Genomic DNA, 230,686 nt, shown 5'->3' on the forward strand with positions numbered 1-230,686 from the left:
GTCGAAGCGCCGCCGCGGTGAAGCTCGTGGACCCCCATCCGGATACGGGCGCTTGACCGGGGTCGACGACGTGGCCGTACCGCTGCTGGCGGTCGCGGCCGGTACGCCGTGCTGAGCAGCGGGACAGGGATCACCTCCGTTCCGCGACCGATGCACGGATTGAGGTGGTTTCCGAGGGGTATTCGGGCCTCTACGGGTCTCGTCCCGGACTTGCATGAGCCGGAATGGCTCGGCCGGGCTGCGACCGGATACGGAGGCTACCCGTGACTCAACTAGCAACCCGAGAGGCTGCGCAGGCCAGGCAGGAAGACGTGCGACGGCGAGGACGCCGGCTCGGCTGGATGAGTCTCGGTCTGGGTGTGGCACAGCTCGCGGCACCGGACACGGTGCGCCGGATCAGCGGGGTGGACGACTCCTCGACATCCCGGACCGTGGTGCCGCTTGTCGGGGCGCGGGAGTTGGTCCACGCGGCCGGCCTCCTGGCGAGCCGGCGCAAGGGCATCTGGGCGTGGACCCGGGTCGCGGGCGACGCGATGGACCTGGCGTCTCTCGGGGTGGCCATCGCCCACCGCAGCGGGCACCGCCGGCGTCGCCTCGTCGGTGTCACTGGCGCCATCGTCGGGATCACTGTGGTGGACCTGCTGACCGCAGTGCAGGCCACCCGTGCCAGGAAGACCGGTTCGGCGCCAGCGGTACGAGGCTCACGCGAAGGAGGATCCATGGAGCTGACAGCCACGACAACCATCCGCAAACCTGCGCCCACGGTCTACGCGTTCTGGCGTGACCTGGACAACCTCCCCACGTTCATGGCACACCTCGAGAAGATCCGCCCCACCGGCGACCGTACGAGCCACTGGTCCGCCAGCGCTCCCTTCGGCAAGAACGTCGAGTGGGACGCGGAGATCACCGACGAGACGCCCGGCGAGAAGATCGCGTGGCGGTCCACCGGCAACGCCGACGTGCCGAACGCCGGCACGGTCCGGTTCGTCCCTGCCCCGGATGGTTCCAGCACCGAGGTGCACGTCGTCATGTCGTACGACGTCCCGGGCGGCGCGGTCGGCAAGGCGGTCGCCAGGTACTTCGGTGAGGAACCGCACCAGCAGCTCGACGACGACCTGCGCCGGCTCAAGCAGGTGCTGGAGACCGGGCAGGTGGTCCGGTCCGAGGGTGCCCCGTGGGGCAAGCGGGCCCGCAAGGAGTTCCCGCAGCGTCCGGCGCAACCGCTGTCGGACTCCGAGCTCGCGAAGGGGGCAGGCGAGTGAGGGCGAACACCTGGGCAGGCCGCAACAAGGTCAAGGTCCGTGACGTGCCAGACCCGAAGATCCTGAACGACCGGGACGCCATCGTACGGATCACCTCCACCGCCATCTGCGGCTCGGACCTGCACCTGCTCGATGGGTACGTGCCCACGATGCAGGACGGCGACGTCATGGGCCACGAGTTCATGGGCGAGGTGATCGAGGTCGGCCGGGGCGTCGACCCAGGCCGGCTGCGCGTCGGCGATCGGGTCGTGGTGCCGTTCCCGATTGCCTGCGGCGCGTGCGGTGCCTGCGCCGCCGAGCTGTGGTCGTGCTGCGAGAACTCCAATCCGAACGCCGGCATCGCCGAGAAGATGTTCGGCCACCCGGTCGCCGGGATCTTCGGCTACTCGCATCTGACCGGCGGCTTTGCGGGCGGCCAGGCGCAGTACGCGCGGGTGCCGTTCGCCGACGTCGGCCCCCTGAAGATCGAGTCCGACCTCACCGACGAACAGGTGCTGTTCCTCTCCGACATCCTGCCCACCGGCTACATGGGCGCCGACATGTGCGACATCCAGCCCACCGACGTCGTCGCCGTGTGGGGCGCCGGCCCGGTCGGGCAGTTCGCGATGGACAGCGCCCGGGCGCTCGGCGCCGCGAAGGTCATCGCCATCGACAAAGAGCCGTACCGGCTGCAGATGGCCGAGCGGGCAGGCCACACGCCGGTGAACTTCGAGGAGGTGGACGTGCGGTCCCGGCTGCTGGAGCTGACCGGCGGACGTGGGCCGGACAAGTGCATCGACGCGGTCGGCATGGAATCCACCCACGGTGCCACGCACGTGAACGCGTACGACCGGGTTAAGCAGGCGGTCCGGTCGGAGACCGAACGCCCGCACGCGCTGCGCCAGGCGATCCTGTCCTGCCGCAGCGGCGGCATCGTGTCGGTCATCGGCGTGTACGGCGGCTTCCTCGACAAGTTCCCGGCTGGGGCGTGGATGAATCGGGCGCTGACCCTGCGTACCGGTCAATGCCACGTGCAGCGCTACATGAAACCGCTGCTGCAGCGCATCGAACGGGGGGAGATCGACCCCACCCGGGTCATCACCCACACCCTGCCACTCGACCAGGCAGAACGCGGCTTCGAGATTTTCAAGAACAAGCAGGACAACTGCGAAAAGGTCGTCCTCAAACCCTGACCACCACCCGCATCCGGCCACCGCGACGCGCCCGGTGGCCGGATGCGACGTCCGGATGTCCGGCCGTTTGCCCCGAAGGACCGCGGGTAGCCGCAGTTGGTGAGTGGGCCAGACGCAGACCTTGGCACCCGGTCAGACACCAGCCGCGCGGTGGCGTTCAGCGACGCCATATTCGCCATCATCATCACGTTGCTGGTCCTGGACCTTCGGGTACCGGACGTTCCCCCTGGCCGCCTGCTGCCTGGCCTGCTCGACCAGTGGCCCTCGTACGTCGCGTACCTGGCGTCCTACTCCTATGTGGCCGTTGTCTGGCTCAACCACAAGGCGGCGTTCAACCGCATTCAACAGGCCGATCGCGGCCTGCACTTCGTGAACCTGTTCGTGCTGTTCAGCACGGCGCTGCTGCCATTCCCGACCATCGTCGTGTCAGATGCGCTGCAGGAACACAACAACGCCGACCAGCGCGTGGCTGTCGCCTTCTACGCGCTGATCGGCGCGTTGCTGTGCGCGACGTGGCTGGCGTTCTACCACTACCTGGCCCGGAACCCCGACCTGCTGAAGGATCAGGTCAAGGACGACTTCTTTCGCGTCGAGCGTGTCCGTGCCCTCACCGGGGTCGTCCTGTACGTCCTCGCGGGACTGGTCGGCTACCTGGTTGCTCCCCTGATCGGCCTGGCCGTCTTTCTCCTTCTGCCCGTCTTCTACGCCATCACCAGCGCCGGCCTGTACCAGTCGCGCCTGACCCGGGGTATGACCCGCCGTCCTCGGCCACCGACCTGAGGGCGGACGGACGAGCCGCCGTTTCACCCCGACAGCGGCGGGTACTCGCCGAGGACCTACGCGGCTTGGTGTCCGGGCCCACAAGACCGCAACGCCGCCGGTCGTCACAGCCCGAGGAGTGCGGCAGCCCGGGGATGAGTACGACGAGCGAAGGTGAGGAGGCCGGCCACCTGGGCAGGCAGGTGCGTCATGCCCTCCGCCGCCTCAGGGGCTCTCGCCGAAACGTTCCCGCGTGAGCCGGTTGGCTGTCTCCGGATCGAGACCGCTGGCGCGGAGCAGGTCACTCGCCACGACCCGCGTCTGGGTGACCAGGGTCTGACTGAACCGGCCGGTGGCACCATCGACGGCCCGGCGGGCGCTGTGCATGGCCGCCAGGGCCGTCGCTCGCGCCAGCCGCGGTTCACGTCCCGACACGCGTTCGGCCCGCAGGCGCTCGTTGGCGTCGGCGAGTTGCCTGAGTGTCGTGGTCAGCTCGGACGGAACCGCCTCGTCGTACTGCAAGACGGTCGCCGAGGTACGCGCCAGATCCTGTGCGTCGCCGATCACCCGCTGGGCATGCTCGGCGAAGTGGGCAAACTGTTCCACGTCGTCTCGCCGGTGCCATCTCACCGGTGCCAGACTCACCACCTCCCTCGCCCCGTCGAGCGCCTGTGACAAGCGCGCGAGATCCGGTCCCGAGGCCCGCAGGCGCTGCAGGGACGCGATGGCCTGCTCGGCGTCACGTTCGTTCAACGCGGTCGCGATGGTCCGTAGTTCCGCGCTGGTCAGCTGGACGATCGGCGTCGCCGCCCGGTCGAGAACGCGCATCGGGTTGACCGGGAACAGCAGTGTGACCACCAGCAGCCCCACCGCCCCACCGATGAGGGCATCCAGGATTCTGGGCCACTCGAGATTGGGATCCACCGGCGACAGGGTCGTGACCACGACGGCGGAAGCACCGGCCTGCGCCACGGTCGCACCGCTGCCACCGGAGAGCACCAGCGCGATCGCGATCGCGATACCCACCGCTAAACCGATCTGCACCGGTCCCGGACCGACGGTATAGAGCAGACCGTCCCCAATGAGGATTCCGAGTACCACGCCGACCAGCGACTGGACGGTTCGTCGGACCCGCTGGCCGATTGCCGCGACGATCGTTCCGACCGCCGCGGACGGAGCGAACACCGGCGCAGGAATACCCAACAGGTCGTGTCCGATGAACCAGGACAACGCTGCGGCCAACGCCGCCTGGACCGTGATCACCAGGATGACGTGCGTCAGGTGCAGCCGCACCCGCCACCCCCGACGCCCACGCTGGCGAGCCTGCTCTGCCGCCTGCCGCACCTCGCTCGCCACCGCGTCGACACCGGAGTGCGGATCGGGCGAACGCTCCTGGGCACCACTCATGCGGGTAACTACCCGAAGCAGCGACAAACAAGTCAGCGACAAGTGCCAGCTGGCTTGCTCGTGTCCCGTACCGCAGCTCCAGTCGACCGAACGGGCCACGGGCCCAGTGCGGAGTTGGACACCACCCGCAAAGCATCCTAGGAGGATGCGTCGGGCCCCTCCAACCACATGCCGTTCGCCACGGGTTTCGGTGCGGGATCACCAACGAGACTGTGGCCTCTGCTCGTACTCGACGCTGACCGCGATGACGACCCGTTCTGCGTCGACGCCGAGTACGACCAGATCAGCACCGCCGAGCAGCACGACAGCGACGCGTTCCTCGCCGAGTGCTGGCGGGCGGGTGACCGCCGAACACTTCGCCTTCTGCCCGGACAACATCTGGCAGAGCAACACCGACACCTTCCGCACGTACGCCGAATCAGTCATGGGCGTGAACTGCTGGAGTTTCTGGTGGGACTGATGGCGAAGGCTGCTGCCCGCACGTGCCGGCCTTCATCGCGCGGCCGGCATGGCACCGGACCACCGTCCTGTCGTCGTCACTTCGGGCGGACGGCGGGCTTCCTGCACTTGTGAGCGCGCACCACCATCGATACATAATGGGCTGTGTACTGAGCGCCGCTTCAACGACCAATGTGATCCGCCGACCCGATGGAGGCCCGTCCATGGCGTTGACCCCGGCGACTGGGGGCGGTTGCGGCGAGTCGACGCCACGTTCGCCGATTCAGTCGCCGAGGCCGGTCAATTCCGACGTCGAGTGGGACAGCTTCGACCCGCAGGCGTATGTCCGGCACAACTACGCGGATCTGCGGCCTGACGATCGGGAGATCCTGTGCCGCATCCGAGACTTCTTCGGCGAGGCGAAGCTCTCCGACGCGCGGTGCGTCGACGTGGGGTCGGGGGCGAACCTGTACCCGGCGCTGTCGCTCCTCCCGTTCGCGAAGGCCGTCGACCTGTGTGAATGGTCGACGGCGAACGTGAACTGGCTGCGTACGCAGGTCGACAGCTACGACGAGCTCTGGGACCCGTACTGGCAGGTGTGCACGGAGCACCCGGCGTACGCGGCCCTGACGGATCCGCGTCGACGACTGGCACAGGTGGGCCGGGTGGTGCGGGCCAGCGTCTTCACCCTGCCGAGGCACGCCTGGAGCGCCGGGACGATGTTCTTCGTGGCCTGCTCCATCTCGGCGGACCAGGCCGAGGCCGAGCACGCGATCGGTCGGTTTCTGGACGCGCTGCGGCCCAGGTCGCCCTTCGCCGTGACGGTCATGCTCGGATCGGTCGGATACGACGTCGGTCGGCGGAGGTTCCCGGCCGTGGCCCTGCAGCGCGCCGACGTGGTGGCCACCATCGCGGCCGGCGCGGACGACCTGGACGTCCACGAGGTACGGCCCAAGCCGCCGCTGCGGGACGGATACGTGGGCATGCTGCTGGCCACCGGCCGGACCCGCGGATAGCGCCCATGCGTACCGGCGGAATGCGCCGACCTCGTGCTGTCGGCGCAGCGGGGCGGCGGGGCATTCCCCCCGCGTCCGATTGGCCGGATTGCCGACACGCGGCCATCGAAGCCTTTCAAGTGCCACTCGACTGGCCCGCTACCATGACGTTGTACGGCACCGTGGATCATCGTGGGCACGGCTATAGCAGCGGTTTCAAGTCGACGACTACAACAGACGGCGGTGGATCATGCGGATGCAGCCTCGCCAGGAGATCCTCGACATCTGGCGGGCCACGGTTCGCAGTTGCTGGGCGAACGGTGAATGGCACTGGGGCGGCCGAAGTGGTACCAACTCGATCAGCGACGCGGAGCAACTACTGACCCTGTTGCTCCCCGCGGCCAAGGTCCCCGTGCTGTCACTTGACGACCCGGACCGCGCCGACGAAGAGGTGATCGAGGCGCTCAGCCCGCTCGGCGGCGCGATCGAGATTCCCCGCCGGCTGGTCAGCGTGATGATCGACTATTTCCGGCGGTACACCGACGACGCCGGCACTCCGATCTTCGGCGGCGGCAGTTACCTCACCCCGCTGGAGGGTGGTCCGGAGCTCACCGAGGAGCAGCGTTCCCAGGACATCGTCGACTCGTTCGCGGTGTCGGTCACCCTCACGTTGGCGACGATCGGTTTCGTCAAGGTCTACCGGGGGTCCACCCAGCGGCGTGACCTGTTGGCGCAACTGGACGAACTGGAGGCCATGGCGAGCGCGCGCCTCACGGCGGCGATGGTCGGCCTGCTCCGCAGCTTCAGCACCTTCGTCTTCACCTCCACCGACGAGTACGGCATTCGCCTGTGCGACATGGTCAATCAGGACGAGCTACCTCGCCGCGAGCTGGTGGCCGCGCTGCGCGAGCAGTTGCGGGACACCATGGCGAGCCTGCGTAGCGTGGTCATCGGTTCGGGTCGGGTGACGGAGGACCTGGACAACAGCGAGATGCTGTTCGAGTGCGGCTGGTCGTGGGGGCTCATCTCCGGGACCGAGGAGGTCCCGACCACCGAGCCGATCGGCCGACAGCGTGCGGGCTCCGCGGAGAACGCCCCCTACCTCTACTTCACCGTGATCGCGATGGACGCCATCGAGGACCTGAACTCCGAACGCACCCGGCTGCTCGGATTGCTCAACGAGGAGCAGCAGCGGCTGTCCCGGGCGCTGCAACTTCGCTGGGAGCTCACCCGGACGTACTGGGCGACGGTGGCGACCTTCGGCAACCGACGACGGTGGCCCATCGAGGACATTCCCTGGCGGACGACCGATGGTGACCGGACCGACTACTACACGCTCCAGACGACGTCGCTCGCCGTGAAGGGTCTGCTCGCCGTCGGGCGCGGCGGTGACGAGGAGCTCGGGCGGATCGCCTCGGTACTGGTGGAGCTGGCGCAGCGCGCGCGGATCACCCGGCGGGCGTCACCCGGCGAGCCGGCGCTGTTCGTGCACGCGCCCGGCAAGCAGGTGACCCTGAACGACGACACGTCGAAGCCGATCATGACGTGGAACGTCAACGAGTTCTCCGTGGTGCTGCTACAGCGGGCGGCCGCCGTCGCCGGTCTGCTGAGCAACGCCCGTCAGCGCAGTGAACTACTCGAGCTGGCCGACGAGGTGTGGGATCACCTGCTGCTGCGGCGCATCCCGGACGGCCGGCACCAGGGGCTGTGGGACCATGCCAGTGGCGCCTTCCCCGGCCTGGCGCCGAAGCCGAACGCACCCTCCTGGTATCTGACCGTGCGGGTGGCGCAGGCGCTGGTCACCTCCGGTCAGCTGCTGTGGGAGCGACCGTTCCCGCGAGCCGGCCGGCTGGCCGACTACGCACAGGATCTCATTGACGAGGCCGAATACCTGTTCGACCGGGAGTTGATGCGCGGCACCTTCGACGGCGAGGCGATGCAGCGCAGCATGCGCAGCATCCGAGCCAGCCTCGGCCGGGCACAGTTGCTGGTCGACGAGCGGCCCGGCACGGCGGCGGCGCTGGTGAACACGCTTCTGCTGCTCCTCAACGACGTCGCCACCGGGCAGCAGAAGGCCAGCGAGGGGATCTGAATGCTGGTCTTCGTCACGTCGCACAAGGGCGGCACCGGCCGGTCGGTGACCGCGGCGAACATCGCCTATCGCAGCGCGTTGTCCGGTCACCCCACCTGCTACCTGGATTACGACTTCGGCTCGCCGACCGCCGGCATCACGTTCCAGATACCCCAGGCCGTCAACGGTGTGGAGGGCGCCGGGCCCAACGGTGGCGGCCTGCACCGATATCTGCGCGGGGAGATCCCGTCTCCGGAGCAGTTGGACGTGTGGGGCACCTCCGAACGTGCCAGCCTGCGTCAGCGGCCCATCGGGTCCGGTCCGCTGGTGCTCCTGCCGGGGCAACGCAACGGCAGCGAGTTCGGTTTCACCAACGACATCGCCAAGCGCTGCGCCGAGCTCTTCCTCCGACTGGAGGAGGAGTTCGACCTGACCCTGGTGGACCTCAGCGCCGGCCGGTCGTACGCCAGTCAGATCGCGCTGGCCGCGACCGCGACCTCGACCCTGCGCAAGGTCGCCGTACGCTGGCTGGTCTTCCACCGGTGGACTCCCCAGCACGTCACCGCGGCGGCGGACCTGGCCTTCGAGGCGGGTGGGATCGTGGCCATGGGCAAGGAGTACGGCCACGAGCCGGAGAGGCTACGGGAGTCGCTGCGCTTCATCCGGACGGCGGTGATCGACTCACGTGGCCCCGAGGTCGGCCATCTCGGCCTCGCCCAGCAGGCCTTCCTGCGCAAGTGCGACGCGGAGCTGTCGGAGCTGGCCCGACGACGGGGTGTCGGACGTACGACACTTCTCGGCGTGGTGCCGCTGGATCCTCTGCTGCAGTGGCGGGAGCAGCTGATCTCCGACCACGACGTGCAATCCAAAATTGCCAACGTCAAGACGGTGGACGCCTTCGTTGACCTGACTGAGAAGCTTTTCGACGAGACGGCATGGGACACCGCGTGATCGGCATGGATGTCAGGTTCCAGGAGGCAGCTGCGGTGCGTCGTACAGAGAGCGTGGCGTACTCGCATCTGTCCGTGGAGCTGGGGCATTTCTACGCGGAGGACTTCGGCGACGGGTGTGAGGAGCTGAGGCGCAAGTTCGAGCGGATCGCGGACTGGTCGGCCGCGATCCCGGCGCTGGCCCGACGCGGGCTGCCCGCATCCCGGGAGCCGCGGATCAGCACCTGCTTCATGTTGGACGACTACTTCCACCGCTTCGGCACCCCCCGCGAGGTGATTCCGCAGGTGCAGAGCGCCGCGGCGGAGCATGGCCTGACCTTGGACTACGTGGCCCGGGAGTCCAGTTTCGCCCGGCACGACGGCGCCGAGCTGGCCCGGTTGGTGGTCGACACACTGGTGGTGGAACCCCCTCGGGGCACCACCGGGAGTCGCCCCCCGTTGAGCGAGTCGGGCTGGCTGTCCAACGGTAAGCGGTCCCCCGGGCACGTCGACGCGCCGGCGATGACCCTGCCGCGTCCGTGGTCTCCGCCGTTGCAGTCCGGCGATCCCCGGCACTCCATCTTCGTCGACATCGAGCTCTGGTCCGACGAGCCGGACGCCCGGGTGTGGGCCTGCGCCCTGCTCGCCTCGGTCTGGCAGATGACCCGGCTCGGCGTGCTACGGCATCGGGGCGAGACGATGACCCAGCCGCGCCAGCTCGTCGGCGAGCTACCGACGGACTGGGACCAGCTGCCGGCGATCGTCCAGCTCAACCCGGCGGCCGCGCCGTTCTGCGCGTATCGCACGCTGACCCTGATGGGCACCGAGTACCTGCCGGTGGAGCTGGCCGTACGGACCATCCTCGGCCAGGTGGCGGTGCCGCCGACGGTCGCGCAGCAGGTCGCCAAACGGGCCGGCGGCGAGGGCCTGCAGCTACCCAGTGAGCTGGTCGACCGGCTGAGCTACGTGTTCATCAGCGACTGAGTGTGCTCAGCGCCCGCACGGCTCGTCGACGGCCATCCGGCCGGCCAGGTCGCGAAGCAGAGCCATGTTGCTCACGCTGATCTGGTCCCGGATCCAGTTGACCGACGAGTTCCACTGACGGCTGAAGCCGGGTACCTGCTCCAACTGGTCCCAGATCGGCCGCAGTCGCGGGTGCACCCGCGCGCCCGGCAGCCACAGGTGCAGCAGGTGCTCCAGCACCGGACGCAGCCGCTCGACGTGCTCCTGCCCGGAGGCCGATCGGGTGACCGCGGACTCCACCAGCGAGGACAGGATGGTCAGCAGCCAGTCGTGCAACGCGAGGTCTTCGCAGAGCCCCGCCACGGCCGCCGGCACGTCCTGCGGGGCGAGCACGAGTTCGACCGTACGCAGGGTGGGTGAGTCCACGGTGACCACCGCCGAGACGTCCCGGTTGGGACGCTCGTCCGTCTGCGCGGTCCAGCGCAACCGTGTGCGGGCGGTGCGCAGGGGCGGGCGCCGGTCCAGCAGGTCGGACATCTGCACACCGTCGAGCACCCGGCCGGTGATCGCCTCCAGGTTCAGCACGTCGGCGTTGTTGCCGTGCAGGAAGCCCGCGCTCAGGTCGGCGACGTCCAGCTTGCCGACCGTCTCGAGGACGCCGGGGTTGGCCAGGTAGTGCGACCACGGCCGACGGCGTTGCCCGGCGACGACGTGGATGACCGAGGAGGCCTGCACGATCCGGCCGCCGGTGATGATGGCCCGGGTGAGAACCGCGCCCACCCCACGTAACTGGCGCTTTCTGGCGCTCGGGAGCCAGCAGTCGACACCGGTGCGAACATCGGGTGACACCGCGTACAGCGATGGACGCCGGGAGGTCAGCACGGCCTCGCCCTCGATCAGGCTGAGCACGTCGGCGCTCTGCTCCTGGGCCAACGCCGTACTGTGCTGCAGAAGACTGGTGTGCACCTCACCGACCGTGAGCATGGCTTCCTCCGCGACGCTGCCACCGACCCGCGTTCGTCCCGCGTACGCGGCTCATGCTGATTGACGTACACCCCTCGCGACCGGCACTGACCCGGATCCGCATCGGACAACCGCAACTCCACGAGTACGCGATTCGACCGCCGGATTCGTTTCCGTTGGTGGCCATCATAGGCCCGGGGTCGGCGGGAATCCCATGCACGGCGGGCGTTCGGAGTGTTCGCGGGTCGGACGGACGTGACAACGACTGATATTTTCGATGATGCGGTCGCCAGCCACCCCCTGGAGTTTGCCGTTCATGAAGGTCTACATTTCGGCCACCCAAAAGGACTTGCTGGAATACCGCGCTGCCGTGCACGCCGTGGCTCGCCGTCTGGAGATCGACGACGTGGCCATGGAGGCGTACGGCGCCGACATCCGGCCGCCGCTGGAACGCTGCCTCGCCGACGTGCGCCGGTGCGACCTCTACGTGGGGCTGTTCGCCTGGCGGTACGGGTTCCGACCGCCGGGCCAGGAGTCCTCCATCACCGAGTTGGAGTACCGGGAGGCGCTCGCGGCGGGAAAGCCGTGCCTGGTCTTCCTGCTCGCGGAGGACACACCCTGGCCGGTCGACATGATCGACCGCGATGCCGACTGGCAGCAGATCGTCGCGTTGCGCCGTGAGCTCAAGGAGCGCCACCTCTGCGCCTTCTTCTCCGGCGTGGACGACCTCACCGCCAAGGTGACCGCCGCACTGGCCGACGTACGCAGTGGCAGATCCCCGGCGCGCGAGCCGGCCGACCCGGACACTCATCTGCCGACGGTGGTGCGCAATCAGTACTACAAGCAGTTGTCGCTGCGATACCACGCCGTCTCGGTGGACGCCGTCTCACCGCGTCCCACCATCGGCTACCTCACCGTCGGGCTACCCAACGTGTTCGTGGAGCCCCGCGTCCACGAGGACGCGCGACCCGAGATGCCGCTGGCGTGGTGGCGTTGGGCCGGGTCCACGCCGGGCGGCGACGTCGGCGGGCTGCCCGGGGTGGTGAACCCGGAGGAGGTGGAGCGGCTCTGGGAGGAGTACGCGGCAAAGGACGAGCTGTCGTTGTTCGACGTGGTGTCCGACCCGGGGCGGCGCACGATCGTGCTGCTGGGCGACCCCGGCTCCGGCAAGTCCGCGGCCGCGCGGTACCTGGCGCTGACGCTGGCCGGGGTCTGCGTCGAGCCTCGACTGAGTGCGCTGGACCGGTACCTACCCGTCCTGGTCGAGCTGCGCTCCTACGCCACCCATCACGGGGACGGCCGGTGCGACGGTTTGCTCGACTACGTCGGCCACCGCCACCAGCAGGGGCTGGCCGGTATCGACCAGGACGTGCTGGAGGCGTACCTGCGCCAGGGCGGCCAGGCGCTGTTCCTCTTCGACGGCCTGGACGAGGTCTTCGACCCGGCGCAGCGGGAAGAGGTGGCTGCGCAGATCGCCACGTTCGCCAACGAATACCCCGGGGTGCTGACCGTGGTCACGTCGCGGGCGGCCGGCTACCAGCGGCACACGTTCGCCAACGCGGGCTTCGACCACTTCACTCTGGAGGATCTCGACGACGAGCAGATCGCGAGGTTTCTGGACAACTGGTACCGCTACGTGATGCCCACGTCGGCTGCGGAGGCGGAGCGGCAGCGGCGGCAGATCCTCGACGTGGTGAGCAGTTCCCGGGCGATGCGCGAGATCGCCGGTAACCCCCTGCTGCTGATGCTCATGGCGATCGTCGGGCGGGGTCACCCGCTGCCGCGCAACCGACGCCGGCTCTACGCGCACGTGACCGACGTACTGATCTCGGAATGGGATGTGACCAAGCAACTGCGCGAGAGCCACGGCGACGTGCCGTCGCTCGACCTACAGGCGAAGCGTCGGCTGCTGCGTCGCCTGGCGTACTGGATGCAGTTCCGCGAGTCCGGCCCCGCCGGCAACTACATTGAGTCCGACGAATTGGCGCGCATCTTCCGCGACAACCTCGTCGAGTTATACGGTTTCGAGAATGAGCGGGCGCTCGCCATGGCCTACTCGATGATCGAAAAATTGCGGCAGCGAAGCTTCATCCTGGAGCGTTACGGCCTACGACTGTTCGGGTTCGTGCACCGCGCGTTCCTGGAGTTCTTCTGTGCCGAAGAGATCGTGGACAGATACGAGCGCGATCCGTCCGCCGCGGGCCTCGATCATCTGCGTTCGTTGTTTCGCGGGCGCTGGGCCGAGCCGTCGTGGCGGGAGGTGCTTCGCCTGGTCGCCGGCGCCCTGCCCGCCCGGGTCGCCAACGAGCTGGTCACCCTGCTCGCCACCGAGGCCACTCAACTGTGGCCGCCGCTGAACCTGACCGGGCCGCCGTGGAACCTGGTGCTGGCGGCGCAGTGCGTGGCCGAGGCGCCGCAGCCCGCCGAACTGGCCGGTGCGGGCGACGCCCTGCTGCGCCAGGTCGTGCGTCTCATCGAGCATGGCATCTCCGCCGACGACCCGAACCTGGTGGATCTCACCGAGCAGGATCTGCTGTCCTCCATCCGGACTCTCGGCCCGGGTTGGCCCGGCCGGGAGGTCTTCCTGCACTGGTACCGCCGCCGCGGGGTCCGGACCAGTTGGCGATCCGGCTCTCCCTTCGCCACCAGGATCGCGGCGGTGCTGTCCACCGCCGAGGAGCAGATGGAGGACCTGCTCGTCCGGGAGCTGGGGCAGGGCCGCGAGCGGCAGGCGCGCCTCACGTTGGTCGCCGGGCTGGCCGAGGCCGCCGGCCGCATCGAGGCCACCGGCGGTAACAGTGGCCGATGCCGGGACATCCTGCTCGCCCAGGCGCAGGCCGAGGTCTCCACCGCGGTACGGCAGGCCGCCGTACGCGCACTGGTCGCCCACCTCGGCGCCGGCCTCGAATTCGTGGAGGTGCTGGGCGACCTCGCCAACTCTCCCGATCTCGCGGTGCGGGCGCTGGCCGTGCAGTCGCTCGGCACCCGGTCCGAACTCTCCGACGACGTGCGTCAGGTGTTGGCCAGGGCCACCGGGGACACCGCCGTCGCGGTGCGGCGAGCCGCCGCGGGAGTGCTCAGCACGCGCTGCGCCGACCTGCCGGACGCACCCGAGACGATGCAGCGCCTGCTGGCGACCGACACCGATCCCGGTGTGGTGCAGTGCGTGCTGAAGCGTCTGCTGGCTCTGCCGGAGTACGCCGAGACCGCACGAGCCACGGCGTTGCGGCGGATCACCGGCGACTCCCCGGACGAGGTCCGACGCTGCATGCTGACCGGGCTGCTGCCGGAGCGACCCGGTCCGGAGGACACCGAGCTGTTGCTCAAGCTGGCCTGCTCGGACACGTCCGCCCGGGTGCGCGCGGTCGCCGTACAGCGGTTGGCGCTCGTACCCGATCCGGAGGGGCGCTGCCGGGCGCGGCTGATCGACCAGATCGAGCAGGACGAGGAGTCCTCCGTACGGGCCGCCGCGGTCACCGCCCTGATCGACCGGGACCGCGCCGACGACACCGGGTGGACGGTGGTGGCCCGCTCTGCTCACGTCGACGAGGACGCGACGGTACGCCTCGCCGCGGTGCGCGCGCTGGCCGAGGCCTACCCCGACCACCGCACCGGGGAGCTGCTGCTGGAGAGCGCTCGACGCGATCCGACCGCGAGCGTCCGGCTCGCCGCGGTCGAACTGCTCACCGGGCGACCGCTGTTCGGCCACGCGACCCGGGATCTGCTCATCAGCCGCGCCTCCCAGGAGCGGGACCCGATCGTCCGGCTACGGGTCACCCGTAGCCTGGCCCGCCTCGCCGACCCGCCGGACCTTGAGGTGCGGGAGTGCCTTGCCGAGCAGGTCAGTCGGGACCCCGACCCGAACGTGCTGTGCGCCGCCGCCCAGGCGCTCGCCCGCCACGGCGACGCCCCGGGTCTCATCGAGACACTGTGCCGGCGGGCCCGCCGAGACAGCTACGTCGGCATCCGGTTGGCCGCCGTACAAACCCTCTGTGCGTACGGAAGCCCGGAACTGGTGACCGACGTGCTGCTGGAATGCGTCGAGTCCGACACCGACCCGACCGTGTTCGACGCGGCCGTACGCTGTCTGACCCAGCGGGGTTCGGCATCCATGGCGGTGACGCTGCGGCTCATGCGCCGCCTGTCGGACCAGGACCCGGCGATCCGCGCCCGCATCGCCGCCGCCCTCGGCGAGCACTTCGGCACCGACCCGGAGGTGCAGGTGCTGCTGGTCGGGCTGGTCCGCGACGATCCGGCGCTGGAGGTTCGCCGCCGGGCCGTGGAGCAGCTGGGTGCCAGTCTCGCCGGTCGCACGGGGGTACGGGACCTGTTGCTGCGGCTGGCCGACGACGATGACTGGGAGATCCGCCGGACCGCGCTGCTCGCGTTGACCCGGCACTACGACGGGGACACCCGGACCCGGGAGGTGCTCGTACGGCTCGCGCATCAGGAGGACGACGGCGCCGTGCGGCGGCTGGCCGGGCAACTGCTGGCCACGCTGCCCGACACCCGACCCGACGACTTTCCGTAGCCGAACCGGGGCCGTCGGTGCACACCCGCGTGCGCGTCGAGCGACAGCCCGATCGACCTCGTCAAATACCATGGACTCATGACGGATCCGGTCGCCGGCTCGTCCCGCCCGACCGGCTGGAGTCTGCGAGTCCTCTTCGGCTTGATCGGGCTGGCTGCCCTCGTCCTCGGCTATGTCGGCTTCGAGCGCCTGCTCCAAGCCCGTCCGGACGTCGCCCACGATCCGTACGACGTGCTCTACTACGACCTGCAACTCTTCGTCTTCGGCGCCGAACCCTTCCAGAACGCCGGCCCCTACCCGTGGCAGCTGCAGGTCGCCCGGTTCGCCGCCCCGCTGTTCACGCTCCTCGCCGTGGCCGAGGCCAGCCGGCTGCTGTTGGCCGCCGAGAGTCGCCGCCTGCGCGCCCGGCGGGCACGTGGTCACGTCCTGGTCTGCGGCGACTCCCAGTTCGCCCACATGCTCGCCGACCGGCTCTTCGCCGACGGTGAACGTGTGGTGGTGGTGCGCTCCGAGCCGTTCGGGCCGCTGGAGTACCGGCGGCGCCGGTACCTCGGCGTGGTCGGCGACCCGACCAGCCCCGAGGTGCTGCGCGGCGCCGGACTACCCCGAGCCCACACCATCTACGCCTGCAGCGAGGACGACGACCGCAACCACGCGATCGCCAACACCGCCAACCGGCTCATCCAGGAACGACGACAACCACCGCGGGTCTACATTCTGGTTCACGACGCGGAGATGTGTCTGTCCCTGCAGGCCCGACGGCTCGGCGCCGCCGGTTCCAGCCGGCTGCGGCTGGACTACTTCCACGTCGACGACGTCGCCGCACGCGCGCTGCACCGGCACCACCCGCTGCCCGGCGCGGGAGTCCGACCAACGAGGATCCTGATCGCGGGCACCGGCACCTTCCGCCGGGCGCTCCTGGTGGAGACCGCCCGGCACTGGCGTGCGTTCCGCGCCGACACCCCCGGGGGCCACGCCGCGCCACCCCTGCGGGTGGACGTCGTGGCACCGGATGCCGGTTCCGAGATCGCGCTGGCGTCCTCGCGTTACCCGTTCCTGGCCACCGTCTGCCAGATGACCGCGTACGACCTGGATCTCGACGGCGTCGTCGGTCTCGGCCGCGACCGCTACGACCGCATCTACGTGTGCGCGCCGGACGAGATCAACGGCCTGCAGTTCGTGCTGGACACGCCCGCCCTGTGGCAGGGTGCCGAGAGTGCCGTGTTCGTGCCCGTCTACCGGCAGGCGGCGCTCGCCGCGGCTTTTCACGGCGACTCCCGGCACGACCTGCTCGACGAGGTGCACGGCAAGCTCCGCCTCTATCCGGTGCTCGCCCACGCCTGCGACGCCCGGCTGATCGCCGAAGATCTCACCGAGCGGCTGGCCCGGCTGATCCACGAACGGTACGTCCAGGCCCAGCAGCGCGCCGGGGTACGACTCGGCGACGCCTCGGCGATGGTGGACTGGTCACGACTACCCGAGTCGTTGCGGCGGGCCAACCGGGCCTACGTCCAGGACATCGCCGCCAAGCTGTTGGATCTCGGTTGCGTCGTGGCGCCCCGGCACGGCGGCACCGTTGACGCCTCGGCCGCCGGGCAGGCCATCGACGACGGGATCGAGGAACTCGCCCGCCTGGAGCACGAGCGGTGGTGCCGGGAACGGCGCGGGGACGGTTGGACGTACGGCGACCCGCGCGACGACGCCCAGCGACGGCACCCCGCCCTGCGGCCGTGGGACGAGCTGCCGTCCCACGTACGGGAGCAGAATCGCGAGGGGGTCCGGGCACTGCCTGACGTGCTGTCCGACAGCGGGTTCGAGCTGATCCGGTTGGCACCCCCGGTGCCCACTCAGCGGACAGGCCCGACGGATGCCGCCTGACCTCGACCCGGTCCGCGTCGGCGTGACCGGGCACATCAACCTGACCCGCGACACCGAACTGCTCGTCGCCGCCGCGCTCCGCGTCGAGCTGGGCCGGATCAGCGACCGGCCGGTACACGGCGTGACCTGCTTGGCGGCCGGCGCGGACCAGGTCTTCGCGCGCACGATCCTCGACCTGGGCGGCACCTACGAGGTGATCCTTCCGGCCCTCGACTACCGGCGCGCGGTCATCAGGCCGGAGAATCGGCTGGTCTTCGACGAGCTGCTCGACCGGGCGGTAGCGGTCGTCCACACCGGACACGACCGCTCGGACACCGCAGCGTACGTGGTCGCCAACCGGGAACTGGTCCGACGGGTGCAGCGACTCGTGGCGGTGTGGGACGGCAGACCTGGCCTGCACCCCGCGTCGACGGACCGGACCATCGAGTGGGCGCGGCGCCACGGCGTCCCGACCACGGTTCTCTGGCCCGTCGGCGCCCGTCGAACGCCCGTCGAGGGTTGACGAGCCGGTCCTGCTGTCGATCGACGACGCACCGGCTAGAGCCGCCGTTGGCCCGATAACTGGTCCCACCCGATCGACTGCGGCTGGTAGCGTGCGCCGATCATGAAGATCACGGGGGAAACATCGATGAACCGAACTCGACTCGTCCTGACTGGCCTGGCCGTCGGGGCGGCGTTCGCGATGTCCGGCTGCGATCCGCAGCCCGAATCCGAGAGCACCGCGACCGCGCCATCTCCGGCGGCCTCGAGCGCCGCCCCGACCGGCGGTCCGGCCACCACCGCAGCCAGCAGTGCGGCCAACGACGCGGCCACGGTGCAGGCCTGCGCCGACATCAACAAGGACATCAAGGACAACGCCACCAAGATCGCCAAGGCCGAGAAGATCGGCCCGCCGGCCGGGCACTTCGCGGTCAGCGCCCAGTGGGTCGCCGGCTCGGTCGCGATCCTGGCGCACACGATAGGCGCCAACGACGTGGTCACCACCGCCTCCGAGAAGATCCAGAACGAGATGATGGCCCTGAGCGACGCGTACAACAAGTCCGCCGACGCCAAGCCCAGCAAGAAGGCTCTGGAAGCAGCCCTCAAGGAGTTGGACTCCGCCTGCTCCGCCGCCTGACCGGTTCGACTACCGATCGGCGGTGACCCCCACTCGGACGGTCACCGCCGATTCGCATGTGATGCGACCTCCGGCACCCGCATCAGCGGCCGCTGAACAACCCACGGAGGCCCACGCGACGAACGGCGGGCCTAACCAACTGCCGGCGCAGTGCTATGGCCTGTTTCCGAAGGGCGTTCGAGATGCCCCTCAACGGTGCGGTGGGACCGTGGGTCGGAACGGCGGCTGGGGGGTAAGTCCCAGCAGATGGCGTAGCGGGAGGAGCAGCGACGGTGGCCCGAGAGGGGATGACGCTCACCGATGCCGGCGCGGACCAGCGCGATACCGGCGGCGAGCGGAGCAATCTGGTCCGATATTCGCTGCTCGCCTCACTCGCCCGGCTGGCCGACGAGGGTGCCCGCGTGGGGCTCGTCCTGCTCGCCGTCGAGACCACGCGGAGCGCCGGGTTCGGCGGCCTGCTGGTCGCTGCGCTCATGGTCCCGCACGTGGTCGCGGCGCCGCTGGTCGGCGCGGTGGCCGACGCCACCTCCCGGCGCAAGGTGTTCTACAGCGGTGCGCTTCTGGTGTACGCCACAGCGCTCGCACTGACCGCGGTGGCCACCGGCTCGTCTCCCCGATGGGTGGCCGTCGCCGCCGCACTGGCTGCCGGTTGCGTCGGCCCGTTGCTCAGCGGCGGGCTCACCAGCCTGCTCAACGAGCTCGTCCCCGGGCGCCTGCGCAGCGCGTACGGCATCGATTCGACCCTGTACGGCCTGGCGGGCATCGTCGGACCGTCGGCGGCGGCGGTGTTGGCCGGCGCGTTCGGCGGCCGGATCGCGGTATTCTGCCTCGCCGGCTCGGCCGCCGCCGCCTCGTTGCTGCTGTGGTCGCTGCCGTTGGCGCGACGCGAGCGCTCGGAGAGGTATCACCTGCGCGGGGCCGACTTCCTCGCCGCCGCCAAGGTCATCATCAGGCGGCCGGCCCTCGGCTCGGTCACGCTGGGCAGCTGCCTCGGGCAGCTGGGCGCCGGCGCGCTACCGGTGACCGCCGCGCTGATGGCGCAGCGCGTCCACAGCACCTCGCTGACCGGTGTCATCCTGTCCCTCATCGCGCTGGGCGCGCTGGCCGGATCACTGCTGTATGTGTACTTCCCACTGCGCTCGTGGCTGCCCGAGAACGTCATCCTCGTCTGTCTCCTCGCGACTGCCGTCCCGTTCGCCGCAGCCGCCGCGTTCCACACCACCCCTGCCGTCTACCTGCCTGCCTTCGCGATCAGCGGCCTGATCAACGGCCTGATGTTCTGTTCCCTGCTGGTGGTGCGTGGCCGGGAGGCGCCACCCGAGCTGCACACCCAGGTGTTCACCGTCGGCGCTGGCCTGAAGAGCGCGTCCGGCGCCATCGGATCCGCGTTGGCCGGCGGGGCGGCCGGTGCCGGCGTGGCTGTCCTGCTGGGCGGGGTGAGCCTTTGCCACGCGCTCGGCGGGCTCCTGGGCGCCGCGGTACTCCGCGCGCCGCGTCGACGCCCGACGGACCCGGAGAACCAGTGACGGAACGCCGGCATCGGTGGGAGCAGCCGGTGGTCGCCCACTGGTCTTTCGAGGCGCTCGTCAACGACGGTGCTGGACGAGCCCGACCGACGCATCCGCGACGTCGCCTGCTCGACAGGGACGCGGCGCATCTGGCGAAGGAGTGATCACATCAGTCAACCGACGACCGAGGCCGACCCCTCGACAGACCGGCGGACGGCGGTGGCGGCACTCGTTGCGCTCGCCGTGGGGGCGTTCTGCTACGTCGCGATGGAGACGATGCCCGTCGGCCTCCTCCCCTTGATCTCGGAGGAGTTCGGGGTGTCGCTCGCCGACGCCGGGATGCTGGTGACCGGCTACGGGTTGACCGTCGCGATCGTCTCCGTGCCGCTGGCGTACGTCACTCGCCGCGTACCGCGACGGCTGCTGATATCCGTGCTACTGGGTGTCTTCGTGGTGGCGACCCTGCTGTCGGCGGTGGCGGTGGACTATGTGATGTTGCTGGCGGCGCGGGTCGTCGTGGCGCTCAGTCAATCGGTGTTCTGGGCGGTGGTCGGGCCGGCGGCGGCCAGCCTCTTTCCGCAGCGGGTACGCGGCCGGGCCATGTCGACGGTCTTCGGCGGCTCGGCTCTCGCACCGATGCTCGGCGTGCCGGCAGGGACCTGGCTGGGCCAGCAGGCGGGCTGGCGCTGGACCTTCGTGGCACTGGCCGGCTTCGGCCTGCTCGCGCTCGGGCTGGTCGCCGTCCTGATGCCAACGACACCGGTCGGAGCCGCACACGCCGCGACCGGCACCGCGCCGAGCGTCCCGCGCTACTGGATCCTGGTCGCGACCACCGCCCTGTCCATTACCGGACTGTTCACCGCGTTCACCTACACCGCCCAGTTCCTCACCGAAGTGAGTGGCTTTCCCGCAGCGGCGATCGGCCCCCTGCTGCTGCTGCGCGGCCTGGTCAACTTTGGTGGCATCGCGGTCGCCGGTGCCGTGGTCGACCGCAGTCAACGGGGGACCATGGTGGGCTCGCTCCTCGCTCTCGTGGTCTCGCTGGTCGGCCTGTACCTGTTCTCCGGCTGGCAACCGGCTGTAGCCGTGATGCTCGCCCTGTCCGGCTTCGCGCTCGGCGCGCTGACCCCGGCCCTAGAGAACCGGGTGCTGGAGGTGGCTCCCGGCAGTTCAGACCTGGCGTCGGCCGGGAACTCCGCTGCCTTCAACGTCGGTATCGCCGGCGGGGCGCTCCTCGGCGGAGCCCTGCTGTCCGGACCCGGCATCGCCGACACCGCACTGGTGGGTGGGCTGGTCGCCGCCGCTGCTCTGCTGCTCGCACTGGTCGAGCCGCTGATCGCCCGCGACGTTCATCGGCAGCAGGCCACCGAGGGGCCGCGTCGGTACGCCACCAGCCCGCACGCACCGCGGTGAGGAGGAAGCCGGCCAGGCTATCCGGACCCGGCGGAGGCAACCACGTCCTGGCCGTGGGGAGATGGACGGTACGGGTGGAGCGCGGCGATCCGTCGGGCTTCATCAGTCGCTGTGCGGCTGGCCCTGAGCCGGGCGATGCCTCCTGCGGACACGGGCGGCCGTGATTAACCTCGCAGCATTTGCCTCTAACGTCAACGTGAGGTTCTAGCGTGTTGGTATGGAAATCAACGGCTCAACAGCTCTCGTGACCGGCGCCAACCGCGGCCTCGGCAAGGCGTTCGCCGAGGCACTCCTCGCCCGCGGCGCCACCGTCTATGCGACCGCCCGGCGCGTGGAAAGCATCGACATTCCCGGTGCCATCGCCCTCCAGATGGACATCACGGATCCGGCGTCCATCGAGGCCGCGGCGGCCCAGGTGGGCGACCTCGACATCCTCATCAACAACGCCGGCACCTCCACGGACGCCCCGCTGCTCGGGCCCTCGACGGAGAACATCCGCAAAGACTTCGACACCAACTTCTGGGGAACCCTCAACGTCACCCGCGCGTTCGCGCCGAGGCTGGCCGGTGGCGCCATTCTCAACGTCATCTCCGCGTTGAGCTGGTACACCTTCTCCCCCGGCAGCAACGGCTACGCCGCCTCGAAGGCCGCGGAGTGGTCCCTGACGAACGGCATCCGACTCGAGTTGGCCGACCAGAAGACTCTGGTCACCGCCCTGGCGCTGGCGATCGCCGACACGGACATGATGGCCGGCATCGACATCCCCAAGCTCGCCCCCCACGAGGTGGTCACCCAGGCCCTCGACGGGCTGGAGGCGGGCAAGATCGAAGTCATCGCCGACAAGCCCACCGCCAACGTCAAGGCCTCGCTCTCCCGCGACCCCGCCCTCTTCTACGCCGACCTCGCCGGCAACCTCTTTGCGTGACTATCGCAGCGTCACGCAGGCCGGAGTAGACGACCTGGTCAGGGGCGTACGCCCGATACGGGGGCCGGCCTCCGGTGGAGCCGGCCCCCGTATCCGTGACGCCGCAACGGCCCACATCTTCGGCCGGATCGCCCCGCACGTGCCGTAAGCGATCGGTAATCCGGCCCCGCCTGGTCACGATGAGGTCCGGCGGCTTGACTTGAACCGTGACTCGCCGTCTTCTCCGCGCTCCTGTCGCCTGGATCGTCGTTGCCGTGCTCGGCATCGGTGCCGCAGGAGCCCTCTACTGGTTCCAACCGTGGCGGTTGTTCACCGACACGGTCGTGGCGGAGCCCCTCTCCACCGTCCCGCAGCCGTCTCAGTCCGCGCAGCCGTCTCGGTCCTCATCCGACGCCGCGGACGTCCCGGCCGCACCGATCGTTCTCGCAGAGGGAACCTTCATCACCCACGAGCACGACACCAGCGGCACGGTCCGGATGGTCCGCAACCCGGACGGCAGTCACCAGCTGGAGATCGACGGGCTGGACACCAGCGACGGCCCTGACCTACGGGTGTGGTTGTCCGATCAGCGGGTTCGCGCAGGCACCGCCGGCTGGCGGGTGTTCGACGACGGTCGGTACGCGGAACTGGGCAAACTCAAGGGCAACCAGGGCGATCAGGTGTACCGGCTGGCCGCCGGAGTCGACCCGGCGGAGTTCCGCAGCGTCAGCATCTGGTGCAAGCGCTTCGCCGTCTCGTTCGGCGCCGCGGAACTTGCCGCCGTCCCGTCATAGCTGGACGCGTCTGCGTCCTGAGCCCGGAACGATGCCCCCGCTCCGCGATCGACATCCGCGTCGAGATCGGTCGGGCCGTACGGGAGGCGTTATACGGCGACGTCGACGCGGCCACCGCCGATTCCGCCATCGACCTGCTCGCCCCGGCCGCGCCGGTCGGCATCGCGGCCGATGCCCCGGTCGTGACCCGCGAGCGCTACGGCTCGGTACCCAAGACGTACGTGGTCTGCACCAAGGAGAACGCCGTTCCGCCGGCGCCGCAACGACGGCTGATCGCCGAGATCGACGCCGTCTCGACGTCCCCGACCCAGGTGATCGAGCTGGACTCCGCACACTCGCCGATGCTCTCGCACCCGGACGACCTCGCCGCCGCCATCGGATCGGCCGGGCTCGGCTGATCACGGCCCACCCATTGCCCGCTCAGGCCGCGGTGAGCTTCCGGATCGACGGCGAAGCGCCGCGGCCTGAGGTGGGAAGCGCAATCAGGACCGACCGCCGCCCGGCCATACGTCGTAATTGACGGTGGTCCAGGAGATCCCCGGACCGAGGCGGGAACGGCTCGGTGCGCAGAGGCCCGCCCCGCAGGGCTCGGAGAACACCGTACGGATGGCCCAGATCGGTCCGGACGGTCCCATCGGCGGATTCTTCGCCGCTCGGGAAGTCCCCTGGTGACCCGTGCCGGCCCCGAACTGCTCGGCGCGAGCGCCCCGACCGTGAATGGATCACGGACGAACTCCGAGAGGAATGGCGCCGTCAGCGCCCCGGGCGCAGTTGCCAGGAGTTGTGCGAAGTGGACAGGAATCTCCGCACCGCCCAGAAGTGGAACGCCAGCCCGATGCTCCAGGCGACGATCGACCAGACCGGCCAGAAGAATTGGTCCGGGGTGACGAACCACCAGACCACGATTTGGGCGAGGTTGGCGACCACGTACCAGACGAAGTGGATCGCCAAGGCCCATTTGGCAGCGGTTTCGCTCTTCGAGAATGTCATGGCCGCAGACTAGGCCGAACGACTTGACGAACACGGAAATCGCCCGGCAGTCGAGCTGCATTCCCGTTCAGTGTCCGTCAAGCAACGCCTTTTAGGTTCAACCGGAATCTCTTCCGGAAACGACTACTGAAAGGCTCATATCAATGACGACAACCCGCCGAACACTGCTGGCCGGTGCCGCCGCGGCCGCCGCCGGGGCTGCGCTCGGGGCACCCGCCGCACAGGCCCACCCGCGACCCGCCAATCAGCCGAAGCCCACGGTGGTACTCGTGCACGGCGCCTTTGCCGATGCCTCCGGCTGGAACGACGTCGCCACTCGCCTCATCCGCGACGGATACCCGGTCATCGCTCCGGCGAACCCGCTGCGCAGCGTGGCCTCCGACTCCGCGTACCTGGCGAGCGTCCTCGCCACTCTGAGCGGCCCGATCGTGCTCGCCGCCCACTCGTACGGGGGGATCGTCGCCACGAACGCGGCGACCGGCAACCCGAATGTGAAGGCGTTGGCCTACGTGGCCGCGTTCGCGCCCGATCAGGGCGAGACGCTGCTGGGTCTACAGACGAAGTACCCGGGAAGCAAGCTCAATGAGGCGGCGCTGGACTTTCGGCCCTACGAGGCCGGCCTCGTCGACGGGTACATCAAACGGCAGTTCTTCCGGGAGGTGTTCGCCGCTGACGTGCCGAAGGCGACCGCCGAGCTGATGTGGACCGGGCAGCGGCCTGCCGACGCGCGCACTCTCGGGGAGCCGTCGGGCGTACCGGCCTGGAAGAACATTCCTTCCTGGTACCTCGTTGCCCGCAACGACCAGGTGCTGCCTGCCGAGGCGCAGCGGTTCATGGCAGAGCGGGCCGGCGCGCAGGTCCGGGAGGTCAACGCGTCGCACGTCGCCATGATCTCGCAGCCCTTCGCCGCGGCCGAACTCATCAAGCGCGCCGCGCGCTGACGAGGCGCAAGAGAGGGCTGGAGGCCGGCCCTCGACCGGCCAGGGCCGGGCTGGGGGTAGTCCACCAGCTCGGGGCCCTGGTCAGGCGCGACGGGAAGGTCACCTCGGTATTTCCCCGGATCTGCGTCGACCACCGGCCTACGGGCGTGCCCGAACCCCGCTCACACGAGTGAATCTGCGGAGGAACGCGATGCACCAGCAGGCATTTGAGGGTCAGTGTGCCGCCGCGGAGAACCGGCGCGCCTCGACCACACCACCCGTGAGACATCCGAAGCTGACGTTGCTGGCGCTGGCGCTGGGCACCTTCGCGATCGGTACCGGCGAGTTCGGTAGCAACGGCATCATCCAGCTCTTCGCGTCCGACCTGGACGTGTCTATTCCGGTGGCGACGTATGCGATCACCGCGTACGCCCTCGGAGTGGTGATCGGTTCTCCGACGATCATCCTGCTCGCCGCACGAACGAACAGGCGCCGACTACTGATCGGCCTGATCGGACTGTTCCTGGTCGGCAACGGGCTCTCCGCGCTGGCTCCTGACATCACGTCACTCGTCATCTTCCGATTCATCGCCGGGAGCGTGCAGGGTGCGTTCTTCGGCGCGGGAGCTGTGGTCGCCGCCTACGTCTACGGACCGGGAAGGGGCGGCAGGGCATTCGCCACCGTGATGGGAGGCCTGACCATCGCCACCATCGCCGGGTCCCCCCTGGGCACTCTCATTGGTCAGAACGCGGGCTGGCGTGTCATGTACTGGACCGTTGTCGCCGTGGGTCTGCTCGCTGGCGCCGCCCTCGTTGCCTGGCTGCCGCGCACCGACGAACTGCGCGGCAGTTCGGTCGCCAGCGAGTTGCGGGCGTTGCGTCGACCGAACGTATGGCTGATGGTCGTCGTCGCGGCGCTCGGCATCTCCAGCATCTTTGCCGTTTACACGTTCATCGGCCCATTCGTCACCGACGCCGTAGGGCGGGACGCCTCAGTCATTCCGCTCGCACTGGCCGTCTTCGGCCTCGGCATGGCGGTCGGCAACCATCTCGGCGGCCGCGTCGCCGACCGCTCGGCAGATCGCGGTCTGACCTGGGGCTACGGCGGCGCTCTGGCACTCCTCGTGCTGATCGGCGTCGCCGGCAGCAGCCTCGAGGTTCTGCTGCCGTGCCTGTTCGGCGTCGGCGCGACCATGATGTACGCGATCCCCAGCATCCAAGTACGGCTGACCAGCTTCGGCCCCGACGCCCCGACGCTGATGGGTGCCCTCAACCTGGCCGCTCTCAACCTGGCCAACTCTCTCGGCGCGATCGGCGGCGCGATCACCCTTGACGCCGGTTGGGGCACCCTGTCCACCGTCTGGGCCGGCTTCGTCCTCACCACCACCGGCCTGGTCCTGTACGTCACGACCGTCGCCCGACGCAGGCCAGCTCCATGGATGACGGCGCGCTTCATCGCGGGCTGATCGTCAACGACGAACAGCCCTCGCCCCCGCCCACTAGAACTCAGAACGAGGAGATTCACGATGAACACGAGTGTGAATCGGCAAACTGTCGACCTGTCGCCCTACCCGGACCTGGTGGTCGTCTATCTGGGCATGCGCGTCAACCGGCTCTTTGGCCTGCGGACGCTGATGGGTTACGGCCCGCAGATCGGCCGATCCGCCAGCGACAACCCCGAGGGTCTCCTTCGGCATGAGCCCCTGCTGTGGTCGCTGTTCCCGATGCACGTCGGCATTCGGCAATACTGGCGGGACCTGCCCTCCCTGTTGTCCTGGGCCCGTTCGGAACCACACCGGATCTGGTGGCGCAACTTCCTGCGCGACAGCGGCGGTACGGGCTTCTGGCACGAGACCTACCTACTCCGTGGCGGGATGGAGGCGGTCTACGACGACATCCCGAAGGAGCAGGGCTTTGCCGCCTTCGCTCCCGTACACCCCGCACGCGGTCCCCTCTTCAGTTCGGCCGCACGCGTCGGACGCCCCGAGGACAACGCCGCACCGGTCATCAGCGAAGACGAGCTCTACACAGCGGGATCCGGTCAGTAGGCAACACCGTTCCGCAATCGATCGTCACCTCGGCGATCGACCCGTCGCGGTGAGCCGTTCGCCAGGTGGCTGCGGCTCACCGCGGCCGGCGGGCGGTCGGCGTCGGAGCGCGCTTCTCCGCTGCTCGGATCGCTACCCGCTCAGCCTCGCTCGGGCGTCCTCGGCGTCGGGGTGGTCGAGCGCCTCGAGGATGGCCAGCGCCTCCTGCCACGCGAGTCGCGCCTCGGTCTCCCGCCCGCCGACCTCGTGACAGTCGCCGATGTGCAGGAGGATCGTCGCCTCCGGGTACCGATGGCCGAGTTCACGCAGCATGGCCAATGAGCGTTGGTGGCAGTAGCTGGCCTCGTCCTCGTGGCCGAGCTTGTGGTGGGCCTGACCCAGACTGTCCCCGGTGTACGCCTGACCGGAGCGGTTATCGACCGCCTCGAACAGCGCCAGTGCCTCAGTGCAGCTGGCCAGCGCCTGTTCGTAGTCGTCGGCGAGGTAGTGGATCCAGCCGATGTCGTTGCGCGCCGCCGCCTCACGGTCGCGGTCGTTCCCAGCCTGGAACAGTGTCAACGCGCGGTCGGCCTCGGTCATCGCCTCGGGATAGCGGCCAAGCTGGACGAGCACCTCCGAGAGACTGAGGTGGATCCCGCCCTGACGGACGGGGTCGGCATCCGGGCCCAAGTCGATGGCCCGCAGGTAGAGCCGGATGCCGCGGCGACGACCGCCGCGCCTTCTCGGCGGCAGCGGCGAGGGTCGCCGTACCTGGTGGTGATACTGGTGACGGGCAACAATGAGCCGATCGGTTCAGGCGCGGCGGACAGGAGCAACCGATGGAGCAGTTCGCGGTCGTGGTCGGCGCCGGCTCGTTCAGATCGGATGACGTTGGTGCGATCGGGTTCCCTCATCGCTGGACACCCGAGGGCGTCACCGTCGAGGCGGACTTCACCGGGGCGCACCTGTTGCACCTCGCTGCGGCCGGCTGCGTTCTGAACGACGTGTATCGGGAGGCAAACGTACTCGGCATCCGGATCGACGGGGTACGTGTATCGGCGGAGGGAGGCTTCGACCCGCAGACGTGGATATCGAGCGGCATCACCTACCAGGTCGAGGTGAGCTCACCCGCGTCCGGCGACGAACTTGCCACGCTGTTGGATCGTGTCGACGACGTCGCCGAGATACCGCGGGCGATTCGCGCCGGGGCCACGGTACGAAGAGGCTGACTCACCCGCCGGCCGAACGAGCAGGTACAGCGGGCGTGGCGGCGACTCATGCCGACGCAAGCAGGACCTCGATCATTGTCTGCGGTTCGATGATGTCTGGCCGGTCGCTGACCTGACATGCATCCGATTGCGTAGCGACCGCGTCGTGTCCGTGTGTTGCAGCCCGAGCCCGGGGCCACGCCGCGCCGGGTCGGCCAGGTAGTCGTCACCGATCTGCCGGTATCCCAGCAGCGCCTGCCAGAACGGCAGCACGTCCGAGCTCACCGCGGCGTCGAGGGTGATGTTGAGGAGCTGCACTGCGGCGGGGTCGGCGGGGATGCCCAGCGCACGGGCAGCGGCCGATATCCGTCGCGCCAGTGAGACGTCCCGCCGGGACAGCGACACGGTGACGCCCAGGTGGGGCAGGTCCACGTTGGATTGCTCCTGCTCGTCGGGGCCCGCGAGCCGACCGATCTCATTGACGAACGCGATCCCCGCAGACAGCGAGCCGGTCCGGAAGTGGGCCGAGACCAGGTGGTAGAGACAACGCCAGTCTTCGACACCGTCAGCCGCGTGGAAATGCCCATCGGTGATCCGCACCGTCGTGTCCGCGAACCTAACATCGACGGCGGCCTGGTCGCCCACCGCGGCTTGGCCACCTCCAGGGACGCTCCGTCGTCGGTGCGGAGCGCGCGCCCGTACCGGCGTTGCGGGGCACGCGCAGAGCCGGGAGCCCGAGCAGCCGACGGCCGCCCGGGCTCCGGACCGTGCGGCCGCCGTCAGGGATACATCTGCGCGACCGTAAAGTTCATCGATTGCGCGAAAAGGCTGACACCGGTCGGGCTGTTGGGGTGGAAGGACTGCGTCGATGTCGGGCCGTCCGGGGTGTCACCCGGCGACTTGTCCGTCACGACCCCGTGGATGCCGGCCGGCGAGCCGCAGACCGCCTTGCCCGCGAACTCGTCGATCGGGTCGGAGTAGTACGCGATCGTCGCGCCGTGCGCGGTGTTGAAGTCGTGGACGACGTCCAACTGCTCGTCACGCAGCAGCACGCTCATCTCGGTGAGCCACACCCGCTCCTCGTCGCTGAGGACGAGCTTGAGGGCGCAGAGCGGGTCGCCGCCGATCTCGACGAGCTTCGGGTACCCCATCAGCATGATCTTGGCGTTCGGCGCCTTCCGGTGAATCTCTTCCAGCACCTTCGTGTTCGACCGCGGAACCGCGTCGGCGATGCGGCGCCGGGTCGACACGTCCACGGTGTCCGTCTCGCCCGACAGTTTCGCCTTGAAGCAGTCCAGTGGGCCGGCCATGACGAGGCACTCCTTGACCACCGGGCCGAACCTCGCGTCGTTGCCGCCGATCGAGATCGTGACCAGCGTGGTGTTCTCGTCCAGGTAGCCCTTGTCGAGCTGGGACGCCTCCAGGTACTGGCCCATGCCCCGTTGACCGTCGGCGTTGCGGGGCTCGTTGCTGACGGTACGCAGGGGCAGGATGTTCTCCGTCTCCGCGCCCGAGCAGGCGATCAGGTGATAGTCCATGTTGACGTCGTGCTGTTGGCTCGTGATGTCCGCCCGCAGTCCGATCGGCGTGGACGAACCGGGTAGCACCGCCTTGCGCGACCACGCGTTCTTCGAGCGGTGGCAGCCGTTGCGGTAGGCGTTGTTGCTGTTGTTGTCCGACTCGCGGTAGTAGTCCGATCCGTTCACCGGCGAGGCGCCCTCGCCCGACGAGAACGAGTCGCCGAGCGCCACCACCTGGTGCTGCGGCTTGCCCGGCAGCGGGATGAACGCCGCCGCGTCGAAGGCCACGTTCTCCTGCGGCCGGCCCAGCGCCAGGTCGCCCTGCCCGCTGGCCGGCACATCGTCACGCAGCTGCGCCAGCTCCTCGGGGGTCAGGTCCGACACCGTGTTGGTCAGCTCCACCGTCGGGACGTTGTTGAACTCGAACACGCCGAGCGCCACCCACCGGTTCGCGTACCCGCGCTGCTGGACCATGCGGGTCTTGACCACGCCGTTCTTTGTCGTGATCTTGTACGCCGCCTGCTGCGTGGTACCGAGGTGATCGGGAATGTGGACCATGACCCGCATCCAGCCGTTCACCGTCCGGTCCAGCGTCCATGTTCCGCTGACGTAGAGGTTGCTGCCCGGCTCGCGGGTGTGTGTGAACCAGTAGTGCGCGCCGTACCCCCCGCCGACCTGGTGCAGGTCGATCTTGCCCGGGTACTGGAGCGTGCCGTTCTGTGTCTCGCCGGCGAACCCGTGCGTGAACGTGCCGCTGTTCGTCCGTCTGGTGCAGAGCCAACCGGCCTCGTCACGGCGTGGGCTGACGACTTCGTTGATCACATCGTCGACCACGAGCGCGTTCGCCGGGAGTTCGGTGCCGCACTTCGGTAGGTAGCTCACCCCGGCGGCCGGATACTCCCAGCCGGGGTCGTACCTGATGGCGGCGTTCCCACAGTCCAGACAGCCCGGTTTCCAGTCCGCCGATCGGTTGTACCAGCACTTGAGGTCCCGTTCGCCGATGACGTTCACGTGGTGGCACGGGCCGGCCGGCTCGTCGATCACGTCCGGCGCCGTCGGCGGGAGGTTGTTGCCGTAGTAGCAGTCGTTGGACTGGTCGCAGAACGTCTGAAGGTGCGGCTTCACCCGCGCCCGCCCGTCGTTCGTGCTCCACCACGCGTACCGGTAGCCGTCGGTGTAGGTGTCCGGCTTCTCGATCGCGTTGAGCGGGTGTCCGGCCCAACCCATGATCTTTTCCGGGTACGGCCATTGGCTCGGGTGCCGCGCGTCGTCGTAGGCCTCCTCCAGGAACGCCTTGCGGTTCGCCGGGTACCGCGGGTTGGCCGGGTTGTTCGCCCAGCCGACGCCCCACGGCTCGTCCGTGCTGCCCTGCGGCGCGTAGAACCCGGTGTTGTAGGCCCACACCGCGAAGAACCAGTTCTCGATGTACTGCGGGTCGCCGCCGTTGACCTTCATGTTGTACGCGTGGACCTGGTTCCACTTGTCCTGCAGGATTCGCAACGACTGGGAGATGTTCGCGGCGAAGTCCACGGCGATGGCCAGCTGCTGGTTGTACGGCAGCGGGACCTCGTTCGGCTTCTGGAAGCCGGGCTTGCGCATACCGTCGGTGACCTGCCCGACGCCGTAGCCGCAGTCGGACTTGTCCCAGCGGATCGCCCAGTCGTCGCTCGTGTCGGCGTCGTAGATGTCGAGCCCGTAGTAGTTGCCGACGAGCGGGTTACCGAACTCGCCAGGCAGGACGTGCGGCGAGGCCTGCCACAGGTTCGACTCCTGCGCGAGAATGCCGAGCATGATCTGAGCGGGCACGTGGCCGCCGCCGTCGAGGGGCCGCATCGGGAACCATTGAGCGACGTTGTAACCCGGCAGACCGGACTGGTTGAAGTTGTTGCCCCGGTTGAGGATCAGCGAGTCCTGCACCGCCATGTCAACAACCCATTCGATCTCCCGGGCGCGCGGCTGGTACACCTGTACCCGCACGTCGTTGCGGGGGATCGCGCACCAGGCGGCCGTGTCCACCGGGTCGTGCAGCGGTGTCGCCAGCGTCGTGGCACCCGGTGTCGACGGGGCCCGCCCCGGCGTCCTCGGGTTCGCCCGAGCGCCAGCGTCGCCCGACGTCGGCGTGGTTGGCGCGACCGCGAAGTTCACGCTGCGACCGGTCGCCGGCACCTTGGCCTTCATGACGAGCGACCGTCCGCGGCGGTCGTCCGTGGCCTGCGCCGCCCGCGGGTCGGTCGTCCACTTGATGTCGTCCAGCAGCAGGTCACCCTGGCTGGACATCTCCGCCTGTACGGTCGCGTCGAGCTTCGCGACACCCGTGGGCAGTTTGTGCGTCCTGCCGGGGGTACCGGTGATGCCGACCCGACCGCCCGCGCCCTTGACGACGTTCATGTCGGTCGTGCCGCCCTCGGCCAGCGTGGCCGTCGCGCCGGACCGCACAACGGTCCGCTTCACCCGGCCGGCCTTGCTGTCGGCATCCATGTACACGACGCCGTCGCCGTTGGCCGCCAGCCGGAACGGTACGCCGGTGGTCCTCGCGACTGCCGACCGGCGGCCCTTGCCGTCGACCTTGACCAGCGCGCCGTTATCGGCGGCGATGATCCTGCCCGCGACCGGTAGCGCCGAGGTGAGCTGGCCCGCCACCTGGATCGGCGGTGCCACGGAGCCGGTCGCGGCGTCGAGCTGCGTCAGCCGGGTCTTGCCCGAGCCGGTGTCGCCGCCGGTGAACGTGCTCAGCACGACGTTCTCACCGGTACCGCAGCCGGGGCTGAAGTACGCGAGAGACGCGTGCGCGGCCACCTTCCGGACGGACTGGTTCTTGAGGTCCACGACCGCCACGAAGGCGCCGCGGTCGAACAGGTCGGGCTTGTTGGTGTAGGCGCGCGGCGCGTACGTGACGACCAGCCGCCGGCCCGACTCGGTGAGGCAGCCGTTGCCGATCCACTGGTCGGTCTCCAGCCCCGGCTCGCTCAGCGTCGCCGCGGTCGTCCAGCTGTAACCGGAGGCCGCCGACGCCACGAGCACGTGCAGACCGGTCATGTCGCCGGAGAGGGTCCAGGCCCGATCCTGCGACGTCCGCCAGCCCTGCTTGAGGGTCGAGTCCCGCTGGCCGGGCGGTACCGCGGTGACCGCCACATCCTTCGGGGGCGGGTCCGGCGCCGCGGCAGCCGGCGCGGGAAGCGCCACGAGACCGCTGGCGACGAGCGCGGCGGCGGCGAGCGCGGCGGTGACGGCGCGACGGGCGGCGCCGGGGCTGAGCCCGCGCGGCAGCGCGGGGCGGGGCGGTGATGTTGACACTGCGGATCCTCCAGGATGCTCGGGATCGATGCAGTGTCGGAACCGCGCACACCGTCGGCGCATCACGAGGTCATCGTGGGCGTACCGCTCCGGCGTCCCGGCGCGGCGTACCCCCTGCTGTACCGCGAGTCCCCTCGTTCCTCTCCGGAGGCTCCGCGGTGCCCGCCGCAGACGGCGATGGCGGCGCGACGCGGCGCGGATGACCTGACGATGCGGCCGCGATGCGGCGACGCCGAAGGATCACCTCCACGACATGCAGCACGATTGAGGAGAACAGCATGAAGGTAGCGAAGGTCCGGACGCATCGCCTGGCGCGGACGCTGATCGCCCTGGTGGCGTTCATGGGATTCGGCATGGTCGCCGCGGCGGTACCGGTGTCGCCGGCGCTGGCCGCGTGTTCGGGCACCGGCTGTCACAACGTCGATCCCAACGGTCAATGCAGCGGCACCCGGTACGGCTGGACCGGCGGCGGCTACGACAGCGGGCTCGGCATCGTCGTGGTGAAGTCGCCCGGCTGCAGAGCGGCCTGGGCACGCCTGCAGAACGACCAGTACGTCCGCTACGCGGGTGCCACGTTCACCGTACGGATCGAGCGCCGGGTGTGGTCGTCCTACGGCTACTGGTACACGGGCAGCCTCAGCAAGCAGTTCCTCTCCACCAACGGCGGGGTGTGGACCAACATGCTCGAGGATCTCGACTCCTCCGACGAGCACCAGGCCTGCTTCAGCCTCAACGGCGGCGCCTGGACGTGCACCCCCTGGATCAGCTGAACGGCAGGCGGACGTCAGGGTCCCCCGGCGGCGCGGGGGCCCTGAGATCCGTCATCCGCGTCGGCTTGCGCCACCTGGGGAAGCTGGCCGCCGGGGGCGTCCCAGATAGACATATGGCCCTGCGTCGACGTCGGTGTGCCTTGTTAGCCTGCGGCTGTGGAGCTGCGACTGCTTGGCCCCGTCGAGGCTGTCATCGACGGACGGGTCGTGCCCGTCCGACGTCGTCAGGAGCGACGGCTGCTCGCCATCCTCGCGATACGACCGGGCCAGTTCCATTCCGCGGAGCGACTCATCGACCTGCTCTGGGAAGATCGGCCTCCGGCCCAGGCACGAGCGGGCCTGCAGGCCATGATCTCGCACCTGCGGTCCACGCTGGAGCTGGGCCGGTCGACGGAGCCCGCGTTGCTCGCCCGACCCAACAGCTACGCACTGGAAATCCCGGCAGAGCGGGTCGACGTGCACCGGTTCACCGCCCTGGTGACGCAAAGCAGGGGCGTCACCGATGCCGATCAGCGCATCGCGATGCTCAGTAGCGCGCTCGGTCTGTGGCGGGGCGCCGCCCTGGCCGACGTCTTCGACGACGCCCAGCGGGGCCGGCTCTTCCCGGATCTCGACGAGGCACGACTGACCGCGCAGGAAGAGCTGCTCGGCGCCCGCCTCGACGCCGGCCAGCACCGGGAGATACTGGCGCCGCTGCACGAGCTGATCAGCGAGGCGCCGACCCGCGAGCGCCCGGTCGAGCTGCTGATGCTGGCCCTGAGCGGGATCGGTCGTCGCGGCGAGGCCATCGCGGCCTACGACACTCTCACAGATCGGCTCGCCACCGACCTCGGTGTCGCGCCCGGAGAGCAGATCCAGGCGACGTACCGGAAGCTGTCCCGCGCCACCGCGGCCTCGGACGCCACGCCCACGTCCTCCGCCGGGCCGGCGCAGCTACCGCTGCCGCCGGGACACTTCGTCGGCCGCGACGCCGAATCGCGTCAGCTCGACCGCCTGCTCGCCGACGCGGCAGCGCCGCAGGTCCTGATCCTCTGCGCGGTCGTCGGCACGGCGGGTGTCGGAAAGACGGCGACCGCCATCCGGTGGGCGCACAGCGTCCGTGACCGCTTCCCGGACGGGCAGCTCTTCCTCAACCTGCGGGGTTACTCCGCCGGCCGGCCGATGCGCTCGGCGGAGGCGCTCGGCGCGCTGCTGCGGGGTCTGGGGGTGCCGGCGGGACGCATCCCGGCCGACCCCGAGGAGGCGTCGGCGCTCTACCGCACCGTCGTCGCCGATCGCCGGCTGCTGATCGTTCTGGACAATGCCCTCGACGCCGAGCAGGTGCGGCCGTTGCTGCCCGGGTCTGCGGAGAGCCTGGTGGTGGTCACCAGCCGGGACCGCCTGACCGGGCTCGTGGCCCAGCAGGACGCCCGCCGCCTGACCATCGGACTGCTCCCGGAACCGGACGCGATCGAGCTGCTCACCGTCCTGCTCGGTGCCGACCCGCGAGCCGCCGATCGTGACGCGATCCGGGACCTCGCCCAGGTCTGCGGTCGGCTCCCACTGGCCCTGCGGATCGCGGCGGCACTGCTGCACGACGAGCCGGACCTCGCGGTGTCGGCGTACGTGCGGCAGTTACGGCAGCGCAGCGTCGCCGCCCTGGCGATCGACGACGACCCGAGTGTCGCCGTGCAGACGGCGTTCGACCTCTCCTACACCCGGCTCCCCGGCGAGGCCCAGCGGATGTTCCGCCTCCTCGGCACCGTTCCAGGGCTCAGTCTGTCGGTCGACGCGGTCGCACACCTGGCGCAGACATCGGTGGACGCGGCCCGCCGGACGCTGGCCCGACTCTTCTCGGCACACCTGGTGGACTTCGACGACGATCGCGTCACGCTGCACGACCTGCTGGGTCGCTACGCGGGCCAACACAGTGCGCGGCAGGCCGGCCGGCCCGAGGCGCCTGCCGTCCTCGCGCGCCTGTTCGCGTGGTACCTGGTCCGCGCCCAGGCTGCCGGCGACCTGTTGGCGCCGGGGCGGGTCCGCCTGGAGCTGCCGACGGGCCTAGCGGCGGGTGACGCCGGCATCGGTGACCGTGCCACGGCGCTGGCCTGGCTCGAGGCCGAGGAGTCAAACATGGTGGCGCTGATCAGGGCCGCCGCCGACAGCACGTCAAGGGCCGCTGCCGCCCTGCTCGCCGACCAGCTACGAACGTACTTCTGGGTCACCCGCAACTCACTGAACTGGCTGCTCGTGGCGCAGGCGGCGCTGCACGCGTCAAACGGGGACGCGCACCCGTCTCTGCGGGCGTCGGCACACATGAGTCTGGGCAACGTGTACCACCTCACGGGCAACCAACTGGTCGCAATCGCGCACCTACGACGGGCGGGTCACCTGTTCCGCAGCGCCCGGCACGCGCAGGGTCAGGCCGCCGCAGCCGGCTCGCTCGGCGCGGTCTTCGGTGATCTCGGGCAACTGGCGACGGCGGCGGCCTGCTTCGAGCACGCGTTGCGGCTCAACGAGCGGATCCGCCACCGTTACGGCATCGCGGTGATGGCGAGCAACCTCGGGACGATCTACGCCATGGCCGGTCGACTGCGGCTGGCGGTCGAGCGACTCACCGCCGCCATCGTCATCCACCGGGAGGACGGCGGACGACCCAACGAGGCGGTCATCCTCACCAACCTCGGCCTGGTGCGCACCGTCCGGGGTGAGTACCCGGCCGCCCTGGGCGATCTCCACGCGGCGGTGCGGACGGCCCACGAGGTCGACATGGCCTCGATCGAGGCGAACGCACTGGCCGGGATCGGCCAGATCCACACACTACGCGGCGACGTGCCGGAGGCGAGGTCGGCGCTCGCAGCCGCGCAGCGTCTCGCCGACCGTACCGACGACTGGCACTGCAAGGCGTCGATCGACATCGCCGAGGGGGGCCTGCTCCGGCTGACCGGCAACCTCACCGGCGCGGCGGCCCGATATACCCGGGCCGCCGAGTGGGCCAGGTCGGCGCGCACGTTGGCGACGGAGGCCGAGGCCCTGGTCGGCCTCGCGACGTCCGTCGCCGAGCGGACGCCGCTGTTGGCCAGCTCCTCGTTGGAGCGGGCGGTCACGCTGGCCCGACAGTCCGGCGCCGCGGTGATCGAGATCGACGCGCTGGCTGCCTTGGGCGAGGTCGCCCGGCAGAACGGCGACGCCGTGCAGGCGGCCCGCCTCGCCGGCGAGGCGGCACATCGCGCGGAGGCGATCGGGGCACCCCTGGTACGCGCCCGCGCGCTGATCACCCTGGGTCACCTGGAGGACTCCTCGCGGGCCTGGCCGGAGGCGCTGGGCATCCTGGAAGCGCTCGGCAGTTCCGAGGCGGACGTCGTCCGGGCCCTGCTGGAGCGGCACGACGGCCGCCCGGTCGGCGTCCCGGCCGGATAGCCGACGTTGCTCCGGGTCGGGAGCGGCGTCCGGGCGATGCGACGGTGATGGCAAGCTGAAGTCGGGGGTGCTCCGGTTGGTCGGCAGCGCCGTACGACGCTGCCAAGGAAACGCCAACCCGTGCTGGGCAACCTGGTGACCAGGCCGTGCGAGGGGTGCGGTCGGCATGGAGGTCATTGCATGGATTTCCGGATCCTCGGTCCGCTGGAAGCGTCCGTCGAAGGAACGCCCCTGCCGCTCGGCGGCCGCCGGCAGCAGCGGATCCTGGCCGTGCTGCTGCTGCGGGTCGGCCGGGTGGTCCCGGCCGACAGGCTGGTCGACTGCCTGTGGCCGCTGCGGCCGCCGGCCACCGCGGCCAGTCAGATCCGCAACTGCGCCGCGGCCCTGCGCCGCCTGCTCATCGCCGGCGGCCTGCCCGAGCGCTCGCTCGTCCGGCGGCCGGGCGGTTACCTGCTGGATGTGGAGCCCGGCGAGCTGGACCGGACACGGTTCGACGACGAGGCCCACCGGGCTCGGCGGTCGCTGGCTGCGGGTCGCGCGGCGGAGGCCGTCGGGTATTTCCTGCGGGCGGAGAACCTGTGGCGCGGGCCGGCCATCGCCGGTCTCGCAGATGGCGTGCTGGAGCCCGAGGCCATGAGCCTGGAGGAGTCGCGGCTGCAGGTGATCGAGGATCGGCTGGAGGTCGAGCTGAGTCTGGGCCGGCACGCGCGAGCCGTACCGGAACTCACCGCGCTGGCCCGAACTCATCCCGGGCGTGACCGCCTGCAGGCGGCCTTCATGGTCGCGCTGTACGGCAGCGGGCGGGGTGCCGACGCGCTGGCCTCCTTCGACCGGCTGCGCTCGTCGCTGCGCCGTGAGCTCGGCCTGGAGCCGAGCCGGCGGCTGCGGGACCTGCGCCAGGCCATCCTCACCGAGGACGATGCCCGGCTGCCGCCGACGGGCGGGTGGGGGCCGGCGCGTGACGGCGAGCCGTACCGGCAGGCAGCTCTGCTTCGGCCGTGAGGGAGGTGACGCAATCGCGTCCACGCTGCCTTGTCAAGAAACCGTCAAGGTTTGTGCAACGCCGGGCGTGCAATCTCTGTATGGCAGGCATCGGTCACGAGAGGACGCAGCCGGTGCGACTGTCTGTTGTGGATGGTGCTAGCTTGATCGATCGTGTCCATCTGTCCCGCCACCGCCGTCGTCGTATGACAGTCGATGTGCAGTACACGACTCAAGAGGAACGATGACATCAGTACTCATCGTTGAACCGGTATCTTCCGGCAACGAACTCGTCGTCCGAGCCGCAGCCATGGGTTGGCACACCGTGGTTGCCAGCTTCGATGCCGACGACCGAACTCTGACGGCGGCGACCAAGGATCTGGCATCCGCCGTCGTGCGGGTAGATACGAATGACGCACACGCCATCGTTGAAGCGGTGAGTCGCTCGCCAGTGGGGGCGGGGCTCGATGGTGTCGTTGCCGGTTCGGAGTTTCACGTCGAGATCGCGGCCCTGGTTGCGGAGAAACTCGGCCTGCCGGGCCTGAACACCACCGATGTCGCGCTCGTTCGGAACAAGGCCGAGATGCGTGAGGCGCTGCAACGCGCAGGCGTCCCGTCGCCCCGGCATCGGAAGGTGGCCTCCCGCGCCGAGGCGGAGCTCGCGTGCGCGGCGCTGACGTTCCCGGTGGTGGTCAAACCGGTGGAGTCGTCAAGCAGCATCCACGTCTTGAAGGCGAGCGACACGGCCGAGGCTGTACGGGCGTACGCCGCCATCGAAGCCGATGGCATGATCGACCTCGGCAGGCCGCTCGGTGACGAGGTCGTCATCGAGGAGTACGTCTCCGGCGACGAATACAGCGCCGACGGATATGTTTGGCGCGGCGCCGTGCACATCGCCGCAGTGACCAGGAAGCTCCTCGGCCCCGAGCCGACCTTTGTCGAGTTCGGTCACATCACGCCCGCCCCGCTGGGACCGACCGATCTGGGTGCGATCGAGCGGTACGTCGGCCAGGTGGTCCGGGCGGTCGGGCTGGACAACAGCGTCTTCCATTGCGAGGTACGCCTGTCCACGAACGGACCGGTACTCATGGAGATCGCCGCACGGCTGCCGGGAGACCAGATCGTGCACCTGGTAGCCGACGTCACAGGTGTGTCGATGGCGGACGCCGCCTTGTTGATGGCGGTCGGCGCGAACCCGGAGACCTGCCTCGACGAACACGCGGCATCCGGGAGGGCTGCGGGCATTCGCTTTGTGGACCCCGGCAGCATCACCGCCTACACGCGTATCGAGGGATGGGACGACGTGCCGCGCTACGCCGATGTCGTGGAGCGAAAGGTGCTGGTCCCCGCCGGCGAGCAGATTCCCTCGACCTATGAGGCCCTTCGGCGTGTGGCCTATATCCGCTATCGCGCTTCCGATCCAGACACCGCTTTGACGATCAACGAGCGACTGGGTCGGGAACTGCGACCAGTCGCCGCGTATTTGTCGTGAGTATCGCGCGATATTATGCGATGCGGTTTGCCAGCTGGCTGTGCGACTACCTGGTCCTGTTCGCCGTACCGGTGCTCGCCTACAGCTTGACCGCCGATGTGCGCTGGTCGGGCGCAGCGGTCTTCTTCCAATGGGGACCGAGACTCCTGGGACTGTCGGCAGCGATCCTGCGGCTCGACAATATACGGCAGCGGACCCTGATGGTCGTGGCGGATCTGACCAGGACCGCGACGGCGCTCGCGGCTGGGCTGATAATGGCGGTGTATCCCGGTGCGGTGCTGCCGGTGCTGATGATATTCGCGATGGTCGTGGGCCTCTGCTTCGAATTGACTTTCGTCGGTGGCGAGAAGGTCGGACTGTCCTTGGTCCGCCCCGAGGGGCAGGAGCGATTCCAATCGCAGCTGACCGCCTTTGAGCAGGCGGCGATAGTCCTGGGGCCGGCGGCGGCGGGCGTGGTGCTGTCGTTCCCACCGCCGGTGCTGATGTTCGTGGCGGCGGGTTTGTTCGGAGTCTCGCTGCGGATGTCGATATCGGTCCCCTCGGACGGTACGGCGCACATCTCGACAGCGAAGCGGACCCTGCGCGCGACCGTACGCGGTGCGCTCGAGGACCCCGTCCTGCGCCGGATCGTCCTGGTCACCATGGGCCTGAATTACGTGCTCGCGCTGATCAACGGGGCTGCGCCCCAGATCGCGTTCGGAACGTTCGGGACAAGCAGCAGTGAGCTGGGCCTGATGTACGCGGCGAGCAGCGTGCCGGCCATCGTCGGTCTGTTGACCTTCCACCGGCTGACCTCGCGTGTGCCGCTGTCGACGATCGGGATCGCGGTCGCGGTGGGGATGTGCCTGGCCGCGTTGGGCGTAGCGCTGGGGGCCCGGCTCTGGGTTTTCGCTGGATGCCTCGGTGCGTTCCTGTTGCTCGACGCGTTCTTCAGCGTGTACATCCGGGTCGTTAGAGCGCGTCGGGTGCCACTGGAGAACTACGCGGCGACCGTGGGGCTCTTTGGCATGCTGCTGATTGTGCCGATGCCGCTCGCCGGGCTCACACTAGCCGCTGTCGGAAATTTCGTTGCCCCAGCGGTGCTCATCTCGGCGTCCGCTGCGGCCGTGCTTATCGCCGCCGTCACCGCATTACCGAGAGGGCGGGCCCTCCTGGTTGCCCCCGTCGCCCTCGGGGTAGGGACGGCCCACACCAGTCACGATTCCTGAGCCAACGACTCTGCCCCCGTTGGGCTGCCGCGAGCTCGGCCGGCCGGCCCGTGCCCGCCCGGCCGGCCGGGCGATCAGCGCCCCCAGCCGATCCCGGATTGCGCCTGCTCGAGACCGGTCAGCCTATCCCGCACCGTCTCGGCGTCGGGGTGATTCAACTCGTCGAGGATGACCACGGCCTGCTGCCAGCATCCCTTGGCACCCGCGAAGTCGCCCAGTGTCATCAGAGTGTTGCCGAGGTGGTGCTGGCTGTCAGCCTCGGCGTAACGGTTCCCGGCCTCCCGGTTCAACCTGATCGCCTCGCGGTAGCACTCGATCGCCTCGGCCGAATAGTGCAGCTGGTGGTTGATGTAGCCCAGGCTATCCCAGGTCGCCGCCTGCCCAGACGGATCGCCGACCTCCCGCAGCACCATCAGAGCCCGGCCGCAGTGGTCCTTGGCGGCCTCGTACTGCTCCAACATGGCCAGCGACCAGCCGACATTGTTGAGCGAGACCGCGTGCGCCAGCCGGTCATTCGCGATCTCGGCCAGCATGAGGGCGGCCTGATCGTGGTCGAGCGCCTCGCGGTGGCGGCCCTGCCGCTCGAAGACGCGCGCCAGGGCCAGATGCGCCTGCGCCTGATCACTCGTCGAACCGACCTCGCAGGCGAGGTCGAGCGCACTCCGGCTGTGTGTGTAAGCGTCGTCGTACTGGCCCAGCCAGGCATGGGCCACCCCGATGCCGCGGTGCGCCTGACCCATGGCGCGCCGGTCGCCGAGCCGCCGGGCCGCGTCCAGGGCGAGCCGCTGCGTGTTGATCTGATCCCGCCAATGGCCCTGGCGGTTGAAGTACTCCATCAGCGATCGAGCGAGGCTGCACAGGCTCGCGTCATGACCCTCGTCCGCGGCCCGGCGAACGATGTCGAGCAGCATCGCGTGCTCGGCGGTAAACCACTCCACCGCCTCCCGGGCCGTCGTGAGACGGGAAGATCCGGCGTCCGGGCCCTCCACCGCATCCTGGGACAGATGCCGCTCGAGCAGTACGGCGGCGCGGCGCGACGAGGTCACGTAGTGGGTGAGCAGCCGGCGAACAGCGGCCGACCGCTCCTCCGCGGTCTCCACCGCGCGGACCAGGTCCATCGCATAGCCCCGGAGCAACTCGTGCAAGGACAGCCGGGCCGGCTTGTGCTCGCTGACCATCTGGGCGTCCTGCAGCTCATTGAGCAACATCCTCGCCGTGGGCAGGTCCAGCGCCGCGAGGTGGGCCACGGCCAGTTCGTCGATGTCCGGACCGGGCGAGAGTCCCAGCAGGCGGAACAGTCTCGCCGCGGCCGGGCTCAGCGTCCGGTAGGTCCACACGAACACGACGTGGACGCCCCTCCCGGCCTCAGCCGGCGTTTCGGTCGATCCAACCGCCACGTCGAGCTCGTCGGCGAGCGTACGAAGATCCAGGTCAGGGTGGGTCGCGACGCGTGCGGCGACGAGGGCCAGGGCGAGCGGCAACCCGGCACAGCGGGCGATGAGCCGGTCGACGGCGGCACTGTCCGCCGCGACCCGCGCGGCGCCCAGCCGGTTGGAGAGCACCCGCCTGGCCTCGTCGTACGGCAACGGGCCCACGGCGATCGGATGAGCGCCCTCGCTCGCCACGAGGCTGGGCAGCGCACGACGACTGGTGACCAGGACCAGGCAGTCGGCGGTGCCGGGCAACAGGGGCCGGACCTGGTCGACGTCACGCGCATTGTCCAGAACCACGAGCATTCGGCGACCAGCGACGTAGCTGCGGTACAACGCCGCCTGTGCCTCCAGGCTGACCGGGATGCTCTGCGGCGGCACCTGGAACGTGTCCAGGAACATGCGAATGACCTCTTCCGGCCGCACCACCACGCCGCTCGGCTCGAAGCCTCGCAGGTTGGCGTAGAGCTGCCCCTCCGGGAACTGCTGCGCCACCCGGTGTGCCCAGTGCACCGCCAGTGAGGTCTTGCCTGACCCAGCGGCACTCCAGAGGACGCACAGCGCGGGCTGCTTCTCCGCCTGGGAGCTTTCGAGAATGTCCGTCAACTGGGCCAGCTCCGATTCGCGGCCGGCGAACCCCCGGACGTCGATCGGCAGCTGCGCTGGAACGACCAGGTGCCGACGCGGTGCGGGCCCAGCGACGGCATGGGTCGGGCGCTGCGGCGGGATCCGGACCTGCGGTGCGAGAACGGCGTCACGGCTGATCGCCGGGCCGGTAGGTCCGATCCGGTCGCCCTGCAGGATCGCCTGCTGCACCTGCTGCAGCTCGGGACCCGGCTCGATGCCGAGCGCATCGACCATCTGCCGGCGCACCGTCGCGTAGCGGTCGAGGGCCTCGCTCGTGCGTCCAGCAGCGTACTGGGCCTGAATCAGCGTCGCCGCCAGGCTTTCCACCAGCGGAAAGTCGTAGGCCAGCGCGTTCAGCTCCGCGATGACCGCCTGTGGGTCCCCGATCGCCAGCTCCGTCCGGGCCCAGGCGACCACGGCGTCCAGCCGCTCCAGCGTCCACGCGTTCCGAGTGCGTTCCGCCCAGGCGCTGGTCAGGCCGGCAAGTGGCTCGCCGCGCCACAGGGCGACGGCTTGCCGGAGCAGTACCCGCGCTTCGGCCTCGGAGCACAGCCGCCTGTCGGCCCGCTTCACCAACCTGCGGAAACGGTGTAGGTCGATGTCGTCGGGCTCCATGTCGAGGCGGTAGCCCCCGGAGCCCAGCAGCAGCCGGGCCGGATCCCCGGATCCCGTGTCGATTGTCTCCAACGATCGCCGGATGCGGGTGATGTGACTGTGCAAGGTGCGCCGCGCCCGCTCGGGTGGCTCCTGGCCCCACACCCGCTCGACGAGCACATCGGCCGGCACCGTCCGTCCGACCTCCACGGCCAGCGCGGCCAGGACCGTGCACTGCTGCGGTCTTCCCATCGACGACGATCGACCCTGCGATCGACCCTCCACCGGCCCGAGAATGATCAAGCCCACAATGCCCCCGTAGATCACCTAAGCCCGAAATACCCTGCGGCCCAGGTAGCACCTCATCGTGTCGACGTCGCTGTCAACTCGCCGTCAAGAAATCAGCCTACATCACTGACCATGCTTGACCAAGACAGATGACCGGGGGGTCATGTTCGTGCCTATATCACGGTGGTGCAATCAAGTTACGGGGAATTTCAATGGCTCGACAGGATGAGTTTGCCCAGAAATCTAGGCCTCTGACATCAGCATTCGAGGATTGGATTGATGGTACCGCTTTCTCCTGCCTCGGAGCACGCGCGTCGTTACGTCAGAAGCAATTGTATTGCGTCGAACTGAAGTCGATGCTCGACGTCGACAGCACTCGGGAACTGCACCGGGAGATTGTCGGCTTCGTCGACCGGACCCGGCTGCACGAAACCAGGTTCAGCTCCTTCGCGGCGATCTTCGAGAATCCGCGGCGGCTGAGCGAGGCGGAGTTCGAGCAAACCCTCTGGACGCAGCTCGCCATGCTTCGCCAAGTGGATCGGGAGAAATACGCGTGGGCGCCGGGTGTCTCCAGTGACCCCCACGCCCTGGACTTCGCCTACAGCGTCGCCGGACATCCGTTCTTCGTGGTGGGTCTGCACTCCCAGGCGTCGAGGATCTCCCGTCGGTTCACGCACCCGGTACTCGTCTTCAACTCCCACAAGCAGTTCGACCAGTTGAAGCAGGATGGGCTCTACGCCTCGCTGCAGGACAAGATCCGGGCCCGCGAGCTGCGGCTTCAGGGGTCCATCAACCCGAACCTCGCGGACTTCGGGGAGCAGCCGGAGGCCCTCCAGTACTCAGGACAACCGCAGCCGGCGGAGTGGCGGTGCCCGATCTCGAGCGCCTCGGCGACGTTCGACGGGATGGCTCGGTGAAGACCGCCGTCAGTAAGGCTCGCCTCCTGTCGCTGCGACGAGCCCGCTGGGCGGACGCGGAGGCCCTGCACGACCTGTCCGCTCCGTTCGTCGCGCTCGGTCGGCTGCGCCATCGCGACGTCGGTGAGTTCGCCCGGCGGCACGCCGACTTCCTGGTCGTCGAGGACGACAGCCGGATTGTGGCCTGCGTCGGCGTCCAGCGTTTCGGGAGCGACTGGGTCCTGGACAACCTGTGCGTCCAGAGCAGCTTCCAGGGCCGCCGGACCGGGAGCCTCCTGCTCGACAGGATCCTCCAGGAGGCGGCCCGGTCATCGGCACGTGCACTGTACGCGGCGTCCAGCCCGGCCAACGCGTGGTTCCTCGGACACGGGTTCATTGAGGTCGGGCCCTCTGCCGGGCCTCGGCGCTGGGTGAGCCAACTGGATCCCACGCGCAATTCCGTCGTCTACCGCCGCCAGATCTGACGGTCGTCGACCTACGGGAAAGGGTACAGAACAGTGACAAACCTGCCTTCTGCGATAGTGACCGGCGCCTCGTCGGGATTCGGCCGGGCCACCGTCGAGCGACTGGTGAAGACCGGACGGCCGGTCGTGGCGCTGGCCCGTCGCACCGAACGACTCACCGAGCTCGCCGACCGCCTCGGCCACGACCTGGTGCATCCGCTGACCGTCGACGTACGGGACGGAGACGCCGTCGCCCAGGCTCTCGGCGACCTACCCGCACCGTTCTCCGATGTGGGCATCCTCGTCAACAACGCCGGTCTCTCGAAGGGCTTCGGCCCGATCCAGGACGCCGATCTGCGCCACTGGCGCGAGATGGTCGACACGAATGTGCTGGGACTCCTGCACTGCGTCCGCGCGGCCCTGCCCCTCATGCTGGCCGCCGGCCGCGGCCACGTGGTGAACATCGGCTCCATCGCCGCGGTGTACCCCTACCTCGGCGGGAACGTCTACGGCGGCACCAAGGCATTCGTCCACCAGCTCAGTCTCAACATGCGAACCGACCTGGAGGGTCGCGGCATCCGCGTCAGCTGCATCGCCCCCGGCATGGCCCGTACGGAGTTCGCGGTGACCCGGTTCGACGGGGATCAGGAGCGAGCAGACGCCCTGTACGACGGCACCGACCCGCTCACCCCGCAGGACATCGCCGAGGCGGTGGAGTGGTGCATCTCCCAGCCTCAGCGAGTCAACGTGAGCCTCATCGAGCTCATGCCCACGGACCAGCCATTCGGCCTCAGTTTCCGCCCGAGCCGAACCAAGGAGCAGTGATGACGCAACCCGTCTGGAGTGTCAACGACTGGGATCCGCTGGAGGAGGTCATTCTCGGCTCCGCGGCCGGCCTCACCCCGCCTCCGGTGGACGTTTCGCTGAAGCACTTCTTCGAGCCCCCGGCGGACGCCGGGGACGAGCGGATCGACGCCAGCACGCTGCAACGCGTGGTGGACGAGACCGAGGAGGACTTCGCCCAGCTCACCGAGACGCTGACGAGTGCCGGCGTACGGGTGCGCCGTCCGGACGCGAGCACCGTGGGCCGGAGCTACGCCACTCCGGAGTGGGATTCCGTCGCCATGCACGCGCTGATGCCGCGGGACTGCCTGCTGGTGATCGGCGACCGCATCATCGAGGCGCCGATGCCGATGCGTGCCCGCTACTTCGAGACCGCCCCGTTCCGGGGCCTGCTCCGGGAGTACTCCGATGCGGGCGCCTCCTGGTTCTCGGCACCGAAGCCCCTGCTGCCCGACGAGACCTACGTGTACGAACCTGGTGCCTCGGTCGTGGCGGAGCACGAGCCGTTGTTCGACGCCGCCAACATGCTCCGGTGCGGGACCGACATCTTCTTCAACGTGAGCAACACCGGCAACCGGCGGGGTGCGGCCTGGCTACGTCGGCAGCTGGGCTCGGACTTCCGGGTGCACGAGATCTCCATCTGCAGTGATCACGTCGGAACGACGTTGCACATCCTGCGGCCGGGGCTGCTGCTGGCCAACTCGGAACGCCTCACCGCGGATCGGATTCCCGCCCCCCTGCAGTCCTGGAAGACCATCTGGGTGGACACACCAGAGGACGACGGCTATGCCTTCGACTGGCCGCGCGCCTCAGTCTGGGTCGGCATGAACATTCTGGCCCTCGGCCCCGACACGGTCGTGGTGCCGGCCAACCAGACCCGGGTGATCAAGCAGCTGGAGAACGCCGGGATCACCGCGGTCCCCACCAGCTTCCGGCACGGTCGCACCTTCGGCGGCGGACTGCACTGCTGTTCGCTGGACGTACGCCGGCGCGGCGGACTCGAGACGTACCTGTGACTCCGTCGCGTTGGCGACGCTTTTCCTGAGCTCAGCAGAAAGGGCCAGCCGGTTGACGCTCACCATCCTTGCCTCGTTCGCTCTCAGTGCGTTCCTGCTGAACCTGAGCCCCGGGCCGTCGATCCTCTACGTGATGTCGCGCAGCGTCGTCAACGGACGGATCGCCGGAGTGTTCGCGGCCTTCGGGCTGGCTAGCGGGAGTGCGATGTGGGCGCTCCTGACGGCGATCGGCGCCTCCGCCCTGATCGCCTCGTCCGAGCTGGCCTTCACGATGCTGCGGATCGCCGGTGCGGCGTACCTGCTCTATCTGGGCATCTCGGGGCTCCGTGACCAGCCGTTCACGGTAAGAACCGAGAGACCGGCCAGGGTGTCCGGCTTGCGCAGCTACCTGCAGGGGTTCCTGGTGGAGGGCACGAATCCGAAGACGGTCACCTTCTTTCTCGCCCTGGTCCCGCAAATCATCGTCAGTCTCGACGATCCGGGCCTGCTGGTCCTGATCGGGTTCTGCTTGATCGTTCCGCTGACCGCCCTGCCCATCGATGTCACCGTCGGGGTCACCGGAGGCACCCTGGCCTCCAAGATCGCCAGACGTCCCCGGGTCGGGCGTGCGCTCAACTACCTGTCGAGCGCCGTCCTCATCGCTCTGGCCAGCCTGGTGCTGTTCGACCGATGACCGGCCCAGCCAACCGTCCGGGCCTCGCGCGAAGGAGTCTCTCGTGTCCGCTGTCGAGGCGACAGTCGAAGCACTCTACCGATATCCGTTCAAGTCCATGCAGGGCGAGACGGTCGATGACGTACGGCTGGACAGCCGCGGAGTTTCCGGCGACCGCGAGTGGGCCGCCACCTTCCCGGACGGGCGGGTGGGCAGCTGCAAGACCTGGAAGCACGTCCGTCGCCTCGACGGCCTGCTCGCCTACGCGGCGCGCACACGCCACGGTCGCGTCGAGGTTCACACGCCGAACGGCGCCGTGCTGGCTGCCGGCGACCCCGACCTCGACGCGGCGCTCACGGCGTTGGCCGGTGAGCCGGTGCGGGCCGCTCGGGAATCGGGCACACCTCACTTCGACATCGGCGCGGTCCACCTGATCTCACGCTCCTCCCTCACCGCGCTGGCGGCCGAGGTGCCGGAAGGAACCGTGGTCCCGGTGGCCCGTTTCCGGCCCAATATCGTCATCGACGGGGAGTGGGGGCCAAGATTCGAGGACGACTGGATCGGCCGCGAGGTGTCCATCGGGGAGACCACGAGACTCGAGATCACCGAGCAGACCGAGCGGTGCGTGACGGTCACGCTGCCGCAGCCGGGCGTGCCCCGCGACAAGGACGTCCTGCGGGTGCTGGCCGAACAGAGACAGACAAACTTCGGGGTGTACGCGACGGTCATCTGTGCGGGCCCGGTCCGGTTCGGCGACCGTGTCCGCGTGAGTTGAAGCGGTCTTCGCCCAAGACGCGGGCCTCCCGAACTGACACGGCCACCGGGATTCTGACGCCGGTGACAGCCGACGGACGCCGCGTCTGGCCCGCCGTCTCGTCGCGATCCACAGCGACGGGCACGGCACGCCATCGACGTCGACGCTCACATCAGTCTGCCGTGCGCCGCGAGAGAACCGGACGTGCCTACTCGACGATCACCGACGTCAGACGGACAAGGCCGGTAACGCACCTGCGCGGCCCGGCAGCTTTGATCGTGCTGCGCGCGACCCCAGCGGCGTGGATGTGCCCGGCTACCTGCCACCTGATCGAGGGGATTGCCGATGACCGTTAACGCCGTGTGGAGCAGTAACGACTGGGACCCGCTGGAGGAGGTCGTGCTGGGCACCGCCGTCGGCTTCACTCCCCCGCCCGTGGACCCCTCCCTGCGCCACTTCTTCGAACAACCGGTCGAGGCGGAACGCGAGAAGATCCCCAGCGCGTTGCTGGATCGAGTCATCGACGAAGCGGAGGAGGACTTTCACGATCTCACCGCGGTACTCGAGTCGCACGGTGTCGCCGTTCGACGCCCCGAACCCCTGGTGCCGGGACAGCATTATGCGTCGCCGGACTGGGCGTCCGTCGCGATGCATGCGCTCATGCCGCGAGACTGCCTGTCGGTCATCGGTGACATGCTGATCGAGGTCCCGATGCCGATGAGGTCCCGGTACTTTGAGGTCTTCCCGTACCGCGACCTGCTGCGCGGGTATTTCGATTCCGGAGCCCGATGGCTGTCGGCGCCCAAGCCGAGGCTGCCGGACTCCACGTACATCTACGAGTCGAATGCTTCGGTAGTTGCCGACGAGGAACCCTTGTTCGATGCCGCAAACCTCCTGAGATGCGGGTACGATATTTTCTTCAACGTCAGCAGCACCGGTAACCGGCGAGGTGCGAGTTGGCTTCAGCGAATCCTGGGGCCGGATTTCACGGTCCACGAGATGTCCATCTGCGCTGATCACGTCGACACGACACTGCACATACTTCGGCCGGGCCTACTGTTGGCCAATGCAGTTAAAATGACGCCCGAAATGATTCCGAGCCCGCTGCGGAGCTGGAAGACGCTGTGGGTCACCGATATCGAGGATGACGGTTTCGCCTTCGACTGGCCACGAGCTTCTCGCTGGGTCGGGATGAACCTCCTCGCGCTGGGCCCGGATCGCGTGCTTGTCCCGTCCAACCAGGTCTCTCTCATGCTTCAGCTGGAGCAGGCAGGCGTGGAGCCGGTGCCCGTGCGGTTCCGGCACGGCCGTTCCCTCGGGGGCGGACTGCATTGCTGCTCTCTCGACATCCGACGCCGGGGAGAGTTGACCAGGTACTTCTGATCGAGTCGGTGGCGGTCCTCGATGCTGGCGGCATCGAGGGTTTCGGGGTGCCCATTTTCCGTTGCAATTTTCGGTGAGCAAAGTCTTGCACGGACGGGCTTGACGCTCAGGAGAACCACTGGATAGTATTCACACCGATCAATATAAATACCCAGGCCACAGAGAAATAGCTCGGCGACGGCTCGGCCACGACTGCCCAACAGAACGGAAGACTCGAATGTCAAGACTCATCGACGGGTATGCCATCATCGATCTGCCTCCGGTCTCGCAGGAGGTGTTGAACAGCTACGACAATGTCCCGCTCGACGTCTACATGGGAAACAAGACGCGCTACAAGCGCTTCTCGCAGTACAAGATTGACTACATCTCCGACGCCTGGTCGTTCGAGCTGCTTCCGCACCGCCCCTACGGCCAGTCCCGCGAATACAACACGGTCGCGGGCGGCATCATGCGCGAGTACGAGCCATTGCAGGCCGACTTCCTCCCCTACCTGCACGCGGTCGCCGCCAACCTGCCACTGGACCGCTCCGAGAGCTGGCAGGTGAACGTTCACCAGAACCGCAGCCGCGCCACGGAAGCGAAACCAGGGCTGGTCACCCCGGAGGGCGTCCATAAGGACGGGCATGAGTACGTCGCGATTCTGGTCTTCAACAGGCACAACGTGACCGGGGGTGAGATGCGGCTGTGGAAGGGCCTCGACTCCTCCGAGCCGTTCTGGCGTGGCACCGTCCAGCCTGGTCATGCTGCGCTGCTCGATGACCGCGCCGTCGCACACGACGTCACAGACTTGCACCCGGATGCCTCCGGCGAGGAGGGGCACCGCGACATCGTCATCGCCGCGTTCTCGCGCTGGTCGGAGCGTTGGTACGGCGAGGAGCACGACCAGGCGGTGCTCAACAGCAAACCCTCGGCGCAATGAAGGCATCGGGTAGACGTGTCACTGTGGTCGACCGTGAGGTCGCGGGCGGATGCCCGTTGGACTGCCCGGATGCCTGCAGCTGGATAGTGGGCGTCCGCGACGGTGCGGCCGTCACGTTGCGCGGTCGCCCCGAGCACCCCTTCACCCACGGCACTCTCTGCGTGAAGGTCAACCAGTACCTCGACCACGCGGCGTCGCCCGACCGCCTCCGTCATGCGCTGCGTCGCACCGGCCCGAAGGGCACCGGCAGGTTCACGAGGATCAGCCTCGACGCGGCGTTCGACGAGATCGCCGAACAGTTCGACCGGGTTCGTCGCCAGTACGGCGGCGAGTCGATCTGGCCGTATCAGGGAACGGGCAACCTGGGGTTCCTCCAGGGGCTCCAGGGCCAGGCCGGCGCACGGCTGTGGAACGTGCTCGGCGCCTCCGAGCACGACATGACGATCTGCTCGGTGGCGGGGCTGGTCGGCGCGGACCTTGCCACCGGGACCCACCGGGGCATCGATCCGGAGTCGCTGGCCCACTCGCGGTTGATCTTGCTGTGGGGCGTCAACACTCTCACCACAAGCCATCACCAGTGGCGGTTCATCAACAAGGCACGCGAGCAGGGCGCGCACGTCGTCGCGATCGACCCAGTGGCCACAAGGACCGCTCAGCAGGCCGACGAGCACCTGGCGCCGCGGCCCGGTACCGACGCAGCCCTCGCGCTGGGCTTGCTCAACGTGGTGGTCGCCGCCGGCGGGGCGGACCATGCCTACCTGGCCGACCACACAGTGGGGTGGCCCGAGTTCCGCGCCCGCATCGAGCAGTTCCCTCCGGAACGGGTCGCGGAGTTGACCGGCGTCTCCCGCGCGCAGATCGAGCATCTGGGGGAACGGATCGCCGCCACGAGGCCCACCGGCATCCGCGCCGGCAGCGGGATGCAGCGCCACGCGGGCGGCGGCGCGGCCGTTCGCCTGCTCGCCTGCCTGCCGGGCGTCACCGGTGACTGGGGCAGGCTGGGCGGTGGCCTCACCTACTCGACCGACGGGTACTTCGGCGGCAACCGGCAGGCACTCCTGTGCAGCGACCTGCGTGCGGCGCCGGTGCGACGGCTCTCCATGACCCGCCTCGGCCAGAACCTCCTCGACCTGACCCCGCCGGTCAAGGCGCTGTTCGTGTACGGGGCCAACCCGGTGGTCAGCAACCCGGATCAGCAACGCGTTCGCCAGGCGCTCGCCCGCGAAGACCTGTTCACGGTCGTCGTCGACCACTTCCAGACCGACACCGCCGACTACGCCGACATCGTGCTGCCCGCGACCATGCAGACCGAGCACCTCGATGTTCTCGACGGCTACGGCCACATGTACATCGCGTGGAACGAGCCGGCGACGGCCCCTCCGGGTGATTGCCTCTCCACCACGGAGATCTTCCGCCGAATCGCCCGGCACATGGGGTTGTCCGAGCCGAGACTCTACGATTCGGACGAAGAGATGGCGGCTCAGTTGCTGGCCACGGACCATCCATCGCTGGCCGGTATCGATGTTGAGTCCCTGCGCCGAGACGGGTGGGCGAGACTGAGTTATCCGGCCGAATTCGTGCCGTTCGCCGACGGCTTCCCGACACCGTCCGGCAAGCTGGAATTCCGGTCCGAGCGAGCCCTGGAAGCCGGGTTCGAGGCAGTGGCGGGATACACCCCGCCACGCGAGTCGACCGACCCGGAACTGGCCGCGCGGTACCCGCTCTCGCTGATCGCCGGCGCCTCGCACTTCTTCCTCAACTCGGTCTTCGCCAACAAGCCGGAACTACGGCGCCGGGCTGGTCCGCCCCGGGTCGAGCTGCACCCGGACGACATGGCCGCCCGTGGGCTCCACGACGGCACACCGGTCGCCGTCTTCAACGACCGCGGTTCATTCGTCTCCACCGCGTACGCCTCCGAGCACGTCCGCAGCGGAGTCGTCGGGACCACGAAGGGCCATTGGATGAAGCTCACCGGCGGCCCGACCGTCAACGCGACGGTGAACGAGCGGGACGCCGACATGGGCGGCGGTGCAGTGTTCCACGACAACCGCGTCGAGGTCGAAAAATGGCAACCCTCCGCGGCGCGGGACTGACATCAGATGACACATCATTTCCATGGGGGTACAACCGTGCAACAAACAGCTTCCGTTCAAGGTGCAGCGTCTGTCGTCGACGACATCTCCAATTGGCTGTCTATATCGGCGGATCAACTTGACCGCGCGGTGCACGGTGCGCTGCGAGAACAGGTTCTCGATCGGGTGAGAGAGCTGAACGACCGCGCTACCGCAGGTGACCCGGACGCATTTCTGCAGCAGCAACAGATCCTCGCCCGAATCTACGATCTCGGGTTGCGGATCGCTCCGGGTAGACCGAGCGCCGAGGGATCGGTCGTGATTCACGAGATCGCCCGCCTGGTGGAGTCCGCCACCGGCGCGGCGGAGGACGCCCGCATCCAAGCCGGCCTACTGGACGGCATGCCGAGCGAACCGGCCGCCTACGTCTCCTGGTTGAAGGCGCTGGCCAAGCAGCACCGGGTGTACAAGCATCCCTACTACACCGATTTCATCAGCAACCACGCAGACTCCGAGGACCTGCGTCTGTACATGATCCAGGAGTCGGTCATCGACGCGAGGTTCGACGACCTGCTCGCCCTCATGCAGGTCGGTACCGACGGTCCCGCCAAAATGGAGATCGCGGCGAACTACTGGGACGAGATGGGCAACGGCCGGCCGGAGGAGGTGCACACCACGCTCTTTCGAAGGATCTTCGAGGTCTTCGACGTGCGGGAGGATGAGGTCGCCGACCGGCTCACGGGCACGGCGCTGCTGTCCGGGAACCTCGCAGTGATGTTGTCGCGCTATCGGTACCGGTACGCCGAGGCGGTCGGCTACCTGGGGATGACCGAGTGGCTGGTGCCGGACCGGTTCGTGTGCGTCGTGCGCGCATGGGAGCGGCTGGGGCTGCCAGAGGTCGGGATCACCTACCACAGACTGCACATCACGGTCGACTCCCAGCACGCAGCCGGGTGGTTCCATAACGTGGTGAAGCCGGCGGCGACCTCCGAGGCTATGCGCATTGGCATCGCCCGCGGGACACTGTGGCGACTCAACTCGTCCGCGCGCTACCTTGACGAGCGGCTCGCCGAGACCGCCCCGCGGTGGGCTGACGGCAGCCGCAGGTGACCTCGCCCCGAGGGGCCGGCCTTCCGCGCTTCGCGAAATACCAAGCGTTGGGCAACGACTACCTGGTCGTGGATCCGGAGGACGGGCTGCCCGCCGCACCGGCGACGGCGGTCGCGATGTGCGACCGGCACTTCGGGGTCGGCGCGGACGGAATTGTCTTCCGGGGACCGCCCGCGGGCGCGGGCCAGCCCATGCCGGTCCGGTTGTTCAACCCGGACGGGAGCCCGTGCGAGCGGAGCGCGAACGGGTTGCGCATTCTCGCCCTGCACCTGTCCCGAGACGGCGGCGCGGAGTTCGTGCTGGACACGGGGTTCGGCCACACCAGCGTCCGGGTACTGGACCGGCTCGCAGGGCTGGTGTCGATCGACCTGGGTCGTCCGGACTTCGACGCGGACATCGTCGGCCTGGTCGGGGGTTCCGGCCCGGTCGTCGACCACCCGCTGCCCGTCGCGGGGCGGACCCTTCGGGTGACCTGCGTCCACAACGGAAACCCGCACGCGGTCGTCGTCCTGCCGGCAGCCGATGAGACGGCCGCGCGGGAGCTGGGGCCGCTGATCGGCCGGCACTCTGCGTTCCGCACCCGGGTCAATGTGGAGTTCGCGGTGGTGCGCGATCGGCGGTCGCTGGAGGTCGTGGTGTGGGAACGCGGTGCCGGGCCGGTGCTCGCGTCCGGGAGCGGGGCCTGCGCCGCGGCAACTGCGGTGCGGCGTCTCGGTTTGGTGGGCGACGAGGTCGACGTCCGGATGCGCGGTGGTGCCGTCACCGTGTCCGTCGACGCCGGCGGCGCGGTCCGACTGACCGGACCGGTCGAGGAGGTCGCCACCGGGCGGGTCTCCGCCGGCCTCGCCACTCGAGCGGGTCGACCGACCCGGCCGGCCCCGACCTCAAGCTTCTCCTGACGGAGGAGGAGCTGCGGCGGCGTGGCGGGCGCGCAGAAGGCACCGATCGGATGTGCCCGACAGGAGGCGAAAGAGGTGCCGCAGGACCCAGGACGCACTGGAACGGCCCACCAAATGCACATCTTTCACCCCGATAACTATGGAGGACCAGCTTGATGAACAACGCTGTCCACACACAGCCCCGCGACACCTTCACCGTGGTGACCAAGAACGGCGTCGCGCAGGTTACGTTCGAGGGCTCGCATCACTCGAACGCGATGAGCAACGGCCGGATGCGCGCACTCACCGGGATCCTCCGCGAGGTCGAGGCCGACGACGCGGTGGCCGCCGTGGTGCTGCACGGCGGCGAGGGCAATTCCTTCGCCGTGGGCGGCGATTTTCACGAGGTCAGCCACTTCTCGGGCGGTGACGAGGTGGACGAGTGGATCGACAACATCACCGAGCTGTACGTCGCCAGCCTCGAAGTCACCAAACCCACCGTGGCTGCCGTCGAGGGTTACGCCATCGGGATCGGCCTGCAACTCCTGCTCACCTGTGACTACCGCGTCGGTGCGGAATCGTCGATCCTGCGGATGCCCGAGTTCAAGGTGGGTATCGCATGCAATTTCGGCGCGTTCATGCTGGAACGCTCGGCCGGGCGTTCGGTGATGCAGCACATGCTCCTGTCGTGTGACGAATGGTCCGCCGAGTCCTCCCTGCGGGACGGCCTACTGCACGAAGCGGTGCCCGCAGCGGACGTGCTGCCGACCGCGCTGGCCCGCGCGGCGGCTTTCGCCGACTACAACCCGGCGGCCGTGCGCAACACGAAGCCGCAGATGAACCACGACTACATCCAAGGCTTGCACGTCCTGCGGGACAACGCGAAGAGATCACACCGGGCAGGATTCGCCTCGGGGCGGCCGCAGCGGGAGATGCGCCGGATCGTGGGCCAGGCATGAGCGGCGGTTGGGTGGTCGTCGCCAACCGGCGCCTGACCGGACTTGAGCCGATGGGCGCGTGCGTCGAGGTCGGTGATCTGTTCGTCTACCACCGTGGCCTCGTGGCAGGGCTGCCCACGACCGCGCCGTTCGATGTCGACGTCCGTACGCTGACGGCGACGCCCGCGCTCGGGGAGCTGCCCACGCAACCGGCGCAGCGCACCGTGCTGCAGGTGGGCGAGGACGCCGTGACCGCGTTCACCTCGGTGTTCAACGAGGACGCCATCTACGTCGCCGAGGACCCCGCGACCGATGGCTTCGCCTTCTTCACCGACCTGCTGCTCGCCGCGGCTATTCTGCCCGCGTGGGGCCTCGCCGCCCGGGTGCGCTCGGGTCCGGTGAGCACCGATGCGGAAGCCACGCTCGTCGACGGGATACGACGGTTGGACCACTCGGTCCGGCAACGCCGCGCCCGGACCGCTTCGGGCTGGCTGACCAGCACCGCCCCGCCGGCCGAGGACTTCCTCGAGCAGTTCCGCAGGCCGTTTCGGGACGATCCGCTGGCTGCCGGGCAGGCGCAACTGGCCGAGCTGGATGCGGTGATCGCCGGCATCGCCGCCGTCCGCCCCGAGGCCACGTACGCGTCACTGCTCTCCGGCGGGATCGACTCGGGCACCGTGACCTACCTGGCCGCGGCGCGGAACCTCGACGTGCGGCCGTACAGTGTCGGAACGCCCTGGGGAGACGAGTTTTCCGACGCCGCGGAGCTGTGCGAGGTCGCTGGCCTCAAGTTGCATTCGCTGCTGCTCGACGAGGACAGCATCATCCGTGCCGTCCCCGCCGCCGTCCGCTGGCTCGGCGTGACCACGCCGGAGGTGGTCGAGGTCGCGCTCACGGCCACGGCGTTCTACCAGTCCGGCGTGGTCGAACCGGGTCGCGTGCTGCTCACCGGGTACGGCAGCGACCTCATCAATGCCGGGCTCTTCACCCCGTTCGAGCACCCGGACGAGCTGATCGACCAGGGCATCGCGGCGGTCGCGCGCACCCGCACCAGCGGTGAGCTGGCCAACCGGATGGCGCTGGCGTACGGCGTCGAGACGTTCCACCCGTTCTGGACACTCCCGGTGATGCGCACCGCGCTGGAGACCACGCCCGCGTGCAAGGTCCACGACGGCCGGGAGAAGTTCCATCTGCGGACCGCGATGGCCGCCCATGTCACCCCCGCTATCGCGTGGCGCCGCAAGATCGCCGTACACCACGGCGGGAACCTGCAGGAGGGGGTGCGGCGGCGGCTCGCTGCGGACTCCGGGCAGAGCGACCCTTCCCGCGTCTACCAAGCATGCTTCGCCGACCTCCTGGCACTGGCCGGTCAAGGACACCTCGACGACTGGAACGCCGACGAGGTCTACGCACGCGCGCTCGCCACAATCCGATGAACGAGGAGATGACGATGACCGAGAACACACTGACCGAATCAGGTTTCGGCACGGTGTTGACGTCGCCGCCCGGGGAGACCGTCGAGGAGATGGCCCGGCGGTCCCGGGAGGCGGCGCTGACCAGCGGGGTCGCGCTGACGCGCGGCCTGGACTTCACCGAGGATGCCTTCCAGCGGCTCGTCCACCACCTCGGCCAAACTGTGGATCACAAGTTCGGCGAGGGCCAGGCCGATCTGTTGATGCTCAACGCCTCACGGGACGCAGGGAAGGTGGTCACCGGCCGCGGCCCCCTCCCGCTGCACACCGACGGACTGTTGGTCGGCGAACAGGTCGACCTGATCGTCCTGTACGCCAAGGACTTCGCCGACGAGCCCGGTTCCGGTGAGACCACGGTGTGCGATCAGCTCACCGCGTGGCGTGAGATCCCGCCGCACCTCGGCAAGGTTCTTGCCGACGGCCGGCTCGAATACCTCGTCGAGGAACGCGGCTACTTCCCGCAGGTACCCGCCGACTGGTACGAGATCCCGACCACCCGCGACTACGGCCGCGTGCGCTCGCTGAACCTGGCACTCGGATTCCCGCCGGATGTGCCGCAGGGTTGGCAGGTGCGCGTCGCCGACGTGAGTGCCGACGACTCTGCCGCATTCTTCGCGGAGCTGTCGGCGCACCTGCATTCGCCGCGCTACCTCTATCAGCATCGTTGGCAGACCGGTGACCTGCTGGTGATCGACAACCAGCGGACGCTGCACGGCCGCACCGCGATCGGGTCCGACGGGGTGCGTCTGCTCTATCGCGGCCAGGTCACCCTGCCGACGGCCGCGTGAGGAGAGACGATGCTACTGACCGAGTTCCGTTCCGTGGTGGCCCGCAGAGCCGACGCCCTCGCGGTGGTGGTGCCCGACGGCGAGCGCCTGACCTACGGCGAGCTGTCGCTGCGGGTCGACCGTGCCCTCGGCTGGCTGCGGGCCCGGGGCATCGGCGAGGGCCAGGTGGTGGCGACCTGGCTGGACAACGGAACTGATTACGTGGCACTGGTGCTCGCCCTGGCGGGCAGCGGTGCTATCCACGTGCCGATCAGCAGGTCGGCGGCGCCGGAGCACATCGCCTGGCTGGTCGAGCAGACGAAGCCGGCACTCGTCGTCGGCGCGGAGCCGCTGCCGGACGTCGTCGTCGAGCAGGTGACGACCGCAGAGCTGGCGACCGGCTCAGAGCTGGTCGGCGCGCGGCCGTTCAAGGCGTACGAGGGCGCGTTCCGGCTGCTGGAGACGTCCGGCTCCACGGGAAAGCCCCGGCTCGTGACCTGGCGTCAGGATGACCTGCTCCACGACCGGCGACAGTGGATCGCCTACACCGCGACGACCGCCGCGGACGTGCTGTTCAACCGCCACACCCTGGACGTCGCACACGGCTGCGACGTTCATCTGTTCCCGGCGCTGCTCTCGGGAGCCCTCCTGGTGCTGGCCGATCCGTCTGCCGCGCCCGACCAGTTGCTGCGGTGGCTGGAGGAGACCGGCGCCACCGTGTGCAGCGCGCTGCCGAGGCACTACGAGTTGCTGACGCAGGCCGCACGCGGCCGGTCCGTCGACCTTTCCGCGTTGCGGATGCCGCTCTGCGGCGGTGCGTACCTGAGCGGCCAGGTCGTCGCCGACGCGGCCGCGGTGCTCGGTATTCACATTCGACGCATCTACGGCTCGACCGAGTTCGGCATCATGCTGGGGAACATGGACGATGTCGTGCAGGACACCCGCGGCATGACCCCGGTCACCGGTGTGGAGATCAGGCTCGCTCCCCTCGACGAGGCTTGGCCTTCGATCGGTGAGGTGCTGGCCCGCTCGACGTACACGAGCGTCGGTTACTTCGGTGACCCGGGGGCGACCTCCGCCACGTTCCGTGACGGCTGGTACCACACGGGGGATGTCGCCGAGTTCGACGGCGAGTACCGAATCCTCGGCCGTGTCGCCGACCTGCTCGGCGGCTCGGCCGGTCCGGTGTTCAGCCCGGGCGTCGAGGCCGCGCTGACGGCCGCGTGCCCGATCACCGAGGCGGCCGTACTGGCACCGCTGCCCGGGGAGACCGAGCGTGGGGCGCTCGTGGTGGCGACCCCCGTGGCCGGGGTCGAGGACGAGCGCGTACGCGCAGCGATCCGTGCCGTGCTCGAGGACCTGGGTGTGCGTGCGGAGATCGTGCTCGCCGCCACCATCCCCCATACCGCCGTCGGAAAGGTGGACAAGCCCGCCCTGCGCAAGGGGCGGACGTCGAACGTGCGCCACCGCTGACCGATGCGTTCCGGCAGGTGTGGGCTCGCGAACTCACTGCTCGCCCGGCAGGGCGGGGACGTCGCCGAGATGTTGGCGGCCAGGATCCGTGGCCTGATCAGGTCGTGTAGTCGGCGTTGATGCGGATGTAGCCGTCGGTGAGATCGCAGCCGTAGACGGTGAACGAGCCGGCGGCGATCCCGAGGTCGATGTCAATCACGACTTCCTTGCCGCGCATGTACTCCGCGGCCCGGTCCAACAGGTCGTCGGCGGAGCTTTCGGGGAACATCAGCAGATCGCCGAAACGGATCGCCACCCGGTCGGGGTCGATGTCAGTCTCGTCCTCCAGCTTGCCGATCGCCATAGCGACCCGGCCCCAGTTCGGATCGGCGCCGTGCACGGCGGTCTTGACCAGCGGCGAGTTCACGACGCTCTTGCCGACCAGCTTCGCCTGCGCGTCGTCGCGGGCACCACTCACCCGGACCTCGATGAGCTTGCTCGCGCCCTCGCCGTCGGAGGCAATGTCTCTGACCAGGTGCAGGGCCGCCCGGTGCAGCGTCTGCTCGAACTCTCCGAGGTCGGTCGGGCCGGCAACCCCGTTCGCGAAGACCGCGGCGGTGTCACTGGTCGAGGTGTCGGTGTCGATGCTGAGCGCATTGAATGTGCGGTCGACCACCCGGCGGAAGATCGCGTCGAGGTCCTCCCTGCCGACCTGCGCATCGGTGAAGAAGAACGTCAGCAGCGTCGCCATGTTCGGCTCGATCATGCCGACGCCTTTGGCGATGCCGACGATCACGGCGTCACCACAGCGCAGCCGGACCACCTTGTGGCGCGTGTCCGTCGTCATGATCGCGCGCGCGCTGGCGTCGAAGTCGGCGGCGGGGAGCGGCCACGACAACTCGTCGAGCCCTCGCCGGATCTGCGTCATCGGATAGGGCCGCCCGATCACTCCGGTCGAGCCGATCAAGAGCTCGCCGGCGGGGATCCCGGCGGCCTCGGCGACCCTGAGCTGAATCTCGGCGGCGTTCTCGGCGCCGACCTTCCCGGTCGCGACGTTGGCATTGCGGGAGAGCACCACCATGCCCCGGAAGCTCCCGGCCGCCGCGGACTGCCGACTGAGCTCGACGCTGGGCCCGGCGAACCGCGAGCGCGTGAACACCGCCGCCGATGTCGCGGGGACCTCGGACACGATGACCGTAAAATCGTCACCGACGTCTTTGAGGCCCAGGTTCCTCGTGACGCCACGGAAACCCTTTGGCACAAGAGGAGCCTGTGGCCCGAGAAAATCTTGCGATTCAGCTGTCGACGACATCCGCTCACCAGTCTCATCCGTTGCCGGCATTGTCCCACAGTCGCGTCCGGCCGCCCATCGCGGCGAACCTCGCCGGTACGCCGCCGTCGCCCTGGCCAACGCTCACCGCTACGACAGCACCGCCACCCTCGCCCGGCAGAGCTCCCCGGTCTCGACCAGCCGAGCAGCCGACCACGCATATCGAGCGGCATCACCTACCGGGTCGAGTTGAACTCACCCGTGTCGGGCGACGAATTTAGCATGCTGGTGGGTCGTGTCGACGATGTCGGGGAGATGCCGCGGGCGATTCGAGCCGGGCCACGGTACGAAGAAGCTGACTCGCCTTTCCCCACGTCGCGCTCGGGCGACGTGGGGAAAGGGTCCGATCACCCAGGTGGGATCAGGTGGTGGGGCGGCACAGCGAGTTCTGGTTGGCACTACAGTCGGTCAGCTGCAAGGTGTCCACGTGCATGGTCAGGGTCGACGGTTGCGAACCACCGGCCGGTGCCACCACGGAGATCTGCACGCTGGCCGCGTTCGCCGGCGCGACCGCCTCGTGGGACCACTCCCACCAGTTCGACGTCAGGCCGAACGAGTTGCCGGGCGACGTGGACAGTAGCGTGCCCGCCGAGTTGTACCACCGCATCCGCAGCGCGGCCGTCCCGGAGTCGGCGCGTAGCCGGACGAAGAACTTGTAGTTGTGCCCGGCTGTCACCGACGGCCTACGGCTCACGATGACCGACTTCTCGGCTGACTGCGGCGAGCTGACGAACTGCAACGAGCGACGGTTGTCGAAGTAGCGGGCGGAGATGCCGGCATACGAGCCCTGCGGTGTCACCGAGATGGCTGCCCCCGATCCGGAGGTGGTGAACCCGGTGGGGTTCGAGGTGCCCGGCGCCTGCGCCTCGATGGTCCGTTCCTGCGCGGTCAGCAGGTCATTGTTGGCACCGACGTCGCAGCACACCGGCGAGGTGAGCAGCGGGTGAACCGCTGCGTTGTTCGTCGTCGTCGACGGATAGTTGTCCACATAGAACCGCGCGCTGGTCTCGCTCGGGTCGTAGTTCTGGCGGTAGCCCAGGTCGAAGGCCCACCAGTCGCCAGCGCACATCATGATGTCGGGGCAGTACTGCTCGGCCTGCCAGTTTCCGTTGGAGTCCTGCCACACGTGCTCGCTCATGTAGGCGTGACCGGCACCGAGCAGGTGCGCCATCTCGTGCCCGACGACCCCACTGTCCCATGCCTCAACGATGGAGACGCAGCCGCTACCGCCACTGCTCGGACACCAGTGCGCCGACGCGGACGGCGCGGGGAACTCCGTCAGGACCACATACCAGCGGTTGCTGTCGTCGTACCCCTTGGCCGAAAGCTCGTTCGCGATCGACCAGAAGTCGGTGTTCGTGGTGTCGATCTTCACCGGCGTCACCAGCGCCTGCGCGTACTGGTTGTACGTGCTGGTGGTGGTCGACCGGCAGCTCACCTTCACGTGCTGGTCGTAGTTGCTGGCCTGGTCGAGCAGCCAGTCAACGCGATCCACGACGCGGGCGGCGTGCTCGACGTTCGTCGCGTACTGGTTCCCGGTGGAGTTGTTCCACGCATAGATCACCTGCACCGCCGCCGGGCTGCTGGCCGGCGGATTCGTCGGGTCGGTGGCGGTCGTGTCGCATCCCGCTCTGGGCAGGCTGGCGTTGTTCGGCTGCGCGTAGGGCAGGGTCGGCTCGCTGCCGAGGTTGGCGGCATAGACCGGTTGCCCGGACGACACCATCACCAACACCGTCACGAGCAGGGAGGCCAACCCCAGACGGTGACCGCGGCCAGACCAGCGTCCTTTGCCGAGCATGTAAATCCTCCCTTGCCTAGGTCTTTGTCATGGCGTGTCGTCGGGCGTCGGCCTGCCAGTCGCAGCAGACCGATCGGCCATATTGGTCGCCAGGTCTTGTATCGACACACTTCGTCGTGACCAAAAGCGGCACCCGGTGGCGCGAAATGTCATTTCGCGTCCCACACCACGCATCGATAAAGGCTGAAGCTAGCCCTCTTTCGATATCGACCTCAAGGCGACGAGGCCGGTGTTTCCGTTCCGAACAGTCCCGAACATGTCTCGGAGATCCGGCAGATCGCCTATTGCGGGTGGCCCCTTGCGCATCGAGGCCGGCATGTTCGAGTTCCACTGGGAGGACCAGCGGACACCGCTTCGCGTTGCTGGGGCGTACCCGTGGGGTCAGATCAGGCCATGGTGCAGCGCCGTGGTGACGGCGGCCGTGCGGTCGGCGACGTCCAGCTTGCCGAAGACGCGTAGTAGGTAGGTCTTCACGGTGGCCTCGCTGAGGTAGAGCTCCCGCCCGATGTCGGCGTTCGTGAGCCCTCGCGCGACCAGGCGCAGAACCTCGGCCTCGCGGGCCGAGAGGGCCGGCGGCGCGGGGTGCCGCACCTGTCGCACGAGCGTGGCGGCGACGCTCGGCGCGAGCACCGTCTCGCCCCGGGCCGCGGCCCGGACCGCCTCCGCCAGCTCCGCCGGTGTGGCGTCCTTGAGGAGATAGCCGCTGGCGCCGGCCTCGATCGCCCGCAGGATGTCCCGATCCGCTTCGTACGTCGTGAGCACCACCACGCGGACGCCCGGAACGCGGGTGCGGATCCGCCCGGTCGCCTCGACTCCGTCCCCGCCCGGCATGCGCAGGTCCATGAGCACGATGTCCGGGTGCTGCTCAGCGGTGAGCCGCACGCCCTCCGGCCCCGACGACGCCTCGCCGACCACCGTCAGGTCCTCCTCGGCGTCGAGCATGCCGCGCAAGCCCATCCGTACGACCGGGTGATCGTCGACGAGCACGATGCGGATCACGCGGGCACCTCCAGCTCGACGATCGTGCCGCCCGCCGGTCCGCCGTGGACGGTGAGAATGCCGTGCACCTGCTCGGCGCGCGAGCGCATGCCGGCGAGCCCGAACCCATCGAGGCCGTCGGACGCGAACCCGCGTCCGTCATCCCGCACGACCAGGCGTACGCCCCGGTCGTCGTACGCCAGCACCACCTGCACCTCGGTGGCGTGCGCGTGCCGGCGTACGTTGGTCAGCGCCTCCTGAGCGGCCCGCAGCAGGACCACCTCGACCGGTGTGGGCAGCTCCCGGGGCGCCCCGATCACCCGGACGGTGGCGGTCACGCCGGTTTCCTGGCTGAAGTAGGCGGCTCGACGGCGTACGGCGTCGGGCAGCGACCCCGACGCGAGCGCGGCGGGCGAGAGCGCCGCCACCAGGGCCCTCGCCTCGGCCAGGTTCTCCTTCGCGGTACGGACCGCCAACGCCAGACGCGCGTCGCGCAGCTCCGGGTCGTAGGCCTGCAGCAGCGTGACGATGCTCGTGAAGCCCTGCGCGAGCGTGTCGTGGATCTCGCTGGCGAGGCGGGCCCGTTCGGCGGAGATCCCCGCGTCGTGCGAGAGGCGGGCCACTTCGGCACGGCTCGCCTCGAGCTCGTCGATGAGGGTGCCGCGCTCCACGTTCTGCCGGATCACGCGCATGATCCAGAAGCTGACCCAGATGCTCGCCGTCCCCGTGATGACCGCGATCAGCAGATCGGTGGGCACCGCGTGCGGCTCCTCGACGAGGTTGACCGCCGGGGTGACCAGGTTCGCGAGGATCGCCAGCACGATCCCCGCGCGCACGTCCGTGAGCTGGAAGATGAGCGGGATGACCGCGAACAACAGCCAGGTCGCGAAGGGTGCGGCCGCCACCGCGACGACGTAGAACGTGAGGTACGTCAGCAGGACTGCCAGGGCCGCGCCGTCATCCGCGTTGCGCCGGATCTGCCGCCGACCGACCGTCACGTGCAGCATCGCCATGGCGGCGATGGCGCCCACTGCCAGCCAGCGGCGCCACAGCAGGTGACCGTCGATCACCACGGTCGCGGCGGCCACCGCCGCCGCGACCAGTCCGAAGTAGGCGTCCCACCAGAACAGGTAACCGGCGTGCGCCTCACCCTGCCTCAGCGATCTTTCTGGTTCCACCGGAAGGTCACCAGGCATAGCACCAATCCGATCACAGTCCAGGCGCCGAGCACCAACGCCGTGCGGCCGAGCTCCCACCGGCCGTTGGCCTCCAGTGCCCTCATGCTGTCGGGCAGAAAGACGTAGCGGAAGCCTTGACTCATCCATTTCACGGGAAAGAACGAGGCCACCACGATCAGCCAGTGCGGCAACTGCGTGATGGGGTGGATGAAGACGCCGGAGATGAATTGCAGCGCGACCACCGGCACGTTGAGGATCGTCCCCGCCGTGCGCGCGTGCGTGACCATCGCGCTGACCGCCACGCCGAGCAGCCCGCACGACGCGGTCGACAGCAGGAAGAGCCAGCCGAACGTGAGCCAGTGCGACGTGTCGGGCAGCGGTATGCCGAAGACGAGCGCACCTACGCCGACCAACACGACCACCTCGGCGATGCTGAGCACGAGCACCAGCACCAGCTTGCCGATCAGATACGCGGCCGCCGGAAGCGGCGTGCCGCGCAGGCGCTTGAGCGTGCCGTCCTCGCGGTCCATCGCCAGCCCCGAGCCCATCGTCACGAACGCGGTCGACAACGCGCCGTACGCGATCATGCTGGCGGAATAGACCTGACTCGCGCTGACGCCGCTCCGGTCGTCGCCGCCGTCGAAGATGGTCCCGAACAGCAACAGAATCATGGCCGGAAACCCGAAGGTGAACACCACGGCGGTGCGGTCACGCAGAAACATGAGCAGCTCGACGCGCCCTCGGTTCAGCCCGCTTGCCAGGGTGGATGGAAGGGCGGCCGACAGCAGGACGGCGGTCATTCCCCCGCTCCGATCAGGGTCAGGTAGACGTCTTCGAGGGTCGGACGGGTGACCGTGAGGCTGCGCAGGTCGGCGTCCTCGGCGACCAGCCGGCGGACCAGATCGGTCGGATCGGTCACCTTCTCCACGCGCCGCCCGTCGTTCTCCCGCCAGCTCACCGTGGCGGTGCCGACCGTGCCGCGACCGCCGAGCGTGGCGGGAGTGCCCTCGGCGACGATGCGACCGCCCGCGAGCACCGCGAGCCGGTCGGCCAGGGCCTCGGCCTCCTCAAGATTGTGGGTGGTGAGCAGGATCGTGGTGCCCTCTGTGACGAGCGAGCGCATCAACTCCCAGACCTGCCGGCGCGCCTGCGGGTCGAAGCCGGTCGTCGGCTCGTCGAGGAAGAGCAGATCCGGGCGTCCCACGATGCCGAGCGCCACATCGACGCGGCGACGCTGCCCGCCGGAGAGCGTACGGATCCTGCTGTCGCGCTTCTGGGTCAGACCGACCAACTCGATCACCTCGTCGGCCGGCCGCGGGTCGGAATACAGCCCGGCGATGTGCCGTACCAGTTCGCGGACGGTGAGGTCGGCCGCGTCGTCGGCGTTCTGCAGGACGATCCCGATCCCCGCCCGCCACGCCCGTCCCGCGGTGCCCGGGTCCTCGCCGAGAACACGGACATCGCCGGCGTCGCGGCGGCGGTGTCCCTCAAGTATCTCGACGGTGGTGGTCTTGCCCGCTCCGTTGGGGCCGAGCAGCGCGAAGGCCTCGCCCCGGGCGACCGTGAGATCGATGCCGCACACCACCTCGTGTCCCTGATAGGCCTTGCGGAGGCCGATGACCTCAATGGCTGTCATACCGTCGACAGTGCCGGTCACGGCCCTTCCCGCGGAACGACCGCTCGACCGTCAGCGACTGTCCATCGAACGGTGGACCTCATCGAGCTGGGCGAGCAACTCGGCTTCGACAGCACCTGACGGGGGACGACCAGCCGGCGTCGAGCTGCTAATTCACCCGGTCAGTTTGCGCGTCACTCCCTGGAACCCGCGGCGCGGACCGGTGGGGTCCGCAGCAACCGCCGAACCGGCAGGATCGTGGTTACCAGGGCCAGCGCGGTCGCGCCGCCCAGCACCGCGGCCCAGCCCAGCGGTGGGACGTACGGGATCAGCGTGCCGGTGAGCGCGTGGACGACCGCGATCAGCGTCATCCCGGCGATCGCCACACCGAGCGTCAGCGCCGTCGCGAGCAGGCCCACCTGTTCGGCTTCGACCATCCGCCGGACCTGCCGCCGGGTCACCCCGGCCAGGCGGAGCACCGCGAGTTCCCGGCTGCGGGCCAGCGCGGCCATGACCATGGTGTTGCCGGCGGCCAGGGCCGAATAGCCGACCAGCACGGTGATGAGCAGCTTGTTGAGCCAGGCTGAGATGGCCAGGTCGCGGTTCAACCGCCCGGTCACGGTGCCGGCGTCGGTCACCGTACCGAAGGCGGCCAGCCGTTGGTCGACGTCGCCGGTGGTACGCACGAGCATCTCGTCGTAGACACCGCGTTCCTGTGGCAGCAGCACGTCGCCGAAGCCGAGCCCACGGTCGTAGGTCGCCACCAGGCGCGGATGGACCGGTGTGCCGTCCGCCAGCCAGATCTCGGCCGTCTGGCCGACCTTCCAGCCCGAGGACGAGGCCTGCAGGGCCGAGGCGGCGATGGTTCCGTCGGTCAGCTCGGCCAGGCTGCCCTCCCGCACCTTCACGTCGATCGTCGACGTAAGCCCGCTCGGGTCGACCGCCCGGGCGACGACCGGCTCAGCACCGTCGAGGACCCGGACCACCACCGACGTGTTCCGGACGCCGGTCGCCGCCTCGACCCCGGGGATCTGGCGTACGTTCGCCACCTCCGTCGACGAGATGCCGTGCGGCGCGGTCAGCACCCGGTCGGCCAGCATGCCGTCGCGGCTCTGCGTGACGGTCTGCCGCTGGAGATTGTCCTGGAGGAACCAGACCGAACCGCCGAAGCCGATCGCCAGCACGAGCGCGCTCAGCACGACCGACATCCCGCGCGCGTTGACCCGCAGGTTGGCCGCCGCCAGTTCCCCGGGCGCGCGCCACACCGTCCGCAACACCGGCGACATCAGCCGGGCGGCCAATCCGTTGATCCAGGGCGCGAGCAGCGCGACGGCGATCACGAGCAGGTAGAGCATGCCGACCGCGGTGGCCAGCGCGGCCGTGCCGGACAGCCCGGCGGCGAAGAAGAGCGAGACCACGCCGCCGCCCAACGTGACCAGGCCGGAGACGAGCCGGATCCGGCCGCCGCGAGTTGGTTCGATCGCGGCCTCACCGAGCGCCTCGGCCGGGCGGATGCGGGCGATGCGCCGCGCCGCGATCCACGCCCCGGAGGCTGCCACCAGGACGGTCACCGCGACGGCGGCCGCAGCGGCGACCCCGGCGTTGACGATCGGAAAGTCAGCGGGCAGGAAGCCCTGGATGACCAGCTGGTGGTGCACCCAGTTGGTGGACCAGAGACCGGCGGGCACACCGAGCACGGCGGACGCCAGAGCCACGAGGACCCCCTCGGCCACGACCAGCAGGCGCGCCTGGCGCGGGGTGGCGGCTACTGCCCGCAGCAGTGCCAGGTCGCGGCGACGATGCCGGACCGACAGGCCGATCGTGCCCGCCGCCACCCCGACGATCAGCAGGACCACGTAGCCGCCGAACGCCGAGCCGGCCGTGAGCAGGAACGAGCGGGCCGCGATCGAGTCGGACTGCTCGGCCCAGCCGCGGTCCATCCCGGTGTACGACTCGACACCGGCCTGCCGGGCGAGCCGGTCGATCGCCCCGTACGCGTCCGCGCGGGCCTGGACTTCGACAGCCGACGCGACGCCACCCTCGGCCCCCACCAAGCGGACGTCGGTGACGCCGGGGAGCGCGCGGATCTCATCGGCCAGCCCGACCGGGACGGTGCCCTCGGGCAGCGGCACCCGGGTGGTGGTCGTGTCGCCGAACTCCCTGGTGGTCACGGTCAGCTCCCGATGGGCGACCACCACGTCGGCCGCCGCGAACTGCTCCGGTGGGGGCCGGAACAGCAGCGCGGACTGCACGAAGACCGCCAGGGTCATCAGGATCATCACCCCACCGGCCAGGGCCACCAGGGTGGCGATGGCGGAGGCGGGGCGCTGCCGGAGCAGACGCAACGCGAGACCGGTCATCGAATGGCTCCCGTCATGCGCGTCGTGGCCAGCACCTCGGCGATCTTCTCAGCGCCCAGGGGCGGCAGGTCGCGGACGATGCGACCGTCGGCCAGCACGAGCACGCGGTCGGCGTAGGCGGCGGCGACCGGGTCGTGGGTCACCATCACCACGGTCTGGTGGAAGTCGTCGACCGCCGAGCGCAGCAGGGCCAGAACGTCGGCGGCCGACTCGGTGTCGAGGGCCCCGGTCGGCTCGTCGGCGAAGATCACGTCGGGCCGGACCGACAGTGCCCGGGCGATCGCGACCCGCTGCTGCTGGCCACCGGAGAGCTGGGACGGCCGACGCGACCGACGATCCGCCAGCCCGACGCGTTCGATGACCTCCGCCAACCATCGCGGATCGGGCCGCCTGCCCGAGAGCTTCGAGGGCAACTCGATGTTCTCGTCGACGGTGAGCGCGCCGACCAGGTTGAAGGCCTGGAAGACGAAGCCGATGCGATCCCGCCGCAGTTCGGTCAGCTTGGTCTCGGAGAGCGTGGACAGCTCGGTGTCGCCGATCCAGACGTGGCCCGACGTCGGCCGGTCGAGGCCGGCGGCGGTCTGCAGCAGCGTGCTCTTGCCGGAGCCGGACGGACCCATGACCGCCGTGAACGTACCGCGGGCGAAGCTCGCCTCAACGCCTGCGAGCGCAACGACCGGCTCCCCGTCGGTGGCGTAGGTCCGGCTGACTCCTTCGACCCGGACCGCGACCATGTCGATCATCACTAGGCCTCTCGGTGTGCGCTTTTCGCTGACACCCGAACGCTAGGTCGCCCGGCGGCCGAGATCGCTGAAGCCAGCGGGCGTCTTCCGGTACAGCAGGCTGTACCTCCAGTGGCGTCCGGCCCGAGCGGTCCAGCCACCAGGGGCAGGGCGACGGCCGAGAGGTCCCGGACTGGGCCTGAGCGGCCTTACCGCCCAGCTCTGCGTGCCGATCCGGCTCAGCGGCGGGGCACCCGATCGTCACCGGGTCGCCGACCCCCCGGCCGGCATGCGACGCTCAAGCTCCGCAACCAACGGGCCACGCCGGGGGGCCGCCGGACACTACCGCCACACAATCCCCGGCATGACAGCACTGCACCCCCAACCCACACCCCTTGTGCCCGGAGGAACGCAGATCATGGACCACGCATCCCCGCTCATCCAGGAGCGGAGTGCCCCGCCGGCCACGCTGGTAATCTTCGGTGCCTCCGGTGACCTGACCCGGCGCAAGCTGCTGCCCGCGGTAGAGAGCCTGGCCCGGCACGAGCGGCTCCCGGACCAGTTCGCGCTCGTCGGTGTCGCGCGCACGTCGATGACCGACGAGCAGTTCGCCGAGAGCGCACTCGGCGAACACGCCGTCGCCAACAAACGCCAACTCCAGGGCGGCGTGCGGTACGTGGCCGGCGGCTACGACGACCCGGAAACCTACAAGCGACTCGTGGAGACCCTCGACGAACTCGACGCACAGCGGGGCACGTCCGGCAACCGGCTCTTCTACCTGTCCACCCCGGCCGGGGCCTTCGAGCCGGTGATCAACGGACTGGCCCGAGTCGGGCTGAACCAGCCACGCGAAGGCTCATTCTCCCGCCTGGTCATCGAGAAGCCGTACGGGCGGGACCTGGTCACGGCACGCGAACTCGATGGCGTCGTGCACAGCGCATTCGACGAGCACCAGGTCTTTCGTATCGATCATTACCTGGGCAAGGACACCGTCCAGAACGTCCTGGCGCTGCGCTTCGCGAACTCGATCTTCCAGCCCATCTGGGATCGCTCCTGGGTCGACCACGTGCAGATCACCGTCGCCGAGACCCTCGGCGTCGGCAGCCGCGGCGGCTTCTACGAGGACGCCGGCGCGATGCGGGACATCGTGCAGAACCACGTGCTCCAGGTCCTCGCGCTGGCACTGATGGAGCCGCCGGCCTCATTCGAGGCTGAGGGCCTGCGCAACGAGAAGGTGAAGCTGCTGCAGGCGATCCGCCTCCCCACCGACCGGGACATCGCCGACGCCGCGGTCCGGGGTCAGTACACCCGGGGCGGCACCCGAGAGGAGCTGATGGCCGGCTACCGCGAGGAGGCCGGCGTTGATCCCCTGTCGCGGACCGAGACCTACGCCGCCATGCGGCTCAACGTGGACAACTGGCGCTGGGCCGGGGTGCCGTTCTACGTACGCACCGGCAAGCGCCTGCCGGCCCGGCTCACCGAGGTGGCACTTCAGTTCCAACGGCCGCCGCACCTGCCGATCCCGACCGATCAGCTCACCGGCCTCGACGCTGACGCGCTGATCCTGCGGATCCAGCCGAACGAGGGCATCTCGTTGCGTTTCGGCGCCAAAGTGCCGGGCCACTCCTTCCGGGTCCGCACCGCCACCATGGAGTTCTCGTACGACCAGACGTTCGTCGAGGAGTCCCCGGAGGCGTACGAGCGGCTACTCCTGGACGCGCTGATCGGTGACGCGTCGCTCTTCATCCGCAGCGACGAGGTGCAGCAGTGCTGGAGGATCGTCGACCCGATCATCGACAACTGGGCAAAGGACGAGTCGCCGATACCCACCTACGAGGCCGCCTCCTGGGGCCCGACCGACGCCGACCGGCTCATCGGCCGAAATGGCCGCAAGTGGCGCAACTCCGCGTGACCCTGCCACGAGACGATGGACGGGTCCGTCGGTCGCGGCGCACTCGGCCACCTGCGGTCGGCCGAGGGCGAGCGGCAGCGGCGTGGCCAGCCCACGGGGTGGTCGGGACGGGTGGGCCGACTGCCTCCGGGTGGTCGGCCCGCCGGCCGGGCGGCCGTAACGTCACCCCGTACTCGGTCGGAGACCCGTTCGTCCTCGGCACGACGCGAAGCGCCGGTCGCGCCCGCAGGGCGACGACCGGCGCCGTCGATCAGGGGTAGCGGGCTCCTCAGGGGACGAGTACGACCTTGCCGAGCTGCGTGCGGGCCTCCATCAGCTCGTGCGCCTTGACCCCCTCGTCGAGGGGCAACCGCGTGTGCACGATCGGACGGACCCGGCCGGACGAGCACTGACCCCGTCCAGCGCCGGGACACCCAGCACAAATATCCGCCTGGCGATTCAGCTCCAGGCGTGATCGAGGGCCAGCGCCAGCCGCCTGGTCCACTGATCGGCGGTGCCCGTGATACCGGGACACTCGTCGGTGAAGTTGATCCAGTCGACCTGCCAGGACAAGGCGGTTTCGGCAGTGAAGTTGTCCGCTTCGGCGCCGAGTTCGGGTCGCATGAGCTGGCGGACGAGGGCTCGGTCGACGGTGGTGTGTTCGGCGAGTAGGACCGCGTCGTAGAGGTCCTTGCCTTGCGGGTACCTGTCGGTGGCCAGCCACAGCAGCTTCCACGCCAGCGCCAGCGAGGCGGGCGCGGCCAGTACCGGCTGATCGATGTCAGGCAGTGTCAGCACCTCTGGTGGGAGGGGAAGCTCTTCACCGAAGACGACGTCGACCTGTACGTGGCCGTCCGGCGCCCCCGGGGTGCTGAACGGGATCACGAGGCGGCGTCCGTCAGCTCGTTCGTACGTCCAGATGGCGGCCTCGGTTATCCGGTCTGGTTGCAGGCCGGCGCCGGGCACGGTTCGCACGGCGGTCTTGATGTCATCGAGCAGCGCGCGAGCGTCGGTGCTGTCGCTGGCGATGGTGTGCGGAGTGACGACGAAGTCGAGGTCGCCCGGCGCGCGGGCGGCGTCGCCGACCCAGGTCGCCATGGTGACGCTGCCACGCAGGACCAGGTGCCGAACCCAGGTTGTTGTGGCGATAGCCGCCAGGACGTGATTCATGGCGGCACGCCGGGCGGTGGTCCACAGCTGGCCGGTGGCCTCCACGACGAAGTCGGGCTCTCCGGCGTGGTAGGCGTTCGGGTACTGCCGGAGAGCGGGGTCGAACGCCGCCTTCTGACGCACGGCCGGGCTGACGGGTAGCGGCCGGTAGGTCGGCGGGTAGTCCGGCGAGCCAGCCGGCGCCGACCTCATCCGGTTCTCACGCTCCCGCGCCCAACCGCTCGCCCTCGGCGTGGCCGACTCCAGCCAACCGTGGTCGTGGTGCAGGTCGCTGTCGGAGACGACGTACTCCTGCTCCACGGCCCTAGGCTCGTGGCCGGCGGCCCGGAGGGTCGCGACAAGCTCGTCCAGCCGCCGCCCGGCCGTGGCGAGCCCGACACCGTGACATCGCTGGTTGACGAACCGTTCCTGCGCGCCGTCCACCAGCTCCCGGCGAGCGTTACGTGACAACCGTGCCCCGTGCGGAGCGACCAGGTCAGTGAGAGCCATCAGATCCGCCACCGTCGTACTGGGGAGCAGCAGTTTGACGTGGTGCTCGAAGTACCGGTCAGCGGGTTCGACTGCCGCCTGCTCATCCGACTGCGGTACGCCGACGCACCACGGCGCCGCCTCGATCTTCGAACGGCACGGGTGGATCCCTGCCTCGCGCAGTTCGCGTCGCCAGTGCCGCACCGCGGCAACCTGATCGGTCAGGGCGCCTCGGCCGGTCAGGGTGAGCATCGGTTGAGAGACGTTGGCGCCACGATCGAGCACGATATGGACGAACTTCAGGCCGCGTTTGGCGGCGAACGCCGACAGCTTCTCGGCGTGATGAGCGAACGCCGTGATGTGGATCTCGAAGTCCCCCGACACCGCAAGCACCGGCGGAGTTTATGGCACGGCCAGCAGGCCGGGAAACGCGATTCCCGCACGGCATGGACGGGGCACCGAGGATTTCTCGCATCCCCTACCGTCCATACCCATGACCCACCCGTACCAGATGCCCCAACCGCCGAAGCGGCGGACGTTGCGAACCGTGTTGATCGTCGTCGGCGTGCTCGTCGTGCTGTGCTGCGGCGGTGCCGGCATCGGCGGCTTCTTCCTGTACAAGGGAGTCAAGGGGGCAACCGATCCGGCGCGGCAGGCCGCCGAGTCGTTCGTCAGCGACCTGGAGGCGGAGGATGCGGACGCGGCGTACGGACTGTTGTGCGGCGACACGCGCGTCAGGTACACGAGAGAGGCCTTCGTCCAGGGCGTCGCCAAGCAGCCGAAAATCCGCGGCCATAAGGTCACCGGCGTCAATGTGTCGAGCGTCAACGGCCGCACGTCCGCGACGGTGAACATGGCCCTGACCCTGGACAGCGGCTTCACCGACCGGCACCTGTTCGCGTTGGTGAAGGAGGACGACGCCTGGAAGGTGTGCGGCCAGCCGTACTGAGCCCGCGCGGGCGTAGGTTCCGCGGCGAAAACCCGTTGTCGCACACCGTGGGGTCGCCGAGCATGGGCGATGTGAGCCGAAGCCTGCGTACAGATCCCCGGGCGCGTCAGGCGCTCCGTCGCGCTCCGGGGTTGGACCGGATCCGGATCCACGTACACGCAGCGCGACCGGGATTCGCGCATCCGGCCAGCGGATGTGACGTTCGTGAGGTGCTGGAGGTCGTCGGGCCCGCCGCCTGGTACGGACTACGCGTCATCGAGTTGCGGCAGACCGAGGACTTCGACCGCCGATCAGTCCTCTACGGCAAGACCAGAGCACCGGGCGAGATCCTTCTCTACGAACAACCGGCACGCGAAGCGGTTCGGCTGCGGGACTTCATGCGATTTGACGTACTGCTGCACGAGCTTGGCCATCATCTGCTTCAACACCGTGTGCGAAAGGTGGGCAACGTCCAGCGACGGTCGGACCACGAGCGATTCGCGGACACCTTCGCTGCCCAGTGGAAGCCCACTGTCCAGGCTGCACTGAACGCCTCACGAGAGCAGCTCTACCCGCCCGGCTCCACCACCACAATCACCGCGGCCCCACACCGCTACCGCCGGCAAACCCGCCCATCACCAGGTTGACCAACGTCCCTGGGCAATACACCTAGCCGGTGGTCGCCTCGCGCTGGATCTGGTCGAATTCGGCGCCCATCGCGGCGGCCAAGGCCTGCACGGCGGACAGCGGACGAACCATGACCGTAAACTGGTCGACCAGGCCGCTCTCATCCAGATGCAGGAAGTCACAGCCTTCTACGGCGACATCACCCATCCGCGCCTCGAACACCAGCGCGTGATCCCGACCGCCCTCGCCGCTCAACTCCCGGACGTACCGGAAGTCCTCGAACACCCGCAACACACCCCGCAGAATCGCGGCAGTGATCGGCTTGCCCTGGTAGGGCTTGAACGCGACCGGGCTGCGGAACACCACGTTGTCGGCCAGCGACGCCTCAATGGCGTCGAGATCGCCCGCTTCGACCGCCGCACGAAAGTCGATCACCGTCCCAGCGTACGGGCTCGCCGTTTATCTTGGGTCGGCCGATCCGCTGGTGGATTGTGCGGTGATGTTGCGTCATAGACATGTCCATGACGTTGCTTGCCACCATGCTCAACCAGGTGCGGCCGGCGGTCTCCGTTCCCCCGTAAGCGCGTTCAGCCGAGCGAACCCAGACGCGCCAGCAGCATCGGCGGTCAGACCCTGTGTTGCGGCGTCAAGGGGCGGCTGGCGGCGGGTGGGGCAGCGGGTGGGCACCTTCCGGACGTAGGCCGTCGAAGATGATGGCAAGGTATCGCTGCCACAGGTCGGGCGGGGCGTCCGGCACGTAGCTGGTGACGTAGTTGGGTGCGCACATCAGCAGGATGACGTCGGCGCCGGTGACGTCGGCCCGCACGGCGCCGTGTTCACGAGCCCGATCGACAAGCTCGTGCACTGTGCGGAACATCTGCTCGCGGGCCCTGGTGACGTCCGTGTTCAGTTCGCCGGCTTCCTGCAGGAACGACAGGTCGCGCTGCCGTTGTTGGTCTGCGGCGACGGTGAGGAACTCCAGCAGCGCGGCACCCGGGTCCGCTGCGTCGAGCAACTGTTCGCCGACGGCGTTGAGCGCGTCGATCCGGTCGAGGACGATCGCGGCGAGCAGGTCATCCTTCGTGGCGAAGTGACGGAACAGGGTGCCCTTGCCGAGGCCGGCCCGGCGGGCGATGTCGGCGACCGAGACGTCCAGGCCACGCTCCGCGAACTCATCGGCGGCGGCTGCCAGTAGCAGCCGCCGGTTTCGGGCGGCGTCGGCACGCAACGGGCGGGTCGAGGTCACGCTGCCACCCTAGCAAGTTGACCGCGCGGTCCGTTTATTGCTAGCTTGGCGACCGATAACATGACCGCCCGGTCCGTTTATGGAGGAAGCGCATGAAGGCAGTTGTCGTGACCGGCTACGGGCCGCCCGAGCAATACACCGTGGGGGACGTGCCGGTGCCCCAGCCTGGGCCGGGGCAGATCCAGGTCCGGATCGCCGCCGCCTCGATCAACCCGGCCGATGTCCGGCTGCCCAGCGGCGATTTCCGTGACGTCGTGCCACTGGAGTTCCCACACGTGCCGGGCAACGACTTCGCCGGCACGGTCAGCGAGGTCGGCGTGGGCGTGATGGCCTACCAGGTCGGCGACGAGGTCTTCGGTCAGGCTGTGCCGCGGGCGCTGCGGGCGATGGCCGGTACGACCCGGCCGTCGCTGAGCACCGGCTCACTGGCCGAGTATGCGGTCTTCGAGGCCGACACCCCGTTCCTGGCGCACCGCCCGGCCGGCCTCGACATCGAACAGGCGGCCGCCCTGCCCATCGTCGGCCTGACCGCACGGGCGCTGATGGCAACCGCCAAGGTGCGGCCAGGAGAAACCGTCCTGGTCGTCGGCGCGACCGGCGGCGTCGGAACCGCGGTGGTCCCGCTGCTCGCCGCCGCGAAGGCTCGGGTGATCGCCACGGCGACCGCCGCTGACGCCGGCATCCTCCGCGCTCTCGGCGCCGACCAAACCATCGGGTACGCGGAATCCGAATACCCCTCCGACGTCGACGTCGCGATCAACCTGACCCTGCCGAGTGACGACCTTGCCGGAGTCGCAGGCGTCATCCGCCCGGGTGGACGCCTTCTCACGATCACTTACCCAGTACCGCAGCAGGACTGGATTGGCCGTGACGACGTCGGTCTGCATTTCGTGCTGGACATGGACGGCGCCTTCGGCGGGATGCGGGAAGTCGGTGAACTTGCGGTCCGTGGAGAACTACCGGCCACAATCGGCCGCCGCTACACCCTCGACCAGGGCGCTCAAGCATGCGTCGACTTCGTCCGCCGGCACACGACCGGCAAGCTCGTCGTCACGATGTGAAACACACTGCCATCAGCGCTTCTCGACAAAGACTTTTTACCACCCCACGCGCGCGCGACAGGACCCTCACGTGACAGCTGACATCCGCGAACTCCAGCAAGCATTCGACCACGCCGAACTGCACGCCGACACCGACCGCTTGAACGCCCTGCTGGCGGATGACTTCATGTCCATCGGCGACCCAGCCTGAACGCCTCATCAGCGCCCACTGGGCATCGGGCAGATCGGAGGGGTAGCCAAGACGCGCAGCCGCCGCGCCACCTGCCGGCCCGGATCGCCGTTGTTATGCGGCTACGCGGCCCACAAGGACCCTTCCCAACCACGCTCTCATGGGATCTCACCAGTTACGTGCCCGGAACCTACCTGGTCGCGGTAGCTTGACCTCAGGCGCGCAAGGACTGGTCGATCATGGCCGATATGGCGGTTCGTGGCGGCGACAGCTCTACGCCGTCTGGAAACAACTCGGAGAGGAGCTATTGAAAAGTGGCTCACAACAGGCTGCTTGAGCGGCTTCGTCCGGCGGCCCGCGCTCGCTGAGGCACAGCGCGATCGGTCCATCGCGCCGGCCCGCGAGGTGAAGACGGTCGAGGAAAAGGCCGCGGTTCTCGGTGGCCGCACGATCACCTTGCCGCTGGACGTGACCGATGCGGCGGCAGCCAAGGCAGCGGACGCAACGGCGGTCGAGACCTTCGGCGGGGTTGACGAGGCGGTCGACGACGACGACGCCCGGCTTCGTTCGGCCCGATCGCACACTCGATCGCTGAGCGAAGGCCGACTGCCGTCCGCTGCGATATCGACGCCTGGCGGAACACACGCCCGCCATCGAATTCGACCAGCCCTGAGCGCTGGCCGCGAACCCTGTCTGAACGTCAACCTCTGACTGGAGGGCGGCCATGATCGCAACCTTGAAGGGGTTCAGCCAGCAACTGGTGCCGGCGAATGGCATCAAGGTCAACGCCGTCACCGGAGGCTCAGGCCCGCCGATCCTTCTGCTTCACGGATGGCCGGAGACCTGGTGGGGATGGCACCGTGCGATGCCGCTGCTGGCCGAGCATTTCAGCGTGGTGGCCATCGATCTGCGCGGCGCGGGTTTTTCCGACTGCCCGCTCGACGGCTACGACAAGGCGACGATGGCACGCGACGCGCACGAAGTCATGGTTGCCCTTGGGCATAAGCGCTATGCCGTGTGCGGACATGACATCGGCGGGATGGTCGCCCTGCCGCAGGCCACCACCTATCGGGAGGCTGTCAGCCACCTGGCCGTCCTGGACGTTCCGCTTCCCGGCTGGACCGAGTGGGAGGCGTCGACCGCGAAGCTCTGGCACTTCAGCTTCCACATGAACCGGGATCTGCCCGAGCGCCTGATCCACGGCCGTGAGTATGAGTATATTTCGACCTTCATGGCTGAGCGGTTCTACGATCACAGCACCTTCAATCCGGCGGACATCGAAATCTACGCGAAGGCGATGGCGCTTCCTGGTCGCACCCGCGGCGGCATGGAGTGGTATCGGACCCTCGCCGCCGACCATGCGGCCGCGCTCGACTACAAGAAGCAACCGCTCGATATTCCGGTGCTGGGTCTCGGCGGGGACCAGCGCTTCGGCGCACAGATGGTGCCGATGCTCAAGGAGTTCGCCAGCAATGTGACGGGCGGCCCGATCGCGCGGTCCAGCCACCATCTCGCGGAGGAACGGCCGGATGAGGTCGCGGCCGCCCTGATCGAGTTCCTCACGGCCAAGTGAAGCTCTGCGACTGCGCCATCGCGGGCCGGGCGGATCGCGACACTACGGGCGAACTGCGTTCACACCCCGTGCCGGTCGATCGGTTGAACAAGAAAGGAATACGGTCATGACCCCACCTGTCATTCGCGGCGTCAATCATATCGGCATCACGGTGCCCGACATCGAAGCCGCGAAAACGTTCTTCGTGGAAGCGTTCGGCGCCCAGGTGATCTACCAGTCCTTCGGACCGGAGGATCCGCCCCGACAGGGACCCGAATTCGAGCGGGCCGTTGGCGCTCACCCCGGAACGGCCGTGCGCGCGCAGGCGATGGTCAAGATCGGAACCGGACCGGATTTCGAACTCTTCGAAATGCACGGCCCCGAACAAGCCCAGCCGGTCCGACCGAGTGACTTCGGCATCACGCACTTCGGCCTCTACACCGACGACATCGACGCCTCGGTCGAGCGCCTCAGAAGAGCCGGAGGCACTCCCCTCACGGAGCCTCGCGCTATTCCCTATACCACCGAACAAGGTCCCGGAAACAAGGTCTGCTACTGCCGCACGCCCTGGGGCACGACGATGGAATTTATCACCACTCCGGACCGCATGCCCTATCACGACCAGACGGATCTGCGCAGGTGGCAGGACGAAGACTGAGCAATGTCTCGTAACCCGGTGACGGCCCGCGGTTCGGGCCCCTCATCAGGATCGACGCAAAGGTGCCGCCCGTCGGTACCAGCATCACCCAGAGGAACCGGCATGCCCGACTCCGCGCACACCCAACGGCACCCGGAGCGGTCCGTTCGCCGCCACCTCATGCGGTGGCGGACGGGCGTTCGCTGACCCTCTCGGCGATCGCCCGGCCCAGCTCCGCCGTCGTGCCGGTGCCGTGCAGGTCGGGGGTCAGTGGTGCCTGTCCGGGCCCGTACGCCAGGACGTCCTCGACCGCGCCGAGCAGGTGGGCGGCGGCCTCGGGGTGGCCGAGGTGCTCCAGCATCATCGAGCCGCACCAGATCTGGCCGATCGGGTTGGCGATGCCTTTGCCGGCGATGTCGGGTGCGGAGCCGTGCACGGGCTCGAACAGGCTCGGGTGCTCACGCTCAGGGTTGATGTTGGCGCTCGGGGCGATGCCGAGGGTGCCGGTACAGGCCGGGCCGAGGTCGGGGAGGATGTCGCCGAACAGGTTGCTGGCCACGACCACGTCGAACCACTCCGGGTGGAGCACGAACTGCGCCACGAGCGCGTCGATGTGGAACTTGTCGAGGCGAACGTCGGGGAACCGCTCGCCCATCGCGGCCACCCGCTCGTCCCAGTACGGCATGGAGATGGAGATGCCGTTGCTCTTGGTGGCGGACGTCAGGTGCCGTTTCGGGCGACGGTTGGCCTGCTCGAAGGCGAAGCGCAGGACACGGTCGACGCCGACGCGCGTCATGATCGTCTCCTGTAGGACGGTTTCCCGGTCGGTGCCCTCGAAGATCCGTCCGCCCACGCTGGAGTACTCGCCCTCGGTGTTCTCCCGGACGACGACGAAGTCGATGTCGCCCGGGTGCCGGCCGGCCAGGGGGCTGCGGACGCCGGGCATGAGCCGGCAGGGGCGCAGGTTCACGTACTGGTCGAAGACCCGCCGGAACTGCAGGAGGCTGCCCCAGAGCGAGACATGGTCGGGCACGACCTCCGGCCAGCCCACCGCGCCGAAGAAGATGGCGTCGTAGCCCCGCAGCGTCTGTTCCCAGTCGGGCGGCAGCATCGCGCCGTGCCGCTGCCAGTAGTCGGCGCTGGCGAAATCGAAGCTGTCGAAGGTGAGCGTCAGGCCGAAACGACGTGCGGTGGCGTGCAGCGCGTCGAGGCCGGCCGGGACGACCTCCTTGCCGATGCCGTCACCGGGAATGACGGCGATCCGGTGGGTGGTCACGGCGCCTCCCGAAGCGCCGCGAGGCCGCCCTGCGAGTCCTCGAGCGCGATGCGTTCCGCGGCGGCGGAGTCGCCCGCACGCAGCGCCCGGACCAGGGCCCGGTGGCTGCTGTATCGCTCCAGGCCGAACGTGTCGTCCTCCGCCACCCGTTGCAGAAGCAGCTCCCGACGCTGCGGGCGGGAGAACACGCGGCTCTGCTCGAGCATCCGGACCAGCACCGGGTTGTGCGCGCAGGCGCTGACCGTGTCGTTGAACTGCTGCATGGTGTCGAACAGCTCGGCGAGGTGCCGCTCGACCGGCCCGCCCTGGGCGGACCGCTCCTTGAGAAGGATCAGCAGGTCGTCAGCACGGTCGAGAATGCCGTCCAGCGCGTCGAGCTGCTCGGCGGTGGCGTGTCGGGCGGCGAAGCGGGCGACGAGGCCACGCAGGCCGACCTCCACCTCCGCGAGGTCGTCGATGGCGGCGTCGCGGATGGCGGCGACCAGCACGGTACGCGGCCCGATCCGCTCGATCAGCCCGTCGAGCTCCAGCCGGCGCAGGGCCTCACGCACCGGTGTCGGGCTGACCGCGAGCCGCTCGGCCATGCCGCGTTCGGTGACCTTCTCCCCCGGCGCGAGTTCGCCGGTGGCGATCGCGGTGCGAACTTGTCGGTACGCCTGGTCGGCGAGCGTGCCGGCTGTCGTCATGACCGCACTCTAGCGCATGACATAGCAAGTTCGTTTGCAACTGTTGATGAGTTTGCTACAGCAATTTAACGTGACCTGGGACACAAGGAGGTGGACGTGTGTCCAACCGGCGGATCACGTTCTTCATAGCCCTCGCACTCTTCGCTCAGGAATCAACCTGGACTTCTATGACAATCAGGTGCCCGTGCTGCTGCGCGAGCACGTGACGAGCGCGGCGCTCGTGGGCGCGCTGATGGGGATGGACAACCTGCTGGGAATCTTCATCCAGCCCTGGATCGGCAACCGGTCCGACAACACCCGGACCCGGTGGGGACGGCGGATCCCGTACCTCGCGGTGGGCATGCCCCTGGCCGCGCTGGTCTTCGTCCTGCTGCCGTGGACCACGTCGCTGGCAACCCTGGTCGTGGTGATGTTCTGCTACGCGCTGATCGCCAACACCACACGACCGCTGGCGGAGTCGTTGGTGCCGGACTTCCTGCCCCCACAACGGCGAAGCCGGGCGAACGCCGTCGTGAAGATCGCGACCGCGCTGACCATCATCGTCGCGTCGCTGATCAGCCTGCTCGTGGTGGACGAGCATCCAAGGGCAGCCTTCGTCATCCCGTCGGTGATCATGCTGGCCGCCACGTTCGTGCTGCTGGCCAAGGTGCGCGACAGCCAGTCGGCGGCCTACCAGGCCGCGGTGGCCGAGGAGGCCTCCGCCGGCCCCGCCGCGGTCAGCCAACCGCTGCGGCAGATCGTCTCCGGCCTGTTCACCGACCAGGATCGCCGCCGGCTCCTGCTGCTGCTGACCGTCCTGCTCTTCGGCGGGGCATGGTTCGCCTCCCGGTCGCTGATCACGCCGTACGGCATGGAGGCGCTGGGTCTGAGCCGCGGCGACGCGGGCGGGCTCACCCTGCCCAGCGGCATCGTCTACGTGGCTGCCGCCTATCCGGCCGCACTGCTGGCCGAACGCTTCGGACGGCTGCGGATCATCGCCGTGGGCATCACCGTCTTCGCCGTCGCGCTGGCGGCGGGCGCCATCGTGCAGACCGCCACCGGTACGGTCGTCGCGTTCTGCGTGGCCTCGGCCGGCGCCGCCGCCTTCACCATCAACGCGGCGGTGGCGCTGTGGAACCTGGCGCCGTCCAGCCGGGTGTTCGGCGCCTACACCGGCCTGTACGCGGTCACCTGGTACCTGGGCGGCTTCGGCGGCCCCGCCCTGATCGGCGGCGTGATCGACCTGGTCGGCTGGGACGGGATGCTGCTCTACATCGCGGTGCTCGCCCTACTCGCCATGCTCGTCGTCGTACGTCTCGAACGCCTGCAGCGTGTGCACCCGGCCAACCGGGCCGGCACCCTCACGGGAAGCGAATGATGTCGACCATCCTCATCACCACTGACTACCTCGCCCCCGGTGACGAAGTGGACACCTACCTGACCGGGCTCGGCTTCACGACCCGGCACGACCCCATGCGGGGACCACGCCGGCCGGAGCAGCTGATCGCGGCCCTGGCCGGCGTCGAGGGGGCGCTGATCGCCAACGAGCCGATGACCGCGGAGGTGCTGCGCCAGGCATCGGACCTGCGCGCCGTCGTGCGTACCGGAGTCGGGTACGACTCCGTCGACGTGGCCGCCGCCGGCCGGCTCGGGATCAGCGTGAGCAATCTGCCCGGGATCAACGCCAACGCGGTGGCCGAGTACACCCTGGGGTTGCTGCTCGCCCAGGCCCGGTGCCTGGTGCCGATGGCCGCGGGGGTGGCCGCCGGCGGCTGGCCCCGCGCCGACGGCCACGAGCTGCGCGGCAAGACGCTCGGCCTGATCGGGCGGGGCGCGGTGGCCCAGCGGGTGGCGCCGCTGGCCGCCGTCTTCGGCATGACAGTGCTGTGCACCGGCAGCCTTCCCGCGCCGGTCACCCGGGTCACGCTCAACGAGTTGCTGCGCGCCGCCGACTTCGTGTCGGTCCACACCGCACTGACCCCGCTCACGCGCCACCTCATCGACAGCGCGGCGTTGGCCCGGATGAAGCCGGGCGCGCACCTGATCAACACCGCCCGCGGGCCACTCGTCGACGAGGCCGCCCTGGTCGAGGCGGTCCGGTCCGGCCGGCTGGCGGGCGCAGCCCTCGACGTGGTGGACGTGGAGCCGCTGCCCGCCGACAGCATCCTGCGCGGCGTGGCCGGCATCACTGTCTTCTCGCATATGGCCGGGCAGACTGCCGAGGCCCGGCTGGCCGCGGGGATGGAGGGTGCCAAGGAACTCGTCGCCGCCCTCGACGGCCGGCCGGCCCACTCGCTCACCGAACCGAAGGAGCCGGCATGACCACCACAACAGCGGACGCGGACGTGATGGTGATCGGCGCGGGCCTCGCCGGACTGGTGGCCACCGCCGAAATCGTCGCCGCCGGCCGATCCGTCCTGCTGCTGGACCAGGAGCCCGAGCAGAGCCTCGGCGGCCAGGCGTTCTGGTCGTTCGGCGGGCTCTTCCTGGTCGATTCGCCCGAGCAGCGCCGGATGGGCATCCGCGACTCGACCGAACTCGCCTGGCAGGACTGGCAGGGCAGCGCCGGTTTCGACCGCCCCGAGGACGCCTGGCCACGGCGCTGGGCCGAGGCGTACGTCGACTTCGCCGCCGGCGAGAAACGCGCGTGGCTGCGGAGCCTCGGCGTCAAGATGTTCCCCATCGTCGGCTGGGCCGAACGCGGGGGCTACGACGCCACCGGACACGGCAACTCGGTGCCCCGCTTCCACGTCACCTGGGGTACCGGACCGGGCCTGCTCGAACCCTTCATCGCGATCGTGCGGGAGGCGGCCGGCCGCGGCCTCGTCCGGTTCGCCTTCCGGCACCGGGTCGACGCGCTGACCGTCAGCGACGGCGCGGTGGTCGGTGCCACGGGCCGGGTCCTGGAGCCCAGCGAGGCCGTCCGCGGCAGCGCCAGCTCGCGGGAGGAGATCGGCGACTTCGCCTACACCGCGCAGGCCGTCATCGTCACCTCCGGTGGTATCGGCGGCAACCACGACCTGGTCCGCCGCAACTGGCCGGCACGGCTCGGTACGCCGCCCACCCACCTGATCAGCGGCGTGCCCGCCCACGTGGACGGCCGCATGCTGACCATCACGCAGGACGCTGGCGGCGCCGTGATCAACCCGGATCGGATGTGGCACTACGTCGAGGGCATCCAGAACTGGAACCCGATCTGGGACAAGCACGGCATCCGGATCCTGCCCGGGCCGTCCTCTGTCTGGCTCGATGCGCGCGGACGACGGCTGCCGGTGCCGCTCTACCCCGGATTCGACACCCTCGGCACGCTCGCCCACCTGCGCACCACCGGCCACGACCACAGCTGGTTCATTCTCACCCAGAAGATCATCGAGAAGGAGTTCGCGCTCTCCGGCTCCGAGCAGAACCCGGACCTGACCAGTCGCAGCGTCAAACAGGTACTCGGCCGCCTCCGTGCCGGCGCGCCGGCGCCGGTGGAGGCATTCAAGCAGCGGGGCGCCGACTTCGTCGTGGCCAACCGGCTGGACGAGCTGGTGAAGGGCATGAACGCGCTCACCGACGAGCCACTGCTGGACCCGCTCGACATCCAGCGCACGATCGAGGCGCGCGACCGGGAGCTGGCCAACAGCTTCACCAAGGACATGCAGATCGCCGCCATCCGTAACTTCCGAAACTACCGGGGCGACCGGCTCATGCGGACGGCGGCGCCGCACCGACTCCTCGACCCGAAGGCCGGGCCGCTGATCGCCGTACGCCTGCATGTGCTCACCCGCAAGACCCTGGGCGGCCTGCACACCGACCTCGATGGTCGGGTGCTGGACGGTGCCGGTCAGCCGGTACCCGGGCTCTACGCCGCCGGCGAGGCCAGTGGGTTTGGCGGCGGCGGCATGCACGGCTACCGCGCGCTGGAAGGCACCTTCCTGGGCGGCTGTCTCTTCTCCGGCCGCCAGGCCGGCCGCGCCGTGGCCGCCACCGTCGGATGACCGGCTCGTACCCCCGAAATGAGGAAACCGTGACCGCCGACCGCGTACGCATTCTCGTGCCCTCGGGCATGCTCGGCTCGGGTTTCCCGCCCGAGATCGTTGACCGTGGGCTGGAACTCGGTGCCGACGTCATCGCCGTGGACGGAGGGTCCACCGACTCCGGCCCGTACTATCTGGGCACCGGCACGGCCAAGACCACCGCGGCGGCCGTGGCCCGCGACCTGCGCCTGCTGCTCCGGGCGGCGGCGAAAGCGCGTATCCCGCTGATCGTCGGCTCGTGCGGTACCAGCGGCACCGACTCCGGCGTGGACTGGGTCGCCGGGATCGCCCGCGGCATCCTGGCCGAGGAAGGGCTGGACCTGCGGGTCGCCACCATCTACAGCGAGCAGCGGGCCACCGACCTCAAGGACCATCTCGACCGGGGCCGGATCCACCCGCTCCCGCCGGCCGGCGACCTCGATCCGGCGACGTTGGACAGCTGCCAGCACATCGTGGCGATGATGGGCCATGAGCCGATCGCTGAGGCGCTGGCGGGCGGGGCCGACGTGGTACTGGCCGGGCGCGCCACCGACACCGCCGTGGCCGCCGCCTTCCCGCTGATGGCCGGCATGCCGACCGGCCCGACCTGGCACGCCGCCAAGATCATCGAGTGTGGCGCGCAGTGCACCACGAACCCGCGCTCCAGCGGGGTCTTCGCCACCATCGACGCCACCGGCTTCATCATCGAGCCGCTGGACCCGGCCGTCGCCTGCACGCCCACCTCGGTCGCCGCGCACATGCTCTACGAGACCGCCGACCCGTTCTCGATGCGGGAACCGGCCGGCACGCTGATGGTCGCCGACGCCACCTACCGGGCCCTGGACGAGCGGCGGGTACGGGTGGAGGGCTCCCGGTTCGAGCCGGCCCCGTACACGAACAAGCTTGAGGGGGCCCGGATCACCGGCTACGAGACGATGTCGTTCACCGCCATCCGCGACCCGCACATCCTCGGCCAGATCACCACCTGGGCGCAGCTGCTGCGGCGGGTCACCACGGATCGGGTCGCCCAGACGCTCGGGCTCAGCGCCGACGACTACGCCTTCGACATCCGCCTGTACGGCTACGACGCCGTACTGGAGGCGAAGGACCCGGACACCCGGACACCCCGCGAGGTCGGCGTGATGCTCCTGGTCCGCGCCGCGGATCAGCAGACGGCCACCGCCGTCGCGAAGATCGCCAATCCGCTCATGCTGCACCTGCCCACGCCCGACATGGACTACCTGCCCAGCCTCGCGTTCCCCTACTCCCCCGCCGAGACCGAGCGCGGGGCGGCGTACGAGTTCGTCCTCCACCACGTCGTCGACGTGGACTCGCCCACCAGCCTCTTCCGCATCCACCTCCCGGAGGACAGTGTTGTCCGATAACGCCCACCCCCGCACCGTCGCCGACCTCGCGCTGGAGGTCCGGTCGAAGAACGCCGGCCCGTTCTGGGTGACGATGGAACTGTTCATGCGCGACACTGCCGGGTACGCCCTGGTAGCCGACCCGGGCTTCCTGGACGCGCCGCTGGTCGCCCGCCTCTACGGCGTACCGGCCGACACCATCCGCATCTTCCGGATACCGGCGCTGAACGTCGTCAAGATTTCGTTCCCGCGCCCGGTGGCGCAGGGCAGCCTGCGCGACCGGGACATCCACGCCGGGCAGCACCACGTGCCCCTGGCCATGCTCCCGCTGCCCGACTCCCCCGCCACCGACGACACCTCGGCTGACCAGGCTGGGGCTCACCTGTTCGCGACCTGATAGGAGCCGGAGCGTACGTCCTCCGGGAGGGCGGGACCGCTGGTGCTCCAGCCGAACGTGGTGCGCGCTCTGTCGGAGGTGATGCGCGCCGAGGATCGGAGCAACGCGGCCATCGGCCCCATGGCGCTCTCCGCCTGTTCGGCGGTGATCGAGGTCGCGGTGGCTCCGGTCAGATCCGCGATCGCCTCGGCAAGTTCGCGGAAGCTGAACTGTTGCGGTCCGGCCGCGTTGTAGATGCCCGCTACCGGGCGCTCCAGGGCCGTCAGGTACAGGCGGGCGAGATCGTCCACGTGCACCGGGGTCCACTCGTTGTCGCCGGCGTCGATGTAGGTGGCCGCGCCCGAGCGGGTCGCGGCGTCGATCAGACTGGTCAACAGCAGGGAGCCGCCCCGACCGTAGACCAGACCCGCGCGGATGATGAGGCCGGTCAGGCCCGCCGCCTCGCGCACCAGTCGCTCGCCGACGAGCTTGAAGGGCTGCGGGCCCGGCTCCGGCAGTTCCGCGTCCTCGTCGCGGGAATGGTCGGGGTCGAGCCCGTAGACCAGGTTCGTGCTGGTGTAGAGGAACGGCTTGCCGGTGCCTGCCCTGCCCGCCCCACGGGTCAGCGCCGCCACGGCAGCGGCCTCTGCCCTGATCGCGTCCTCGCCACCGAAGTAGTCGACTGCGGTGTGCACCACCGCATCGGCTTCCGCGGAAGCCTGCTCAAGGAGCGCGGTGTCGGTCAGGTTGCCGAGCAGAGGAAACGCACCCGCCGCTGCCGCCTTGGCCGCTGATTCCGGGGACCGGGTCAGCGCTACCACGTCGTGGCCTGCCGCGACGAAGTGTTCGACGAGCACCGAGCCCAGGTAGCCGGTGCCGCCGGTGATGAGGATCCGCATGTTCTCTCCAGAGCCGAGCGATCGGTGAAACGGATGGACCATCCGTTTGCCAACCGTAGCACGAACCGGATGGGCCATCCGTTTCGCCGGCCTGAGCCTCCCATTGGGGGCCACGGCTCCAGGTGGGGGCAAGTGGAGCTGTTATCCGCTTATGCTGGAGGAGTGACCGCCTCGCCGCCCCGTAAGGACGCAGTACGCAACCGCCAGCGGATCATCGAGATTGGCCGGAAACTGGTCGCGGACGGCACCCCGATTCAGCTGAACGAGGTGGCCCGCGCGGCCGGCGTTGGCGTCGCCACGGTATACCGGCACTTCCCGACGCCTCAGGCACTGATCGAGGCGGTGTCGGTGGACGGACTTGAGACGTTGATCCAGGCCGCCGAACGGGCCGCGCAGCAGGACGACCCCTGGACGGCCTTCCGTGATCTCCTGGTCAGGGTCGTGGACGCGCAACTACTCGACGCCGCCCTGTCCTCGGTCCTGTCCACGCCCACGACCACCCTGCCGGGCACCGCGGACCTGCTCGATCAGTTGTCCTCGCTGTTCAACACGCTGTTCGTACGGGTCAGGGCCGCAGGGCTGCTGGCGCCCGGCATCACGCTCGCCGACATGACGCCACTGATGTGTGGAGTCGCCTTCTCGGCCAGGATGCACCCAGCCACCGACACGCAACAGCAAGCCGCCGCCGGCCGCCACTACCTCGATGTCGTGCTGAACGGGATACGGGCCCGCTGAGCGCCGCAGGGACCACAACGCAACCCGGTCGCGGCTACTCCGGCGGCCCCTGGTCGACGGAGAGACCGAGATGCGTCCCACCGGAGGCGTCGATCACCTGGCCGGTCACCCATCGCGCGGCTGGAGAAGCAAGGAAGGCGACCACGTCCGCGATATCCGCCGGCTCTCCGACCCGTCGCAGGGCCGAGAGCCCGGTGACGACCTCGCGTAGCGCCGGTTGGGCGGCGAACCAGGCCACGTTGTTCTCGGTGGCGGTGGTCCCAGGCATCACCGCGTTCACCGTGATACCCCGAGGGCCCAGTTCCTGTGCCAGCGTGACGCTGAGCGTGTTGATCGCGCCCTTCGTCATGGCATACGCAAGAGTGCCGGGTATCGCGACCCGGGTGGCGACGGACGAGACATTGACGATCCGACCACCGTCGCGGAGCAGGTTCAGGCCCCGCTGGATCACGAAGAACGGCGCTTTCACGTTGATCGCGAACAACTCGTCGAAGTCATCCGGCCGTGCGGTGGAAAGCGTCGGCGTGGCCCCGCCGATCGCCGCGTTGTTCACCAGCACATCGATGCCGCGCGGCGCGCCGCGTTCGGCCAACCCGGCCTCCACGCCAGCCCAGAGCCGATCGGCATCACCCGCCACGCCGAGCTGCGCGCCGACCGCGAACGCGGCGCCACCCGCCTCGGTGATCTGCGCGACGGTCTCTTGCGCGGCCGACTCGCTCGTGCCGTAGTGCACCACCACCAGTGACCCAGCCGCGGCGAGCCGCTTGGCAATCGCGCGGCCGATGCCCCGGCTCGCGCCGGTGACGAGGCTTGTCGTGCCCTCCATCGTTTCCATGATCTCCCCTTCGTGTCGCGTATCGAAGCAGGTACCACGGTCCGACCCTCGTTGTAGGCCCGGCAACGGACTGAGGTATCGCGGCGTACGGTTGTTGCACTTCTTCATGCGGAGAAACGTCCGCGCGTACGCTCGTTTGATGCGCTGGGACGCCGAGGAGAAGCGACGCCGAATCCTGGCCGCGGCACGGCGCGCCTTCGCCGAGAAGGGCGAGGACGTCACGGTGGCTCGGATCGCTCGCAGCGCCGGTGTGTCCGTCGCCACCGTCTACCGGCGCTTTCCCACCCGGGACCGCCTCATCACCGACGCTTACGGCGATCAGTGGAACGATTGCGCGGCCATGCACGCCGAAGCCCTCAGCGACCCGGACCCGGCGCGTGCGCTGCGGGAACTGATTCGCACGCTTTGCGCATACCAGTTACAGGACAGAGGCTTCACCAGGGCCTACGTCGAGGCGGTGGTCACCGGACGCGGGCTCGACCACGAGCGGCAGGAGACCGAACGGGTCATCGCCCGGCTGCTGCAGCAGGCACAGGCGATGGGCACCGTCCGCGCCGACCTGACCGTCGCCGATTTCCGGCTGCTGATCGCGGCCCACCACGGCGTCGTCCTGGCCGCTGGGCCCGACGCCGTGACGGCTTCCCAGCGCTATCTCGCACTGATGCTGCGCACGCTCCAACCCTGAAATTTCGCCGCCCGAAGCTCGAGGTCGACCAGGTGTTTCGTCGGCTGCGGCGGAAGCGGTCCCCGAGGCCGCCGCAGCGCACGAACCGGGCGCAGGCGTCCTTTCCGCCTACGCCCGGGAAGCGTTGATCGTCAAGCCTGTTCGATGTCCGAGAACAGGCCCTTGAACGGGACCTGCGTCCCCGCGAGGGTGCCGAAGACATCAGCGGCAACGGTTCTCGCGACCGCTGCGGAGGCGTCTTCGTAGCTGTCGAAGTAGAGGTCGAGCGTCCGGTACGCGGGGGTAGCGGTGCCATCCTCCTTCGGCCACACCTTCGCAGACTCGAGTCGCCGCAGCTTCGGGAACTTCGCTGCGGCAGCCTTCACGTCCGCGTAGGCCCGCTCGAAGTCGTCGGGGCTCGCCGGGTTGTCGATGATGATTGTGATCTTGGTCGGCACGGGGCTCTCCTCAAAGTGGAAAGAATGATTGTTCTATTTCGGACACAACTAACGCCGCAGACCCGAATTCAGCGGCCGTAGGTCTCCAACAGCCGCAGCCACACCTCACTGACGGTCGGGTAGGCCGGAACCGCGTGCCACAGTCGGTCCAACGGGACCTCGCCGACGATGGCGATGGTCGCGGCGTGGATCAGTTCCGCGACGTCCGGGCCGGCGAGGGTGAGGCCGACGATCACCTTGCGGTCCTCGTCGACGACCATCCGGGCGTGTCCCCGGTAGCCATCGGCGTGCAGGGAAGCTCCGGCGACGGCCCCAAGGTCGTAGTCCACGACCCGGGTCCGCAGCCCAGCTGCCTCGGCCGCAGCCGCGGTCAAGCCCACCGACGCGATCTCCGGATCGGTGAAGACCACCTGCGGCACCGCCCGCTCGTCAGCCGTCGCCACGTGCCGGCCCCACCGGCCGTCCTCGACCTTCGCACCCTTCGCCCGGGCCACGATCACGTCGCCCACCGCCCGCGCCTGGTACTTGCCCTGATGGGTCAGCAGCACCCGCCGGTTCACATCGCCCGCCGCATAGAGCCACTCGCCGCCGCCGACGACACGCAGGGTGTCGTCGACCGCCAGCCAGGCGCCCGGCGCCAGCCCGACCCGGTCGAGGCCGATGTCCTGGGTGTTCGGCGTACGACCGACCGCCACCAGCACCTCGTCAGCTTCGATCCGCTCGCCGGACGCGGTCTTGAGGTGGACGACTCCACTGTCGTCGCGGTTGACGGCGACGGCCTCCGCGCCGAGGTGTACGGACACGCCGGCCTCGCGCAACGACTCGGTGACCAGTTCACCGGCGAACGGCTCCGCCGACGGCAACACACCGTCGCGGGCCAGCACCGTCACCGCGGACCCCAGGGCGGCGAACGCGGTCGCCATTTCGGCGGCCACGACGCCACCACCGATGATGGCGAGCCGACGGGGAACCGAACTGGCCGAAGCGGCCTCGCGGCTGGACCACGGCGTCGCCTCGCGCAGCCCCGGGATATCCGGCAACAGGGCGCTGCTGCCCGTCGCGACGACCACGGCGTGCCGCGCGGTCAGCGTCGTCGTGACACCGTCGACGCCGGTCACCTCGACAACGCGGGCGGCACTGATCCGCCCCTGACCGCGGTGCAGCGCGATGCCCGCCGACGCCAGCCAGGACACCTGACCGTCGTCCTGCCAATGCGACGCGAAGGAGTCCCGCCGGCCCAGCACCGCAGCCGCGTCCAGGTCTCCCGTCACCGCCTCCCGCGCCCCCGGCAGTTGGCGAGCCGCGCGCAAGGCGGACGCGCTGCGCAGCAACGCCTTGGTCGGCATGCAGGCCCAGTACGAGCACTCACCACCGACCAACTCCCGCTCGACGATCGCGGCGGTCAGCCCGCCCCGGACGACCCGATCGGCCACGTTCTCCCCGACCGGACCGGCACCGATCACAATGACGTCGTACTCGATGGTGGTCATGTCAGTTGCCCTTCGCGGCGCGGCCGAGCCGGATGGCCGCGATGAGGAAGAAGATGGCGCCGGGAATGGCGTAGCCGGCGGCGTTGGTCAGCGCCGGGTTGTCCGCGGCGGCGCCGGCGATGAAGGACCCACCAGCCAGGACCGAGATGCCGCCACTGATGATCATCGGCCACTGGCCGCCCATCTTGCGACGGGTGACACCGACGATCAACTGGACCAGACCGGCGACGATCGCCCAGGCGCCCCACACCCGCAGAATCGCGGGGATACCGGACGCGCCAGCGACACCCAGACCGACGGCCGTGATCAGGCTTACCGCGATGTTCACGTACAGCAGGGTCGGCGAGCCGGTGGTCCGCGACGAACGGAGGTCGTAGATGGCGGCGCCCACGTCGAACAGCGGGTAGATCACGAAAAGCGTCACCGCGAGCGGACCGATCTCCTTGGCGGTGGCGATCGTCACGAGGGCCCACACGATGGCGAACGCGAAGCGGACGAAGTAGAGCCGCCGCAGCGCGGAGGCCGTCTGGGAAATACCGGGCGAAGCAGCAATGGTGGTCACGGGTGACCCTTTCAGCGGAGGGGCTAGGGAGACCGATCGTTCTGTCTTGTCGAGCATGACACGCTCCACCCACATCGTCAAGACCGAACGTTCTATCCACTCCTCCGACCCTGCGCTACCCACCGCTGGCTAGGGCTGTCGAGACCCTTAGACCGAACGTTCTATCCGCTACCATGGCGACATGACGCCCACCGCATCCGGTGCCCGGCCTTCCGAGGCGCGCCAACGGCTCCTTGCCACGGCAACCAGGATCTTCTACTCGGAGGGCATCCATTCCGTCGGCGTAGATCGGATCATCGCCGAGGCGAAGGTGACCCGGGCCACCTTCTACCGGCACTTCCCCAGCAAGGACGATCTCATCCTCGCCTACCTGCGTGAGATCCATGAGATGGATCGCGGCGGGGTCGACACGGTCATCACCGCCGACGCACGACCGGTCGCCCCACTCCTGGCCATCGCCAACTCGATCGCCGAGAGCATCCAGTCCCCGGGATTCCGTGGATGCGCGTTTCTGAACGCCGCGGCGGAGTATCCAGACACGGAACATCCCGTACGTCAGGAGATCATCGCCCACCGGCAATGGTTCCTGGACACGCTCACCACGCTGATGGCGCAGGTCCAGGAGGAGACGGCAGAGTCCGCCGCGCGTCACTTCGTCATGCTCCGCGACGGTGCCATGGCAGCCGGATGCCTCTTCGACCCCGCGTTGGTGTCCGAGACCTTCCTCCGCGGCATCGAAGGACTCCTCCGGATCACCGCCGAGCGCCAGTCGACCGAATCCGCCGGCTAGGGCCTGTTTCATAAGGGCGGTCGAGCCGAGGCGGAGTCCGGGCGGCGATCCGGCAAGGCGCGGTTTCGTCCGGATACCGGTGTTGTATCCGGACGAAACCGCAACGCCGCCGGTCGTCGTCCGGGCCCGCCGCAGGCCGGCCAGTTCTTATGAAACAGGCCCTAGTCCGCCAGCACGGCGGCTGCTCTGGCTCGTAGCGACCGGCGCTCCAGGGCGGGGGCGGCCAGACCAGCCAGTGTCGTCGCCCAACTCGGCGAATCGCTGCGAGGGCTCATCCTCGTGTGCGCCCACGATCCCTGAACCGCTCCTGGCACTCCCCGTTGCGCTGACGCGCAGACGACCAGGCGGAACGGTGCGTCAGTCGCAACCTCACGACCGATTTGCCTACAGGTATTAGGTAGAAGCATAATAGCTGTAGGCAGACAGGGGAGCGTGATGGATAGACCAGGACTGACGCCGGAGCGTCTGACCCGAGCGGGGGCGGAACTGGCCGACGAGGTCGGCTTCGACCAGGTCACCGTCTCGGCGCTCGCTCGACGGTTCGACGTCAAGGTCCCGAGCCTGTACTCGCACCTGAAGAACTCACAGGACCTCAGGATCCGCATCGCGCTGTTCGCGCTCAAGGAACTCGCTGACCGCGTCGCCGATGCCGTCGCCGGTCGAGCCGGCAGGGACGCGCTAGCCGCGTTCGCTGACGCCTACCGCGACTACGCCAGGGAACACCCGGGCCGCTATGCCGCCACCCGGCTCCGGCTCGATCGGGAAACGGCGGCCGCCAGTGCCGGTGTCCAGCACGCGCAGATGGCTCGGGCGATCTTGCGGGGTTACGGGTTGGACGAGCCGGACGCGACCCACGCGGTCCGCATGTTGGGCAGCGTGTTCCACGGCTACGTCAGCTTGGAGCTGGCCGGCGGTTTCGAACACAGCGCTCCCGACGCGCTGGAATCCTGGGAATGGATCGTGGATTCGCTCGACGCGGTGTTACGCGCCCGCAGCACTCGCTGACCCGACGACGGCCGCACCACCGCCAGCGCTTCGCAGCGCGGCGCGCCGATGAACATCTCGATCGAGAGGCTTGAGGCAATGCCCACCGAACACCAGTGGATCACCACCCCGGTCACCGCGGGCCTGGTGCGCGGGTTTGTCGATCTGGAGGCGACCGCGCGCGGTCTACTGCCGCACCGACTGACCGCCCGGGCCCGCCAGCAGATCCCCGACGACCAACTGGCCATGGCCGAGGCCCAGCCGTCCGGCGTACGGCTGGCCTTCCGTACCCGGGCCACCACCATCGAACTGGACACCCTGCCCACCAAGCGGGTCTACCAAGGCTTCCCGGCCCCACCGGACGGCGTCTACGACCTGCTGATCAACGGGCGCCTGGCCGCGCAGGCGTCGGTGCCCGAAGGCAACGTCCGGACGGTTACCAACATGTTCACCCAGACTTCCGTGCTGACCGAAGGGCCGTCCGGCACCGCCCGCTTCGCGGGTCTGCCGGAGGGTGAGAAAGACATCGAGATCTGGCTTCCACACACGGAGATCACCGAGTTGATCGCGCTGCGCACCGACGCGCCCGTTGAGCGGACCCCGCCCACCGGAAGCAGGACGTGGCTGCACCACGGCAGTTCCATCAGCCACGGCTCGAACGCCACTCATCCCACCGCCATCTGGCCAGCCCTGGCCGCGGCCGAGGGCGGCGTGGAGTTGGTCAACCTGGGATTCGGCGGGAGCGCGCTGCTCGACCCGTTCACCGCCCGCGCCATGCGGGACATCCCCGCTGACCTGATCAGTGTCAAGATCGGCATCAACATCGTCAACAGCGACGTGATGCGTCTGCGCGCCTTCACCCCTGCGGTCCACGGCTTCCTCGACACGGTCCGCGAGGGGCACCCGACCACACCACTGCTGGTCGTGTCCGCCATCCTGTGCCCGGTGCAGGAGGACACGCCCGGTCCCCTCGTGCCGGACTTCGAGGGCGGGACGCTGCGCTTCAAGGCCACCGGCGATCCGGCCGAACGCAGCGCTGGGCGGCTGACCCTCAACGTCATCCGTGACGAACTCGCCCGGATCGTCGAACAGCGCTCGGCCGAAGACCCGAACCTGCACTACCTCGACGGACGTGACCTCTACGGCGAGGCGGACTACGCCGAACTCCCACTCCCCGACGAGGTGCACCCCGATTCCGCCGGACACCGCCGTATCGCCGAGAACTTCGCGCGGCTCGCGTTCGGCGACGGCGGCCCCTTCGCCACCAAGACCGGCTGACCGCCTGTCGCGCGCCGAGCAGCGGCGGACGAGGTGGCGGCGTACCCGCGGGCGCTCCCCCACGAGGCCAACTCGGGCGACGTCTGCGCCCGTGCCCAGCCTGCCGGACCCTGACCCCGCCAGACCTCGTCCGCCCCGGTCACCCACTACCAGGCGCGCAAGACCCACTGCTGGGCGGGGGTGCTGTTACAGGGCCATTGCCACACGGCGTTGCCTGCGACGGGGTCGCCCCAGGGAACATCGACGCACTGCCCGGTCTGGAGGTTCCGTAGCGCGTACCCATTCGCTCCCGGTACCTGCGTAGCGGACCAGAGCTGCCGCGCGACGCCCAGGCAGTCCCACAGTTGTAGCGTCTGGCCCGCTGCCGGGTTACCCCAGGGCACGTCGAGACACTTGGGGCCCTCTGCCGACCAGAGCGAGCTGACAAGCTGGTAGTAGACGACGCCGTTCCACCTTCCCTCGTAGACCATCGTCCACTTCTGGGCCGGGCCGTCGTAGCAGGGCCACTGCTTGATCGCCGTGCCGTTGGCAGTACTGGAGTACGACACGTCGATGCACAGGCTGCCGAAGGGGTACTCGCTGGTAGCCGAGCTCTGGGATCTGAATGAGTATTCGGCGGCGGCGCTCGCAGGTGAGACGGCCACCAGGTTGGCGGCTACGAGTCCGACGCACACCGCGAGCACCGTGGACGTCCGGTTGAGGATGTTCATGAGCATTCCTCTCGGTTGGAGGGGGACGACATCGATGAAGGGGCGGCCGGTCGGCATCAGATACGTCCGCTACAGCGCGGGCGAGGACCGGCCTCAGGTCGGGAAGGGGTGCCGATCGGCAGGGTTACAGGCGCCCACTGGTGTAGAGGTAGTCCAGCAACCGTCCGTCGACCCGGTCCTGGAAGGTGTCGGCCACCGCCGCTTCCGGATGTTCGTACTCGTAACCGCAGCGCACCCAGCGTTCCGGGACGCTGGCCACGTCCAGGTACCCCTCGTCGATGCTGCCCACCTCGAAGCCGGGCTTCCCGGCCGACTGCCAGCAGCTGAAGAGTTGACCGTCGGCGTTGACCACGGCGCCGTGCCGGCCTCCGGGCACCGAGCAGATGTGGCAGGTGGTTCTCATGCTGGGTCGGACCACCCGGAAACCCGCCTCCAACGCGGCGATACTCCAACCCGCGAACGCGTCGCTCACGGTGTCGATGTGCCGCATGGTGTTGTGGTATCCGAAGCCCGCGTCGCCCACCCAGGCGAACGTCACCGTGCACCGGTCGGGGCTCAGGCCGGCGGCCAGTTCCCCGACGAGGTCGGCGATCCGGTCGAAATTGTGGTGCGACACGTTCACCCGCAGGTTCCAGTTCAGCCCGGTGACCTCTGTCGCACGAGCGACGTTGCGAACGATGGTGTCGAAGGTGGGCGCGCCGGACCGCTTGACCCGGATCTGGTCATGATCCGCCCGGCTGCCGTCGAACGTCACCTGCACGCCGTTGAGACCCGCCGCGTACAGCTCACGGGCCAACCTCGGGGTCAGCAGAACGCCGTTCGTGGTCATCGCGCACTGGTCGAGCCCGATCGCGCGCGCTCGGTCCAGCAGGGTGCGGCAGCCCCGGGGATTGAGCAGCGGCTCACCCCCGAACAGCAGCAGGTACAGGCGATCCAGCTCGCACTGACGCATCCGGTCCCGGGCGAAGGTGATGATGCGATCGACGGTGTCAGTGTCCAGCCAGGCCCGCCGGATCCGCGGCGGCCGTGCGCCGCCCGTGTCGTCCACCCCGGTGTTCTGGAAGCAGTAGGCGCAGCCGAGGTTGCAGGTGGTCGTGGTAAGCACGGTCAGCGAGAACGAGACCGGCACGCGCGGCTCGAACGCCGCCGTGCGGCGGAGGAAGCCCGTGGTGGCAGCGTCCACCGTGCCGTCCGACCCCACACACTCGGGGCGCAGCAGGGTCCAGGTCTGGTTGCCGATGAACCACCAGCCGTGTTCGCTGCGGATCAGCCGCGGTGCGTCGATGTCATCCAGGCGGGTACCGATCATGGCTCTTCCTTCCAGCGTTGGTCCTGATCGTCGGGTCAGCGGGGCCTGTCGGTCGTTCACAGTCGCCGACAGGCCCCGCGGTGCTGCCCCCGGCTAGGCGTTCGGGCCGGCGTCGCGCTGCAACGTGACGTTCTCCGGCGCGCCGATCTGGATCCCGCAGGAGGCGTCCGCGATCTGCGCCGCGCTGCGGTTGGCGAGAACCCGGCTCACCTCCGGCGCCCCGATCTGGACGCCGCAGGCGGCGGCCTCCTCAACGGAGACGTCCGGCCCCCGGTTGACGAGAATGCCCTCCAGCTCCTCGGCACCGATCTGAATACCGCACATCTGGCCTGCTCCCTTCTCCGGCCGGAACGGCTTCCCGCCGGTCTTGGTGAATACGTGGCGGCAGGGCCGGTAGCAGATACCGATCCGTCGGACTCTCTCCCGACCGAGTGCCGCCGGTCAGCGACGGTGTCCGCGATGGAGGTCTGCGGATCTGCGGCGCAGGCGTCCCCGCCGGCCCCCGTGGGACCGCGCACGGGGCCGCCTCAGTTGTCCGGGCACAATCCGGTAGCCCGGACCGGCTGAGCGCTGTCCAGATAGGCCGCAGCTATCCAGCCGGTGTCGCCGAGGACGGTCGTCCGGGCCCACGCGCTGTCGCCCTTGACGGCTTCCCCGGTGCGGTAGCAGGTCACCCGGCCCAGCGTGCCGTCGGGCACCTTGCGCAGCACCCGGTCACCCGTGGACGGGCCGGCGCGCAGCGACGCGTCGGGGCGGGCCTTCACCGCGACGAGCCGCCCCTCGCCGGGAACCAGGCCGTCCTGGAGCCCCCGGCAGGTGAGCGCCGACGAGCCGATCCACATGATGGTGTAGTCCTCGCCGGCACGTCGCTGGTGGCTGGTGTCGAAGCAGTACGCAGGGCTGTCCTGATCCGGTCCGATGCCCTGGGTGGCCAGATTCAGGAGCGGAATCTGTTTGATCAGGAAGCAGGCGGCCGTGTCGGCGACCGCGCCGAGGCGGCCACGGACGACCGCCACCACGCCGACCGCCCAGGAGTCGCGCCGGCTCTGGTAGATCCGCACCGCCAGCCGGTCGGTCTGGTAGGCGCATTGGACGGCGTCGTTGACCTGCCCGAGCCGGTCGGCGAAGCGGCCGAGGTTGTCGAGGAACTGGTCGACCCGGGGCCGCTGCCCCGGCACGATCCGTTGGGTCACCTCACTGACCAGGTCGACGTACGGCAGGCAGGGGTTTTCGACCGAGGTGTAGGTTCCCTCGTCCAGCTTCGGGAGCAGTCCGCCGCTGCGGGTGCCGGCCGGCGGGCAGCCGCCACCTCCGGCGATCTTCGCGAGGCCGTCGGCCGTACCCGGGCGGTTCTCGGCACCGCTGCTCGCCGCGCCGCCGTTCGTGCGGCATGCCGTCAGGAGACCGGCCGCCAGGGCGAGCACGGCGAGGCCGGCGGCGAGACCCGCCCGGCGATGGCGCTTCTTCACAGTGTGGTCAGTCATGCCTGGATGGGGGGCCGGACGGCATCCTGGATACCTGCCGTCGGTGCGACTCTGGCGCGGTTGGCTCAGCCGGCACCGAAACAGACGAAGCTCGAGGGCTGATTGCCGCGTACGGCCTCAGCCAGTGCTGCCGCCGGCAATCGGCCCGCGACGACCGCCCGATGATAGGCCGCCATGATCTCCATGGCCGCCTCGTCGGCGACCCGGCTGACGCTCGCGACGACCGTGGCGGTGCCTGCGGCGAGCAGGGCGGTCGGCATGCCGAGCGCCTCGTCGCCGTGCCGCACGTCGGTCAGGCCCAGGTCGCAACAGGACAGGACCACGGTACGCGGCGCGTTCCGCAGTTCCTGCACGTCGTATCCCAGCAACGGGCCGCCGGCCAGCTCCAGCGTGGAGAACAGCGGGTTCTCGGTCTGGTGCTGCCCATGCGCCGCCACATGGGCGAGGCCGGCGCCGGCCATCGCCGCGAGTGTCGCCGCCGGGGTCGCCTCCGCCCCGGCGAGCAGAACGGCGCCCGGGTGCAGCGACGCCACGACCCGCGCCTCCGCCTGCCCCCGGGGGATTCCCGGTCCCGCCACCACCGTCACCGCCGCCGACCCGGCCGTGGGCCCGCCTGCCTTCAGGCGACGCCGGGCGGCCAGCCAGACCCCGACCGACGGCGTCACCGTGACCGGCCGGGACACGCACGCTGGCAGGGCATGCCACGGCGTGGTCAGCAACAGCCCGGTCGGGACCAGCACCAGGTCCCGGTCGCCGACCAGCGCAAGCACCGGGTCGAGCAGCATCGACTCCACGTGGTCGGCGTCCTGCCGCGTAGCGGCGCGGACCACCGCCGCCAGCCGGGCGGGCATGGACCGGCCCGCCTGCGCGTCCAGGTCGGCGCGTAGTCGTCGTACCGCCTCCTCGGCCAGGCCGCGGTCGCCAAGTACCACCACCGAGGTCGCCCGGTCAGTGACCACCAGCGCGCGCAGGATGTCCCCGGCGGCCACGTACACCACGAGCGCCGCGCCAGCCAGCTCCGCCGTCACGGCGCTCAGCGGCGCCGGCGTCGTCGGCGCCGCGTCCCGGGGCCCGGCGTCGCCCAGGCGCGCTCCCGGATCATCCGCTGGAGCGCCTCCAACCGACTGTGGAAGGCCAAGGTCGGGCGCCCCGCGAGTTCTGCCTGCCGGACGCGGTGCTGTAGCCGGCGCAGCTCTTCCAGCGCCTCGGCGGCGACCGGGTCGTCGGGCGGCCGCACCGGCGGCAGCAGCAGCGCCTGGGCCCGCGCCCGCTCGGACCACCGGTAGACGGCGATGGCGGAGCCCTCTGCCAACGCTGCGGCGAGCCCCGCCCGGGCCAGGTCGCGGCCGTGCACCGCGGCCCCGGTCTGCAGGTCGGCGCAGCCGAACCGGGCGCGGTGCCGGTGCAGAGCAGCCATTCCGGCCAACAGACTCCGCCGCGCCTCGGCCGACCGGCCGGCCGAGGCCGCCACCTCCGCACGGGCCATGTGCCAGAGCAGGCGCGTGTCGAGCCGATCGGTCCGTCGCGGTCCGGACTGTCGCCCGATCAGCTCCGCCGCCCGGCGGGGTCGGCCCGCGGCCACCAGCGCCCGGGCCTTGACCAGACCGGCGACCCGAGCATCCTCAGGCAGCCCGAGCCGGGCCAACCGGCCGGCCAGCACCCCGGCGCGCCGGGCCACCGTCGCCTGGTCGACCTCGCCGACCGCCTGGTCGGCGCGGAGCTCGAACAGGGCAGCCAGGGCCGCACGGCGGACGTTCGTACGGCCGAGGAAAGCGACCCGGGCACGTCGGGCCCACCGCGCGGCAGCGACCGGTTCGCCGGCAAGCAGGGCCGCCTCCGCACGAACCTGAAGGGCATCGGCGTACGTGTGTCCGAGCTGCTGCTGCGCCGCCCGCTCCACCGCGCTGGCGAGTTGCCGTTCGGCCTCGCGGTACAGCCCGGCCGCGACCAGCGCGCGAGCCCGTTCCACGGCCAGGTTGGCGAGCCGGCCCGGCGCGAGCACCTGGTAGTCGGCGTCGGACTGGGCGAAGGCACGCAGCGCGGCGGGCAGGTCACCGGCGATCACGTCCAGACAACCCAGGTTCGTCCGCGCCATGGCCACGTGCAGACCGAGCCCGTACCGGGCGGCGACCTCCGCGCAGCGCCGCAGGTCGGCGCGGGCGAGCCGGACGTTGCCCGCCTCCACGTGCACGAGGCCGCGATTGTTGAGCGCCTTGACCAGATCAAGTGGGTGGGTGAGGTCGCTCAACAGGTCGATGGACTCGTCGTACTGACTAAGCGCCTCCGCGTTACGGCCGCTGCGCTTGAGGAGCAGGGCCCGCTGGCCGAGCAGGATCGGCCGCTGCGGCGCAGCCGCGAGTGCCTCGGCCTCGTCCAGCAGCCGAAAGCCCAGCTCCACCCGGCTTCGCTCGGACTCCGCCCAGGCGAGGCTGATCAGCAGGCGGACGTGGATGTCACGCAGGGCCGGGTGGCGCTTGGCCAGCCGCAGGCCCGCCCGCAGTTCGCGGGCAGCCCGCCCCGGCTGACCGGCGTCGCTCGACGCCAGGCCCGCCGCGTGCCAGCGGATGGCCCGCCGGGCGAGGGTGGCCGGGCGCATGTCACAGGGTGAGGGCCGGCGTGACCACCTGCGGCGCGTGCTCACCCCGCGCCGGGTGCACCACCACCTGCGCCAGACCGTGCGGCACGCCGTCCAGCACAAACCGGCCCGACGCGTCGGACTCCACCGTCCGGGGCGGGTCGGGCGCGGGGTACCGCAGCTCGACCCGTACGGCGGCGCCCGGCGCGAGCCAGCCGTCGATCCGGACCATGCCGTCGGACCGGTCCACGATCGTGATCATCACGGTCCGGCTCTGCGCGTCGAAGGTCAGGGTGCGGGTCCGTTCCGTGCCCCGCACCGCGCCGACCAGTTGCTCTTCGCGCAGCCGAGCAACCTCCCGGTCGACGTCGTCGAGGGCCACCACAAGGCGTACCCGGTCGTCGAGGTCGGACGGCGGCGGGTCGAGCCGGGTGAGCACCGCGGCGAGCTGGTCCAGAATCGCCTGGTCCAGGTCGTCGAACGGCTGGTCGGCGGGGTCCGGGGCGGTCATGTCGGGCTCCACGTCGAGTCGGCGGTCAGCATCTCCCGCAGCTTCGCCAGGCACCGGCCGCGGGTCGGCCCGATGCTGCCGCGCGGCATGCCCAACGCCTCGGCCACCACTGTGTAGTCCGGGCGCTCGACGTGCGCGACGATCCGCAGCAGCGCCCGGCACCGCTGCGGCAGCCGCGCGACGTGCCGCCACAGCGCCCGGTCACGTTCGTCGGACAGCAGCAGGTCGGCCGGGCCGGGATCCGGGTCGGGCGAGGACTCCAGCCTCGCCGCATCGTGCGGCGTCTGCCGCTGGGCGAGCCCACGCACCCGCCAGGACTCCCGGCGGGTGGTGGTCACCAGCCACGCGGTGAGCGCGTTCGAAGACCGTATGGTGTGCAGTCCGCGTACCAACTCCAGCCAGGTCGTCTGGACGACGTCGGCGGCCTCGTCGGCGTCGAGGCCCTGTGCCCTGGCGACGTGCCACAGCAGCGGGTTGAGGTCCCGAACCACCTCGTCGAGGGCGTTCCGGTCGCCCGCCCTGGCTCGGTCGAGGCGCTCGCCGAGGCGTGCCGCGCGGTCGGTCGACGCGCCCGCGCGCTCCACCGGGGTCTTTGGCAGATTGGACATGGCGTCAGTCCGGCAGCCGCACGGGAGCCGGCGCCAGCCTCTGGGCGAGCTGACCCGCGTACCGGGCCGCCGCGAACGACGTACCGCTCCAGTAGGCGTACGCGCCCAGCGCGGTGACCGGCGCCGTGGACAAGGGCATGAGGCTCACCGTGTTGGTGCCCTCGCGCCACTGGCGCACCCACACCCCGTGGTTGCTGTATCGCGCCCGGGTGGTCGGCGAGGCCTGGGCCCCGACGCTGATCACCGTAAGAGTCGGGTCGGCCGCGAAGGCAGCCGGATAGACCGGGCTGTCCGTACCGTCGTTACCGGCCGAGGCGACCACCGGAACGCCCCGGTCCGCCAACCGTTTGAGCGCCTGGCGGACGGGCTCCAACTCTTCGTCCTCACCGGCACCCGGACGGCCGAACGCGGTCAGCACGACGTCGACCCGCTGACCGTCGTCGACCCGGTCCGCCAGCCAGTTCATCGCGTGCGCCGCGTTCAGGTCGCTGACCCGACCCGCGTCGCTCATCACCCGCAACGAGAGGATCCGCGCGTCGGGCGCCTCAAGGCGGACCAGTCCGGCGAGGAAGGTCCCGTGCCCCCAATGACTACCGAAGTCCGGCTGCTCTGTCTCCTCGCCGCGGCTCTCCTGCCCGGCAACCGCCGGAATGGCGCGCGGCGGCGTCCATCCCTGCGCCTCCTCCCAGTACGGCTCGCCGCCGGCCTCGGCCAGCCAGTCGTGCTCGCGTACCCCGGTGTCGAGCAGCGCCACCACGGGTCGCCCGGCCGGAAACTGGCTGGCCGGGCGCCGGGCGGGCTTCGGCGGCATCACGTGCTCGGGCGCCGCGAGCCAGGCGATGGTCCCGTGCCCGCTCTTGCAGCCGCTGGCCCCGAAGTACGGGTAGAGATTCGCCTCCACCCGGGCGTCGTCCTCCACGGTGGCGGCCGTGCACTCGTAGTCGGGCAGACACTCCGGCACGTCGGCGTCGGCGTCGGATCGGCCGGCCAGTCGGCGGCTGGCCCGGGCCACGGCCACCGGGTCACCCTGAACGGGCAGTTCGACCAGGTCGACAGCGGGCGGTGTGGGGGCGGCCGGCGGGGACAACGGCCGGCCCAAACCGGCCTCGGCCAGCAGCCCGTTGAGTCGCTCGACCGTCTCCGGGCGCTCCACCACCCACGCCGGCACGAGCACGACGTCAGGACGGTAAGGGGGGCGCGACACCTGTCCTCCCGGTACTACAGCCGACTCACTCAGGGCCGCCCCGCGCGCGGCGCGGGTCGGTGGTCACAAGCCCAGTTGAGCACGTTCCGCTGCCGCAGCCAATGGCCCGGCCGGCGCATCGACGATAGCCATCCGACGTGTATCTCGGGGATCAACCCGCTCCCTTATCACGGATGGGCCTGCGCCAAGCCCTACCGATCCGAGACCGCCCGACGAGCGGCCCTACCCGCGTGGCTCCACGCCTACAATCACCACCGCCACCACACCGCACTCGGCGGCCCACCCGCCAGCCGCGTCCCCAACCTTTCTGGACAGAACACCTAGGCGACGCCAAGGGTGGGGACCCCGGTCCGAACCGCCTCGATGAAGGCATCAGGTGGCAGGTAGCGATGCTCTTCGACGTAGTGGCCGATCAGGGCCGGTGCGGCGAAGTTCGTCCCGTCCACGGCGGTGAGCCAGATCTCACCGTTTCCGCGCGCGACATCGGGAGCTTCGTGAAGGCGGATGTCGGCCCGAATCAGGCGCAGAGGCTCGGCCGCTCCCGGGCAGAACTGGCAGTAGTGGTACCCCCGCATGAGCCGCACTGGTTCAGCGCCGAGCCGCGCCAGGCGATCTCGAACGTCTCGCGGGCACGCTCCTTCGGTGAAGGGCATGCTCGAATCCAGCCAACCGACGGCAATGGCGTCCGGGGCGCCCGGGTAGTAGTCATAGGGCGCCAGGTCCGGAATGTACGTCACGCGTCGATCATCGCAGTCGGGCACCGGCCGTGCGAACAACCGAACGACGGTGCGAGCCGCCTGAAGGCGGCCCGCACCATTGACCGAACGCTGGGCGCGTCACGCCCGTGCCGGGATGCTGGTGGGTGGAAGTCCCCGGCCTAGAGGCGGGCCTTCGTCACGCGGGAGGATTCGTACGTCGTGGAGGCCCGGGGTAGGCCCGGCACGGTGGATACGTCCTTGACCAGCATGCCGGTCGTGGCGTCAACGGTCAGCACCTCGCTGCCCTCGCCGCCGAACACCTCGGGGCCGGCGGTGATCGTCAACGTGGCCCTGCCCTGGGTGGTGGAGTTCTCGACGCTGACCGCGGGGATGGTGGACAGCAGACGTAGCACACCGGCCCGGACCTGGGTGTTGCCGTCGCCAGCGGACAGCGCTTGGGTGCTGTACGTCCACAGGGCGTTGTCGAAGTGCCGCTGAACGGCCTGCGGGCTGTACGGCTTCGGCTTGGCGTGGCCGCCCTTCTGCTTGATGATCACCTGGGCGTCCGCCTGCTGCTTGTCCCACGCCGCCTGCTGCGCTGCGGGGTCGAGGCCCACCAGCGGATCCTTGGCTGCCTTGAGCATCCGGGTCCGGCCGTCGGCCGGGCTGCTGTCCGCCGCGGCGACGGCTGCCTTGAGCAGCGGTGCGTAGCCGCCGTCCGTCATCTGGTCCTGGTGACGGGCGATCGCACGCTTGATGTCCTTCACGCTGCTGCCGGTATAGATCTCGTGACGGTCGGTGTACAGCGTGTAGACGACCTGCGTGGTCTTGGTGCCGTTGACCTGTGTCGCCTTCACCAGCCACGCGTCGCCAGCCGGCGGGGTGACCGTCTTGATGGAACCGGCCAGGGTCATCAGTGGCGCGCGCTCAGCGGACCCGTCGGCGGTGGTCGAGCCCGAGGTGGCGGCCGACGAAGCCTGGCTGGCCTCGGTGCCTCCGGTCGCCGAGGAGTTGAGCACCACAGCGACGACCGCCGCCGCGGCGGCAACCCCCACCCCGGCGCCGATCCCCCATCGGCCCGCGATACCGATCCGGCGGCGGCGCTGAAGCGCCGGGCTGGATGCGTCGTCCCGCGTGGTTGTCGTCGTTCGCATGGTTGAAGGTGCCTCCACAGTCGTGTCCTCCGCTGATATCGCGCCCAGCCGCACGGTTGCGGGGTCGGCCATGGCCGCCCGCAGCACCGCCCGCGCCCGCTGATACGCCTCCGGGCGTAGTGGTTCCGCGCTGCCCAACGCACCGACCAGATCGAGCTCGTCGGTCATCGGTGTCTCTCCTTCGCGCTGTTGCGGTCCTTCAGAAGCGCGGACACCCCGGGCGCGTCGCGCAATGCCGTCCTGGCCTGGCTCAGCAGCCGCCGCGCGGTGCCGGCCGGTATGCCGAGTGCCCGCGCGGCGTCGGCTGCCGTCAGGTCCTCCCAGGCGACGAGCCTCAGGACCTCCCGCTCTTCTGGTTTGAGCCGCGTCAGGGCGGACCGGAGCACCGCCCGGGCGTCCACCCCGAGGTCCACCGCCGACCACGGATCCCACCCGGTAGCCGTCTCCGGCACGTCCGCTACCAGGTCCTCGGCGGGCCGGGACCGCCAGTAGCGCCGCAAGCGGTTCAACGCCACCCCGTACAGCCACGGCCGCGCATCGTTGTACGACCGGTCGTACGATCGCCGCGACTCGAACGCCGCAACCCACACCTCGCCCAGAAGGTCCTCAGCCGCATCCCGCCCCGCCCGGCGAACGAGGTACGAACCGACGGCGGCCTCATGACGCTCGACCACCTCGACGAAGGCGTCGACATCGCCATCCAGCGACCGGCCTATCAAATCCGCATCCGAAGCCATGGCCCTCCTCGGCACAGTCCGCGCTTCACACTGATATTGCCGATCCGGCGAAAAAGTGTTCAGGCGCCGAGATCCGGGGGCGAGCGGAGGCCCGGTCCACTCGGCCCGGCTGTCGTCCGCGACGCGAACCCTCCGGGCCGGGCTGTTGATCGCTAGTCGCGGGTGGCTTGCATGGCGAGGCGGTCCTGCAGGCGTGCGTGCCGGAACTGGTATCGCGGGCCGACGGTGCGCAGGACATGCCTGGCGCGGGCATCTTCGAGGAAGTGCATCATCCGCAGCGGACCGTCGCCCGCAACGCGCAGCCAGACGAAGACGAGGAGCGCCCGCCACACCCGAGACACCGTGACACCAAATCCCAGGCCGAACGCCAGATTGAAGGCGATTCGGCGTGCCGAGGGCACGCCGGCGGAGAGGGCGAGGATGCCGCCCAGCCCGAGCACCGCACCGATCAGCAGGCCGCAGCCGAGATCACGCTTCCAACAGGTCCACGGATCCGCGGTGCTTCGGTCGGTGCCGGTGGGTCGGGCTCCGGCGTAAACAATCATCAGTGCCAGCGTGAAGGCTGCGCTGACCACCAGCGTGTGGATGGGACTGGGCGCGTCCTCGCCGGGCTCGGGAAAGTAGGTGAGCCGCAGCCGGATGAGCGCGAACTCCGCACCGGCCAGCATCAACCACCCCAGGACGACACTCGGGGCGGCCAGCGAGCGCAGCCGGTTGACGGCCCACGCGCGGGGCTCGCCGGAGGTGCTACCGAACATCAGGTCGCCGCCCTGATGTAGGAGTAGCCCGGCAGGCATGCCAATGAGGAGTCCGGAGGCGATGCCCGATGCGATGGGGGTGGTGGCTCCATCGCCGATCACGAAGAGCATCCCCCAGACGATGGTGCCGATCAGTGCTGAGACGTAGATCGTCAGGAAGAGTTGAGTGATCAAGGGTAGCCAACCGCGAACGCGCCACCAGGCGACGTCGCGATCGCCGGTCTCGTCGAGCCGCATGGCGAGCCGGCCGAGCCAACGGCGTGCCTGGTCGACCGTGTAAGGCGGCAGCGGGCCGTCGGTGTCAGGATCCCGGCCGTAGGCGTTGAGCAGGATGGTATCGAGCAGGTACTCCTCGGCCGCCTTGCGGCTACGTCGATTGAGCAGCTCGCCGAGCCGGTCCTCGCGTCCGTGCAGGTCGGCAACCAGGCTGAGCATCAGGGGGTTCTGCAGTGCCTTGATGAGGCCGCCGCGAGATCCACCCTGCAGGAGCCTCAGCAGGCGTTGCCAGGTGGTTGTGGGCGTGCCGGGGAAGCTCGCCAGATAATCGGCGGCCTGTGCCGCCGTGGGAGGCGTGAGCTCAAGGGTTGCCGCTCCGATCAACAGGCCCCGGCGGGCAGCCGCGTCGCCCATCTCGTCGCCGCGGCTGAGTAGCACCACGCGCTGCGCTGTCAGCGCGTTCAGCTTCTGCAGGACGGCTGGGCGCAACCGCGGCGGTACCGCGTCGAGGCTGTCGAGGACGAAGGAGACGCGGCCATTGGCCAGCATCTCGCGGACGACGCCCGGCCCGTAATCCGCTGATCGCAGGAAGGGATAGGCATGCAGCACCTGGGACGTGGCCCAGGAGAGAAAGTCGAGCTGGCCGGGATCCCAGTCGTGCAGCCCCAGCATCACCGGCACGGGCGTGCGGGCCTGGTCGTCCGGATCGAGCGAACGGCGGTGGTTCAGCGCGCTGAGCACAAGCTGCAGCGCGGCGCTGGTCTTGCCCGCCCCGGCGTCGCCGAGCAGCACCATCCGCCCGGATGCCACGCCACCGTAGACCTGGAACAAGTCCGCCAGACTTCCGCTGTCCAGCTCGCCCTGGCCAGTAGCACTCATTCCCGGCAGCGGAGCCGCCCGATGTTCAGTCCACGTCGGATCGACGGCTGCGTCCCGTGATACGCCGAGGTCGCGCTTCGACCACTTCCAGCCAAGCGGTATGGGCGCCGGGACGCGCAATCCCCGCTGTTCCAGATCAGACTCGACCCCCACCCGGATCTGATCTGCCAACCGGTCGACGGCACGATCGATCAACTCGGGCGCGGGGTCCCTCCTGGGCACGATTCGACGCCACAGCACGGGAATGACCGGCACGGCAATCGGCAGCACCAGCGCCGCGAGAGTCTGAAGGGGTACGACATGCTCAGGATGCTCAACCAACACGACATACGCGGCGACGATGACGCCTGCTATCCCGAGCAGCACGATCAACAGCACACCACGGCGGGCATTGATCACAACGAGTAGGCTACCCCGACCCCCGGCCTGACCGGGTCCTGGATCTGCCCTCGGATCGCGGCCGGGGCCTCCGTACGCAGCGGATAGTGGCTCCGGCGACGAGGGCGCCGGTCCTCCCGGGGTTGTCGGTGCGGATCAGGTGGCGGACGGCGAGCCACCGCCACGACCATGACGCAGCCCGAGGGTCGCAGAGCGTTACGGCCTCGGCATGGATCGGAAACAGTGCCGGGCAAGCATCGGACGGGTGAGCGCATCGTCCATGATCGATACGCACTGCCCCTACTGCGCCATGCAGTGCGGGGTATCGCTGACGATCGGCGACGGTCCGCCTCAGCTGGCGCCCACCGAATTCCCGGTCAACAGGGGCGGGCTGTGCGCCAAGGGATGGACGGCCGCCGAGCTTCTCGACCACGGCGACCGGCTGCTGAGCCCGCTCGTCCGCAAGGATCCCGGCGATCGCACCAGCCCGTTGCGACCGGCAGACTGGGACGAGGCCCTCGACCGTATCGTCGACGCCATCCGCGCCGGCCAGCACCGGTACGGCCCGGACAGCGTCGGGGCCTTCGGTGGCGGCGGGCTGACCAACGAGAAGGCGTACGCGCTGGGCAAGTTCGTCCGGGTGGCGCTGCGGTCGGCGTCGATCGACTACAACGGCCGGTTCTGCATGTCGTCCGCGGCGACCGCTTCGAACCGATCCCTCGGGATCGACCGTGGCCTGCCGTTCCCGCTGGCCGACATCGCCCAGGCGCAGGCTGTGCTGTTGGTCGGCGCCAATCCGGCCGACGCGCTGCCGCCGTCGATGCAGTACTTCGACGCCGGACGGGCCGCCGGCGCCCGGCACATCGTCGTCGACCCCCGCCGTACGACCACCGCGGGCGGCGCTCATCTCCACCTGCAGCCACTGCCGGGCACGGACCTCGCACTGGCGAATGGGCTGCTGCACGTCGCGATTCGCGAGGGCCTGGTCGACGAGACGTACGTGCGCGACCGCACGAGCGGCTTCGACGCGGTCCGGGCCACCGTCGCGGCGTACTGGCCGGACCGGGTGGAGCGGATGACCGGGGTACCGGAACGGGACCTGCGGGAGACGGTACGGCTGCTGGCGGCCGCCACGTCGGCGATGGTGCTCACCGCCCGTGGCGCCGAGCAGCACAGCAACGGCACTGACACGGCGCAGGCGTACCTCAATCTGGCCCTCGCCCTGGGACTGCCCGGACGGCCTTTTTCCGGCTACGGCACGATCACCGGGCAGGGCAACGGGCAGGGTGGGCGTGAGCATGGGCAGAAGGCCGACCAACTGCCCGGCTACCGGCGCCTGGACGACCCTGCGGCGCGCGCGCACGTCGCGGCCGTCTGGGGCATCGACCCGGACGAGCTGCCCCGGCCGGGCCGGTCGGCCTGGGAGATGCTCGACCGGCTCGGGACCGACGACGGAGTACGTGTGCTGCTCGTGTTCGCCAGCAACATCGCCGTGTCGGCGCCACACGCCAACCGGGTGATGGACCGGCTGCGGGCGCTGGACCTGCTCGTCGTCTCCGACATCTTCCTCTCCGAGACCGCAGCCATGGCCGACGTGGTGCTGCCCACGACACAGTGGGCGGAGGAGGACGGCACGATGACGAATCTCGAGGGGCGCGTCATCCGCCGTAAGCGGGTCATGTCACCGCCGCCGCAGGTCCGCACTGATCTGCGGGTGCTCGCCGACCTCGCTGGCCGGCTCGGCCGCGGCCGCTACTTCGACGACGATCCGCGCCGCGTCTTCGACGAGTTGCGCCGAGCCAGCGCCGGCGGGACAGCCGACTACGCCGGAATCACCTACGAACGCATCGAGGCTGAGCAGGGGGTCTTCTGGCCATGCCCGAGCGAGGACCACCCGGGTACGCCGCGGCTGTTCACCGACCGGTTCCCAACCGCCGATGGGCGGGCGAAGTTCTTCCGGGTGGAGCACCGCGATCCGGCGGAACTGCCCGATGCCGACTACCCGTATGTGCTGACCACCGGCCGCAACATGCAGCAGTACCAGAGCGGCAACCAGACCCGCCGGGTCGGTGCGCTGACCATGGCGCTGCCCGACGCCCGGGCGGAGCTGCACCCGGACCTCGCCCGCCGGCACGGCATCGCCGACAACGACGTGGTGGAACTGCGCAGCCGGCGCGGGCGGGCCTTCTTCCGGGCGCGCCTCACCAACGGCATCCGCCGCGACACCATTTTCGCACCGTTCCACTGGGGCGGCAGCTCCGCCGTGAACGCGCTGACCGACCCGGCGCTGGACCGCCATTCGCGGATGCCGGCCTTCAAGGCCTGCGCGGTGTCGATCGTGCGCGCGGGCGGCCCGGACGACACCGACCTGCTGACCACCCGACCGCCCAACCCAGCGTCTCAATGATCAAGGGAGCATTGCTGTGCACACCACTCCCCGTTTCCTGCAAGGCGTCTACAGCTTTGAGGGCAAGGGTCTCGACCGGCCCGGCCTCGTCGACGGCACGCTCAGCTACGTGGTGCCGGGCGGCGTCGTGGCCCAGCCGGTCTACTTCCGCGGCGGCAATGCCAGTGCTGAGCTGATCTGTGTCCTGCTCATGCGCGACGGCCAGCCGATGCGGTACTTCCCGATCGGCGCCAAGTCCGACGTCCACGTGCCCCTGCGGGTGGTCGAGGACCTCGACTCCGGCACCAGTATCGAGGTACACGTGGCGGCGCCCGCCGGGGTGTCCGGCACCGTGATCGTCGACCTGGGTCTGGTCGAGGTCTGATGGACGTCGTCGACCAGCGCCGACGCCTCGTCGTGGTGGGCAACGGGATGGCCGGCGCCCGCACGGTCGAGGAGATCCTCGAACGCGGCGGGGGCGATCAGTTCGCCATCACGATGTTCGGCGAGGAGCCGTACGGCAACTACAACCGCATCATGCTCTCCAACGTGCTCGCCGGGGCCGACGACGAGGCGGGCATCTTCCTCAACGACTTCTCCTGGTACGCCGAGAACGGCATCACCCTGCACGCCGGCACCCGGGTCACCCGCATCGACCGCTTCGCCCGACGGATCTACGCGGACGACGGCACCGAGACGCCGTACGACAAGCTGATCATCGCCACCGGCAGCCGGGCGTTCGTCCCGCCGATTCCCGGCATCCACCGCCCTGGACGCGGCTACCACCAGGGCGTGTTCGCGTTCCGCACCATCGACGACACCCGCAACATGATCCGGTACGCCCGCGAGCACGAGCGCGCGGTGCTGATCGGCGGCGGTCTGCTCGGTCTGGAGGCCGCGCGCGGCCTGCAGAACCACCTGCCCCACGTGACCCTGGTGCACGCCGGCGACCATCTGATGAACGCCCAGTTGGACGCCCAGGCGGGCGCGATCCTGCGGCGCAGCATCGAGCGACTCGGCATCGAGGTCGTCCTCGGCGCGCACACCACCGAGGTGCTCGGCAAGCACGCCGTGACCGGGGTCAAACTCAAGGATGGCCGGACCATCGCCTGCGACGTCGTCGTCGTGGCCGCCGGCATCCGGGCGAACGCCGAGGTGGCCGCGACCAGCGGGCTGCCGGTGGAGCGGGGCATCGTGGTGGACGACCAGATGCGCGTCCAGGACGAGGTCGACATCTACTCGGTCGGCGAGTGCGCCCAGCACCGCGGCGAGACGTACGGCCTGGTGGCTCCGCTGTGGGAGCAGGCTCGGGTGCTCGCCGACCACATCACCGGAGCGAACCCGCACGCGGCGTACCACGGCTCTCGACTGGCCACGAAGCTCAAGGTGGCGGGGGTGGACGTCGCGTCGATGGGCCTGAAGGAGGCGGAACGGGACGACGACGAGACGGTCGTCTTCGCCGAGCCGCGCAAGGGCGTCTACAAGAGCATCATCATCCGCGACGACCGGCTTGTCGGCGCGACTCTCCTCGGCGACGTGCGGAAGGTCGCGTTCCTCGTGCAGGCCTTCGACCGTGGGCTCGCCCTGCCGAAGGAGCGGGTCGAGATGTTGTTCGACCTCGGCGCACCATCGGCCGACGTGAGTGCCGCGGAGCTCGGCGACGACGTGCAGGTGTGCAACTGCAACGGCGTCACCAAGCGGGCGCTGGTCGACACCGTGCAGGGCGGCGTGAAGACGCTCACCGGTGTCATGGACGCCACCCGTGCCGGCAAGGGCTGCGGGTCGTGCAAGGGCCTGGTCGCCCAGATCGTCGAGTGGGCCGCTGACGGCAAGGTCGAGGACGACCCGGCCGCGAGCTGGTATGTCCCCGGTGTGCCGATGCCCAAGGCGGAGCTGATGGCGGTGATCCGCGAACACGGCCTGAAATCCGTCTCCGCGGTGTTCGCCACCCTCGTGCCCGGCGGCGCGGAGGACGCGAAGAGCAAGATGGGCCTGGCCTCGCTGTTGAAGATGATGTGGGGCGACGAGTACGTCGACGAACGCGACGCCCGCTTCATCAACGACCGGGTCCACGCCAACATCCAGCGAGACGGGACCTTCTCGGTCGTCCCCCAGATCAAGGGCGGCGTGACCACCCCGGCGCAGCTCAAGCGGATCGCCGAGGTGGCCGAGAAGTACTCCGTACCCCTGGTCAAGATCACCGGCGGCCAGCGCCTCGACCTGCTCGGCATCCGCAAGGAGGACCTGCCGGGGGTGTGGGCGGACCTCGACATGCCGTCCGGGTACGCCTACGGCAAGAGCTTCCGGACGGTGAAGACCTGCGTCGGCTCGGACTTCTGCCGCTTCGGCGTCGGCGACTCCACCGCTCTCGGCATCGCGATCGAGGACCGGTTCAAGGGCATCGAGGGCCCCGGCAAGATGAAGCTCGCCGTCACCGGCTGCCCCCGTAACTGCGCCGAGGCGTACGTCAAAGATCTTGGTGTTGTCGCCATCGACGGCGGCCGGTGGGAGATCTACGTCGGCGGGGCCGCCGGCGCCCACGTACGCAAGGGTGACCTGCTCGCCGTCGTCGACTCGCCCGCCGAGGTCATCACGCTGACCGGCCGCTTCCTGCAGTACTACCGGGAGAGCGCGAACTGGTTGGAACGCACGTACGCGTGGGTTCCCCGGCTCGGCATCGACCACATCCGGGCCGTGGTCGTCGACGACAGCGACGGCATCGCGGCGCGGCTCGACGCGACCATGGACGCCGCCGTGGCCGCCTACCGCGACCCGTGGCTGGAGCGGCGCGACCCGGTCACTCCCGGGCAGTTCCGTACCTCCCTGCCATTGACGGTCCTGCCCGAGGTGCCGGTCAACGGCGCCGGTCCGGCATCCGCGAGGCGGGCGTGATGGCCAAGCTCGTCGCCGTGGAACACCGGCTCGGGCCGGTGGACGAGATCCCCCACGGGGAGGGGCGCGCCTACGCCGTGGGGGCCGACATGATCGCCGTCTTCCGGCTGCGTGACGGCAGCCTCCGAGCGGTGTCGGCGGTCTGCCCGCACGCCGGCGGACCGCTCGCGGACGGCCTGGTGGATACGAAGGTCGTCGTCTGCCCTCTGCACCAGAACACCTTCGACCTGGCGACCGGCTGTTCGACCACCGGGCAGTCCCCACTCACCGTGTACCCGGTCCGTGCCGACCCCGACGGACGCCTGGTGGTGGGCCTGCCGCCCACCTGAGCGACCGATCGACCAGGGTGTCGAGCCGACCGACGACCTTCACCGGGAGGAACCATGACCACGACCGTTCCCGGCAGCATCGAGCAGGACCGGCGCAGCCTGACCCTTCGCGGACACTGGATCGACGACTGGCGGCCCGAGGATCCCGTCTTCTGGGAGCGCCGGGGATCCCGCATCGCCCGACGCAACCTGATCTTCTCCATCTACTCGGAACACATCGGCTTCTCCATCTGGACCATGTGGTCGGTGCTGGTGCTCTTCCTTGGGCCGCAGTACGGCATCGACCCGGCCGGGAAATTCCTGCTCACCGCCGTGCCCGCGCTGGTCGGGTCGGTGCTGCGGATCCCGTACACCCTTGCCGTGGCCCGGTTCGGCGGCCGCAACTGGACGATCATCAGCGCGTCGCTGCTGCTGATCCCGAGCCTGCTCGGCGCTCTCCTGATCCAGCCCGGCGTCTCGTACTCGACGCTGCTGCTCATCGCCGCGCTGGCCGGCGTCGGCGGCGGGAACTTCGCCAGCTCGATGGCGAACATCAACGCGTTCTACCCGGACCGGCTCAAGGGCTGGGCGCTCGGCATCAACGCCGGCGGCGGCAACCTCGGCGTCGCCGCGGTCCAACTCGTCGGCCTGTTCGTGCTGGCGGTTCTGGGGGCGGGCAGTCCCGGCATCGTCGCCGGCATCTACCTTCCGGCGATCGTGCTGGCCGCACTCGGATCCGCGATGTTCATGGACAACCTCAGCCATGCCCGCAACGAGAAACGGGCCATGCGCGACGTCACCCGCGAACCGCACACCTGGATCATGTCCCTGCTCTACATCGGCACGTTCGGGTCGTTCATCGGCTTCGGGTTCGCCTTCGGCCAGGTGCTTCAGGTGCAGTTCGCCGACACCTTCGACACCCCGGTGAAGGCCGCGTACCTGACGTTCCTCGGACCGCTGCTCGGCTCGCTCATCCGTCCCGTGGGCGGTGTCCTGGCCGACCGGCTCGGCGGGGCCCGGGTCACCTTCGTGAACTTCGTGGCGATGGCGGTCGGCGCGTCGATCGTCCTGCTCGCCTCCCAGCGACACTCGCTGCCGTTGTACCTGGTCGGTTTCATCGCACTCTTCGTGTTCAGCGGCGTCGGCAACGGCTCGACGTACAAGATGATCCCGGCGATCTTCCGGGCCAGGTGCGGTGTGCAGTTGACCGCCGCCGGCGCGGCCGACCCGCACGACCGGGTGGCGGAGCACGAGGCGCGGCGCCTCTCCGGCGCGCTCATCGGCGTCGCCGGTGCCATCGGCGCGTTCGGCGGAGTCCTCGTCAATCTTGCCTTCCGGCAGTCGTTCCTGACCTACCAGACCGCGGATGCGGCCTACATCGCCTTCATCGCCTTCTACGCGATCTGCTTCGTCATCACCTGGTTCGTGTACCTGCGCCCGTCGTCCGCTCGGCTCCAGGGCGTCTGACGGCGACGACCCGGGCGGTCGTCGCCCTGACCGGAGCTGTCGGTCGGTTCACCGACCCGCTCGGGTGCGTACCGCCCGGACGGCCAGCACCAGCGTCGCCACGATCGGCGCGTAGACCAGCAGGGCCGTCACCAGACCCCACCACAGCCTCGCGCTGCCCACCCCGGCGGCGAACCCGTCGGCCGCCCAGGTGGCGACGTAGCGCAGCAGCGGCAGGTAGAACAGCACGAAGTAGCCGGCGGCGAGCAGGCACCCGGCGAGCCAGACCCAGCGGAACCAGGTGCCCACCCGCACGTCGTGCGGGTCGGCCCGGTCCAGCTCGGCGCGCTGCCGCTCGTCGAGCCGGCCGAAGGCCCGCCGCAGCAGCAGGGACTTGACCCGCCACAGGTCACGGCAGCCGATCGCGGTGACCAGGACGGCGTACAGGTCGGTGCGCAGGAAGATCATGCACTGCCAGAGCGTGCTGGCCACCAGGACGAAGACCAGCGCCGGGAGCGGGCGTACCGGCCCGAGGACGAGCTGCCCGACCAGTAGCGCCGCGAGCAGGACCATGTCGACGGCCAGCCCGGCGAGCTGCGGGCCGTAGCGTTGGCGGCGCGGCACGCTCCACAGTTGCGACAGGTCGGTCTCGAAGACCAGGAAGAACAACCGCCGGTCGATGCCGAAGCGGGTCCGCAGGTCCAGGGCGCGCGCGGCCAGCCAGTGCCACGCCTCGTGCACGGCGACCAGGGCGTACGTGACCGGCAGCATGATCAGCAGGCTGGTGCCGACGTCACCGGTGAGCAGGAGATCGGCCGGTCGGGGCCAGAGGTCCGGGCGTACCAGGAGGCACGCCACCACCCCGATCGCGGCGGCGGCGTAGACCACCCACGCCACCCGGGAGAACAGCGGCCGAACCAGTGCCGCCGGAGGGCCGCCGGTCCAGGAGCGTTGCTGCACGGCGGCGGTCGGCACCGGCACGGGCGCCTGGTCGCTGTCCACGAACCCCAGCTCGGTCAGGACGGCGACGAAGTCGTCCACGTCCACCGGCTCGCCCGCGAACGCCTCGCCCCGTTCGGCGGCCTCGGCGAGCGTGGCCCCCTCCAGCAGCGCCCGGATGACGACGCCACCCACCGCGGGCATCGCGACGTAGGTGCCCCGCTCCGGGTCGCCGACGAGGACGTCAGTGCCCTCCTCGACGACCGTCAGCGGGCGCAGCCGTACCGTGCTCGTGGTGTCGGTCATGACGCGGTGGCGGCGGTGCGGGCGCCGGCCGTCGCGCACATCGCGCAGTCCGCGTCGCGTGGCCACGGCTCGCGGCTGGGTCGGCAGCCCGCCGAGAGGTCCACCAGCACCTCGGCGCCCGCCGCGTACGGCGGTTCGTAGCCGGTCAGGTAGCGCAGCGCCTCGAACGCCACGAGGGACCCGACCAGCGCGGCCGACGGCCCGTTGGCCCGGTTGAGGCGGGAGATGCGGGCGCTGAGCCGTTGCGCGGTCATGGCGGCCGGCTCCAGCACCGACGCCGGGACGTCCCGGCCATCGCCGTAGGCGCGGACCCGGCATTCGTAGCAGGCACTGCGGCCCGGATCGACGGAGAAGTAGATGAGCTGGGAGCCGACCATGCCGCCCCGGATCCAGGGCACCCCGGCGCGCAGGCACGCCTCGTTGACCCAGTTGTCGATCCGTTCGCCCTGGTCGACGCCGGACACCACCAGGTCGACGCCGGGCAGCAGGTCCGCGATGTCGTCGGGGCCGCCGATCCAGCGGCGTACCGCCTCGACGGTGATGCCGGAGTGGAAGGCGCGCACCCAGTCGGCGGCGCGGTCGACCTTGGTGGCGCCGAGGTCCGCCTCCCGGTACAGGAACTGCCGGGCGAGGTTGCGCGGCTCCACCTCGTCGGCGTCGACCAGGGTGAGCCGGCCGACGCCGAGGCCGGCCAGGTTCTGCAGCACGTTGGAGCCGAGCCCGCCGGTGCCCAGTTGCAGGACGTGGGCGTCGCGCACCCGCCGCTGCAGGTCGGCCTCGCTGGTCTCCAGGGTCGCGTACAGCTCGAAGAAGGCGAGGTTGCTGAAGTCCCGGCCGACCCGGGCGCGGTCGACGTGCCGGTCGAGGTCCCGCAGCAACCGAAGGCCGTCGAGCGCCGCCAGGGCGCCACTGAGGTCGTCGGTGCTCACCTCGACCCCGTCGGCGGCGAGGGCGGCACATAGCTCGGCGACCGTTCCGGGCTGATTGGACAGCACGGTGAGCAGCCGTTCCACCTGGCCGTCCGGGTCGTCGAGCTGTACCGAGCGGCTCGGGTCGCAGACGACGACCAGACCGTCGCCGACACGCTCCCACTCGCAGGGCTTGAGGCCGACGCGCATGACAAACCTCCGGGTCCGAGGATGGTTTCACCGGGGTGGGCGGCCGCCGCCGAGCGACGGCCGCCCACCCGGCTTGATCAGGAGTCGGGGTACTGCGTGGTCTTCACCGACTCCACGGCGCGAACGACGATCTTCATGGCTGCCTCCCTCCCCTCTCGGCTCGACCGACCACCTCCGGACCCCCGGGGGTGCCGTTGCGGTCGGGCACGAAGAGAATGGCAACCGACGATGGGCCGGTACGTTGTGGAATCGTTGCGACGCCGAAGGTGGCTGATGCTGTGCGGGTCTCGTGGTGAACGTGCGCGCCAAACCGGTCGGATACCGTCTGCTCGGCCCGGTGCAGGTCCTCGCCGGGGCACGACCGGTCGACCCGGGGCCACCGCGACAGCGGGCGGTGTTGGCGGCGTTGCTGGTCGACGCGGGCCGGGTCGTCGAACAGGCCGCGCTGGTCGACCGGGTGTGGGGCGAGCACGCCCCCGCCGACGCACGGGGCAGCCTGCGGGCGCACGTCACCCGGATCCGGCAGGTGTTGCGCGAGGCGGCCGGTGACGCCGACCCGCCGCCGCTCGTACACCGCTCCGGCGGGTACCTGCTGGAGATCGACGAGGAACTGGTCGACCTGCACCGGTTCCGTCGGTTGCTGCTGCGCGCCGGGGACATCGCTGACGACCGGGAACGGCTGGCCACCCTGCGCGCGGCGATCGGGCTGCGGCAGGGCGTACCGCTGGCCGGCATCGCCGGGGACTGGGCCGCCCGGATGCGGGAGAGCTGGACCCGGGAGCACCTGGACGCCGTGGTGGCGTGGGCGGACGCCGAGCTGGGTGCGCACAACCCGGCCGTCACCATCGGGCCGCTGGCCGAGCTGACGGCGGAACACCCGCTCGTGGAGTCGCTCACCGCCGCGCTGATGCGGGCCCAGCACGCGCTCGGGCGCACCGCCGACGCGTTGCGGGAGTACGCCGCACTGCGGACCCGGCTGGCCGAAGCGCTCGGAGTCGACCCGGAACCGAACCTCCAGATGCTCCACCAGGCGCTGTTGCAGGGCGCACCCCCGCAACCCCGGGCCGCGCCGGCCGCCGGTACGCCGGCCCCGGTGCCGGCGGAGCTGCCCACCGACGTCCGCGGCTTCGTGGGGCGCACCGACGCCCTGGCCGGCCTCGACAAGCTGCTGGCCGAGCCCACCGGGGTGGCGACCGGCGGCGTGATCGCGGTGGTCTCCGGCACCGCCGGGGTCGGCAAGACCACCCTGGCCGTGCACTGGGCGCACCAGGTGGCCCACCGGTTTCCCGACGGCCAGCTCTACGCCGACCTGCGCGGCTTCGACCCCGGCGGGGTGCCGGTCCGGCCGGCCACCGCGCTGCGCGGCCTGCTCGAATCCCTCGGCCTACCGCCCGAGCGGATTCCCGCCGACCCGGACGTGCAGGCGGCGCGCTACCGCAGCCTGCTGGCCGGCAAGCGGATCCTCGTCGTGCTCGACAACGCCCGCGACGCCGACCAGGTCCGGCTCCTGCTGCCCGGCGCACCCACGTCGGCCACCGTGGTCACCAGCCGCGACCGGCTCGCTCCCCTGGTGACCGCGCACGGCGCCCACCCGCTCGCCGTCGGCGTCCTCGATCCCGACGAGGCCCGGCTCCTGCTGGCCCGCCGCCTGGGCGTCGACCGGGTGGTCGCCGAGCCAGCCGCCGTGCAACAGATCATCGCCGCCTGCGCGCGGCTGCCGCTCGCCCTCGCCATCGTCTGCGCCCGCGCACAGCAGACCGCGTTCCCGCTGACCGCGATCGCCGCCGAACTCGCCGACGTGCACGGCCGCCTCGACGCCCTCGACGCCGGCGATCCGACCACCCGGGTACGCGCCGTCTTCTCCTGGTCCGAGGCCGCGCTGAGCGCCGACGCGCGGCGGCTGTTCCACCTGATCAGCCTGCACCCGGGCCCGGACGTCGGCGCGCACGCCGTGGCGAGCCTCGCCGGGCAACCGCTGTCCCCCACCCGCGGCCTGCTGGCCGAACTGGTCCGCGCCAACCTGGTCGCCGAACCGGCGCCCGGCCGGTACGCCCTGCACGATCTCCTGCGCGCGTACGCCGCCGAGGAGGTCGCCCCCGACGACCGGCGGGCCGCGCGGTCGCGCCTGCTCGGCCACTACACGCACGCCGCGCACGCCGCGAACCGGCTCGTGCACGCCCAGCGGGACCCCATTGCGCTCCCGCTCGACCCGCCGCCGGCCGCCGACACGCCGGAGCACCTGGCGGATTCGCGCCAGGCGACGGCGTGGTTCCACGCCGAGCGCGCCGCCCTGCTCGCCACGCTGCGCCTCGCCGCCGAGTCCGGCCTCGACCGGGAGGCCTGGCAGCTCGCCTGGGCCCTCGACACGTACCTGGAACGCCGTGGGTACTGGTACGACCGCGCCGTCGCCTGGCGGACCGCGCTCGAGTGCACGGACCGGCTCGGCGTCCCGGCCGCGCGTGCCGGCGCCCACCTCAGCCTCGCCCACACCGACCTGCGGTTGCAGCGGCTCGACGACGCGCAGGAGCACCTGCACCGCGCCCTCGACCTCTATGTGGGCAGCGACGACACGGCCGGGCAGGCGTTCATCCACCGCCTCTTCGCCTACCTGCACGAGCACCGGAAGGACTTGCCCAGCGCCCTGGAGCACGCCCGCCGCGCCGTCCTGCTCTACCGCACGGCCGGGCACGAACGCGGGGAGGCGTTCGCGCTCAACGCTGTCGGCTGGTGCCACACGCTGCTCGGCGACCACGCCACGGCCGTCGAATACTGCGAACACGCGCTCAGCCTCCTGCGGCGGGTGGGCGACCGCGGCGGTACGGCCGCCACCTGGGACAGCCTCGGCCACGCCCGACACCACCTCGGCCAGCACGGTCGGGCCGTCGACTGTTACCGGCAGGCCCTCGGACTGTTCCGAGAACTCGGCTACCGCGCCCACGAGGCGGACACCCTCACTCACCTCGGCGACACCCACCTCGCCGCGGGCGACGCGGGCGCCGCGCGGGCGGTGTGGCAGCAGGCCCTGAGCATCCTCACCGACCTCGACCATCCATGGAGCGGGTCGGTCCGCGCCCGCCTCGACGCCCTGCCTTCCTCGGCGTAGTCCGTGCGCCGACGGCGGCGGCGAAGATCCGGCGGGTACTGCCCGAGCGGCTCGCCCACCGGCTCGACACGGTGCTCGAATCCCTCACCTTCACGGCGCCGCCCGGCGAGTTCGCCGTCCCGGAGGCCGGGCTCCTGCTCACTCTCGCCGATGCCGTGCACCACCGCCGGCCGGTCTCGATCAGGTACACCGCCGCCGACGGGCGGCACAGCGAACGCACGCTGCACCCATACGGGCTCGTCGCCCATTCGGGCCGGTGGTACGTCACGGGCGTGGATCCCGAGATCGGCGAAGACCGGACGTTCCGGTTGGATCGCATCGCAGACGCGAGGACCCTGCCCGGCGCGTTCGAGCCGCCCGCCGGACTCGATCCGGCGCAGCGCGTCCTCTCCGGGCTCGCCAAGGCTCCGTACCAGCATCAGGTGACACTGTGGATCCAGGGGACGGTCGAGCAGATCCGCGCCCGACTTCCCGCCAGCGTCGCCAGCGTGCAGGAGCCGCCGGCCGGGCAAGACGCAGATCCGGAGACCGAGCGCTGGCTCCGCGTCGAGCTGTGGGCGGAGCGCCTCGACTGGTTGCCTCCGGTGCTCGCGTCACTCGACAGGCCATTTGTCATCGAGCAACCGGATGACCTCCGCGGTCTCGTCATCGCGCTCGCCGACCGGCTTGCGACCTCCGCCCGTGCGGGTCGCCGCGGGGGTGACCGCCAGGTCCGGCGTCGCGGCGCGGCCGACGAGGCGCCCGAGCCCGCCGAACCGTCGGCGTCGAAGGCGGCGCGCCGCAACCCGACAACTTAGCCCAGCGGCGCTGCGCGGTCGCCCGCCGGCACCTCTCGGACCACGGCCGGGAGGTGCCGGCATTGTTGGTCACCTGGATCGGGGCCGGTCAGCTGTTACCGATCGGGACGATTTGGTGCTGCTCCCTCCGGTGTTGACGGATCGAGTACGTCACGGCGGCCGCCCAGATCGCGCAGACGACCGCGTAGCAGCCATAACGCAGGGTGGCCGAGGCATCGAACCAGTCACTGCGGAGCAGGGTTCGGCTGTTGGTCAGCACGATCATGCCGCCGACCGCCGAGCCGAGCACCCGGGGCGGGACCAGGCGTACGAGCCAGGCCGCCACCGGCGCGGCGACCACCCCGCCGACGAGCAGCGCGATGACCCAGCCGACGTTGATGTTCTCCGCACCGATACCGACGAGGAAGCCGAGGCTCGCCGCGACGGCGACCAGGAACTCACTGGTGTCGATCGACCCAATGACCTTGCGTGGTTCGAGCCTGCCGCTGGCCAGGATCGCCGGGGTGCCGATGGGTCCCCAGCCGCCGCCACCGGTGGCGTCGACGAAGCCGGCGAGCAGGCCCAGTGGACCGAGGAATCGCTTGCGCAGCGGCTTGCCCATGTTGCCCTTCGCCAACCCGAAGGTGGTGAAGCGGACCAGGAGGTAGCTACCGAGGGTGAGCAGGATCAGCGACATGATCGGTGCCGCCGCATCGGTGGAGAGGCTGGACAGGAAGGTCGCGCCGGCGAAGGCGCCGACCGCCCCCGGAATGCCGATCCGCGCGACGACCTTCGCGTCGACGTTGCCGAATCGCCAGTGGGCGGCACCCGAGGCGAGGGTCGTGCCGATCTCGGCGAGGTGCACGGTGGCGGAGGCGGCGGCGGCATGGACGCCGACGGCGAGCAGCAGGGTCGTCGAGGTCACGCCGTAGGCCATGCCGAGACTGCCGTCGACCAGTTGGGCGCCGAGACCGACCAGGGCCAGCAGGAGAATCTTGCGCATGAGGGACCACCAGTTCGTTGGGGGCAGGTGGAAGGGGAAGCGGACCGCTCGGGTTGGACGGGCGGGTGGGCGGCCCGTGGGCGAGGTCCTGCCGGTCCGGGTTGGCCGGCGGGCATCCGGCGGTGCCGCCGGGCACGCGGGCGTGGCGACCCGTCGACCCCGCGGGTGTCGAGGAACGGACGTACGGAGGGGTGGCGTGGAGCCACCGCCGTGGAGGGCTCGCGAAGCACGCCGCGCCCGGCTCGAACCGGCGCGACCCGGTGCGGCTGACCGGGGCCTCCCCGGCGGTGGTCGGTTGAGCGACGAGCGGGTTGCCCCGCTCGATGACATGGCATTTTGCCGGTTGATTCTCCCCCTCTCCGATAGGCATTACGAACATTAAGCGAGGGCCGACCGGGACCAATTCCATACTCAGGAGATAGGAATGGTTCCGGCCCCACCAAACCGACCAGATAAGAGTGCTTTTATAAGCCGGATCTGCAAGACGATAGTGATAGACATCACTTTCTCTGCCGGGCTAGTAACACTTCTGAATTCAAAGTACGTCGATAGTTAACACCGCGCCTCGCAGCCGGAGCGAAGCCGCCGGCCGCCCAACCGAGGTCAGGCCGTCACGGCTTGGCGGACGGAAGATGTCCCGCGTCTCATCGATGCGATCGGAAGAACCGCAGGCCAGCGGGCTATTTTGGGAAAGTTAACTGAGCCGTAACTAAGCTGGCCTAACTTAATCGGAGCCCGAGATCGATAGGCGACAATAAGCTGCGGGCGGCAACCTCGGTTGATCATCTGATTCATTCGGTCGCGCTCGAGACCCGGGCGCCCAATGAAGTGGGAGTCCGATGAGTCCTGCACCGAACACGCGCGATCTCGTAATCGTGATCAGCGTCGGTAGCCCCCTCGAACCCAGTCCCGGGATCGTGACCGCCGCCCGCCACGGCGGCGGTCACGGCGTCCTGGACCTCGCCTCCGGCGACAGCTGGACACTCACCGCCCTGGCCCAGGCCGCCGCCGGGTCGAGCGGACCGATCGGCGTACGCGTACCGGCCGGCTGCACCGCCACGCCGGCCGACGTGGAGCGGGCGGGCCACGGCCGGGTCGATCTCCTGGTCCTACCGCCGGATACGCCCTGGCCACTGGCCGACGTGGTCGACAGGTACCGAGTGCTCGTCGAGGTGACCAGCCTCGACGACGCCCGGTACGCCGCCGCCGCCGGAGCGCACGGGCTCATCGCGCGCGGCATGGAGGGTGGCGGCACAGTCAGCGAGCTCAGCTCGTTCGTCCTGCTCCAGCAACTGGCCGCTGCCGACGACATCGACCTGCCGATCTGGGTCGCCGGCGGCATCGGCCCCCGCACCGCCGTCGCCTGTGTCATCGGCGGCGCGGCCGGCGTCGTCCTGGACAGCCAGCTCACCCTCATGCCGGAATCGGAGCTCCCGGCGGACGCGCGGGGCGCGATCCGTCGGCTGGACGGATCCGAGACGGTCCTGGTCGACGGAGTACGCGGGATCCGCCGGGGCGGTCCGCACGACAGCGCCTCACAACTGCTGCCGATCGGCCAGGACGGTTGGCTCGCCGCCGTCTTCGCCCGGCGCTGGCCCGACACCGCCGCCGCCGTACGCGGAATCCGTGCCCACCTTCTCGAAGCGCTCGCCGAATCGTCTGCCGGGGACGCCCTGGCGCCGGGCGCCGCTCTCGCCGACGCCCTCAACGTCCGGATACCGGTGGTACAGGGCCCGATGACCAGGGTCAGCGACGAGGCCCCGTTCGCGGCCGCGGTCGCCGCCGACGGCGCGCTGCCCTTCGTCGCGCTCGCGTTGGCCGGCGCGGAACAGTCCCGCCGGGTGCTCCGGGAGACCGCCGATCGACTGGGCGAGCGGCCCTGGGGCGTCGGGGTGCTCGGCTTCGCGCCCGACGAGCTGCGTGCGGCACAACTTGAGGCGATCCGGGAGATCAGACCCGCGTGCGCGATCATCGCGGGCGGCCGTCCGTCCCAGGCCACGGCGTTGGAGCAGGACGGGATCAACACCTTCCTGCACGTACCGTCACCGGGGTTGCTGCGGCAGTTCCTGCGGGCGGGCGCGCGCAAGTTCGTCTTCGAGGGCGCGGAGTGCGGCGGGCATGTGGGGCCACGGGCCAGCTTTCCCCTGTGGGAGGCGCAGCTGCTGGTGCTCGAGGAGTTCCTGGCGGAGACGCCGGACGAAGCCGGGCGGCTGCAACTGCTGTTCGCGGGCGGCATCCACGACGCCCGGTCGGCGGCGATGGTCGCCGCGATGGCGGCCCCGCTGACCGGCCGGGGGGCGCAGATCGGGCTGCTGATGGGGACCGCCTACCTCTTCACCAGCGAAGCGGTGCAGGAGGGCGCCATCCAGCCCCTGTTCCACCGTACGGCCATCGCCGCCACCAGCACGTCGCTGCTGGAGACCGCCCCCGGGCACGCGACCCGCTGCCTGCCCAGCCCGTTCGTGGATGACTTCCACAGCGTACGGGAGGAGCTGGAGTCGGCCGGGGTGGAGAACCGCCAGGTCTGGGAGCACCTGGAGCTGTTGAACGTCGGTCGGCTGCGGATCGCCAGCAAGGGCGTACGCCGGGAGAGCGACGGCCTGGTGGAGGTCGACGAGGCGGTGCAGGCCGTCGAGGGGATGTTCATGGCCGGCCAGGTCGCGGTGCTGCGCCACGCACCGACCACGGTCGCGGAGCTGCACGCGCAGGTCACCACCGAGGCACAGGAGTTCCTCGCGGTACGGACCGCCGCGCTGCGCGCCGAACTCGTCCCGCCGACCGCGCCGGTGGACGAGCCGGTCGCGCCGCTGGACATCGCCATCGTCGGCATGTCCTGCGTGCTGCCCGGCTCCCCCGACCTGCACAGTTTCTGGCAGACCGTACTCAGCGGCACCGACGCGGTCACCGAGGTGCCTGCCGACCGGTGGGACGTCGACACGTACTACGCGCCCGAGGTGGAGCCGGGTCAGGCCGGTCGGATCAGCGTCTCCCGGTGGGGTGGGTTCATCGAGCCGGTCCCGTTCGACGCGATCCGGTACGGGATACCCCCGGCGGCGCTGAGCAGCATCGACCCGACCCAGTTGCTCGCGCTCGAGGTGGCGCATCGGGCGCTCGTCGACGCCGGATATCCGTACGACGCGGCCGGCGCGGACCACCGTTCGACCGGGGTGGTGTTCGGGGCCGAGGCCGGCAGCGACATGGGTCACGCCCAGACGCTGCGGACCATGCTCCCGGCCTACCTCGGGGACGTGCCGCCCGAGTTGGAGGACCAACTCCCCACGGTCACCGAGGACAGCTTCCCCGGCGTGTTGGCCAACGTCATCGCCGGCCGGATCGCCAACCGTCTCGACCTCGGCGGTCCCAACTACACCATCGACGCCGCCTGCGCCTCGTCGCTCGCCGCGATGGACGCCGCCTGCAAGGAGCTCAGCGCCGGCAGCAGCGACCTGATGATCTGCGGCGGCGCCGACCTGCACAACGGCATCAACGACTACCTGATGTTCACCTCCGCGCACGCCCTCTCCCCCACCGGCCGGTGCCGCACGTTCGACAGCACCGGCGACGGTATCGCCCTCGGCGAGGGGGTGGCGTGCGTCGTACTGAAGCGGTTGGCCGACGCCGAGCGCGACGGCGACCGGATCTACGCCGTGATCAAGGGCATCGGAAGCTCCAGCGACGGACGTGCGCTCGGGCTCACCGCCCCGAGGGCGAGCGGGCAGCGACGCGCCCTCGACCGGGCCTACCATCGCACCGGGGTCTCGCCCCGACAGGTCGGTCTGGTCGAGGCGCACGGCACCGGCACGGTGGTGGGCGACCGTACCGAATTGGAGACCCTGACCCGGTTCTTCGACGAGGCCGGCGCGGAGCCCGGTAGTTGCACGCTGGGCTCGGTGAAGTCGCAGATCGGGCACACCAAGTGCGCGGCCGGCCTGGCCGGCGTGATCAAGGCGAGCCTCGCGCTCTACACCGGAGTCAAGCCACCCACGATCCACCTGACCCGCCCCAACCCCGCGTGGAATCCGGCCCGCAGTCCCTTCGCGTTCTACACCGGCGTTCGCCCGTGGATCGCGCCGGCGGCCGAGCGGCTGGCCGGGGTGAGCGCGTTCGGGTTCGGCGGGACGAATTTCCACACCGTGCTCGGCGCGTATGCGAACAGCCCCGAGCCACGGCACACCCGGCAGTCCTGGCCGGCGGAGCTGTTCTGCTTCCGCGGCGCCGATCGGCCCGCGGCACAGCTGCGGGTACGCCGGCTGCAGGAGATGCTGTCGAACCGCGACGAGCTGGGCCGACCGTGGTCGTTGCGGGACCTGGCCGCGTCGCTGTCCGACGAGGCCGACCACCGGGCCGGCGCGGTCCAGATTGCCATCGTCGCCCGTAACCGGAACGAACTCGCCGAGCTGTTGGGCCGGGCCGTCGCCGGCGAGCACGACCCGGCACGCGGGCTGGTCCAACCGCCGAACGACCCGGAGCCGGGCAAGGTGGCCTTCCTCTTCCCCGGTCAGGGCAGCCAGCGGCCGGGTGCGCTCGCCGAACTGTTCGTCGCGTTCCCCGAGCTGCGGCACTACCTGCGCCTCGGCGCCGAGTGGGCGGACCTCCTCTTCCCGCCGTCGGCGTTCGACCCGGAGACGGCCCGCGAGCAGGAGGACCGGGTACGCGACACTCGGGTCGCCCAACCCGTCCTGGGCATCGGCGGCCTCGCGGTCGACCACCTGCTACGTCGGCTGGGCGTCCGGCCCGACCTGACCGGCGGACACAGCTACGGGGAGCTCGTCGCGCTCTGCGTAGCCGACGCGTTCGACCCCGAGACCCTGCTCGCGCTGAGCCGGCAACGGGCCGAGGCGATCCTGACCGCCACCGGCGACGACCCGGGCACCATGGCGGCGGTCACCGGCACCGCCGAGCAGGTGAGCCAGGTGCTCACCGCATCGGGGCTGGCTGGCGACATCGTGCTGGCCAACCGGAACACCCCGACGCAGGTCGTGATCTCCGGCCCGACTCCCGCGGTCGGGTCGGCGGTGGCGGCGCTGCGCGAGGGCGGGCTGTCGGCCCGTCAGCTCTCCGTCGCGTGCGCGTTCCACAGCCCGGTGGTGGCCGGCGGCACCACACGTTTCGCCGAGGCGCTGGCGTCCAGCACGGTACGGGAGCCGGCCATCCAGGTCTGGTCGAACCACACGGCAGCCCCGTACGACGGGGACGCCGACCGGGTACGTGAACGGCTCGCCGCGCAGATCGGCGCGCCCGTGCGTTTCGTCGAACAGATCGAGGCGATGTACGCCAGCGGCGCTCGGACCTTCGTGGAGACCGGCCCCGGTCAGGTCCTCACCAAGCTGGTCCGGGCCATCCTCGGCGACCGGCCGCACCTCGCGGTCGCCACCGAGCCCCGTCCCGACGAGGGGCTGCGCGGCTTCCTCGTCACTGTCGCGCAACTGGCCTGTGCCGGCGTCCCGGTTTGGACCGGCTGGTTGTTCCAGGGCCGCGACACGGCGGACGTCGGGGCGGTCAAGACGGGCCAGCGTCCGTTCTGGACCGTGGACGGCCAGCTCGTACGAGATCAGTCCGGGAACAGCCTGCCCGGCGGAATGACGCCCCCACGACGGATCAAGGAGTTGTCGATGACCGCTTCGAACGGAACCGCCTTCAGTGGTCGGGACGGCCGCGACGAGTTGCTGAGCGAGTTCCTCCGCACCAGCCGGGACATGATCGCCTCGCAGCGGGACGTGATGCTCGCGTACTTCGGCGACGGCGCGGGTGGGCGACTCGTGTGGCAGCCCTCGCAGGCGTACCCGCCGGTGGTGCTGCCGGGTCACGGGACCGAGGTCGACGCGGTCGCGACGACGACGGCGGTGGTGGTGGCCGCTCCCCCGGCCGCACCGACGGGCGGGGTCGAGGTGGCCGCTGTGGCGGTCACCTCGTCCGGTCCTGATTTCCAGACCGCGATCCTCGACGTGATCAGCGAACGCACCGGCTACCCGGTGGACCTCATCGAACTCGACCTCGACCTCGAAGCCGACCTCAGCATCGACTCCATCAAACGCGCCGAAGTCGCCGGCGAGGTCGCCGCACGACTCGGCCTCGCCGTCGACGGCGACGAAGCCGAACTCGAAGACCTCGTCAAGGCCCGCACCGTACGCACCATGGTCGACTGGCTCAACCAGAAGATCCGGTCGACGACGGGTACGACCGTGATCCACGCGACCTCCGTACTCGGCCCGGCGAACGGGGTGGCGCACTCCACCACTGTCGTCACGACCGGCACTGCCGTGATGACCCGTCCCGACTTCCAGAGCGCGATCCTCGACGTGATCAGCGAACGCACCGGCTACCCGGTGGACCTGATCGAACTCGACCTGGACCTCGAAGCCGACCTCAGCATCGACTCCATCAAACGCGCCGAGGTCGCCGGCGAGGTCGCCGCACGACTCGGCCTCGCCGTCGACGGCGACGAAGCCGAACTCGAAGACCTCGTCAAGGCCCGCACCGTACGCACCATGGTCGACTGGCTCAACCAGAAGACGCAGGAGGTGACCGCCCCGGCGCCGTCGCCGAGTAACGGCGCGCTGGCCCTCACCGCACCCACACCGATGGTGGCACCACCCGCCGGAGCGCCCTCGGCCCTGGCCACCATGAGCCCGGCCATCGCACCCGCGCCGGTCCCCACCGTGTCGGCCACCGCCAGCGGTCCGGCCGGGATCACACCGAAGCGGCTGCTGCCCCTGGCGACGGTGGTCGCGGGACCTTCCGGCGCGGACACCGGCGCCCCACCGGCCGGGCAGCCGGCCGACGTGCTCGCCGGAACGCGTTTCCTCATCACCGGCGCCAGCCCGGCGCTGCCGTACCTCGCCGAACTGCTCCAGAAGCAGGGCGCGGCCGGGCAGACGGGTGTGCTGGACGAGAGGCAGGCCGACCAGCTCGCCGGCTTCGACGGGCTGATCCTGCTGGACGGTCTGGACGGCGCCGGAGCACCCCTGCTGCCCGACGTCTTCCCGTTCCTCAAGCAGGCGCTCGCCGCCGGTCCCCGCTGGCTGCTCGCGGCAGGACCGGTCGGCGGCACCGAACGTAGCGACGGCCTGGCCGGCCTGTTCCGTACCATTTCCAGGGAGTACCCACAGGTGGCGGCCAGGTACGTCCAGGTGGACGGTGCCGCCGAACCGCAGCAGATCGCCCGACACCTGATCGACGAGCTGCTGGTCCCCGGGGAGACCCCGGCCGTCGTGCGGCGCGAGACCGAGCGGACGACTGTCTCCCTCACCCCGGTGGCGCTGGGCGCGGTGGCGACCAGCGGTGCCGGGCCGGCCGGTGACGGCGCCTCCGAGGCCGCCGCGATCGGCCTCGACCGGGATTCGGTGGTGGTGCTGGTCGGCGGGGCTCGCGGGATCACGCCCTGGTTCGCCCGCGCGGTGGCCATGGCGAGCCGCTGCCGGATCGAGCTGGTCGGCCGCACACCGCTGCCGACCGGGCCGGAGGATCCGGACCTGGTGTCGGCCCGGGACAAGGCGTCGTTGCGTGCCGCGCTCGCCGGCCGGGGTCTGCGGTCACCGGCGCAGATCGAACACACCGCGCAGGCGATCCTGGCCGCCCGTGAGGTCGGGACGACCCTCGCCGAACTGCGGGACCTGGGCAGCGAGGTGCGCTACCACGCCCTCGACGTGCGGGACGCGTCGGCGATCCGCCGCCTACTGCTGGACGTCGAGCGTACGCACGGTCGGGTCGACGGCGTGGTCTACGCGGCCGGCGTGATCGAGGACAAGCTGATCGCGCAGAAGGACCCACAGTCGTTCGCCCGGGTGTTCGGCACCAAGGTCGACGGTGCCCGTTCGGTACTGGGCGGCCTGGACGAGCTGAACTCGCCACCTCGGTTCGTGGTGCTGTTCGGCAGCATCGCCGCGGCATACGGCAATCGAGGTCAGAGCGACTACGCCGCGGCGAACGACGCGGTCGACGCGATCGGCGCCCGCTGGGCGGCCAGCACCGGCAACCGCTGTCTGACCGTGCACTGGGGGCCGTGGGCACCTGGTGCCGGGCACGGCGGGATGGTCAGCGACGAGCTGAGTCGGGAGTACGCGCGCCGCGGCATCGATCTGATCGACCCCGAAGCGGGTGCCTTCAGCCTGCTGAGCGAGTTGGCGTGGGGCGACCCGAAGATCAATTCCGTGGTCTACACCGCCTCCGGCTGGTGATCGTCCAGCGGATTCGGCGGCACCCGAGCCGCACACCCGGTACGCCCGTCGACGGTGGAGCGAGAGGCCGAAAATGAACACGAGTACCGATCGGAGCGACCCGATCGCGATCGTCGGGATGGCGGCGGTGATGCCCGGCGCCGGCAACCTGGAGAGCTACTGGCGCAATCTCGTCGACGGGGTGGACGCGATCACCGACGTGCCGGCGAACCGGTGGGACGAGGAGTTCTACGACCCGGAGCAGGCCCACCGGCCGGACCGGATGTACTGCCGGCGCGGCGGGTTCGTCGACGAGTTCGCGACCTTCGAGCCGCTGCGGTTCGGCATCATGCCCGCCTCGGTCGCGGACATCGAACCGGACCAGCTCATCGCCCTGAACGTGGCCGCCGCCGCGATCGACGATGCCGGCGGCGCGGACCGACTGCCCGGCGGCGACCGGGTCGGAGTGATCCTCGGGCGGGGCGGCATCCTCAGTCCGGCTCAGGCCCGCTACGCCCAACGGGTGCGGATGTCGAGCCAGGTCATCCAGGTGCTGCGGGAGCTGATTCCGGAGCTGGACCAGAGCCGGCTCGACCTGGTGCGCGAGAAGTTCGACGAGCGGCTCGGCCCGTACCAGCCGGAGGGGACGATCGGTCTGGTGCCGAACCTGGCCGCGTCCCGGGTGGCCAACCGGCTCAACCTACGCGGTCCGGCGTACACCCTGGACGCGGCCTGCGCCTCGTCGCTGATCGCGGTCGACCAGGCGATCACCGAGCTGCGCAGCGGACGGTTGGACGCCGTCCTGGCCGGTGGAGTGCACCACGTGCACGACATCAGCTTCTGGTCGGTGTTCAACCAGTTGCGGGCGCTGTCCAGGCGCGGTGAGAGCCGGCCCTTCCACCGGGAGTCCGACGGCCTGCTGATCGGCGAGGGCACGGGTGTGGTCGTACTCAAGCGGTGGTCCGACGCTGTCCGGGACGGCGACCGGGTGTACTCCGTCATCCGGGGTAGCGGGATGTCCAGCGACGGCCGCTCGGCGAGCATGTTCAACCCGGCCTCCTCCGGACAGGTGCTGGCCATCCGGCGGGCCTGGGAGGCGGCGGGGCTGGACCCGACCGCGCCGGACGCGCTGGGGTTGCTGGAGGCGCACGGCACCGGCACACCCACCGGCGACGCGGCCGAACTGGTCTCGGTCGCCGAGGTCTTCGGACCGCATTCGGGCGACGGGCCACGCCCGGTGATCGGATCGGTCAAGTCGATGATCGGGCACACCATGCCGGCCGCCGGCATCGCCGGCCTGATCAAGGCGACGCTCGCGGTGTACCGGGGAGTCCTGCCGCCCACGCTGCACTGCGACGATCCACGCTCGGAGATGGCCGCGACCCGGTTCGCCCCGATCCCCACCGCCCGCCCGTGGGAGAGCGACGGGCCGCGTCGGGCCGGGGTGAACGCCTTCGGCTTCGGCGGCATCAACGCACACGTCATCATCGAGCAGGCGCCCGAACCCGCCGGTGTACGGCAGCGGCCGATCGGCGGGCAGCCGTTGGCGGTGGGTGGAGCGAGTGTCGGACGAGACACCGCGCCGACCACGGGCAGCTCGACGGTTGCGGTGACCGAGCCGGACCAGGTGCTCTGGCTCGCCGCGCCGGACCCCGCCCAGTTGGCCGGCCTGCTGTCCCGCAGCGACCACGAAGTACGGGCCCTCGGCGTCGAACGGGCCCGGAGCAACCGGCCCGCCAACGGGGGCGAGGCGTGCCGACTCGGCATCGTCAGCCCGACCGACAAGCTGCTGGCCGTCGCCCGCAAGACGGTGGACCGCGGTCAGGCCTGGCGGGGCGGACGGGACATCTGGTTCAGCCCGTCACCGCTGCTGGCCGCCGGCACCGGACGCCTCGCCTTCGTCTTCCCCGGCCTGGAGGCGGAGTTCGCGCCCCGTACCGCCGACATCGCCGCGCACCTCGGACTGCCGGACCGGCAGTGGTCCGCCTCGGACCTGGGCCGGCACGGCGCCGGGCTGATCGAGGTCGGCAAACTTCTCGACAAGGCGCTGCGCCACCTCGGCGTGCTACCGGACGCGGTCGCCGGACACAGCATCGGCGAATGGACCGCGGCGGCGACCAGCGGGCAGATCAGCACGGCGGCGATGGACGACTTTCTGGAACTGTTCCACGCCGACTCGGTCGAGGTCTCCGGATACGTGTTCGCCGCCGTGGGAGCTGGCGCGGACCGGGTCACCCCGATGCTGGGTGACTTTCCGGGGGTGGTGCTCTCCCACGACAACGCCCCGGCGCAGTCGGTGGTGAACGGGCCCGAGCCCCAGGTGGACCGGCTCGTAGAGGCCCTGCGTACGGAGAACGTGCTGTGTCAGAAGTTGCCGTTCCGGTCGGCCTTCCACACTCCCGTGTTCGTCGACGGCCTGCAGTCGATCGGCGCGGCGCTGCGGCGGTGGGAGGTACACCCGACCCGGATACCGGTCTGGTCGGCGACCCTGGCGGCACCGTTCCCCGCTGACGAGGCGCAGGTCAATGCCCTTTTCGTCAGGCACATGATGGAGCCGGTCTGGTTCCGTCAGACCGTCGCGGCGATGTACGACGCCGGGGTACGGGTCTTCCTCCAGGTCGGTGCGGGACAGCTCGCCTCGCTGATCAGCGACAACCTGCGCGGGCGTGAGCATCTCGCGATGCCGGTGAACGTGAAGCACCGCAGCGGGCTGGACCAGCTCCGCCGGGTCGCCACCGCGATCTGGGTGGAGGGCGGCAGCCCGAACCTGACCGCGCTCGATCCGCCGTTGGCGAAGGCAGCCGCGAAACCGGTACGCCGTGGCCCGTCGATTCCGCTGGATCTCGGTGGACCACTGGTCCGGCTCGGGGCGGGCGCCGCCGGTCTGCTCGGCGTGTCAGCGGGCGGCACCCCGCCGAACCACCTGGCCGCGGGTCCGCCAAAGCACGGTTCGGCCGTTCCGGTCGGCGCCTCGCCGGCAGTCGGAGCGGGGCGGCAGCCCGAGCCGGCGGGTAACGGCACCAACCCGGCGGCGGCGCTTGCCGCCCTGCACAGGTTGACCGGACGGTCCAGCGCGGCCGCGGAACTCGCCGCGCTGTTGCAGGACACGGCTCGGGACGCGGCAAGCGTTCTGGACGCGGCCGCCCGGCCGGCTCCGCCGGTACCGCCGCGCCCGGGTGTCGGACAACCTGCGGTCGCCCCGCCAGCCGGATCCTCCCGAACCGCCGCGCCCGGAGGCCGTGGCAACGGCGTCGCGGGCAACGGGGTCGGTTCGGCCAACGGGGTCGACACCGGCAAGGCGGTCAGCGCCAGCGCCAGCAACGGCGACCCGGGTCCGGTTCGGCGGATCACGTTGCGGGTCTCCGTCGAGAACATGCCGTACCTGAAAGACCACTGCTTCTTCGTCCAGCCACCGGACTGGCCGAAGATGGAGGACCGGTGGCCGGTGGTGCCGGCCACCACCCTGGTGCAGCACATGGTCGACGCGGCGGAGCAGGCCATGCCGGGCCTGCGGGCGGTGGCCGTACGCGACGCCCGGTTCAACCGTTGGCTGATAGCCGAGCCGGGTCAGGACGTCGAGATCGCGGTGCGGCCGACCGGTGACGGCCTGGTCTCGGTCACCTTCGGCCCGTACGCCCGGTCGATGGTGGAACTCGCCGCGGACTATCCGGCGGACCCGCCCGAGGTGTGGCGGCACGATCCCGCGACCGAACGGCCGCCACGGATCAGCGCCGAGGAGATGTACGCCGAGCGGCTGATGTTCCACGGCCCCCAGTTCCAGGGCATCACCGCCGTGCACGCCCTCGGTGACATGCACGTACGGGGGGTGGTCCGCGCACCCGTGCCGCCGGGCGCCCTGCTGGACAACGCGCTGCAGCTGATCGGCAACTGGCTCATCACCACACAGCCGTTCCGTACCGTCGCGTTGCCCGTGGGCCTTCGCCACATCCGCTACTTCGGCCCCCCGCCGGCACCCGGTACGGACTTCGAGTGTGTCGCCCGGGTGCGCTCGATCGACGACGCACAACTCGTCGCGGACACCCAACTGGTGGTCGACGGCCGGGTGTGGGCACAGATCGAGGGCGCGGTGGACCGGCGCTTCGACAGCCATCCGCAGGCCCGGCCGGCGGAGCGGTTCCCCGAGCGGCATCCGATGTCGCTGATCCAACCCGAGGGCTGGACGATGGCCTTCGACTGCTGGACCGACCTGGTCACCCAGGGCATGGCCGCCCGCGGCATCCTGGGCTCGGCCGCGTACCAGGACTACGAGCGGCAGCCCGCCAGATCCCGCAAACAGTGGCTGTTGGGCCGGATCGCGGTGAAGGACGCCGTCCGGTTCCGGTTGTGGGAGGACGGGCACCGCGACATCTACCCGATCGAACTGACGGTCGGCAACGATCCGGACGGGCGACCCCGGGTACACGGACGTCCGGGCCGTGACCTGCGCGACTGCGATGTCTCGCTGGCGCACTGCGCGGAGATCGGCGTCGCGATCGCGAAACCCCGCGGGCCGGCGTCGCCATCCGACGCGCCCGGCGTCGGCATCGACGTCGCCGAGATCACCGACCATCCGGAGAGCACCCTGCGCTTCGCCCTGACCGACGGGGAGACCGCCCTGTTGGACTCGCTCGGCGGCGACGCCGAGGACCGGCGGCAGTGGTTCACCCGGTTCTGGGCCGCCAAGGAGGCCGTCGGCAAGGCGGAGGGGACCGGACTCGACGGCCGCCCGCGCCGGTTCGTGGTGACCGGCGCCACGGACACGGTGCTGACGGTCCACGTCGACGACCGGAGCTACCCGGTCCAGCACCGCGAGGTCGGAAATCCCGAAGACCTACCACCTCGACGGTACGTGGTCGCCTGGACCTGGGGCCCGCGGACCGGGACCGATCAGCCGTGACCGGCATCCACTCCCGACCATCCGAAGGAGCACCTCCCATGGCCGCCTCGCACGCCGACATCCTCGCCGAGCTCACCGGGATCATCCACGCGGTCCTCGGCGACTTCGCCGCCGACGAACCCATCACCGTGGACACCACCTTCCGCGACGACCTCGGCATGGAGAGCATCGACGTCGTCTCCCTCGCCGGCCGGCTGCAGGCCCGGTACGGCAACACCGTCAACTTCGCGCACTTCGTCGCCAAACTCGATCTGGAGACCGTGGGCGAGCTGCGGGTCGGGCAGCTGGTTGAGCACATCGCACGCTCCCTCGACGCGAGCCCCACCGTCGTCGAGGCGGTCCACTCGTGACGATGATCCGGGCCAACGGGATCGACGTGCACGTCGAACACCTCGAACCACCGGCCGGTGAGCCGGACGAGGTCGGCGCTGACCGGGGTGCGGGGCCGACCCTCGTGATGATCCACGGAATGGCCTCCGACAGCCTCGCGAGCTGGTACTTCACCCTGGCCAAGCCCTTCGCCGACGCCGGGCTGCGGGTGGTGATGTACGACTTGCGGGGGCACGGCCACAGCGAGCGCCCGCCCACCGGCTACACCCTCGACGACTTCGTCGACGACCTGTCGGCGATGCTGACCGCACTTGACGTCACCGCTCCGGTGCACCTGCTCGGCAACTCGTTCGGCGGCACCATCGCGTTCGCCTACGCGGCCCGGCACCCCGACCGGGTCGCCTCCGTCGCGGCGGTCGAATCCTCGCCGCCGACCCCGGCGTGGATGGCCCGGGTCGCGCGCCGGCTGGACCGGGCCGCCGACCTTCTGCCCCGACCGGAGGCGCTGGCGCAGATCGTCGCCGGCCGGGGGGCCCGGGTGGCCCGCCGGGCCCGGGATACCGGCGAGCTGCTCATGGCGACCACGCTGGCCCGGGACCTACCGGCGAGTGCCCTGCCCAGTGCCGCGCAGATCAGCGCGATCGACGTACCGGTGCTCTGCCTCTACGGCGCGAACTCCGCGGTCGTCGAGCTGGCACCGGCGGTGGTCCGGCTGCTGCCGCAGATGCGGACCGTGGTCCTACCCGGCGAGAAACACACAGTCCTGGTCGACCGGCCGGAGGCGGTCCGCCGGCTCGTCCTGGCGTGGCTCCGCGAGGAGTGCTCCGTCGAGGTGGCCGAGGTGGCCACCGCCCCGTGACAACCCAACGTGCAGGAGGTCCTCGGATGGACACCCCGGTCACCGGCAGGTCGATCATCATCAGTAACGGCCGGTGCGGCTCGACGCTGCTCTCGGACCTGATCGCGGAGCAGCCCGAGACTCTCTCGGCGCAGGAGTTCTTCATGTCGGTCGCACCCTGGGCACGCAGTTCCGAGGTGCTGACCGGGGCCGCGTACTGGGCGGTGCTGAGCAGCCCAAAGGCGGAACTCGCCACTCTCTTCCGGATCGGGTTGCCGCCGAAGGAGGTGCGGTATCCCGCGACCGGGAGGTGGGCCGACCGAATGACCGAGTTGCCGCGGATCCTCGCCATCACCCTGTCGAAGCTGACCCCCGACCCGGACCGCCTCTTCGACCAGCTCGCCGAGCGGGTGCCGGACTTCCCGACGCAGTCGGTCGGCGACCACCACCGGATGTTCCTCGACCTGCTGGCCGTGATGACCGGCAAGCGGCGCTGGGTCGAGCGTTCCGGCGGGTCCAGCCACGTCGCTCCGTACCTTCTGCGGGCATTTCCCGAGGCGAAGGTGGTGTATCTGACCCGCGACCGGGAGGCGACCGCCCGCTCGATGAGTCAGCACTCGTCGTTCCAGCTGATTCAGCTGCGGGTGGAGTTCCTCGGCCGGTGCGGGCTGGATCCGTTCCGGATCGAACCCGGCCAGTCGGTGCCCGAGGACCTGGAGCGTTACCTGCCGGACCGGCTCAGCGCCGACCTGCTCCGGGATCGGGGCCAGGACCTGCGCCGCTACCTCGGTCTGAGCGCGTTCCTGACCAGCCAGGCCGAGCAGGCGCTCACCGACCTGCCGCCGCGCTACCTGCACCGGATGAGCTACGAGGACCTGGTCGCCGACCCGATCGGGCAGCTCGGCCTACTGGCCCGGTTCCTGGAGTTCGAGGACTGGGAGGACTGGGCACGGCGGGTCGCCCCACGGGTGGTCAGCCCCGCCCGGTCCCGCGAGGTCGCCGCGGCCTGACCCGCGATCGTGCCCCACCGACCCTCAGGACTCCGTCGAACGAGAGGAACCATTCGTGAAACCACTCCGGATGTCGGGCCGGCGACCGCTCGCCGCGGCCGCCGTACTGGGACTGTTGTACGTCCTCGCGGCGCCGGCGTCAGCCGCCGCCACCCCGATCGGGGCGGATGCGCCGGGTACGGCCGGACATCAGCCAAAATACGAGCGGAAGCTGATCGGGAAGGGCACCCCGGACGAGTGCTTCGCCGGTATCGGTGTGGCCTATCCACCCGGTCCGCCATGCGCCACCGGCCAGCCGAAGGTGAACCAGTCCTACCTGTGGGGCATGACCCAGACCGCGCAGAGCCTGTGGTTCGGGACCGGAGCGAACGTCAACTGCATGACCAGCGGGCGCAACCTGCGCAACACGACACCGAACCTGAACGACGACTGGGTGTGCGAGTACGGCGAGAGCCAGATCGCGAAACGTAACCCGACTCTGCCTCCCACCCTGGGCGACCATCGCCCGCCCCGCCTGTACACGTACGACAAACGTTCGGGGCGATTGACGGAGAAGACCGAGGCGGTGAAGGCCGCCTCCACCACCGACGCCAACCGGCTGAGCACGACCGCCGGAATCCGGGCCGCCGGCACCCATCAGGGGGTGGCGTTCCTGGGCGGGCCCGCCCTGGGCGAGAGCATCAACCTGTTCGCCTTCGACACCGACACCGGCGCCTTCCTCGGCTCGATCAACCTGCCGGCGTACGGCAACATCCGCCACTTCGTGGTGGCCGACGGCGCGCTCTACGCGGGTGTCGGGGTGGGCGCGAACGGCGGCAACCGGGGGCACGTGCTGCGCTGGACCGGCTCCAAGAGCAATCCGTTCAGCTTCGTCGAGGTCGCGAACCTACCGGCCCAGGCGGCGGATCTCACCGTGCACGAGGGGCGGATCTTCGTGACGACCTGGACGGGTTCCGGTGACGACGCCCTGGCAGCGGCCGTGCCCGGCACGACCGACGAGCCGCTGTCCGGGGTCGCCGGGGTGTGGATGAGCCCGAAGCTGTCGCAGGGGGAACGCGGCCTCACGCCGGCCGACGCCGACAACTGGACCCAGGTCTGGTCGGTCGACGGGTACGAGCCCGACCCGGTCGTGGCCCGCACCTACGCCCTGGGTGGGCTCGCCTCCTTCAACGGCTACCTGTACTGGGGCACGATGCACGTGCCGATGAAGGCGACCACGGTGCACATCGCGACCTACCCACCGGCGGACGAGGCCGCGCTGCGGTCCACGGTCCGCAGCACGCAGCGGGCGATCAGCATCTTCCGAGGTAAGAGCTTCGGCGACCGTCACCAGCGGGTGGACCTGCTGTACGGCGCATCCCAGTTGCCCGCCTACGACCCGGCGGGCAACGGCGGAGCGGGCCTCTGGGCCGCCGCCTCGACCGGATACACCCCGTTGTACGGCCCGTCGGGCATGGGCAACCCCTACAACAACTACACCTGGAAGATGGCGGTGGCGGGCGGGAAACTGTACGTGGGCACCATGGACTGGAGCTACATCTCCAAGGACCTGGGCCAGGACACCGCCCGGCTGTTGGGTGTCACCGGCCCCGCCGCGGCCGAGTTCGGCAAGGCCTCGGTACTGGCCGACGACCCCCCGCCGGCCCCGGTCTACGGCGGCGACCTGTTCGTCTTCGACTCGACCAGCAGGCCGGCCACGGTGGTGGACAACAGTGGGCTCGGCAACTACCTGAACTACGGGATCCGCAACATGATCGCCGACGGGTCGACCCTCTACCTGGGCATGGCCAATCCGATGAACCTGCGTACGGACCCGGACGACGACGTTCCCGAGGGCGGCTGGGAACTGATCCGACTCAGCGTGCAGCACTGTTAGGGCCTGTTTCATGAGGGCGGTCGAGCCGAGGCGGAGTCCGGGCGGCGATCCGGCAGGGCGCGGTGGCGTCCGGATACCGGTGTTGTATCCGGACGCCACCGCAACGCCGCCGGTCGTCGTGCGGGCCCGCCGCAGGCCGGCCAGTTCTTATGAAACAGGCCCTAGCCGGTTGGCTCCGCTCGGGCCGCGCGTCGCGGGAACGGACGGAGCCAGCCCCGCCAAACACAAATCGGTGCAGGTCCTTACAAAGCCTGAACATTGATATGCCAGGGTGCGAATATGATGAAAATTGGTATATCTTGGACACATCGCGTGAGACCGTACCGTCGGCGGCGACACCTGCTCACGGTCCTGTCGCTCGTCGGAGCGCTCACCCTGTCGGCCGGCTGCGGGCTCTTCCGGGACGACCCGGAGCAGCACGAGGCCGGACCGGTGTCCACCGTGCCCACCGGCTCCTCGACGCACACCCTCGTGGTCGACGGGCAGGAGCGCCGCTTCCGCCTCTACCGGCCGACCAACCTCGCCGGGTCGACCCCGGCACCGCTCGTGGTCATGCTGCACGGCGCGCTCGGCACCGGCAGCCAGGCGGAAACCTCCTACGGCTGGAACGCCCAGGCCGACCAGGAGGGCTTTGTCGTGGCCTACCCGGACGGGATGAGCCGCTCCTGGGCGGTCAGCCCGGACTGCTGCGGACCACCGGCCCGGGACGGCGTGGACGACGTCGCCTTCATCCAGCAACTGGTGGCCACCGTGGCCGACCAACTTCCGGTGGACCGCAGCCGGATCTACGCCACCGGGATCTCCAACGGCGGGATGCTCGCATACCGCCTGGCGTGCGACACGAAGCTGTTCGCCGCGATCGGGCCGGTGGCGGCGACCCAACTCGGCCCGTGCTCGTCACCGGCACCGATCTCCGTGATCCACCTTCACGGGATGGCGGACCAGACGGTGCCGTTGAACGGTGGTCCGGGCAAGCGGGACAACGACGGGACCGGGCGAAATCCGGTCAAGATCGACGGGCCGCCCATCCCCGACCTGCTCGGCCAATGGCGTACCACCGACGGATGCCCGGCGCCGGCGACGACCGCCTCAGGCCCGGTCCGGACCTCGGTCGCCACCTGTCCGGGAGGACGGGCGGTCGAGTTGGTCACCGTCGAGGGCGCTGGCCACCAGTGGCCCGGTGCCGCCGGCCCCGGACCGCAGGCGCAACGCCTGCTCGGCCTGGATCCACCCACGACCGCGCTGGACGCGACCGAGACCATCTGGCGTTTCTTCGACGCACACCCCCGAACCGGCGGCTGACCCGCACCGGCGGCCACTGATCCGACAGCTCACGAGAGGGAGCAGCAGATGCCCAGTAGTGGTGGCAGCCCGGCTGCGGTCGAGGTCGCCGACCTCGTCAAACGCTATCCCGGGAGCACGAACGCAGCCGTGGACGGGCTGTCCTTCACGGTTGCCGGCGGCGAGATCTTCGGGCTGCTGGGACCCAACGGCGCCGGCAAGTCGACCACCATCGGCATCCTCACCACCCGGCTGCGGGCGTCCGGGGGCCGGGCGCTCGTCAGCGGGATCGACGTGGTCGGTGACCCGGTCGCGGCCCGCGCCCAGTTGGCCGTCGTACCCCAGCACAACAATCTGGACCGGTCGCTGACACCACGACAGAACCTGCTGTACCACGCCGCGTACCACGGCGTCAGCCGCGCCGTACGCAACGCGCGGGCCGATGAGCTCCTGGACCGTTTCGGCCTGCAGGATCGGGCGGACAAACGGATCGAGGCGTACTCGGGCGGCATGGCGCAACGGCTGATGATCGCCCGCGCGCTGATCCACGAACCAGCGGTGCTCTTCCTCGACGAGCCCACCAACGGTCTGGACCCGCAGTCCCGCCGGCTGATCTGGAGCCGGATCCGCGAGATGCGCGAGCGCGGTGTGACGGTCGTCCTGACCACTCACCAGATGAACGCGGCCGCCGCTCTGGTCGACCGGGTCGGCATCGTCGACCACGGTCGGCTGCTCACCGCGGACACGCCAGGCAACCTGGTCAGAGGGCTCGCCGGACGATCGATCCTCGACCTGACGGTCACCCTGGCCGCGCTTGACGAACCGGACGAGCTGCTGAGCGCGCTCTCCGAGGTCTCCGGCGTACGCAAGGGCGAACGGCTCGCCGACCCGCCGCCGCCCGGGGCCGGGGCCGGGGCCGCCAAACTCCGTGCCGTCCTCGGCCTCGGCGGCGGGTCGGGGTTCGGCGCGGGCACGCCCGCCGCATTGACCGCGCTGGCCCGGGAGCGGGCCGTCGCCACGCTCGCCCCCGACCCGGGCGGGCGTGGGCGCGTCCGGATCCGGCTGCATCTCGCCGCCGACCCCGCCACCGTGCTCGGACCGGCGCTCACCGTCCTGACCACACGGTCGGCGACCCTCACCGACGTACGCATCGGCGAGCCGAGCCTCGAAGACGTCTTCATCGGACTGACCGGAAGGGACCCACGGTGACCGACCTCGACGCCCCGCCGGTTGCCGCAACGAGCTTCGCGGCGGCACCCGCGCGACCTCGCGCCCACCGGGCCTTCCTGGCCATTCTGCGCCGGGACCTGCTGGTCACCGTCAAGGAACTCTGGGTCATCCTGGTCCAGGTCGGCCTCACCCCGCTGTTCATGCTCTTCGTCTTCGTCAAGGTGCTCGGCGGGCAGGGCGTCGTCAGCCGGAACTTCGCCGACCTGTTCCTGCCCGGCATCGTCGCGCTCGCCGCGCTCACCACCGCGCTGCAGAGCGTCGCACTGCCACTGGTCAAGGAGTTCGGCTTCACCCGGGAGATCGAAGACCGGCTCCTCGCCCCGCTGTCGACGAACCTGGTGGCGGTCGGCAAGCTCGTAGTCGCGATGCTGCGCGGGCTCGTCGCCGCAGCCCTCATCTACCCACTCGGGGCGCTGATGGTCGGCTCGGCCCCGTGGCAGCCCGGACGGTTACCGATGGTCCTGCTGACGATCCTGCTCGGCGGATGGATCGGTGGCGGCATCGGCATGACGCTGGCGATGATCCTGCCCATCCAACGGATCAACATCACGTTCTCGCTGGTCGTGACCCCGATCATCTGGACCGGTTGCATCCACTACCCGTGGCCGCGGCTCTCCTCGATGCCGTGGTTCCAGACGGTCACCGCCCTCAACCCGATGACCTACGTCTCCGAGGGCGTGCGCGGGGCCATGTTGCCCGGCGTCGCGCACATACCGGCCTGGGTCTGTCTGCTGGTGCTGACCGGAGTGGCCGCACTGGTCACGGTCACCAGCGTCCGAAGTTTCAGTCGGCGTGCCGTCCAGTGAACGGCACGGTCACCGCGTCTATCGGAGGTGTTCGTCGATGAACGTGCTGGAACCCCCCAGGTCAACGGCCCCCGCGTCGGATGGCTCGTTCGCCGCCTGGTTGGCCGATCGGGCCGGCCGGCTGCTGCTGCAGGTCCGCGCGGAGCACGGTCACCACGACCCGGCCGCGTTGAAGCGCGCGGGTGATCGGGCGGCGCACCAACTGCTGCGCGTTGAACTGGCACGGCACAGAAGCGCCGACGCCGTGCTCTCGGAGGAGGACGACGGCGCCCGGCAGGCCTGGGCAACGGGTACGGCCGACCCCCTGCCGGAGCGGCTGGGCGCCGAACGGGTGTGGATCGTCGACCCGTTGGATGGGACCCGCGAGTTCTCCGAGCCGGGCCGGACGGACTGGGCGGTGCATGTCGCACTCTGGCAACGGAACGCGCCGACGGAGCACCGCCTCGTGGCGGGCGCCATCGCCCTGCCGGCCCAGCTCCGTACCCTCGGCACGGAGACACCCCCGACCCGGCCGCCGGCGGTCAGCGGTCGGACCATCCGGTTGGCGGCGAGTCGGAGTCGGCCGCCGGCGTTTTTGACGAAGTTGGCGGACGAGGTCGGTGCCGAGTTGGTGCCGATGGGATCGGCCGGGGCGAAGATCGCCGCGGTTATCACCGGTGAGGTCGACGCATACGTGCACGCGGGTGGTCAGTACGAGTGGGATTCGGCGGCCCCGGTGGCGGTGGCGACGGCCACGGGTTTGCACGCTTCCCGCATCGATGGTTCCGCGTTGAGCTACAACGAGGCTGATCCCCGGCTGCCGGACCTGGTGGTCTGCCGGCCGGAGCTGGCCGCCCCACTCCTCGCCGCGCTGAGGCAACACCTGACCCCGGTGCCGGCACCGGCCACGGCAGCCGGGTGATCCGCGATGACGACAAACGACACGACGCCCGCTGCGGCGTACCGGGTTTCGCACCTGGACGCGATCGAGGCAGAGAGCATCTTCGTCATGCGCGAGGTGGTGGCCGAGTTGGAGCGCCCGGTCCTGCTCTTCTCCGGCGGCAAGGATTCGATCGTGATGCTCCGGTTGGCCCAGAAGGCGTTCGCGCCAGCCCGGATCCCGTTCCCGGTGATGCACGTCGACACCGGGCACAACTTCGACGAGGTGTTGGACTACCGGAACCAGCGGGTCGCCGAACTCGGCCTGCAGTTGGTGGTGGCGAGCGTACCCGAGGCGTTGGAGGCAGGTCTGGTCCGCGAATCCGCCGACGGGACGCGGAACCGGATCCAGACCCCGGTCCTGTTGGCGGCGGTGGAGAAGTACCGGTTCGACGCGTTGTTCGGCGGGGCGCGGCGGGACGAGGAGAAGGCGCGGGCCAAGGAGCGGATGTTCAGCTTCCGGGACGACTTCGGTCAGTGGGATCCGAAGAACCAGCGGCCGGAGCTGTGGTCGCTGTACAACGGGCGGCATCACCCGGGCGAGTCGATCCGGGTGTTCCCGTTGTCGAACTGGACCGAGCTGGACGTCTGGCACTACATCGCCCAGGAGCGGCTGGCGTTGCCGTCGATCTACTACGCCCACGAACGTACGGTGATCGAGCGCGACGGAATGCTCTATGCGGTGAACGAGTTCATCGTGCCCCGAGGTTCGGAGGAGCCGTTCAAAGCGCGGGTGCGGTACCGGACCGTCGGCGACGCCTCCTGTACCGCGGCGGTGCTGTCCGAGGCGGACACGGTGGACCTGGTGATCGAGGAGGTCGCGGCGACCCGGATCACCGAGCGGGGGGCGACCCGGGGTGACGACCGGGTGAGTGAGACCGCGATGGAGGACCGCAAGAGAGAGGGCTACTTCTGATGGCTACGACCGGGGTCGCGGTGGTCGAGGGCGCAGCGTCCGAGGGTCGGGCGATGGACCTGTTGCGGTTCACGACGGCGGGCAGCGTCGACGACGGCAAGTCGACGCTGATCGGTCGGTTGCTCTACGACACCAAGTCGTTGTTCACGGACCAGTTGGCAGCCGTGGAGGCGGCCAGCGCGGCCAACGGCGACGAGTACACGAATCTGGTGTTGCTGACCGATGGCCTGCGGGCGGAGCGGGAGCAGGGCATCACGATCGACGTGGCGTACCGGTACTTCGCCACGCCCCGGCGCAAGTTCATCGTCGCCGACACCCCGGGGCACATCCAGTACACCCGGAACATGGTCACCGGCGCCTCCACGGCCGACCTGGCGTTGATCCTGGTCGACGCCCGTAAGGGCCTGGTCGAGCAGTCCCGCCGGCACGCGTTCCTGTGCTCGCTGCTGCGGGTGCCGCACCTGGTCCTGTGTGTGAACAAGATGGACCTGGTCGGCTGGTCGCAGGAGGTCTACGAGCGGATCGCCGACGAGTTCACCGCGTTCGCGGCGAAGTTGGAGGTGCCGGACCTCGCCGTCGTCCCGGTCTCGGCGTTGCACGGCGACAACATCGTGACCCGCTCGGAGCACACCCCGTGGTACGAGGGCCCGTCGCTGCTGCACCACCTGGAGCGGGTGCACATCGCCAGTGACCGCAATCTGGTCGACGTCCGGTTCCCGGTGCAGTACGTGATCCGCCCGCAGTCGACCACGGTCACCGACTACCGCGGCTACGCCGGCCAGGTCGCGTCGGGTGTGCTGAAGCCGGGAGACGAGGTTCTGGTTCTCCCCTCCGGGTTCACCTCCCAGATCGCGGCGATCGAGACCGCAGACGGACCGGTCGCCGAGGCGTACCCGCCGATGTCGGTCACGGTCCGGTTGACCGACGAGATCGACATCTCCCGGGGCGACCTGATCTGCCGGCCCCACAACGGCCCGGCGGTCGCGCAGGACATCGAGGCGATGATCTGCTGGATGGACGAGGCCACCCCGCTGCGTCCCGGCGCGAAGTACGCCATCAAGCACACGACCCGTACCGCCCGGACCGTGATCCGCGAGCTGCACTACCGACTTGAGGTGAACTCGCTGCATCGGGACGAGGCCGCCACCGAACTCGGACTCAACGAAATCGGCCGGGTCCGCATGCGTACGACCGTCCCGCTGCTCGCCGACGAATACCGGCGCAACCGCACCACCGGCGGTTTCATCCTGATCGACGAAACCACCAACCGCACCATCGCCGCCGGAATGATCGTCGACACCAATTGACCTACGGTAAGGGCCCTTCCCGCTACCGGAAATCGGAGCGGAAAGGGCCCTTCGTCACGTCTCAGACGGTGAGGGTCCAGGCGTTGATATAGCCGGTGTCACCGGAGAAGACGTCCCGCACCCGCAGCAGCCAGGTGCCGTTCGCCGACTCGGTGGAGAGATTCGCGGTATAGGTGGCGTTGACGTTGTCGGCGCCGTCCAGGAAGCTCTGGTTCTTCAGCCGGTAGGCGGTGCCGTCCGGTGCCACCAGATCGATGATCAGGTCGCCCCGGAAGGTGTGCACGATATCGACCGCCACGGTGGACGCCGAGGAGGCGTTACGGTTACAGCCGGTGATAACGATGCCGCTGGTCACCGCCGTGTTGCTGTCCGGTATCGCCACATCGGTGCCGTTGGTGCCCGAGCAGCCGCCGCCACCCGAGCCGGTCACGGTCAACGAGTACGTGGCGCTGCGCGTGCCCGCAGTGCCGGCACCGGTGACAGTGACGCCGTAGGTGCCGGCAGGGGTGCTCGCCGAGGTGGCGATGGTGAGCGTGGACGAGCCGCCCGAGGTCACCGTGGCCGGGCTGAACGAGGCGGTGGCGCCACTCGGCAACCCGCTCGCCGACAGGCTCACCGACTGCGCCGAGCCGCTGGTGGTCGCGGTACTCACGGTGGCGCTGACCGAGCCGCCCGGCGCGGTCGAACCGGCCGTCGGCGACACCCCGACGGAGAAGTCGTCGGCCGGTGGAGTGCCGCCGCTGCCCACGTAGAGCAACTGGTTCGGGGTGCCGGTGCCGACGTTGGTCACCACGTTCGGGGTGGAGTTGCCGACCAGGTAGTCGCGGACCTGCTGCGGGGTCCAGGACGGGTTCGCCGACAGCGCCAGCGCCGCCGCGCCGGCGACGTGCGGCGACGCCATCGAGGTGCCGCTGATCGTGTTGGTCGCGGTGTTGCTGTCGTACCAGGCCGAGGTGATGTTGACGCCCGGCGCCAGGATGTCGACGCAGGTGCCGAAGTTGGAGAAGCTGGCGGCCGCGTCGTTGTTCTGCGTCGCACCTACGGTGATCGCGGAGGCCACCCGCGCCGGGGAGTAGTTGCAGGCGTTCTGCCGAACGCCGAGGGCGTTGCCGTTGCCGGCCGCGACCGCGTACGTGACGCCGGAGTTGATCGAGTTGTTGATGGCCGTGTCTAGCGAGGAGTTGGCGCTACCGCCGAGGCTCATGTTCGCCACGGCCGGCTTGATCGCGTTCGCGGTGACCCAGTCGATGCCGCCGATCACCCCGGCGTTGGTGCCACTGCCCGAGCAGTTCAGCACCCGTACGCCGACCAACTGGACGCCCTTGGCCAGGCCGTACGTCGAGCCGCCGACGGTGCCGGCGACGTGCGTGCCGTGCCCGTTGCAGTCGTCCGCCGAGCCGCCGTCGACAGCGTCGTAGCCGGAGGTGGCCCGGCCGCCGAAGTCGTTGTGGGCGAAGTTGATACCGGTGTCGACGATGTACGCGTGCACGTTGGTCGCGGTGTTCGGGTAGGTGTACGAGCTGTCGAGCGGAAGGTTGCGCTGGTCGACGCGGTCCAGGCCCCAGGACGGGGGGTTCGGCTGTGTCCCGGAGATGCGGACCGTGTGGTTCTGCTCGACGTACGCGACATCGGGGTGCGCGGCGATCCTGGCCGCCGCCTTGGCGCCGGCGGTGATCTCGAAGCCGCGCAGCGCCGTGGAGTAGGTCCGAGCGACCGCTCCGCCGTGCTGACCGACCAGCCTGCTGGCGGTGGCACCGACCTGCGCCCGACTCACCGCGCTCTCCTTGAACACCACGATGTAGCTGTCGGTGACAGCCGTGGCACCGCCGGCACTACGGATGTCGCCTTCCGGTTCGGCCGCCACGGCCGGCGAGGCCGCTGTGAGGGCCAGCATCGCGACGGCGCCCACCACAATTGATCTTTTCGGGAGACTCATTCTCCCCTCCCTCCGATTCGGCCCTTCGTCCGCTCGCCCACGACGAGGAATCGATGATGGCCGATTGAGAAGAGATTACTAAATGATGGCGGCAGAAGACAGATCCAGGGCCCCCTATACCGCTCATAAGATGGAGGTCAAGGTATGGCAATTCATTCCAGATCACGGGCTTGGTGGTCATTCCGAGACGAGCCATCGATTCGTCACCAGCCTATGCGCTTCAGCCCACCCTCGCCCCGTTCGGAAGGCCGGAGGTTGACTATCCGCCGCGCCGGCGCGACTGGCTCGGGTTGTCACTCGACCTGAAACGTCGCGGTCGATGCGAGTCGCAGGGTGGCCCCAGGCCGAAGTGGGTGTCGTACGCCGGGTTCAAGCCGCCGTTGGTCCAGCCAGGTACCGTTCGTGGAGTACAGGTCGGTCACCGTCGCGGCCCCGTCCGGCGCAGTCGTGACAGCCGCGTGTCGTCGCGAGACAGCATCGTGGCCGGACAGCGCGGCCGCCGCGGGCGAACCGGGGTCCCGACCGAGGATCAGGGTTACTCCGGCCTCGAGGACTGTCTGCCACGGCGGGTCGAGCAACGCGATCATCAGGACGGTTTCGAGCACACTGAGGCAGTGCGGGCACATCCGGCTCCCCGGCGGACACGCCGTTCCGCACGACGGACAGGTGATGTCCACGGCGACCGGGTCGATCGGCTGCGGGGTGACGAGGTTGTTTACCTCGATGACCGCCGAGACGGCGGTGAGGTTCGCATAGCAGTCCGGGTTGCCGCACACGATGTCACCGGAGCCGACCGGTGCGCCGCAGGCGCGGCAGATCAGCCGCTCCATGTCGATTCCCCGACGCCGATGCCGCGGGCCCGCAGATGATCGGCGATCTGGTCGAGCTCGCCGGGCCGCGGGATCCCGACCAGCCACAGCCGGCCGTCGAGCACGCCGGTCTGCAAGCCTGCCCGGACGAGCTGAGCGGCCTCGCCGTATCGCTGGTGGCCCAGCGGGCTGAGGGTGATGACGCGTTGGTTCGCCGAGCCACGCAATGGGGTGTCGCCGTTGTTACGCCGCTCGACGTACCTACCCGCGACCACGGCGTCGCAGCTTGCGCGCAGCTCTGGCAGCCGTGCCGCACGCGACCAGCCGTATCCCGTATAGAGCAGGATGTCGATCGGCCGGGTGTGCCGCCAGGTGGTTATCCCGCGCAGGAGCGCGGCGAGCGCGACCGGCTGCTGGAGCGGTTCGCCGCCGGAGATCGTCACACCGTCGATCCCTTGAGGAAGTGAGGTGAGCCAGTCGAGCACCTCCTCGACGGGGACCGACCGGTCGGGGCGGCGAGGCCAGGTGTCCCGGGCGAGGCAGCCGGTGCAGGCGAGGGTGCAGCCTTGCAGCCAGATTCCGGCCCTTCTGCCGTACCCCAGGGTGGTGACCGGGTGGTGGAGGCGACTGATCTCGATGGTCGTCATGACAGCTCCACGGTGATGACGTCGGCCTGACGCCGCCAGGCCGTCACGACGAGCGACGTCGTGTCGCCGGACGCCGGCGCGTCGCCCGCCGGTACCGCCAGCCGGTCGAACAGGGCGCGGGCCAGCGGGTTGACGAGCGCCGTCTCCAGGGCGGAGCCGATCCCCCGGCCGCCTCGGGCCAGGTCGCGCGTGCACTCCCTGAGCACGCGCGCATGGACCGGCTGATCAAGCGTGACCGACACGTGGTGCTCTTCGCTGAGGCGGCGGAGCACGTTGCCGAGTTGGAGTTCGAAGATCTGTTCCGCCGCCTCCGGTCCGATGAAGTCGAACACCACGACATTGTCACCGAGGCGGTTGAGCAGCTCGGGGCGACCGAGTACCCGGGTGAAGTGATCCTCGATCGCTGCCCGCACGATCGCCTCGACCTGGTCGTAGGGAGTGCCCGGCGTAGCCGTCTGGGTCAACTGGCCCGTGCCGTCGTCGACGTACATGCCGAGGTTGCTGGTGAAGATCAGGATGCATTCGGAGAAGTGGGCGGTACCGCCGCGGCCGTCGGTGAGCCGGCCGTCCTCGAGGATCTGCAGGAACTTGTCGAGGATGCGGGGATGACTCTTCTCGATCTCGTCGAACAGGATCACCCGAAAGGGCTGCTGACGCACGGCGTTCGTGAGTTCTCCGCCGGCCTCGAAACCGACGTAGCCCGGTGGAGCGCCGATCAGCCGATCGCCGGCGTGCTCGGCGGAGAACTCGCTCATGTCGAACCGCAGGTAGGCCGCCTCGTCGCCGAACACCACATGGGCCACTGCCTTGGCCAACTCGGTCTTGCCCACCCCGGTCGGACCGGCGAAGAACAGAACTCCGCGCGGGCGTGACGATGCCCGTGCCGCATGGGCGCCGGACAGGCCGAGAGCGGCGCGTTTGAGGATGTCAAGGGTTTTGGTCACGGCTTGGCGCTGGCCGATGATCCGCTGGGGCAGGGACCGTTCCCCGTCTCGGATCCGGGTGTGCAGGTAGTCGCGGCGCCAGGGATTGTCCAATACCCCGAGCTTGAACGTTCGGGTCGCGTCGGGCCACTGCTCCGGGCTCAGCCCACGATCGCGTGCCAGCCTGGTCACTTCGATCATGCCCTGCAGGGTGAGTCCTTCGGACTGCTCGGCAAACGAGCGAGCCCGCTCGGGCAACGTCGCGTCGGGGATCTGGCCGTGCAACAGCCGACGGGCGCAACGTTCCCGATCGCCGTAGTCCGGTCGAGGCAGGCTGATCACACGGATCCGGTCCTTGCCCGCGGTCAGCCAGGCCGGCAGGTCACTCTCGTTCTCCACCAACCAGATCAACGGGTTGTACAGGCTCTGGGTCCGACCGGATTCGGCCGCGACCGGCCGCGCCGACCGGGACAGCTTCTCCATGCGGCGCAGGAACTGCCGCTCGGCGTCGTCCGGATCGCTCGGATGCCGCAGCAGGTGCGCCGCTCGGACGATGGCTGCCGCCCGCACGTTGGTGCGGGGCTGGGCGATCGCGGCGAGCTGGACGAACAGCGCGCCCAGGTCGGGCGTCGGGCCGCCGGGACGGTACCCATCGCCGAGGAGGGCACGGGTGGCAGTCGTCACGTCGCTTCTGCCGATCTGGTGCACGACACCGGAATCGATCAGATCATGATCGAGTACGAAGGTGTAGCCGCTCCGGTCCAGCAGCTCACGTATCACGTCGGTGAGGGAGAGCAGCCGCACCCCGGTCGGCGTGTCGATGAGGTACGAATCGTGGGCGTTGCCCCACAACACGTACTGCGACTGGGTCGGCAGTGTCGCGTGCAGTTCGCGGGCGAACGCCGGCCAGCCCGCGAGGTCGTCGATCACCGTACGTCTCCCTCCGCCTCGCGGCTTCTGAGCCGGCGCCGGGGCTCCGTGCGCTGCTGCGGCGCCGTGCGGGGCGTGGGTTCGGCGCCCGGGTGACGCAGCTCGGTGTGCGCGCACGGCAATCCGGCCTCCCGGAGAGTGGCCAGTGCCTGTTCGAGGTCGGCGCACCAGCGGTGCTCGGCTGCCGTGTCGGCGTGGGGGTTCTCGCCGGGTCCGGTCCGGTAGACCATCGACTGAATCCTGCGTGCCCTTGCGTCGACTTTCAAACGCACCAGGTGGTCCGCGTCGTCGGGTCGGCTCACCGCGAGCCTGCCCGTGCTGGGTTGCCCGACGCTGAACTCGGTGCCCACGCTGTAGCCCAGCTCGGTCAGCGCGTCCGCCACAGCGTCCTGGACCGCGATCGCCAACGCTCGCTCCTCCATCTCCGACCGCAGTTGCTCAACCTCGTTCAACAATTGGTCGTTGAGCTCCGCCCGGCCGGACACCACGTCGACGAGGCCCGCCCTGGCCCGGTGTAGGGCGCCGATGTCAAGATCCTGCTGCGCCGCGTACGGTTCCATCGCGTCCAGCAGTTCCGCCGCGACGACGGCATCCGAGCGCCGGACCCGCACCAGCTTGTTGGCCTCCTGCACCCGCAGTTGCACCTGCCGCAGGCGCGGCCGTCGCTCGTCGGGCCGGCGCCAGACGTCAGCGGCGGCGGCCTCGGCTCTGGCGCGGCCCTCGGCGGCGGCCATCGGGTGCAGGCCCGCGAGGATGCGCACCACGGCGGCAGCGGGGTCCGAACCACCGCCGGGCAGCGGCTCCGGCTCACCAATCCCGTCCGCCGCGGTCCGCAGCGCCGCGGCCGACACCGGTGGCAGCAGGTCCGCGAGACCCCGTGCCGCGGTGACCGCCCGGGCGGCGGCGGCGCGCCTGAACACTCCCGCCAGGACCCGGTCGACGTCGTCGCACCAGGCGTCCCAGACCGATTCGGACGCCGAGACGGAGGGCTCAGCCAGCGCGGGCTCCGCCGGCAGTCCTTGCTGTGCGAGGGCGGACGCCGCATACGCCGCGTCGACCCGGGCGGCGGCCCGGCGTTCAAGTCGCAGTTCCCAGGCGTGGACGGCCTGGTCCCGCTGCGACTCCTGGGCGGCGACGGCCTGCCGCCGTGCGGTGGTGTGTGCCCGGATCCGCGCGTTGCGGGCGGCTGCCTCGGCTGGGCTCACCTGGAGTAGCTCGCCGAGTGCCGCCGTGGCGCGGATTCCGACGATGGTTGCGGCGCCGATCACGGCCGCCACCGGGAACACCACCACACTGCCAGCGCTCATTCCGCTTCGCCCCCGTCTCGCCGCTCAGTGGGTTCGCTGCCGAGCAATTCACGGCTTCGTTGTCGCCGGAACTGACCGAAACGCCATATCCGGGTGCCGGTCCAGCCGAGATGCACCACCGGCCCGATGAGCGCGACCATGGCGACGGCCAGTAGCGCTGCCGACCAGAGGAACGGGCTGCCGCAGCAGCAGGCCAACGCCAGCACACCGAGCAGCAGCGGCGGAGCGCCGCCCCGGACCCGGTTGGCGCCCCTGCGAAGCGCCGCCCAGCCGGTGGGCACGCGACGGACCAGCCACCGCATTCGGTCGAGCGCGGACCAGCGCGGATGGTAGAAGGATCCAGTCCGCACCGCGAGGCCGACCTCGGCCAGGGTGGGCACCAGCCATTCCGCGACGGGGATCGACATGTCTCTGATCACGAGACGTGGGTCGGGAGAGAAATGGGGCAGGAACACGGGAGCGGCGACGACCAGCGCCCAGATCATGGAGGCCGCCGCGGCGAGCGACAGGGCCTTCGGCCGCCCGGCCCTGAGCTGCTTCAGTTCCTCGTCGAGAACGCGCTGTCCCCGGGTACGGGCCTCGACGATGCCGGCGCACTCCTGCACGGCGGTGGGGACGACCGTCAACACACACAGCGCGCTGGCCACGTCGGTCACCGGAGGCAGTGCCTCGAACCAGTCCAGGTGCTCGGTGACCTCTTCGCGATCCCGAACCGCGCCGTCCAGCAGCGGTCGCAGCCGATCCGGATCGGCGGCGACGCTGAGCAGGACGGCCCGGTGCTCGGTTCGGCGCGCCGCCAGCATCGACGTAGCCTGTGGTGGCAGATCGACCCGGGTGGCGAGCGCGTCGAGGTCCTGTGCCGAGCTCCGCCAACGGGTGTCCACCTGCACCAGGGCCTGGCCGTCGCCGAAGTCGGCGAGCACCGGCAGGAGCGAGTACCGCCACAGGTCACGCACCGCCGAGGCCGCCCGGCCGTCCGGCTCCCGCACCGCCACAGCCGCGACATCGGCAAGGTGCTCCGACCCCACTCGTAGCCCCAGGTAGGTCGCCGGTTGCCCCCGGTCCAGCCAGCGCAGCAGGTGCACCATTCGCACATCGGGGGTGTGATCCGGGTGGGTCAACGCCTGGTCGATCAGCCGGATCCGTTCGTCGACATCGTCGTCGAACTGCTCCAGCCAGGCGCGCAGCACGCGCCACCCCTCGCCGGGGTCTCTTCGCGTGCCGACGCGTCGCAGGAACATGTCCACCGCGTCGCTCCAGTGGGCCGCCATCGCGCGTGCGACCTCCGAGCGGGTGCGGTAGGGCACCCCTTTCAGGATCAGCGGCGTCGCACGTCGCGTCGAGGCCGGACGGTGCACCTCGGGCGATCCGCCGGACAGCCACCGCCGGACCTGCGCCTCACCCCACCGATGGTCCGGGTCGCTGACCAGGAGCCCTTCGCAGAGAAGCCGCAGCCGGTGGTCCGCGACGCCGTCGACGGATGCGCCCCGGACCGTCACCTCGTGCTGGATGATCCGCTCGTCGAGACCCTCGAACGGGGCTTGGCCGGTGGCCAGTTGCCGGACCACCACACCGACGGCCCACCAGTCGCCCGCCGGGGAGTAGGCGCCGGCGAAACTCTCCGGCGCCGCATAGGCGAACGTCACGCCGCGGCTGGTGAATCGCACCGATGCTGGACCGAGGTACCTGCTCAGTCCGAAGTCGGCCAGCGCCAGCCCGAGGTCCGGAGGAAGGCTCCGGACCATGATGTTCGACGGTTTGAGGTCGCCGTGCACGATGGTCGCCGAGTGCAGTTCGCCGAGCGCCTCGGTCAGCTCGGCGACCACGTGCCGCAGCAGTTCCGGCGGCACCGGGCGGGGGTCCTGGCCGATGAAGTCCGCCAGGGTGCCAGCCGGTAGATACTCGGTCAGCTCCCAGCGCCGGCCCTCAGCGACGCCGAAGTCGATGGGCGTCACCAACCTCTCGCTGCGCAGCCCGATCAGCCGGTCGACCGCGTCCTCGTCGATGACGATCCCCGGCCGGTAGATCTTCAACACCCGGTCGTCGCCCGCCGCGTCGCGTAGTAGAAAGACGTCGGCCTCCGCGCCCGCCGGCAACGCCGCGAGGACCGACCAGCCCGACACCCGGTCGGGCAGCCGCAGCAGACCGGCGCTCACCGGTACGGCCACAGCGGACTCGGCCGGGTGCTCCCGGCGTGTGGCGGGAACCTGTGGCCCGGGGTCGACGGCCCGATCGGTCTCGCGGCGCGTCGGCGGCACGTCACCCTCGGCAGGCGGTCGCGGGTTCACCTGCCGCCTACCGCCCGCTCGATCGCGTCGTGGCGTGGTGACCCGTCGCGCTGGCGCCAGCCCTACTCACGGCGGATCCCCTATGGACAGCGGGTGCGAACCCACGGCCACCGACTGATGACCGGCGGCCAGCGTGGTCTCAAGCTCGCGCAGGAACGAGTCGATCTCATCCGCGATCCGGTCGGTCCGCAGTCGTTTTATGCGCACGTACAACACCCACGCCAACGGTCCGAGGATGGGGACAACAACAGCCACCACGACACCGCCCAGGATCCAGACCGGGCCCGCACCCTGACGACTGAATGCCCACGGAAGCAACAGGGCGGGGAGAGTGACGGTCGGAAGTTGAAGCGAGATGAGAAGGATGAAAAAAACGTCCATCGACTTGATCTGGTTGACCCAGCCTCGCCGGGTCTCCTCGCGCAGACCTTCCATCGCCTCCTCGAGGCGCCCATGCAGCCACGCGGTCTGATCGCGCTCCAGGCGGGACAACGGCAAGGATCGGGAGGCCGAACGTTGCCGGTACTGTGCCATCACCCGGAGGGCGCGGCCACCGGCGGCCTCACCGCGGGCCGGGACAGCCGGCGGCCACTGCCGTGCAGCCTGCTCAAGGATGAGGTAATAGCCACCAACAATCGGCATGGCCATAAACACCAGGACAAATGAGATCAGGAAGCTGAGGCTTTCCCCGGTCGCATAGGGGGCCACCACCACACCAAGAATCAATCCCAGGACGAAGGTCATCGCCATGCCCTGCCCCAGCAGCAGGGCTGCCGGGTTCGCTACCACGACGGCGCGTTCGAACCTGTTCAAGGATTCCGCCAGATGCAACGCCGCAGCCAAGAGGGCAACAGGCAGCAGGGCGACGAAAAAGACCGCCAGTGCGTAGGTCTGCAAAATCTCACCGAGCGAATGTGGTTCTTCTGCTCGTGAGTAGTAGTACGGAAAGGCGGCGAGGATCGCTGGTCCGACCGCACCGGCGAGAATCCTCGTCAGCCGTCCGGAAACCCCGGACTTCTTCGCGGGCTCCTCGGGCGGAATCCAGGTCGGGTGGACGTGCGCCTCCAGCGCCTCGATCAACCGGGTGACGTCGAGGCGGAACGTGCCGTGCCGGATACGCTGCGACTGGCGTGCCGGAAGCTCGCGCATGTCCGCCGGAAGGTCATCCGCCACCGGGACAGGAGTCTCGCCCAGCAGGACCGGGACGACAACCGTGCCCGGCAGCCGCAACGCCTCCGCGATCTCCCAGCGGACCCAGTCCTTCGCCGGCCAGGTCGCCCGATGCCGGGTCTCCGCCAGCCAGCCGGGACCGATGATGGCGATCAGCACCTCGGCGTCGCTCAGCCGGGCCCGGAGCTGGTTGGGGTACCGCTCGCCGACGGGGATGGACTCCACATCCAGGAACACCTCGGTGTCCCCGAAGTGCCGCCGGAGCCGGTCGGCGAGCGCCTCGACCAGAGCGGGTTCGCTGCCGTCGCCGGCCTCGCGAAAGTGGCGACGATAGTTCACGAAGATGCCGCTCATGCTCACGCGATCCGTCGGGTGGAATCGTCGGCCGGTCCAAGTCCGTACGTGTCGGCTCGCGCCGACGGCCTCAGGACCTCGGTGAGCCGGGCGGTCAACGGTGCGACCGTGGGGTCCTGGTACCAGGGGGCCAGCAGCCGACGCAGTCGGCGCAGGTCGGTCCGGATGGTCGCCGAGTCGACCAGTTCGATGCCGTCCAGCACGTCCGGAGCGAGTTCCAGGGCCGCATCGAGGTCGCCGGCGCCGACGTGGGCGAGCAGTCGGCGAACGCCGTACCGGGCGCGGGCCCGGCCCGCCGCCGGGCTGATCCTGAGCACCTCCCGGTCGAGGATGTGCGCCGCCTCCCGGTACGACCCGAGATCGACCAGCCCCCACCCCTGCACGATCGCCGCCGGATCCGGCATGTTGCCCGACCCGAACACTTGCGCCCCGCCGGCCAACTGTCGGTGCGCCCGACCCACCTCCACCACCGCCGCGTGGAAGTCGTCCGACCTGCCGATGAGGGCGGAGCCCTGAGCGACCCGTTCCATCGCCAGCCGCCGGAGTTGCGGCGGAGCGTTCGCGTCCCTCACCACTGGCGCGACAGCGGTCAAGGTGCGCGCCGGATCGTCGTCGTAGAGGGCGATGTCAGCCTGACGGATTGCGAACAACCGGCCAAAATCCCGGTCACCGCCAGCCTCGGCAAGAGCGACAGCGGTGCGGGTCCATCGCAGACAGGCCGCGTCGTCGCCGGCCTCCTGTGCCATCCAACCGGTGAACTCGGCGTACCGGGCGGCCAGGTGAAGAATCTCCAGGCGTTCGGCCAGCATGCTGACCTCGGCGAGCCCTCGCAGAGTCCGCACCTGCGCGGCGAGGGTCGGTAGCAACACCCGAGGGCTGGTCGTCTGCGCCGCCTGACGCATCCGACGCAGCAGCTCTTCGAACGGTGGCGCACCGTCAACCGAGTGGTCCGGCGGCGTCGACGCAAGCCACGCCGCGGGCAGTGGGACGGGATTCGGGTCCGCTCCCCGGGACAGCGCCACGGCAGACCGGCCTCGCGGATGCCCCGGCGACTGAGAGCTGATCTCCAGGGCCGCGTCGTTGCGGAGGATCATCACCTGCAGCCGTCCCAGGTGCGGGCTGGGAGTCAGCCCCAGCTCGGTGAGCCGGTGGGCCAGATGCTGGTATTCCCGGAGGGCGTCTGCCTGCCTACCGCCGCGGTACAGCGCGACCATCAGTTGCCCGACGAGTCGTTCCCGCAGTGGGTGTTCGGCGACCAACCCCGTCAGTTCGGAGGCCATCGCCTGGTGGTGACTCAATCGCAGGTGGACCTCCACCCGCTCCTCCAGGCCGCAGATCCGGCGCTCGTCAAGCTTGGCAGCCCAAGCCTCGATCCACGAGGTCCGCACCCCGTCGAGCGCCACCGCTCCGCGCCACAGGCTGAGTGCCTCGTCGTACGCGTCGATCGCCGCCTGGTCCTGGTGGCGCCCGCTGAGCCGACGAGCCTCGTCGAGGAGCTTGTCGAAGACCAGCGCGTCGAGGTCGCTCCGTTCGACGTTGATCTGGTAGCCCTCAGGGGCTCCACTGATCCGCTCTCCTTCGGCCTCTCCGTGGAGTTGACGCCGCAACTGCCAGACGCAGTTCTGCAGCTGTCGTCGCGCCGTCGAGGGAGGGTCGTCCCACACCACCCGGACCAGCCGATCGTGCGTCACCAGCCCGTTCGGCCTGGTCAGCAGCCCCGCCAGAATCCTTCGCTCCCGATGACCACGCAGGACGACAGGGCGGCCGTCCCGGAGAGCCCGCAGCGGACCGAGCACCGAAAACTTCACTGGAGCCTCCAGCCATGGGCGAACCCGAATATACGCGGTCATCGTTTCGACCACCTCGGCAATTCGGGCCGCCCAGACCACCCTGCCCGCTGGCGGAAGGCACATCTGCGGTATCGGCATGGCGCCCTCACTCCCTCCACCGCACGTCGACTCTTCCACCTCGACTGAAGCAGAGCCGGGCGCGGTATGGGAGCGCCGCATACCAGAACGGTGAACACGTCGATGCCGGAGAAATTCGACTCTCGCTTCTGATGGGAGCATGCGGCGGAAGAGGGGCGAACGAATGAACGACGACGTCGGGACCTGCGTGTTCTGCCAGATCGGTGCCGGCACGGCAACGGCTCTTCGGATCTATGAAACCCCGCAGACGATGGCATTCGTCCCGCTGCTACCCGCAACCGCCGGGCACACGCTGGTGATACCTCGCAGGCACGTGACCGACCTGTGGGCCTTGGCCTCGGAGGACGTCCAGCCGCTGATGGACACCGTTCTCGACGTGTCCCATGCCATCAGAGAGGCACTTGCGTCGGACGGTCTGAACCTGATCATTTCGGCCGGCCAGGCTGCCTCACAGACGATCCCGCACCTTCACATACACCTGGTTCCCCGCTGGCACGATGACCCGATCCAGGCCATCTGGCCGGCGCGGGCACCCACAATCGACAGCGCCCGGCTTGAGCGGACCGCTGAACGGATCCAGGCCGCCATGCCGCCCTGTTCCCGGGCGTCTCGGCCCGCAGCAGGGGGGACGACATGTCGGCCAGGTCTGACACCCGGACCATGACGGTCAACTGCGCCTCGCCACGCGGGTAAGCCACCGACCGCGTACGGGAAATGCGGCGGTGGCCAGTCCACTCAATGCCTCCGCGGATCTCAACGTTTGCCCCATGCGCTGGCCGCTCATCGACGATCGCCAGCGGAAAGGCATAAGGACCGGACCAATATGCGAATGCCTGGCCGTATGACCAGGCACCAAGGGAGGAAACCGTGAAACTCAACCGAAAAGTCGTGCACGGACTCGTGACTGCGGCCACCGCCTGCAGCACCACGCTGATCGCCTTCCCCGAATCGGCGTCGGCCGGGGTCGAAACCAACTGCACCGTCCGCTCCGGCGGTCCGGTCGTCCTCTACTACGGGCAACAGCAGCAGGGCGCCTCCATCTGCCTCAACGGCCTGATCAACGACATGAAGAGCCCGGCTCTCTACTTCGGGCCGTCCGGGTCCGGCCACGGCACCCGGGTCTGGAACAACGCCGGCTCGGCATCGAACTACGACACGACGTGGCGGCCGGTGATCTGGTCCGAGCCCGGCATGACCGGCCCGTCGTACGCGCTGGGCGTCTGCTGCGATGCGGGCAGTGCGCCGTACAACCTCGCCGGTCTCACCAACGACAACCGGTCGCTTTCCTGGTCCCCCAACTAGCCATCATCCAGACACGTCAAACCCTCGTGGCACGTGACGCCGTCGGCTCTGTCGCCGCGGCGTCATGTGCCACCGATTACAGCCGGGGGCAGCGAACATGGCATCGCACGGACGAAGAACCGCCCGGTGGGGCGCACTCATGCTGCTGCTCGCAACCGCGGCGGCTTGCTCCCCCGACCCGGACGGCACAGCTGAGCGTGTTGGCGTGGGTGGGATCACCATCACCAGTCCGCCCGCCGTCACCGAGATGCGCGGCGCCGACGGTGCCGCGGGACTGGTCCTGCCCATCGCGGCGTACCGGCTCGACGGCGAGCAGCGCGTCACCCTGGACCGGGCTCGATCCATCCTGGTCAACGACTGCATGCGACGCTTCGGGATCGATCGCGGACAGCCCGCCGCAGCCACCGGCGGCGCGGGCCCTGAACCGATGTCGCGCCGGTACGGCGTCACCGACCCGGCCGTCGCCGCCAGGTGGGGGTACCACCTCGCACCGGGCGAAGGCAGCGTCGCTCGCACCAAGCCGGGTGCCGCCGTGCCGCCCGCCGAAATGCTCGTCTGGACCGGCAGCGAGGACGGCCGCCCGGCGCCAGCCGGCCAGCCCACCCGCACCTACCAGGGGCACGAGGTGCCCGCGGGCGGCTGCGCGGGCGAGGCGGGCCGCAAACTGCAGCTCACGAGCCCCGAGGACATCGCCGAGCACCTCGTCACCTCGATCGACTTCAACGCCTTCGAGCAGGCGCGGGCGGACGACCGGATGCGCCAGGTGTTCGGCAGATGGTCTGCGTGCATGCACGAACAGGGCTACCACTACGTCGACCCGTTGACTGCTGCGGCAGCCGCGGATCTGCGCCCGGCCACGCCCTCAACCGCCGAGAAGCGGACCGCGACCGCGGACGTGGCGTGCAAGACCCGTAACAACGTCGTGGGCGTCTGGTTCTCAGTCGAGTCCGCGTACCAGACCGCGATGATTCAGGCGCACGCCCAGGATCTGCGCGCCGCCCAGCAGAGGATCGCGGTCGTGGTCCGGAACGCGCAAGCCGTGCTCGACCACCTCGGCGGGTGATCGGGCGTGGGATACCACGACTCGGTCTGATCCCCGCAGCATCTCGACCCCGCCGGCGACGGCGACGCTGTCTGGGCGCGGGCGCTGCCGGACCGCAGCGCCGCTGCGACTCGACGAGAACCGGCCGGGCTGAGGCCGGCAGCAGGCAGGGAGGTAAGGACCTTCACCGTGGCCGGCCCACGTACCGCGAACTAGGTAATTCTTGCCGATGTGTAGCGGTTGCCGTCTTGGCACGATCGCATCTGCCGGGTGCGGATCCAGCGGCTCGCTCTCCTGCCCGGCGATCAGATGGTCGGTGACGCAGAGAGGCTTCACGATGGAGAACATTACGGACACCAACGAGGCCGGCATTGACGTGTCGGCCCCGGTGGTCAGCCGCCACAGCGTCACGGTGACCGCGTCGGCGGAAGCCGTGTGGCGGATCCTCACCGACATCGACGCATGGACAACCTGGCTGCCGGAAATCCCGTACGCACGGGTGGAAACACCCGGCCCGCTCGCCCCGGGCTCCGTGTTCCGCTGGTCGGCCGCGGGCATGGAGATCGAGTCGACGATCGTTCAGGTACGGCCGCGCGAGCGCCTCGTGTGGCGGGGATACGGCGACGGACCGGACGGGGTCCTCGGTGTCCACGTCTGGGCGCTCACTCCGGCCGGCGACGGTGTGGAGGTGTCGACCGAGGAGTCCTTCGCGGGCCCGCCTGTCGATGCCGACCCTGGGCCGTTCCAGGAGGGCCTCGACACGACCCTCGCCAGGTGGCTGGAACGACTCAAGGGCACCGCCGAGGCGGTGGCCGCCTCATGAAGAATCGTGTGTTTGCCGTCGCGACGGCAGTGGTCGTGGCCGGTCTCGTGGGCACCGCAGGTGCGCCGGCTCAGGCCGGTGCCAGGCGCGATGGCGGCTCCGAGGCCGCGACGGTGCAATGTGCGGGAAGGACAGTCGACGCGGCGGCGAAGATTCGTTATCGGACGGAGACGACGATCGACGCTCCGCTACGGACCGTCTGGAAGCTGCAGACCGACGTGGAACGCTGGCCGTCGTGGCAGAAGCCCGTTCTGTCGAGCAAGCGGCTCGATCGTGGCCCACTGCGTCCCGGTTCGTCGTTCCGGTGGACGACACCGGTCCTCGAGACCGCGCTGAATCCCGCCACGACCCTCGTCGTCACCTCCACCGTCCGGCAGCTTCAGCACCAGAAGTGCCTTCGCTGGAACGGCCCGGCGATCGGTGCGGGGCTGCGCATCGACGAGGGGGTGCACGTGTGGACGTTCACCGAGATCGACGGCCGGGTTCTCGTGCGTACCGAGGAGACGTGGCGCGGTGACCAGGTCGAGCAGGACGTCGATTTCTCCACCGTGGCTCTCGGGGCGGGCCTGGAGACGTGGCTGACGGAACTGAAGTCGCGTGCCGAACGGGAGTGTGATCGCGCCCGGCGCTGACGTGACCCAAGGGCCCCGCCGGTCTCGTACCGGCGGGGCCCCTTTGTCGCTCGGTCGGCCCGGCTCCGTCAGCGGAGTAGTTCTCGGAGCTGCCGGCGTGAGGTAATGCCCAGTTTGCGGTAGAGGTTGCGCAGGTGGGCGTCGATCGTTCGCGGGCTGACGAACAGCAGCGCGGCAACCTCCTTGGTGCCCGCGCCGGAGGCAACCCTGCGGGCGACGAGTAGTTCGCGGGCGGTCAGCCCCGCGAGCGGATCGGCGTCGTCGGCCAGGGTCGACTCGCCGATGGCGTCCAGTTCGCGGGCGGCGCGGCCGGCGAACCCGCGCGCGCCGATGGTGGAGAGCAGTTCGTGCGCGGCGCGCAGCTCCACCCGCGCCTCGGCGCGACGGCCGACCCGTCGCAGCCACTGCCCGTAGAGCAGTCGGGCACGCGCGTAGTGGACTCGCATCCGGCTCCCGGCGAACCGGCTGATCGAGGCACGGTAGTGGTCCTGCGCGCCGAGCCCCGGGTCGAGCAGCGCACTCGCCAGTAGATGCGCACCGGTCGTCCACGCGTTCGGATTGACCCGTGCGACCTCCCCGATCCATTTAGCCGAATCCTTGGCCTCTTCGGGACGTCCGACGTAGGCGGCGGCTTCGACCAGCTCGTGGTGGAAGACGGAGGCGGCGTACGCCCCGCGCCGGTGCTGGTCCCGTACGAGCAGCAACGCGTCGATCGCGGCCTCATGGTCGCCGCTGCCGTTGCACAGAACGCCGATCGCGTAGTGCAGCGCGGTGGGTTTCACCCCCACCCAGTCGCGCAGCTTCTCCCGGATCTCGCGGAACCGTTCGACGTCCCCGCTCCAGGCGGCAAGCATCAGGTCGGACCCGACGAGGTTTGACGTCCCGGCGGCCTCGTCGACCGCACGCGCCTCGATGATGCAGACCTGCGCGTCGGCGAAGCGACCCATGATCGTCCGGGCGACCGCCTGGAAGCGCAACGCATGGGGAAGGATCGCGTAGGCCCCCTGCGCCCGGGCGAGTTCCACCTGACGGTCGGCGATCTGCTCCATAGCATCGCTGTCACCGATGTCGACGCTCAACACACAGGCACGTTCCATCCACCACGGATCCGCGCCGGGCGTGCGGGCGTGGTCCCGGAAGGCGTCGACCGCACGGCGCATCATGGGCATCGCCTCGTCCACCGGGCGCAGATGCTGCTCGACCAATGCCCGCAGCAGCAGGTCAACCGGACGTGGCGGCTGACGCTGGGGTACCCGTTCCCGGATGTGCAGGGCGAGCCGCCGTAACCTCCCCGGCTCGTCGACGCTGAACATGAGCGACGCGAAAGCCTCCAGGTAGGTCTCGCGGACCTCGTCGGGCCCCACGCCGTCGGCCGCGTCGATGAGCGCGATCGTCGCCGGGATGGTGCGCGCCACGTGATAGTCGATCGTGGCGCGCAGCAGCCGCGCGGCGTGGCGGTCGGCGGGGTCCGGATGGAGACGCTCGGCCTCGTCCACCAACTCCCGGGCGGCAGACGGCGCCCCCGAGCCCAACCGCGCCCGGGCCGCGGCCAACAACCGGCGGGCCCGCCCCGACCGGCCGGGTGTCAGTCGGGCCGCGCGCTCGAGGAACGCGGCCGCTGCCGCGAGTCCGCCACGGCGCTGTGCTCGTCCGGCCGAACGCTCCAGCTCGGCCGCGGTCTCCTCATCCGGGCCATCGATCGCGCTCGCCTGGTGCCAGGCGCGACGGTCGGGATCGATGTCGGCGTCCGTACCGGCGGCGAGCGATGCGTGCGCCTGCCGTCGCGCCCTGGCGCCAGTCGACAGGTACACCGCGGAACGCGCCAACGGATGCCGGAAGTGCACCCGGGGCCCGGCCACCAACAGGCCGCTGTCCTCGGCCGCGGCCAGGTCCACGGCGTTCAGACCCTGAATCGCCATCGCGCGGCGCAGCAGAACGAGGTCGCCTGTCGGCTCCGCCGCGGCCAGCGCCAGAACCGAGCGCGTGGGTGTCGGCAGCCGCAGGAACCGACTCACGAACCGGTGTTCCACGGCGCGGTGCCCGGCCTCCCCGGGTAGCCCGAACGGTCCCGCGTCGCGGGCGAACTCCACCAGGGCGAGCGGGTTGCCGGCCGCTTCGGCGAGGATCCGTTGCACGATCGCTTCCTCGTGGCCGAACGGCGCCCGATACCGCAACAGGGTGAGGGATTCCGAATCGGTGAGCCCGGTGAGAGTGAGGGCGGGCAGGCGACCGAGCCCCGATACCGAGGCGGCGGTACGGCCAGCGAACACCATGGCGACCCGCTCCGCCGCAACGCGTGCCGCGACGAAGGCCAGTACCTGCCGCGAGCCGGCGTCGATCCACTGCACGTCGTCGACCACGCAGAACACCGGCCCGCGCCGGCCTACGGCACTCAGCAGGCCGAGAACGGCCAGGCCGACAAGCATCGGGGTCGGCGTGGCACCGGCCTGCAGCCCGAACACCGCGTCGAGCGCGCTCCGCTGCGGCACGGGGAGCCCCACGCGGTGGTCGAGCACGGGCGCGCACAACTGGTGCAGGGCCGAGTAGGGCAGCTCGCTCTCGAACTCGACACCACCGGCCCGCAGCACCCGCCATCCGTCGAGCCGCGAAGCAGCCGCACCGATGAGCGTCGACTTGCCGATCCCCGCATCACCGAGAACGAGCATCGCCCCGCCACGGCCCCGCGCCGCGGCTGCCGTCACCGAGGCGATCTCGCCCAACTCCGCCTCGCGAGCGACGAACAATCCCGACCTGATATCTGTCATCAGCTTCTGCGTGTCGCCGGACGAATGGTGCCCTCCGGTTGTTCGGCCCCACCGATGGTATCCGGAGCAGCGCACCGACCGGGACGGGCGCCGGGTCGGAAGTCGGCGCTCCTACGCGGGCAACTCGAACAGTTCCAACTGGATGCCGTCGGGGTCACGGAGATAGAGGATCTTCGTCCCGGCCAACGCCCCCGCTTCGACGCCGTCGCCGTCCTGGAGCACGACCGGATCGGCGTTGACGTGCACGCCCCGCCGCACCAGGTCGCGGTGCGCCGAGTCGAGGTCGTCGACCTCGAAACACAGGTGCATCACCCCAACGTCAGAGTTGCGCCCGGTGAAGGGCCTTGGCTGCGGGCTGTCGTACTGGATGAGTTCCAGCAGGACGTTGTCACCGGCCAACGCGAAGGATGCCCGCATCGACGCGTTCTCGACCTCGACAACCGCACCGATCGCCGGGTTCGTCGCCGAGATCGTCACGCCGTTCGGCGCGATGCCGAGGACGTCCTCGTACCACCTCACCGACCGCGCCAAATCGCTGACCGGCACTCCGATGTGATGCATTCTGGTCACTCTGCTCATGATCCCCATCCTGTAGCGCCGAGCCAGCACTGTGGAAGGCACAGGTCTTCCGCGTACCGCTGGTACCACCCAGTTCCCCGGACCGATAGCGGATCATGGGGTTCATGAATGACCTCGGAGCCGCGCTGCGGGCCTGGCGGGATCGCACGGACCCGGCCGCTGTCGGTATCCCGAACGCCTCTCGTCGCCGCGTCGTCGGGCTACGACGCGGCGAGCTGGCAGCGCTGGCCGGCATCTCCCCCGAATACGTGGCACGCCTCGAACAGGGCCGGGCCGCCACACCATCGGCGCAGGTGTGCACCTCCCTGGCCCGCGCGTTACGACTCTCTGACAACGAGGAGGCGCACCTGATGCGCCTTGCCGGCTTCGCCGCGGCCCCGGACCGGATACCCCAACTGATCCCCAGCAGCCTGCACCGCGTCATCGACCACCTCGGCGACACCCCGGCCGCCGTCTACGACGCCGTGTGGCGGCTGCTGCACTGGAACCGGCTGTTCGCGGCCGTCTTCGGCGACCCCGCCGGCGCCACCGCCGACGATCGCAACGCCTTGATCATCCATTTCGAGTCCCGAAACCCCCGAGTCCGGCAGACCGACACCGAACGCGCCTACTTCGAGCAGTCGTTGGTGGCCGACCTGCGCGCCACCAGCGCCCGCTATCCCAACGATCCCGACGTGGCGGCACTGATCTCGCGGATGGCCGGGAACGACAGGTTCTGCCAGCTCTGGGCCCTCGGCGCGGTGGCCAATCACGAGAGCGCGCACAAGACCGCCGTACACCCGGACGTGGGGGCCATCCCGCTGGACGCCAACGTTTTGACCACCCAGAACACCGACCTGCGACTCGTGGTCCTCACACCTCGGCCCCACACCGCCGCTCGCGAAAGACTGGATCGACTGGGTTGACGACACGGTTCCGGTCTGGACGAAGGAACCCTGGGAGGCAGCGGCGGAGCGCACGCCGGCCAATTCCCCCTGCCCGAATAGGTAATTCCTACCGATGCGGTACGGAGCTCCGCTACCGCATCGTCGTTGTGGTCGGGGGCTGGAGGATCTGACGTGGGCGTGGTGCGCAGGCGGCTGGCCGCGATCATCGCAATGACGACGGTGTCTACGGTTCTGTTCGCCCCTGGAACCGCCGATACCGGCGGCAGCGGTAGCGCGGGACCTGATCGTGGCGTCCTGGAACATGCAGGGCCAGAACGACGGGACCGGAGGGCCTCCGGAGTCGCGGTGGCGGACCGGTGTGCAGCAGATTCGACGGCAGGGCTGGGACAACTCGTCGAGTGGTTGTCCCAGGCCCGCGCGTCGGCGGAGCGGAACTGTCAGCTCGCGGTCTCGCGAGCCGCCTGATCGATCAGGGCCACCGCGGTCTCCGGGTGCGAGACAAAGAGCAGGTGCGAAGCGCCGTCGACCACCCGGACGGTGGCCCCGGCCCGCTCCGCCATGAACTCCTGCGTCTCCGGCGGGATGATCAGGTCGGCGCCGCTGACCAGCGTGTAGGACGGAATCGTGTGCCACGCCTGCGGCCCGGCCGCCGGCTCGCCGAACGCCGCCGCTGCGGCCGGACGCTGCGCGATCGCGTACACCGCCGCGTCCTCGGCGGGGACGTCGGCCGCGAAGCGGTCGTGATAGACCGCCGGGTCGATATACAGGTCGACCTGTCCGTCCGTCAGCGGCACCACCTTCAGCGACTCGTTCACCGTGCTGCCCGCGAACTTGCCGACCAACTCCTCGACCGCCTCACCGGTGTCCGGCACGAACGCCGCCAGATAGACCAGCGCCCGCACGTGCTCGCTACCGGCCGCAGCCGCGGAGATGACGGCGCCTCCATAGGAGTGGCCGACCAGCACGATCGGCCCCGCGATGCGGTCCAGCAGCGCCTTGACCCCGGCCGCGTCGGAGGCGACGCCGCGCAGCGGATTCGGCGCCGCGACCACCGGGTACCCGCCGGCCAGCAGCCGCCGGATGACCCCGTCGAACCCACTGCTGTCCGCGAACGCACCGTGTACGAGCACGATTGTCGGTCGGCCGTCTCCATTTACCATGGTGTACCTCTTCCCTGATCCTCGGGTGCGGTCGGATCGACGCTAGGCGCGGGGTTTGGACAGCCACTGAACGCGCCGATCGCGGGGCATCAACTGGCCATCAAGTCGCACACGCCCTCGGTCCGGGCCGGCACGTCGGATGCCGGAGGAACCTCCCGGTCCGCGCGATGCCAGAGAGCAACGGGCAGGGCGGCGAAGAGGACGCTGGCAAGCCCGAGCAGACTGATGGCCGCCGCGACGCCGATCGCATCGGCGACCAGCCCGGCGAGGGCTGCACCGAGTCCGTGCGCGGTGAGGTTCGTGGAAGCCGCCAGGCCCAGCCCTCGGCCGCGCTGGTTGGCGGGGAGCAACTCCGCGAGCGTGGACACCGAGATGACGATGAGCACCGCCCACGCCGCGCCGCTGAGACCGAAGACCAGCATGATCAGGTACGGGTCGTCCAGCGCGATGACGGCCAGCAGCGGCAGGCCGGGCGCCACGCACGCCACCGGGAACACCCTCGGATGATGTGCCGCGACGGCGTACCTGGTGAAGAGGCCCAGGGCCGCCACGGCGAACAGTCCGGCCGAGGCCATGAACAGGCCGACCCACCGCGGGCCGAGGCCCACCTCGGCGGCGAGCGCCACGGCCAGCGCCTCCGGGGCGATGAGGAACACGGCTGAGAAGGTCATCAGGAAGATCGCCCGACGGGCCGACGACCGCCAGATGAGGCCGAGCGTCGAAGTGATCGTCGTCGGCTCACCGGCTGCCGCGGCGGCCGGACGACGCCTGACGAGCAGCAGGATGACGATCGCCGACACGGCGAACGTGAGGCCGTCGACAACCAGGCAGATGGCCGGCGTGAAGGCAGTGGACAGGAAACCGCCGGAGGCGAACCCGGCCAGCGTCGCGCCCTGGTTCACCGACTGCCGCACGGCCATCCCGGCGCCGTACCGCTCGGGCGGCAGGATGTCGCGCAGCAGCGCGAGGCGGGCGGCCTGGTAGGGGCCGCTCAGCAACGCCGACATCGCCACCAGGCCGCACAGCAGCGGCAGCGGAGCGCCGGGAATCGCCATGGCAAGGACGATCACCGCCCTGATCCCGTCGATGACTACCAGGACCTCGCGGCGAGGCCGGCGGTCGGCCGTCGACGAGAGCAGGACGCCGCCCACCACCGTGGGCAGGTAGGTGAGCCCGTAGGTGAGCCCGCTGAGCCCGGCTGACCCGGTTCGTCCGAAGACCAGCAAGGCCAGCGCCACCCGGGCGAGTTGGTCACCAAGCACCGACAACAGCTCGGTGATCGTGATGGCGCGGAACTCCCGATTGCGCAGCAGCGGCCCCATGGTGGCGTCCTTCCGGTTGCCGGCCCCGACCTGACACCCCGACGCTTACATCGACCACTGCAGATTCACTTCCGAACTGGCGCGCGCCGCGTTCAGTGCCTGTCCACTCGCCGACGGTTGACTCCGAGTCAGGTCAACGACGCCGAGGAGGTGGCCATGAAGAAGTTCACGCCGTACTGGTGACCCGGCATGCAGCCGTGACGACGGTCGGTGGAATCTCCCTCCCGGAGACGCCGCCGACCGTCCCGCCCACGACGTAACAACGCCGACTCGTAGACCCGATAGAATCGACTGGTCCACGTACGCCGTGCAGGTGGAAGCAAGCGTCATGTCGGTTCGGGGTCGATAAGCGTGGCCGTGCCAGTCTCTCCCGACCCACCCGGCGACGAAGATCCGCCGGTTGGTCGCTCCTCGGTGTCCCTGCAGATCCTCGGCCCGCTGCGGATCTGGCGCGACGACGTCGAGCTGGCTGCCGGCCCCCGGCAACAGGCATATCTCCTCGCGCTGCTCCTGGCCCGCGTCGGCAGGCCGATCAGCACGAGTGAGCTGATCGATCTGATCTGGGGCGATGACGTTCCCACCAGTGCCCTCAACGTGATCCAGAAGTACGTCGGCGTGTTACGACGGATCCTCGAGCCGGAACTTCCCGCCCGGGGCACCGGCTCGTTCCTGCACCGTCGCGGTAACTCCTATTTGTTCGTCGCCGCCTCCAGCGCGCTGGATCTCGTCGCCTTCCGGAGACTCGTGGGTGCGGCCACGGCCGCCGCGGCGCGGCAGCACCACGAAGCGGCGCTCGACCACTACATCGATGCGCTCGGCCTGTGGCATGGCCCGGCAGGTGGCGGCATCGCCGACGGGACGGGCGCGGAGGCCACCTTCGCCGTGCTCGACAACGAGTTCTACGACGCCTGCTCGGCCGCGGCCGAGCAGGCGGTGTCGCTGGGCCGACCGGAACGGGTGCTTCGCGCCCTGCGACTGGCCGCATCGATGGCACCGTTCCACGAACCCGTGCACGCCGGCCTGGTCGGTGCCCTAGGCGCCGCCGGTCGCCAGGCGGAGGCACTGGCGGTCTTCCGGGCGGTCCGCGATCGCCTCGCCGACGAGCTGGGCGTCGACCCAGGTCCGGCACTGGAGGACGCACACCGGCGGGTTCTGGCCCAGCCATCGGTGTCGCCGCCGTCGATGGACACGGCGGACGAGGTCCAGGTGAACGCAGGAGCTGGCCTCGTCGGCCGGATCGAGGAACTCGCCATGCTGCGACGCACCGTGCAGCGCGCCGTTGCCGGGGGCGCGGCCATCGGCATCCTCGAAGGTGAACCGGGCGTCGGCAAGACCCGCCTGCTGGAAGAGGCCGCGAAGGTGGCGGACCAGCACGGCGCGCTGGTGACCTGGGGTCGCTGCCTAGAGGGCGACGGAACTCCGTCGATGTGGCCGTGGGAGCAGGCGCTGAGCGCGGTCGTCGACAGTTTGCCCGCGCTGGAGCGGGAGAAGTGGCTCGCCAGCGAGCTCGGCATCCTGCTCGGGCTGGGCAGCGACGCCGTCCGGGCGGTTCCCGACGGTAGCGCTCAGTTCCGGCTCTTCGAGCAGGTCGTCGCCCTCGTCAGAAGTGCCTCGGCACAACGACCGACACTCCTGATCCTCGACGACCTGCAATGGGCCGATGATGCCTCCCGGCGCTTGTTCAGTCATCTGGCCGGCCGGCTGCCCGACCGCACCGCAATCATCGGTGCGCTTCGCGACAGGGCGCCGGTGCTCGACTCGGCCCTCTCCCAGGTGCTTGCTACGGCCAGCCGGCTGCCCGGCCACCGCAGGATCCGGCTCGGCCCGCTCGGACTGACCGACGTCACCGCACTCATCCGCCGTGAGGCCGGCCGTGAGCCCGACGACGCCGTCGCCCGCGCCATCCACGCCCGTACCGCCGGCAATCCGTTCTTTGTCCAGGAACTGTCCCGGCTGCTCAGCGAGGACGGCGCGCTCAGCGAGGACGGCGCATCCGGACCGGCGGGGGTTCCGTCCACCGTGCGCGACGTCGTTCGTGACCGGATGGCCGGCCTCGACGACGACGCGCGCGAACTACTGCGCGTCGCCGCGCTCATCGGCCGTGACATCGACCTGCGGCTGCTCTCGCGCGCCGCTGGCGTGGACGTCGCGGACTGCCTCGAACGCCTCGAGCCGCTGCACGCCCTCGGCCTGCTCGAACCCGGTCCGGAGAATCCGTCCTCGCTACGATTCGCACACGACCTGGTGCGCGAGTCGGTCTCCGAGACCACGGCGAAACAGCAGATCATCCGGCTACATCTGCGCGTCGCGGATGCGCTCGAACGGACCCATGGCCGCGACGAGGCCGTCGCCGAACGCCTCGCCTTCCATCTGTGGGCGGCCGGTGCCCTGGCCGAGCCTGTTCGCACCGGGGAGGCGCTGATCCGCGCCGGGCGCTACGCGGCGTCCAAGCTCGCGTTCGAGTCCGCCAATCGCCAACTGCGTGCCGCCGTGCAGATCACTCGGGCATCGGGGCTCATGGAGCTGGAGTTGTCCGCCCTCACGCTGCTCGCCATCGTGGTCAGACGGCAGTCCGGCTACGATGCCTCGACCTTCGATCTGCTGGAGCGGGCCGAATATCTGGCTCGCACTCTCGCCCGGGAGGCAGAGGCCGCCGACTTCGCCTTCATCCGCCTCATGGGCGCGTACACCTGCCTGGAGAAGAGTCGTGGGCAGTTGGCCCGCCGGATGCACGAGTACGGCCGGACGTCCTCCGATTCGGGTGTCCGACGCTATGGCCGGCAGGCCTGGGGCCTGTATCACTGGGACATCGGCAACATCGGCGAGGCGTACCGCTGTTTCGCCGGAGAAGACGACGACCCCTCCGTGCCGGACGAGGAGACTCCGCTGCGGCGGGACGGCAGCATTCCGGGGGAAGGACCCGGATGGCGGGCCGTGATGACCGCGCTGAACGGTGACGTCGAGTCGGCGCTGGCCTTCGTCAACACCTGGGACACCCCGGGTGATTCGTACGCGGCCGCGGTCTGCGTCTACTACACCACCATGATCGCATCCATGGCCGGTGACGCGGCCCTGGCCAGACGTGCCGGCGAGCGCTGGGTCTCCGCCGGGCTGGCCCGCCTTCAATCCCAGATCGACCACTACATCCGACAGAGCTGGTGCTGGGCACGGGCCCTCACTGGTGACGATCCGGCCGCTGCGGCGGCCGAGGCCGAGGAACTGCTGGCCGCCAACCTGCTCGACCCGCCGCAGTGGGGAATCGCCTACCACCATGCTCTGATCGCGGAGATGTGGCTGGCAGCCGGCCTCCCTGACCGGGCCGGGGCCGCCCTCGACCGGGCCGACCAGGCCGTCTGGGAGCACGGCCAGCGCTACAGCGAAGGCCTGCTCCTGCTGCTGCGGGCACGCCTGTCGCAGGCGCGGGGGGAACCCCACGCGGTGGTCCGGGCCGCAGCCGAACGAGCCCAGGCCCACTCCACCGCCCGCGGGGCCCGACTCTTCGCCCGACGCGCCGAACGATTCCTCGTCGAACTCACCGAGCCCTGCACCGCCCACACGACGATCCACGGATAGTGCACCACGAGGCTGGGCCCGGTGCGGGCAACGTCTCGGCCGTCCACCGGGCCGATCTATCATGACGAGGTGCCGCGCCAGACGTCCCCGTTCGGCGATTGCCTACGGGCATCGCGCCGGGCCGCCGGCCTGACCATAGAGCAGCTGGCCGAACGGTCCGGCGTCAGCGCCCGGGCCATCTCCGACATGGAACGCGGGCACAGCCGCGCACCGCAGACCCGTACCCTCGCCGCTCTCGCCGACGGGTTGGGCCTCGACGATGACGGCCGGGCCGGTCTCACGGCCGCGGCGAAGGAGGCCCGCTCCCCGAGCGCGGCCGGCAGGCCCCGGCTCTGCGAGCCACCACGCGGCGTCACGGACTTCGTCGGCCGGCGTGCCGAACTCGAGATCGTCCGGCACGCTGCGAAGCACGCCGCCGAGATCGACGACCCGCCGCCGGTCCTCGTCGTGCACGGGCAGCCGGGACTGGGCAAGACCGCGTTGGCGGTCCGGGCCGCGCACGAACTACGCGACGACTTCCCCGACGGCTGCCTGTACGTCGACCTGCGCGGGGTCGACGCCACGCCGCTCCCCACCGGAGACGCCCTGCTGCGTCTGCTGCGTGCGCTCGGCGTCCAGCCCAACCAGGTCGCCGACAGCGACGACGAGCGCTCCGCCCAGCTACGCGGGATCCTGCGTGATCGGCGCTGCCTGCTGGTCCTCGACAACGCCGGTTCGGAGGCCCAGGTCCGGCCGCTGCTACCGGCGGGCGGCAGGTGCCTCGTCGTGGTGACCAGCCGGCGCGCCCTAGGCGGCCTCGAAGGCGTACTGCGGATCGCTCTGCCGCCTCTCGCGCCGGAAGAGTCCGCCGACCTGCTGCGTGCCATCGCCAGGCAGGCCGCCGACCCACAGACGGCGCCGCAGGTCGACAGGGTCACCGACCTGTGCGGGCACCTGCCGTTGGCGCTGCGGATCGCCGGGACCCGCCTTTCCACGCGTCCGCACTGGACGGTCCGGCACCTGGTCGACCGGCTCGCCGACACCGGCCACCGACTGGCTGCGCTGTCCACCGGCGACGCCGGAGTGGCCACCGCGTTCGCGCTGTCGTACACCCAGTTGCCGGCCCCCAGCGCCCAACTGTTTCGCCGCCTCGCCCACGTTCCGGCCGCCGACTTCGCGGCGCCGCTCGCGGCGGCGCTCATCGAGGCCGCGCTGCCCGACGCCGAGGACCGCCTGGAGGATCTGGTGGAGGTCGGGCTTCTGCAGACTGAGGGCGTCGACCGTTACCGATTCCACGACCTGATCCGGCTCTACGCCGACGAGCGGCTGCACGCCGAGGAACCGAGCGACACCCGGGCGGAGACCGCGGAACGGATGAACACCTGGCTGCTGGACACCGCCGTTGTCGCCGGCCGGTGGTACGAGCCCGGCTACGGCGGGTTGCCCGACGGCTGGGCCGGCCTGGTGCCCCTGGCCAGCATGGAGGAGGCTGACGCCTGGCTGCGGGCGGAGAGCGACAGCTGGCTGCCGGCGCTGCGTACCGCCGCCGCCCAGGGCCGGCACCAACTCGTCGCCGACGTCGCGGCGGCAACCCGCTGGTACTCCGAGTCGACGCTACGCTGGCGCGGCTGGTGGGAGGTACGCCGGCTGGCCCGCGCCGCCGCCAACGCACTGCCCGACTTGCGCCAGCAGGCCTTCCACACCAGCCTCTACGCCTGGACGGCGGTCCAACTGATGGCCCTCTACGAGGAGGCCACGGAGGCGGCGATGGAGGCATACCGGCTCGCACAGTCGATCGGCGACCCCCAGGAGCAGGCCCGGGCGCTCAGTTCGGCCGGCCCCGCCTGGCTGAATGTCCGCCGCTTCGACGACGCGCTGTGGGCCCACCGCACCGGGTGCGAGCTGGCCGACCGGGCCGGCGATCACGCCCTGTACGTGGATCATGTGGTGGGCATCGGCCATGCGTTGGAGCACCTGGGCCGTTACGACGACGCGGTCGGTGAGTTCCAGCGCGCCCTGACCGAACTCGACAGCCGTCCGGTGGCGGCCCGCCCGGCCTTCACCCTCCGGGGCAGCGCGATGTACGGGGTGGCGTCCTCCTTGGTCCGCGCCGGGCGCCACCAGGAGTCGCTGCACGCGGTCGAACGGGCGCTGCCGCTGCTGATCGAGAATCGGGACGACGACTTCGTGGCCTTCGCACTCGTCCTCCGGGGCAAGGCCCGGGCCGCACTCGGCCAGTCCGCCGAGGCTCGCACCGACCTGACCCGCGCCCTGGAGATGCTCGCCGGCAGCCTGCCCAGCCGGCTCGAGGACGAAGCCCGGGCGATGCTGCCCACGCTGGACGGCACCGGTCCCACCGACCTCACCCGTGACCTGGAGGCGCTCGCCGCCAGCCTGGACAGCCGGATCGAGACCGAGGCCCGGGCGACGCGGGCCGTCCTCGACGGCACCGATCCTGCCTGACGTTCTGCGTATTTTCCTTCGTTGTTCGGCCCCGACCAGCTTGTTTGCATGGTGACATGGTTATGTCACCTTCTGTTGTCACCTCATCGCTGCGTCGCGGCCTCACGTCGGGCCAGATCGGGATGCTCACCATCGGCGGGGTCATCGGCACCGGGCTGTTCCTCGGCTCCGGCCTCGCCGTCTCCATGGCCGGACCGACCGTACTGCTCACCTTCGTCGTCGGCGGGCTCCTCGCGATCGCCCTCACCTACGCCGCCACCGAGATGGCGCTCGCCCATCCCGACCTGCACGGGTTCGGCGCGCTCGCCCACCGCTACCTCGGCCCCCTCGCCGGGTTCACCCAACGCTGGCTGTACTGGGGTGTGGTCGCGATCGGCGCCGGCACCGAAACCGTCGCCGTAGGGATCTACATCCGGTACTGGTGGCCGCAGGTGCCGCTGTGGATCCCGGTCATGCTCGCCGCCGCAGCGATCATCACGGTCAACGTGTTTCCGGTGCGGGCCTTCGGCACGGTCGAGTACTGGTTCTCGTCCATCAAGGTTGCCGCGATCGTGGTGTTCCTTGTTCTCGGCGCCGTGCTCCTCACCGTCGGGCTGCCCAACCGACCGGCGACCGGCCTGTCGGCGATCAGCGACGCACCGTCCTACCTGCCCCACGGACTCACCGGCCTCGTGGTCGCGCTGATCGTGGCGACCTTCAGCTTCGGCGGCACCGAGGCGCTCGCGCTGACCGCCGCCGAGTCGGCCAACCCCGGGCGCGACCTACCGCGCGCGGCGCGCGGGACGATTCTGCGCGTATGCCTGTTCTACCTGCTCAGCATGGTGGTCATCGTATCGGTGTCGCAGGCCGTCGGCCGGGTGCCGGACGGCGCGCTCGCCACGAGCCCGTTCGTGCTGGTCTTCGAGTGGACCGGGCTGCCGGCCGCCGCCGCGGTGATGAACTTCGTGGTGCTCACCGCCGCGCTGTCGGCCCTCAACACGGTTTTCTACGTGTCGACGCGCACGCTGCACTCGCTCGCGGTCGACGGCCAGGCGCCGGCCTGGGCGAGACGGGTCAACCGCCACGGTGTGCCGGTGAACGCGGTCGCCGCGTCGGCCGTCGGGCTTCCCCTGGCGGTGACGGTGTCCCTCATCTCGCCCGACGACGCGTTCGCGAAGCTGCTCGGCATCGCGTTGTTCGGCGCCGCCACGACCTGGGTGCTCATCTTCGCGACCCACGTGGCCTTCCGCCGCCGGCGCACCGCCGACGAGGCGCGCCGGTCGCCGCTGTCGCTGCCCGGCGGTTGGCACACCAGTGCCGCGGCGGCGGTTGCGATGGCGGCGGTGGTCGTGAGCATGCTGTTAGTCGGGACGTTCCGGGTCGCGTGGACGGTCGGCGTACCGACCGTGGTGGTGATCGTGGTGACGTACGCGCTGACCCGAAGGGTGCGGTGCACCACCCCGCAACAGTGATCCGCAACCACGGCGCCGTCCCAGTCAGCAGCCGAGCCGCCGACTGGAGACGGCGCCTCGTCGCTCCAGAGACCGATTGTCACAATGCAGCTGTACGGCCGCCTCTCACGCGTCGATCAGGCCGACGATCTGCCGAGACTTCAGATCAGGCAGGTGCGGCGGGAGATCCAGGCAGGTGCCGACTCGGCTCGAGCGCAAGGTGAGGCCCGCGCTCGGTTCGCCGCCCCCACTCGCGGCTGTTCGACCGGACGTCCCGCGCGACGCCATAGCTCACGACCGTCGGTTCCCCCAGCCGGAGGATCTGGTCACCGGTCGGCCGTCCGGATCGGGTCGTTGCACCGGGCGATCGTCGTACTCGGTGGAGAGGACGACGTGCGAGTTCATCTCTCCATGCTCGCCGAGCCGTTCGAGCAGTCCTTCGAGGTGCTGCATCGACGCCGCCCGCACCTTGAGCATGGTGCAGGAGTTGCCGGACAGCTTGTGCACCTCGTAGACCTCTGGAAGGTCGTCAGCGGTGGAGGTCCTCAGCAGGCATCGTCCGTGGGCGCACCGCATCTGCACAAAGGCGGTCAACGGTAGGCCGGCGGGTGCTGGATCAACGATGGCCCGGTAGCCGGTGATCACCCCCATGTCCTCCAGGCGCCGCACACGCTCGGCGACGGATGGCGGGGAAAGGTTGATCTGGCGGCCAAGTTGGTTGTACGACACGCGCCCGTTGCGCTGCAACTCCCCGATGATCCGCCAGTCGGTCTGATCCAGCGATCTGTTCATCTGTAAACCCAATCAGCAAAGCATCTTATGGTCGTAAACCCCTAACAGCCGAGACGAGGGAAGTGCCCATTCATTGGCGGATCTTAGCTTTCTAGCGTTGATCCATGCCAGCAGATACCTACGAGGTGACGCCGTCCACAAGAGACCACACGCGCGCTATGCCGGCCCTGTTCACGGGAGCCGCGATGATCAACGCGGCCATCTCGGTGGCAAGCGCTGTTGCCACGATCGTCGCCGCTGACCGGCTCGGTGCCGGGTGGGGCGGATTACCAAACGTGGCCGCGATTTCGGGTACTGGCCTCGGTGCCCTGATGGTGACGGCCGTAATGGGTCGACGGGGCCGGCGCGCGGGCCTCGTCGTCGGCTACCTCTGCGCCACCGCGGGCGCCGCGCTGGCGGTGTTCGCCGTCGCCCACAACGACGTCGCGGGTCTCAGCCTCGGCATGCTGTGCATCGGGCTGGGCAACGCCGCCGCCGGATTGTCCCGCTACGTCGCCGCGGAGTTGTATCCACCGCGGCGACGAGGCTTCGCCATCGGCGTGCTGACGTGGGCGGGGACCGTGGGCGCGGTGGGCGGACCACTGCTGCTCGGACCCGCCGCGGCCGCCGCCACCAGACTCGGCGGGGCGGCGGCGTTGGGACCGCTCGTGCTCGCCGCCCTGGCCGCCGGCGTCGCCGTGCTCGCCGCGACCGCCGCGCCAGCAACCGTCGTAGAACATGGAGGTCCCGCGGTCAAGGTGCGGCCTCTCCTCGCCATGCCGACGGTCCGGTCGGCGTTCGCGGTGATGGCCACCGCACAACTCGTCATGATCGCGGTGATGACCGCGGCACCACTGGACATGCACCTGCACGGTCACGGGCTCGGCGAGGTGGGCGCCGTCCTCTCGGCACACACGCTGGGCATGTTCGCACTCTCCCCGTTGACCGGTCGGTTGGTGGACCGCGTCGGCACGCGACCGGTAATGCTCGGTGGTCTGCTCACCCTGTCCCTCGCCGCCGTCCTCACCGCGGCCAACACGCATACCCAACCCCGCGCGGTTGCCCTTCTTCTCCTCGGCTACGGATGGAACCTGTGCTTCATCGGCGGAAGCACCCAACTGACCCAGAACCTGCCACAGTCGCAATGCGTCCAGGTCGAAGGTGCCGTCGACAGCGGAATCTGGAGCATCGCCGCCATCGCTGGTCTCGGCTCCACGGCGATCCTGGCCACCGGCGGATACCGGGCCCTCGCCGGCCTGGCTATCCTCGCGGTCATCCCGTCCGCGCTGCTGGTGTCCAGAACAGCAACCACCAGCAGTTGACTCTCGGCCTTCCCCGGTTCCCGCCGGCGCCTGGCTGCGCCTCGCCGTGACAGCGTGGTCAGGGTCCGTGGATCTGACGGTGTTTCTGGCCCGACCTGCCAGGCGTTGTGCCTGGTGAGGAGGGTGCCGTGATGACCGCGACACTGAACGAGCAGACCGGAGGTAAGAAGCGACCCGGACTGTCGGCGGAGGCGAAGGCTACCGCCGACCTGGTCCGGGCCGCGAAGGAACAGGGTCTGTCGTTGACCGGCCCGGAGGGGCTGCTCAGGCAGTTGACCAAGACGGTTTCTGGAGACCGCGCCGGACGAGGAGATGATCGAGCACATCGGCTATGCCATACAAGAACCCCGATATCGTTGGAGCCGGCTTCCTGGCCGTCGCTGCGTTGGCATCGGCTGGGCACGAGGAGAGACTGAGGCTGTGGGCGTTGCTGACGAAGCGGAGATTCACCGGGTCGTCCTGATCCGAGATCTGGTGACTGGTGCGGTCGGTGTCGTGGTGGCGTCGTTCGCCACGGCGGTGGTCTTTCCTCCCGAAGACCCGGTGGGACGCGTGCTGGTGATGGCGGTCGCCTGCGGCCTGTTGGCGACGGCGCTGAGCGACTGGCGTGCGTCACTTGCCGTCGCGGTCGTGGCCGTCGGCGTGTTCGTCGGTGTCCTCGCCGACGGCGCGCCACCGGCTCCGTCTCCGTGGGGCTTCACACCGATCTTCGTGGTGGCCGTGGTGTTGGGTGCAGGAAACCGGTACCTGCGCGTGCTGAGGCGCAGGGACGAGGGGCACCGCCGGTCGTAGCTCGTAGCGAACGTTCCAGGCGCGGCTGCCGGTACGATGGGTTCCGGTGCGCCGGGAAGTCTGGTCGGCAAATGGCTCCGACCCGTCTTCCGAAAGGTGCTCGCCTGTGATGTCCAACCCGCAGTCACCCCCTCGTGTCCTCGGCCGCGGTTCCTGGGCCGAGGCGAGTCGCATCGCTGAGGTGCTGCGCAAGGAGACGATCGGCGGGGCACTGCTGCTGATCGGCGCCGCTGTGGCGCTGATCTGGGCCAATTCCCCGTGGGCGCACCGCTATGAGGCGATGACGGCGTTTACCGTCGGGCCTCACGCGCTGCACCTTGACCTCTCGCTGGCCACCTGGGCGGCCGACGGGCTGTTGGCGATCTTCTTCTTCGTCGCCGGTCTCGAACTCAAGCGCGAGTTCGTCGCCGGCGACCTGCGTGATCCGCGCCGCGCCGCGGTCCCGGTCGCCGCCGCGATCGGCGGCGTACTCGTGCCGGCTCTGGTGTACGTGGTGGTGAACTCAGGCGGCGCGCTGAAGGGTTGGGCGGTGCCGACGGCCACCGACATCGCGTTCGCTTTAGCCGTACTGGCGGTGATCGGCCGGCATCTGCCGACCGCGCTGCGCACCTTCCTGCTGACCCTGGCAGTGGTGGACGACCTGCTGGCGATCGTCATCATCGCGGTCTTCTACACCGCCCACCTGTCGGTGCTGCCGCTGCTGGCCGCGGCGCTGCCGCTGGGCTTGTTCGCGCTGCTGGTGCAGCGGCGGGTGCGCTCGTGGTGGCTGCTGCTGCCGCTGGCGTTCGCGACCTGGGCGCTGGTGCACGCCTCCGGCGTGCACGCCACCGTCGCCGGGGTGCTGCTCGCCTTCGCCGTGCCGGTGCTGCGCTCCAGGGGCACGGGTCCAGGGGTGGGTCTGGCCGAGCACTTCGAGCACCGATTCCGGCCGATCTCCGCCGGCGTCGCGGTGCCGGTGTTCGCGCTGATGTCCGCCGGAGTGGCCGTCGGCGGCCTCGACGGCCTGGCGCAGGCGCTCACGGACCCGATCGCGGTGGGCATCATGCTCGGCTTGGTCGTCGGGAAGCCGATCGGCATCCTGCTGGCAACCTGGCTCGTCGCCCGGTTCACCCGGGCCCGGCTGGACGCCGGGTTGGCATGGATCGACGTGACCGGGCTGGCCGTGCTTGCCGGCATCGGTTTCACCGTCTCGCTGCTGATCGGCGAACTCGCCTTCGGAATCGGCAGCGACGCCGACGACCGGGTCAAGATCGCCGTGTTGGCGGGCTCCCTGATCGCCGCCACCCTCGCCATGATCATCTTGCGAGTGCGGAATCGCGGGTACCGGCAGATCTTCGAGGCCGAGCGGGTCGACCGTGACCATGATGACGTTCCCGACGTCTACCAGAGATAGGTCCACCGCGAGTGGAGCCGCCATGCGACATCAGCGCGATCAACGCGCGGCCCCGGGCGTATCGTCGGTGCATGCGCGCTAGCGATGTGGCGATCTCCATGGACACCGTCACCGAGGACATGCCGGCCCGAGAGGCCGCCCGGATCCTGGCCGCGCAGGATCTGCCCGGCCTGATCGTGGTGGACGCCGCAGGCCGTCCGTCGACGGTGCTGGCCGGCACGCAGGTACTGCGGATGGCGCTGCCGTCCTATTGTCAGGACGATCCGGCGCTGGCGCGGGTGATCGACGAGGCTGCCGCCGATGTGGTCCTGGCGGGGATCGGTAACCGGACCGTCGCGGACCTGCTCCCCCGCAACCGGCCAGGTCTGCCGGTGGTCAGCACGGACGCCACCCTGCTCGAGGTCGCCTCGGTGATGGCCCGGACCAACGTGCCGCTGGTCGCGGTCGTGGACCGCGACCAGGTGATGACCGGGGCCATCACCCTCGACGGGCTGCTCGACCGAATTCTCGGCACCTGAGCGTCAGAAGAACCGCAGCCACAGGTACGGCACCGCGATCGCCACCGAGATCACGGTCACGATCAGGCCGTACTTGGTGAACCCCCAGAAAGTGATCTTGTGCCCGGCCCGGTCGGCGATGCCGAGCACCACCACGTTCGCCGAGGCACCCACGGCAGTGGCGTTGCCACCGAAGTCAGCCCCGATGGCGAGTGCCCACCAGAGCACCTGCGCCTTGTCGAGCCCGCCCTCGGCGTTCACCAACTCGCTCACGATCGGGCTCATCGTCGCCACGTAGGGGATGTTGTCCACGATCGCCGACAACCCCGCCGAGGCCCAGAGCAACAACATGGTGGCTGGCCACAACTTGCCCTCGACGGCCTCGGTCGCCGACCGGGCGATGCTGTCGATCACCCCGGTGGCGACCAGTGCGCCGACCATGACGAACAGGCCGGCGAAGAACACCAGCGTCGGCCACTCGACGTCCTTGGCCACCTCTTCCGCGTCCAGCCGGGACAGCACCAGCAGGAGCAGCCCGCCGAGCAGGGCCACCACCGACGGCTCCAGGTGCAGCACGGTGTGCAGGCCGAACGCGACCAGCACCGCGCCGAGGACCACCAGGCTGATCACGACGAGGCGGCGGTCGCGAATCGCGTCCGCCTCCCGCAGCGCCATCACCCGCGCGGCGCGCTCGGCGTTGTAGCGAAATGCCTTTCGGAACATGATCCGGCACAGGCCGATGAACACGACTATCACGATCAGCACCAACGGGGCCATGACGTTCAGGAAGTCGGTGAAACTCAACCCCGACCGGCTGGCGATGATGATGTTCGGGGGGTCGCCCACCAGAGTGGCCGCGCCACCGATGTTGGACGCCATCACCTCGGCGATCAGAAAGGGGATCGGCGGCACGTCGAGCCGCTCGCAGACCAGCAGCGTCACCGGCGCCACCAGCAGCACCGTGGTGACGTTGTCCAGCGCCGCCGACACCACGGCGGTCACCACCACCAGGATCACCATGATCGGGAATGGACGGCCGCGGGCCTTCTTGGCGCTCCAGATGGCCAGGTACTCGAACAGGCCGGTGCGTTTCAGCACGCCGACGATCAGCATCATGCCCAGCAGCAGGAAGATGACGTTCCAGTCGATCCCCGCCTCTTCGGAGAAGAACGCGTGCTCGGCGTCGGTGGCCCCGATCGCCAGCATGATCGACGCACCGCCCACCGCCACCGTCACCCGGTTGATCTTCTCGGTGGCGATCAGGACGTAGGCGGCGGCGAAAACGGCCACCGCGATCCAGGCCAGGGTGCTCATGGGGCGTCTCTCCGGTTCTGGTCAGCCGTCACCGCGACGCCGACCAGGCTTCCCGGCACACCTGAGATCAACCTAGCAGGCGGACCGGTCAGCCACCGTTCTGCACGGGTTCGCCGCCTTCGGGCCGTCGACGGCTCTGCCCTTTCGGCCCGCCAGTGCGATCGCTGTCCGGTACGGCACCGTCGCCGCCAGCGGACGTGGTCCGGTCCTGGCCGGGCGCGAGGTCGGCTCGCCGTGCCGAGCTCACCGTCGCGCGTCGCACCCGGCGGATCCGGCGCAGCACGCCATGCCACCCGGGAGTCTCATCCGCGTCGTCGAACGCCCTCGCGACCAGGACGTCGGTCGAGGAGTGCGCCAGGATGGACAGGACGATGGTCAGCGCTACCAGGTGAAACACGTCGTCGGCCGCGCCGATGCCGGACTCGAGGACCAGCAGGCCGTAGACCACCGAGGCGAAGCCCTTGGGGCCGAACCACATCGCGGCGGCCTGTTCCCGCAAGCCCAGCCCGGAGCGCAGGAACGAGATCCACAGCGCCACCGGTCGGGCGACCACGATGGCGAGGACGGCGAAGACCCAGCCGGCCCAGGAGATCTCGCCGAGGAACTCCACCGAGATGAGCGCCCCGAACACCAGCAACGCGGCCAGCTTCAGCAGTTCGGCGATGTTCTCCCCGAAGTGCTCGAACGCGGCCCGTTCGCGCGGGCCGAAGGTCGCCACGGTGATACCGGCGGCGAACGCGGCGAGGAACAGGTTGCCGTGGGTGGCCTTTCCCAAGGCCAGCACCAGCAGGCCGATCGCCACCCCGTTCAGTGGCGCGTACGCCGCGGACGCGGCGAACCAGCGGGTCCGTTCCAGCGCGATCGCCGCCAGCGGCACCAACACGCCGATCAGCAGGCCTACCGCCAGTTCGGTGCCGAGCTCACCCAGGTGCAAATCGTCCGACCCGGCCGCGACCGCCAGCAGCACCACCACGAACGGCAGCGCCAGTCCGTCGTTGACGCCGGACTCGACGTTGAGCAGGTGCCGCAGCCGGGCGGGAACCTTGTCGTTGCCGACCAGCGCGGCGGCGAACACCGGGTCGGTGGGGGCGAGGATCGCCCCGATCAGCAGCGCTTCCGGCCAGTCCAGGCCGGCGACGTAGTGGGCGAGTATCGCGGTGACGAGCAGGGTGAGCGGTAGTCCCCAACCGAGTGCGCGTCCGGGCAGCCGCCACGCCGAACGCAGGTCCGCCCACCCGACCCGCATCCCGTCGGTGAACAGCACCGCGAACAGCGCCAGCTCGGCGAGTTGCGCCACGATCGGCGAGTCGGCGCGCAGGTGCAGCACACCGGTGGTGTCCTCGCCGAGCAAAAACCCGGCAAGCAGGAACAGCGCCGCGGTGGACAGGATGGTGCGGTGTGCCAGTGCCGAGACGAGCACAGCGGCCAGCAGGACGGCGGCGAAGCACAGCAGCAGCAAGGAAACCCCTCCGAGAGCGCGAACCAGCACGGTGCCGACCAGACTTCCCGGCGCTCCACGGATCCCGGTGATCGTAACGGCCACCGACACGAGGCGCGACGGCGGCCAGCGCCAGCCGGATTCGCGTCAGGTTGGGGAGCCCGTGCAGTCGGGTGCGTACCACCAGCTCGTGCAGAACCGCCAAGACTCCCCGTCTTGCCATCACTGACGGCAGCGACCGATTCAAGCAGCGTCGAACCATGGCTTGCCGGCCGCCCAGTGCCGAACCCACCCGACGAACCCCGACGCCCCGGTGGTGTAGCCGAACTCCGCTCCGAAGGGCACCGCACCCTCACCGCTGATATTCCAGATATGCCCGCGATGCGGGCCGGTCACGATGAGATGCCAGTACATCCCACAGCCATCCGTGCCGAGCACGATCGAACCATGGTCGAAGACGGGTTCGAGCAGCGGCTCGATCTCCTCCACCGGCCGGGAGTCCTCCTCCCACAGCCACGCTTCAATCAGCGGGAACGAGGCCGCCAACTCGCGCACCGGGCGATCGTTGCCCCAGTCATCGGGCATCTCGGCTACGCCGAGGAGACCGAAGTCCGGTGGTCCGGAGAACGATCCGTCGGTGATCTCCGCGACGAAGGTTCGGTACGGCTCCGGCAGTACGACCCCATGCTCCGCTTCAAAGGCGTGCACCCCTGGCCAGCCCAGAGCCGATTCAGTGGCGTCATCCACCACGAAGGCAGCTCGAAGCTCGACGAGGTCGCCTAGCTGGGTGTAGCTGTCCATGACGCGTAGTCGTATCACGTTGGACCGGGCGGAGAGGAGTTGGTCCGGCCCAACCTCACCCTCTGGTCCAGGTTTGGCTCCACGCATTCTTCACGGGCGCGGCGGCACGGCGCCTCGATGGCGCGAGTCGCGGGCTACCTGTTGACACACGGCACGACCGCAGCCCGGCCAGACCTGAAGACAAAGGAGCATCCTTGTTCGTCGCAAACGGGCTGCCCCTTACGCCCTCGTTCAGCGATCGCTTTCTTCGTTGGTAATCGGCTATGCGGCGACGAGGTTCGACAGCACGGCATGCGCTGCGCTAGGCCTGTTGAGCAGCGAAAAGTGACCACTTCGGATGTCAACAGGACGCCGCACCGGCTCTGACCTGCCAGAACGTGAGGCCACAGGGTAGACACGGGTGCAGTTGAGCGCCGGTCTCCGCCATGTGAGCGAAGTTCGAAGGTGGGCGTCGTTAGCAGGCCGCGTACCACGTCACGGCAGAGGCCTGGCGGGACGCTGCCTAGCGCGCTGCGGCATGAGCGGATGCGGTCTAGTCAGAGTCCCAGTGAAACTCTCAGGTAGCGCGCCGCGATGCTGTGTTGGCCGAGGCGCGACCTGACAGCGCCGATGTTGCCGAGGGCGAGCGCGATGTTGAATGAGCCCTCTTCATCGCGACGGGGCTGGTCACGGCGGTGGGGTGGGGGGCAGGGATCGACGTAGGGCGAGGCTCCCGGTAAGACAGCAGTCGACCAAGATCCGACGCCAAAACCGGAAGCCTCGCTGTTGTCCTACCCTGCCGCGATTCCCCTGTCCGACCGCACCCTCATCTGACTCGCTGACCTGATCCACAACCACCGAACGCAGGTGGAGGATCGCGCAGCGCCTGGCTGGCGGTTCAACAGGTTTGACCCGAGTACCAGGCGTTGGATACGGCGTTGGCGCCGCCGATGTCCCACGTTCCCGGGCCGATGCACCAGCTCCAGTCGTCGCGGGGCCACGTCGCGTCGACGTAGATGAGCACATGGGTGTTCCCGCAGTGGTTGTACCAGGCCGTCACCGCGTCTTCGTAGTAGCCGCAAACCTGCACGGCGACGTCCTCGCTGCCGGGCTTGGCCTGCTCCGAAATCGCGGTGGTTTCGGGTTGGGACAGGCGGGAGCTGGCGCCCGGACTTGCCTGTGCCACGGTCCCGGACAGGGTGAGTGCGCCAAGGATCGCGGTCACTGCCGAGATCCGAAACGCCGTTCTGTACCACATTTTCACAATGGTCTCCTGTCAGCCGCCGCTGCGGCCTAGATGATGCTGCTGGCTGCATGGAGTGATCGATGTACTTCGTCGCGCTCCTTCCATCGCGAAAACACGGATCGATGCAACACGCTCAAGTGAACCTTCTTCCGTAAGCCGGAATCAGATTCAACCCTGACTGAGCGGACTTCCTAAGATAAGAGTGCAGGCCACAGCCGAGTCTGTCGTTACTGGTAAGCGCACAAGTCTTTAGTCTGCGCGTACTCTCGCGGACTGCTCGCGGAACTGGCGTGGCGAAAGACCGTAGGCGCTGCGGAAGACCTGGCTGAAGTGTGCCGGGCTGGTGAACCCCCACTGGGCGGCGATCGCGTGGATCGGGCGCGCGTCCAGTTGGGGGTTGGCGAGGTCGCGTCGGCACTGCTCCAGGCGACGCTCACGGACCCAGCCGGCAACCGTGTGCCCTTCCTCGTGGAACAGCTTGTGCAGGTATCGCAACGAGATGTGATGCGCTGCGGCAATCGCGTCCGGTGTCAGGCGCGGATCGCCCAGGTTCTCTCGGACGAAGGCGTGGATCTGAGCCATCAACGCTCGCCGTCGGGTGTGGGAGGGCACCGCGCTTTGGACGTCCAGCGCGTTGGCCAGTGCCGCTGTCAACACGTCAATGGTGAGGGTGGACAGCCGGGCCGCGTCCAACGGACTGAGTTCGTCCATGTGCCGGGCAAGGTGCAGCAGGAATTGTGAAGATAATGCGCCGACGCCTTGGGCGCCAGGGATGCGAACTGCGCTCAGGCGCCGCAGCTCCCTGGGGGGCAACGGCAGTAACAAGCGCGGGAAGCGCAGGAGCAACAGCTGACTAACTGGCACATCCGGGGTGAATTCGGCCAGGTAGGGCCGAGAGGTGTCATACAGTATCAGGTCCCCCACGCCGAAATCTGTGCGCTGGCCGTCTTGCGTGATCATGCCGCCACCACGCACAAGGCAACCCAGCTTGAACACCTCGGGATCGGCCTGCCGAATGAGCTTGGGAGTGCGGTGGACCGAGTGCGGCATCGTGGTCATTAATGTCGCCTGCACGGGCCCGAACTCGCTGATCCCGACCTGAGCCCGAAATCCGGGCTCCCACTGCGATTCACAGCGCAAATCGTAGGGCACCCAGAGCTTCGAGTTTACCTCGCGCCAGAAGGCGAACCCGTCTTCAACCGGGACCTCGGTGGTGCTGACTACGTCCATGACTCACCTTCGCGCTGTCGCTGCAGGGGTCAGATCACGATAGCTTGGCGTCGATATAGCGGCGTTGCGATGTTATGGTGCCGGTCAGGCATTGAGGGCTTTTGACGTGGTCAGCGTCGGTTACGCCGTCAGGTCGTGCTCGCCGACGTCAACCTGCGCATCGGGCGGGGTGAGACGGTCGGGTTACGCGGACCGTCCGGCAGCGGAAAGTCGACACTGGTCCGGGTCCTGGCACTCCTGCACCACCCCGACCATGGCCGGGTCAGCATCGACGGCACCCCGGTCACCGCCGTTCGCTACGCCGTACCAATCGCCCTCCGGACCCGCGTCGCCGCCCTCTTTCAGAGCCCGCGCGACAACCGTCGGCGGGAGCGGGTCGGCCGCCGGTTCACGATCCCTGGGCTGGTCACCGTGGCGCCGATGCGGCTGAGATCAACTGCCGCCATAACGGACTTAGCAGACGGTTCAGCGCTTGACGCCGGATTCACTGCCGTTGGTCCTCAAGGGCCGAAGCCATCGAAAAAGATCTTGACTCAACCAGGGAAACGCCGTTAACCTCGAGGAAGCGCCGTTAACCAATTCTGTGGAGGTCGTCATGACCGAGTCCTTGAGCATCGCCGGCAACAACCTCACTTATGAGGTGTCCGGGCACGGTCCTCTCGTGGTCCTGGCGCACGGTATCGGCGACAGCCGGCACTCGTATCGTTTCCTGGCTCCGGCCTTGGCCGACGCCGGGTACCGGGTCGCCAACGTCGACATTCGCGGCTGCGGCGACTCCAGCCTCGGCTGGGACGGGTACAGCCGCACCGACATCGCCAGCGACCTCGTCGCCGTCGTGCGTCACCTCGGCGGCCCGGCCGTGATCATCGGGCAGTCGATCAGCGGCGGCGCGGCGACCATCGCGGCGGCTACCGCGCCCGATCTGATCAACGGCGTCATCGAGCTGGCGCCGTTCACCCGCGTACAACCCTTTGATCTTGGCGGGCTGCTGCGGGTGAAGCGCTTCCGGACCGGCTACAGCCAGATGGGGCAGGTCATGGTGCTGGGAAGGCTGGCGAGCTGGAAGAAGTACCTCGACGCGGCGTATCCGGTCAAGCCCGCCGACTGGGACGCCGAACTGAGACGCATCGAGGCGAAGCTGACGGAGCCCGGCCGGATGAAGGTTCTGCAGGCCATGTGCAAGACCAGCCCGAGCGACGCCGGCGCGCAGCTGGCCAACGTCACCTGCCCGGTCCTGGTCATCGAGGGCAGCCTCGACCCCGACTGGGCCGACCCCCGCGCCGAGGGCGAGAAGATCATCGCCGACCTGCCCCCGGGCCTCGGCGAGCTGGCCGTCATCGAGGGCGCCGGTCACTATCCGCACGCCCAGACACCGGATCAGGTCCTCGCGCTGGCCCGGCCTTTCCTGAACAAGACGCTGGCGAATGCCTAGGGCTGGGCTCACCGCGCTGTCGGTCACCGAGGCCGCGGCCGCCCTGGTCGACGAGGTCGGTTTCGAGAACTTCAGCATGGGCCTGGTCGCGGAACGGCTCGGGGTAAAGACCCCGGCGCTCTACAAACACGTCGCCAGCCAGGCTGATCTGGTCCACCGTGTCGCTGTCCAGGCCATGGCCGAGTTCGCCGACGCCATTCGTGACGCCATCCAGGGCCGGGCCGGCAGTGAGGCCCTCGCCGCCGGCGCGCAGGCGATGCGGACCTACGTGCTGGAGCACCCCGGCCGGTACGCGGCCGGCGATGCCGCTTCTTCCCGCGCGACCGGGCCCGACGACCCGATCATCCCCGCCGTGCAACGGGTTGTCGCCTCCTGGGCGGCGATGCTTCGCGGCTACCACCTGGACTCCAGCCAGGAGATTCACGCCCTGCGGATGCTCCGCAGCGTCCTGCACGGGTTCTCGACCCTGGAAGCAGCCGGCGGGTTCCGGTTCGACGCATCTGTCGACGACAGCTTCACCTGGATGGTCGATTTTCTCGACCGCGGCCTACACGCCATCACTACCACGACCAGCGGCACCCTCGTCCGCTGACGGATCGTCGACGACCCGACCCGACCACCTCATCCCGGAGGACCGACATCAGCATCACCCGGGCACCCACGATCACCGCGACACCACCACCCGGCAGCCACTGATGGTGACCATCGACGAAGAGCCCCAAGACTCCAGGATCGAGCGGCACGCGAGCTGGGCCGAGCTGTTCTTCGACCTCGTGGCGGTGGCCGGCGTGGCTGCCCTGGCACACGTGCTCGGGCCGGAACTAGACGGCGCGGCGCTCGGTCTCTACGCCCTGTTGTTCCTGGCTCTGTGGCTGTCCTGGACGACGTTCATGTTGTACGGCAACGTAGCCGCCGGCCAGACCCGGGTGCTGCGGCTGATGGTCGGCATGTTCGGCCTCGGGACCATGGCCGCGTCCGTGCCCGGCGTGGCGCACGCCGTGCTCGAGCACGGCGACGACCTCCGTCCGCTCAACGTCTTCGCGATCGCTTACATCACCACGCGCGTCTACGGGTCCAAGTCGTGGCAACGCGGCGCCGTATTGCTGGACTTCCCGGTCGTGCAGTACTCGGCCGGACTGCTGCCCTGGTTCGCGTCGCTCTGGGCCGACGAACACTGGAAGCTCGCGCTCTGGGCCGCCGGAGTCAGCCTCGACCTGCTGCTGATCCTGGTCCTGTCCGGCAGCAGGATCCTGCAGCGGGTCCAGTCGTACCTCACCGCGCCAGAACGTACTCGACGTCGCCCTCGATCGGGAGGCCGTCCCGACGGCACGGGACTGGTCATCCACGGGGTATCGGTTGATCCGGGCCACCTGGCCGAGCGGCTGGGACTCTTCGTGATCATCGTGCTGGGCGAATCGGTGGTCCAGATCGTCGCCGCCGCCGGCGAGACGCGGTACGACCCGGGCCTGCTGGCCACCGCGATCGCGTCCTTCATCCTGCTGGCCGGCATGTTCGGCCTGTCGGTCGTCTTCGGATACGCCGGCCTGCCGCACCTGCGCGTCGGCCGGATCCCCACCCGCTCCGCCCTCGGCCTGCACTGCCTGGTCACCGGCGTCGTCGCCACCATCGCCGTACCGCTGTCCCTGGCGGTCAGCCACGGCTCCGACCCACTGCCCGACCAAGGTCGCTGGCTGCTGTGCGGCGCGGTTGCGGCCTACTTCACCCTCGGGGTGGTCACCGGCGTCGCCAGCCACAGCTCCGATCTGCAAAGGACGATCTCACGGGTCACCACCGGCATCGCGGCCCCACTGCTGCTCGGCCTGCTCGCCACCGCCGTCAGCGCCCGAACACTCGTGGTCTATGTGGCTCTGATAGTCCTGGCCCACCTCTGGTTCGAACGACGACTGAAGCCCATTCAGCCCGCTCCCACCAATGAAGCGCCCGACCGCGCGGGCGGCTCATGAACCCTTCCAGTGAGCCAGCCATCGCACCCGAAGTGCCCGTACCGGCACAACCCGACACCTCCTGGGCACACACCCCCTCACCCACAGCATCCGCCACCCGTGAAACCGCCGTGACTCGGCCACGAACACCCCTCTCCCCTCGAATCTGGCCGACCAATTAGTTACTTAGACCGGAATGGACCACATCATGAACAAGCTCCGCCCCCTCGCGGCTGCCACCTTCCTTCTGGGCCCGGTGATCTATCTCGCCGCCGAAGCGATCGCGGCCGCGGCGTGGAAATCGCCTACCTACAGCTACGCCGACAACTGGATCAGCGACCTCGGATCCGCAACCGCCGGGGTGTTCCAAGGCCGCGAACTCAACTCCCCGCTGCACGTGGTCATGAACACCGGATTCATCGTTCAGGGCATCCTCTTCGGGATCTCCGCGGTGCTGCTATCGCGGACGCTCGGCGGACGGCGCACCTTCACCGCCGTGATGGGGGTCGTGACCATGATCGGCTACATCCTGGTCGGAACCTTCCACGGTTCCCTACAGGCCCAGCAGAACGGCACGCTTCCCCTGCACTTCACCGGAGCAACGCTGGCCATCGTCGGCGGGAACGTGCTCGCCCTCGTCCTGGGCATCCACTGGCGAAAGATTCCCGAGACGCGGCTGATCGGTCTGGTCAGCATTATCGTCGCGGCGTTCGGCCTGGTCTCCGTGACCGCTCTCTTCCTCACCTTCGATGCCGGCCTGCCCTCAGGTGCGATCGAACGCGGCTCCGTCTACACCATCGTCATCTGGCAACTCGTCGTCGCCGTCACACTCCTGCGCAGCCGGGCCGACTCCCGCGTACCCCACGTCACCGCGACCATTTAGTCCATAAGCACGGCATCCACAAGCAGCTGACCCGCCCGCTCCAGAACCCCGATCGACGACCGGGTACAAGCCCCAGGTCCACAACCCCCATCACTTCCAGTGAGTCGGTTGCGCCTATGCACAGCACACCGCCCCGCTGGATGCGGGTTGCCACGAATGCGACCGCGCGCTGGAGCTTCCACGCAGGACTCGCCGGTCACACCCATCGGCAAGGCCGTCCAACCCGCACGCCGGCGTCTTACCCCACGGTCGCGGTATCGCGACCGAGTCGGCTGCGACGCCTGCCGCGGCGACGTTGTCGTTCGACGAGATGTTCTACCAGTAGCGACCCGATCCGTTGTCGCCCCGTAGGGCTCAACTCATATTCAAGGAGGCGCCATCGTGAGCATAAACAGCATCGACGAGCAAGCACCCGTCATCTCCAGGCACAGGATCGTGATCGCCGCCCCCATCGGAACCCTGTGGCGGCTGCACACCGATGTCAACGCGTGGCCGAACTGGCAGAAGGCCATCGATCGGTCGCACCTGGAAGACGACTTCCGGCCCGGCGCGACCTTTACATGGGAGACCTACAACCTCACCATCTCCTCCACCATCTACCAGGTCGAGCCGCAACGACACACGTTGTGGGGCGGACCCACCGAAGGCATCACGGGAATCCACTCCTGGACATTCACCCTCGTCGACGGTGGGGTACAGGTTGACACCGAGGAGTCCTGGAGCGGCGCCCCAGTGACCGCCGACGTTGCGGGCATGCAGACCGCACTGGATGGATCACTCAAGGCCTGGCTCGATCATCTCCACATCGCCGCGGAGTGACCTTCACCAGCCGCAGCAACTCGGCGTGACAGCTCGGACAAGTCGCAGCCCTCGCAGGCAAGACGCCATGTTCTACGGCGACATCTACCTCACCGACGACGCCACCGCCGCCACCGTCGGCTTACCCCGATACCGGCCCATCCCACCCCCCGCGAACTACCCCACCCGCCTCAGCGACGCCGCAGGCCCCCCACGCCGACCGCTTCGACCTACTCGACCGACTGCTCACCAAGGACCGACCCACCGAACCCCACTACTACCTCGCGTTCCTAGCCGTGCAACCCACCGCCAGACGCTCCGGACGCGCCACGGCCTTGCTCAACCAACACCGCAGCCGACTCGACCACGTGAACCTCCTGTCCTGGACCAGCACCACCACCGACGCCGAGAACATGCACATCCGCCACGGCTGCATACCACAACCGACCATCAACTGCCCGAAGGCCCAACCCTGAGCACCATGCGCCGAAACCCGCGTCATCACACCCCTGGCCAACCAAAGCCAGTCCCACCACAACCCAACGAATCCGCGCCATTCCATCCAGTTCCCTGAGCATGCGATCCGCAGGCCATCTGTCGACAGAAAGGACGACGACTCCCTCGCCGGGACCGCAAGCCGGACGGCCCCTCGCCTGCGCCTGTCATCCCCTGGACCTTCCGGTAACGCCAACGGCACCGCGATGTACCCGACATGCTCACCCCACTGTCGGACCGCTCAGAAGCTGTGCCCGACTCCACACACGCGCCATTCCCGTCACGAGTTGGCGCGGCCCGGCCGGCGCCCGTGCGCGCGGCTCGTGGCGATGACAGCCGCAGCCGCACCGACCGACAGTGCAATGGCGAAGCCGATCATCGTGGGTGCGAGCGGTACGTGCCGGATTATTACGCTGAACGCGATCGAGGGCAGGCCCATGCCGAGATACGCGATGACGAAGAAGACGGCGAGTACGCCAGCGCGCGACGCCGGCTCGGCTGCGATGGCCGTTTGCGTCACAGCGCCCTTGAACAACAGTCCCGCGCCACCGCCCGCCAGAATGGCTGCTACGAAAAAGAGCGATAGAGCCGGGTGGTAGAGCGAGACCGCGGTAAGGGCGAGCCCCGCCGGGAACATAACAGTTCCGGTCACGAGCAGCGGCCGCTGAGAGAGTCGGCCGAGGGCAATCTGGGTCACGGCGGAGGAGCCGAACGAGGCGAACAGCGCCAGCCCGACCACGAACTGCGACGTGATGCCCAGTTGTCCTCGGACGATGATCGCGCCGAGCGAGGAGAACAGGCCCATGACCGCGAAGGCGAAGAAGCCGATCACACCTGCGGTTCCGAACGCTACGCGCTGGCCGGCACGCAAGCGGAATCGATCGGGGCGGTCCTGGGTGCGCATCGTCCTGTCCACGGTCTCAGGGCTCAGCAGCACCAGGAAGAGCAGCACCGTCATCGCGACCGCGAATACCAGGTACGAGGTGGAAAGGGGACCGCGAACCCACTGAGTTAGAGCGCCGGCGACGACCGGGCCGAGAGCGAGACCACCGAGATTCGCCACCGATGCAACCAGCGCCGGGGTGGGCGATGCTGGCCGATCTGGATAGGCCCGGCGGTACAGGTCACTCAGGTAGGCGGTGGAAGTGGCAGTCATCAGGCCCACCGCGACGCCGGTCAACAGGCGCCCGATGATCAGGCCGGTCAGCGACGGCGAGGCCGCGAGGACCACTGCCGCCACAATGCCGACCACGAGGGCCGGTGCGATGATGCGGCGACGGCCCATCCGGTCGGAGAGGTGACCCAGCGCCAGGAAGCTTGCGGCCGCGCCGACGACCATCACTGCGAAGGCTACCGTGACGGTCGTGGCGCCAAAGTGGTCACGCGCCTGGTAGAGCGGCCAGAGCGGAGTGGGTACCGTGCCAAATGCCATCAGCGTTAGGAAAGCGACAGCCACGGACCAGAAGCCGGAGATGTGCGAGACCTGAGCCGTACGTGTTCCCGACGGCTGGGTCGCGGCCACTTGGTCCGCGACGGAAGGGGTGGTGCTCATGCGTCAGATGCCTTTCGAAAATCGTCTTCGAGGCGTCCCTATGGATGCCCACGAATAACAACGCTGTCTGTTCCAGATCGTATGCCGAATACGCCGCAGCCGCCGCAGATGGATTCCATCGCAAATACAGATGATCGGCCGGGGGCGGTGAAGCACGACTGCGCCTCAGATCGAGACCATCTCCGTCGCAGGTCGTCGCGACGCCCGTACAAGTGTCAGGCTGTGGGTTCAGCAGGACAGGAGCGTCGCTTCACTCAAGGAGAACCAGTGACTGAACCGTGGACGATAAGTCCGCCGACATCCCGGTCGCACGTGTTGTTGCCGCATCAATCGCAGCAGGCCGCACGATGAGTGAGGTGCATCTCGGACTATTCGTGCCGCTGACCCCGGCCGATCGGTCGGCCATCCACGACCGGGTGCTATCCGCCGAAGCGGCCGGTTTCGACTGGGTCGCATTGATGGACCATCCTTACGTGCCGGACAGCCTGGAAATCGTGGCACTCCTCGGCTACCTTGCATCCGCGACGACTCGCATCAATTTCGTGTCGAATGTCTTTAACCTGCCGCTACGGCCGGCAGCGATGCTCGCCAAATCCGCCGCGACGCTCGACATCCTGTCCGGCGGCAGGCTCGCAGTAGGACTCGGCGCGGGAACCCAGTGGGATCGAATCGAGAGCCTTGGCGGGCCGCAACTCAGTCCCGCAGAGGCATTCCAGGCCGTCGTCGAGGCGGTCGAGGTGATGCGGGCAGTCTGGGGCACTGCCGCGACGGTCACGGCTGGCGGCAGATTTCACCGGCTGCAGAACGCCGTCCCCGGGCCGCGTCCGATTCACCCTATCAAGCTGCTGATCGGTGGTGCGGGCAACCGGATGCTCGACCTCACAGGGCGGCGGGCCGATGGGTGGATCGCGCCAATCGGCACGCCGTTCGAGAGCAAGCCGGCTGCTCAGGATCGAATCAGCGCCGCAGCAGTCGCATCTGGGCGCGATCCCCGAGACGTGCAGCGGATCATCCAAGTGGTCGGATCGATTGTGGACCACAGCTCCACCACCGCCGCTCCTCGCAGCGGACCGGGCAACCAACCCGTCCGCGCGACCGCCGACGGTTGGATTGCAATCATTGTGGAGTTCGTCCGAGAGCGTGGATACGACGGAGTGAACCTGATTCTGGAAACGCACACCGATGAACAGGTACGACGGTTCGAAACCGACGTGCTGCCTGCCGCGCGCGCCGTCCTCAAAGGCTGACTTGGATGAAGTCGCTCCGATTCTGCGTACCCGGCTCCTGATGGTATGGCAAAAACTTCGATCTATGACCTGCAGCCGCAACTCGCCGCAAACCGCCGGTACTGGACTGGCTGGGATGGCAGCGAGCCCGACACCGACCTGCCGATCTATCGCACGGGCCTCCCGCAAGGCCTGCTCAACGGAGTCCTACTGGGACACCAGGTCCACCACCCGCCGACTCAAGTGACACCTATTGCCGGTCGCTCTTAGCCGACAACGGCCGGCGATCGCCGCTGAGGATGCGGGATCGCCGGCCGAGGTCGGTCAGCGCTGCTTTCGATCCATCGTGGTCGTCATCTGCTGATATGTACGGCCCCTGCGCTCCGATTAGGCAGTTACGCCACCGCGACGACGGCGTCAGGTTGAGACATGAGAAGAGGGCTGTCGGTTACCGGGCGGGCTTGGTAGGCAGATCAGTCCCCGGGGCGGGCTTGGTAGGCAGATCAGTCCCCGGGGCGGGCTTGGTAGGCAGATCAGTCCCCGGGGCGGGCTTGGTAGGCAGATCAGTCCCCGGGGCGGGCTTGGTAGGCAGATCAGTCCCGGGCAGCCGTCCGCTTGGCGCGGACGGCTGCGGGGTGGTGTGTTGGGTCGCTGCTACGGCGATCGGTGCGCCGAGCAGGATCGCGGCCAGCACGCCCGCCCCGCTAAGCATGATCGCGCTGCGTCGGCGGTGTCGGAGCCGTTGCTCGGCACGAGGCAGATGGTTGTTCATGATGGGTGCCTCCTCGGCGAGATCGGAGAGGGTGGTGCGGATGAGATGTTCGAGATGCGTGCTCATCGCCGTACCTCCAGGAGTTCGACGTCCGGCAGGAGCTCGCGCAGCCGCGTGACCGCGCGGTGGGTCCGGCTGCGTACCGTCCCAGTGGAGCAGCCCAGCGCCTCGGCTACCTGGGTCTCGGTCAGGTCCTCGTAGTAGCGCAGGACCAGCACCGTGCGTTGCGCCGGCGGCAGCAGCCGCAGCGCCGCGCGCATCGCCAGGCGGACGTCGGTGCCGCCGTTCGGATCGGGCTCGACTGGCTCTACCGCGCCGCTGAGCATGGACTCCCGACGATGGCGCAGCCGCCGCCACCAGCTGACCTGCTCCCGGTACATCACCGCTCGTAGGTAGCCCTCCGGGTCGGCGTTGCGTAGCGTCTGCCACTTCGGGATGGTCTTGGCCAGCGCTGACTGGAACAGGTCCTCGGCCGCGTGTCGATCGCCCGTGAGCAGATACGCGACCCGTATCAGCGCCGGTGTCCGGCTGGTCACGAACTCAGCCAGCTGCGCCCGGTCGTCCTCGTTCACCAACCCCCCCAGTCAATTGTTGTCACGTATAAAGACGCCGGAGACCGGTTCAGCTATCCACCCGCCGGGCACAATCTCTTGCCACACCGCGTACGGTCGAGCATCGGCTGGTGCAGCGGACGCAGCTGCTGCGCGCCGCGGGGGTCCATCCGCTGGGCTGTCACCGTCGACGGATCCCGGACCGGGTCGTGTTCGAGCACGTCGTAGCCGCTTTGGTCCATGGGATCCGGCTATGAACGCGTCGCGTCGGCTGACTGTTCGGACCGGACGATCCGCCGGTCGACCGCGGCAAGGGCGGCATGAAGCGCTGAACCAGCGCTGCGGCCAACCGGCACGACTCGCCACCGCTGCGCGACACCGTCGAAGCGTGCGGCGCCAACTCCGCCATCACTGGCCCGAGCAGGTCGCGGCCTACCTCGATCGCGCTTACGACAGTAACCGCACCCGTGAGCTGCTCTACGAGATAGGCTTCGACGCCGACATCGCCCACGAGGGCGTGCCCGCCCCGATCCAAATCGACAAGCGGTGGATAGTCGAGCGCACGAACTCGTGGATGAACGACGTCCGTCGCCGATCGGCCCGGTTCACCGGCGTGTGATTACTAGCCGACCGGGAATCCGCGCTGCTCGGCGGTGGCCTCCTGAAGGTGTTCGGCGAAGGCCCGAGCTGCGGCCGATAGCTCCTCGCCGCGAGGCAACGCCAGCTGTAAGTTCCTGGACGGATGGTGATCGCGAACTTCACGACGGAGCAGAACGCCGTCCGGGCGGGAAAGTGCGGAGAGAGCGACGCCCACCGGCGCAAACCCAATGCCCAACCCGGCTGCCACCAACTCGATGAGAAGTACCCACTCATTGACCTCGCAGCGAATCCGCCGTTGCAGGCCCTGGGCGGCGAACGCGGCGTCGTTCACAAGGCGTGCGGACCATCCCTCGTGAACTTCTACGAACCACTCCTCAGTTAGATCCCGCAGACTGATCTCGCCCATTGCGGCAAGGGGATGGTCGTTCCGGCAGATCAGCATCAGCGGCTCAGCGACGAGATCGATCAGCCGCACAGAGGTCTCCCTTCCCGGCAGGGATGGGACCACCGCACAATTCAATCGACCCTCCTCGACCTGCCGCACCATGTTGAGCGCGGAGTCCTGGGTGACGCGCACGTCGACGCCGGGATACATATGAGCGAAACCTGCCAACGAAGCCGCCAGCGGAACCAGGTATTCGGCAGACTGCATCGCGCCAACTCGCAAGGATCCGGTTAGCACCGCGCTCGTGTCCCGGACAAGGGCGCGAGCGTCGTGAGCCGCCGACAGAATCCGTCGTGCCGGCCCGAGCAGCGCCGCGCCTGCGTCAGTAAGACGGACCGGGCGCGTACCCCGTACGTACAGCAGCGAGCCCACGCTGCGTTCAAGAGCATGGATGGAGTTCGACAGGCCGGACTGGACGATCCTTTCCCGAACGGCAGCCTGGGTGACAGCGCCCTCCTCGGCCAATGCTACGAAGTGGCGCAGTTGACGCAACTCCATGCACCCAACCCCCGATCTGCGATGACTGTACGAGCATCCCGTCCATGGAGCGCGGAGATGCAATCGACGACGAATCTACCCGCAGACCCGTCTCGATTCAGTGATCCGTCCAACACGTTTGGCACCCACATGCTAGATACACGAATGCGTGAAGACGGTTACTCCGAGAGACTGAAGAGACGGTAACGCGTCACCGTCTCGAAGCCGATCTTCTGGTACGCCCGCTCGCCCTCTTTGCTCGCCTGAAGGGTGGCGATGCGCCGGCCGGAGCCGCGGGTGATCCGCAGCGCCTCCTGGGTGAGAGCGGTCGCGATGCCGCGACGGCGGAAGCCAGGGTCGGTCGCAACGCAGTAGAGGGCCCCGACATCGGTGCCGAGCGATAGCGTGCACGTGCCGACGGTCTTGCCGTCGACGATGCCAGCAAGCCGGACCACGTCCAGGAATGCGAAATCCAACTCCCGGTCGACGACGACACCAAGGTCGCCGGAGAAGCCGAGCGGTCCCGCGTATGCCTCGACGTACTCCTGCATCTCCGCCCGGTCGACGACGGTCCGGATCTCCAGGCCGGCCGGCGCCTCGGTCTGCGCTACGGTTGTCACATCCACCGCCATGACCGGCATGTCGCCGATCTGCTCGGCGCCGCGGGCAATCAGTCCCTCGGCCGTGCCCTCATCGCTGTCCGCCCCCACCCACCAACCCCACCTTGAGCCGGTCAAGTGCTGCTTCGCCCCAGCGATTGCGGCGTCGAGCGGCTGATTTCGGGTGCGTAGCACTCCGTTGAGCAGGACGTGCTGAATGTCCGTGCGATAGGTCGGCAGGTCGGTGTCAGATGGAGCACCCGCCCAACCGCACCAGTACCGGCGGTTGGCGGCGAGCTGCGGCTCCAAGTCGTGAATCGATTGGGTTGTCATACCCTCAAGACTCGATCCGGCCGCCACAAGTTCGATTGCTGGGCCAGGAATTTTGAAGTGCTGGCTGCACGATGTGCAGTACAGCCGCACCTCAGTCACCTGGCCTTTCTTCTCGCCAACCAGCAAGATTCGTCCAGGTTGTTGGCCTCAATGATCTGCGGGACACGCCCCGACCTGACGGACGGCTCCCTTTCGGAGCCGCCACCAGACTCCGCGATTTGTGATCTTTACGCCGGGTGCGCCGCTGGTGACTGGTTAGGTGCCCGGGGCGCCTGGCTATCGTGGTTGGCGCGCCGGGAGAGCGAACGGTTACCAGGTCGGAAGGGTGTAGCTCGCGCTGTCCACGCCAGTTCAGGTCATCACCGCGATGTCCACGAGGTCCGCGATCACGATCCGGCGCCGCAGGCTTGCGGCTCGCCGCCGTGACGGGCGGACCCTCGTGTCGGAGGTCACGCGGCCGCCACCATGGCGATCGACACCGCGATCCTCCCAACTGGAATGTTGGCGGCTGGACGGCATCGAGCAGGGCTTCACGATCGGCTACACAGCGCAACTTGCGGAGATGGGTGTGACGCCGCTTCTCCCCCGCGCTCGACGGCCGCGACTGACAGGTGACTCATGATCTCCGCCGCCGGGTAGGCGAGAGGCCGGCTGGACTGTGTCCAACCGGCCTCTGACCTGCGGTGCAATGTGGTGGGCGATGCTGGTATCGAACCAGCGACCTCTTCGGTGTTGAACAGGACCCCGCACCAACCTTGACCTGCGGCAACGTAGACCCGTAGGCAGGGCTGGGTGCAGTTGAGCGCTGTTTGATACCGATGGACGCCCTTCAAGGCTGTTCAGGTCACCCCGCTGCTCCCACCCTGCTCCCCCAACCTGGCTCGCACCGGGCCGCCCACCGATGATGGTCAAGGCTGGTATACGAATGCCCGTGAGCGCGTCCGGGCTACGGTTACCCGGTGGCACCGGACAAGTGGGCACAGTGGCTCTTGACCCGCCGCGACGGCAACAGCGCGGGCTTGCGCGCCCGCAACGCCCGAGATCTGGCGGCATTCCGTGACGGCGTCATTGAGGGAGCTGACCTAGCGGCCGACGACGTGGTCCTCGACGTGGGCTGCGGGACGGGACTGATCGGGTTCGGCGCGCTGGATCGACTCGGCCCGGACGGTCATGTCATTTTCAGCGATGTCTCACCGGATGTGCTCGACGAGTGCCGGCGCACCGCCACCGACGACCGGCGGTGCAGCTTTGTCGTCGCGTCCGCCGATGATCTCGCCGGAATCGCCGACGCCTCTGTCGACGTCGTGACCACTCGGTCGGTGCTCATCTACTCCGATCGCAAGCCCGCCGCCTTCGCGGAGTTCTTCCGTGTCCTGCGGCCGGGCGGCCGGATCTCCCTGTTCGAGCCCATCAACAGCTTCGCGATGCGGCTTCGGCCCGACGATCTGTTCGGCGTGGGCACCGCACCTGTGCACGACCTGATCGCCAAGGTACGCGATGTCTACCGGGGCACCACTGAGGAGACCACGCGACCGATGATGGACTTCGACGAACGTGACATTGTCGACTGGGCGGTGACCGCCGGTTTCGAGGCGGTGGAACTGGACTACCGCGCCCAGGTCGACGTGCCCGCCGACCCCATCGAGGACTGGGAGACACTCAAGCGCGTGGCACCCAACCCCTTGGTCCCCACGTACGGCGAAGCGACCGCCGCAGCCCTGACCGACGACGAACGCGAACGTCTCGACACGTACATGACCGCCCTGGCCGCGGCCGGCACGCCGACGCGCCGCACGATGGCCACCGCGTTCCTTCGCGCACGGCGTCCGCACAGCAGCAGCGCCGTTTAGCGGAGCGGTGTTCGCCCCAGGTCTGCTGATCGAAACCTGCGACACCTCGCACGTTCAGCTTGGTAGACCATCCGACCGCCGGCGTTTCCGCGTCGAATGTGGCCTGCCACCCTCACGGAGCCGGGTGGCCTCGCGCAGCGCCACTTCGCGGCCGGTACGGGCGAAGTCGGTTAGCAGGCGCAGTTGGTCGTCGGTGAACCCGGCGATGCGCTCGGTCAGGTACGCGGCCATCGGCTGGTAGAGCGCGGACAGTTCGTCGGTCCGGTCGGGCCTGGCGTGCACGGTGATCCGGCGGCGGTCGTGCGGATCATGCTTGCGGCGGACCAGGCGCTGCGCCTCCATCCGGTCGAGCATCTTGCTCACCGCGCCGGTGGTCATGCCCATCCGTTCGGCGAGCTGGGTGGGTGTGACGGCAAGACCCGCGCTGACGAGGTTGAGGCAGTGCAGGTCGTTGACCGGTACGCCGAGCTGGTCGGCGACCGCCGACTGGAACAGCGCGGTGGCACTGACGAACTGCGGGATCTCCACCCAGGCGGCCGCAACGAGCGCCTCGTGCCCCGTTGACATGCTCACCTCCATCAGGATAACTTCCTCAGGAAGTTACTTCTTGAAGAAGCTACCTGCTGAGTGGGATGACACCCCGTCGAAAGCCTAGAACAGGAACGAGATGGCATGGCTCACGCACTGATCATCGGCGGCGGTGTCGCGGGTCTCACCGCCGCCATCGCACTCCAAAAAGTCGGAGTCGACGCCAGCGTCTACGAGGCGTACGCCACCGCGGCTCACGACGTGGGTGCCAGCATGGGCATCTCCCTCAACGGTCTCGACGCGCTACGCACCCTCGACGCGCACACAGTCGTCCGCGACGCCGGATTTCCCGTACCCCGAGGCGTCATGTGGCTCGGCAACGGCAGATGCCTTGGCGAAGGACACACCGGCACTCCACTGCCCGACGGGACACTCCCCATCGTCATCGGCCGCTACGACCTGTACGCCGCGCTGCGTCAGGAGGCCCTCCGCCGTGGCGTGCCCATCCACCACGGCAAGCGCCTGGCCCACATCGGACAACGCGATGACCGGGTCGCCGCAGTTTTCACCGACGGCACGGAAGCTGTCGGCGACCTGCTCATCGGCGCCGACGGCATCGGCTCGACGACCCGGCACTTTGTCGACCCGCACGCACCACAACCCCGATACGTCGGGCTCGTCGGCACGGGCGGGATCACCCGCATCGCCACACCGCAGTCCGATCCCGGTGTGATGAACATGGTCTTCGGCAGGCGGGCGTTCTTCGCCTCCATGGCCAGTCCGGACGGCAGCGTCTGGTGGTTCGCCAATCTGCCCCGGGCCGACGAACCCACCGCAGCCGACCTTGCCGCGACTTCCGGCGCGCAATGGCAACAGCGATTACTGCAAGTCTTCGCCGGGGACAGGTCGCCGGCCGCGCAGCTCATCCGCGCGACACCGCCGGACTACACGTGGTTTCCCATGCACGACATGGATGCCCCGAAGCGGTGGCACCGCGGACGCGTCGTCCTGATCGGTGACGCCGCACATGTGAGCTCACCCAGCTCCGGCCAAGGCGCGTCGATGGCCTTCGAGGACGCCGTGCAACTGGCCCGCTGTCTGCGAGATCGAGACGATCCGCCTGCGGCGTTCCACGCGTACCAACGGTTGCGCGCCGACCGAGTCAGCAAGGTGCTGGCGGGAGCCAAGCAGGTCAACCGCAGCAAGGCGGCCACCGGCGTGAGTCGAGTCCTGCGCGACGTGACGTTCCCCCTGTTCGTGAGGAAATTCAGCACCCCTGAGGCGTTTGCCTGGCTGTACGACCACCGCATCGACTTCGACCGACCGATAGACGATCAGCAGCGTCCATAAGGCGTTTGATGCGAGGTCAGTCCACCTGCCAGCGTGGGTACGGCGTAAGCCGCGACCACCACGCCCGACAGCCAGTGCAAGGGCCGGCAGGCCGTGGGGTCGCGCCGCCTCTGCTCACCGACGCTGGGATGAGTGCCCTGGCTGACTCCGTCGACCTCAGCATGATCGCGTCCTGACCACGTTCCCCATGGCCTTGCTCGGACGAAACGAAGGAGCCGGCCGCCCCTACCACCGAGACCAGACGACCGGCCACCACGAAAATCAGCTAGTCGAGCTTCACGATGTACCCCTCGTCAGCGCACGCCGTCTGCAACCCCGACACGTGCGTCCCCATCGGCCCGATCAGCGCCAACGCACCCCCGCCGTCCTCCATGCCCTGCACTTGCCACAGAATGTCGATCAGCGCCGTCCCGTGCTCCCGGATCTTCGGCTTCCGCGAATCCTCGAAAATCTTCCGCGCTTCCCGGTACTCGGCCTCCGTCAACTTGTCGTCATCCGCCGACTTCGGTTTGCCGTCCATCTGCTTGCCGTCGGCCATCGCCTTGCAGGCGGCGATCCCCGAGTCCTCGCGAATGAACCCGTCGTAGACGGCGTAGCCGCCGACGCCGAGCACGAGAACGGCGGCGAGCGCGAGCGCGGCGACGATGAGCGGCTTACGGCTCGACTTGGCCGGCTGCGGCGGCACGGCCTGCCCGGGATAGCCGAACCCGGGTTCATGGGCGCCGACCTGGCCGGGCTGGTACTGCTGCGGCGGGTAGCCGGTGCCCTCCTGCTGGTTGGAATGCTGCGGCTGCTGGGTGTGGTACGGGTCGGTCAAGGACTGCTCCCCACGTGGTTGCTAACTTGTTGATGTTGGTTGGATCTTGTTCGCCGGGCTACAAACTGTCGGGTTGGTGACTGCGGTTGTGGCTGGTCAGGTGCGGACGTCTGCGGTTCGGCCCGCAAGGCTCGGGCCAACGGCCGAAGGGGGCGATCCCGCCGGCCCAACCCCCGGCAGACCGAGCAGCTGCGTACCGGCGCAACCGGCGGCGACGATCGTTCCGATCTTTGACCCCCGGAACGGCGTCAGGTCGCCCGGGTCGACGCGGCTCCTTCGATGGCCCGGTATTCCTGGAACGACTTCCATCCCTTCTCGCCGTAATCGTCCAAGTGGCATCGCCGCACGGTGTCTTCCACATTGTGCGATCCGTGTAGCGTTCGGTGACGGGCACGGGGCCGACGTCGTACACGCCGCTGCGGCAGCGCCTGCAGCGCGCCGGTTTGAACATGGCCTCAATCTGGGCGTTGGTGCGGCTCATGTCGGTTCCCCTTCGCGGCATCGCGGTCGCGGAGCTCTCGCAGGGGACAGGGTCTGACGACTGAGCGCGTCTCCGAGGCCGCGGCCGAGCTGGCCGACACGCTGGGCCTGGAACGCCTCACGGTCGCGGCCGTCGCCCGTCATTTCGGGGTTGCCGACGCCAGCCTCTACGGGCACGTTCGCAGCCGCGAGGCGTTGCTGCACAAGGTCGCGGTGCTGGCCGCGGCGGCGTTCGGCGACCGTCTCGCGCTCGCCGTAGCCGGCCGCTCCGGGCGTCAGATCCTGATCGGTTTCGCCGACGCCTACCGGGCGTTCGCGGTGGCCCACCCTGGGCAGTACGCGGCGACCCAGCTCCAACTCCCAGCCGAAATAGGCAAGTGCTCGGTCGGGCACCTACGGATGATCGAGCTGAGCTACGCGACTCTGCGGGGTACGGCCTCAAGGAGCCCTACCTGACCGACGCCATCCGATTCGTGCGGAGCACGCTCCACGGGTTCGCGGCGCTCGAGACGGCCGAGGGGTTCGGGCATCCCCGAGACCTCGACGCGTCCTGGCGCGGTGTCCTGTGCGCCATCCACACCGCACTCTCGAACTGGGAAACGACAGAAGGAGAGCAACGATGAACAGCAACGACGAGGAGATCCGATCAGCGGACGGCACCAGGCTACTGGTCCGGCGGGCAGGTGCAGGCGACCCCGTGGTCCTCCTGCACGGCTCGGGCGGCGGCCTGCACTCGTCGGCTTCGGTCGCCGCGCGGCTCGCTGGGTCGTACGAGCTGTGGATGCCGGCCCGACGCGGATATGGTCCCAGCGACGTCCCGGAAGGCCGCAAGTCGTTCAAGGACGACGTCGCCGACCTGCTGGCCGTGGTCGAGACGATCGGGCGACCGGTGCACCTGGTCGGCGGCTCGTACGGAGCCACGCTGGCGCTGCACATGGCGGCAGCCGAGCAGAGCCGGCTGCAATCGCTGGCCGTCTTCGAGCCGCCGCTGTTCGCGGCCGGACAGTCGATCGCGCCACTGCTCGACCGCTATCAGGCGGCCCTCGAGCGGGAGGACGCGGGTGAGATGTCTACCGTGCTCAACGACGTGACCCGGGGGCCACCCGCAATCGTCGCGGCCTTCGCGGCCGCCCCAGGCGACAAACGACCTGACCCGGCCGAGGCCCGGCGTTCGGCGATCGGATGGCTGCACGACCTCGAAGCGCTTACCGACGACAGCACAGGCACAGCCCGCTGGTCGTCGATCACCGTCCCGACGCTGCTGATGCAGGGCGCCGACACCTGGGAGCCGATGCCTACCACCATGAACGAGCTGGCCGCGGCTATCCCCACAGCGCGCCGGGTCATCTGGTCACGCCAGTCCCACTTCGCGACCATGACCGCCCCCGACCTGGTGGCCGTTGCACTCCGCGACTTCTTCGCAGGACCCGACAGTCGGTGAGCGGCACCGAAAGCACCGCATGACACGGCGTGACCACCCGAGGTGCGACCGCCAGAGCTTGTCCGAACGGCGAGGAGCGGTGATCACGCGATGAAGGCGGTGCGATCCCACGAGTACGGCGGTATCGATGCCCTGCGGATGGATGAGGTGAGGCGACCGACCCCCGGCCCCGGGTAGTTGCTGGTCAAGGTCCGCGCGGCTGCGATCCAACCCGGCGAGGTGATGATCCGCAGGGCGCGGCATGGGCGGTGGCTGGCGAGGTTCCGCTCTAGGCAGGGCAGCGATCTGGCCGGCGTCGTGGCAGAGGCCGGCCCCCAGGTTCGTGGCATCGCAGTGGGTGACGAGGTCCTCGGCTTCACCCACACCAGGGCGAGCCATGCGGAGTTCGTCGTGGTCGATGACATGAATCTGACCCTGCGGCCGGAAGGGCTTTCGCCGACCATCCCCGCCTCCCCAGCGGGATCCAGACTCCACACGACCTGGTCACGCTCCTGCGCAGCAGGAAGATCACCATCGTCTGCCACCAGGAGCACTGCACACCAACAACAGAAAGATCCGCGCAGGTCAACCTGCGCGGATCATAATCTATTTAGAGCATCCACGCTTAGCGTGGGTGTTCATGCGCTTAACGTACCAGCTCACGCCCTGTTTCAAAGACGCGTCCCCATTGAGTGGCGCGTTGAGAAGTTTATAGATGCCGTGGCGATTAGCTTGAGCGGTTCGCTCGAGCCAGGCAGGCGGGCCTTGACGGCGTCGAGGAGAACGCCTTCGAGGAGGCTGCCGAGCATGATGACGGCACTGGAGTAGGCGCCGTTGCGGTCGCAGATCCATGCTTCGTTGAGTCGGCTTTCGAGGATGGTGGCGAGGTCGGCGTCGCGGACGAGGTCGGCCAGGCCCCGCGCCGGGCCCTCAGCATGCCAACAAAGGGGCAACAGAAACGCCAACCAACTTCATCGAACAGCAGCTATGGATTCCCACTCTAGTGAAAGACCGAGGCTAATCCTCGAAGGAGACCTGCGCGCCGCCGCTGGGCTATCTCCTCCGGGGCCTGGCACTGGATTACCTGCCCGACGAAAGTCGCGAGGAGTTGGGGCACCTTGCCTGCGGCCGAGCGGGGGCGCAGGTGGTGAGCGCCACGGATGCGGCCGGCGGGGACCGGGGCGCACCAGCGATTCAAAGCCCGCCGTCGGCTGTCACCGCAGGCGGGTGACCGTCTTGTGCTCGATGTAGCCGGTCAGGCCGACCTGGCCGTACTCGCGACCGAGGCCGCTGGCCTTGTAGCCGCCGAACGGGCCATCGAAGCTAATCGGCGAGCCGTTCAATGTGACAGTGCCGGTGCGCAGTCGGCGGGCCATGTCCAGTGCCCGCTCGGGGCTCGTCGTCCAGATTCCGCCGGAGAGACCGTAGTCGGAGTCGTTGGCTATCCGCACTGCCTCGTCCTCGTCGTCGTAGGCGATCACGGCCAGGACCGGGCCGAAAATCTCCTCCTGCGCGATGCGCATGTTGTTGGTGACATCGGCGAAAACGGTCGGGGTGACGTAGTTGCCCTGCTCCAGGCCCTGGGGCACCTCGGGGCCACCGGTCACCAGGCGGGCGCCTTCCGCGATACCCAGCTTGATGTAGTCGATCACGCGGTGCTGCTGGTCCGGCCGGATCATCGGGCCGACGAAGGTGTCCGGCTCTGACGGATCTCCGACCTTCAGCGACTCCACCATCTCCTTCAGCGCCGCGACGACCTCGTCGTAGCGGCTGCGCGGCGCCAGGATCCGGGTCTGCAGGATGCAGGCCTCGCCGTTGTTGCCCAGGGAACCGAAGCGCAGCCCCTGCATCACGGCGGGCAGGTCGGCGTCGGCCAGGATGATGGCGGCGGACTTGCCGCCCAACTCCAGGCCAACCCGCTTGAGGTGCTCCCCGGCGATCGAGGCGATACGACGGCCGGCCCGGGTCGACCCAGTGAACGAGATCTTGTCAACGTCCGGGTGCGCGACGAGGTATTCGCTGGTCTCCCGGTCCGCCGGGAGAATGCTGAGCACGCCATCGGGGAGGCCGGCCTCGTGCCAGAGGTCGGCAAGCAGCATCATGCTCAGCGAGTTCTCCGGGGAGACCTTCAGTACCACGGTGTTGCCGGCCAGCAGCGCGGGGACCAGCTTGGCGGTGGCGGCGGAGAACGGCGAGTTCCACGGGATGACCGCGGCGACCACGCCGATCGCCTCGCGCCGAACGATGGTGTCGAAAGCCACCGTGAGGTCGGAGGGCTCGACGACCTCTTCCCAGCCGAACTCCTCGGCCGCCTTGAGGTAGGCGTTGACCTGCCGGGTCAGGAAAGGCTGGCCGGCCTTCGTGAACCAGCCGGCCGATCCGTTCTCGGCCGAGATCGCTGCCGCAATCTCGTCGGCCCGCGCGGCGCGCAACGCGTCGTAGCGGCGGATGACCTCTTGGCGCTCCTCCGGGATCGTATGCGGCCACGGCCCGTTGTCGAACGCCGTGCGGGCGGCGGCGACAGCCGCGTCCACATCGGCGTTGGCGGCCTGGGCCACCTGGCCGAGCACGGACTGGTCGTGCGGGGAGCGGATCTCCAGCAGCTTCGAACTGCTGGGCGTCATCCAGGTACCGCCGATGTAGAGCTTGTCGCGAACAATCATCAGTCACGTCTTTCTAGTGAGGGGAGGGAAATCGGGCGTCAGGCGCGGTGGAGCGTGCGCCCTAGCTGATTGGGGAAGTTGGGGGGCGGACCATCTTGGCGACCGAGGTCTCGGTGAAGTCGCCGAGACCGTCGAGATCCGTGGATTGGCTCACCTCGCGCCACGCGGCGTCCTCCGTGGCCCGGGCCTCGGCGATCAATGGCGCGAGCCAGGCCGCGTCCGAGCCCAGGAGGAGCCGCGCCGGCGGCTGCGGCTCCTCCGTGATCCGCAGGATTACCCGCGCCATTTTTGCTGGATCGCCGCGCTGCACGTCCGGATTGTCATAGTACGTCCGTACAAAGGCGCCAACTGTCTCGTCGTACTCGTCCTGCATGGGCGGCACGGACATCGGGGCAGCCGCCCACGGCGTCCGAATGCCGCCCGGCTCGACCAGGGTGGCGTGGATGCCGATCGTCTCCACCTCGCGGGCGAGGATCTCCGTGAAACCGCCCAGCGCCCACTTGGCCGCCTGATATGCCGCCAGGCCGGCCTGGGCGCGTCGGCCGCCAATCGTCGAGACGTTCACGATGCTGCCGGAGCGCTGTGGGCGTAACACCGGCAGGGCGGCCCGCACCATGTTGACCGCACCGAAGAAATTGATCTCGACGATCCGGCGAAACTCGTCCTCCGGCATGTCTTCAATCGAGCCGACGCTGCGGTATCCGGCGCTGTTCACCAGCGCGTCGAGGCGGCCGAACTCGCTGACCGCGTACTGGACCGCCGTCTGTGCGTCAGCGCTGGAGGTCACGTCGACTGCGAGTACGCGCAACCGGTCCTGCTGTTGGTCGGGCACCGGCAGGACGTCGGTGGTCAAATCCGTCGCAAGCACGTTGTGCCCGGCCTGCAGCCCGGCATCGACCAGGTGCTGACCGAGGCCTCCGCCCGCTCCGGTCACCAAGAGTGTCTTTGTCATTGCGTCTCACCCACACTTTCACGGAATTTCGGGGCACGGCTGCGCCCTCCACACCGAGCCGCGACAAGCGGCCTGAGCGCATGCTCGGCCACGAACAGTCCGCAGGTCGCCGGGCTCTGGCGGTCAGGACTCAACCGGGTGGTCCGTGGAACGACTGACCTCGGCCCACGTCCGAGCCTCCGTGTTGCGCTCGTCGCCCGATTGCAACGCGATCTCCAGGGCGTCGCTGCCGAGCAGCAGTCGGCGAGGGGGCTCCGGCACGTCGAGGATGTCGACGATCGCCTTTGCCATCCGGGCCGGGTCACCAGGCTCGTTGCCGGCGTAGGCCGCGAACCGCTCCAACCACGCGCCGACGGTCTGCTCGTAGCCCTTGCTGAGCTGGCCGGAGGCGGTCGCGGCCCCGGCGGCCCAACCGGTACGGATGCCGCCCGGCTCGACGATCGTCACCTTGATGCCCAACGGGGCGACCTCGTTCGCCAGCACCTCGGAGAAGCCCTCGACGCCGAATTTCGCCGTCTGGTAGGCGCTGAGGCCTGGGGTGCCGCCGACCCGCCCGCCGATGGACGAGATCTGCACGATGTGTCCGGCGCGCTGGCGGCGCAGGACGGGCAGCGCCGCCCTGGTCACGTTGACGGTTCCGTACAGGTTTGCGTCGACCTGTGCCCGGAACTCATCCTCCGGGAAGTCCTCCACCGAACTGCTGGCGGCGTAACCGGCATTGTTGATCACCACGTCGAGGGAGCCGAACTTGTCGACGGCCGCCGCGACCACGTCGCGGCACGCCTCAGGCGAGGTGACGTCCAGCGGCAGGGTCAGGAGCCGCTCCGGGTGCTCCCGAGTCAGGTCCGTCAGCGAATCTGGGTTGCGCGAGGTCACCGCAACTCGATCGCCTGCCCCGAGTGCCGCCAGGGTCAGGGCCTTCCCGAGACCCTGGGAACCGCCGGTGATCAGCCATGTCCGTGCCATGGTGCCTCCTTCTGTCTAGAACTGAACCCACTCGGATTCAGCCTGCCTGTGCCACGAGATGTGCGTAGCAGATTCTCACCTAACCACCACTTGACTGTAGCACTAACTGACTTGAGCAGCTCCTCTATGAGGATGATCGTGAGGTTATCTACTACCACTGTTACGCTTGGAGCTATCATGAGAGCTGACGCCGCCCGCAACCTCGCTGCCGTCCTGCGCACCGGGGCCCGCCTGCTGGCGGAGGACCCGAGCACCTCGATCTCCGCCATAGCCAGCGCGGCGGGAGTGGACCGCACCACCGTTCACCGCCGCTTCGCCAATCGCGAAGCCCTGCTCAGCGCCGTCTTCCAGGCCAAGCTCGACTCGGCGGAGCGAGTCCTCGACGACTCGCGGCTTACGGAGGCGCCGGTAGCGGTCGCATTGCACCGCTACGTGGAAGGGATCATTCCGGTCAGCCGTGACTGGCCCGTCGACACGCGCCGCATGATGCGCGCGGATCCCGCCGCCGACAGACGACGTCAGCAGCAGAGTCAGCGACTGAATGACTTCCTCAAACGCGCTTCCGATGAGGGCTACCTTCGCCCCGACACCTCCCCGGCCTGGGCGCGGGCGGTCCTCGACCAACTGGTGGAGACCGCCGCCCATCACTTCCCCGAAACGGCTCCCCCACGGGCGGCCGACCTGGTCGTGGAGACCTTCCTCAACGGCCTCGGCCCGTCGTGACAACCGGGAGCCGCCACCGAAGTTCGGCCTAGGTCCGGGATCCCGCTTCTCCGGCACCAGGGGTCGGCGGTGTCACATTGACGGCTGATCTTGGTTGTTGCAGTGGGCTGCTTCCTCAATCGCCAGCGCCGCACCTGCGGCGGCGACACGACCTGGGATCGGGCCCAAGGCGACGGCGCAGCCGCAGCTCGATGCCATCACTGTGACCCGCGAGAGCTCCACCGGCCCGGTGCACCGGCTTCGTCGGGAGCGTTTGCGTGTAGTTCGACCCGCGCTTCGAGTCCGACGACTCGCGATACAAGCGCAGAGCGCGATGACGTAGCTCGTCGGGGTACTTCTTCGGTGCTGCCACGGACGACTTGCTCCCCCATTGGCCACCGCGCCGAAGTTACCGCTGGGATGTGACACTCTCAGCGACCGGCCGAGAGGCTCCCAGGGCTGGCAATCCCCCTGGTCGAGTTGCCAATGTCGGCGGCGGAAGCACCGCGGTGATCGGCAGGGTGAGCGGTAGTCCCCAACCGAGTGCGCGTCCGGGCAGCCGCCACGCCGAGCGGAGGTCTGCCCAACCGACCCGCATCCCGTCGGTGAACAGCACCGCGAACAGCGCCAGCTCGGCGAGTTGCGCCACGATCGGCGAGTCGGCGCGCAGGTGCAGCACACCGGTGGTGTCCTCGCCGAGCAGGAACCCGGCAAGCAGGAACAGCGCCGCGGTGGACAGGATGGTGCGGTGTGCCAGTGCCGAGACGAGCACAGCGGCCAGCAGGACGGCGGCGAAGCACAGCAGCAGCAAGGAAACCCCTCCGAGAGCGCGAACCAGCACGGTGCCGACCAGACTTCCCGGCGCTCCACGGATCCCGGTGATCGTAACGGCCACCGACACGAGACGCGACTACGGCCAGCGCCAGCCGGATTCGCTGCCCTATCCCCGAGGTGACATACCGGAGTACCGTGATGGCCGGTGTGCCGGGAAGCCTGGTCGGCAGTCGTGCAACGTCGTCGACCGGAGGGACCGTATGACTGCGTCCGCCATCCGCACCCATCGCCTGACCAAACGCTACGGCAAACTACTGGCCCTGGACGAGCTGAACCTCGACGTGCCGGCGGGCGAGGTGTTCGGGTTCCTCGGCCCGAACGGTGCCGGGAAGTCCACCACGATCCGGCTCCTGCTCGGACTGGCCCGGCCCACCGCCGGCCAGGCCTGGATCTTCGACGCCGATGCCGGGGACGTTTCCGCGGCTCACCGGCTGCTGGCGTACGTGCCGGCCGACGTGGCGCTGTGGCCGCAGCTCACCGGCGCGGAGACCCTGGAGCTACTCGCCGCGACCGGGCCGGCGGTCGATCGCGCTTACCGGGACGAGTTGGTCGAACGCTTCGCGCTCGATCTGTCCACCCCGGCTCGCGCCTATTCCACCGGTAACCGGCAGAAGGTCGCCCTGATCGCGGCGTTCGCCACCCGCGCCCCACTGCTGGTCCTCGACGAGCCGACCAGCGGCCTGGACCCGCTGATGGAGCTTCAGTTCCGCCGTGCTGTCGCGGTCGCCCGGGACAATGGGCAAACCGTCTTCCTCTGCTCGCATCAGCTCGCCGAGGTCGAAGCGGTCTGCGACCGGGTGGCCATCCTGCGCAGTGGTCGACTCGTCGACGTCGCGGGCGTCAGTGCACTGCGCCGGCTGCGGCGCACCGAGGTGACCGCCCGGTTCAGCGGCTCCGTACCCGACCTGCGCGACGTAGCCGGGGTGGAACTCGTCGCTCAGGACAGCGGCATGCTCCGCTTCACGATGACCGGACCGCCGGCACCGGCACTGCGCGCCCTCGCCGCCACCGACGTCACCGCGCTCACCGTCCGGGAGCCGAGCCTGGAGGAGATCTTCCTCGGCTACTACGGGGAGACGTCCCGATGACCGTCATCGTCGCACCGGAGCATGCCCGGCCGGTCCGCGCGAGCGCTGGTGGGACCGTTACCCGCCTGGTCGTCCGGCAGGTACGTCGTGGAACGGCCATCGTGCTCACCGTGGTGGTCGGCATGTCGGTGCTCGTCGCCGTCACCTACACCGAGACGATCAGCGACGGTGGCGGCGCCGAGGCCCTCGCCGCGCTGGCCGGTAATCCGGCGATCCGCACCCTGTTCGGCGAGCCCGTCGGCCTCGACACCGTCGGCGGTTTCACGGTCTGGCGCACCGGCACCGTCCTTGCTGTGCTGTTGTCGGTGTGGGGAGCGCTCGTCACCACCCGCGTCACCCGGGGCGAGGAGGAAGCCGGTCGCTGGGACCTGCTGCTCGCCGGACGATTGGGCCGCAGCGCACTACTCGCCCGGCACCTCGCGGTGCTGACGGCCGCGATGATCCTTGTGGGGGCGGCGCTCGCCACGGCGCTCGCCTCGGTCGGCACGCCGGTGCGGGGGGCGGTCGTACACGCCACCGGTCTGGCGTTGGCCGGTGCGGTGGCGGTCGCGGCGGCGGCCCTCGCCGCGCAGGTCTTCCCGGCCAGGTCCGCGGCGACCGGAGCCACGCTGGCGTTTCTCGGGGTGGGACTACTGACACGGATGGTCGGCGACGGAGTCACCGTCCTCGGTTGGCTGCGCTGGCTGCCACCATACGGTCCACTGGCATTGGTCGGTCCGTACCGGAACGACCGGTTGGCGCCCCTGGCCGTTCTCGGGTTCACCGCGATCGCGCTCACCGTCGGCGCGCTCGCCCTGATGCGGCGGCGGGACGTCCGGGAAGGACTCCTCTCCCCCGCTTCCGGACGGCCGGCACGGCTGCGGCTGCTCGGCTCGGTAACGGCCTTCAGCGTTCGACGGCTACTGCGGTCGTTGGCGGGTTGGTCGACCGGGGTCGGCGGGTACTTCCTGCTGATCGGTCTGCTCGCCGAGTCGCTGACGACGTTCCTCGCAGACAATCCGCGCTTCGCGGACCTGGCGGCGCAGGCCGGCTTCGCCGGCCTGCACACCGTCCGCGGGTACGCGGCCACGCTCTTCGCCCTGCTCGCCATACCGGTTGGCGCGTTCACCGCCGTCCGTCTCGGCGCGTTCGCCGCAGCGGAGACCAGCGGCCGCCTGACCCTGCTGCACGCCGGGCCGACCACCCGCGTCCGGCTGCTCGGCGCCGAGATCCTCACCACCACGGCGGGCGCGGCGGTCCTCGTCACCGTCGCCGCAGTGGCCGCATGGCTGGGCTCGAACCTGGTCGGTGCCGGGTTGCCACTGCCGGCGGCGCTCGCCGGCGCCTGGAACGTCCTCCCGGTCGTGCTGCTCAGCCTCGCCGCAGCGGTCGTCACACTCGGTCACACGACGCAGGGTGTGGTGGCGTGGGGCGTGGTGCCGACCGCTGGTGGGTTCCTGCTCACGGTCGTCGCCGACAGCGTCGACGCGCCGGGCTGGGTACGCGGGCTTTCGCCGTACACCCATCTCGCGGCCGTGCCCTCGACGACGCCGGACTGGCCGGCGATGGCCGCCATGGTCGCGGTGGCGGCCCTGGCCCTCCTGGTCGGCCTGGCGACATACCGGAGACGCGACCTGCGGCTGTAGCCCACCGGTCCGCGCGGTGAGCTGATGGGTGGGGCGACCGTCCCGAACGGCCGTGAGAGCATGCGGTTCATGATCCGGACCGGCCAGATGACCCCATGGGGCGTGCGCGCTAGGGGCGCCGGCGTGGGCACCCGGCGCACCGGCGCGGCCGACGGATGCTAGACCCGGTGCCGACGTGGCAGCGGCGAAGTAGGCGACTGTGGCATCCCGCGCAGGTCATCGCGGTCGGCTTCGGCACGGCGGTGGCGGTCGGTACCGGCCTGTTGTCGCTGCCCGTGGCCACCCGTTCCGGCCAGCGCGCCGAACTGATGGATGTGGTTTTTACCGCGACCTCGGCGGTGTGCGTGACCGGCCTGGTCACCGTCGACACCGGCAGCTACTGGTCCAGCTTCGGCCAAGCGGTGATCCTGCTGCTCATTCAGGCCGGCGGCCTGGGCATCATGACGCTGGCGACGTTGTTCACCGTGCTGCTGTCGCGGCGACTTGGCCTACGGGCCCGGTTCCTGGCACAGGCGGAGACGAAGAGCCTCGACCTCACCGACGTGCGCGCGGTGGTCCGCCGGATCGTGCTGTTCAGCCTCGCCAGCGAAGCCGTCGTCGCGGTGGTGTTGACGCTCCGGTTCATCACCGGCTATGACGAGCCGTTCGGCGAGGCGCTGTACGACGGGGTGTTCCACGCGGTGTCGGCGTTCAACAACGCGGGCTTCTCCACCAACGCCGACAGCCTCGTCGGCTACGCCACCGACCCCTGGATTTGCCTGCCCATCGCCGCCGCGGTCATCCTGGGCGGGCTGGGCTTTCCGGTCGTGTTCGAACTGCTCAAAGGCTGGCGCCGCCCCGCGCTCTGGTCGGTGCTGACCCGCATCACCCTCGCCCTCACGGGTACGCTGCTCGTGCTCGGCACCCTTGTGCTCACCCTCGCCGAGTTCTCCAACCCGCGTACCCTCGGCCCGCTCGGCGGCGGGGAGAAACTGTTGGCCGGGTTCTTCGCCTCGGCCATGACCCGCACGGCCGGGTTCAACAGCGTCGACATCGGCGGGATGCGGCCAGAGAGCCTGCTCGCCAGCGACGTGCTGATGTTCATCGGCGGTGGCAGCGCCGGCACCGCCGGCGGGATCAAGGTCAGCACCTTCGGGCTGCTGGCATTCGTGCTCTGGTCGGAGATGCGCGGCGAGCTCCACGTCAACGTCGGCCGGCGGAGCATCCCCGCGAGCAACCAGCGCCAGGCGCTCGCGGTCGCCCTGCTCGGGGTCGGCGCGGTGGTCACCGCCACCTTCGCGCTGTTGGCTATCACCTCGTACCGGCTCGACGTGGTGCTGTTCGAGGCGGTGTCCGCGTTCGCCACCGTGGGCCTGTCCACCGGCATCACCGGAAACCTACCGCCGCAGGCGGACCTGCTGCTGGTGGTGCTGATGTTCGCCGGCCGGGTCGGTCCGCTGACCCTGGCCTCGGCGCTGGCGCTGCGCGAACGCAACCGCCGCTTCGAGTTACCCGAGGAAAGGACGATCGTTGGCTGAGGCACGCACCGAACCCGTGGTCGTGATCGGGCTGGGCCGGTTCGGCTCCGCCCTGGCCCTGGAACTGGTCAGCCGAGGAACCGAGGTTCTCGGCATCGACCACCGCCCGAAGGCCGTCCAGGCCCTCTCCGGACAATTGCCACACGTCGTCACCGCCGACTCCACCGACATCGAAGCCCTGCGGCAACTTGGCCTGGCCGAGTTCCACCGCGCCGTGGTGGCCATCGGCACGGACATCCAGGCCAGCATCCTCACCACCAGCCTGCTGGCCGAACTCGGCATCCCCGACATCTGGGCCAAAGCAATCAGCGGCCAGCACAGCAACATCCTCACCCGCGTCGGCGCCCACCACGTCGTCGCACCCGAGCACGACATGGGCGAACGCGTCGCCCACCTGCTCTCCGGGAGAATCCTCGACTACGTCGAAGTCGACGCCGACTTCGCCGTCATCAAGACCACCCCACCCCGGGACATCGTCGGCCTGCCACTACGCGAATCCCGCCTCCGCAGCAAATGGGGCGTCACCGTCGTGGCCGTCAAACCCCAGGCAGCGGTACCCGGCGGCAAACCCCGCGCCTTCACCTACGCCACCCCCGAGACCGTCCTCGCCTACGGCGACCTCATCCTCGTCGTCGGCACCCTGGACAACGTCGAACGTTTCGCCACCACCGATTAGCACGCCACTGTCCGTCAGTGGACGTTAGATGCCGGTCACGGTTCCGTCTTCTGCGGGCTTGCCGGGGCGCTCCTGAACGATTGCGGGGTCGATGGCTACCCTCGGGCTTCTCCTCCTGCTCATCTCACCGGCATCGAGGCGGCGGTGGGCCAGGATTCAAGGCTCAGCTCCGGTAAATGCCCAGACGTTGATCAGCAGTGCCGCGCCCACAACGGCGGCCAGCGGGACGCCCGTGCCGCTGCCGAGGAACAACACGCCGCATATCCCGCCGAATGCTGCTCCTACCAGGGCGAAGACCGCCGCGCGCCACCACCATGGTCGAGCCCGGGGCGGCGACGCCCCGGCCGGGAGGATGACGAGGTCGCGGAGCGCGTCACTGACGTCGGCTCGTTCGTCCAGCACCACTCGCTTCGGCGGCTGATGTCGTAGCCGGCCAATCGGCACCAGCCGCACCTGGCCCGGCATCTCGATGACCACTCGGCGCTTTGTCGAGACGTCGCCGTGGACCGTGACGTGAACGGTGCCGCTCACCGAGTCCACGACCGGGTGCCACATGACCCGCTGCCAGCGGTCGGGACCGCGGTGTCTGTTCGTTGCGAGGGCGATCCAGGTGCTGTTACCGACCGATATCGGTGGGCCGTCCGGTCTGTCGCCGGCGAGTACCGATGCCTCCAGGAGAGAACTCGGCCGACCCGCGGCTCGTCGGAACAGGATGCCACGTAGCGCCCAGGTCAGCACGACCAATACGGCCACGAAGCCCGAGATCACGATCGGAACCGTCAGATCGTCCTCGTTGCTGGTCTCGTCCGGGTCGGCCGGGAAGCCACGGGGCGTGGGCTCGGCCGGGTCGTACGCGACCGGGAACGGTCGGTCCTTCGTGTACCGGTCGGTGTCGTAGATGCCGAAGCGCTGCACGTGTTCCTGGCCCGCCTGGTCCACCCATCGGACACGGATGTCGTCGAGGTCCCCGATCCCGTCCTCGACGACGATGCCCTCGACCACCGCAGTGGCTCGTGCCTGCGCGCTGGCGTACCGGTACCCCTTCCAGCCGAGGACGCTCCCGACAATGGCGAACGCGAGCATGGTGGCGGCGAGCGCCAGAAGCGCGACGCGCAGAACCGGCCTCTGACCATTCATCGCACGGCCCACGCTGTGAAGCGCGGCAGCAGTTGCCGTACCCGAGCCGGATCACCGCTGTCGACGACGTACTCCACCAGTTCCTCGACGTCGAGCAGCCCACCGGCGGGGTCGACCAGCACGCTCGATGTCCACCGGCTGGCACGTGGCCACCCGGCCTCCTGGAGCGCCCCGCTGATCACATGCCCGACGTAGCCGACCAGAACGGCGCGTGCCGCGGCGGCCCGCATCGGCGCTGGCAGCCTTCCCGTCTCCGGGTCGAGCGCCCGAGCCAGTTGCGCCCACGTGCTGTCCGCCACGGCGTCGGCCGCGATGGCCACCGCGGCGCGTACGGAATCCTGACCCGTCACCTGCATGAGACGCGACGCGACCTCCCGCGTGCTCGCCTCGAAGCGGTCTGGTGCGAGGTCGAGGAGACGAACCGGTCGAGGCTCGTCCGGAACCTCGTGTGCGCTGACGAGGTCCCGCACGCACCATCGCTCCAGCGTGTCGGCGTTCCGCAGGGGCACCGGTGAGCTCGCGTCCCAGCCGAGGCCGAGGTGCTCGGGTAGCGCGGCGAGTCGGACGGCCAGCGGGGGCTCGATCGCGATGCCCATCGGGTCGTCCTCGTCGGCCGCAGTAGCAGCGGCGGCTAGGCGCGGCGCGACGTACGGATCGGCGAGTGCCGCGTCGAGTGCTTCGTACAGGTCCTCCGGGTAGTTCCCGTCCTCGCCCAGCACCTCCGTCCAGGTGTCGCCGAGCGCGTGGAAGGCCGCATCGATGATGCCGATCTCGACGAGAGCACCGCGGATGGCCGGCGTGCCGGCAACCGCGGCGGCATCGGCATCCGCGGCCAAGACCAGCGGCCAGACCCGAGCCCGGCTCGCCCGCAGCAACCGCTCGACCAGGACGGCCGGAGCCCGGAGGCGGTTCTCGATGCTGGCCACCAGGGATCCCCGCGCGCGAAGCAGCAGTTGGGTCCGCCGGTCCCCGGCATGCTGTTCTTCAGCGAACTCGCGTGCCACGAGGGCGGCGATTTCGGCAGCGGTGAGCCGGCGCACCAGCGGCAGACCCAGGAAGAGGGTGAAGGTACGAAACCCCGACGTCCGGGTGGGCAGGACGGCGACCTCCGGCTCGGCCACGATCCGCGCGAGCAGCGGAAAGCCAAAGCCGAGGCGCTCGGCAACCTGCCGCACCAGGGTGGTCAGCTCGGGCTCATCGGCCGGACGCACGGCGTGACCGGTGAATCGTGGCCGATGCGTCAACAAGGGGATCACGTTGAATGCGAGCACCGGGAGCACGATCCACACGAACGGCACCCAGTCGCGGAAGACCGCCACAGCGGCGAGCACGGCCAAGCCGAACAGGAGGACGGCCGGATGCGCGAGGGCGGTCATGGCCGCGACAAGCATCCAGCCGCGCAGGGCAGACAGGCGGGCGGTGGCCGGGCTCATGGTCCCACCTCACCCCTCGCTAGCACGGGGGTCGAGATACGGTGCCCGCCTCCATCGGTGGAAGGTCATTGAGGGCGATACCGAACCGGAGGCGGTGTGTGCTGCGCGGGTCACGGCGGCCAACCAGGCCGGACTCGTTCGTCTGGCCAGACTGCTCGACGGCAGCCGACACAGGAAGGTAAACACTTCTGACCAGCCGGCGCACCGGTGAGGAGTCGAGCGGTCATGGCGAGGGCCTCGGTGCGGGTGCCCGCCCGTCCGGCTCGGTCAAGAATCCTTTCGGCGCAGCCGCCTCGATGTGCTGACGCAGCGCCGCGATCTCCGCCCGCAGCGCCGCGACGTCCGCGCTCGTCGCGGCGGCCGGCTGCTCGGAGGCTGAAGCGACCCGCTCCACGATCCAGGTCGCTAGCGAACCCGTGACGAAACCGATCAGACCGATCCCCCCGATCATCAACCCGAGCGCGACGAACCGCCCCATCGAGGTGACCGGGTAGTGGTCGCCGTACCCGACGGTGGTGATGGTGACTGTCGCCCACCAGAGGGCGTCGTCGAACGACGTGATGTTCGGATCGGCCCCGGACCGTTCGGCATCCAACACCGCGAGCGCGGACACCAGAACCAGCAGCACGGTGGTGGTGGCGACGTAGACGGCGAGTCGGCCCCGCGCCCAGACCTCCGTGCGCCGGCTGATCGTCAACACCACCATGATCAGCCGTACGGCGCGCAAGGGGCGCAGCACCGGTAGTGCCAGCACGACGAGGTCGAACAGGTGGCCCCGCAGGAACCGACGCCGGTCGGTGGCCAGCTTCAGGCGTACCAGCATGTCGAGCCAGAACAGCAACCAGATGACGACCGACGTCACAGCGCAGGCGTCCCGCCACGCCGGCGCCAGATCGGTGCGCAGGATCGGCGCCGCGTACACCCCGAGGAAGACCATCGACAACACCGTCAACGGCGCTGCGGTGAGCCGCTCCCAGTTCGCCGACCGGGCCAACCGCCGATCTGCCCCACCCTGCATCTCTGGCTCCGCCCGAAGATCCGGTCCGCTCATATCGGCAATGATCACCCTCCAGCGTGCGTGGGCTCACTCGGTCATCACGTCAAACCCGGCCAGGATCCCGTGGTTAACCATGTCGGCGCGCAGTGGGGACTTACTGATCGTCCTTCTTGTCCCGCCATCTGTCGATGAGCGCCGGCAGTTCACGCCAGAGGTAGTCGTAGAAGTCGCGCATCTCGGTAAGGCGGGTTGCGGCGAGGCTGCCCACGCCGGCCACCGTGATGCCTTCTTCGGCGGCTTCCCGCATGCTTCCGATCATCGCGTTCTGGCCGGACATGAGGGTCGCCCACGCGCCGTCACGAAGCCGGAAGTGCTCGCGGCGACTACCCGGAGCGGGCACTCGCTCGATCAACCCGACGGTTCCGAGGGACTTGATGGCGGTGGACACGCTGCCGGAACTGATGGCCAGGGTGTCCGCGATCTCGCCAGCGGTCATCGTCTCCTGCTCGGTGAACAGCAACGCCGCCAGCACTCGCGCCGTCATCCGTTGCAACCCGCCCTCGGCGAGGGTCAGTGCCAGCTTCTCCGCTGGACCACTCAAAGCCATCCGCGCCCTCCCGCGCTCGATCGACCAGAAGCCTAACATCTTGCAATCTTCAGAAATCTTTGAACATTCGATACTCTGCAAGCCATGGCTGATGTGATCCAGCTGGAGAAGCTGACCAAGACCTACGGCCGCCGCACGGGACTGCGCGGCCTCGACCTGTCCGTCGCCGAGGGTGAGGTGTTCGGCTACCTGGGTCCGAATGGGGCTGGCAAGTCGACCACCATCCGCGTGCTACTGGACCTGATCCGACCGACCAGCGGACACGCGCTGGTGTTCGGGCACGACCCGCGCCGGGACGCGGTGGCGCTGCACCGGCGGATCGGGTATCTCGCCGGGGAGTTCGTGGTCAACCCCCGCCAGCGCGTCGGTGAGTGCCTGACGTTCCTGGCCGACCTGCGCGGAGGCGTGCCGAAGGCCCGCATCGGCGAGCTGGCCGGGCGGTTGGAGTTGGATCTGACCGCGCGGATCAAGACCCTGTCGAAGGGCAACCGGCAGAAGATCGGCCTGGTACAGGCATTCATGCACCGCCCCGAACTGTTGATCCTCGACGAGCCGACGTCCGGGCTGGACCCCCTGGTGCAGCAGACGTTCCTCGACCTGGTCCGCGAAGCCAGAGCCGACGGGCAGACCGTGTTCATGTCCTCGCACATCATGAGCGAGGTCGAGGCGGTCGCCGACCGGGTCGGCATCATCCGCGACGGCCAGCTCGTCGCCCTCGACACGGTGGCTCGACTCCGCGACCGCAGCGTGCACGAATTCCTGGTCACCTTCGCCGACCCGGTCGATGACACCGCACTCGCCGCCCTGCCGGAGGTGACCGGCCTGACCGCTGACGGCCCGACCGCGAGGTTCCGCCTCGCCGGCAGCCCCGACGGGCTCATCCGCGTACTCGCCCAGCAGCGGGTCGTGAGCCTCCGTGCCACCGAACCCGACCTGGAACAGCTGTTCCTCACCTACTACCAGCCCGACGCTGCAAGCAAGGAGACCACGCATGCCTAACCTGCTGACCAAGACGTTGTGGGACGGCCGGCGGGCCCTGGCCGGTTTCACCGCCGGCATCGCCCTGCTCGCAGCGATGTATGCCGGCTTCTATCCCCAGGTCGCCGACCGCGCGATGGGACAGACCGTCCAAGGCTTCTCCCCCGGGCTGCGGCAGGCGCTGCGGATGGAGGACCTCTCCTCCGCCGCCGGGTATCTCGGCTCCAGCGTGTTCGGCATCATCGTGCCCCTGGTCGCCGTCATCTTCGGCATCGTCACCGGCACCCGCGCAGTCGCCGGCGATGAGGAAGCCGGCTACCTCGACCTACTCCTCGCCCACCCGGTCAGCCGCACCCGGCTGCTGCTGCACCGCTTCGCCGCGCTCACCGTCAGCGCCATCCTCATCGCGGTGGTGGTCCTGCTGGCCCTGCTGGCCATCCGGCCCGGCGCACAACTCGACAGCATCACCGTCGGCGAGTTCACCGCCCAGTGTCTCGCCCTGGCCCTGCTGATCATCGTCTTCGGGACGGTCGCGATGACCGTCGGCGCGGCCACCGGCAGCCGACCCGCCGCCCTCGCCGGCAGCGCGGGCATCGCCGTCCTCACCTACGCCGCCAGCACCTTCGCCAGCCAGATCGGCGCCGACGCCCTCCGCTACGCCTCCCCCTTCCACTACTACATCGGCGGAGAACCCCTGCGTAACGGCTTCCAATGGGCCGACCTGACCATCCTGACCGCCACCACCGCGGTCCTGCTGACCGGCGCCGTAGCGGCATTCAACCGCCGCGACCTGACCAGCTGACCGCGACCGCCCTCACCACGCCAGCGGTGTGGCCCGACGCACTGGACGTCATGCAGCCACGGGCATCAACTCCGCCGCGGCCCCCGCGGGCACGGCAGCCCCGATCCTGCCGCCGTCACTGACCGGCACCTCGGACACGATGTGTGAGACAGCCCTGCTGCGCTTGGCGCACGGGCCATGAACGGCGGCGATCGTGGCGAGTCGGTCGGACCGTGCTGAACGCGCCGGGCCGATCTTCACCAGACAACCACAGCACCGCACCGCTGCGACCGCAGGTGCAGGCGGGAAGAAGACAAAGAGCCGCATGTCATCACGCCTGTGGGCACAAACAGAGCGCCGGGTTGGAAAGGACGCAACGAACTGAGCGGAGCACGACCGATCCGCTCGCCGGCACCACCGCAGCACCAACAACATGATCATTGTGTGTGACCACCACGCGTGGACCATCGAAGTCGAGCCCGCGATCTACCCGCTCACCCCGGCGGGGAGCTTCCTCGCCACCACAGCAAAAATCCCCGTCCAACGGGACGGGGATTGCTCGAAACGCGAAGAGAAATCACGCTTCGTGGGGAAATAACGTGTCCTAGGATCGACACGAACCGATACCCAACACGGGTTGCGCCTTATCGGCGCTATTCCACTCGCCTGAAATCAGGCTACCTGTAGGGTCCCGGGCTGACCGCCCGGGATCCGGTCGGCACGAGAGGCTCCTCAGCGTGAAGCGGCGAGAGATTCATCGTTCACCTTGGCCTGGCGCGGAATGTGAGCCGTGGTCGTAACCGGTGGGGTCCGGCCGCGTTGGGCTGATCATGGGTGAGCGTGCGGCGTATCCGAGTGACCTGACCGATGAGCAGTGGGCGGTGGTCGGACCGTTCCTGCAGGCGTGGAAGGACCGCCACCCGTCGGTGTCGGGGCATCAGGGTCGCTACGAGCTGAGGGAGATCGTGAACGCGATCTTCTACCAGAACCGGACCGGGTGTCAGTGGGCGTACCTGCCGCACGACCTGCCGCCGAAGTCCGCCACCTACTACTACTTCGCCCTGTGGCGTGATGACGGCACCGACCAGGTGATCCATGATCTGCTGCGTTGCCAGGCGCGGGAGAAGGCCGGCCAGGTTCGCCGCCCGCCCGCAGCCCGCCGGGCGGGATATTCCCAAGCATCTGCTTGACATTCGGCAGAAAGCGAGGAGACTCCAAGCATGTCCTTGGAAAGTGGGCGGCGGCGCGTCATCGGCGACCCGGTAGCCATGCGCGCTCTGGCCCACCCGCTTCGACTCAAGCTCCACGCACTCGTCGGCCGTGAGGGCACCATGACGGCTGCGACGGCCGCGCGCGCGCTGAGGATCAGCCAGGCGCTCGCCTCCCATCACCTGCGCCAGCTCGGGAAGTACGGCTTCGTCGAGCAGGCCGGCCGCAGCGACAACCGGGAGCGCCCGTGGCGGGTGACCGCCGTTTCCCAGGACTGGGAGCCCGGCGAGACAGCCGAGGGCCACGAGGGACTGAGCATGTTGGAGCGGTTCGTGCTGGAGCGCAGCGCCGCTCAGTTGGCCGAGTGGCAGCAACGCCGCCCGGAGATGGATTCCCGCTGGAGTGAGCACACCGGGGTCTCACAGAACCTCGCCTATTTGACCGTCGACGAGCTGGCCGAGCTGCACCGCGCCTGGGAGGCCCTCATCTCGCTCTGGGTGCAGCGCCGTCCGCTCGGCGACACCGCGAGCCGGCCCGAGGGTGCCGTACCGATCGACATCACTCTGATCATCGCGCCGCTGCCGCCGACCGCGTCAGGCGGTTGACCGACGCTTCGGCTCCCCCTTCGTGTTCCGGCGAGGGCCAACCCGTGCGCTCGATGGGTGCACCGATCGAAGGAGGGAATGCTGTGCCACCGCCGACCAACGCCTCGAGGATCCGCCGCGACTATCTGATCCTGCTCGCCCTTCGGTGGTTCCCCAGCGGCCTGATCATTCCGGTGCTGGTGCTCCTGCCGCTTCAGCGTGGACTCAGCCTCGGCCAACTCGGCGTGGTCATGGCGATCCAGGGACTGACGATCCTCTGCCTCGAAGTGCCGACGGGTGGCGCGGCCGACACGTTCGGTCGGCGACCGGTACTGCTCTTCGCCTCCGCGGTCAACATCTGCTCCCTGCTGCTGTTCGCCTTCGCGTCGTCGGTTGCCGCCTTCGCCGTCTACTTCCTGATCCAGGGCGTCTATCGGGCCCTCGACAGCGGACCGCTCGATGCCTGGTTCGTGGACAGCACCCTGGCCCGGGACCCGGACACCTCCATCGAGCGCGGACTCGGTCTGGGTGGCACCGTGATGAGCATCGCCATCGGCGCGGGCTCGTTGCTGAGCGGCCTCCTCGTTGCGGTTCAGCCGATTCCCGGCGTTCCCGGCATCGTCACGCCGGTCGTCATCGCGATCGTGGTGCGGGTGATCGAGCTCGGGTTCGTGACGGTCCTGCTGCGCGAGGAGCCGCGGAACCGGCCGGAACGGTCCGGACGAGACCGCCCGTCGGTCCGATTCGGACGGACGGTCGCCAGTGCAACGCGGCTCATGACCCGCTCCCGTGTGCTGATCTGCCTGCTCGCCGTGGAGATCCTGTGGGGATTCGGGATGGTCAGCTTCGAGACGCTTACCGCGGTCCGGCTGACCGCGGTAACCGGAGACACGGAACAGATCGCCTCGCTGATGGGGCCGTTGACAGCGTTCGCCTGGATCGCCTCGGCAGCCGGCGCGGCTCTGATCATCCCGGTTGCGGAACGCGTCGGCACGCCGCTCGCCGCCGCCCTGATGCGGGTCCTGCAGGGGCTCGCCGTCGCCGCGATGGCACTGTTCGGCGGGCTCGCCGGCATCATCACCGCGTTCCTCGCCTGCTATCTCGTGCACGGCGCGTCGAACCCGCTGCACAACGCGCTGCTGCACCGCCAGGTCGGCACCGACGAGCGCGCCACCGTGTTGTCGCTGAACTCGATGGTCTCGCAGCCGGCCGCCGCACTCGGACTCGTCACGCTGACCGCGCTGGCCGACGCCATCAGCCTGAGCGCGGCGATGGTGATCGGTGCGATCATCCTGGCCGTCGCCGCCCCGCTGTACCTCGCGGCGCGCAACGACCGCCGCCCGGTGACGCCGCAACCCGCTACGACCCGCTGACCGGTCGAGGACCGATCAGCGGGGCAGCGAGGTGCCGGGTCACGAGGAGGAGTGGCGAGGCAGGCAGATGCCGGACAATACGGCCGTGAGTACGGTGAACATCGCGTCCGTCGAACTCTCCTGGTAGAAGTGGCCCCCGTCGAACACGTGCAGCGACGATGGCGCGGTGCTGTGCCTCCGCCAGCCGAGCAGGTCAGCCTCGTCGACCTCGGGGTCGTCACGCCCGCCCAGCACATCGATCGGCACGGTGAGCGGGGGCCGTTCGGCGTACCGGTAGCGCTCGCACGCCTCCAGGTCCGCCCGCAGGATCGGAATGGCGCGGGCGACCAGGTCGGGGTGATCGAAGAACTCGGGCGGCGTGCCGCCCTGCGCCCGTAACATCGTGGTCAAGGCGGCATCGCTGCCGAGGTGGGACGATGTCCGGAGCCGGTTCCAGCGGTCCGGGCTGCGCGCGCTACTGACCACCAGGCGCCGCGGCTCCGGACCGCCCCTGTCCCGCAACATCTGGGCGGTCTCGTACGCGAGCAGACCGCCCATGCTGTGCCCGAACAGGACGAACGGCAGCCGGTACCGTTCGTCCGCTATGCCGTGGGCGATCTCGGCGCTCAACTCGGCGATCCGGGTGCGCGGCGGCTCATCAGCCCGGGCGCCCCGTCCGGGCAGCTGCAACGGACACAGCTCGACGTCCGGTGGCAGCCGATCGGCCCAGCCGAGATATGCCGCCGCGCTGCCGCCCGCGAACGGCAGGCAGTAGAGACGGATCCGCGGCGTCGCAGTGGATCGGCGGTACGGCAGGAGACCGGTGTCCATGGGTCACCCCTGCCCGTTGGCGATGGACATCGGCATGGGCATCGACCCGACCATGATCTCGCCGAGGGTCTCGGCGTCGCCGGCGCACAGGGCGCGCAGCACCTCGAGGAAGGTGTGCGCAACGGTCGCAGCGGCTGGGGCGTCGTACCAGCGGCGGTCGTAGAGCAGCTCCAACCGCAGCCGATCAGCGTCAACCACGTTGACGACCAGCGGATACTCAGTGCTCTCCACTGCGCCGGCCACGGTGAGCGTGGCCCGGCCGGTGCAGACCGTCGGCGACAGCGTCTCGGTCACCACGATGCTGTGGAACAGCGGCACCCCGCGCGGGATCCCGGTGCACTCCTGGACCTCGCTGAGGGGCGAGTTCTCGTGCTCCTGCATACGCACCATCTGCGCCTGGACGTCGTCGAGCCAGGCGGGCACCGCCATTCCGGCGTCGAGGCGCACCCGGACGGGCAACGTGTTGAGCATCGGCCCGACGACCCGGTCGGCCCCCGGAAATGCGGCGGTGCGCCCGGAGACGGTGCAGCCGAAGAGCACGTCGTCGCGATCGGTCAGGTGACCGAGCGCTGTCGCCCAGGCGGCAGTGGCCACACTGGCCAGGGTGAGCCCGTGTCCGCGCGCGTATGCCCGGACGGTCCGCGTCTGCTCGTCGGTGAGGCTGAGCGTCACGTAGTCGCTCCCCCGGCGCTCCGCCTGCGGTGCCGGAACCGGCATCGGGGTGGGCTCAGTGACGTCGTGCAGCTGGGTGGCCCAGTACCGGCCCGATTCGACGGCATCCAACGTCCCGAGCCAGCCGACGTACTGCCGGAAGGCCGTCGCGGGCTCCAGGCGGGCCGGTCGTCCCTCCAGCAACGCCGTGTAGACCGCCATCACGTCGCGCAGGAGCAGATCGACACTCCATCCGTCGAGCAGCAGATGGTGATAGGTGAGGATGCCGGTGACGGCGTCCTCCGAACGGCTCAGCACCAGTTTCCAGAGCACCCGGTCGAGGGTCATGCCCGTACTCCGCTCGGCGACCGCGACTCCGGCCGCATCGTCCACCGTACGGATGAACAGTTCCGGTTCCCGCCAGACGACCTGAACCGGTTCCTGCCCGCTCTGCCAGTCCACGGTGGTCCGCAGGATTGCGTGCCGGCCCGCGGCCTCGCGCCAGGCCCGCTCGAACAGAGCCAGGTCCACCGCACCGGTCAGCCGGAGGTTCTGCTGGTCGATGTAGACGCCCTCGTCCGGGCGCAGAAGAGTCTGGAACAGCATGCCGGCCTGGGTGGTGGTGAGCGGATAGACGTCCTCGACGACTCCGGGCCCGGAGGTGATGAGGCGGACTTCGTCGTCGGTCAGGCGGGCGAGCGGGAAGTCGGAGGAAGTGTGCCCGCCGGGGTGTGCGACGCAGTACCGCACCAGTTCGTTGACGTGGTCGAGGAACCGCTCGGCCACCGTCACCACGCTCGACTCCGCCAGCCGCTCCGGAGGGTAGGTCCAATCGACCAGGAGCCGGTCCTCGCGGATCTCGGCCTCGATCTCGATCGGATGGGTACGGCGCTGCCCGGGTGCACGGTCGGCGCCGCACACCGGTGCCAGCATGCGCAGCGGACCGGTGGCGGACGGCGGTGTCACCCGGCCGTGATAGTTGAACACCACCTCGGCGTCCTGCTCGGCGCGCAACCGATCCGCCTGCGGGCTGGTACTGAGGTGACGCAGGAGGGCATGGTCGAAGCCGCCGTGGGGCATCGAGCGGAGATGTTCCTTGACGGTGTCGAGTGCGGCGCCGAGGTCATCGCCGTCGATCGACGGTGCGAACGGCACCACCGAGGTGAACCAGCCGACCGTACGGGAGATGTCGATGCCGGGCAGGGGATGGTCGCGGCCGTGCCGCTCGACGTCCACCCGCACCGAGCCACCGGCCCAGTCCCGCAGGGCCCGGGCGAGGGCGGTCAGCAGCACGTCCTCGACCTGCACGTGCCGGGCGGCGGGGGCGCCGCTCAGCAGCAGCCGGGTGTCCTTCACGCCGAGCTCGGCGCGCACGGTGCTGGCGGCGCCGACGAGGTCGGAGCCCGCGTCCGGGTCGCCGGGCAGCGCGGTCCCGGTCGGCACGGTGAGCCGGTCACACAGAGCCAGCACCGTCGGGTCGTCAGCGCGCCGCTTGAGCGCTGCGGCCCACACGCCGGGGTGCACCTCCGTGGCCGGCAGGGCGGCGTCCTGCCCGTCGGTGTCACACGCCGCCGCCAGGTCTTCGACCAGGAACCGCCAGGACACCGTGTCGACCGCGAGGTGATGGACGACGACGATCAGGTTGGCCGGCCGGTCCCGGCGCGTGACGAGCGCTGCGCGTAGCAAGGGTCCGCGGGTCAGATCGAGGCTTGCCTGCACCCGGTCCGCGACGGCCGAGAGTTCCTCGTCGTCGGCGATCGACTCGTGGATCAACAGGTCGGCATCCCCGGGTGGCTCGATGTGCTGCTGCCAGCCCGCATCGGTCCGGGTGAAGCGCGCCCGCAGCGCCGGGTGCCTGTTCACGACGGCGCGCAGCGCTTCGGCTATCACCGTCGGGTCCTCGATCTCGGTCTCCAGCAGGACGGACTGGTTGTAGTGGTGTGCGTCGGCCAGGTCGCAATTCAGGAACCAGGCTTGCATCGGCGTCGGTGGCAGGGTGCCGCCGATGTCGCCGGCCTCCGCCCCGGCCGCGTCCGAGGCGGTCGCCACCGGCTCGGTGTGCGCCGCGAGGGTGGCCACCGTCGGATACCGGAAGATGAGCCTCGGCGTGATCTCCAGGCCCTCCGCGCGGGCCGCGGCCATGATCTGGATCGTCAGGATGGAGTCGCCGCCGAGTTCGAAGTAGTTGTCGTGGACACCGACCCGATCGAGGCCCAGTGCTGCGGCCCAGATGGCCGCGACCCGCACCTCCACCTCGTCGCGAGGGGCGTCGTATCCCCGGTCGGCGGGTTCCGCGACGAGGTCCGGGGCGGGCAACGCCCGACGCTCGACCTTGCCGTTGGCGTCCAGCGGCACCGCGTCGATCGCCACGAACAGCGAAGGGATCAGGTAGCCGGGCAGGAGCCGGCCGAGAAACTCGCGCAGTTCACCCGCGCCGGGCACGCCGCCTGCGTCGTCGGTACCGGTACCGCTACCGACGACGTAGGCGACCAGCTGGCGGCGATTCTGCTGATCCGACCGGGCCAACACGATCGCCCGCTCGACGCCGGGATGGGTGGCCAGATGCTGTTCGATCTCGCCGGTCTCGACCCGGTACCCGCGGATCTTCACCTGGTCGTCGAGTCGGCGCTGGAACTGCACGTTGCCGTCGGGCAGCTGGTAGCCCCGGTCGCCGGTGCGGTACATCCGCATGCCGGGGCGACCGGTGTAGGGATCGGGCAGGAAACGCTCCGCGGTCAAGCCGGGTTGGTGCAGGTAACCCCGGGCCGGGCAGACGCCGCCGATGTAGATCTCCCCCGGCACGCCGACCGGCGCCGGGGCCAGATTTCGGTCGAGTACGTACATCGTCGTGTGCGGGATCGGACTACCGATCGGCAGCAGATC

At 69.4% G+C, this 230,686-nt stretch carries 186 protein-coding genes and 7 pseudogenes (1 of these 193 only partly in view); 116 read left to right on the forward strand and 77 right to left on the reverse strand.

What is annotated here, in order from left to right; all coding sequences use genetic code 11:
• Window positions 1-341: 341 nt before the first annotated feature.
• The 3 genes from ACQP03_RS21160 to ACQP03_RS21170 all read left to right on the forward strand — a co-directional run bounded on the left by ACQP03_RS21160 (window position 342) and on the right by ACQP03_RS21170 (window position 3,214).
• Entirely contained in the window at window positions 342-1,262 is a 921-nt protein-coding gene (locus ACQP03_RS21160) for an SRPBCC family protein (protein ID WP_433458082.1), read from the forward strand.
• A complete protein-coding gene (locus tag ACQP03_RS21165; RefSeq protein WP_357392466.1) occupies window positions 1,259-2,434 on the forward strand; it encodes a zinc-dependent alcohol dehydrogenase in 1,176 nt (391 codons plus the stop codon). The genes ACQP03_RS21160 and ACQP03_RS21165 overlap by 4 nt, the downstream gene beginning before the upstream one ends.
• Before the next feature lie 150 nt (window positions 2,435-2,584).
• Entirely contained in the window at window positions 2,585-3,214 is a 630-nt protein-coding gene (locus ACQP03_RS21170; protein ID WP_357392465.1) for a TMEM175 family protein, read from the forward strand.
• Window positions 3,215-3,418: 204 nt separating this feature from the next.
• On the opposite strand, the gene ACQP03_RS21175 is transcribed toward ACQP03_RS21170, so the two are convergent.
• A complete protein-coding gene (locus ACQP03_RS21175) occupies window positions 3,419-4,699 on the reverse strand; it encodes an FUSC family protein (RefSeq protein WP_357392464.1) in 1,281 nt (426 codons plus the stop codon).
• Window positions 4,700-4,844: 145 nt separating this feature from the next.
• On the opposite strand from ACQP03_RS21175, the gene ACQP03_RS21180 reads away from it, so the two are divergent.
• From ACQP03_RS21180 to ACQP03_RS21200, 5 genes are all read left to right on the forward strand, one after another.
• Window positions 4,845-5,060: a DUF4253 domain-containing protein gene (locus ACQP03_RS21180; RefSeq protein WP_363660547.1), complete on the forward strand. Its 216-nt coding sequence runs from the start codon at window positions 4,845-4,847 to the stop codon at window positions 5,058-5,060.
• Between the two features lie 202 nt (window positions 5,061-5,262).
• A complete protein-coding gene (locus ACQP03_RS21185; protein WP_357392462.1) occupies window positions 5,263-6,054 on the forward strand; it encodes an SCO2525 family SAM-dependent methyltransferase in 792 nt (263 codons plus the stop codon).
• 235 nt (window positions 6,055-6,289) lie between these two features.
• Window positions 6,290-8,125, forward strand: coding sequence for an SCO2524 family protein (locus ACQP03_RS21190; protein ID WP_355047833.1), 1,836 nt, complete (start codon window positions 6,290-6,292; stop codon window positions 8,123-8,125).
• Window positions 8,126-9,055, forward strand: a complete 930-nt coding sequence (locus ACQP03_RS21195) for an SCO2523 family variant P-loop protein (protein WP_355047832.1) — start codon at window positions 8,126-8,128, stop codon at window positions 9,053-9,055.
• A 35-nt stretch (window positions 9,056-9,090) separates the two neighbouring features.
• Entirely contained in the window at window positions 9,091-10,017 is a 927-nt protein-coding gene (locus ACQP03_RS21200; protein ID WP_433113428.1) for an SCO2522 family protein, read from the forward strand.
• Window positions 10,018-10,023: 6 nt separating this feature from the next.
• Here ACQP03_RS21200 and ACQP03_RS21205 read toward each other — a convergent pair whose 3' ends face one another.
• A complete protein-coding gene (locus tag ACQP03_RS21205) occupies window positions 10,024-10,980 on the reverse strand; it encodes an SCO2521 family protein (protein ID WP_355047830.1) in 957 nt (318 codons plus the stop codon).
• A 295-nt stretch (window positions 10,981-11,275) separates the two neighbouring features.
• Here ACQP03_RS21205 and ACQP03_RS21210 point away from each other — a divergent pair, with 295 nt between their 5' ends.
• The 9 genes from ACQP03_RS21210 to ACQP03_RS21250 all read left to right on the forward strand — a co-directional run bounded on the left by ACQP03_RS21210 (window position 11,276) and on the right by ACQP03_RS21250 (window position 23,502).
• Complete coding sequence (locus ACQP03_RS21210) at window positions 11,276-15,490, forward strand: HEAT repeat domain-containing protein (RefSeq protein WP_433458087.1); 4,215 nt, start codon at window positions 11,276-11,278, stop codon at window positions 15,488-15,490.
• A gap of 78 nt (window positions 15,491-15,568) precedes the next feature.
• A complete protein-coding gene (locus ACQP03_RS21215; protein ID WP_357392460.1) occupies window positions 15,569-17,368 on the forward strand; it encodes a RyR domain-containing protein in 1,800 nt (599 codons plus the stop codon).
• Window positions 17,358-17,870 carry a hypothetical protein gene (locus ACQP03_RS21220; protein WP_357392459.1) on the forward strand — a complete coding sequence of 171 codons (513 nt, stop codon included), beginning with the start codon at window positions 17,358-17,360 and terminating at the stop codon, window positions 17,868-17,870. Before ACQP03_RS21215 ends, ACQP03_RS21220 begins: the two co-directional genes overlap by 11 nt.
• Window positions 17,871-17,996: 126 nt before the next feature.
• Complete coding sequence (locus tag ACQP03_RS21225; protein WP_357392458.1) at window positions 17,997-18,485, forward strand: hypothetical protein; 489 nt, start codon at window positions 17,997-17,999, stop codon at window positions 18,483-18,485.
• A gap of 272 nt (window positions 18,486-18,757) precedes the next feature.
• Window positions 18,758-20,011, forward strand: coding sequence for an MFS transporter (locus ACQP03_RS21230; RefSeq protein ID WP_433458089.1), 1,254 nt, complete (start codon window positions 18,758-18,760; stop codon window positions 20,009-20,011).
• 201 nt (window positions 20,012-20,212) lie between these two features.
• Window positions 20,213-21,406, forward strand: coding sequence for an MFS transporter (locus tag ACQP03_RS21235; protein WP_433458091.1), 1,194 nt, complete (start codon window positions 20,213-20,215; stop codon window positions 21,404-21,406).
• A gap of 217 nt (window positions 21,407-21,623) precedes the next feature.
• On the forward strand, window positions 21,624-22,331 hold the full coding sequence (locus tag ACQP03_RS21240) for an SDR family oxidoreductase (protein ID WP_357124924.1): 708 nt from the start codon (window positions 21,624-21,626) through the stop codon (window positions 22,329-22,331).
• A gap of 206 nt (window positions 22,332-22,537) precedes the next feature.
• The gene (locus tag ACQP03_RS21245) at window positions 22,538-23,104 is read left to right on the forward strand and encodes a DM13 domain-containing protein (RefSeq protein WP_357124921.1); all 567 of its coding nucleotides are present in this window, start codon (window positions 22,538-22,540) and stop codon (window positions 23,102-23,104) included.
• Complete coding sequence (locus ACQP03_RS21250) at window positions 23,047-23,502, forward strand: alpha/beta fold hydrolase (protein WP_357392454.1); 456 nt, start codon at window positions 23,047-23,049, stop codon at window positions 23,500-23,502. The genes ACQP03_RS21245 and ACQP03_RS21250 overlap by 58 nt, the downstream gene beginning before the upstream one ends.
• A gap of 355 nt (window positions 23,503-23,857) precedes the next feature.
• Here the strand turns inward: ACQP03_RS21250 and ACQP03_RS21255 are convergent, their stop codons facing one another.
• A complete protein-coding gene (locus tag ACQP03_RS21255) occupies window positions 23,858-24,094 on the reverse strand; it encodes a 2TM domain-containing protein (protein ID WP_357392453.1) in 237 nt (78 codons plus the stop codon).
• Window positions 24,095-24,237: 143 nt separating this feature from the next.
• Between ACQP03_RS21255 and ACQP03_RS21260 the strand changes: the two genes are divergently transcribed.
• From ACQP03_RS21260 to ACQP03_RS21270, 3 genes are all read left to right on the forward strand, one after another.
• Complete coding sequence (locus tag ACQP03_RS21260) at window positions 24,238-25,035, forward strand: alpha/beta fold hydrolase (RefSeq protein WP_357124913.1); 798 nt, start codon at window positions 24,238-24,240, stop codon at window positions 25,033-25,035.
• A gap of 259 nt (window positions 25,036-25,294) precedes the next feature.
• Window positions 25,295-26,479 carry an MFS transporter gene (locus ACQP03_RS21265; protein WP_357124910.1) on the forward strand — a complete coding sequence of 395 codons (1,185 nt, stop codon included), beginning with the start codon at window positions 25,295-25,297 and terminating at the stop codon, window positions 26,477-26,479.
• Window positions 26,480-26,539: 60 nt separating this feature from the next.
• Window positions 26,540-27,061: a monooxygenase family protein gene (locus ACQP03_RS21270; protein WP_357124906.1), complete on the forward strand. Its 522-nt coding sequence runs from the start codon at window positions 26,540-26,542 to the stop codon at window positions 27,059-27,061.
• A 132-nt stretch (window positions 27,062-27,193) separates the two neighbouring features.
• Here the strand turns inward: ACQP03_RS21270 and ACQP03_RS21275 are convergent, their stop codons facing one another.
• Window positions 27,194-27,730, reverse strand: coding sequence for a tetratricopeptide repeat protein (locus ACQP03_RS21275; protein WP_357392452.1), 537 nt, complete (start codon window positions 27,728-27,730; stop codon window positions 27,194-27,196).
• A gap of 149 nt (window positions 27,731-27,879) precedes the next feature.
• Here ACQP03_RS21275 and ACQP03_RS21280 point away from each other — a divergent pair, with 149 nt between their 5' ends.
• Window positions 27,880-28,269 carry an OsmC family protein gene (locus ACQP03_RS21280; protein ID WP_357392451.1) on the forward strand — a complete coding sequence of 130 codons (390 nt, stop codon included), beginning with the start codon at window positions 27,880-27,882 and terminating at the stop codon, window positions 28,267-28,269.
• A 72-nt stretch (window positions 28,270-28,341) separates the two neighbouring features.
• Here ACQP03_RS21280 and ACQP03_RS21285 read toward each other — a convergent pair whose 3' ends face one another.
• Complete coding sequence (locus ACQP03_RS21285) at window positions 28,342-28,893, reverse strand: hypothetical protein (protein ID WP_357392450.1); 552 nt, start codon at window positions 28,891-28,893, stop codon at window positions 28,342-28,344.
• A 134-nt stretch (window positions 28,894-29,027) separates the two neighbouring features.
• Window positions 29,028-33,062 carry a hypothetical protein gene (locus ACQP03_RS21290; RefSeq protein WP_357173951.1) on the reverse strand — a complete coding sequence of 1,345 codons (4,035 nt, stop codon included), beginning with the start codon at window positions 33,060-33,062 and terminating at the stop codon, window positions 29,028-29,030.
• A 278-nt stretch (window positions 33,063-33,340) separates the two neighbouring features.
• On the opposite strand from ACQP03_RS21290, the gene ACQP03_RS21295 reads away from it, so the two are divergent.
• The 5 genes from ACQP03_RS21295 to ACQP03_RS21315 all read left to right on the forward strand — a co-directional run bounded on the left by ACQP03_RS21295 (window position 33,341) and on the right by ACQP03_RS21315 (window position 40,912).
• A complete protein-coding gene (locus ACQP03_RS21295) occupies window positions 33,341-33,832 on the forward strand; it encodes a hypothetical protein (protein ID WP_355047809.1) in 492 nt (163 codons plus the stop codon).
• Window positions 33,833-33,988: 156 nt separating this feature from the next.
• Window positions 33,989-37,231, forward strand: a complete 3,243-nt coding sequence (locus ACQP03_RS21300) for a BTAD domain-containing putative transcriptional regulator (RefSeq protein ID WP_433458097.1) — start codon at window positions 33,989-33,991, stop codon at window positions 37,229-37,231.
• 180 nt (window positions 37,232-37,411) lie between these two features.
• Window positions 37,412-38,233 carry an AfsR/SARP family transcriptional regulator gene (locus tag ACQP03_RS21305; protein WP_357124886.1) on the forward strand — a complete coding sequence of 274 codons (822 nt, stop codon included), beginning with the start codon at window positions 37,412-37,414 and terminating at the stop codon, window positions 38,231-38,233.
• 223 nt (window positions 38,234-38,456) lie between these two features.
• Window positions 38,457-39,704, forward strand: coding sequence for an ATP-grasp domain-containing protein (locus tag ACQP03_RS21310; protein WP_357392447.1), 1,248 nt, complete (start codon window positions 38,457-38,459; stop codon window positions 39,702-39,704).
• The gene (locus ACQP03_RS21315; RefSeq protein WP_357392446.1) at window positions 39,701-40,912 is read left to right on the forward strand and encodes a hypothetical protein; all 1,212 of its coding nucleotides are present in this window, start codon (window positions 39,701-39,703) and stop codon (window positions 40,910-40,912) included. Before ACQP03_RS21310 ends, ACQP03_RS21315 begins: the two co-directional genes overlap by 4 nt.
• Before the next feature lie 74 nt (window positions 40,913-40,986).
• Here ACQP03_RS21315 and ACQP03_RS21320 read toward each other — a convergent pair whose 3' ends face one another.
• Window positions 40,987-43,890: a BTAD domain-containing putative transcriptional regulator gene (locus tag ACQP03_RS21320; protein WP_433458100.1), complete on the reverse strand. Its 2,904-nt coding sequence runs from the start codon at window positions 43,888-43,890 to the stop codon at window positions 40,987-40,989.
• Window positions 43,891-44,063: 173 nt separating this feature from the next.
• On the opposite strand from ACQP03_RS21320, the gene gntA reads away from it, so the two are divergent.
• From gntA to ACQP03_RS21395, 15 genes are all read left to right on the forward strand, one after another.
• Window positions 44,064-44,768, forward strand: a complete 705-nt coding sequence (gene gntA, locus ACQP03_RS21325) for a guanitoxin biosynthesis heme-dependent pre-guanitoxin N-hydroxylase GntA (RefSeq protein WP_357124873.1) — start codon at window positions 44,064-44,066, stop codon at window positions 44,766-44,768.
• A complete protein-coding gene (locus tag ACQP03_RS21330) occupies window positions 44,765-45,232 on the forward strand; it encodes a GNAT family N-acetyltransferase (RefSeq protein WP_357124870.1) in 468 nt (155 codons plus the stop codon). The genes gntA and ACQP03_RS21330 overlap by 4 nt, the downstream gene beginning before the upstream one ends.
• Before the next feature lie 57 nt (window positions 45,233-45,289).
• The gene (locus tag ACQP03_RS21335; RefSeq protein WP_357124867.1) at window positions 45,290-46,036 is read left to right on the forward strand and encodes an SDR family NAD(P)-dependent oxidoreductase; all 747 of its coding nucleotides are present in this window, start codon (window positions 45,290-45,292) and stop codon (window positions 46,034-46,036) included.
• Window positions 46,036-47,070 (forward strand): amidinotransferase, encoded by a 1,035-nt coding sequence (locus ACQP03_RS21340; RefSeq protein ID WP_357124864.1) that lies wholly within the window; start codon window positions 46,036-46,038, stop codon window positions 47,068-47,070. The genes ACQP03_RS21335 and ACQP03_RS21340 overlap by 1 nt, the downstream gene beginning before the upstream one ends.
• A 52-nt stretch (window positions 47,071-47,122) precedes the next feature.
• Window positions 47,123-47,743 carry a LysE family translocator gene (locus tag ACQP03_RS21345; protein WP_357124861.1) on the forward strand — a complete coding sequence of 207 codons (621 nt, stop codon included), beginning with the start codon at window positions 47,123-47,125 and terminating at the stop codon, window positions 47,741-47,743.
• Window positions 47,744-47,786: 43 nt separating this feature from the next.
• Window positions 47,787-48,497 (forward strand): MOSC domain-containing protein, encoded by a 711-nt coding sequence (locus ACQP03_RS21350; RefSeq protein WP_433458104.1) that lies wholly within the window; start codon window positions 47,787-47,789, stop codon window positions 48,495-48,497.
• A 324-nt stretch (window positions 48,498-48,821) separates the two neighbouring features.
• Window positions 48,822-49,859, forward strand: a complete 1,038-nt coding sequence (locus tag ACQP03_RS21355) for a hypothetical protein (RefSeq protein ID WP_363661125.1) — start codon at window positions 48,822-48,824, stop codon at window positions 49,857-49,859.
• Window positions 49,860-50,076: 217 nt separating this feature from the next.
• Window positions 50,077-50,778 (forward strand): 2OG-Fe dioxygenase family protein, encoded by a 702-nt coding sequence (locus ACQP03_RS21360; protein ID WP_357124852.1) that lies wholly within the window; start codon window positions 50,077-50,079, stop codon window positions 50,776-50,778.
• 23 nt (window positions 50,779-50,801) lie between these two features.
• Window positions 50,802-52,871 carry a molybdopterin-containing oxidoreductase family protein gene (locus ACQP03_RS21365; protein WP_433458107.1) on the forward strand — a complete coding sequence of 690 codons (2,070 nt, stop codon included), beginning with the start codon at window positions 50,802-50,804 and terminating at the stop codon, window positions 52,869-52,871.
• 36 nt (window positions 52,872-52,907) lie between these two features.
• Entirely contained in the window at window positions 52,908-53,960 is a 1,053-nt protein-coding gene (locus ACQP03_RS21370; protein ID WP_357124844.1) for an iron-containing redox enzyme family protein, read from the forward strand.
• Window positions 53,957-54,859, forward strand: coding sequence for a diaminopimelate epimerase (dapF, locus tag ACQP03_RS21375; protein ID WP_357173954.1), 903 nt, complete (start codon window positions 53,957-53,959; stop codon window positions 54,857-54,859). Before ACQP03_RS21370 ends, dapF begins: the two co-directional genes overlap by 4 nt.
• Before the next feature lie 200 nt (window positions 54,860-55,059).
• Complete coding sequence (locus ACQP03_RS21380) at window positions 55,060-55,797, forward strand: enoyl-CoA hydratase/isomerase family protein (RefSeq protein WP_363661128.1); 738 nt, start codon at window positions 55,060-55,062, stop codon at window positions 55,795-55,797.
• Window positions 55,794-57,212, forward strand: coding sequence for an asparagine synthase C-terminal domain-containing protein (locus ACQP03_RS21385; RefSeq protein ID WP_357124835.1), 1,419 nt, complete (start codon window positions 55,794-55,796; stop codon window positions 57,210-57,212). The genes ACQP03_RS21380 and ACQP03_RS21385 overlap by 4 nt, the downstream gene beginning before the upstream one ends.
• Window positions 57,213-57,226: 14 nt before the next feature.
• Entirely contained in the window at window positions 57,227-58,036 is an 810-nt protein-coding gene (locus ACQP03_RS21390; RefSeq protein ID WP_357124832.1) for a TauD/TfdA dioxygenase family protein, read from the forward strand.
• A gap of 9 nt (window positions 58,037-58,045) precedes the next feature.
• A complete protein-coding gene (locus ACQP03_RS21395) occupies window positions 58,046-59,488 on the forward strand; it encodes a class I adenylate-forming enzyme family protein (RefSeq protein ID WP_357124829.1) in 1,443 nt (480 codons plus the stop codon).
• Window positions 59,489-59,585: 97 nt separating this feature from the next.
• Here ACQP03_RS21395 and argJ read toward each other — a convergent pair whose 3' ends face one another.
• The 8 genes from argJ to ACQP03_RS21435 form a co-directional block, all read right to left on the reverse strand.
• Window positions 59,586-60,728 carry a bifunctional glutamate N-acetyltransferase/amino-acid acetyltransferase ArgJ gene (argJ, locus tag ACQP03_RS21400; RefSeq protein WP_357124826.1) on the reverse strand — a complete coding sequence of 381 codons (1,143 nt, stop codon included), beginning with the start codon at window positions 60,726-60,728 and terminating at the stop codon, window positions 59,586-59,588.
• Between the two features lie 430 nt (window positions 60,729-61,158).
• Complete coding sequence (locus tag ACQP03_RS21405; protein ID WP_357124823.1) at window positions 61,159-62,550, reverse strand: hypothetical protein; 1,392 nt, start codon at window positions 62,548-62,550, stop codon at window positions 61,159-61,161.
• Between the two features lie 426 nt (window positions 62,551-62,976).
• Window positions 62,977-63,594: a response regulator transcription factor gene (locus tag ACQP03_RS21410; RefSeq protein WP_357124820.1), complete on the reverse strand. Its 618-nt coding sequence runs from the start codon at window positions 63,592-63,594 to the stop codon at window positions 62,977-62,979.
• Window positions 63,591-64,751 carry a sensor histidine kinase gene (locus tag ACQP03_RS21415; protein WP_433458112.1) on the reverse strand — a complete coding sequence of 387 codons (1,161 nt, stop codon included), beginning with the start codon at window positions 64,749-64,751 and terminating at the stop codon, window positions 63,591-63,593. The genes ACQP03_RS21410 and ACQP03_RS21415 overlap by 4 nt, the downstream gene beginning before the upstream one ends.
• Entirely contained in the window at window positions 64,730-65,551 is an 822-nt protein-coding gene (locus ACQP03_RS21420) for an ABC transporter permease (protein WP_357124811.1), read from the reverse strand. The genes ACQP03_RS21415 and ACQP03_RS21420 overlap by 22 nt, the downstream gene beginning before the upstream one ends.
• Window positions 65,548-66,387: an ABC transporter ATP-binding protein gene (locus tag ACQP03_RS21425; protein WP_363661130.1), complete on the reverse strand. Its 840-nt coding sequence runs from the start codon at window positions 66,385-66,387 to the stop codon at window positions 65,548-65,550. Before ACQP03_RS21425 ends, ACQP03_RS21420 begins: the two co-directional genes overlap by 4 nt.
• 173 nt (window positions 66,388-66,560) lie before the next feature.
• Window positions 66,561-68,726, reverse strand: coding sequence for an FtsX-like permease family protein (locus tag ACQP03_RS21430; RefSeq protein WP_433458115.1), 2,166 nt, complete (start codon window positions 68,724-68,726; stop codon window positions 66,561-66,563).
• Window positions 68,723-69,460, reverse strand: coding sequence for an ABC transporter ATP-binding protein (locus ACQP03_RS21435; protein WP_357125693.1), 738 nt, complete (start codon window positions 69,458-69,460; stop codon window positions 68,723-68,725). The genes ACQP03_RS21430 and ACQP03_RS21435 overlap by 4 nt, the downstream gene beginning before the upstream one ends.
• A 406-nt stretch (window positions 69,461-69,866) precedes the next feature.
• Between ACQP03_RS21435 and zwf the strand changes: the two genes are divergently transcribed.
• Window positions 69,867-71,360, forward strand: coding sequence for a glucose-6-phosphate dehydrogenase (zwf, locus tag ACQP03_RS21440; RefSeq protein WP_433458117.1), 1,494 nt, complete (start codon window positions 69,867-69,869; stop codon window positions 71,358-71,360).
• Window positions 71,361-71,628: 268 nt separating this feature from the next.
• Here zwf and ACQP03_RS21445 read toward each other — a convergent pair whose 3' ends face one another.
• Window positions 71,629-71,721, reverse strand: coding sequence for a hypothetical protein (locus ACQP03_RS21445; protein ID WP_433458119.1), 93 nt, complete (start codon window positions 71,719-71,721; stop codon window positions 71,629-71,631).
• Window positions 71,722-71,798: 77 nt separating this feature from the next.
• Window positions 71,799-73,370, reverse strand: a complete 1,572-nt coding sequence (locus ACQP03_RS21450; protein WP_433458121.1) for a nucleotidyl transferase AbiEii/AbiGii toxin family protein — start codon at window positions 73,368-73,370, stop codon at window positions 71,799-71,801.
• 100 nt (window positions 73,371-73,470) lie between these two features.
• On the opposite strand from ACQP03_RS21450, the gene ACQP03_RS21455 reads away from it, so the two are divergent.
• On the forward strand, window positions 73,471-73,926 hold the full coding sequence (locus ACQP03_RS21455; RefSeq protein WP_357124792.1) for an Rv0361 family membrane protein: 456 nt from the start codon (window positions 73,471-73,473) through the stop codon (window positions 73,924-73,926).
• Window positions 73,927-74,135: 209 nt separating this feature from the next.
• Window positions 74,136-74,552, forward strand: a complete 417-nt coding sequence (locus tag ACQP03_RS21460; RefSeq protein ID WP_396832344.1) for a hypothetical protein — start codon at window positions 74,136-74,138, stop codon at window positions 74,550-74,552.
• Between the two features lie 22 nt (window positions 74,553-74,574).
• On the opposite strand, the gene ACQP03_RS21465 is transcribed toward ACQP03_RS21460, so the two are convergent.
• Both ACQP03_RS21465 and ACQP03_RS21470 read right to left on the reverse strand, forming a co-directional pair.
• Window positions 74,575-74,967 (reverse strand): nuclear transport factor 2 family protein, encoded by a 393-nt coding sequence (locus tag ACQP03_RS21465; protein ID WP_357173979.1) that lies wholly within the window; start codon window positions 74,965-74,967, stop codon window positions 74,575-74,577.
• 211 nt (window positions 74,968-75,178) lie between these two features.
• Complete coding sequence (locus tag ACQP03_RS21470; protein WP_357124786.1) at window positions 75,179-75,778, reverse strand: TetR/AcrR family transcriptional regulator; 600 nt, start codon at window positions 75,776-75,778, stop codon at window positions 75,179-75,181.
• A 92-nt stretch (window positions 75,779-75,870) separates the two neighbouring features.
• Between ACQP03_RS21470 and ACQP03_RS21475 the strand changes: the two genes are divergently transcribed.
• The 4 genes from ACQP03_RS21475 (at window position 75,871) to ACQP03_RS21490 (ending at window position 79,218) form a co-directional block, all read left to right on the forward strand.
• Window positions 75,871-76,839: an NADP-dependent oxidoreductase gene (locus tag ACQP03_RS21475; RefSeq protein ID WP_357173982.1), complete on the forward strand. Its 969-nt coding sequence runs from the start codon at window positions 75,871-75,873 to the stop codon at window positions 76,837-76,839.
• A gap of 502 nt (window positions 76,840-77,341) precedes the next feature.
• Entirely contained in the window at window positions 77,342-77,719 is a 378-nt protein-coding gene (locus tag ACQP03_RS21480) for a hypothetical protein (protein WP_357173985.1), read from the forward strand.
• Window positions 77,720-77,732: 13 nt separating this feature from the next.
• Complete coding sequence (locus ACQP03_RS21485; protein WP_433458125.1) at window positions 77,733-78,581, forward strand: alpha/beta fold hydrolase; 849 nt, start codon at window positions 77,733-77,735, stop codon at window positions 78,579-78,581.
• Between the two features lie 106 nt (window positions 78,582-78,687).
• Entirely contained in the window at window positions 78,688-79,218 is a 531-nt protein-coding gene (locus tag ACQP03_RS21490; protein WP_355047774.1) for a VOC family protein, read from the forward strand.
• Between the two features lie 157 nt (window positions 79,219-79,375).
• Here ACQP03_RS21490 and ACQP03_RS21495 read toward each other — a convergent pair whose 3' ends face one another.
• Window positions 79,376-80,473, reverse strand: coding sequence for a tartrate dehydrogenase (locus ACQP03_RS21495; protein WP_433458127.1), 1,098 nt, complete (start codon window positions 80,471-80,473; stop codon window positions 79,376-79,378).
• Window positions 80,470-81,159, reverse strand: a complete 690-nt coding sequence (locus ACQP03_RS21500; RefSeq protein WP_357124771.1) for a GntR family transcriptional regulator — start codon at window positions 81,157-81,159, stop codon at window positions 80,470-80,472. Before ACQP03_RS21500 ends, ACQP03_RS21495 begins: the two co-directional genes overlap by 4 nt.
• Window positions 81,160-81,337: 178 nt before the next feature.
• On the opposite strand from ACQP03_RS21500, the gene ACQP03_RS21505 reads away from it, so the two are divergent.
• From ACQP03_RS21505 to ACQP03_RS21525, 5 genes are all read left to right on the forward strand, one after another.
• Window positions 81,338-82,516: an MFS transporter gene (locus tag ACQP03_RS21505; RefSeq protein WP_433458130.1), complete on the forward strand. Its 1,179-nt coding sequence runs from the start codon at window positions 81,338-81,340 to the stop codon at window positions 82,514-82,516.
• A gap of 95 nt (window positions 82,517-82,611) precedes the next feature.
• Entirely contained in the window at window positions 82,612-83,460 is an 849-nt protein-coding gene (locus tag ACQP03_RS21510) for an NAD(P)-dependent oxidoreductase (RefSeq protein WP_433461197.1), read from the forward strand.
• Window positions 83,457-85,121: an FAD-binding dehydrogenase gene (locus ACQP03_RS21515; protein ID WP_433458132.1), complete on the forward strand. Its 1,665-nt coding sequence runs from the start codon at window positions 83,457-83,459 to the stop codon at window positions 85,119-85,121. Before ACQP03_RS21510 ends, ACQP03_RS21515 begins: the two co-directional genes overlap by 4 nt.
• 29 nt (window positions 85,122-85,150) lie before the next feature.
• Window positions 85,151-86,524, forward strand: coding sequence for an acyclic terpene utilization AtuA family protein (locus tag ACQP03_RS21520; RefSeq protein WP_433458134.1), 1,374 nt, complete (start codon window positions 85,151-85,153; stop codon window positions 86,522-86,524).
• On the forward strand, window positions 86,514-86,900 hold the full coding sequence (locus ACQP03_RS21525; RefSeq protein WP_357124754.1) for a DUF4387 domain-containing protein: 387 nt from the start codon (window positions 86,514-86,516) through the stop codon (window positions 86,898-86,900). Before ACQP03_RS21520 ends, ACQP03_RS21525 begins: the two co-directional genes overlap by 11 nt.
• Here ACQP03_RS21525 and ACQP03_RS21530 read toward each other — a convergent pair.
• Window positions 86,882-87,778: an NAD-dependent epimerase/dehydratase family protein gene (locus ACQP03_RS21530; protein WP_357174002.1), complete on the reverse strand. Its 897-nt coding sequence runs from the start codon at window positions 87,776-87,778 to the stop codon at window positions 86,882-86,884. The genes ACQP03_RS21525 and ACQP03_RS21530 overlap by 19 nt on opposite strands.
• 162 nt (window positions 87,779-87,940) lie before the next feature.
• On the opposite strand from ACQP03_RS21530, the gene ACQP03_RS21535 reads away from it, so the two are divergent.
• The gene (locus ACQP03_RS21535; protein WP_357124748.1) at window positions 87,941-88,513 is read left to right on the forward strand and encodes a TetR/AcrR family transcriptional regulator; all 573 of its coding nucleotides are present in this window, start codon (window positions 87,941-87,943) and stop codon (window positions 88,511-88,513) included.
• A 34-nt stretch (window positions 88,514-88,547) separates the two neighbouring features.
• Here the strand turns inward: ACQP03_RS21535 and ACQP03_RS21540 are convergent, their stop codons facing one another.
• Window positions 88,548-89,456, reverse strand: coding sequence for an SDR family NAD(P)-dependent oxidoreductase (locus tag ACQP03_RS21540; protein WP_433458137.1), 909 nt, complete (start codon window positions 89,454-89,456; stop codon window positions 88,548-88,550).
• A gap of 31 nt (window positions 89,457-89,487) precedes the next feature.
• Between ACQP03_RS21540 and ACQP03_RS21545 the strand changes: the two genes are divergently transcribed.
• Window positions 89,488-90,033 carry a TetR/AcrR family transcriptional regulator gene (locus ACQP03_RS21545; RefSeq protein ID WP_433458139.1) on the forward strand — a complete coding sequence of 182 codons (546 nt, stop codon included), beginning with the start codon at window positions 89,488-89,490 and terminating at the stop codon, window positions 90,031-90,033.
• A 131-nt stretch (window positions 90,034-90,164) separates the two neighbouring features.
• On the opposite strand, the gene ACQP03_RS21550 is transcribed toward ACQP03_RS21545, so the two are convergent.
• The 3 genes from ACQP03_RS21550 to ACQP03_RS21560 form a co-directional block, all read right to left on the reverse strand.
• Window positions 90,165-90,470, reverse strand: a complete 306-nt coding sequence (locus ACQP03_RS21550) for a hypothetical protein (protein ID WP_433458141.1) — start codon at window positions 90,468-90,470, stop codon at window positions 90,165-90,167.
• A gap of 68 nt (window positions 90,471-90,538) precedes the next feature.
• Entirely contained in the window at window positions 90,539-91,960 is a 1,422-nt protein-coding gene (locus ACQP03_RS21555) for a dihydrolipoyl dehydrogenase family protein (RefSeq protein ID WP_363661139.1), read from the reverse strand.
• A gap of 1 nt (window position 91,961) precedes the next feature.
• Window positions 91,962-92,522 carry a hypothetical protein gene (locus tag ACQP03_RS21560; RefSeq protein ID WP_363661140.1) on the reverse strand — a complete coding sequence of 187 codons (561 nt, stop codon included), beginning with the start codon at window positions 92,520-92,522 and terminating at the stop codon, window positions 91,962-91,964.
• A 181-nt stretch (window positions 92,523-92,703) separates the two neighbouring features.
• On the opposite strand from ACQP03_RS21560, the gene ACQP03_RS21565 reads away from it, so the two are divergent.
• From ACQP03_RS21565 to ACQP03_RS21575, 3 genes are all read left to right on the forward strand, one after another.
• The gene (locus ACQP03_RS21565) at window positions 92,704-93,312 is read left to right on the forward strand and encodes a TetR/AcrR family transcriptional regulator (protein WP_357124728.1); all 609 of its coding nucleotides are present in this window, start codon (window positions 92,704-92,706) and stop codon (window positions 93,310-93,312) included.
• A gap of 435 nt (window positions 93,313-93,747) precedes the next feature.
• The gene (locus tag ACQP03_RS21570) at window positions 93,748-94,317 is read left to right on the forward strand and encodes a TetR/AcrR family transcriptional regulator (protein ID WP_433458144.1); all 570 of its coding nucleotides are present in this window, start codon (window positions 93,748-93,750) and stop codon (window positions 94,315-94,317) included.
• A 78-nt stretch (window positions 94,318-94,395) separates the two neighbouring features.
• Complete coding sequence (locus ACQP03_RS21575) at window positions 94,396-95,574, forward strand: GDSL-type esterase/lipase family protein (protein ID WP_357134541.1); 1,179 nt, start codon at window positions 94,396-94,398, stop codon at window positions 95,572-95,574.
• Window positions 95,575-95,720: 146 nt separating this feature from the next.
• Here ACQP03_RS21575 and ACQP03_RS21580 read toward each other — a convergent pair whose 3' ends face one another.
• From ACQP03_RS21580 to ACQP03_RS21620, 9 genes are all read right to left on the reverse strand, one after another.
• Window positions 95,721-96,284, reverse strand: a complete 564-nt coding sequence (locus ACQP03_RS21580; protein WP_357134543.1) for an RICIN domain-containing protein — start codon at window positions 96,282-96,284, stop codon at window positions 95,721-95,723.
• 124 nt (window positions 96,285-96,408) lie between these two features.
• Entirely contained in the window at window positions 96,409-97,593 is a 1,185-nt protein-coding gene (locus ACQP03_RS21585) for a radical SAM protein (RefSeq protein ID WP_433458147.1), read from the reverse strand.
• Window positions 97,594-97,686: 93 nt separating this feature from the next.
• Window positions 97,687-97,917, reverse strand: a complete 231-nt coding sequence (locus tag ACQP03_RS21590; protein ID WP_355047752.1) for a hypothetical protein — start codon at window positions 97,915-97,917, stop codon at window positions 97,687-97,689.
• Window positions 97,918-98,120: 203 nt separating this feature from the next.
• On the reverse strand, window positions 98,121-99,077 hold the full coding sequence (locus tag ACQP03_RS21595; protein ID WP_396832338.1) for a hypothetical protein: 957 nt from the start codon (window positions 99,075-99,077) through the stop codon (window positions 98,121-98,123).
• A gap of 65 nt (window positions 99,078-99,142) precedes the next feature.
• Window positions 99,143-100,105 carry a CHAT domain-containing protein gene (locus ACQP03_RS21600; protein WP_433458150.1) on the reverse strand — a complete coding sequence of 321 codons (963 nt, stop codon included), beginning with the start codon at window positions 100,103-100,105 and terminating at the stop codon, window positions 99,143-99,145.
• A gap of 5 nt (window positions 100,106-100,110) precedes the next feature.
• On the reverse strand, window positions 100,111-101,673 hold the full coding sequence (locus tag ACQP03_RS21605; protein ID WP_433458152.1) for a hypothetical protein: 1,563 nt from the start codon (window positions 101,671-101,673) through the stop codon (window positions 100,111-100,113).
• Window position 101,674: 1 nt separating this feature from the next.
• Window positions 101,675-102,163: a hypothetical protein gene (locus ACQP03_RS21610; RefSeq protein WP_433458154.1), complete on the reverse strand. Its 489-nt coding sequence runs from the start codon at window positions 102,161-102,163 to the stop codon at window positions 101,675-101,677.
• Window positions 102,160-102,771, reverse strand: a complete 612-nt coding sequence (locus ACQP03_RS21615) for an RNA polymerase sigma factor (RefSeq protein WP_357134551.1) — start codon at window positions 102,769-102,771, stop codon at window positions 102,160-102,162. Before ACQP03_RS21615 ends, ACQP03_RS21610 begins: the two co-directional genes overlap by 4 nt.
• A gap of 4 nt (window positions 102,772-102,775) precedes the next feature.
• The gene (locus tag ACQP03_RS21620) at window positions 102,776-103,945 is read right to left on the reverse strand and encodes a S8 family peptidase (protein WP_433458156.1); all 1,170 of its coding nucleotides are present in this window, start codon (window positions 103,943-103,945) and stop codon (window positions 102,776-102,778) included.
• Between the two features lie 204 nt (window positions 103,946-104,149).
• On the opposite strand from ACQP03_RS21620, the pseudogene ACQP03_RS21625 reads away from it, so the two are divergent.
• Window positions 104,150-104,299, forward strand: a pseudogene (locus ACQP03_RS21625) (IS481 family transposase); the annotation flags it as partial.
• Here the strand turns inward: ACQP03_RS21625 and ACQP03_RS21630 are convergent.
• From ACQP03_RS21630 to ACQP03_RS21645, 4 genes are all read right to left on the reverse strand, one after another.
• Entirely contained in the window at window positions 104,296-104,712 is a 417-nt protein-coding gene (locus ACQP03_RS21630) for a hypothetical protein (protein ID WP_363661370.1), read from the reverse strand. The pseudogene ACQP03_RS21625 and the gene ACQP03_RS21630 sit on opposite strands and share 4 nt — an antisense overlap.
• Window positions 104,713-104,852: 140 nt before the next feature.
• Entirely contained in the window at window positions 104,853-105,995 is a 1,143-nt protein-coding gene (locus ACQP03_RS21635) for a hypothetical protein (RefSeq protein ID WP_363661371.1), read from the reverse strand.
• Entirely contained in the window at window positions 105,992-106,564 is a 573-nt protein-coding gene (locus ACQP03_RS21640; RefSeq protein WP_363661372.1) for an RNA polymerase sigma factor, read from the reverse strand. Before ACQP03_RS21640 ends, ACQP03_RS21635 begins: the two co-directional genes overlap by 4 nt.
• Window positions 106,565-106,716: 152 nt before the next feature.
• Window positions 106,717-108,816, reverse strand: coding sequence for a hypothetical protein (locus tag ACQP03_RS21645; RefSeq protein WP_363661373.1), 2,100 nt, complete (start codon window positions 108,814-108,816; stop codon window positions 106,717-106,719).
• 259 nt (window positions 108,817-109,075) lie between these two features.
• Between ACQP03_RS21645 and ACQP03_RS21650 the strand changes: the two genes are divergently transcribed.
• From ACQP03_RS21650 to ACQP03_RS21670, 5 genes are read left to right on the forward strand one after another with little or no spacing between them, the layout of a single operon-like run.
• Entirely contained in the window at window positions 109,076-111,202 is a 2,127-nt protein-coding gene (locus ACQP03_RS21650; protein WP_363661380.1) for a molybdopterin oxidoreductase family protein, read from the forward strand.
• A 16-nt stretch (window positions 111,203-111,218) separates the two neighbouring features.
• Window positions 111,219-111,566, forward strand: coding sequence for a molybdopterin oxidoreductase (locus tag ACQP03_RS21655; RefSeq protein ID WP_357134558.1), 348 nt, complete (start codon window positions 111,219-111,221; stop codon window positions 111,564-111,566).
• Window positions 111,566-114,073: a nitrite reductase large subunit NirB gene (gene nirB, locus ACQP03_RS21660; RefSeq protein WP_433458160.1), complete on the forward strand. Its 2,508-nt coding sequence runs from the start codon at window positions 111,566-111,568 to the stop codon at window positions 114,071-114,073. The genes ACQP03_RS21655 and nirB overlap by 1 nt, the downstream gene beginning before the upstream one ends.
• On the forward strand, window positions 114,073-114,402 hold the full coding sequence (locus ACQP03_RS21665; RefSeq protein ID WP_357392420.1) for a Rieske (2Fe-2S) protein: 330 nt from the start codon (window positions 114,073-114,075) through the stop codon (window positions 114,400-114,402). The genes nirB and ACQP03_RS21665 overlap by 1 nt, the downstream gene beginning before the upstream one ends.
• 54 nt (window positions 114,403-114,456) lie before the next feature.
• The gene (locus ACQP03_RS21670) at window positions 114,457-115,848 is read left to right on the forward strand and encodes a nitrate/nitrite transporter (RefSeq protein ID WP_363661375.1); all 1,392 of its coding nucleotides are present in this window, start codon (window positions 114,457-114,459) and stop codon (window positions 115,846-115,848) included.
• 48 nt (window positions 115,849-115,896) lie between these two features.
• Here the strand turns inward: ACQP03_RS21670 and ACQP03_RS21675 are convergent, their stop codons facing one another.
• Both ACQP03_RS21675 and ACQP03_RS21680 read right to left on the reverse strand, forming a co-directional pair.
• Window positions 115,897-117,072 (reverse strand): hypothetical protein, encoded by a 1,176-nt coding sequence (locus ACQP03_RS21675; protein WP_357134565.1) that lies wholly within the window; start codon window positions 117,070-117,072, stop codon window positions 115,897-115,899.
• Window positions 117,069-118,190 carry a HesA/MoeB/ThiF family protein gene (locus ACQP03_RS21680; RefSeq protein WP_433458163.1) on the reverse strand — a complete coding sequence of 374 codons (1,122 nt, stop codon included), beginning with the start codon at window positions 118,188-118,190 and terminating at the stop codon, window positions 117,069-117,071. Before ACQP03_RS21680 ends, ACQP03_RS21675 begins: the two co-directional genes overlap by 4 nt.
• A gap of 298 nt (window positions 118,191-118,488) precedes the next feature.
• Here ACQP03_RS21680 and ACQP03_RS21685 point away from each other — a divergent pair, with 298 nt between their 5' ends.
• Entirely contained in the window at window positions 118,489-121,293 is a 2,805-nt protein-coding gene (locus ACQP03_RS21685) for a tetratricopeptide repeat protein (RefSeq protein ID WP_433458165.1), read from the forward strand.
• Window positions 121,242-122,090 carry a helix-turn-helix transcriptional regulator gene (locus ACQP03_RS21690; RefSeq protein ID WP_433458167.1) on the forward strand — a complete coding sequence of 283 codons (849 nt, stop codon included), beginning with the start codon at window positions 121,242-121,244 and terminating at the stop codon, window positions 122,088-122,090. Before ACQP03_RS21685 ends, ACQP03_RS21690 begins: the two co-directional genes overlap by 52 nt.
• Before the next feature lie 88 nt (window positions 122,091-122,178).
• On the opposite strand, the gene ACQP03_RS21695 is transcribed toward ACQP03_RS21690, so the two are convergent.
• The gene (locus ACQP03_RS21695) at window positions 122,179-123,072 is read right to left on the reverse strand and encodes a sulfite exporter TauE/SafE family protein (RefSeq protein WP_357174053.1); all 894 of its coding nucleotides are present in this window, start codon (window positions 123,070-123,072) and stop codon (window positions 122,179-122,181) included.
• Window positions 123,073-123,989: 917 nt separating this feature from the next.
• Here ACQP03_RS21695 and ACQP03_RS21700 point away from each other — a divergent pair.
• The 12 genes from ACQP03_RS21700 (at window position 123,990) to ACQP03_RS21755 (ending at window position 146,637) form a co-directional block, all read left to right on the forward strand.
• On the forward strand, window positions 123,990-131,249 hold the full coding sequence (locus ACQP03_RS21700) for an SDR family NAD(P)-dependent oxidoreductase (RefSeq protein WP_433458170.1): 7,260 nt from the start codon (window positions 123,990-123,992) through the stop codon (window positions 131,247-131,249).
• A gap of 73 nt (window positions 131,250-131,322) precedes the next feature.
• A complete protein-coding gene (locus ACQP03_RS21705; RefSeq protein WP_433458172.1) occupies window positions 131,323-136,125 on the forward strand; it encodes a beta-ketoacyl synthase N-terminal-like domain-containing protein in 4,803 nt (1,600 codons plus the stop codon).
• Window positions 136,126-136,163: 38 nt separating this feature from the next.
• A complete protein-coding gene (locus ACQP03_RS21710) occupies window positions 136,164-136,475 on the forward strand; it encodes an acyl carrier protein (protein ID WP_357174061.1) in 312 nt (103 codons plus the stop codon).
• 2 nt (window positions 136,476-136,477) lie between these two features.
• Window positions 136,478-137,314 (forward strand): alpha/beta fold hydrolase, encoded by an 837-nt coding sequence (locus ACQP03_RS21715; protein ID WP_433461198.1) that lies wholly within the window; start codon window positions 136,478-136,480, stop codon window positions 137,312-137,314.
• 26 nt (window positions 137,315-137,340) lie between these two features.
• On the forward strand, window positions 137,341-138,303 hold the full coding sequence (locus ACQP03_RS21720; RefSeq protein WP_433458174.1) for a hypothetical protein: 963 nt from the start codon (window positions 137,341-137,343) through the stop codon (window positions 138,301-138,303).
• Between the two features lie 55 nt (window positions 138,304-138,358).
• On the forward strand, window positions 138,359-140,179 hold the full coding sequence (locus ACQP03_RS21725) for a hypothetical protein (protein ID WP_357134581.1): 1,821 nt from the start codon (window positions 138,359-138,361) through the stop codon (window positions 140,177-140,179).
• A 312-nt stretch (window positions 140,180-140,491) separates the two neighbouring features.
• Complete coding sequence (locus ACQP03_RS21730) at window positions 140,492-141,481, forward strand: extracellular catalytic domain type 1 short-chain-length polyhydroxyalkanoate depolymerase (RefSeq protein ID WP_433458177.1); 990 nt, start codon at window positions 140,492-140,494, stop codon at window positions 141,479-141,481.
• Window positions 141,482-141,529: 48 nt separating this feature from the next.
• The gene (locus ACQP03_RS21735) at window positions 141,530-142,669 is read left to right on the forward strand and encodes an ABC transporter ATP-binding protein (protein WP_433458179.1); all 1,140 of its coding nucleotides are present in this window, start codon (window positions 141,530-141,532) and stop codon (window positions 142,667-142,669) included.
• Entirely contained in the window at window positions 142,666-143,496 is an 831-nt protein-coding gene (locus tag ACQP03_RS21740) for an ABC transporter permease (protein WP_357174073.1), read from the forward strand. The genes ACQP03_RS21735 and ACQP03_RS21740 overlap by 4 nt, the downstream gene beginning before the upstream one ends.
• Before the next feature lie 37 nt (window positions 143,497-143,533).
• The gene (locus ACQP03_RS21745; protein WP_433458181.1) at window positions 143,534-144,397 is read left to right on the forward strand and encodes a 3'(2'),5'-bisphosphate nucleotidase CysQ; all 864 of its coding nucleotides are present in this window, start codon (window positions 143,534-143,536) and stop codon (window positions 144,395-144,397) included.
• 6 nt (window positions 144,398-144,403) lie between these two features.
• A complete protein-coding gene (gene cysD, locus ACQP03_RS21750) occupies window positions 144,404-145,330 on the forward strand; it encodes a sulfate adenylyltransferase subunit CysD (protein ID WP_357134591.1) in 927 nt (308 codons plus the stop codon).
• Window positions 145,330-146,637: a sulfate adenylyltransferase subunit 1 gene (locus ACQP03_RS21755; protein ID WP_433458183.1), complete on the forward strand. Its 1,308-nt coding sequence runs from the start codon at window positions 145,330-145,332 to the stop codon at window positions 146,635-146,637. Before cysD ends, ACQP03_RS21755 begins: the two co-directional genes overlap by 1 nt.
• A 61-nt stretch (window positions 146,638-146,698) precedes the next feature.
• Here ACQP03_RS21755 and ACQP03_RS21760 read toward each other — a convergent pair whose 3' ends face one another.
• The 8 genes from ACQP03_RS21760 to ACQP03_RS21795 all read right to left on the reverse strand — a co-directional run bounded on the left by ACQP03_RS21760 (window position 146,699) and on the right by ACQP03_RS21795 (window position 158,809).
• Entirely contained in the window at window positions 146,699-148,573 is a 1,875-nt protein-coding gene (locus ACQP03_RS21760) for a S8 family peptidase (protein ID WP_433458185.1), read from the reverse strand.
• Window positions 148,574-148,866: 293 nt separating this feature from the next.
• Window positions 148,867-149,403 (reverse strand): FHA domain-containing protein, encoded by a 537-nt coding sequence (locus ACQP03_RS21765; RefSeq protein WP_433458188.1) that lies wholly within the window; start codon window positions 149,401-149,403, stop codon window positions 148,867-148,869.
• Entirely contained in the window at window positions 149,391-150,029 is a 639-nt protein-coding gene (locus ACQP03_RS21770) for a 4Fe-4S cluster-binding domain-containing protein (protein ID WP_357174085.1), read from the reverse strand. The genes ACQP03_RS21765 and ACQP03_RS21770 overlap by 13 nt, the downstream gene beginning before the upstream one ends.
• Window positions 150,026-151,882 carry an AAA family ATPase gene (locus ACQP03_RS21775; RefSeq protein ID WP_433458190.1) on the reverse strand — a complete coding sequence of 619 codons (1,857 nt, stop codon included), beginning with the start codon at window positions 151,880-151,882 and terminating at the stop codon, window positions 150,026-150,028. Before ACQP03_RS21775 ends, ACQP03_RS21770 begins: the two co-directional genes overlap by 4 nt.
• Window positions 151,879-153,189, reverse strand: coding sequence for a hypothetical protein (locus tag ACQP03_RS21780; RefSeq protein ID WP_433458192.1), 1,311 nt, complete (start codon window positions 153,187-153,189; stop codon window positions 151,879-151,881). Before ACQP03_RS21780 ends, ACQP03_RS21775 begins: the two co-directional genes overlap by 4 nt.
• Window positions 153,186-155,357 carry a protein kinase domain-containing protein gene (locus ACQP03_RS21785; protein ID WP_433458194.1) on the reverse strand — a complete coding sequence of 724 codons (2,172 nt, stop codon included), beginning with the start codon at window positions 155,355-155,357 and terminating at the stop codon, window positions 153,186-153,188. The genes ACQP03_RS21780 and ACQP03_RS21785 overlap by 4 nt, the downstream gene beginning before the upstream one ends.
• Window positions 155,358-155,543: 186 nt before the next feature.
• A complete protein-coding gene (locus ACQP03_RS21790; RefSeq protein ID WP_433458196.1) occupies window positions 155,544-157,001 on the reverse strand; it encodes a toll/interleukin-1 receptor domain-containing protein in 1,458 nt (485 codons plus the stop codon).
• Window positions 157,002-157,003: 2 nt separating this feature from the next.
• Complete coding sequence (locus tag ACQP03_RS21795) at window positions 157,004-158,809, reverse strand: BTAD domain-containing putative transcriptional regulator (protein WP_433458198.1); 1,806 nt, start codon at window positions 158,807-158,809, stop codon at window positions 157,004-157,006.
• Between the two features lie 283 nt (window positions 158,810-159,092).
• On the opposite strand from ACQP03_RS21795, the gene ACQP03_RS21800 reads away from it, so the two are divergent.
• The 5 genes from ACQP03_RS21800 to ACQP03_RS21820 all read left to right on the forward strand — a co-directional run bounded on the left by ACQP03_RS21800 (window position 159,093) and on the right by ACQP03_RS21820 (window position 162,728).
• Window positions 159,093-159,593, forward strand: a complete 501-nt coding sequence (locus ACQP03_RS21800) for an HIT family protein (RefSeq protein WP_357392404.1) — start codon at window positions 159,093-159,095, stop codon at window positions 159,591-159,593.
• 203 nt (window positions 159,594-159,796) lie between these two features.
• A complete protein-coding gene (locus tag ACQP03_RS21805; protein WP_357134609.1) occupies window positions 159,797-160,231 on the forward strand; it encodes a hypothetical protein in 435 nt (144 codons plus the stop codon).
• A gap of 205 nt (window positions 160,232-160,436) precedes the next feature.
• Entirely contained in the window at window positions 160,437-161,294 is an 858-nt protein-coding gene (locus ACQP03_RS21810; protein ID WP_396832330.1) for a hypothetical protein, read from the forward strand.
• A 316-nt stretch (window positions 161,295-161,610) separates the two neighbouring features.
• Window positions 161,611-162,096 carry an SRPBCC family protein gene (locus ACQP03_RS21815; protein ID WP_357392402.1) on the forward strand — a complete coding sequence of 162 codons (486 nt, stop codon included), beginning with the start codon at window positions 161,611-161,613 and terminating at the stop codon, window positions 162,094-162,096.
• Window positions 162,048-162,728, forward strand: coding sequence for an SRPBCC family protein (locus tag ACQP03_RS21820; protein ID WP_433458201.1), 681 nt, complete (start codon window positions 162,048-162,050; stop codon window positions 162,726-162,728). Before ACQP03_RS21815 ends, ACQP03_RS21820 begins: the two co-directional genes overlap by 49 nt.
• A gap of 68 nt (window positions 162,729-162,796) precedes the next feature.
• Here the strand turns inward: ACQP03_RS21820 and ACQP03_RS21825 are convergent, their stop codons facing one another.
• Both ACQP03_RS21825 and ACQP03_RS21830 read right to left on the reverse strand, forming a co-directional pair.
• Window positions 162,797-165,493: an AAA family ATPase gene (locus ACQP03_RS21825; RefSeq protein ID WP_433458202.1), complete on the reverse strand. Its 2,697-nt coding sequence runs from the start codon at window positions 165,491-165,493 to the stop codon at window positions 162,797-162,799.
• A gap of 111 nt (window positions 165,494-165,604) precedes the next feature.
• Window positions 165,605-166,054 carry a VOC family protein gene (locus ACQP03_RS21830; protein WP_357174264.1) on the reverse strand — a complete coding sequence of 150 codons (450 nt, stop codon included), beginning with the start codon at window positions 166,052-166,054 and terminating at the stop codon, window positions 165,605-165,607.
• Between the two features lie 122 nt (window positions 166,055-166,176).
• On the opposite strand from ACQP03_RS21830, the gene ACQP03_RS21835 reads away from it, so the two are divergent.
• Complete coding sequence (locus tag ACQP03_RS21835) at window positions 166,177-166,977, forward strand: helix-turn-helix transcriptional regulator (RefSeq protein ID WP_433458204.1); 801 nt, start codon at window positions 166,177-166,179, stop codon at window positions 166,975-166,977.
• Between the two features lie 419 nt (window positions 166,978-167,396).
• Here ACQP03_RS21835 and ACQP03_RS21840 read toward each other — a convergent pair whose 3' ends face one another.
• Together ACQP03_RS21840 and ACQP03_RS21845 are read right to left on the reverse strand one after the other, a co-directional pair.
• Entirely contained in the window at window positions 167,397-168,089 is a 693-nt protein-coding gene (locus tag ACQP03_RS21840; protein ID WP_357392399.1) for an alpha/beta fold hydrolase, read from the reverse strand.
• A gap of 119 nt (window positions 168,090-168,208) precedes the next feature.
• Window positions 168,209-169,441 (reverse strand): MFS transporter, encoded by a 1,233-nt coding sequence (locus ACQP03_RS21845; RefSeq protein ID WP_433458207.1) that lies wholly within the window; start codon window positions 169,439-169,441, stop codon window positions 168,209-168,211.
• Between the two features lie 414 nt (window positions 169,442-169,855).
• Between ACQP03_RS21845 and ACQP03_RS21850 the strand changes: the two genes are divergently transcribed.
• The 3 genes from ACQP03_RS21850 to ACQP03_RS21860 all read left to right on the forward strand — a co-directional run bounded on the left by ACQP03_RS21850 (window position 169,856) and on the right by ACQP03_RS21860 (window position 176,907).
• Window positions 169,856-173,014, forward strand: coding sequence for a BTAD domain-containing putative transcriptional regulator (locus ACQP03_RS21850; RefSeq protein WP_433458209.1), 3,159 nt, complete (start codon window positions 169,856-169,858; stop codon window positions 173,012-173,014).
• Window positions 173,015-173,083: 69 nt separating this feature from the next.
• A complete protein-coding gene (locus ACQP03_RS21855; protein WP_357134621.1) occupies window positions 173,084-175,456 on the forward strand; it encodes an ATP-binding protein in 2,373 nt (790 codons plus the stop codon).
• A 62-nt stretch (window positions 175,457-175,518) separates the two neighbouring features.
• Window positions 175,519-176,907 (forward strand): amino acid permease, encoded by a 1,389-nt coding sequence (locus tag ACQP03_RS21860; RefSeq protein ID WP_357134623.1) that lies wholly within the window; start codon window positions 175,519-175,521, stop codon window positions 176,905-176,907.
• Between the two features lie 270 nt (window positions 176,908-177,177).
• On the opposite strand, the gene ACQP03_RS21865 is transcribed toward ACQP03_RS21860, so the two are convergent.
• Entirely contained in the window at window positions 177,178-177,678 is a 501-nt protein-coding gene (locus tag ACQP03_RS21865) for an Lrp/AsnC family transcriptional regulator (protein ID WP_357134625.1), read from the reverse strand.
• Window positions 177,679-177,989: 311 nt separating this feature from the next.
• Between ACQP03_RS21865 and ACQP03_RS21870 the strand changes: the two genes are divergently transcribed.
• From ACQP03_RS21870 to ACQP03_RS21890, 5 genes and pseudogenes are all read left to right on the forward strand, one after another.
• Window positions 177,990-178,979 carry an MFS transporter gene (locus ACQP03_RS21870; RefSeq protein ID WP_357134626.1) on the forward strand — a complete coding sequence of 330 codons (990 nt, stop codon included), beginning with the start codon at window positions 177,990-177,992 and terminating at the stop codon, window positions 178,977-178,979.
• Between the two features lie 131 nt (window positions 178,980-179,110).
• Window positions 179,111-179,312 (forward strand): annotated as a pseudogene (locus ACQP03_RS21875) (IS256 family transposase); the annotation flags it as partial.
• On the forward strand, window positions 179,292-179,771 hold the full coding sequence (locus ACQP03_RS21880; protein ID WP_357174267.1) for a hypothetical protein: 480 nt from the start codon (window positions 179,292-179,294) through the stop codon (window positions 179,769-179,771). The pseudogene ACQP03_RS21875 and the gene ACQP03_RS21880, both read left to right, overlap by 21 nt.
• 109 nt (window positions 179,772-179,880) lie before the next feature.
• Window positions 179,881-181,164, forward strand: coding sequence for a Na+/H+ antiporter NhaA (nhaA, locus tag ACQP03_RS21885; protein ID WP_357174111.1), 1,284 nt, complete (start codon window positions 179,881-179,883; stop codon window positions 181,162-181,164).
• Window positions 181,165-181,235: 71 nt separating this feature from the next.
• Entirely contained in the window at window positions 181,236-181,682 is a 447-nt protein-coding gene (locus ACQP03_RS21890; RefSeq protein WP_357134629.1) for a CBS domain-containing protein, read from the forward strand.
• A gap of 3 nt (window positions 181,683-181,685) precedes the next feature.
• Here the strand turns inward: ACQP03_RS21890 and ACQP03_RS21895 are convergent, their stop codons facing one another.
• The 5 genes and pseudogenes from ACQP03_RS21895 to ACQP03_RS21915 form a co-directional block, all read right to left on the reverse strand.
• A complete protein-coding gene (locus ACQP03_RS21895) occupies window positions 181,686-182,975 on the reverse strand; it encodes an ArsB/NhaD family transporter (RefSeq protein WP_357134631.1) in 1,290 nt (429 codons plus the stop codon).
• A 253-nt stretch (window positions 182,976-183,228) separates the two neighbouring features.
• Window positions 183,229-184,434, reverse strand: a pseudogene (locus ACQP03_RS21900) (cation:proton antiporter); the annotation flags it as partial.
• 222 nt (window positions 184,435-184,656) lie between these two features.
• The gene (locus tag ACQP03_RS21905; RefSeq protein WP_357174114.1) at window positions 184,657-185,214 is read right to left on the reverse strand and encodes an SMI1/KNR4 family protein; all 558 of its coding nucleotides are present in this window, start codon (window positions 185,212-185,214) and stop codon (window positions 184,657-184,659) included.
• An 877-nt stretch (window positions 185,215-186,091) separates the two neighbouring features.
• Window positions 186,092-186,418: a DUF6355 family natural product biosynthesis protein gene (locus ACQP03_RS21910; protein WP_357174117.1), complete on the reverse strand. Its 327-nt coding sequence runs from the start codon at window positions 186,416-186,418 to the stop codon at window positions 186,092-186,094.
• Window positions 186,419-186,688: 270 nt separating this feature from the next.
• Window positions 186,689-187,669 carry a helix-turn-helix domain-containing protein gene (locus tag ACQP03_RS21915; protein WP_357174120.1) on the reverse strand — a complete coding sequence of 327 codons (981 nt, stop codon included), beginning with the start codon at window positions 187,667-187,669 and terminating at the stop codon, window positions 186,689-186,691.
• A 135-nt stretch (window positions 187,670-187,804) separates the two neighbouring features.
• Here ACQP03_RS21915 and ACQP03_RS21920 point away from each other — a divergent pair, with 135 nt between their 5' ends.
• The 6 genes from ACQP03_RS21920 (at window position 187,805) to ACQP03_RS21945 (ending at window position 192,746) form a co-directional block, all read left to right on the forward strand.
• Window positions 187,805-188,224 (forward strand): ATP-binding cassette domain-containing protein, encoded by a 420-nt coding sequence (locus ACQP03_RS21920; protein ID WP_357174123.1) that lies wholly within the window; start codon window positions 187,805-187,807, stop codon window positions 188,222-188,224.
• Between the two features lie 40 nt (window positions 188,225-188,264).
• On the forward strand, window positions 188,265-189,101 hold the full coding sequence (locus ACQP03_RS21925) for an alpha/beta fold hydrolase (RefSeq protein WP_357174126.1): 837 nt from the start codon (window positions 188,265-188,267) through the stop codon (window positions 189,099-189,101).
• Window positions 189,094-189,693, forward strand: a complete 600-nt coding sequence (locus ACQP03_RS21930; RefSeq protein WP_357174129.1) for a TetR/AcrR family transcriptional regulator — start codon at window positions 189,094-189,096, stop codon at window positions 189,691-189,693. Before ACQP03_RS21925 ends, ACQP03_RS21930 begins: the two co-directional genes overlap by 8 nt.
• Window positions 189,694-189,796: 103 nt before the next feature.
• Window positions 189,797-191,065 carry a low temperature requirement protein A gene (locus ACQP03_RS21935; protein WP_357392396.1) on the forward strand — a complete coding sequence of 423 codons (1,269 nt, stop codon included), beginning with the start codon at window positions 189,797-189,799 and terminating at the stop codon, window positions 191,063-191,065.
• A gap of 187 nt (window positions 191,066-191,252) precedes the next feature.
• Entirely contained in the window at window positions 191,253-191,927 is a 675-nt protein-coding gene (locus ACQP03_RS21940; RefSeq protein ID WP_357174135.1) for a DUF998 domain-containing protein, read from the forward strand.
• A 381-nt stretch (window positions 191,928-192,308) separates the two neighbouring features.
• Window positions 192,309-192,746 (forward strand): SRPBCC family protein, encoded by a 438-nt coding sequence (locus ACQP03_RS21945; protein WP_357174138.1) that lies wholly within the window; start codon window positions 192,309-192,311, stop codon window positions 192,744-192,746.
• 754 nt (window positions 192,747-193,500) lie between these two features.
• Here ACQP03_RS21945 and ACQP03_RS21950 read toward each other — a convergent pair.
• The gene (locus ACQP03_RS21950; protein WP_357128559.1) at window positions 193,501-194,772 is read right to left on the reverse strand and encodes an MFS transporter; all 1,272 of its coding nucleotides are present in this window, start codon (window positions 194,770-194,772) and stop codon (window positions 193,501-193,503) included.
• A gap of 278 nt (window positions 194,773-195,050) precedes the next feature.
• Here ACQP03_RS21950 and ACQP03_RS21955 point away from each other — a divergent pair, with 278 nt between their 5' ends.
• On the forward strand, window positions 195,051-196,019 hold the full coding sequence (locus tag ACQP03_RS21955; protein ID WP_357128556.1) for an LLM class flavin-dependent oxidoreductase: 969 nt from the start codon (window positions 195,051-195,053) through the stop codon (window positions 196,017-196,019).
• Between the two features lie 813 nt (window positions 196,020-196,832).
• On the opposite strand, the gene ACQP03_RS21960 is transcribed toward ACQP03_RS21955, so the two are convergent.
• Window positions 196,833-197,342 carry a SigE family RNA polymerase sigma factor gene (locus tag ACQP03_RS21960; RefSeq protein WP_357128550.1) on the reverse strand — a complete coding sequence of 170 codons (510 nt, stop codon included), beginning with the start codon at window positions 197,340-197,342 and terminating at the stop codon, window positions 196,833-196,835.
• A gap of 146 nt (window positions 197,343-197,488) precedes the next feature.
• Between ACQP03_RS21960 and ACQP03_RS21965 the strand changes: the two are divergent.
• Window positions 197,489-197,901 (forward strand): annotated as a pseudogene (locus tag ACQP03_RS21965) (IS5/IS1182 family transposase); the annotation flags it as partial.
• 42 nt (window positions 197,902-197,943) lie between these two features.
• On the opposite strand, the gene ACQP03_RS21970 reads toward ACQP03_RS21965, so the two are convergent.
• Window positions 197,944-198,864 carry a LysR family transcriptional regulator gene (locus ACQP03_RS21970; RefSeq protein WP_357128547.1) on the reverse strand — a complete coding sequence of 307 codons (921 nt, stop codon included), beginning with the start codon at window positions 198,862-198,864 and terminating at the stop codon, window positions 197,944-197,946.
• A gap of 158 nt (window positions 198,865-199,022) precedes the next feature.
• The gene (locus ACQP03_RS21975; RefSeq protein WP_433458219.1) at window positions 199,023-199,901 is read right to left on the reverse strand and encodes a GNAT family N-acetyltransferase; all 879 of its coding nucleotides are present in this window, start codon (window positions 199,899-199,901) and stop codon (window positions 199,023-199,025) included.
• 833 nt (window positions 199,902-200,734) lie between these two features.
• On the opposite strand from ACQP03_RS21975, the gene ACQP03_RS21980 reads away from it, so the two are divergent.
• Complete coding sequence (locus tag ACQP03_RS21980; RefSeq protein WP_433458221.1) at window positions 200,735-201,625, forward strand: class I SAM-dependent methyltransferase; 891 nt, start codon at window positions 200,735-200,737, stop codon at window positions 201,623-201,625.
• 54 nt (window positions 201,626-201,679) lie between these two features.
• On the opposite strand, the gene ACQP03_RS21985 is transcribed toward ACQP03_RS21980, so the two are convergent.
• Complete coding sequence (locus tag ACQP03_RS21985; RefSeq protein WP_357128612.1) at window positions 201,680-202,192, reverse strand: MarR family winged helix-turn-helix transcriptional regulator; 513 nt, start codon at window positions 202,190-202,192, stop codon at window positions 201,680-201,682.
• Window positions 202,193-202,297: 105 nt separating this feature from the next.
• Here ACQP03_RS21985 and ACQP03_RS21990 point away from each other — a divergent pair, with 105 nt between their 5' ends.
• Window positions 202,298-203,503, forward strand: coding sequence for an FAD-dependent monooxygenase (locus tag ACQP03_RS21990; RefSeq protein ID WP_363660459.1), 1,206 nt, complete (start codon window positions 202,298-202,300; stop codon window positions 203,501-203,503).
• A 265-nt stretch (window positions 203,504-203,768) separates the two neighbouring features.
• On the opposite strand, the gene ACQP03_RS21995 is transcribed toward ACQP03_RS21990, so the two are convergent.
• Complete coding sequence (locus tag ACQP03_RS21995) at window positions 203,769-204,320, reverse strand: hypothetical protein (protein ID WP_357128532.1); 552 nt, start codon at window positions 204,318-204,320, stop codon at window positions 203,769-203,771.
• A gap of 675 nt (window positions 204,321-204,995) precedes the next feature.
• On the opposite strand from ACQP03_RS21995, the gene ACQP03_RS22000 reads away from it, so the two are divergent.
• The 4 genes and pseudogenes from ACQP03_RS22000 to ACQP03_RS22015 form a co-directional block, all read left to right on the forward strand.
• Window positions 204,996-205,256 (forward strand): WHG domain-containing protein, encoded by a 261-nt coding sequence (locus ACQP03_RS22000; RefSeq protein WP_433458223.1) that lies wholly within the window; start codon window positions 204,996-204,998, stop codon window positions 205,254-205,256.
• A 17-nt stretch (window positions 205,257-205,273) separates the two neighbouring features.
• Window positions 205,274-205,423, forward strand: coding sequence for a TetR-like C-terminal domain-containing protein (locus ACQP03_RS22005; RefSeq protein ID WP_433458225.1), 150 nt, complete (start codon window positions 205,274-205,276; stop codon window positions 205,421-205,423).
• Complete coding sequence (locus tag ACQP03_RS22010; RefSeq protein ID WP_433458227.1) at window positions 205,420-206,241, forward strand: alpha/beta fold hydrolase; 822 nt, start codon at window positions 205,420-205,422, stop codon at window positions 206,239-206,241. Before ACQP03_RS22005 ends, ACQP03_RS22010 begins: the two co-directional genes overlap by 4 nt.
• 222 nt (window positions 206,242-206,463) lie before the next feature.
• A pseudogene (locus tag ACQP03_RS22015) lies at window positions 206,464-206,535 on the forward strand (hypothetical protein); the annotation flags it as partial.
• A 356-nt stretch (window positions 206,536-206,891) separates the two neighbouring features.
• Here the strand turns inward: ACQP03_RS22015 and ACQP03_RS22020 are convergent.
• The 4 genes from ACQP03_RS22020 to ACQP03_RS22035 form a co-directional block, all read right to left on the reverse strand.
• A complete protein-coding gene (locus ACQP03_RS22020) occupies window positions 206,892-207,185 on the reverse strand; it encodes a hypothetical protein (protein WP_363660456.1) in 294 nt (97 codons plus the stop codon).
• 249 nt (window positions 207,186-207,434) lie between these two features.
• Complete coding sequence (locus ACQP03_RS22025) at window positions 207,435-208,790, reverse strand: aldehyde dehydrogenase (protein WP_433458229.1); 1,356 nt, start codon at window positions 208,788-208,790, stop codon at window positions 207,435-207,437.
• Between the two features lie 154 nt (window positions 208,791-208,944).
• Window positions 208,945-209,817, reverse strand: a complete 873-nt coding sequence (locus tag ACQP03_RS22030; RefSeq protein WP_433458231.1) for an SDR family NAD(P)-dependent oxidoreductase — start codon at window positions 209,815-209,817, stop codon at window positions 208,945-208,947.
• A gap of 141 nt (window positions 209,818-209,958) precedes the next feature.
• Window positions 209,959-210,801 carry an oxidoreductase gene (locus tag ACQP03_RS22035; protein WP_357128511.1) on the reverse strand — a complete coding sequence of 281 codons (843 nt, stop codon included), beginning with the start codon at window positions 210,799-210,801 and terminating at the stop codon, window positions 209,959-209,961.
• 177 nt (window positions 210,802-210,978) lie between these two features.
• Here ACQP03_RS22035 and ACQP03_RS22040 point away from each other — a divergent pair, with 177 nt between their 5' ends.
• Entirely contained in the window at window positions 210,979-211,524 is a 546-nt protein-coding gene (locus ACQP03_RS22040) for a TetR/AcrR family transcriptional regulator (RefSeq protein ID WP_357392390.1), read from the forward strand.
• 478 nt (window positions 211,525-212,002) lie between these two features.
• Here the strand turns inward: ACQP03_RS22040 and ACQP03_RS22045 are convergent.
• A pseudogene (locus tag ACQP03_RS22045) lies at window positions 212,003-212,314 on the reverse strand (cation:proton antiporter); the annotation flags it as partial.
• 223 nt (window positions 212,315-212,537) lie between these two features.
• Here ACQP03_RS22045 and ACQP03_RS22050 point away from each other — a divergent pair.
• The 4 genes from ACQP03_RS22050 to ACQP03_RS22065 all read left to right on the forward strand — a co-directional run bounded on the left by ACQP03_RS22050 (window position 212,538) and on the right by ACQP03_RS22065 (window position 217,243).
• On the forward strand, window positions 212,538-213,425 hold the full coding sequence (locus ACQP03_RS22050; RefSeq protein WP_357128505.1) for an ABC transporter ATP-binding protein: 888 nt from the start codon (window positions 212,538-212,540) through the stop codon (window positions 213,423-213,425).
• Window positions 213,422-215,050, forward strand: coding sequence for a hypothetical protein (locus ACQP03_RS22055; protein ID WP_357392389.1), 1,629 nt, complete (start codon window positions 213,422-213,424; stop codon window positions 215,048-215,050). The genes ACQP03_RS22050 and ACQP03_RS22055 overlap by 4 nt, the downstream gene beginning before the upstream one ends.
• Before the next feature lie 167 nt (window positions 215,051-215,217).
• On the forward strand, window positions 215,218-216,567 hold the full coding sequence (locus ACQP03_RS22060; protein WP_357128499.1) for a TrkH family potassium uptake protein: 1,350 nt from the start codon (window positions 215,218-215,220) through the stop codon (window positions 216,565-216,567).
• Window positions 216,560-217,243 (forward strand): potassium channel family protein, encoded by a 684-nt coding sequence (locus tag ACQP03_RS22065; protein ID WP_357128496.1) that lies wholly within the window; start codon window positions 216,560-216,562, stop codon window positions 217,241-217,243. The genes ACQP03_RS22060 and ACQP03_RS22065 overlap by 8 nt, the downstream gene beginning before the upstream one ends.
• 156 nt (window positions 217,244-217,399) lie before the next feature.
• Here ACQP03_RS22065 and ACQP03_RS22070 read toward each other — a convergent pair whose 3' ends face one another.
• The 4 genes from ACQP03_RS22070 to ACQP03_RS22085 form a co-directional block, all read right to left on the reverse strand.
• Window positions 217,400-218,380, reverse strand: coding sequence for a hypothetical protein (locus ACQP03_RS22070; RefSeq protein ID WP_357174158.1), 981 nt, complete (start codon window positions 218,378-218,380; stop codon window positions 217,400-217,402).
• On the reverse strand, window positions 218,377-219,813 hold the full coding sequence (locus ACQP03_RS22075) for a hypothetical protein (protein WP_357128490.1): 1,437 nt from the start codon (window positions 219,811-219,813) through the stop codon (window positions 218,377-218,379). Before ACQP03_RS22075 ends, ACQP03_RS22070 begins: the two co-directional genes overlap by 4 nt.
• A gap of 223 nt (window positions 219,814-220,036) precedes the next feature.
• A complete protein-coding gene (locus ACQP03_RS22080) occupies window positions 220,037-220,831 on the reverse strand; it encodes a potassium channel family protein (RefSeq protein ID WP_357128487.1) in 795 nt (264 codons plus the stop codon).
• Between the two features lie 133 nt (window positions 220,832-220,964).
• Window positions 220,965-221,417 (reverse strand): GbsR/MarR family transcriptional regulator, encoded by a 453-nt coding sequence (locus tag ACQP03_RS22085; protein WP_357128484.1) that lies wholly within the window; start codon window positions 221,415-221,417, stop codon window positions 220,965-220,967.
• Window positions 221,418-221,501: 84 nt separating this feature from the next.
• On the opposite strand from ACQP03_RS22085, the gene ACQP03_RS22090 reads away from it, so the two are divergent.
• The 5 genes and pseudogenes from ACQP03_RS22090 to ACQP03_RS22110 all read left to right on the forward strand — a co-directional run bounded on the left by ACQP03_RS22090 (window position 221,502) and on the right by ACQP03_RS22110 (window position 226,342).
• The gene (locus ACQP03_RS22090; protein ID WP_357128482.1) at window positions 221,502-222,416 is read left to right on the forward strand and encodes an ABC transporter ATP-binding protein; all 915 of its coding nucleotides are present in this window, start codon (window positions 221,502-221,504) and stop codon (window positions 222,414-222,416) included.
• Window positions 222,409-223,197, forward strand: a complete 789-nt coding sequence (locus tag ACQP03_RS22095) for an ABC transporter permease subunit (RefSeq protein WP_357128479.1) — start codon at window positions 222,409-222,411, stop codon at window positions 223,195-223,197. Before ACQP03_RS22090 ends, ACQP03_RS22095 begins: the two co-directional genes overlap by 8 nt.
• Window positions 223,198-224,006: 809 nt before the next feature.
• Window positions 224,007-224,330, forward strand: a pseudogene (locus ACQP03_RS22100) (transposase); the annotation flags it as partial.
• Between the two features lie 66 nt (window positions 224,331-224,396).
• Complete coding sequence (locus ACQP03_RS22105) at window positions 224,397-224,990, forward strand: helix-turn-helix domain-containing protein (RefSeq protein WP_357128476.1); 594 nt, start codon at window positions 224,397-224,399, stop codon at window positions 224,988-224,990.
• A gap of 83 nt (window positions 224,991-225,073) precedes the next feature.
• Entirely contained in the window at window positions 225,074-226,342 is a 1,269-nt protein-coding gene (locus tag ACQP03_RS22110) for an MFS transporter (protein WP_176730629.1), read from the forward strand.
• A 39-nt stretch (window positions 226,343-226,381) separates the two neighbouring features.
• On the opposite strand, the gene ACQP03_RS22115 is transcribed toward ACQP03_RS22110, so the two are convergent.
• Both ACQP03_RS22115 and ACQP03_RS22120 read right to left on the reverse strand, forming a co-directional pair.
• Window positions 226,382-227,152, reverse strand: coding sequence for a thioesterase II family protein (locus tag ACQP03_RS22115; protein WP_091606449.1), 771 nt, complete (start codon window positions 227,150-227,152; stop codon window positions 226,382-226,384).
• A gap of 3 nt (window positions 227,153-227,155) precedes the next feature.
• A protein-coding gene (locus ACQP03_RS22120; protein ID WP_433458239.1) for an amino acid adenylation domain-containing protein crosses the window boundary here: on the reverse strand, window positions 227,156-230,686 show its 3' portion. Its footprint extends 4,116 nt past the window's final position; 3,531 of the gene's 7,647 nt are visible here — the last part of the coding sequence; its start codon lies off the right edge, out of view; its stop codon occupies window positions 227,156-227,158.

The sequence above is a fragment of the Micromonospora sp. CA-248212 genome (assembly GCF_050948405.1).
Classification (GTDB): domain Bacteria; phylum Actinomycetota; class Actinomycetes; order Mycobacteriales; family Micromonosporaceae; genus Micromonospora.

Excerpts from the sequence above, each read along its gene's own strand:
- ACQP03_RS21160 (WP_433458082.1), top strand. The coding sequence starts at position 342 with ATGAGTCTCGGTCTGGGTGTGGCACAGCTCGCGGCACCGGACACGGTG.
- ACQP03_RS21180 (WP_363660547.1), top strand. The coding sequence starts at position 4,845 with ATGACGACCCGTTCTGCGTCGACGCCGAGTACGACCAGATCAGCACCG.
- ACQP03_RS21185 (WP_357392462.1), top strand. The coding sequence starts at position 5,263 with ATGGCGTTGACCCCGGCGACTGGGGGCGGTTGCGGCGAGTCGACGCCA.
- ACQP03_RS21190 (WP_355047833.1), top strand. The coding sequence starts at position 6,290 with ATGCAGCCTCGCCAGGAGATCCTCGACATCTGGCGGGCCACGGTTCGC.
- ACQP03_RS21195 (WP_355047832.1), top strand. The coding sequence starts at position 8,126 with ATGCTGGTCTTCGTCACGTCGCACAAGGGCGGCACCGGCCGGTCGGTG.
- ACQP03_RS21205 (WP_355047830.1), bottom strand. The coding sequence starts at position 10,980 with ATGCTCACGGTCGGTGAGGTGCACACCAGTCTTCTGCAGCACAGTACG.
- ACQP03_RS21210 (WP_433458087.1), top strand. The coding sequence starts at position 11,276 with ATGAAGGTCTACATTTCGGCCACCCAAAAGGACTTGCTGGAATACCGC.
- ACQP03_RS21215 (WP_357392460.1), top strand. The coding sequence starts at position 15,569 with ATGACGGATCCGGTCGCCGGCTCGTCCCGCCCGACCGGCTGGAGTCTG.
- ACQP03_RS21220 (WP_357392459.1), top strand. The coding sequence starts at position 17,358 with ATGCCGCCTGACCTCGACCCGGTCCGCGTCGGCGTGACCGGGCACATC.
- ACQP03_RS21225 (WP_357392458.1), top strand. The coding sequence starts at position 17,997 with ATGAACCGAACTCGACTCGTCCTGACTGGCCTGGCCGTCGGGGCGGCG.
- ACQP03_RS21240 (WP_357124924.1), top strand. The coding sequence starts at position 21,624 with ATGGAAATCAACGGCTCAACAGCTCTCGTGACCGGCGCCAACCGCGGC.
- ACQP03_RS21255 (WP_357392453.1), bottom strand. The coding sequence starts at position 24,094 with ATGACATTCTCGAAGAGCGAAACCGCTGCCAAATGGGCCTTGGCGATC.
- ACQP03_RS21260 (WP_357124913.1), top strand. The coding sequence starts at position 24,238 with ATGACGACAACCCGCCGAACACTGCTGGCCGGTGCCGCCGCGGCCGCC.
- ACQP03_RS21270 (WP_357124906.1), top strand. The coding sequence starts at position 26,540 with ATGAACACGAGTGTGAATCGGCAAACTGTCGACCTGTCGCCCTACCCG.
- ACQP03_RS21280 (WP_357392451.1), top strand. The coding sequence starts at position 27,880 with ATGGAGCAGTTCGCGGTCGTGGTCGGCGCCGGCTCGTTCAGATCGGAT.
- ACQP03_RS21295 (WP_355047809.1), top strand. The coding sequence starts at position 33,341 with ATGAAGGTAGCGAAGGTCCGGACGCATCGCCTGGCGCGGACGCTGATC.
- ACQP03_RS21305 (WP_357124886.1), top strand. The coding sequence starts at position 37,412 with ATGGATTTCCGGATCCTCGGTCCGCTGGAAGCGTCCGTCGAAGGAACG.
- ACQP03_RS21310 (WP_357392447.1), top strand. The coding sequence starts at position 38,457 with ATGACATCAGTACTCATCGTTGAACCGGTATCTTCCGGCAACGAACTC.
- gntA (WP_357124873.1), top strand. The coding sequence starts at position 44,064 with ATGGCTCGACAGGATGAGTTTGCCCAGAAATCTAGGCCTCTGACATCA.
- ACQP03_RS21340 (WP_357124864.1), top strand. The coding sequence starts at position 46,036 with ATGACGCAACCCGTCTGGAGTGTCAACGACTGGGATCCGCTGGAGGAG.
- ACQP03_RS21355 (WP_363661125.1), top strand. The coding sequence starts at position 48,822 with ATGACCGTTAACGCCGTGTGGAGCAGTAACGACTGGGACCCGCTGGAG.
- ACQP03_RS21360 (WP_357124852.1), top strand. The coding sequence starts at position 50,077 with ATGTCAAGACTCATCGACGGGTATGCCATCATCGATCTGCCTCCGGTC.
- ACQP03_RS21385 (WP_357124835.1), top strand. The coding sequence starts at position 55,794 with ATGAGCGGCGGTTGGGTGGTCGTCGCCAACCGGCGCCTGACCGGACTT.
- ACQP03_RS21390 (WP_357124832.1), top strand. The coding sequence starts at position 57,227 with ATGACCGAGAACACACTGACCGAATCAGGTTTCGGCACGGTGTTGACG.
- ACQP03_RS21395 (WP_357124829.1), top strand. The coding sequence starts at position 58,046 with ATGCTACTGACCGAGTTCCGTTCCGTGGTGGCCCGCAGAGCCGACGCC.
- ACQP03_RS21420 (WP_357124811.1), bottom strand. The coding sequence starts at position 65,551 with ATGACCGCCGTCCTGCTGTCGGCCGCCCTTCCATCCACCCTGGCAAGC.
- ACQP03_RS21425 (WP_363661130.1), bottom strand. The coding sequence starts at position 66,387 with ATGACAGCCATTGAGGTCATCGGCCTCCGCAAGGCCTATCAGGGACAC.
- ACQP03_RS21430 (WP_433458115.1), bottom strand. The coding sequence starts at position 68,726 with ATGACCGGTCTCGCGTTGCGTCTGCTCCGGCAGCGCCCCGCCTCCGCC.
- ACQP03_RS21435 (WP_357125693.1), bottom strand. The coding sequence starts at position 69,460 with ATGGTCGCGGTCCGGGTCGAAGGAGTCAGCCGGACCTACGCCACCGAC.
- zwf (WP_433458117.1), top strand. The coding sequence starts at position 69,867 with ATGGACCACGCATCCCCGCTCATCCAGGAGCGGAGTGCCCCGCCGGCC.
- ACQP03_RS21455 (WP_357124792.1), top strand. The coding sequence starts at position 73,471 with ATGACCCACCCGTACCAGATGCCCCAACCGCCGAAGCGGCGGACGTTG.
- ACQP03_RS21475 (WP_357173982.1), top strand. The coding sequence starts at position 75,871 with ATGAAGGCAGTTGTCGTGACCGGCTACGGGCCGCCCGAGCAATACACC.
- ACQP03_RS21485 (WP_433458125.1), top strand. The coding sequence starts at position 77,733 with ATGATCGCAACCTTGAAGGGGTTCAGCCAGCAACTGGTGCCGGCGAAT.
- ACQP03_RS21490 (WP_355047774.1), top strand. The coding sequence starts at position 78,688 with ATGACCCCACCTGTCATTCGCGGCGTCAATCATATCGGCATCACGGTG.
- ACQP03_RS21500 (WP_357124771.1), bottom strand. The coding sequence starts at position 81,159 with ATGACGACAGCCGGCACGCTCGCCGACCAGGCGTACCGACAAGTTCGC.
- ACQP03_RS21510 (WP_433461197.1), top strand. The coding sequence starts at position 82,612 with ATGCGGGGACCACGCCGGCCGGAGCAGCTGATCGCGGCCCTGGCCGGC.
- ACQP03_RS21515 (WP_433458132.1), top strand. The coding sequence starts at position 83,457 with ATGACCACCACAACAGCGGACGCGGACGTGATGGTGATCGGCGCGGGC.
- ACQP03_RS21530 (WP_357174002.1), bottom strand. The coding sequence starts at position 87,778 with ATGCGGATCCTCATCACCGGCGGCACCGGCTACCTGGGCTCGGTGCTC.
- ACQP03_RS21540 (WP_433458137.1), bottom strand. The coding sequence starts at position 89,456 with ATGAAGAAGTGCAACAACCGTACGCCGCGATACCTCAGTCCGTTGCCG.
- ACQP03_RS21545 (WP_433458139.1), top strand. The coding sequence starts at position 89,488 with ATGCGCTGGGACGCCGAGGAGAAGCGACGCCGAATCCTGGCCGCGGCA.
- ACQP03_RS21555 (WP_363661139.1), bottom strand. The coding sequence starts at position 91,960 with ATGACCACCATCGAGTACGACGTCATTGTGATCGGTGCCGGTCCGGTC.
- ACQP03_RS21565 (WP_357124728.1), top strand. The coding sequence starts at position 92,704 with ATGACGCCCACCGCATCCGGTGCCCGGCCTTCCGAGGCGCGCCAACGG.
- ACQP03_RS21570 (WP_433458144.1), top strand. The coding sequence starts at position 93,748 with ATGGATAGACCAGGACTGACGCCGGAGCGTCTGACCCGAGCGGGGGCG.
- ACQP03_RS21575 (WP_357134541.1), top strand. The coding sequence starts at position 94,396 with ATGCCCACCGAACACCAGTGGATCACCACCCCGGTCACCGCGGGCCTG.
- ACQP03_RS21580 (WP_357134543.1), bottom strand. The coding sequence starts at position 96,284 with ATGAACATCCTCAACCGGACGTCCACGGTGCTCGCGGTGTGCGTCGGA.
- ACQP03_RS21585 (WP_433458147.1), bottom strand. The coding sequence starts at position 97,593 with ATGATCGGTACCCGCCTGGATGACATCGACGCACCGCGGCTGATCCGC.
- ACQP03_RS21590 (WP_355047752.1), bottom strand. The coding sequence starts at position 97,917 with ATGTGCGGTATTCAGATCGGTGCCGAGGAGCTGGAGGGCATTCTCGTC.
- ACQP03_RS21595 (WP_396832338.1), bottom strand. The coding sequence starts at position 99,077 with ATGACTGACCACACTGTGAAGAAGCGCCATCGCCGGGCGGGTCTCGCC.
- ACQP03_RS21605 (WP_433458152.1), bottom strand. The coding sequence starts at position 101,673 with ATGCGCCCGGCCACCCTCGCCCGGCGGGCCATCCGCTGGCACGCGGCG.
- ACQP03_RS21610 (WP_433458154.1), bottom strand. The coding sequence starts at position 102,163 with ATGACCGCCCCGGACCCCGCCGACCAGCCGTTCGACGACCTGGACCAG.
- ACQP03_RS21615 (WP_357134551.1), bottom strand. The coding sequence starts at position 102,771 with ATGTCCAATCTGCCAAAGACCCCGGTGGAGCGCGCGGGCGCGTCGACC.
- ACQP03_RS21635 (WP_363661371.1), bottom strand. The coding sequence starts at position 105,995 with ATGACCGACGAGCTCGATCTGGTCGGTGCGTTGGGCAGCGCGGAACCA.
- ACQP03_RS21640 (WP_363661372.1), bottom strand. The coding sequence starts at position 106,564 with ATGGCTTCGGATGCGGATTTGATAGGCCGGTCGCTGGATGGCGATGTC.
- ACQP03_RS21650 (WP_363661380.1), top strand. The coding sequence starts at position 109,076 with ATGATCGATACGCACTGCCCCTACTGCGCCATGCAGTGCGGGGTATCG.
- nirB (WP_433458160.1), top strand. The coding sequence starts at position 111,566 with ATGGACGTCGTCGACCAGCGCCGACGCCTCGTCGTGGTGGGCAACGGG.
- ACQP03_RS21665 (WP_357392420.1), top strand. The coding sequence starts at position 114,073 with ATGGCCAAGCTCGTCGCCGTGGAACACCGGCTCGGGCCGGTGGACGAG.
- ACQP03_RS21670 (WP_363661375.1), top strand. The coding sequence starts at position 114,457 with ATGACCACGACCGTTCCCGGCAGCATCGAGCAGGACCGGCGCAGCCTG.
- ACQP03_RS21675 (WP_357134565.1), bottom strand. The coding sequence starts at position 117,072 with ATGACCGACACCACGAGCACGGTACGGCTGCGCCCGCTGACGGTCGTC.
- ACQP03_RS21680 (WP_433458163.1), bottom strand. The coding sequence starts at position 118,190 with ATGCGCGTCGGCCTCAAGCCCTGCGAGTGGGAGCGTGTCGGCGACGGT.
- ACQP03_RS21690 (WP_433458167.1), top strand. The coding sequence starts at position 121,242 with ATGGAGCGGGTCGGTCCGCGCCCGCCTCGACGCCCTGCCTTCCTCGGC.
- ACQP03_RS21695 (WP_357174053.1), bottom strand. The coding sequence starts at position 123,072 with ATGCGCAAGATTCTCCTGCTGGCCCTGGTCGGTCTCGGCGCCCAACTG.
- ACQP03_RS21705 (WP_433458172.1), top strand. The coding sequence starts at position 131,323 with ATGAACACGAGTACCGATCGGAGCGACCCGATCGCGATCGTCGGGATG.
- ACQP03_RS21710 (WP_357174061.1), top strand. The coding sequence starts at position 136,164 with ATGGCCGCCTCGCACGCCGACATCCTCGCCGAGCTCACCGGGATCATC.
- ACQP03_RS21715 (WP_433461198.1), top strand. The coding sequence starts at position 136,478 with ATGATCCGGGCCAACGGGATCGACGTGCACGTCGAACACCTCGAACCA.
- ACQP03_RS21720 (WP_433458174.1), top strand. The coding sequence starts at position 137,341 with ATGGACACCCCGGTCACCGGCAGGTCGATCATCATCAGTAACGGCCGG.
- ACQP03_RS21735 (WP_433458179.1), top strand. The coding sequence starts at position 141,530 with ATGCCCAGTAGTGGTGGCAGCCCGGCTGCGGTCGAGGTCGCCGACCTC.
- ACQP03_RS21745 (WP_433458181.1), top strand. The coding sequence starts at position 143,534 with ATGAACGTGCTGGAACCCCCCAGGTCAACGGCCCCCGCGTCGGATGGC.
- cysD (WP_357134591.1), top strand. The coding sequence starts at position 144,404 with ATGACGACAAACGACACGACGCCCGCTGCGGCGTACCGGGTTTCGCAC.
- ACQP03_RS21755 (WP_433458183.1), top strand. The coding sequence starts at position 145,330 with ATGGCTACGACCGGGGTCGCGGTGGTCGAGGGCGCAGCGTCCGAGGGT.
- ACQP03_RS21760 (WP_433458185.1), bottom strand. The coding sequence starts at position 148,573 with ATGAGTCTCCCGAAAAGATCAATTGTGGTGGGCGCCGTCGCGATGCTG.
- ACQP03_RS21765 (WP_433458188.1), bottom strand. The coding sequence starts at position 149,403 with ATGGAGCGGCTGATCTGCCGCGCCTGCGGCGCACCGGTCGGCTCCGGT.
- ACQP03_RS21770 (WP_357174085.1), bottom strand. The coding sequence starts at position 150,029 with ATGACGACCATCGAGATCAGTCGCCTCCACCACCCGGTCACCACCCTG.
- ACQP03_RS21780 (WP_433458192.1), bottom strand. The coding sequence starts at position 153,189 with ATGAGCGCTGGCAGTGTGGTGGTGTTCCCGGTGGCGGCCGTGATCGGC.
- ACQP03_RS21790 (WP_433458196.1), bottom strand. The coding sequence starts at position 157,001 with ATGAGCGGCATCTTCGTGAACTATCGTCGCCACTTTCGCGAGGCCGGC.
- ACQP03_RS21800 (WP_357392404.1), top strand. The coding sequence starts at position 159,093 with ATGAACGACGACGTCGGGACCTGCGTGTTCTGCCAGATCGGTGCCGGC.
- ACQP03_RS21815 (WP_357392402.1), top strand. The coding sequence starts at position 161,611 with ATGGAGAACATTACGGACACCAACGAGGCCGGCATTGACGTGTCGGCC.
- ACQP03_RS21825 (WP_433458202.1), bottom strand. The coding sequence starts at position 165,493 with ATGACAGATATCAGGTCGGGATTGTTCGTCGCTCGCGAGGCGGAGTTG.
- ACQP03_RS21830 (WP_357174264.1), bottom strand. The coding sequence starts at position 166,054 with ATGCATCACATCGGAGTGCCGGTCAGCGATTTGGCGCGGTCGGTGAGG.
- ACQP03_RS21835 (WP_433458204.1), top strand. The coding sequence starts at position 166,177 with ATGAATGACCTCGGAGCCGCGCTGCGGGCCTGGCGGGATCGCACGGAC.
- ACQP03_RS21845 (WP_433458207.1), bottom strand. The coding sequence starts at position 169,441 with ATGGGGCCGCTGCTGCGCAATCGGGAGTTCCGCGCCATCACGATCACC.
- ACQP03_RS21860 (WP_357134623.1), top strand. The coding sequence starts at position 175,519 with ATGTCACCTTCTGTTGTCACCTCATCGCTGCGTCGCGGCCTCACGTCG.
- ACQP03_RS21865 (WP_357134625.1), bottom strand. The coding sequence starts at position 177,678 with ATGAACAGATCGCTGGATCAGACCGACTGGCGGATCATCGGGGAGTTG.
- ACQP03_RS21870 (WP_357134626.1), top strand. The coding sequence starts at position 177,990 with ATGGTGACGGCCGTAATGGGTCGACGGGGCCGGCGCGCGGGCCTCGTC.
- ACQP03_RS21880 (WP_357174267.1), top strand. The coding sequence starts at position 179,292 with ATGATCGAGCACATCGGCTATGCCATACAAGAACCCCGATATCGTTGG.
- nhaA (WP_357174111.1), top strand. The coding sequence starts at position 179,881 with ATGTCCAACCCGCAGTCACCCCCTCGTGTCCTCGGCCGCGGTTCCTGG.
- ACQP03_RS21890 (WP_357134629.1), top strand. The coding sequence starts at position 181,236 with ATGCGCGCTAGCGATGTGGCGATCTCCATGGACACCGTCACCGAGGAC.
- ACQP03_RS21895 (WP_357134631.1), bottom strand. The coding sequence starts at position 182,975 with ATGAGCACCCTGGCCTGGATCGCGGTGGCCGTTTTCGCCGCCGCCTAC.
- ACQP03_RS21905 (WP_357174114.1), bottom strand. The coding sequence starts at position 185,214 with ATGGACAGCTACACCCAGCTAGGCGACCTCGTCGAGCTTCGAGCTGCC.
- ACQP03_RS21915 (WP_357174120.1), bottom strand. The coding sequence starts at position 187,669 with ATGGACGTAGTCAGCACCACCGAGGTCCCGGTTGAAGACGGGTTCGCC.
- ACQP03_RS21925 (WP_357174126.1), top strand. The coding sequence starts at position 188,265 with ATGACCGAGTCCTTGAGCATCGCCGGCAACAACCTCACTTATGAGGTG.
- ACQP03_RS21930 (WP_357174129.1), top strand. The coding sequence starts at position 189,094 with ATGCCTAGGGCTGGGCTCACCGCGCTGTCGGTCACCGAGGCCGCGGCC.
- ACQP03_RS21935 (WP_357392396.1), top strand. The coding sequence starts at position 189,797 with ATGGTGACCATCGACGAAGAGCCCCAAGACTCCAGGATCGAGCGGCAC.
- ACQP03_RS21940 (WP_357174135.1), top strand. The coding sequence starts at position 191,253 with ATGAACAAGCTCCGCCCCCTCGCGGCTGCCACCTTCCTTCTGGGCCCG.
- ACQP03_RS21950 (WP_357128559.1), bottom strand. The coding sequence starts at position 194,772 with ATGAGCACCACCCCTTCCGTCGCGGACCAAGTGGCCGCGACCCAGCCG.
- ACQP03_RS21970 (WP_357128547.1), bottom strand. The coding sequence starts at position 198,864 with ATGGAGTTGCGTCAACTGCGCCACTTCGTAGCATTGGCCGAGGAGGGC.
- ACQP03_RS21985 (WP_357128612.1), bottom strand. The coding sequence starts at position 202,192 with ATGTCAACGGGGCACGAGGCGCTCGTTGCGGCCGCCTGGGTGGAGATC.
- ACQP03_RS21990 (WP_363660459.1), top strand. The coding sequence starts at position 202,298 with ATGGCTCACGCACTGATCATCGGCGGCGGTGTCGCGGGTCTCACCGCC.
- ACQP03_RS22010 (WP_433458227.1), top strand. The coding sequence starts at position 205,420 with ATGAACAGCAACGACGAGGAGATCCGATCAGCGGACGGCACCAGGCTA.
- ACQP03_RS22035 (WP_357128511.1), bottom strand. The coding sequence starts at position 210,801 with ATGGCACGGACATGGCTGATCACCGGCGGTTCCCAGGGTCTCGGGAAG.
- ACQP03_RS22040 (WP_357392390.1), top strand. The coding sequence starts at position 210,979 with ATGAGAGCTGACGCCGCCCGCAACCTCGCTGCCGTCCTGCGCACCGGG.
- ACQP03_RS22050 (WP_357128505.1), top strand. The coding sequence starts at position 212,538 with ATGACTGCGTCCGCCATCCGCACCCATCGCCTGACCAAACGCTACGGC.
- ACQP03_RS22055 (WP_357392389.1), top strand. The coding sequence starts at position 213,422 with ATGACCGTCATCGTCGCACCGGAGCATGCCCGGCCGGTCCGCGCGAGC.
- ACQP03_RS22070 (WP_357174158.1), bottom strand. The coding sequence starts at position 218,380 with ATGAATGGTCAGAGGCCGGTTCTGCGCGTCGCGCTTCTGGCGCTCGCC.
- ACQP03_RS22075 (WP_357128490.1), bottom strand. The coding sequence starts at position 219,813 with ATGAGCCCGGCCACCGCCCGCCTGTCTGCCCTGCGCGGCTGGATGCTT.
- ACQP03_RS22080 (WP_357128487.1), bottom strand. The coding sequence starts at position 220,831 with ATGCAGGGTGGGGCAGATCGGCGGTTGGCCCGGTCGGCGAACTGGGAG.
- ACQP03_RS22085 (WP_357128484.1), bottom strand. The coding sequence starts at position 221,417 with ATGGCTTTGAGTGGTCCAGCGGAGAAGCTGGCACTGACCCTCGCCGAG.
- ACQP03_RS22090 (WP_357128482.1), top strand. The coding sequence starts at position 221,502 with ATGGCTGATGTGATCCAGCTGGAGAAGCTGACCAAGACCTACGGCCGC.
- ACQP03_RS22095 (WP_357128479.1), top strand. The coding sequence starts at position 222,409 with ATGCCTAACCTGCTGACCAAGACGTTGTGGGACGGCCGGCGGGCCCTG.
- ACQP03_RS22105 (WP_357128476.1), top strand. The coding sequence starts at position 224,397 with ATGTCCTTGGAAAGTGGGCGGCGGCGCGTCATCGGCGACCCGGTAGCC.
- ACQP03_RS22115 (WP_091606449.1), bottom strand. The coding sequence starts at position 227,152 with ATGGACACCGGTCTCCTGCCGTACCGCCGATCCACTGCGACGCCGCGG.